General features: G+C 61.0%; 207 protein-coding genes, 4 tRNA genes and 2 pseudogenes (1 of these 213 only partly in view). 94 read left to right on the top strand and 119 right to left on the bottom strand.

Translation table 11 applies throughout. The features are described 5' to 3' along the window. From HPQ64_RS11285 to HPQ64_RS11275, 3 genes are all read right to left on the bottom strand, one after another. A partial coding sequence (locus HPQ64_RS11285; protein WP_246270422.1) for a GTP-binding protein occupies window positions 1-267 on the bottom strand: 267 nt, incomplete at its 3' end. A gap of 147 nt (window positions 268-414) precedes the next feature. Next, window positions 415-488 (bottom strand) — tRNA-Gly (locus HPQ64_RS11280). Window positions 489-504: 16 nt separating this feature from the next. Further along, window positions 505-589: transfer RNA gene (locus HPQ64_RS11275), tRNA-Tyr, on the bottom strand. A 343-nt stretch (window positions 590-932) separates the two neighbouring features. On the opposite strand from HPQ64_RS11275, the gene HPQ64_RS11270 reads away from it, so the two are divergent. After that, window positions 933-1748 carry a TrmH family RNA methyltransferase gene (locus HPQ64_RS11270; protein WP_246270421.1) on the top strand — a complete coding sequence of 272 codons (816 nt, stop codon included), beginning with the start codon at window positions 933-935 and terminating at the stop codon, window positions 1746-1748. Between the two features lie 102 nt (window positions 1749-1850). Here the strand turns inward: HPQ64_RS11270 and HPQ64_RS20795 are convergent, their stop codons facing one another. Both HPQ64_RS20795 and HPQ64_RS11260 read right to left on the bottom strand, forming a co-directional pair. After that, window positions 1851-2363, bottom strand: a complete 513-nt coding sequence (locus tag HPQ64_RS20795; RefSeq protein WP_425483817.1) for a glycosyltransferase family 29 protein — start codon at window positions 2361-2363, stop codon at window positions 1851-1853. A 34-nt stretch (window positions 2364-2397) separates the two neighbouring features. Continuing rightward, entirely contained in the window at window positions 2398-3066 is a 669-nt protein-coding gene (locus HPQ64_RS11260) for an FkbM family methyltransferase (protein ID WP_172888422.1), read from the bottom strand. Window positions 3067-3191: 125 nt separating this feature from the next. Here HPQ64_RS11260 and HPQ64_RS11255 point away from each other — a divergent pair. The 3 genes and pseudogenes from HPQ64_RS11255 (at window position 3192) to HPQ64_RS11245 (ending at window position 4909) form a co-directional block, all read left to right on the top strand. Continuing rightward, window positions 3192-4233, top strand: a pseudogene (locus HPQ64_RS11255) (IS3 family transposase). 92 nt (window positions 4234-4325) lie between these two features. Next, the gene (locus HPQ64_RS11250) at window positions 4326-4691 is read left to right on the top strand and encodes a TrmH family RNA methyltransferase (protein WP_210260157.1); all 366 of its coding nucleotides are present in this window, start codon (window positions 4326-4328) and stop codon (window positions 4689-4691) included. A gap of 142 nt (window positions 4692-4833) precedes the next feature. Beyond that, window positions 4834-4909, top strand: a tRNA-Thr gene (locus tag HPQ64_RS11245). A gap of 296 nt (window positions 4910-5205) precedes the next feature. Here HPQ64_RS11245 and ligD (HPQ64_RS11240) read toward each other — a convergent pair. From ligD (HPQ64_RS11240) to HPQ64_RS20625, 4 genes are read right to left on the bottom strand one after another with little or no spacing between them, the layout of a single operon-like run. Then, the gene (gene ligD, locus HPQ64_RS11240; RefSeq protein WP_210260156.1) at window positions 5206-6096 is read right to left on the bottom strand and encodes a non-homologous end-joining DNA ligase; all 891 of its coding nucleotides are present in this window, start codon (window positions 6094-6096) and stop codon (window positions 5206-5208) included. Then, window positions 6093-7094, bottom strand: a complete 1002-nt coding sequence (ligD, locus tag HPQ64_RS11235) for a non-homologous end-joining DNA ligase (protein WP_210260155.1) — start codon at window positions 7092-7094, stop codon at window positions 6093-6095. The genes ligD (HPQ64_RS11240) and ligD (HPQ64_RS11235) overlap by 4 nt, the downstream gene beginning before the upstream one ends. Further along, a complete protein-coding gene (locus HPQ64_RS11230; protein WP_210260154.1) occupies window positions 7091-7684 on the bottom strand; it encodes a DNA polymerase ligase N-terminal domain-containing protein in 594 nt (197 codons plus the stop codon). Before HPQ64_RS11230 ends, ligD (HPQ64_RS11235) begins: the two co-directional genes overlap by 4 nt. A 49-nt stretch (window positions 7685-7733) precedes the next feature. Next, on the bottom strand, window positions 7734-7868 hold the full coding sequence (locus tag HPQ64_RS20625) for a hypothetical protein (protein ID WP_281358265.1): 135 nt from the start codon (window positions 7866-7868) through the stop codon (window positions 7734-7736). Between the two features lie 314 nt (window positions 7869-8182). Between HPQ64_RS20625 and HPQ64_RS11225 the strand changes: the two genes are divergently transcribed. Continuing rightward, on the top strand, window positions 8183-9949 hold the full coding sequence (locus tag HPQ64_RS11225; protein ID WP_172888420.1) for an adenylate/guanylate cyclase domain-containing protein: 1767 nt from the start codon (window positions 8183-8185) through the stop codon (window positions 9947-9949). A gap of 202 nt (window positions 9950-10151) precedes the next feature. Here the strand turns inward: HPQ64_RS11225 and HPQ64_RS11220 are convergent, their stop codons facing one another. From HPQ64_RS11220 to HPQ64_RS11205, 4 genes are all read right to left on the bottom strand, one after another. Beyond that, window positions 10152-10970 carry an ABC transporter permease gene (locus HPQ64_RS11220; protein WP_172888419.1) on the bottom strand — a complete coding sequence of 273 codons (819 nt, stop codon included), beginning with the start codon at window positions 10968-10970 and terminating at the stop codon, window positions 10152-10154. After that, window positions 10963-11730, bottom strand: a complete 768-nt coding sequence (locus HPQ64_RS11215) for an ABC transporter ATP-binding protein (RefSeq protein WP_172888418.1) — start codon at window positions 11728-11730, stop codon at window positions 10963-10965. The genes HPQ64_RS11220 and HPQ64_RS11215 overlap by 8 nt, the downstream gene beginning before the upstream one ends. Before the next feature lie 77 nt (window positions 11731-11807). Further along, complete coding sequence (locus HPQ64_RS11210; protein ID WP_172888417.1) at window positions 11808-12494, bottom strand: fumarylacetoacetate hydrolase family protein; 687 nt, start codon at window positions 12492-12494, stop codon at window positions 11808-11810. 158 nt (window positions 12495-12652) lie between these two features. Further along, window positions 12653-14344, bottom strand: coding sequence for an adenylate/guanylate cyclase domain-containing protein (locus HPQ64_RS11205; protein WP_172888416.1), 1692 nt, complete (start codon window positions 14342-14344; stop codon window positions 12653-12655). Between the two features lie 358 nt (window positions 14345-14702). On the opposite strand from HPQ64_RS11205, the gene HPQ64_RS11200 reads away from it, so the two are divergent. Further along, window positions 14703-15689, top strand: a complete 987-nt coding sequence (locus HPQ64_RS11200; RefSeq protein WP_172888415.1) for a Gfo/Idh/MocA family protein — start codon at window positions 14703-14705, stop codon at window positions 15687-15689. Between the two features lie 94 nt (window positions 15690-15783). Here the strand turns inward: HPQ64_RS11200 and HPQ64_RS11195 are convergent, their stop codons facing one another. Further along, on the bottom strand, window positions 15784-16614 hold the full coding sequence (locus tag HPQ64_RS11195; protein ID WP_172888414.1) for an SDR family NAD(P)-dependent oxidoreductase: 831 nt from the start codon (window positions 16612-16614) through the stop codon (window positions 15784-15786). Between the two features lie 209 nt (window positions 16615-16823). Here HPQ64_RS11195 and HPQ64_RS11190 point away from each other — a divergent pair, with 209 nt between their 5' ends. Genes HPQ64_RS11190 through HPQ64_RS11175 form a run of 4 tightly spaced genes read left to right on the top strand, consistent with a single transcriptional unit; the run spans window position 16824 to window position 20753 of the window. Next, window positions 16824-17564: an ATP-binding cassette domain-containing protein gene (locus tag HPQ64_RS11190; protein ID WP_172888413.1), complete on the top strand. Its 741-nt coding sequence runs from the start codon at window positions 16824-16826 to the stop codon at window positions 17562-17564. Then, a complete protein-coding gene (locus tag HPQ64_RS11185; protein WP_172888412.1) occupies window positions 17561-18577 on the top strand; it encodes an ABC transporter permease in 1017 nt (338 codons plus the stop codon). The genes HPQ64_RS11190 and HPQ64_RS11185 overlap by 4 nt, the downstream gene beginning before the upstream one ends. Before the next feature lie 43 nt (window positions 18578-18620). Then, a complete protein-coding gene (locus HPQ64_RS11180) occupies window positions 18621-19613 on the top strand; it encodes a sugar-binding protein (RefSeq protein ID WP_172888411.1) in 993 nt (330 codons plus the stop codon). A gap of 60 nt (window positions 19614-19673) precedes the next feature. Further along, window positions 19674-20753, top strand: coding sequence for a Gfo/Idh/MocA family protein (locus HPQ64_RS11175; RefSeq protein WP_172888410.1), 1080 nt, complete (start codon window positions 19674-19676; stop codon window positions 20751-20753). 21 nt (window positions 20754-20774) lie between these two features. Here the strand turns inward: HPQ64_RS11175 and iolG are convergent, their stop codons facing one another. The 4 genes from iolG to HPQ64_RS11155 form a co-directional block, all read right to left on the bottom strand. Then, on the bottom strand, window positions 20775-21788 hold the full coding sequence (gene iolG, locus HPQ64_RS11170; protein ID WP_172888409.1) for an inositol 2-dehydrogenase: 1014 nt from the start codon (window positions 21786-21788) through the stop codon (window positions 20775-20777). Window positions 21789-21874: 86 nt separating this feature from the next. Continuing rightward, window positions 21875-22837 carry a hydroxyacid dehydrogenase gene (locus HPQ64_RS11165; protein WP_172888408.1) on the bottom strand — a complete coding sequence of 321 codons (963 nt, stop codon included), beginning with the start codon at window positions 22835-22837 and terminating at the stop codon, window positions 21875-21877. Next, entirely contained in the window at window positions 22837-23643 is an 807-nt protein-coding gene (locus HPQ64_RS11160) for an HpcH/HpaI aldolase family protein (protein ID WP_172888407.1), read from the bottom strand. Before HPQ64_RS11160 ends, HPQ64_RS11165 begins: the two co-directional genes overlap by 1 nt. Window positions 23644-23651: 8 nt before the next feature. Then, window positions 23652-25088, bottom strand: coding sequence for an NAD-dependent succinate-semialdehyde dehydrogenase (locus tag HPQ64_RS11155; RefSeq protein WP_172888406.1), 1437 nt, complete (start codon window positions 25086-25088; stop codon window positions 23652-23654). Between the two features lie 192 nt (window positions 25089-25280). On the opposite strand from HPQ64_RS11155, the gene iolD reads away from it, so the two are divergent. The 3 genes from iolD (at window position 25281) to HPQ64_RS11140 (ending at window position 29039) form a co-directional block, all read left to right on the top strand. Continuing rightward, window positions 25281-27140 (top strand): 3D-(3,5/4)-trihydroxycyclohexane-1,2-dione acylhydrolase (decyclizing), encoded by a 1860-nt coding sequence (iolD, locus tag HPQ64_RS11150; RefSeq protein WP_172888405.1) that lies wholly within the window; start codon window positions 25281-25283, stop codon window positions 27138-27140. 5 nt (window positions 27141-27145) lie between these two features. Next, window positions 27146-28051, top strand: coding sequence for a myo-inosose-2 dehydratase (gene iolE, locus HPQ64_RS11145; protein WP_172888404.1), 906 nt, complete (start codon window positions 27146-27148; stop codon window positions 28049-28051). Window positions 28052-28169: 118 nt separating this feature from the next. Next, on the top strand, window positions 28170-29039 hold the full coding sequence (locus tag HPQ64_RS11140; protein ID WP_172888403.1) for a MurR/RpiR family transcriptional regulator: 870 nt from the start codon (window positions 28170-28172) through the stop codon (window positions 29037-29039). A 151-nt stretch (window positions 29040-29190) separates the two neighbouring features. On the opposite strand, the gene HPQ64_RS11135 is transcribed toward HPQ64_RS11140, so the two are convergent. The 19 genes from HPQ64_RS11135 to HPQ64_RS11045 form a co-directional block, all read right to left on the bottom strand. Next, window positions 29191-30183 carry a class 1 fructose-bisphosphatase gene (locus HPQ64_RS11135; protein ID WP_172888402.1) on the bottom strand — a complete coding sequence of 331 codons (993 nt, stop codon included), beginning with the start codon at window positions 30181-30183 and terminating at the stop codon, window positions 29191-29193. 98 nt (window positions 30184-30281) lie between these two features. Then, a complete protein-coding gene (locus HPQ64_RS11130) occupies window positions 30282-31304 on the bottom strand; it encodes a LacI family DNA-binding transcriptional regulator (protein WP_172888401.1) in 1023 nt (340 codons plus the stop codon). Window positions 31305-31310: 6 nt separating this feature from the next. Next, window positions 31311-32471 carry a dihydrodipicolinate synthase family protein gene (locus tag HPQ64_RS11125; RefSeq protein ID WP_172888400.1) on the bottom strand — a complete coding sequence of 387 codons (1161 nt, stop codon included), beginning with the start codon at window positions 32469-32471 and terminating at the stop codon, window positions 31311-31313. An 8-nt stretch (window positions 32472-32479) separates the two neighbouring features. Beyond that, the gene (locus HPQ64_RS11120; protein WP_172888399.1) at window positions 32480-34066 is read right to left on the bottom strand and encodes a GMC family oxidoreductase; all 1587 of its coding nucleotides are present in this window, start codon (window positions 34064-34066) and stop codon (window positions 32480-32482) included. Window positions 34067-34075: 9 nt separating this feature from the next. Then, window positions 34076-34834, bottom strand: a complete 759-nt coding sequence (locus HPQ64_RS11115; RefSeq protein ID WP_172888398.1) for a 3-ketoacyl-ACP reductase — start codon at window positions 34832-34834, stop codon at window positions 34076-34078. Next, window positions 34831-36315 (bottom strand): GMC oxidoreductase, encoded by a 1485-nt coding sequence (locus HPQ64_RS11110; protein WP_172888397.1) that lies wholly within the window; start codon window positions 36313-36315, stop codon window positions 34831-34833. The genes HPQ64_RS11115 and HPQ64_RS11110 overlap by 4 nt, the downstream gene beginning before the upstream one ends. Beyond that, window positions 36312-37427: an ABC transporter ATP-binding protein gene (locus HPQ64_RS11105; RefSeq protein ID WP_172888396.1), complete on the bottom strand. Its 1116-nt coding sequence runs from the start codon at window positions 37425-37427 to the stop codon at window positions 36312-36314. The genes HPQ64_RS11110 and HPQ64_RS11105 overlap by 4 nt, the downstream gene beginning before the upstream one ends. Window positions 37428-37431: 4 nt before the next feature. Continuing rightward, window positions 37432-38337: a carbohydrate ABC transporter permease gene (locus tag HPQ64_RS11100; protein WP_172888395.1), complete on the bottom strand. Its 906-nt coding sequence runs from the start codon at window positions 38335-38337 to the stop codon at window positions 37432-37434. Beyond that, window positions 38337-39239: a carbohydrate ABC transporter permease gene (locus HPQ64_RS11095; RefSeq protein ID WP_172888394.1), complete on the bottom strand. Its 903-nt coding sequence runs from the start codon at window positions 39237-39239 to the stop codon at window positions 38337-38339. Before HPQ64_RS11095 ends, HPQ64_RS11100 begins: the two co-directional genes overlap by 1 nt. 65 nt (window positions 39240-39304) lie before the next feature. Beyond that, complete coding sequence (locus tag HPQ64_RS11090) at window positions 39305-40555, bottom strand: ABC transporter substrate-binding protein (protein WP_172888393.1); 1251 nt, start codon at window positions 40553-40555, stop codon at window positions 39305-39307. A 52-nt stretch (window positions 40556-40607) separates the two neighbouring features. After that, window positions 40608-42143 (bottom strand): aldehyde dehydrogenase family protein, encoded by a 1536-nt coding sequence (locus tag HPQ64_RS11085; protein ID WP_172888392.1) that lies wholly within the window; start codon window positions 42141-42143, stop codon window positions 40608-40610. A gap of 9 nt (window positions 42144-42152) precedes the next feature. After that, a complete protein-coding gene (locus tag HPQ64_RS11080; RefSeq protein ID WP_172888391.1) occupies window positions 42153-42920 on the bottom strand; it encodes an enoyl-CoA hydratase-related protein in 768 nt (255 codons plus the stop codon). Further along, on the bottom strand, window positions 42917-44491 hold the full coding sequence (locus HPQ64_RS11075; RefSeq protein ID WP_172888390.1) for an acyl CoA:acetate/3-ketoacid CoA transferase: 1575 nt from the start codon (window positions 44489-44491) through the stop codon (window positions 42917-42919). The genes HPQ64_RS11080 and HPQ64_RS11075 overlap by 4 nt, the downstream gene beginning before the upstream one ends. A gap of 2 nt (window positions 44492-44493) precedes the next feature. Beyond that, window positions 44494-45495, bottom strand: coding sequence for a Gfo/Idh/MocA family protein (locus HPQ64_RS11070; protein ID WP_172888389.1), 1002 nt, complete (start codon window positions 45493-45495; stop codon window positions 44494-44496). 197 nt (window positions 45496-45692) lie between these two features. Next, the gene (locus HPQ64_RS11065; RefSeq protein ID WP_172888388.1) at window positions 45693-46643 is read right to left on the bottom strand and encodes an ABC transporter permease; all 951 of its coding nucleotides are present in this window, start codon (window positions 46641-46643) and stop codon (window positions 45693-45695) included. Between the two features lie 7 nt (window positions 46644-46650). Next, the gene (locus tag HPQ64_RS11060; protein ID WP_172888387.1) at window positions 46651-47700 is read right to left on the bottom strand and encodes an ABC transporter permease; all 1050 of its coding nucleotides are present in this window, start codon (window positions 47698-47700) and stop codon (window positions 46651-46653) included. After that, the gene (locus tag HPQ64_RS11055; protein WP_172888386.1) at window positions 47697-49220 is read right to left on the bottom strand and encodes a sugar ABC transporter ATP-binding protein; all 1524 of its coding nucleotides are present in this window, start codon (window positions 49218-49220) and stop codon (window positions 47697-47699) included. Before HPQ64_RS11055 ends, HPQ64_RS11060 begins: the two co-directional genes overlap by 4 nt. 256 nt (window positions 49221-49476) lie before the next feature. Then, window positions 49477-50613 carry a sugar ABC transporter substrate-binding protein gene (locus HPQ64_RS11050; RefSeq protein WP_172888385.1) on the bottom strand — a complete coding sequence of 379 codons (1137 nt, stop codon included), beginning with the start codon at window positions 50611-50613 and terminating at the stop codon, window positions 49477-49479. 100 nt (window positions 50614-50713) lie between these two features. Further along, window positions 50714-51448 (bottom strand): FadR/GntR family transcriptional regulator, encoded by a 735-nt coding sequence (locus tag HPQ64_RS11045; protein WP_172888384.1) that lies wholly within the window; start codon window positions 51446-51448, stop codon window positions 50714-50716. A gap of 414 nt (window positions 51449-51862) precedes the next feature. Between HPQ64_RS11045 and HPQ64_RS11040 the strand changes: the two genes are divergently transcribed. Then, window positions 51863-52579 carry a Crp/Fnr family transcriptional regulator gene (locus HPQ64_RS11040; RefSeq protein WP_172888383.1) on the top strand — a complete coding sequence of 239 codons (717 nt, stop codon included), beginning with the start codon at window positions 51863-51865 and terminating at the stop codon, window positions 52577-52579. Between the two features lie 3 nt (window positions 52580-52582). Here the strand turns inward: HPQ64_RS11040 and HPQ64_RS11035 are convergent, their stop codons facing one another. From HPQ64_RS11035 to HPQ64_RS11000, 8 genes are all read right to left on the bottom strand, one after another. Beyond that, entirely contained in the window at window positions 52583-52867 is a 285-nt protein-coding gene (locus HPQ64_RS11035) for a cytochrome C oxidase subunit IV family protein (protein WP_210260153.1), read from the bottom strand. A gap of 8 nt (window positions 52868-52875) precedes the next feature. Next, window positions 52876-53463, bottom strand: a complete 588-nt coding sequence (locus HPQ64_RS11030) for a cytochrome c oxidase subunit 3 family protein (protein ID WP_172888382.1) — start codon at window positions 53461-53463, stop codon at window positions 52876-52878. Between the two features lie 8 nt (window positions 53464-53471). Further along, window positions 53472-55418, bottom strand: coding sequence for a nitric oxide reductase activation protein NorD (locus HPQ64_RS11025; RefSeq protein ID WP_172888381.1), 1947 nt, complete (start codon window positions 55416-55418; stop codon window positions 53472-53474). Window positions 55419-55446: 28 nt separating this feature from the next. Next, a complete protein-coding gene (locus HPQ64_RS11020; RefSeq protein WP_172888380.1) occupies window positions 55447-56259 on the bottom strand; it encodes a CbbQ/NirQ/NorQ/GpvN family protein in 813 nt (270 codons plus the stop codon). Window positions 56260-56338: 79 nt separating this feature from the next. After that, the gene (locus HPQ64_RS11015; RefSeq protein WP_172888379.1) at window positions 56339-57688 is read right to left on the bottom strand and encodes a cbb3-type cytochrome c oxidase subunit I; all 1350 of its coding nucleotides are present in this window, start codon (window positions 57686-57688) and stop codon (window positions 56339-56341) included. Between the two features lie 16 nt (window positions 57689-57704). Continuing rightward, on the bottom strand, window positions 57705-58157 hold the full coding sequence (locus HPQ64_RS11010) for a c-type cytochrome (protein WP_172888378.1): 453 nt from the start codon (window positions 58155-58157) through the stop codon (window positions 57705-57707). A 106-nt stretch (window positions 58158-58263) separates the two neighbouring features. Continuing rightward, window positions 58264-59487, bottom strand: coding sequence for an NnrS family protein (locus HPQ64_RS11005; RefSeq protein ID WP_172888377.1), 1224 nt, complete (start codon window positions 59485-59487; stop codon window positions 58264-58266). Further along, on the bottom strand, window positions 59484-61550 hold the full coding sequence (locus HPQ64_RS11000; RefSeq protein ID WP_172888376.1) for a NosR/NirI family protein: 2067 nt from the start codon (window positions 61548-61550) through the stop codon (window positions 59484-59486). The genes HPQ64_RS11005 and HPQ64_RS11000 overlap by 4 nt, the downstream gene beginning before the upstream one ends. 194 nt (window positions 61551-61744) lie before the next feature. On the opposite strand from HPQ64_RS11000, the gene HPQ64_RS10995 reads away from it, so the two are divergent. The 9 genes from HPQ64_RS10995 (at window position 61745) to HPQ64_RS10955 (ending at window position 71661) form a co-directional block, all read left to right on the top strand. Next, a complete protein-coding gene (locus tag HPQ64_RS10995) occupies window positions 61745-63520 on the top strand; it encodes a nitrite reductase (RefSeq protein WP_172888375.1) in 1776 nt (591 codons plus the stop codon). A gap of 208 nt (window positions 63521-63728) precedes the next feature. Then, the gene (gene cobA / locus HPQ64_RS10990; protein WP_172888374.1) at window positions 63729-64514 is read left to right on the top strand and encodes a uroporphyrinogen-III C-methyltransferase; all 786 of its coding nucleotides are present in this window, start codon (window positions 63729-63731) and stop codon (window positions 64512-64514) included. Beyond that, on the top strand, window positions 64507-64833 hold the full coding sequence (locus tag HPQ64_RS10985) for a c-type cytochrome (protein ID WP_210260152.1): 327 nt from the start codon (window positions 64507-64509) through the stop codon (window positions 64831-64833). Before cobA ends, HPQ64_RS10985 begins: the two co-directional genes overlap by 8 nt. Further along, window positions 64830-66011, top strand: a complete 1182-nt coding sequence (locus tag HPQ64_RS10980; RefSeq protein WP_172888373.1) for a cytochrome D1 domain-containing protein — start codon at window positions 64830-64832, stop codon at window positions 66009-66011. Before HPQ64_RS10985 ends, HPQ64_RS10980 begins: the two co-directional genes overlap by 4 nt. Before the next feature lie 54 nt (window positions 66012-66065). Then, window positions 66066-67091 carry a siroheme decarboxylase subunit beta gene (gene ahbB, locus HPQ64_RS10975; protein ID WP_172888372.1) on the top strand — a complete coding sequence of 342 codons (1026 nt, stop codon included), beginning with the start codon at window positions 66066-66068 and terminating at the stop codon, window positions 67089-67091. A 3-nt stretch (window positions 67092-67094) separates the two neighbouring features. Further along, a complete protein-coding gene (gene ahbB, locus HPQ64_RS20405) occupies window positions 67095-68183 on the top strand; it encodes a siroheme decarboxylase subunit beta (RefSeq protein ID WP_172888371.1) in 1089 nt (362 codons plus the stop codon). After that, the gene (gene nirJ / locus HPQ64_RS10965; RefSeq protein WP_172888370.1) at window positions 68171-69385 is read left to right on the top strand and encodes a heme d1 biosynthesis radical SAM protein NirJ; all 1215 of its coding nucleotides are present in this window, start codon (window positions 68171-68173) and stop codon (window positions 69383-69385) included. Before ahbB (HPQ64_RS20405) ends, nirJ begins: the two co-directional genes overlap by 13 nt. Next, a complete protein-coding gene (locus tag HPQ64_RS10960; protein WP_172888369.1) occupies window positions 69360-70925 on the top strand; it encodes a cytochrome D1 domain-containing protein in 1566 nt (521 codons plus the stop codon). The genes nirJ and HPQ64_RS10960 overlap by 26 nt, the downstream gene beginning before the upstream one ends. Next, a complete protein-coding gene (locus tag HPQ64_RS10955; protein WP_172888368.1) occupies window positions 70882-71661 on the top strand; it encodes a sirohydrochlorin chelatase in 780 nt (259 codons plus the stop codon). Before HPQ64_RS10960 ends, HPQ64_RS10955 begins: the two co-directional genes overlap by 44 nt. 20 nt (window positions 71662-71681) lie before the next feature. On the opposite strand, the gene HPQ64_RS10950 is transcribed toward HPQ64_RS10955, so the two are convergent. From HPQ64_RS10950 to HPQ64_RS10935, 4 genes are all read right to left on the bottom strand, one after another. Next, window positions 71682-72446: an HpcH/HpaI aldolase family protein gene (locus HPQ64_RS10950; RefSeq protein WP_172888367.1), complete on the bottom strand. Its 765-nt coding sequence runs from the start codon at window positions 72444-72446 to the stop codon at window positions 71682-71684. A gap of 120 nt (window positions 72447-72566) precedes the next feature. Beyond that, entirely contained in the window at window positions 72567-73592 is a 1026-nt protein-coding gene (locus HPQ64_RS10945; protein WP_172888366.1) for a Gfo/Idh/MocA family protein, read from the bottom strand. Then, complete coding sequence (gene aroQ / locus HPQ64_RS10940; protein ID WP_172888608.1) at window positions 73589-74026, bottom strand: type II 3-dehydroquinate dehydratase; 438 nt, start codon at window positions 74024-74026, stop codon at window positions 73589-73591. The genes HPQ64_RS10945 and aroQ overlap by 4 nt, the downstream gene beginning before the upstream one ends. Window positions 74027-74052: 26 nt before the next feature. Further along, window positions 74053-74757, bottom strand: a complete 705-nt coding sequence (locus HPQ64_RS10935) for a GntR family transcriptional regulator (RefSeq protein ID WP_172888365.1) — start codon at window positions 74755-74757, stop codon at window positions 74053-74055. A 119-nt stretch (window positions 74758-74876) separates the two neighbouring features. Here HPQ64_RS10935 and HPQ64_RS10930 point away from each other — a divergent pair, with 119 nt between their 5' ends. The 5 genes from HPQ64_RS10930 to HPQ64_RS10910 all read left to right on the top strand — a co-directional run bounded on the left by HPQ64_RS10930 (window position 74877) and on the right by HPQ64_RS10910 (window position 80584). Further along, on the top strand, window positions 74877-75542 hold the full coding sequence (locus HPQ64_RS10930) for a GntR family transcriptional regulator (protein ID WP_172888364.1): 666 nt from the start codon (window positions 74877-74879) through the stop codon (window positions 75540-75542). A gap of 153 nt (window positions 75543-75695) precedes the next feature. Beyond that, window positions 75696-76703 (top strand): TRAP transporter substrate-binding protein DctP, encoded by a 1008-nt coding sequence (gene dctP, locus HPQ64_RS10925; RefSeq protein WP_172888363.1) that lies wholly within the window; start codon window positions 75696-75698, stop codon window positions 76701-76703. Window positions 76704-76730: 27 nt separating this feature from the next. Beyond that, window positions 76731-77294 (top strand): TRAP transporter small permease, encoded by a 564-nt coding sequence (locus HPQ64_RS10920; RefSeq protein ID WP_172888362.1) that lies wholly within the window; start codon window positions 76731-76733, stop codon window positions 77292-77294. Further along, the gene (locus HPQ64_RS10915) at window positions 77291-78586 is read left to right on the top strand and encodes a TRAP transporter large permease (protein ID WP_172888361.1); all 1296 of its coding nucleotides are present in this window, start codon (window positions 77291-77293) and stop codon (window positions 78584-78586) included. Before HPQ64_RS10920 ends, HPQ64_RS10915 begins: the two co-directional genes overlap by 4 nt. A gap of 108 nt (window positions 78587-78694) precedes the next feature. Continuing rightward, window positions 78695-80584 carry a bifunctional sugar phosphate isomerase/epimerase/4-hydroxyphenylpyruvate dioxygenase family protein gene (locus tag HPQ64_RS10910; RefSeq protein ID WP_172888360.1) on the top strand — a complete coding sequence of 630 codons (1890 nt, stop codon included), beginning with the start codon at window positions 78695-78697 and terminating at the stop codon, window positions 80582-80584. A gap of 117 nt (window positions 80585-80701) precedes the next feature. Here the strand turns inward: HPQ64_RS10910 and HPQ64_RS10905 are convergent, their stop codons facing one another. From HPQ64_RS10905 to HPQ64_RS10870, 8 genes are all read right to left on the bottom strand, one after another. Next, a complete protein-coding gene (locus HPQ64_RS10905) occupies window positions 80702-81724 on the bottom strand; it encodes an FAD:protein FMN transferase (protein ID WP_172888359.1) in 1023 nt (340 codons plus the stop codon). Further along, window positions 81721-82296: a nitrous oxide reductase accessory protein NosL gene (locus HPQ64_RS10900; RefSeq protein ID WP_172888358.1), complete on the bottom strand. Its 576-nt coding sequence runs from the start codon at window positions 82294-82296 to the stop codon at window positions 81721-81723. Before HPQ64_RS10900 ends, HPQ64_RS10905 begins: the two co-directional genes overlap by 4 nt. Next, window positions 82293-83123, bottom strand: coding sequence for an ABC transporter permease (locus HPQ64_RS10895; RefSeq protein WP_172888357.1), 831 nt, complete (start codon window positions 83121-83123; stop codon window positions 82293-82295). The genes HPQ64_RS10900 and HPQ64_RS10895 overlap by 4 nt, the downstream gene beginning before the upstream one ends. 2 nt (window positions 83124-83125) lie before the next feature. Further along, window positions 83126-84034 carry an ABC transporter ATP-binding protein gene (locus tag HPQ64_RS10890; protein ID WP_172888356.1) on the bottom strand — a complete coding sequence of 303 codons (909 nt, stop codon included), beginning with the start codon at window positions 84032-84034 and terminating at the stop codon, window positions 83126-83128. Next, window positions 84031-85320, bottom strand: a complete 1290-nt coding sequence (locus HPQ64_RS10885; RefSeq protein WP_172888355.1) for a nitrous oxide reductase family maturation protein NosD — start codon at window positions 85318-85320, stop codon at window positions 84031-84033. The genes HPQ64_RS10890 and HPQ64_RS10885 overlap by 4 nt, the downstream gene beginning before the upstream one ends. A gap of 2 nt (window positions 85321-85322) precedes the next feature. Then, window positions 85323-87248 carry a TAT-dependent nitrous-oxide reductase gene (nosZ, locus tag HPQ64_RS10880; protein WP_172888354.1) on the bottom strand — a complete coding sequence of 642 codons (1926 nt, stop codon included), beginning with the start codon at window positions 87246-87248 and terminating at the stop codon, window positions 85323-85325. Between the two features lie 29 nt (window positions 87249-87277). Next, window positions 87278-89485, bottom strand: a complete 2208-nt coding sequence (locus tag HPQ64_RS10875; RefSeq protein WP_343035970.1) for a 4Fe-4S binding protein — start codon at window positions 89483-89485, stop codon at window positions 87278-87280. A 147-nt stretch (window positions 89486-89632) separates the two neighbouring features. Next, window positions 89633-89851, bottom strand: a complete 219-nt coding sequence (locus HPQ64_RS10870; protein ID WP_172888353.1) for a hypothetical protein — start codon at window positions 89849-89851, stop codon at window positions 89633-89635. A 396-nt stretch (window positions 89852-90247) separates the two neighbouring features. Between HPQ64_RS10870 and napE the strand changes: the two genes are divergently transcribed. The 9 genes from napE (at window position 90248) to HPQ64_RS10825 (ending at window position 101723) form a co-directional block, all read left to right on the top strand. Continuing rightward, entirely contained in the window at window positions 90248-90433 is a 186-nt protein-coding gene (gene napE / locus HPQ64_RS20400) for a periplasmic nitrate reductase, NapE protein (RefSeq protein WP_172888352.1), read from the top strand. 7 nt (window positions 90434-90440) lie between these two features. Then, window positions 90441-90941, top strand: coding sequence for a ferredoxin-type protein NapF (gene napF / locus HPQ64_RS10860; RefSeq protein ID WP_172888351.1), 501 nt, complete (start codon window positions 90441-90443; stop codon window positions 90939-90941). Next, window positions 90941-91231, top strand: coding sequence for a chaperone NapD (locus HPQ64_RS10855; protein WP_172888350.1), 291 nt, complete (start codon window positions 90941-90943; stop codon window positions 91229-91231). Before napF ends, HPQ64_RS10855 begins: the two co-directional genes overlap by 1 nt. Beyond that, window positions 91228-93723 (top strand): periplasmic nitrate reductase subunit alpha, encoded by a 2496-nt coding sequence (napA, locus tag HPQ64_RS10850; RefSeq protein ID WP_172888349.1) that lies wholly within the window; start codon window positions 91228-91230, stop codon window positions 93721-93723. The genes HPQ64_RS10855 and napA overlap by 4 nt, the downstream gene beginning before the upstream one ends. After that, window positions 93696-94175 (top strand): nitrate reductase cytochrome c-type subunit, encoded by a 480-nt coding sequence (locus HPQ64_RS10845; RefSeq protein ID WP_172888348.1) that lies wholly within the window; start codon window positions 93696-93698, stop codon window positions 94173-94175. Before napA ends, HPQ64_RS10845 begins: the two co-directional genes overlap by 28 nt. An 8-nt stretch (window positions 94176-94183) precedes the next feature. Beyond that, window positions 94184-94879, top strand: coding sequence for a cytochrome c3 family protein (locus tag HPQ64_RS10840; RefSeq protein WP_172888347.1), 696 nt, complete (start codon window positions 94184-94186; stop codon window positions 94877-94879). 203 nt (window positions 94880-95082) lie between these two features. Next, entirely contained in the window at window positions 95083-98412 is a 3330-nt protein-coding gene (locus HPQ64_RS10835) for a transglutaminase family protein (RefSeq protein WP_172888346.1), read from the top strand. 4 nt (window positions 98413-98416) lie between these two features. Continuing rightward, window positions 98417-100822: a circularly permuted type 2 ATP-grasp protein gene (locus tag HPQ64_RS10830; RefSeq protein WP_172888345.1), complete on the top strand. Its 2406-nt coding sequence runs from the start codon at window positions 98417-98419 to the stop codon at window positions 100820-100822. 25 nt (window positions 100823-100847) lie between these two features. Further along, entirely contained in the window at window positions 100848-101723 is an 876-nt protein-coding gene (locus HPQ64_RS10825) for a transglutaminase family protein (RefSeq protein ID WP_172888344.1), read from the top strand. 18 nt (window positions 101724-101741) lie between these two features. Here HPQ64_RS10825 and HPQ64_RS10820 read toward each other — a convergent pair whose 3' ends face one another. Then, complete coding sequence (locus HPQ64_RS10820; RefSeq protein ID WP_172888343.1) at window positions 101742-102299, bottom strand: thioredoxin family protein; 558 nt, start codon at window positions 102297-102299, stop codon at window positions 101742-101744. Between the two features lie 218 nt (window positions 102300-102517). On the opposite strand from HPQ64_RS10820, the gene HPQ64_RS10815 reads away from it, so the two are divergent. Together HPQ64_RS10815 and HPQ64_RS10810 are read left to right on the top strand one after the other, a co-directional pair. Then, the gene (locus HPQ64_RS10815; RefSeq protein WP_172888342.1) at window positions 102518-103123 is read left to right on the top strand and encodes a hypothetical protein; all 606 of its coding nucleotides are present in this window, start codon (window positions 102518-102520) and stop codon (window positions 103121-103123) included. 37 nt (window positions 103124-103160) lie between these two features. After that, entirely contained in the window at window positions 103161-104840 is a 1680-nt protein-coding gene (locus HPQ64_RS10810) for a methyl-accepting chemotaxis protein (RefSeq protein ID WP_172888341.1), read from the top strand. Window positions 104841-104913: 73 nt separating this feature from the next. Here HPQ64_RS10810 and HPQ64_RS10805 read toward each other — a convergent pair whose 3' ends face one another. From HPQ64_RS10805 to HPQ64_RS10760, 10 genes are all read right to left on the bottom strand, one after another. Further along, a complete protein-coding gene (locus HPQ64_RS10805; protein ID WP_172888340.1) occupies window positions 104914-105264 on the bottom strand; it encodes a RidA family protein in 351 nt (116 codons plus the stop codon). Window positions 105265-105282: 18 nt separating this feature from the next. Continuing rightward, window positions 105283-106383, bottom strand: coding sequence for an NAD(P)/FAD-dependent oxidoreductase (locus HPQ64_RS10800; RefSeq protein WP_172888339.1), 1101 nt, complete (start codon window positions 106381-106383; stop codon window positions 105283-105285). Further along, entirely contained in the window at window positions 106380-107402 is a 1023-nt protein-coding gene (locus tag HPQ64_RS10795; RefSeq protein ID WP_172888338.1) for a histone deacetylase family protein, read from the bottom strand. The genes HPQ64_RS10800 and HPQ64_RS10795 overlap by 4 nt, the downstream gene beginning before the upstream one ends. Further along, the gene (locus HPQ64_RS10790) at window positions 107399-107887 is read right to left on the bottom strand and encodes a GNAT family N-acetyltransferase (RefSeq protein ID WP_172888337.1); all 489 of its coding nucleotides are present in this window, start codon (window positions 107885-107887) and stop codon (window positions 107399-107401) included. The genes HPQ64_RS10795 and HPQ64_RS10790 overlap by 4 nt, the downstream gene beginning before the upstream one ends. Before the next feature lie 2 nt (window positions 107888-107889). Then, window positions 107890-108816, bottom strand: coding sequence for a 3,5-dioxohexanoate:acetyl-CoA acetone transferase (gene kce, locus HPQ64_RS10785; RefSeq protein ID WP_172888336.1), 927 nt, complete (start codon window positions 108814-108816; stop codon window positions 107890-107892). Between the two features lie 10 nt (window positions 108817-108826). Continuing rightward, window positions 108827-110185, bottom strand: a complete 1359-nt coding sequence (locus HPQ64_RS10780; RefSeq protein WP_172888335.1) for an aminotransferase family protein — start codon at window positions 110183-110185, stop codon at window positions 108827-108829. Next, window positions 110185-111267 (bottom strand): polyamine ABC transporter ATP-binding protein, encoded by a 1083-nt coding sequence (locus HPQ64_RS10775; RefSeq protein ID WP_172888334.1) that lies wholly within the window; start codon window positions 111265-111267, stop codon window positions 110185-110187. Before HPQ64_RS10775 ends, HPQ64_RS10780 begins: the two co-directional genes overlap by 1 nt. Before the next feature lie 82 nt (window positions 111268-111349). Continuing rightward, complete coding sequence (locus HPQ64_RS10770) at window positions 111350-112489, bottom strand: extracellular solute-binding protein (RefSeq protein WP_172888333.1); 1140 nt, start codon at window positions 112487-112489, stop codon at window positions 111350-111352. Between the two features lie 45 nt (window positions 112490-112534). Further along, window positions 112535-113320 (bottom strand): ABC transporter permease, encoded by a 786-nt coding sequence (locus HPQ64_RS10765; RefSeq protein ID WP_172888332.1) that lies wholly within the window; start codon window positions 113318-113320, stop codon window positions 112535-112537. After that, complete coding sequence (locus HPQ64_RS10760; protein ID WP_172888331.1) at window positions 113320-114186, bottom strand: ABC transporter permease; 867 nt, start codon at window positions 114184-114186, stop codon at window positions 113320-113322. The genes HPQ64_RS10765 and HPQ64_RS10760 overlap by 1 nt, the downstream gene beginning before the upstream one ends. Before the next feature lie 106 nt (window positions 114187-114292). On the opposite strand from HPQ64_RS10760, the gene HPQ64_RS10755 reads away from it, so the two are divergent. Beyond that, the gene (locus HPQ64_RS10755) at window positions 114293-115252 is read left to right on the top strand and encodes a LysR family transcriptional regulator (protein WP_172888330.1); all 960 of its coding nucleotides are present in this window, start codon (window positions 114293-114295) and stop codon (window positions 115250-115252) included. A gap of 91 nt (window positions 115253-115343) precedes the next feature. Here the strand turns inward: HPQ64_RS10755 and HPQ64_RS10750 are convergent, their stop codons facing one another. Together HPQ64_RS10750 and HPQ64_RS10745 are read right to left on the bottom strand one after the other, a co-directional pair. Further along, a complete protein-coding gene (locus HPQ64_RS10750; protein WP_172888329.1) occupies window positions 115344-116255 on the bottom strand; it encodes a DMT family transporter in 912 nt (303 codons plus the stop codon). A 199-nt stretch (window positions 116256-116454) separates the two neighbouring features. After that, entirely contained in the window at window positions 116455-118308 is a 1854-nt protein-coding gene (locus tag HPQ64_RS10745; RefSeq protein WP_172888328.1) for a PHA/PHB synthase family protein, read from the bottom strand. 326 nt (window positions 118309-118634) lie between these two features. Between HPQ64_RS10745 and HPQ64_RS10740 the strand changes: the two genes are divergently transcribed. The 4 genes from HPQ64_RS10740 (at window position 118635) to HPQ64_RS10725 (ending at window position 122217) form a co-directional block, all read left to right on the top strand. Further along, window positions 118635-119081: a c-type cytochrome gene (locus tag HPQ64_RS10740; RefSeq protein ID WP_172888327.1), complete on the top strand. Its 447-nt coding sequence runs from the start codon at window positions 118635-118637 to the stop codon at window positions 119079-119081. Window positions 119082-119090: 9 nt separating this feature from the next. Then, on the top strand, window positions 119091-120026 hold the full coding sequence (locus HPQ64_RS10735) for a c-type cytochrome (RefSeq protein ID WP_172888326.1): 936 nt from the start codon (window positions 119091-119093) through the stop codon (window positions 120024-120026). A gap of 136 nt (window positions 120027-120162) precedes the next feature. Next, complete coding sequence (locus HPQ64_RS10730) at window positions 120163-120429, top strand: helix-turn-helix domain-containing protein (protein ID WP_172888325.1); 267 nt, start codon at window positions 120163-120165, stop codon at window positions 120427-120429. A 63-nt stretch (window positions 120430-120492) separates the two neighbouring features. Further along, window positions 120493-122217, top strand: coding sequence for a SulP family inorganic anion transporter (locus HPQ64_RS10725; RefSeq protein ID WP_172888324.1), 1725 nt, complete (start codon window positions 120493-120495; stop codon window positions 122215-122217). 2 nt (window positions 122218-122219) lie between these two features. Here HPQ64_RS10725 and cutA read toward each other — a convergent pair whose 3' ends face one another. Next, complete coding sequence (cutA, locus tag HPQ64_RS10720) at window positions 122220-122546, bottom strand: divalent-cation tolerance protein CutA (protein WP_172888323.1); 327 nt, start codon at window positions 122544-122546, stop codon at window positions 122220-122222. A gap of 63 nt (window positions 122547-122609) precedes the next feature. On the opposite strand from cutA, the gene HPQ64_RS10715 reads away from it, so the two are divergent. The 3 genes from HPQ64_RS10715 to HPQ64_RS10705 all read left to right on the top strand — a co-directional run bounded on the left by HPQ64_RS10715 (window position 122610) and on the right by HPQ64_RS10705 (window position 124761). Further along, window positions 122610-123392 carry an NAD kinase gene (locus tag HPQ64_RS10715; RefSeq protein ID WP_172888322.1) on the top strand — a complete coding sequence of 261 codons (783 nt, stop codon included), beginning with the start codon at window positions 122610-122612 and terminating at the stop codon, window positions 123390-123392. A 152-nt stretch (window positions 123393-123544) separates the two neighbouring features. Next, on the top strand, window positions 123545-124096 hold the full coding sequence (locus HPQ64_RS10710) for a response regulator (RefSeq protein WP_172888321.1): 552 nt from the start codon (window positions 123545-123547) through the stop codon (window positions 124094-124096). Between the two features lie 149 nt (window positions 124097-124245). Further along, window positions 124246-124761, top strand: a complete 516-nt coding sequence (locus HPQ64_RS10705; RefSeq protein ID WP_172888320.1) for an Hpt domain-containing protein — start codon at window positions 124246-124248, stop codon at window positions 124759-124761. An 81-nt stretch (window positions 124762-124842) separates the two neighbouring features. Here HPQ64_RS10705 and HPQ64_RS10700 read toward each other — a convergent pair whose 3' ends face one another. Together HPQ64_RS10700 and HPQ64_RS10695 are read right to left on the bottom strand one after the other, a co-directional pair. Further along, entirely contained in the window at window positions 124843-126006 is a 1164-nt protein-coding gene (locus tag HPQ64_RS10700; RefSeq protein WP_172888319.1) for a DUF2336 domain-containing protein, read from the bottom strand. 153 nt (window positions 126007-126159) lie between these two features. Beyond that, window positions 126160-127320 (bottom strand): lytic transglycosylase domain-containing protein, encoded by a 1161-nt coding sequence (locus HPQ64_RS10695; protein ID WP_172888318.1) that lies wholly within the window; start codon window positions 127318-127320, stop codon window positions 126160-126162. Window positions 127321-127567: 247 nt separating this feature from the next. On the opposite strand from HPQ64_RS10695, the gene HPQ64_RS10690 reads away from it, so the two are divergent. After that, window positions 127568-128029: a MaoC family dehydratase gene (locus tag HPQ64_RS10690; protein ID WP_172888317.1), complete on the top strand. Its 462-nt coding sequence runs from the start codon at window positions 127568-127570 to the stop codon at window positions 128027-128029. A 3-nt stretch (window positions 128030-128032) separates the two neighbouring features. Beyond that, window positions 128033-128914, top strand: a complete 882-nt coding sequence (locus HPQ64_RS10685; RefSeq protein WP_172888316.1) for an HpcH/HpaI aldolase/citrate lyase family protein — start codon at window positions 128033-128035, stop codon at window positions 128912-128914. A gap of 5 nt (window positions 128915-128919) precedes the next feature. On the opposite strand, the gene HPQ64_RS10680 is transcribed toward HPQ64_RS10685, so the two are convergent. Together HPQ64_RS10680 and HPQ64_RS10675 are read right to left on the bottom strand one after the other, a co-directional pair. Continuing rightward, complete coding sequence (locus HPQ64_RS10680) at window positions 128920-129522, bottom strand: flavin reductase (protein ID WP_172888315.1); 603 nt, start codon at window positions 129520-129522, stop codon at window positions 128920-128922. Window positions 129523-129530: 8 nt separating this feature from the next. Continuing rightward, entirely contained in the window at window positions 129531-130115 is a 585-nt protein-coding gene (locus HPQ64_RS10675; RefSeq protein ID WP_172888314.1) for a nitroreductase family protein, read from the bottom strand. A 238-nt stretch (window positions 130116-130353) separates the two neighbouring features. Between HPQ64_RS10675 and HPQ64_RS10670 the strand changes: the two genes are divergently transcribed. Then, the gene (locus HPQ64_RS10670) at window positions 130354-131421 is read left to right on the top strand and encodes a hypothetical protein (protein ID WP_210260149.1); all 1068 of its coding nucleotides are present in this window, start codon (window positions 130354-130356) and stop codon (window positions 131419-131421) included. 21 nt (window positions 131422-131442) lie between these two features. On the opposite strand, the gene HPQ64_RS10665 is transcribed toward HPQ64_RS10670, so the two are convergent. The 4 genes from HPQ64_RS10665 to groES form a co-directional block, all read right to left on the bottom strand. Then, window positions 131443-132279: a lysophospholipid acyltransferase family protein gene (locus HPQ64_RS10665; RefSeq protein ID WP_172888313.1), complete on the bottom strand. Its 837-nt coding sequence runs from the start codon at window positions 132277-132279 to the stop codon at window positions 131443-131445. A 146-nt stretch (window positions 132280-132425) separates the two neighbouring features. Next, window positions 132426-134366 (bottom strand): threonine--tRNA ligase, encoded by a 1941-nt coding sequence (gene thrS, locus HPQ64_RS10660; protein ID WP_172888312.1) that lies wholly within the window; start codon window positions 134364-134366, stop codon window positions 132426-132428. 321 nt (window positions 134367-134687) lie between these two features. Continuing rightward, complete coding sequence (groL, locus tag HPQ64_RS10655) at window positions 134688-136322, bottom strand: chaperonin GroEL (protein ID WP_172888311.1); 1635 nt, start codon at window positions 136320-136322, stop codon at window positions 134688-134690. A gap of 54 nt (window positions 136323-136376) precedes the next feature. After that, a complete protein-coding gene (gene groES / locus HPQ64_RS10650) occupies window positions 136377-136691 on the bottom strand; it encodes a co-chaperone GroES (protein ID WP_172888310.1) in 315 nt (104 codons plus the stop codon). Between the two features lie 367 nt (window positions 136692-137058). Here groES and HPQ64_RS10645 point away from each other — a divergent pair, with 367 nt between their 5' ends. Next, entirely contained in the window at window positions 137059-137331 is a 273-nt protein-coding gene (locus tag HPQ64_RS10645; protein ID WP_172888605.1) for an usg protein, read from the top strand. A 21-nt stretch (window positions 137332-137352) separates the two neighbouring features. Here the strand turns inward: HPQ64_RS10645 and HPQ64_RS10640 are convergent, their stop codons facing one another. Together HPQ64_RS10640 and HPQ64_RS10635 are read right to left on the bottom strand one after the other, a co-directional pair. Next, window positions 137353-138255, bottom strand: coding sequence for a LysR substrate-binding domain-containing protein (locus tag HPQ64_RS10640; RefSeq protein ID WP_172888309.1), 903 nt, complete (start codon window positions 138253-138255; stop codon window positions 137353-137355). Window positions 138256-138354: 99 nt separating this feature from the next. Next, entirely contained in the window at window positions 138355-139257 is a 903-nt protein-coding gene (locus HPQ64_RS10635) for a LysR family transcriptional regulator (protein ID WP_172888308.1), read from the bottom strand. A 629-nt stretch (window positions 139258-139886) separates the two neighbouring features. Between HPQ64_RS10635 and HPQ64_RS10630 the strand changes: the two genes are divergently transcribed. Beyond that, window positions 139887-140453: a Spy/CpxP family protein refolding chaperone gene (locus HPQ64_RS10630; protein WP_172888307.1), complete on the top strand. Its 567-nt coding sequence runs from the start codon at window positions 139887-139889 to the stop codon at window positions 140451-140453. A 92-nt stretch (window positions 140454-140545) separates the two neighbouring features. Here the strand turns inward: HPQ64_RS10630 and HPQ64_RS10625 are convergent, their stop codons facing one another. Together HPQ64_RS10625 and HPQ64_RS10620 are read right to left on the bottom strand one after the other, a co-directional pair. Further along, window positions 140546-141211, bottom strand: coding sequence for a DsbA family oxidoreductase (locus tag HPQ64_RS10625; protein WP_172888306.1), 666 nt, complete (start codon window positions 141209-141211; stop codon window positions 140546-140548). Window positions 141212-141355: 144 nt separating this feature from the next. Beyond that, window positions 141356-142120, bottom strand: coding sequence for an SDR family oxidoreductase (locus HPQ64_RS10620; protein ID WP_172888305.1), 765 nt, complete (start codon window positions 142118-142120; stop codon window positions 141356-141358). Window positions 142121-142266: 146 nt separating this feature from the next. Between HPQ64_RS10620 and HPQ64_RS10615 the strand changes: the two genes are divergently transcribed. From HPQ64_RS10615 to HPQ64_RS10605, 3 genes are all read left to right on the top strand, one after another. Further along, window positions 142267-143322, top strand: coding sequence for a class I SAM-dependent methyltransferase (locus HPQ64_RS10615; protein ID WP_172888304.1), 1056 nt, complete (start codon window positions 142267-142269; stop codon window positions 143320-143322). Next, a complete protein-coding gene (locus tag HPQ64_RS10610) occupies window positions 143319-144020 on the top strand; it encodes a pseudouridine synthase (RefSeq protein ID WP_172888303.1) in 702 nt (233 codons plus the stop codon). Before HPQ64_RS10615 ends, HPQ64_RS10610 begins: the two co-directional genes overlap by 4 nt. A gap of 80 nt (window positions 144021-144100) precedes the next feature. Beyond that, on the top strand, window positions 144101-145297 hold the full coding sequence (locus HPQ64_RS10605) for a lytic murein transglycosylase (protein WP_172888302.1): 1197 nt from the start codon (window positions 144101-144103) through the stop codon (window positions 145295-145297). A gap of 71 nt (window positions 145298-145368) precedes the next feature. On the opposite strand, the gene HPQ64_RS10600 is transcribed toward HPQ64_RS10605, so the two are convergent. After that, window positions 145369-146130 carry a Stf0 family sulfotransferase gene (locus HPQ64_RS10600; protein ID WP_172888301.1) on the bottom strand — a complete coding sequence of 254 codons (762 nt, stop codon included), beginning with the start codon at window positions 146128-146130 and terminating at the stop codon, window positions 145369-145371. A 138-nt stretch (window positions 146131-146268) separates the two neighbouring features. Continuing rightward, window positions 146269-146604 carry a membrane protein insertion efficiency factor YidD gene (gene yidD / locus HPQ64_RS10595; protein WP_172888300.1) on the bottom strand — a complete coding sequence of 112 codons (336 nt, stop codon included), beginning with the start codon at window positions 146602-146604 and terminating at the stop codon, window positions 146269-146271. 319 nt (window positions 146605-146923) lie between these two features. Between yidD and HPQ64_RS10590 the strand changes: the two genes are divergently transcribed. Continuing rightward, the gene (locus HPQ64_RS10590; RefSeq protein WP_172888299.1) at window positions 146924-147337 is read left to right on the top strand and encodes a universal stress protein; all 414 of its coding nucleotides are present in this window, start codon (window positions 146924-146926) and stop codon (window positions 147335-147337) included. 53 nt (window positions 147338-147390) lie between these two features. Beyond that, the gene (locus tag HPQ64_RS10585) at window positions 147391-149007 is read left to right on the top strand and encodes a BCCT family transporter (protein WP_172888298.1); all 1617 of its coding nucleotides are present in this window, start codon (window positions 147391-147393) and stop codon (window positions 149005-149007) included. A 70-nt stretch (window positions 149008-149077) separates the two neighbouring features. On the opposite strand, the gene HPQ64_RS10580 is transcribed toward HPQ64_RS10585, so the two are convergent. Continuing rightward, window positions 149078-149533, bottom strand: a complete 456-nt coding sequence (locus tag HPQ64_RS10580; RefSeq protein WP_172888297.1) for an iron-sulfur cluster assembly scaffold protein — start codon at window positions 149531-149533, stop codon at window positions 149078-149080. A gap of 236 nt (window positions 149534-149769) precedes the next feature. Here HPQ64_RS10580 and folE point away from each other — a divergent pair, with 236 nt between their 5' ends. Next, window positions 149770-150405 carry a GTP cyclohydrolase I FolE gene (gene folE, locus HPQ64_RS10575; protein ID WP_172888296.1) on the top strand — a complete coding sequence of 212 codons (636 nt, stop codon included), beginning with the start codon at window positions 149770-149772 and terminating at the stop codon, window positions 150403-150405. A 26-nt stretch (window positions 150406-150431) separates the two neighbouring features. Beyond that, entirely contained in the window at window positions 150432-150887 is a 456-nt protein-coding gene (gene hisI, locus HPQ64_RS10570) for a phosphoribosyl-AMP cyclohydrolase (RefSeq protein ID WP_172888295.1), read from the top strand. 52 nt (window positions 150888-150939) lie between these two features. Here the strand turns inward: hisI and HPQ64_RS10565 are convergent, their stop codons facing one another. Beyond that, window positions 150940-151956, bottom strand: coding sequence for a polyprenyl synthetase family protein (locus HPQ64_RS10565; protein ID WP_172888294.1), 1017 nt, complete (start codon window positions 151954-151956; stop codon window positions 150940-150942). Window positions 151957-152227: 271 nt separating this feature from the next. Here HPQ64_RS10565 and HPQ64_RS10560 point away from each other — a divergent pair, with 271 nt between their 5' ends. The 4 genes from HPQ64_RS10560 to HPQ64_RS10545 all read left to right on the top strand — a co-directional run bounded on the left by HPQ64_RS10560 (window position 152228) and on the right by HPQ64_RS10545 (window position 155473). Continuing rightward, window positions 152228-152467 (top strand): putative signal transducing protein, encoded by a 240-nt coding sequence (locus tag HPQ64_RS10560; RefSeq protein ID WP_172888293.1) that lies wholly within the window; start codon window positions 152228-152230, stop codon window positions 152465-152467. Beyond that, entirely contained in the window at window positions 152464-153240 is a 777-nt protein-coding gene (locus HPQ64_RS10555) for a tRNA1(Val) (adenine(37)-N6)-methyltransferase (RefSeq protein ID WP_172888292.1), read from the top strand. Before HPQ64_RS10560 ends, HPQ64_RS10555 begins: the two co-directional genes overlap by 4 nt. Before the next feature lie 88 nt (window positions 153241-153328). Beyond that, entirely contained in the window at window positions 153329-154324 is a 996-nt protein-coding gene (locus tag HPQ64_RS10550; protein ID WP_172888291.1) for a Gfo/Idh/MocA family protein, read from the top strand. A gap of 33 nt (window positions 154325-154357) precedes the next feature. Then, entirely contained in the window at window positions 154358-155473 is a 1116-nt protein-coding gene (locus tag HPQ64_RS10545) for a DegT/DnrJ/EryC1/StrS family aminotransferase (protein ID WP_172888290.1), read from the top strand. Here HPQ64_RS10545 and HPQ64_RS10540 read toward each other — a convergent pair. Together HPQ64_RS10540 and HPQ64_RS10535 are read right to left on the bottom strand one after the other, a co-directional pair. Beyond that, the gene (locus HPQ64_RS10540; RefSeq protein WP_172888289.1) at window positions 155465-155860 is read right to left on the bottom strand and encodes a c-type cytochrome; all 396 of its coding nucleotides are present in this window, start codon (window positions 155858-155860) and stop codon (window positions 155465-155467) included. The genes HPQ64_RS10545 and HPQ64_RS10540 overlap by 9 nt on opposite strands. 134 nt (window positions 155861-155994) lie before the next feature. Beyond that, a complete protein-coding gene (locus HPQ64_RS10535) occupies window positions 155995-157554 on the bottom strand; it encodes a cryptochrome/photolyase family protein (RefSeq protein ID WP_172888288.1) in 1560 nt (519 codons plus the stop codon). Window positions 157555-157655: 101 nt separating this feature from the next. Here HPQ64_RS10535 and HPQ64_RS10530 point away from each other — a divergent pair, with 101 nt between their 5' ends. After that, a complete protein-coding gene (locus HPQ64_RS10530) occupies window positions 157656-158591 on the top strand; it encodes an AAA family ATPase (protein WP_172888287.1) in 936 nt (311 codons plus the stop codon). Window position 158592: 1 nt separating this feature from the next. Then, entirely contained in the window at window positions 158593-159831 is a 1239-nt protein-coding gene (locus tag HPQ64_RS10525) for a vWA domain-containing protein (RefSeq protein ID WP_172888286.1), read from the top strand. A gap of 40 nt (window positions 159832-159871) precedes the next feature. On the opposite strand, the gene HPQ64_RS10520 is transcribed toward HPQ64_RS10525, so the two are convergent. Together HPQ64_RS10520 and HPQ64_RS10515 are read right to left on the bottom strand one after the other, a co-directional pair. Further along, window positions 159872-160303: a CBS domain-containing protein gene (locus tag HPQ64_RS10520; RefSeq protein WP_172888285.1), complete on the bottom strand. Its 432-nt coding sequence runs from the start codon at window positions 160301-160303 to the stop codon at window positions 159872-159874. A 245-nt stretch (window positions 160304-160548) separates the two neighbouring features. Next, on the bottom strand, window positions 160549-161304 hold the full coding sequence (locus HPQ64_RS10515) for a rhomboid family intramembrane serine protease (RefSeq protein ID WP_172888284.1): 756 nt from the start codon (window positions 161302-161304) through the stop codon (window positions 160549-160551). A 467-nt stretch (window positions 161305-161771) separates the two neighbouring features. On the opposite strand from HPQ64_RS10515, the gene HPQ64_RS10510 reads away from it, so the two are divergent. From HPQ64_RS10510 to HPQ64_RS10500, 3 genes are all read left to right on the top strand, one after another. Beyond that, window positions 161772-162401, top strand: coding sequence for a PAS domain-containing protein (locus tag HPQ64_RS10510; protein WP_172888283.1), 630 nt, complete (start codon window positions 161772-161774; stop codon window positions 162399-162401). Between the two features lie 151 nt (window positions 162402-162552). Beyond that, window positions 162553-163173: a PilZ domain-containing protein gene (locus tag HPQ64_RS10505; RefSeq protein ID WP_172888282.1), complete on the top strand. Its 621-nt coding sequence runs from the start codon at window positions 162553-162555 to the stop codon at window positions 163171-163173. A gap of 575 nt (window positions 163174-163748) precedes the next feature. Continuing rightward, on the top strand, window positions 163749-164270 hold the full coding sequence (locus tag HPQ64_RS10500) for a transglutaminase-like cysteine peptidase (protein ID WP_172888604.1): 522 nt from the start codon (window positions 163749-163751) through the stop codon (window positions 164268-164270). A gap of 157 nt (window positions 164271-164427) precedes the next feature. Here the strand turns inward: HPQ64_RS10500 and HPQ64_RS10495 are convergent, their stop codons facing one another. Then, window positions 164428-164955, bottom strand: a complete 528-nt coding sequence (locus tag HPQ64_RS10495) for a gamma carbonic anhydrase family protein (protein WP_172888281.1) — start codon at window positions 164953-164955, stop codon at window positions 164428-164430. Window positions 164956-165026: 71 nt separating this feature from the next. After that, complete coding sequence (locus HPQ64_RS10490) at window positions 165027-165353, bottom strand: DUF6949 family protein (RefSeq protein WP_343035968.1); 327 nt, start codon at window positions 165351-165353, stop codon at window positions 165027-165029. A gap of 226 nt (window positions 165354-165579) precedes the next feature. Here HPQ64_RS10490 and HPQ64_RS10485 point away from each other — a divergent pair, with 226 nt between their 5' ends. After that, window positions 165580-166290, top strand: coding sequence for a hypothetical protein (locus HPQ64_RS10485; RefSeq protein WP_172888279.1), 711 nt, complete (start codon window positions 165580-165582; stop codon window positions 166288-166290). A gap of 53 nt (window positions 166291-166343) precedes the next feature. On the opposite strand, the gene HPQ64_RS10480 is transcribed toward HPQ64_RS10485, so the two are convergent. Continuing rightward, on the bottom strand, window positions 166344-166562 hold the full coding sequence (locus HPQ64_RS10480; RefSeq protein WP_172888278.1) for a DUF3126 family protein: 219 nt from the start codon (window positions 166560-166562) through the stop codon (window positions 166344-166346). Between the two features lie 131 nt (window positions 166563-166693). Further along, entirely contained in the window at window positions 166694-167521 is an 828-nt protein-coding gene (gene cysE / locus HPQ64_RS10475; RefSeq protein WP_246270408.1) for a serine O-acetyltransferase, read from the bottom strand. 180 nt (window positions 167522-167701) lie between these two features. Here cysE and HPQ64_RS10470 point away from each other — a divergent pair, with 180 nt between their 5' ends. Beyond that, window positions 167702-168544 carry an enoyl-CoA hydratase gene (locus tag HPQ64_RS10470; RefSeq protein WP_246270406.1) on the top strand — a complete coding sequence of 281 codons (843 nt, stop codon included), beginning with the start codon at window positions 167702-167704 and terminating at the stop codon, window positions 168542-168544. A gap of 369 nt (window positions 168545-168913) precedes the next feature. Here the strand turns inward: HPQ64_RS10470 and HPQ64_RS10465 are convergent, their stop codons facing one another. Together HPQ64_RS10465 and HPQ64_RS10460 are read right to left on the bottom strand one after the other, a co-directional pair. Next, the gene (locus HPQ64_RS10465) at window positions 168914-169783 is read right to left on the bottom strand and encodes an alpha/beta fold hydrolase (RefSeq protein ID WP_172888276.1); all 870 of its coding nucleotides are present in this window, start codon (window positions 169781-169783) and stop codon (window positions 168914-168916) included. Next, window positions 169783-170532 carry an alpha/beta fold hydrolase gene (locus tag HPQ64_RS10460; protein ID WP_172888275.1) on the bottom strand — a complete coding sequence of 250 codons (750 nt, stop codon included), beginning with the start codon at window positions 170530-170532 and terminating at the stop codon, window positions 169783-169785. The genes HPQ64_RS10465 and HPQ64_RS10460 overlap by 1 nt, the downstream gene beginning before the upstream one ends. A gap of 202 nt (window positions 170533-170734) precedes the next feature. Between HPQ64_RS10460 and HPQ64_RS10455 the strand changes: the two genes are divergently transcribed. The 5 genes from HPQ64_RS10455 (at window position 170735) to HPQ64_RS10435 (ending at window position 174814) form a co-directional block, all read left to right on the top strand. Continuing rightward, entirely contained in the window at window positions 170735-170980 is a 246-nt protein-coding gene (locus tag HPQ64_RS10455; protein ID WP_172888274.1) for a zinc-finger domain-containing protein, read from the top strand. 48 nt (window positions 170981-171028) lie between these two features. Continuing rightward, on the top strand, window positions 171029-172207 hold the full coding sequence (locus HPQ64_RS10450; protein ID WP_172888273.1) for an FAD-dependent monooxygenase: 1179 nt from the start codon (window positions 171029-171031) through the stop codon (window positions 172205-172207). Window positions 172208-172316: 109 nt separating this feature from the next. Further along, window positions 172317-173078, top strand: a complete 762-nt coding sequence (locus HPQ64_RS10445) for a competence/damage-inducible protein A (RefSeq protein ID WP_172888272.1) — start codon at window positions 172317-172319, stop codon at window positions 173076-173078. 32 nt (window positions 173079-173110) lie between these two features. Beyond that, complete coding sequence (gene gpt, locus HPQ64_RS10440; RefSeq protein WP_172888271.1) at window positions 173111-173620, top strand: xanthine phosphoribosyltransferase; 510 nt, start codon at window positions 173111-173113, stop codon at window positions 173618-173620. A gap of 534 nt (window positions 173621-174154) precedes the next feature. Beyond that, window positions 174155-174814, top strand: coding sequence for a L,D-transpeptidase (locus HPQ64_RS10435; RefSeq protein WP_246270404.1), 660 nt, complete (start codon window positions 174155-174157; stop codon window positions 174812-174814). 70 nt (window positions 174815-174884) lie between these two features. Here the strand turns inward: HPQ64_RS10435 and sfsA are convergent, their stop codons facing one another. The 6 genes from sfsA to HPQ64_RS10405 form a co-directional block, all read right to left on the bottom strand. Continuing rightward, a complete protein-coding gene (sfsA, locus tag HPQ64_RS10430) occupies window positions 174885-175592 on the bottom strand; it encodes a DNA/RNA nuclease SfsA (protein WP_172888269.1) in 708 nt (235 codons plus the stop codon). Window positions 175593-175617: 25 nt separating this feature from the next. Beyond that, window positions 175618-177063: a TrkH family potassium uptake protein gene (locus HPQ64_RS10425; RefSeq protein WP_343035965.1), complete on the bottom strand. Its 1446-nt coding sequence runs from the start codon at window positions 177061-177063 to the stop codon at window positions 175618-175620. Between the two features lie 153 nt (window positions 177064-177216). Beyond that, window positions 177217-178662: a TrkH family potassium uptake protein gene (locus HPQ64_RS10420; RefSeq protein ID WP_343035964.1), complete on the bottom strand. Its 1446-nt coding sequence runs from the start codon at window positions 178660-178662 to the stop codon at window positions 177217-177219. A gap of 306 nt (window positions 178663-178968) precedes the next feature. Beyond that, window positions 178969-180240, bottom strand: a complete 1272-nt coding sequence (locus HPQ64_RS10415) for a porin (RefSeq protein WP_172888268.1) — start codon at window positions 180238-180240, stop codon at window positions 178969-178971. 528 nt (window positions 180241-180768) lie between these two features. Further along, window positions 180769-181677, bottom strand: a complete 909-nt coding sequence (locus tag HPQ64_RS10410) for a 4-(cytidine 5'-diphospho)-2-C-methyl-D-erythritol kinase (RefSeq protein WP_246270402.1) — start codon at window positions 181675-181677, stop codon at window positions 180769-180771. 6 nt (window positions 181678-181683) lie between these two features. Next, window positions 181684-183498: a tetratricopeptide repeat protein gene (locus HPQ64_RS10405; RefSeq protein ID WP_172888267.1), complete on the bottom strand. Its 1815-nt coding sequence runs from the start codon at window positions 183496-183498 to the stop codon at window positions 181684-181686. Between the two features lie 370 nt (window positions 183499-183868). Here HPQ64_RS10405 and ppdK point away from each other — a divergent pair, with 370 nt between their 5' ends. Continuing rightward, window positions 183869-186553 (top strand): pyruvate, phosphate dikinase, encoded by a 2685-nt coding sequence (gene ppdK / locus HPQ64_RS10400; RefSeq protein WP_172888266.1) that lies wholly within the window; start codon window positions 183869-183871, stop codon window positions 186551-186553. Between the two features lie 5 nt (window positions 186554-186558). Beyond that, complete coding sequence (locus HPQ64_RS10395) at window positions 186559-187506, top strand: ArgK/MeaB family GTPase (protein ID WP_172888265.1); 948 nt, start codon at window positions 186559-186561, stop codon at window positions 187504-187506. A 102-nt stretch (window positions 187507-187608) separates the two neighbouring features. On the opposite strand, the gene HPQ64_RS10390 is transcribed toward HPQ64_RS10395, so the two are convergent. The 4 genes from HPQ64_RS10390 to map form a co-directional block, all read right to left on the bottom strand. Beyond that, complete coding sequence (locus HPQ64_RS10390) at window positions 187609-189870, bottom strand: putative bifunctional diguanylate cyclase/phosphodiesterase (RefSeq protein ID WP_172888264.1); 2262 nt, start codon at window positions 189868-189870, stop codon at window positions 187609-187611. 142 nt (window positions 189871-190012) lie between these two features. Continuing rightward, window positions 190013-192337, bottom strand: a complete 2325-nt coding sequence (locus HPQ64_RS10385) for a bifunctional diguanylate cyclase/phosphodiesterase (protein ID WP_172888263.1) — start codon at window positions 192335-192337, stop codon at window positions 190013-190015. Window positions 192338-192505: 168 nt separating this feature from the next. Continuing rightward, window positions 192506-193216, bottom strand: a complete 711-nt coding sequence (gene radC, locus HPQ64_RS10380; RefSeq protein ID WP_172888262.1) for a RadC family protein — start codon at window positions 193214-193216, stop codon at window positions 192506-192508. Between the two features lie 40 nt (window positions 193217-193256). Further along, window positions 193257-194078 carry a type I methionyl aminopeptidase gene (map, locus tag HPQ64_RS10375; protein WP_172888261.1) on the bottom strand — a complete coding sequence of 274 codons (822 nt, stop codon included), beginning with the start codon at window positions 194076-194078 and terminating at the stop codon, window positions 193257-193259. 251 nt (window positions 194079-194329) lie between these two features. On the opposite strand from map, the gene HPQ64_RS10370 reads away from it, so the two are divergent. Then, window positions 194330-194415, top strand: a tRNA-Leu gene (locus tag HPQ64_RS10370). Window positions 194416-195005: 590 nt separating this feature from the next. Beyond that, a complete protein-coding gene (locus tag HPQ64_RS10365) occupies window positions 195006-195314 on the top strand; it encodes a hypothetical protein (RefSeq protein WP_172888260.1) in 309 nt (102 codons plus the stop codon). Window positions 195315-195330: 16 nt separating this feature from the next. Here the strand turns inward: HPQ64_RS10365 and HPQ64_RS10360 are convergent, their stop codons facing one another. The 6 genes and pseudogenes from HPQ64_RS10360 to HPQ64_RS10335 all read right to left on the bottom strand — a co-directional run bounded on the left by HPQ64_RS10360 (window position 195331) and on the right by HPQ64_RS10335 (window position 199270). Beyond that, entirely contained in the window at window positions 195331-196050 is a 720-nt protein-coding gene (locus HPQ64_RS10360; RefSeq protein WP_172888259.1) for an LrgB family protein, read from the bottom strand. Further along, window positions 196047-196421, bottom strand: a complete 375-nt coding sequence (locus tag HPQ64_RS10355) for a CidA/LrgA family protein (protein ID WP_172888258.1) — start codon at window positions 196419-196421, stop codon at window positions 196047-196049. The genes HPQ64_RS10360 and HPQ64_RS10355 overlap by 4 nt, the downstream gene beginning before the upstream one ends. 162 nt (window positions 196422-196583) lie before the next feature. Next, entirely contained in the window at window positions 196584-196949 is a 366-nt protein-coding gene (locus HPQ64_RS20620; RefSeq protein ID WP_172888257.1) for a L,D-transpeptidase, read from the bottom strand. Window positions 196950-197002: 53 nt separating this feature from the next. Further along, window positions 197003-197346: pseudogene (locus HPQ64_RS10345) on the bottom strand (L,D-transpeptidase); the annotation flags it as partial. A 236-nt stretch (window positions 197347-197582) separates the two neighbouring features. Then, the gene (locus HPQ64_RS10340; protein WP_172888256.1) at window positions 197583-198686 is read right to left on the bottom strand and encodes a branched-chain amino acid ABC transporter substrate-binding protein; all 1104 of its coding nucleotides are present in this window, start codon (window positions 198684-198686) and stop codon (window positions 197583-197585) included. Window positions 198687-198895: 209 nt separating this feature from the next. Next, entirely contained in the window at window positions 198896-199270 is a 375-nt protein-coding gene (locus HPQ64_RS10335) for an SPW repeat domain-containing protein (protein WP_172888255.1), read from the bottom strand. A 280-nt stretch (window positions 199271-199550) separates the two neighbouring features. Here HPQ64_RS10335 and HPQ64_RS10330 point away from each other — a divergent pair, with 280 nt between their 5' ends. Further along, window positions 199551-200528, top strand: coding sequence for an AraC family transcriptional regulator (locus HPQ64_RS10330; protein WP_172888254.1), 978 nt, complete (start codon window positions 199551-199553; stop codon window positions 200526-200528). A gap of 29 nt (window positions 200529-200557) precedes the next feature. Here HPQ64_RS10330 and HPQ64_RS10325 read toward each other — a convergent pair whose 3' ends face one another. Both HPQ64_RS10325 and HPQ64_RS10320 read right to left on the bottom strand, forming a co-directional pair. Then, window positions 200558-200842, bottom strand: coding sequence for a hypothetical protein (locus tag HPQ64_RS10325; protein WP_172888253.1), 285 nt, complete (start codon window positions 200840-200842; stop codon window positions 200558-200560). Between the two features lie 330 nt (window positions 200843-201172). Next, the gene (locus HPQ64_RS10320) at window positions 201173-201754 is read right to left on the bottom strand and encodes a hypothetical protein (protein WP_172888252.1); all 582 of its coding nucleotides are present in this window, start codon (window positions 201752-201754) and stop codon (window positions 201173-201175) included. A gap of 199 nt (window positions 201755-201953) precedes the next feature. On the opposite strand from HPQ64_RS10320, the gene HPQ64_RS10315 reads away from it, so the two are divergent. Continuing rightward, window positions 201954-202457 carry an MreC domain-containing protein gene (locus HPQ64_RS10315; RefSeq protein WP_172888251.1) on the top strand — a complete coding sequence of 168 codons (504 nt, stop codon included), beginning with the start codon at window positions 201954-201956 and terminating at the stop codon, window positions 202455-202457. A 425-nt stretch (window positions 202458-202882) separates the two neighbouring features. On the opposite strand, the gene HPQ64_RS10310 is transcribed toward HPQ64_RS10315, so the two are convergent. Next, the gene (locus tag HPQ64_RS10310; protein WP_210260148.1) at window positions 202883-203461 is read right to left on the bottom strand and encodes an OsmC family protein; all 579 of its coding nucleotides are present in this window, start codon (window positions 203459-203461) and stop codon (window positions 202883-202885) included. 150 nt (window positions 203462-203611) lie between these two features. Between HPQ64_RS10310 and HPQ64_RS10305 the strand changes: the two genes are divergently transcribed. From HPQ64_RS10305 to HPQ64_RS10295, 3 genes are all read left to right on the top strand, one after another. Next, on the top strand, window positions 203612-204655 hold the full coding sequence (locus tag HPQ64_RS10305; protein ID WP_172888250.1) for a GlxA family transcriptional regulator: 1044 nt from the start codon (window positions 203612-203614) through the stop codon (window positions 204653-204655). Between the two features lie 209 nt (window positions 204656-204864). Next, entirely contained in the window at window positions 204865-205398 is a 534-nt protein-coding gene (locus HPQ64_RS10300; protein ID WP_246270400.1) for a flavin reductase family protein, read from the top strand. Between the two features lie 41 nt (window positions 205399-205439). Beyond that, window positions 205440-206453 (top strand): P1 family peptidase, encoded by a 1014-nt coding sequence (locus tag HPQ64_RS10295; RefSeq protein ID WP_172888249.1) that lies wholly within the window; start codon window positions 205440-205442, stop codon window positions 206451-206453. Between the two features lie 102 nt (window positions 206454-206555). Here the strand turns inward: HPQ64_RS10295 and HPQ64_RS10290 are convergent, their stop codons facing one another. After that, the gene (locus HPQ64_RS10290) at window positions 206556-210041 is read right to left on the bottom strand and encodes an indolepyruvate ferredoxin oxidoreductase family protein (protein ID WP_172888248.1); all 3486 of its coding nucleotides are present in this window, start codon (window positions 210039-210041) and stop codon (window positions 206556-206558) included. A 158-nt stretch (window positions 210042-210199) separates the two neighbouring features. On the opposite strand from HPQ64_RS10290, the gene HPQ64_RS10285 reads away from it, so the two are divergent. After that, a complete protein-coding gene (locus HPQ64_RS10285) occupies window positions 210200-210679 on the top strand; it encodes an Lrp/AsnC family transcriptional regulator (RefSeq protein WP_172888247.1) in 480 nt (159 codons plus the stop codon). A 16-nt stretch (window positions 210680-210695) separates the two neighbouring features. Here the strand turns inward: HPQ64_RS10285 and HPQ64_RS10280 are convergent, their stop codons facing one another. Further along, the gene (locus HPQ64_RS10280) at window positions 210696-211946 is read right to left on the bottom strand and encodes an NAD(P)/FAD-dependent oxidoreductase (RefSeq protein WP_172888246.1); all 1251 of its coding nucleotides are present in this window, start codon (window positions 211944-211946) and stop codon (window positions 210696-210698) included. A 92-nt stretch (window positions 211947-212038) separates the two neighbouring features. Between HPQ64_RS10280 and HPQ64_RS10275 the strand changes: the two genes are divergently transcribed. The 6 genes from HPQ64_RS10275 to HPQ64_RS10250 all read left to right on the top strand — a co-directional run bounded on the left by HPQ64_RS10275 (window position 212039) and on the right by HPQ64_RS10250 (window position 217139). After that, window positions 212039-213028 carry a sodium:proton symporter gene (locus HPQ64_RS10275; protein WP_172888245.1) on the top strand — a complete coding sequence of 330 codons (990 nt, stop codon included), beginning with the start codon at window positions 212039-212041 and terminating at the stop codon, window positions 213026-213028. Between the two features lie 140 nt (window positions 213029-213168). Next, window positions 213169-213846 (top strand): ribulose-phosphate 3-epimerase, encoded by a 678-nt coding sequence (gene rpe / locus HPQ64_RS10270; protein ID WP_172888244.1) that lies wholly within the window; start codon window positions 213169-213171, stop codon window positions 213844-213846. After that, window positions 213843-214349 (top strand): hypothetical protein, encoded by a 507-nt coding sequence (locus HPQ64_RS10265; protein WP_172888243.1) that lies wholly within the window; start codon window positions 213843-213845, stop codon window positions 214347-214349. Before rpe ends, HPQ64_RS10265 begins: the two co-directional genes overlap by 4 nt. Window positions 214350-214462: 113 nt before the next feature. Then, a complete protein-coding gene (purB, locus tag HPQ64_RS10260) occupies window positions 214463-215791 on the top strand; it encodes an adenylosuccinate lyase (RefSeq protein ID WP_172888242.1) in 1329 nt (442 codons plus the stop codon). Window positions 215792-215794: 3 nt separating this feature from the next. Then, on the top strand, window positions 215795-216541 hold the full coding sequence (locus tag HPQ64_RS10255; protein WP_172888241.1) for a metallophosphoesterase family protein: 747 nt from the start codon (window positions 215795-215797) through the stop codon (window positions 216539-216541). 49 nt (window positions 216542-216590) lie between these two features. Continuing rightward, on the top strand, window positions 216591-217139 hold the full coding sequence (locus HPQ64_RS10250; protein WP_172888240.1) for an RBBP9/YdeN family alpha/beta hydrolase: 549 nt from the start codon (window positions 216591-216593) through the stop codon (window positions 217137-217139). Here the strand turns inward: HPQ64_RS10250 and HPQ64_RS10245 are convergent. Then, on the bottom strand, window positions 217123-217776 hold the full coding sequence (locus tag HPQ64_RS10245; RefSeq protein WP_172888239.1) for a peptidoglycan-binding protein: 654 nt from the start codon (window positions 217774-217776) through the stop codon (window positions 217123-217125). The genes HPQ64_RS10250 and HPQ64_RS10245 overlap by 17 nt on opposite strands. A 250-nt stretch (window positions 217777-218026) precedes the next feature. Here HPQ64_RS10245 and HPQ64_RS10240 point away from each other — a divergent pair, with 250 nt between their 5' ends. The 3 genes in view from HPQ64_RS10240 to HPQ64_RS10230 are tightly spaced (at most 12 nt apart) and all read left to right on the top strand, a layout consistent with a single transcriptional unit that may run on beyond the window. After that, entirely contained in the window at window positions 218027-218488 is a 462-nt protein-coding gene (locus tag HPQ64_RS10240) for a hypothetical protein (protein WP_172888238.1), read from the top strand. A gap of 12 nt (window positions 218489-218500) precedes the next feature. Next, entirely contained in the window at window positions 218501-219088 is a 588-nt protein-coding gene (locus tag HPQ64_RS10235) for a hypothetical protein (RefSeq protein WP_172888237.1), read from the top strand. Further along, a protein-coding gene (locus tag HPQ64_RS10230) for an SCO family protein (RefSeq protein WP_172888236.1) crosses the window boundary here: on the top strand, window positions 219085-219673 show its 5' portion. 155 nt of this gene lie beyond the right edge of the window; the window shows 589 of its 744 coding nt (coding positions 1-589); its start codon is at window positions 219085-219087; the stop codon falls past the right edge of the window. The genes HPQ64_RS10235 and HPQ64_RS10230 overlap by 4 nt, the downstream gene beginning before the upstream one ends.

Genomic DNA, 219673 nt, shown 5'->3' with positions numbered 1-219673 from the left:
CGTGATCATGTTCTTCACGTAGTCGGCGTGACCCGGGCAGTCCACGTGCGCATAGTGACGCGCATCCGTCTCGTACTCGACGTGCGCCGTCGAGATCGTGATGCCACGAGCCCGCTCTTCCGGAGCCGCATCGATCTGGTCGTACGCCTTGAACTCGCCGAACTGCTTCGTAATCGCTGCCGTCAACGTCGTCTTGCCATGGTCAACGTGACCAATCGTGCCAATGTTCACGTGCGGCTTATTGCGCTCAAACTTCTCTTTCGCCATCGGCGTCGCTCTCTGTCCAATCCGCTGTTTCGTCGATCGGTCTCGGCACGCTTTTGGCTTTCGACCGTGGGTGGAACGATTATCCTAATGACATAGGATCATGCGCCGTGTGACGTACCCTGGTCACTTCCGGCTGCGCCCCGCGAGTGGAGCGGGTGAAGGGAATCGAACCCTCGTCGTCAGCTTGGAAGGCTGCTGCTCTACCATTGAGCTACACCCGCACATCCGGCCATAGGGTGGTGGAGGAGGTTGGATTCGAACCAACGTAGGCTGAGCCAGCGGATTTACAGTCCGCCCCCTTTAACCACTCGGGCACTCCTCCCGACCCTATCCTTCGGCCGAAGCTTCCAGGATGGCTTCACGGCAACACCCCGCAAACGCTGCGGGGCCGATCCCGTGGGCGGTGTTATGCAGATCGGGCCCGAGGGTGTCAACGCAGTTTTTGCCTGTTTTTAAATTCCCAGGTGAAAAGCTTGCAAAGAACATATGCATCCGGAGGTCACGCGGTGTTATCCGATTGATGAATCTCCGCATATTTATGCTGTTCGGCTGGCCTCTCCACAGCGATTGGCGACATGGGAAACCAACGGCGGATCGCCCGCCAAACCACCGCTTTCATCCGTATGCGGCCTTCGCATGTCATCGCAATGCCGGTTGCCGGCGGAATGAATCGGGTTTATGCGGAGCGGATGAAAAGCCACCCGCCCGGAAAACCCGCTGCAGGCCGGTCACAAAGGCAGCGAAAACATACCGGCAAGCCGGATATAACTGGCCCGGTGCGCCTCTACGGCCTTCACACCGTGGAGGCGGCTTTCGCCAATCCCGAGCGCAAGCGCCATCGGTTGTTCGCCACGGCGAACGCGTTGCGTCGCCTTCAGGAACGAGGCGTATCGAGCGATGTTCCCGTAAAAGAGGCAACGCCCAAGGCTCTTCAGACTATGGTTGGGAGGGATGCCGTGCATCAAGGCGTCGTACTGGAGGCAGACCCCCTGCCCGCATACGGCGTCGGCGAGTTGAAGGGCGCCCGGCTGGTTCTCGCGCTCGATCAGGTAACCGATCCGCATAACGTCGGCGCCATCCTGCGCTCCGCGGTCGCGCTTGGCGCCGACGCTGTGGTGACTACGGAAAGACACGCGCCCGAGGAAGGGCCTGTACTTGCGAAGGCCGCATCGGGTGCCCTCGATATGATTCGCCACGTACGCGTGAAGAACATGGCCCGCTTCCTGGAGGAAATGGGCGCGCAGGGCTTTCAGCGAATCGCGCTGGATAGCGAAGGCGAAGCTTCGCTTGAGGATATACCCTTCGCGGCGAATGTGGTCCTTGTACTGGGCTCCGAGGGGAAAGGCGTGCGTCAGGGCGTGCGTGCCGTATGCGACCGTCTCGCACGGCTCGACATGCCGGGCAAGATTCGCTCTCTCAACGTATCGAATGCGGCAGTCCTTGCGCTTTATATTGCTAGGACGATCATACGCGAACAATAGCTTTACTGCGATTTCATCCATCTTTATAGCAATAAATTTATTTCGAGCTTAATTCATTTAATATACCATGAATTATATATTCTAACAGCAAAAATATAAACTCTAAATTATTATGTCTTTTATTTTTCCATTACCTCGAATTAACGACTCCTCAACCGCAGGGGAATGCGGGCCAATGTGGTTTTTTCCGGAGAGCCGATTATTACTTTGCCAAAAATCAAATCCGAACAAAGTAATCTCTCCACAACCTATCAGCCGCGAAACCAAATCGACTGCCATAAGCCCTGTCGACGGCCGGCAACCAACCCTCGAGTATAATTCTTCCCACCAAGAAATTGGATAAAATATTAGTGTATTTCTCTCAAGGTCCGTTAATTTATCTCGGAATTTTGGGGTCATCCATATAATATTTGGCGCGGCGTCAAGTACTCTCGGACCTCGAAAGCCCGAAACCATTAAGATATCTGTCCGACTTCCTAAATACTTATAATGAAATTCATTTATTATGAAGCCATTATTTAAACGGACGACAACATCAAAAGAATCAATATTATTCTCCCGCTGAAATATAATTTCAGAATTCCCAACGATCGCAACACGGCGATTGTGAATCACCCTACCAATATGGCAAAGGCAACGGCGGTTTCTATCATTCACCAACGGGTTTAAAGAGCCAGTCAATCTGCCTATCTCCAATCTTCTCTACCAAAATATATTCGAACTTAGCTAACAGTTTCTCAGGTGCATCCGGCTCTCCGTAACGTGCATTCTGCTGATGTTTGTTTTCAATCATTATCCACGGTCGAAATGCTTTTATCGTCTTATAGGCCCCATTCAGAACCTTTGCCTCGTAACCTTCGACATCAAGTTTAATAAAAGAACATCCTACCAGTTCTAGGCTGTCTATAGTTATGCACTTAACATCCCCCTTCCCACCGACGAAGCTAGTAACCGTGCGGGCATCTTGCGGTGTGACAATCGAAACACACTCGTCTTGATCGGAGAGTCCATTCGGATATGTTCTAACAATGGGGCTAATACCCCATTCGTGTACATTCCGTTCGAGGCACTCATAAGCACATGCATTTGGTTCAAAGCTATGAACCTCAGAGAATAATTTTGCCATAAGCCTAGTCCAAGACCCGACGTTCGCGCCCCCATCTACTGCAATATCAAATTTCGGAACTAACTCCAAAGCCCGTTTAAGGTGACCAATTTGAACGCCTTCGTTATACTCGAAGCTTCTTTTACTTTTCTCCAGATTTGCCCCTGGCCTCGCATCACCGTCCGGTATCCAAAAATCGCCAATTTTCTGCATTTTACATCCCACTTATCGCAGAGGGGTTATTATCAGATTCGTACAACTTTAGCTACCAATTGACCCTAGACTTCAGGAGTCCTCCGGCTTGATGAAGAGTCCGTCGCAATCGGGAGACGGACGGAATGAAGCGTGCACGATTCAGGGAAGAAGAATTCATCGATATCTTGCGGGAGCAGGAAAGTGGCCAGAAGACGGCCGATGTTTGCAGGCGACAAGGCATCTCGGAGGCCACTTTCTACAAGCTCAAGGCCAAGTTTGGGGGCATGGATGTGTCTAATGCCCGCAAGCTGATCGCGCTTGAAGATGAGAACGCGAAGCTTAAGAAGCTTCTGGCCGAAGGCATGCTCGACAACGCTTTGCTGACGGGTGTTATTTCAAAAAACGGTGACGCCCGATGCAAGGCGAAGTGAGGTGGCTCACCTGTGCTGCGAGCATGGAGCGAGCCAACGTCGGGCGTGTGCGGTCTTGCAGGTTGACCGGTCGAGTGTTCGCTATCGAAGCCTTCGTCCGGATGATGCCGATCGGCATGAGGCCATGAAAAGGGTTGCCAGCGAACGCCGGCGCTTCGGCTACAGGCGCATTCACCTGATGCTGCCGCGTCAGGGCCTTGCCCTGAACCAGAAGAAGCGGCGGCGGCTTTAGGCGGAAGATACGCTTCAGGTTCGCAAACGTGGCGGCAGAAAGCGAGCACTTGGCAGAAGGCGGCCGATGCTTTTGCCCAGCAGGACAAATAGCAGATGGAGTCTGGATTTCGTGTCAGACGCCTTCACGGACGGATGCCGCTTCTTGGTTTTGGCCGTGATCGACGATTACAGTCGCCAATGTCTGGCGCTGGTGGCTGATACCTCTTTATCCGGCCTTCGGGTCATCCGTGAACTCGATGCGCTCGTTCGTCTACCAGCAAACCGTCCGCCGTGGTCTCCGACAACGGAGCCGAATTGACCAGCATGCCCGTTCTCAAATCGTGTTAGGGGACTAGTGTCGACTGTCACTACATCCCCCCAAATCGATGCAGAACGGGTTTGTCGAAACCTTCAGGGATGAGCGCCTGAATGAGACGCTGTTTTCGTCACTCACTGAGGCCGGAAGGCAAATAATCGCATGGAAGAAAACTACAACCGCAACAGGCCCCATTCATCCCTGGGCAATCTCACACCCTGCTAATTCGCCATGAAAACGACATTGCAAACACGGGCCGCATGAGGCCAAAAATCAACCGAAGGACTCCACGCTGAAGTGGGGGTAACTAGGGTCCCATGTTATCTGTACTTGCGAAGGCCGCATCGGGTGCCCTCGATATGATTCGCCGCGTACGCGTGAAGAACATGGCCCACTTCCTGGAGGAAATGGGCGCGCAGGGCTTTCAGCGAATCGCGCTGGATAGCGAAGGCGAAGCTTCGCTTGAGGATATACCCTTCGCGGCGAATGTGGTCCTTGTACTGGGCTCCGAGGGGAAAGGCGTGCGTCAGGGCGTGCGTGCCGTATGCGACCGTCTCGCACGGCTCGACGTGCCGGGCAAGATTCGCTCTCTCAACGTATCGAATGCGGCAGTCCTTGCGCTTTATATCTCGCGCGGAGGGATGAGACTTCCCAATTCCCCTTCGGTGGCGGACAATATGTGAATCCCGGCTTCAAACACGTCCAAACCTGTGGACATGGGGCACATTTTCCGGCATCTAGGGGCGGGTTTCGGGACATGGGCCCTTGCTGCTCAACGTCTTCCGCCTTTTTCCTTGCTTTGCCATTGCGCCAAAGCAGACCAGCGCCGGTATAGCTCAGCTGGTAGAGCACCTGATTTGTAATCAGGGGGTCGCGGGTTCGAATCCTGCTGCCGGCACCAATAAAATCAATCAGTTAGTCATATAATCGCACCCACAAGCAGCGCCAGGGTAACACCTCGGGTCACTAACCCTGAACGTTGTTACCGACAACGGAGCCCTGGAGCGCGTGTAGCTCACATAATCGTCCTGCGGCTATTGGGACGTCTCTAAAATCGTCCTTGCAAGCGCAAGGAAAATGCCGATCCGCCGAAATGCAACGGCAAGTACAGTTAGCACGGACACGAGCGGAGATATTCCGGAAGCGTATTCCTGCAGCACTACGCCGCGCCCGGGCTAGCACTGCGTCACAATACGGCTAATCGGCGAGGCTGCGGGCATCGACTGCGTGATCGTCAATGTCGCGCCACGGATCCTGTGTCTGTCCAAGCCGGCGGAAAATCGTCTTTAGGTCATACTTGCGTGGTGACATGTCGGAGGACAGCGCTTCGTCCCAATTCAAAGGCGTCGCCACAGGCGCGCCCGGCCGAGCGCGCACCGCGTAGGGCGCGACGAACGTCTGGCCATAGGCGGTGCGGAACGTATCGACCAGCACTCGGTCGCCGCGTTGCGCCTTGCGCTGCTTCGTCGTGGCCAGGCGGGGATTGGCTTGCGCCAAGTTTTCCGCAAAATGGCGCATGAAACGTCTCAATGGCTCAAAGCCCGCCGTGCGACGCAGCGCGATCACGATATGGAGACCGCGCGATCCCGTGGTCTGAACGAAACTTACGATCTTTCTGGAATCGAGCTCATCGCGGATAGCGCCGGCCACCTCCTGAACCTTGGAGAAGTCATCGTCCGAAGGATCGAGATCGAAGACCAGGCGGTCCGGCCGGTCGGGCCGGTCCACGCGAGCCACGCCGAGATGCGGGGTGACACAACCCTGATCCGCCAAGTAAACCAAAGTGGCGGCGGAATGCGCCAACACGTGACGCACCATCCCGTCTTCCTTTGCCACCTCCCGACGCTCGATCCAGTCGGGGAAATAGTCGGGCGCATGCTTTTGGAAAAAACCAGCCTCAGCGATCCCGTCGGGAAAGCGTTGCATCGTCAGCGGGCGCCCACGGTAGTGCGGCAGGGCGACATTCGCGATACGAGCGTAGTAATCCGCAAGATCGCCTTTCGTGATCCCGCTTTCGGGAAACAACACTTTTTCAGGCTTCGAAACCTCGATCCTGTGCCCTTCGAGCTCAAAGACTTTGCCGGTCAAGACGGCCTCTCCCTGACGACATCTTCGGCCGCCTTGTCCCGCCGAAGGCCAAGAAAACGGGGATGGCGCAGCTTCCCGTGCTCCGTCCATTCCGTGAACCCGATTTCCGCCACGAACTCGGGGCGAACCCATATGGCGCCAGCTACGTCAGGCGCCGGATCAAGGGGCGAGGTATCGCGCCGCCGCTTCTCAAGGCGTTTTCGGAAATCATCGAGAAACGCGTCGTCGAAACCGGTACCCACCTTACCGGCGTAGCGTAGGATCCCCTCCTCGTAATAGCCGAGCAGCAGGGCGCCGAAGCCCTTTCTCTCACCCTTTGGCGGCGTGAAGCCACAAATGACCAGTTCCTGCCCCTTGGCGCATTTGAATTTCAGCCAGTCACGCGAGCGCCCGTGACGGTAAGGGGCATCCGCACGTTTTGCGATTATCCCCTCCCAGCCTTTCTCGCAGGCCATCTGGAAGTAATCCTTACCCAACTCATTGCGATGCTGCGTGTAGCGAAGCGGATCGCAAAATCGAAAGACCTTCCTCAGCAGGTTCTTGCGCTGGCGCAGCGGCAGGCCTTCGATATTGCGCCCGCTGACGTGAAGAAGGTCGAACAGATAAAAAAACACGTGGATTCCGGAAGCGCGGGCATCGGCAGCATCCTTGATCTGCATCCGCCTCTGAAGACAGGCAAAGCTTGTCACCTTACCGTCGAAGGCTACGACCTCGCCGTCGGCGACGAAGTCTTGCACGGGCTGACATGCGAGGGCTTCGGCCAATTCAGGGTAGGTGTCGGACACATCCTTACGATTTCTCGTCAGGAGGCGAAGATGGTCGGCTTCCCGAAAGACGAGGACACGCTCTCCGTCGAACTTTCGCTCAAAGAGCCAGTCAGGGTCTGAAAATCTCTCCTCCGTCAGGACCGCAAGCATGGGCGCGCACCACTCGGGATGGGCCGCTGCTTGCGCGCCTAAGCGATCCATTTCCGCCACGGGCATGTCCCCCGCCATCATGAAGGCCCCTTCTCCTCGCCAGCGATCTCTTCAAGCGTCCGGCCACTAACAACCGACTCCGGCTCAGTAGACACCGGGTTGCGGCGCGCGTCCGCCTCGTCGTCATCCATCTTCACCAGAAGCCAGTGCCCCTCATCGTCATCGATGCGTTGGAGCGCATAGCCGCCCGAGAGCTTTTCGCCCTTCAGCCGGAACAGCGCATGACCGCTACCCAGCGCCTTATCCATCGGCTTCAGGTTATCGTCCTTCCACGTGATGTTCTGGTAGGTGCCTCGATCCCAAATCAGCACGGTGCCGGCGCCGTATTCCCCCTCTGGGATGGTGCCCTCGAATTCGGCGTATTCCAGGGGATGGTCTTCTGTCTCGATCGCCAACCGCTTTTCCGATGGGTCGGTCGAAGGTCCCTTGGGCACCGCCCAGCTCTTGAGGACGCCATCCACCTCAAGTCGAAAATCGTAGTGCAGCGTGCTCGCATCGTGCTTCTGGATTACGAATACCGGCTTCTCACCCGACGGTTCAGATGAACCTCGCGGCTCGCCGCTCCTGGAGAGATCGCGCTTTTGCCGGTACTCGCTAGTGGACATTGTCATCGCCTTTCGTCAGATGGCAGAAGTTTAACCAGCGGCCCGACCGCGGGCTTTATTCCGCCACGGACCCGAGCCTGCGAATGAACTGCCCGGCATCGATATTGCGATCGATGACGATGCCGCCAATCGGCGAAGGGTTGGTGCCACGTTCCAGCCCGATCTCCGCGAGGTTCAACGCCCCATCCATTTCACGCATATCGGCAAATAAATTTTGAAGTTCAGCCTTCTCTCGGTCAATTTCCCGCTGGCGCCGGTGAGGCAGGCCACAATCGCATGAACGTCGGGAAGGGTCACAGCCACGCCAGTTTTCATTCAGCTTCCCCTTACAGAAATCTCCCGCAAGTCGCCGAGGCGAATAAAAGCTTAAGCCATTATTGACCCAATACAAACGGCTCGTTCCGCAAGCGCATTTTCGATCGTTTTTTCCGAAAGCTGACTGATTGCCGGCAGCACGCTTCTGAATTCTTCTCTATGCTCTATCGACATCGGGAGAGCCGGCTCATGACGAAGGGGAGAAAGCTTGCTGCGATCCTTGCGGCGGATGTGGCCGGTTTCAGCCGGCTTGCGGGCACCGACGAGGAACTCACGCTCGCGCGGCTGCGCGCGCTGCGAAGCGATCTCATTGACCCGACGATCGCCGTGCATCATGGGCGAATTGTGAAACGAACGGGCGATGGCGCGCTGGTGGAGTTTCGCAGCGTCGTCGATGCCATTCGCTGCGCCATCGAGGTTCAGACCGCGATGGTAGAGCGCAACGCCGGCCTGCCGCCCGAACGCCGCATCGATTTCCGCATCGGCATTCACATAGGCGACGTGGTGGAGGAAAGTGACGGCGACCTGATGGGCGACGGCGTGAACATCGCCGCACGCCTTGAAGGCATGGCGACGCCGGGGGCGATATGCCTTTCGGAAGACGCTTACCGGCAGGTGCGTTCGCGGCTCGACCTTGCTATCACCGATCTGGGCGAGACGAAGCTGAAGAACATTTCCGAGCCGATGCGCATCTATGCGCTGCAGGTCGGTGCGGCCGGAGTTTCCCGGTTCGCCGCCGGCGGCGAAACATCACTTTCCGACAAACCCTCGATCGCCGTGCTGCCTTTCGACAATATGTCCGGCGATCCTGAGCAGGATTTCTTCGCAGACGGTATGGCCGAAGACCTCATTACCGAATTCTCGCGGATGCCGTGGTTTTTCGTGATCGCGCGCAACTCCAGCTTCACCTACAAGGGCCGCGCGGTGGACATGAAGCAGGCGGGTCGCGATCTTGGCGCTGCCTACGTTCTTGAAGGTAGCGTGCGCAAATCAGGCAACCGACTGCGCATCACCGCCCAGCTTATCGACAGCGCCACCGGTTCCCACGTCTGGGCCGACCGTTACGATCGTGAGATCGCGGATATCTTCGACATTCAGGACGAAATTACTCGGGCGATCACCGCGGCCGTGACACCGGAATTCGTATCGGCGGAGGTCCGCAAGACACGGCGCAAGGACCCCTCACAGCTCAGTGCGTGGGAATGCGCAATGCGCGGGCGCGCCCATGTCTGGAAGATGTCGCGCGAGGACGGGGTCGAGGCGCGCCGCCTCTTCCAGCAGGCAATGGAGCTTGCGCCCGGCAGCGGCCTGGGGGTTGCCGATCTCGCACTGGTTCATCTTTACGAGGCGTTTTACGGCTGGAGCGAGAATCGGGCGGAATCTTTCAAAGCAATGCTTGCCACCGCGCAATCGGCGGTCGAGATCGACGAGCACGATCCGATGGCCCTGACGATCCTGGCGGTTGCGCAACTTTTCTCCCGCGAATTCGATGCGGCCCTTGAGACTATAGAGCGCGCATTGGCGATCAGCCCGTATTTCGCCGCTGCTGTCGGCGTACGCGGCTCGGTGTTTGCCTGCGCGGACGAGCCGGACCTTGCGATCGCCGCGGTGAAACAGGCGGTACGCCTCAGCCCGCACGACGGTTTTCTGCCTTTCTGGTACATGACCCTGTGGTGGGCTTATCATGCCTTGCAAGATTACGAAGAGGCTGCGGCCCTCGCCCGCCGGGCATGCCGAGTTGCCCCCGGCAATCCGTCGCTTCGCCGTCAGTTCGCCGTCTCGCTCCATATGCTGGGAGACGACGAAGCTGCCCACAATGCCTTGGCAGAATATCTCAAGCTGATGCCCAAGGCGACTGTAGACGACGCTCGCCACATCCCCAGCAAGAACCGGGAACATCTGGAGCGTTTTCTCGCCGCCTTGCGCGCGCTCGGTCTCCCGAACGGGGAGGGTTGATATTAATTGGCGCCTCCCCCAACTCTTATCCCATACCAAGTCAAGTTACCGCGTGATTTAGAATAGATATTCGGACCTTTCGGTCTTCGAAAAATATCAATGTTGCGCCCCTTTAACAGATTTGTTTCTGCGCCTGCCGGAGAAACGACCGGATGGCTTCCCAAGGGCGCCCGCGCTCCCGGCAAGGTCCAGCACGACGAGTTCAAGTCCGCCACGCCAGCAATTTGCGCTCCACCATGCCGATCGCGGCGCTGACGAACACGCCAAGCAGCGACAGGATGACCACACCGGCGAACAGGCGTTCGAGATCGTAAAGGGAGCCGGCTTCCAGGATATAGGCGCCGATGCCGTATTCCGCGCCGAGCATTTCTGCCGCCACCAGCAGAATGATCGCGATCGCCAGGCTTATGCGGAGGCCGGAAAGGATCCCCGGCATCGCACCCGGCAAAACGATCTTGCGGACAATCGAGAGCCAGGAAAGCCCGAAGCTTTGTCCCATGCGGATCAGCGTCCGGTCCACATTGTCCACCGCCCCATATGTGGCAACCACGGTCGGCGTGAATGTGCCGAAGGCGATAAGGGCGTATTTCGACCCTTCGCCAATGCCGAACCAGATCACGAAAAGAGGCAGGAGCGCGATCTTCGGAATAGGGAAGAGCGCCGCGACAAGCGGAACAAGGCCGGATCGTACAAGGCTGAAAAGTCCGATCAGAATACCGACCATGATCCCTGCCACAACGCCTATCGCAGAGCCCACGGCCAAACGTGACAAGGATGGCCCCAGGTGATCGAACAGAAGACCGGTCTGGATCAAATCGCGAAACGCGGTCAGCACGTCCGATGGTCGTGGCAGCGTTAGCGCCGAGATCCAGCCCTCCCGCGTCCCCCATTCGGCAAGCGCGATCAGCACCGTGAAAACCACGAATGCGACCCAGCGCTGCGGCCTGGGCGCAAAGCCGCCTCCACGGAAGGTGACTGCACGGCCACCGGCCGCATCGGCATTCATCGTTGCATCAGGCATTCATAAGCTCCGCATCGGCGGCCTGCGCCTCGGCGCGCATGAGTTCCCAAAGATGTTTCTGCCGGATCTCCAGATCGGGATCGCCGAGAGTGCGCTCCTGGATCGGGCGGTCGAGATGAACCACTTCCCGGATTTGCCCCGGCCTGCGCGACAGAACCACGATGGAGTGGCCAAGCCTGACGGCCTCGCCCAAATTGTGGGTGACATAGACGGCGGTAAAGGGCTGGCGCTCATAAAGGCTGACGAGGTCGTCCATCAGAAGCTCCCGCGTCTGGCTGTCGAGCGCCGAGAGCGGCTCGTCCATCAGCAGAACCGCCGGATTTACGGCAAGCGCGCGGGCAATCGCCACGCGTTGCTTCATTCCCCCTGAAAGTTGCTTTGGCAGCGCCTTGGCAAAATCACTCAATTTCGTGCGGGCAAGCACGTCCGCGATGATCTCGTCAGCCTCATTGCCCCGGATGCCATGATCCTCAAGCACGAGCGAGACATTGCCATAAACGCTTCGCCATGGCAGCAGCGCGAAATCCTGGAAGATGTAGGTGAGCGGATTGAGGCACCCCTCGGGCGGTTCGCCAATCTGCAAGACCCTCCCTCGCGCCGGTTGCTCCAGGCCACCGATAATGCGCAGCAGCGTAGATTTCCCGCATCCGGAAGGGCCAACGATGCAGACAATGCGCCCTGCGGGAATTTCGAGGGTGATGTCGCGCATCACCTCGAAGCCGTCATAAGAGTGGCCGATGCCTTCGAGCCGGATTTCCATGGTGCTCCTCAAGTCGTCGATTCAGCCGCACCCGATCTGACGGCGATCAATGGGAAGCACAAGAGGAAAATCGAAATTCAGACCACCTTGACTGTCATGCTTCCGAGGCTTTCAATCGAAACTTCAATCACATCACCTTTCGTCACCGCTCTCACGCCGGACGGCGTGCCCGAAAGAATGATATCTCCCGCCGCCAGCTCGAAATACTCCGAAAGATACGAGATCATCTCCGGAACTTTCCAGATCATCTGATTGAGGTCGCCTTCCTGCCGTACCTGTCCGTTGATCCTGAGTTCGACGCGCCCGCTATCGGGATGCCCGACTTCGGATACAGGGTGAAGAGGCCCGACCGGCGCCGACTGCTCGAACGCCTTGCCGATCTCCCAGGGACGGCCGAGCTTCTTGGCTTCGCCCTGCAAGTCGCGGCGGGTCATATCGAGCGCCAGGCCATAGCCGAAGACATGGTTTAGCGCATCGTCCAATGCGATGTTCCGCCCCCCGCTTTTCAGCGCAACCGCCATCTCCACTTCATGATGGACATCGGAGGTCTTTGGCGGGTACGGAAACTCGCCGGACGGGTTAAGATTGTCCGGGTTCTTCTGAAAGAAAAACGGCGGCTCCCGGTCCGGATCGTGCCCCATTTCGATAGCGTGCGCGGCGTAATTCCGCCCTATGCAATAGACCCGGCGCACGGGGAAAAGCGCCTTGGTTCCCGCGACCGGAATCGCGACAGCAGGCGGTTGTTCGATAACGAATTGCGGCATGGAATCCTCCGACAGGGTTATTGCGCCGGTTTAATCGCACACCGGAGGCTCTCAGACCAATGCTGATTGGTTGAGCAATCAGCTTCGAGTACCCAATTTGCTGATGAATTCCGGCACTCCGGAGCGCGGAGATACAATCTCTTCGCTGCGCGCCTTCATCATGGCCGGGCTTTACCGGCCCCCCTTATGTGCTCGATTGCGCTTTCCAGAGAACGAACCGCTTCTTCCCGGTCAGATCGTGAAAGTACGGACTTTTGAACCCTAATGCTAATTCCGGGAGTTTCGAGACGAGCAATATCTTCGCATCCCACGCCTGACGGCTTGATTTGATACGCCCTCACGCTCTTGGAAAAGCCTTTGGGCTTAAATTCCGTCTTCCTCGCATCTCCAATCGCTTGCCTGACAAGATGGTAAGTCTCATTGTCGAGCAGGATTTCACCCGCCGGGGCATGCTGCTGAAGGCGCGCAGCCAGATTTACCGGGCTGCCGATCGCCGTATAGTCCAGCCGATCCTCGCTCCCGAAATTACCGACAGTGCAATATCCCGTCGCGATACCAATCCGCAGCTTGAATTCTTTATCGATTCCCCTGTCGTTCCATTTGGAAGCCAGCTCGCCGAGCTTTGATTGCATTTCCATAGCCATGGTCACGCAGGCAGTCGCGTCGCGCTCTACGCCCCTGGAAACCGGATCACCGAAGAACGCCACGACGGCATCACCTATGAACTTGTCGACCGTTGCGCCATGCTCCACGGCCACCTTCGACATTTCCGTCAAATACTGGTTCAGCAATTCGGTCAGCTGTTCGGACTCCAGCGCATCGACCAGTGCCGTGAAGCCGACGATATCGGAAAAGAACACGGTCAGCTTCTTTCGCTTCGGAGCAATCTCTACATTTTGCGGCGCGGAAAAAATGGAAGAATAGATCTGCGGCGAAAGATATTTCGACAAGCGGGATGATAGCGACTCAAGCATTTCTGTCTTCGAGAATGCTTCGACTTCGCGTTTCTTCAATTCAGTGACGTCCGTATAGACCGAAGCAATGCCGCCGGCACTCGTCTTGTGTTCGTTTATCTGGAGCCAGGTCCCGTCAGACAGCAATTGTTCGATCGGTTCCTGCGTACCTTTACGAATGCGCTTACGCATTTCGATATAGTTTTCGATCCCGCCCTTCTCGTCGATAAGCGGAAGCATGCCGGCTTCATATGCAGCTCTGATGATGTCCCAGAAAACCGCGCCGGGCTCGACCATGGCGGCCACTTCAGCGTTGGCTGCCCTCGCGAAATATTGCCGGTAGTTGGAATTGCACAGGACAACGCGATCGTCCGCGTCGAACAGGACGATACCTTCCGATATGGATTCTATGGCATCGAGCAGGTTCTGGCTCGCTTGTTCCGCTTTCCGTTGCGCGTCCTTCAGATGGGTTTCCGCCAGCTTGCGCGAAGTGATGTCGCGGATTGCGCCGATAAGCCGAACCGCTTCTCCATTGTCCTGGCGGATGCAACGGCCATTGTCAGCCACCCAAATGTAGTCGCCGATCGGGCGCCGCAACCGATATTCCGCGCGCATGCGATCCGAAATACCCCTGATGTGCTCGATGATGGCTGCCTTGTATCCGTCGAAATCCTGCGGATGGATGCGCCTGTTCCAATCTTCCGCCGTCAGCGCCCGCTCTCCAAAACCGACAATGGCATTGAGCCGACCGGACACATGAAGTTCTCCGCTGGAAATATTCCAGTCGTAAATCCCTTCCGAAATGGCCTCGCTTACGAGCGCATAACGGTCCGAAAGCGTTTGAGCGTTGTCTTCGTTCCGCTTATCGAAGCGGGAAACGCTGTCATCCACGGACATGGGCCCTCTCGCGCAATGTCGGCCTCGGCCAAAGCTTACCCGCGCGAAGCTGGCGCCGCAAACGGCAGCCGCTTTTCGCGGTGACAAGAAAGCTCACAGCCGCGTCCATTGACACAAAGGCTTATTCCTGCGCCACGTGATCAACTCCCTAATGATCATTGCGGGATAGTCCACGCTCCTGGGCGCGCAGCGCATAAAAAGCAGAAAAAATAGTTTATTGAGAAGTTTAAAAATTGACAATTTTCATTGATTATCAGCCAATTGGCCTTACTATCCATATCCGATCCGAAGTGCTGGCAGGCAGACAGGGCCGACGGGAGCCTGTCGGCCCCACGCCCAGATACGGGAAACCTCGCAGATGGCTATTCGGGTGGGAGTTATCGGTACAGGCGTCATGGGGGCGGATCATGCACGTTTGTTCGACAGGGGAATCCGGGGCGCAATTCTTGGCAGCGTCGCGGATCCGGACAAAGAACGGGCAAAAGCGGTTGCCGGCGATGTGAGCGTTTTCTCCGATCCGCTCATGCTGATCCGCTCTTCACAGGTGGACGCGGTCGTCATTGCAAGCCCCGATCACACGCATCGGGATATCGTGATGGCCTGTCTGGAGGCCAAGAAACCGGTTCTTTGCGAGAAACCTTTGGCTATTGATGCAGCTCAGTGTCTCGAAATCGTCAGGACAGAGGAAAAGCTCGGCCAGAAGTTGGTGCAGGTCGGCTTCATGCGCAGGTTCGATCCCTGTTATGCGGAGTTGAAGTCGACGCTTCAATCCGGCTCGATCGGCACCCCGAGGATTGTGCACAATCAACACAGAAACGCCCAGGCGCCGGAGTGGTTTACCGCGCATATGGCGGTGACAAATTCATTCGTTCACGAAATCGACGTCACCCGTTGGCTTCTGGGCGCCGAGTTCGTCCGTGGGTACGTAACAGAGGCGCCACGCACTGGAGATGCGCCGAAGGGAGACCCCCTCATGATCATGCTGGAAACGGATACCGGCGCCATCGTTTCCACGGAAGTATTCATGAATGCGGCCTATGGCTATCACGTGCATTGCGAGATCGCGGGAACGAGCGGTACCGCTTCCATGGCCCATCCGGCGCTGACCCGCACAAGGCTCGATCGGGCCGAGCGCGGCGAATTTCCGGAAAACTGGATACCGCGTTTTGCCGATGCTTACCGGATCCAGGACCAAGTCTGGATCAATTCCCTTTTGGACGGAACGCACGCAAATGAAGGCGCCACGGCGTGGGACGGTTTCGTGGCGACATCGATCGCGGAACAGCTCGTCAATGCGATCGAAACAGGCACGCCGGTCGATCTGGTCCTGCCCGAGCGCCCGTGACCTGGGATAGCGCGATTGACGTGTTTCCCAGCGACGCTGCGTTAATTGTTACGCTTGATCACGGTGCACTCCCTATCGAACGTCCGGTCATAGCTCACTGTTTGAGCCAATCGACAAAGGCCTCCCCATAGCCGGGATGCCACCGCGAGAGTGGAGGACGATTTTCCGCAATATCGCCGGCGGCCCAAAGGATCCGCTTTTCGTCCGTCGCGTGATCGACTTCATTGTCGGGGCAAAGGATGTAGAAGTCTTCACGCCCAAGCGCGTCGAACAGAAATGCCACAGTCTCTTCCGGCGTCCACGCGCCGTCGGGCTTTTCTATCCGGCCGCGGGCGGTCAGCGGGGTGAAGACGAAACCGGGGATAAAGAGGCGCGCCTCAACCTTGCAAGCCGGCGTGCTGCGCAGTTCGTGCTGCAACGCCTCTGTAAATACCTTCACGCCGGCCTTCGACACATTGTACGCAGGATCGCCCGGCGGCGTCGTGATCCCCTGCTTCGACCCGGTGTTGATAATGAGTCCGGGACGGTCGGCAGCGATCATTTCCGGCGCGAATATCTGCGCGCTTCGAATGACGCCCCACATGTTTACGTCAATTATCCGTTGCCAGGTATCCTCGATGTCAAAGATCGAACTGCCGGGCTGCACTCCGGCATTGTTCATCAGAACGCTTACCTGCCCCCATTCCGCTTGAACCCTCGCTTTCAACGCCTTTAGCTGTTCGACGTGTGAAATGTCCGTCGGCACGGTCAGCACACGTCCATCACCGCCCAGCGTATCCCGCGCGCTATCGAGAGCCTTGCCCGGAAGATCGGCAATGCAGACGCGGAGTCCCAGGTCGACGAACCTCCTCGCGGCCGCAAGTCCAATGCCGGACGCGCCGCCTGTAACGATCGCAATGTTTCCCTTACGAACCGCTTCATGCATGGTCTTTTCCCTCCCGCTTTTCGGAACATCCTCCAGATAGAGCACATAAGCGCAAACAATGCTTGCGGATACCCGCGTAGCGAAAAATTAATTGACAATTACGCCTTCATGCAATGATTATTGCATATTATTACCTTACGTAAATAAGAGCTGACGGCATAGAATAATGGCAAACCGGGTGCCCAGAACATTCGGGAGGAGGATGCCACGTGAGCCTGCTTGAGCTTAAAGGCGTTACGAAGAGTTTTGGTGCGATCCACGCCCTTCAGGGCATCGACATGACAATCAGCGAGGGCGAAGCTGTCGGGCTAATGGGCGACAATGGCGCCGGCAAGTCGACATTGATGCGCATTATCGCCGGGAATTTCCTGCCGACGGCGGGAAAGATCATGATCAACGGCTCTGAAGTGCATTTCAACAAGCCGGTTGACGCGCGCAACAACGGTATCGAGATCGTCTATCAGGATCTTGCGCTTTGCAACAACCTCACCGCAGCTGCAAACGTCTTTCTCGGCAGGGAAATCCGCAAGAAATTCGGCCCGATCAGCTATCTCGACCATAAGGCGATGTTTGAAAAGGCCGGTGAACTCTTTCGGGAACTCAAGTCCGAAACCCGGCCGCGCGATCTCGTGAAGCAGATGTCCGGCGGCCAGCGCCAAGCCGTGGCGATCGCCCGAACCCGCCTGTCCGATCCGAAACTTGTCCTCATGGACGAGCCGACGGCGGCGATATCGGTCCGCCAGGTCGCCGAGGTCCTGAACCTTATCCATCGCCTCAAGGATTCGGGCCACGCGGTCATTCTGGTTTCGCACCGTATGCCGGACGTCTTCGAGGTTTGCGACCGCGTAGCGGTCCTGCGCCGCGGCGCCAAGGTCGCCGACAAGCAAATCAACGCAACGAGCCCGGAGGAAGTCACGGGGCTGATTACGGGGGCGATTGAGAACGCATGACCGACACGACGCAGAAATCGCACGCCGAGATCGATGAAAGCATCACTTCTCGTCAGGAGATGTCGGGGCTGCAGGCAGCGTTGAAAACCCAGCCGTTCTGGGTGTTCGTAGCGATTATCGCGATCGGTGTCGTCATGAGCTTCGTCTCGGACGTCTTCCTTACAGAGCGCAATTTTTTCAACATTACCCGGAATTTCGCCTTTTTCGGCATCATGGCGCTTGGAATGTCCGCGGTGATCTGCACCGCCGGGATCGATCTTTCGGTCGGCTCGCTGATGGGCCTCGCCGGCATCGTTACCGGCCTCGTCATGCAGGCCGGTTACGGCATCGGGTTCGGTTTTATCGCCTGCATGGGGGCGGCCGCCATCGTCGGGCTCGTCAACGGCGTGCTGATCGCATATCTCAGAATGGCGCCATTCGTCGTGACGCTCGGGATGCTGGCGATGTCCCGCTCCATCGCGATGGTCATCTCCAACAACAAGATGATCTACGACTTCGGCCCCGATCAGGACCTCTTCGAATGGATCGGCGGCGAGAGCGTGTTCGGCGTCCCCAATCCCGTGTGGGTCCTCATGATCCTGACCGTGGTGTTCTGGTGGGTATGGCGCTACTCGACCTGGGGCCGCTGGGTCATCGCGATCGGCGGCAACGCGGATGCCGCAAAGCTTGCCGGCATACCGGTCGAGCGCGTGATCGTCTCCGTCTATGTGCTGTGCTCATGTTGCGCGGGTCTGGCCGCCTTCCTGCTGGTTGGCTGGTTCGGATCCGTGACCAATGCGCTCGGCCTGACGTACGAACTCAACGTCATCGCAGCGACCGTCATCGGGGGCGCAAACCTTATGGGAGGCGTGGTCTACGCCTTCGGCGCGCCGATCGGCGCCGCTCTCATGGAACTTATCCGTAACAGCCTACTGCTCGCCGGTATCGACGCCCTTTGGCAGCAGTTCTTCGTTGGTCTGTTCCTGATCCTGGCTGTGCTTCTGGAACAGATCCGCAATCGCGGCAGGTCTTGAGAAGAACCATCCGCGCCTTCAAACCAAATGGGAGGAGACCATCATGAAGAAACTGATGTGTGCAGCAATCATGGCGGCCGTAACGCTGCCGGCTGCCGGCGCCCTTGCCGCCGACTATAATTTCGCGCTCGTACCGAAGGCGATGAACAATCCATTCTTCGACCTGGCACGCGACGGTTGCTACAAGGCTCAGGAAGAACTCGAAGGCGTAACCTGCAACTATATCGGGCCGGGCGAGCATACGGAGCTTGAGCAAATCCAGATCGTTCAGGACCTGATCAGCCAGGGCGTGGACGGGATAGCCGTCTCGCCGTCGAACGCGCCCGCCATGGGCAAGGCCCTGAAGGCGGCTGTCGACGCAGGCATTCCGGTAATGACCTGGGATGCGGACCTGCTTGAGGAGGACAAGGGAATCCGCGCCACCTTCGTCGGAACGAAGAACTACGATATCGGCGTAAACCTGGCGAAAATTGCGATGGAGCGGCATCCGGACGGCGGCAAGGTCTGCTTGCAAACCGGCGGTGCGGCGGCCGCCAACCACAACGAACGCCTGAAGGGCATTCGCGACACGCTTGCCGGCAAAGACATGGGCACACCTCCGGGCGAACCGCTTAGCGGAGAAAACGGATGGACCGAGGTTGCCGGCTGCCCGCTCATTACAGATGATGATGGCAACAAGGCGATTCAGGGTATGACCGATATCCTGGCCAAGGAAGCCGATTTGACCGCGTTCATTTCAACTGGCGCCTTTACCCAGTGGTTCGACAACGCCTATCGTCAGGCCGCCGAACCTTATCAGGACAAGATGGCGTCCGGCGAAATGTCCATCATCGTGGCTGATACGCTTCCCATGCAGATGGCCCAATTGAAAGACGGCCTGTCAAACGGTCAGGTTGGCCAGCGCCCGTTTGAAATGGGGTATCGTGCGATGTTCGTGCTGAAGGATCTGGCGGAAGGCAAATCGGTCGACGATCCGATCTACACCGGCCTCGACGTCTGCACCCCTGACAACGTCGACAGCTGCCTTGCGCAGTAACGGCCCGTAACAAGGCTTGCGGCCCCCGGCTGTCGGGGGCCGTTTCTTTTGGAGTGATTGATGAAGAAGATACGCTACGCCGTTGTCGGCGCCGGATGGATTTCCCAGGAAGCTTTCTTGCCTTCGGTCGCGCAGACCGGCAATTCCGAGATGACGGCAATCGTCACCGGCAATGCCGCGAATGCCGCGAAGCTCGCGGATTTCTACGGCATCGAGCATGTATTTGCCTATGAACGCTATGAGGAGATGCTGGCCGCCGACATCGTCGACGCCGTCTATATCGCCCTCCCCAATTCATTGCATGCGGACTATGCGATCCGTGCGTCCAGGGCCGGCAAGCATGTCCTGGTCGAAAAGCCCCTTGCCATAACAGTCGAGGAATGCGAGGCGATGATCGCCGCCGCAGATGAAGCGGGCGTCTTCCTGATGACGGCCTACAGGCTCCACACGGACCCGGGAACAATCGAGGTGCTGGAGCAAATCCGCAACGGCAAGATCGGCGACCCGCGCATCTTCACTTCCATCTTTTCCTATCAGGCGACGGCAAGCAACCACCGGCTAAAGGCCGAACACTGGGGCGGGCCGCTTCAGGACATTGGCGTTTATTGCCTCAATGCAGCGCGGCATGTCTTCGCGGCCGAGCCGGTCGAGGCGATCGCCATGAAAGGTAGTGGCGACAATGATCCGCGTTTCGACGAAGTCGAGGAAGCCATCGCCGTCACGCTCCGCTTTCCCGGGGGACGTCTCGCTCAGTTCGTCGCAAGCTTCGGCGCCGATACGCTCGACACCTATCGCGTCGTCGGCACGAAGGGGGAAATCACGCTCGAACCGGGCTTCCGTTTCGAAACGGATACCAACCTGCGCCTGCGGCAGGACGAAGTTGTCGTATTGGAAAAGCCTTCGCCTTCGGTGGATCACTTCGGCGGTCAGACGGCGTATTTCTCCGATTGCATCCTCAACGGCGTCAGGCCGGAGCCTGATGGTGAGGAAGGCCTGGCCGACGTTCGCGCCATGCTTGCCATCGAGCGAGCGGCCGCCACCGGCAAGCCTCAGAAAATAGACACACCGCCGCGCCCCTCTCACCCGATGCCGGAGATGGTGCGGCATATCCCGAGAACCGATCGCCGGCTGGTGTTTTGAAGATTGCACGAGGCCACGTTGTCAGGATCGTGCGATCTCGGCGATCCTGACCGCCCGCCCCTCCGCAATCGACTTGAATGCAGCTTCCGCCAATATCAGGGCAAGCCGGCCATCTTCGAAACCGACTTCCAAAAGTGCCCCGTTTTCAACAACATCGACGAAATGGCCGATTTCGGCGTTAAACGCCTCCGCATATCGTTCGATGAAGAAGTTGAGAAGCGGCGCGGAGACGTTCGTCGCATCCTTCACGTGCTTCGTTACATGGTTCATGCGCCGGTTTTCGGAAACGACCATCCCCTTGCTGCCGAAAAGCTCGACACGCTGATCGTAACCGTAGGCCGCTTCCCGAGAATTCGTGATGACCGCCTGCCTGCCGCTTTTCGTGACAAGCACCGCGACCACCGTGTCGTAGTCGTTGCATTTTTCCATCAACGCCGGGTCGACAAGGCGCGATCCCGTGGCGGAGACGGTTTCGATTTCTTCACCGAGCATAAAGCGCGCGAGGTCGAAATCGTGGATCGTCATGTCGCGGAAAATTCCGCCTGACGCTTCGATATATGCATCAGGCGCCATTCCCGGATCGCGCGAGGTGATGACAACCTGGTGCAGGTTCCCGATCTCGCCGTCCAGAAACGCCTGTCGCGCGGCGCGGTGGCCGGGGTCGAACCGGCGCACGAACCCCAGCATGATGGGCAGAGAGGTATCGCCAATCCGGCTCTTGCAAAGTTCGACCCGCTTGAGATCGAGGTCGATCGGCTTTTCGCAAAGCACCGGCTTTTCAGCCCGAACCGCGGCTTCGATATAATCGGAATGCGTGCTGGTCGCCGTGGCGATCAGAACAGCGTCCACATCCGGACTGGCAAACACTTCGTCCGCCGACTTGAAGACCCTGACGCCATGTGCCGACCCGCAATTTTCCGCGGCCACCGAATTGATATCAAAGACGCCCGCCAGTTCGGCATGCGGATGCGCGTTCACGTTCGCCGCGTGCATAACTCCGATCCGCCCGCAACCAAGTACCGCAATCTTCAACATGACAGCCCTCCCGGCTTTATGGACATCCGCAAGATTGGGCCACCCGCGTTGCATCGCCGTTGCTACCGGCTCACGATGTGCCTGCGCTATCCCTTAGGGACCACCCCGTTCACAACAAGCTCCGGATCGAGGCGGCCCGCGAAAAAATCGATGACATTGCGGACTGAATGAACTGCCAGGCGTTCTCCGCCTTCGCGCGTCAATCCGCCGATGTGCGGCGACAGAACAACATTATCCATCTTCAGCAACGGGTTTTCAGGTGCTGGCGGTTCGTCCTCGAAAACATCGAGCCCGGCCGCCCGCAGCCTACCGTCCTGCAGCGCGGCAATCAGCGCGTCTTCCTCGACAATCCCTCCCCGCGCCGTGTTCACCAAAACGGCCCCCGGCTTTATGGCAGCCAGTTCCTTTTGCCCGATCAACGGGCGATCAGCTTTCGGTGCGTTAACCGAAACCACGTCCGCCCAGGCCAGTCCTTCTTCCAGCGTTTTTACGCAACTTACAGCCCCTTCAGGCCACCCTTTCGCGGCAAGGTAGGGATCATATGCGCGAACCCTCATTGCGAAAGCCGATGCCAATGCACCAACGCGCCGCCCAATGCGGCCATACCCCAAAACAAGCAGGTTCTTGGCCGCAAGTTCGCAGGCTTCGAGGTTGTTGCGCCAGGACCAATTATTATTGCGCACCGCTGCATCGGAGCGAATGGCAAGCTTCGTTGCCGCAAGCATCATCATCAGGGAATGCTCGGCCACCGATATCGAATTGACATCGCCCACCACGACCAGCGGGATGCCGCGCTGCGCCAGGGCCTCCCCGTCGACCGAGTCATATCCGACACCGTGACGCGCGACGACTTTCAGGCGTTCCGCCCTGGCGATGGTCGGCGCGGTCAGGGGCTGCGTGCGAATGATGAGGGCGTCGGCCTTGGGAAGGGGCGTCGCGTAGCTTTCTTCCGAAGTCCCATCGACAGTTTCGAAGGTGAAATCGGCCGCATCTTCCAGGATTTGGATGCCGGAGGCATGGATTTTCCCCACAACGAGAACATGCGGCATCAGTAGCTTCCCTTCTCGCGACTTTTCGCGGAAGTGCCTGTAAGCTCGCGAAACCTCGCCACGGAAACACTTGCAGCGGCCGCCAGAAGGCGCGCGTCGGCGGAAACCGTGGTCATGTTGTACCCCCAGCCGATTGCCTTTGCGGCATAGTCCGGCGTCCCGCAATGCAGTGCGGCATAGATGCCTTTGGCCTTGCAAACGTCCGCGATGCGCCGGATCGCGGCAACCATCTCCTCCTCCTCACGGTCGAAACCGGGTGCAAGCCGCCCCTCGGTTACGCCCAGGGCAAGGTCCGCCGGACCCACATAAATTCCGTCAAGGCCGGGTGTCGAGGCAATTTCCTCAAGGTTATTCATGCCCTGCGCGGTCTCGATCATGGCAAATGCCAGAACCGCCTCATTCACCTGAACGCCGTATCCTTTCATGGCGAAGTTCGCGCGCGTCGGGCCGAAACTTCGTTGGCCGTCAGGGGGATAGCGCATATAGCTGACGAATTCGGCCGCCTGCTCGGCGTTGTTTATCATCGGACAGATGATGCCCATGGCGCCGGCATCGAGCGCCTTCATGATTGCGGAAGGGTCAAGCCAGGGCACGCGCGCCATCAGCACTGCGCCGGATGCCCTCATCGCCTGAAGCATCGGCAGAGCCGCAGAGTAATCCAGCGCGCCATGCTGGATATCTATCGAAACCGAGTCATAGCCCTGTGCGGCCATGATTTCGGCGGTGAACGGGTTGCCGATGGAGCACCAGCCATTGATGGTCGGTTGCCCCTTTTCCCATTTTTGCTTTAGCGGGTTCGTGAGCATCACAGGCCTCAAAAAACGGTTTGAGAGAGTTTGACGTCGAGATAATCGCCAATACCTTCGGTGCCGCCTTCCCGGCCCATGCCTGAGAGCCTGGTTCCGCCGAAGGGCGCTTCGGCCGCAGCAAGCGCGAAGCTGTTGATCCCCACCATGCCGGACTTGAGCTCTTCCACCGTGCGCCGCGCCCGTTTCGCGGATGCGGTAAAGGCATAAGCCGCGAGCCCCATGTCGGTTGCATTCGCGCGTCCCAAAACTTCGTCATCCGAGGAGAACAGAGCGATTGCGGCTATCGGCCCGAAGTTTTCTTCCGCCATAACCTTCATGTCATCGGTCACATCGGTGAGCACGGTCGGTTCGAAGAAGTGCCCGGAGTTGAACTCGGCAGGTCGTTTGCCGCCGGCCGCGATTTTTGCGCCAGCACTCACCGCGCTTTCGACAACCGCCTCGATTTCCTCAACGCGCCTGCCATTTATAAGCGGTCCCATGCCGAACGTTTCATCCAGCCCGTCACCGAGCTTTATTTTTTCCGCCCTCTTCACAAAGCCTTCGATAAAGGCGTCATGCCGGCTTTCGTGGACATAGAAGCGATCCGGCGTGACGCAAACCTGGCCGCAATTGGCGAATTTGGTCGGAACGCAGACATCGAGCGCGGCTTCAAGATCCGCATCGTCGTAGATGATGCAAGGGGCGTTGCCACCAAGCTCCATCGATACCTTCTTCATGGTGTCTGCGGCATCGCGGATCATCTGCTGGCCCACACGCGTCGAACCGGTGAGCGAAACCTTGCGTACCGCCTTTGAAGCCATGATCGGCGCGTAGGTATTGTCCGTGGAACCGACGACGAGGTTGACAGTGCCGTCAGGCAGCTCGCCTGCACGCATGCAGTCGACCATCACCATCGCCGTGCCGGGGGTCTGCCTCGAAGGGCGAATGATAACCGCGCAACCCGCCGCAAGCGCCGGTGCGACCTTGCGTGCGATAAGGGCGGCGGGAAAATTCCATGCCGTGAAGGCCGCCACGATGCCGACCGGTTCGCGGTGGACCTCAAAACGCCCTCCAGGCACGCGGCTTTCGACGATGCGACCGTATATGCGGCGCGCCTCTTCGGCGTACCAGCGGAACTGGTCGACCGACAGACCCCATTCTCTCCCGGCCTGCACCAGAGGCTTGCCGGTCTCCGAAGAGATCACCCGCGCTGCCTCGTCGGCTCGGGCGATCATTTCATCGGCGATCCGGTGAAGGGCATCAGCCCGCGAAAATGCCGGCATCGCTCGCCATGTCGCAAAACCCTTTTCCGCCGCCGCGAGTGCGGCTTCGGTATCTTCCCTTGCCGCTTGCGGGGCGGCACCAAGAGGCTGTTCCGTCACCGGGCTGATCACGTTGGCGCACGCCCCACCCACGGCCTCGCGCCACTCTCCGTCGATGAAAAGTCCGAAATTTCGATACATGACACACCCGGCCGTTCCGCACCGAAAGGGCATGGGCCCCTTGGCGGGCTGCGTTTCATTTCCACCTTCGCTGCGTTAGATCGGCAATCAATATCGCCTGCCTGCAATTGACAATTTTCGTTGCTAACAATGCTGATTGTCAATAATCATTTCATGCGGTAAATATTTCATATTTACGCAGGGAGGAGCTTCATGCCGCAGGCGACCATCCGTCTGACCATGGCCCAGGCTTTGGTCAAATACCTGTGCAACCAGTTCACCGAGATCGATGGCGAACGCGTGCCGCTTTTTGCCGGCGTCTTCGGCATCTTCGGGCATGGTAACGTCACTTGCCTGTCCGAAGCCCTCGAAGCCGTGCAGGACCGCCTGCCCACATGGCGCGGCCAGAACGAACAATCCATGGCGCTGGCCGCGATCGGCTTCGCCAAGGCAAAGCGCCGCCGCCAGATTATGGTGGCCACCTCCTCCATCGGCCCCGGCGCGCTGAACATGGTGACCGCCGCCGGCACGGCCCATGCCAACCGGCTACCTGTTCTGATCCTGGCCGGAGATACTTTCGCCAACCGCGTTCCCGACCCGGTGCTGCAGCAAGTCGAACATTTCGGCAATCCGACCACGACGGTAAACGACGCTTTCAAGGCGGTGTCGCGCTATTGGGACAGGATCACCCTGCCGGAACAGATCATTTCTTCCTTACCGCAAGCCATTGCCACGATGCTCGATCCGGCCGACTGCGGCCCTGCCTTCATCGGCCTTTGCCAGGACACCCAGGAAGTGGCCTTCGATTATCCGGAAGTTTTCTTCGAACCGAAAGTCTGGACCATTCCGCGCCCGCGCCCCGACCGGCAGCGCGTGGCGCAAGCGGTTGAATTGTTGAAGAACGCAAGGAAGCCGCTGATCATCTCAGGCGGCGGTGTGCGTTACTCAGGCGCCGAGGAAACGCTTGCGAAATTCGCCGTCGAGCGGGGAATTCCCATTGTCGAAACGATCGCCGGCAAGGGAACGCTGACACATTATCATCCGGCTCACGCCGGGCCCATCGGCATCATCGGCTCGACCTCGGCGAACGCGCTAGCCGGCGATGCGGATGTCATCCTTGCCGTCGGCACGCGCTTGCAGGATTTCACGACAGGCTCTTGGACGGCCTTTGCCCCGAATGCGCGTTTCATCTCGATCAACGCGGCGCGCTTCGATGCCACCAAACATCGGGCGCTTTCGGTCGTGGGCGATGCGCTGGAGGCTGTCGTCGAAATCGAGGACGCGCTTGGTAACTGGAAATCCCCACCTGCCCGAATGGAACAGGCAAAGGCGCTCTTCAAGGAATGGGATCAACTGCTCGACCGGCACCAGGCGCCGACCAACGCTCCAGTTCCGACCTACGCGCAAGTGGTAGCAACCGTGAACAAGGCGGCGGGCGAGAATGACAACCTCATAGCCGCTGCCGGCGGCATTCCGGGCGAGGTCGCGAAGGGGTGGCGGGTCAAGAACCCGAACACCTTCGATCTGGAGTTCGGATTTTCCTGCATGGGCTACGAGATTTCAGCCGGCTGGGGAAATGCCATGGCGAACGAGGGCAAGGGCACGCCGATCGTCATGCTGGGCGACGGCACCTACATGATGATGAATTCCGATATTTATTCTTCTGTCCTCACGGGCAAGAAGATGATCGTTGTCGTCTGCGACAACGGTGGTTTTGCGGTCATCAACCGCTTGCAGGAGTTCAAGGGCACGCCCGGTTTCAACAACCTGCTCAAGGATTGCCGCATCGGGAACCCTGAAAATCCGTTGCACGTGGATTTCGCCAAACACGCCGAGGCGATGGGCGCTTATGGCCGCCACTGTGAAAGCCTCGGAGATCTGGAAGCCGCGCTTGAGTGGGCGAAAGGCAACGACCGGACCACCGTCCTGTCCATCGCGACGGATGCTTTCGCCTGGGTGCCTGGCGATGCGGACTGGGATGTAGGCGTGCCTGAAGTCTCCGAACGCGAAACCGTCATGGCCGCGCGGGCGCATCAGCAGGAAATCCGAAGCAGGCAACGCGTTGGAGTTTGACGATCATGCTCAAGGCAAGGCTGGGTATCGCACCCATCGCATGGTGGAACGACGATCTTGAGGAACTTTCAGACGACGTGAGCCTTGAGGAATGTCTGCGCCAGGCATCCGAAGCGGGATTTACCGGCATGGAAACCGGGCGCCGCTTCCCGATGAACATGTCGGAACTCGGGCCTATCCTGAAGAAATACGGGATGTCGGTATGCGGAGGCTGGTTCTCGGGCCTGCTTCTTGATGGAGATATCGAGGAAGAGAAGGATCGCATTCGCGAGCAGATGGACTTCTTCATCGCGGCGAATGCGCCCTGCATCGTCTACGGCGAGACGGCATGCTCAATCCAGGGCGATCGGACAAAGCCGCTTGCGGCGAAACCGAAGCTCTCTCAAGAGGAAATGAAAGCCTATGGCCGAAAGATGACCGCCTTCGCCGAGTGGTGCGCCGATGAAGGCATGCCGCTCGCCTATCATCACCATATGGCAGCAGCGATCGAGACCGAGCCGGAACTTGACTTGTTTCTGTCCCGGACCGGTGAAGCGGTCAAACTGCTTTACGATGCCGGGCATATGGCCATGGCCGGCGGCGATGTCATTCGCGTCATCAACCATCACCACCGGCGGATCAGCCACGTTCATACGAAGGATGTTCGGATGAGCGTGGTGAACGGGCTCGACCGTTCAAAGGACAGTTTTCTCGATGCCGTGGTCAAAGGTGTCTTTACGGTACCAGGCGATGGCGATCTCGATTTTGGGCGGATCGTCCATCGGCTGGCGTCTTTCGGCTATCAGGGCTGGTTTGTCGTAGAGGCCGAGCAGGACCCGAAAATCAGCCCGCCTTTTCAGATGGCTCAAATTGGTTACAAGGAACTGCTTCGCGTTGTAGACGCTGCGGAATACACGGTGATTTCCGGTTGAATACTGGCGGTTCCCGGCGCAAACCCTATATCGCTCAAGCGGTTTCCCGGTCCCCGGCAGCTTGCGCATGGCGCGAAATTCGGCGCATTATGCAATAAAAATTGCAAGGCAGAGATCTATGGAAACCGCCACCCCGCCGAAGGACTACGAAGAGCTTATCCGCATCATCCATGAGCGATACGACGGGATGAGCAAATCCTATCAGCGGATTGCCGAATACCTGACGCAAAACCCCAATGACGTCGCGGTCATGTCGGTAAATGCGATTGCGGACCTGCGCGGCATTCACGCGTCAAGCTTCGTTCGCTTCGCCCAGTCGCTCGGCTACAAGGGTTTCAAGGAGCTTCAAGGCGTGTTTCAGCGCCGCCTGTCCACTGCCGCACCGGGTTTCGAGGCGCGGATCAAGGCGCTTGAAACGGACCTTGTCAGGTCGGACCAGGCAGGCGCGGGCAGTTTCCTGAAGGATCTCGTCGTGCGCGATATCGCCTCTCTTCAGGACCTTCTCAGCAACGTCAGCGGAGAGGAAATCCAACGCGCGGCCGCAATGATGGAAAAGGCGAACACCATCTATCTCATCGGTCAGTTACGCTCAGCGCCCATCGTGATGCTGTTGCAGTACGCCCTGACGATGTTAGGTAAACCAAATGTCCTTTTAAGTGAAGGCGGCGGCCTTGCGACCCACAGGGCCAAGCTGGCGACCAATAAGGATTTATTGATTGCGGTATCGTTCCGTTTCTACGCGAACGAAGTCGTCAACATCATGGATGATACTGCCAGACGGAGTGTGCCGATCCTGGCTATTTCCGATTCCACGCTGTCTCCACTTTCCAAAAACGCGGATCTTCTGTTTTCCGTGCCGGAGTACGAATACACATTTTCGCGCTCTCTCGCCGCGCCGATGTGCCTTGCGCAGGCGCTGGCAATCGCCCTTGCCTCGCGCCTCCAGAAGGGAAAAGAGCCGCGAATTCCGACGGTTACCCAGCCTTGAAAGCGCCCGCGCCGCCCTGCGAGGGGCCGAATAATGCGGCGTCGTGCTTAATTCCAGAATTGCCGGATTCATTTCCGCAAGCGCCGAAAAGGGCGCATGAGAATTCCGCCAGCGCTTTGCACGCCTGCGGGACATCCCATGTCTGCCCTGGTCAGGTTCCCGAGGAGCCGGAGAGATAGAGCGCGACCTTTTCGACCTCCCTTGAGGATCCGAAGACGAGCGGCGAGCGCTGGTGAAGGCCCTTCGGCGTGATATCCAGAACGCGGGACGTGCCGTCCGTCGCCTTGCCGCCCGCCTGCTCCACCAGCATGGCAATCGGGTTCGCTTCATAAACGAGGCGCAGGCGCCCTGCCGAGTAACCTTCGCGGCAGTCACCCGGATAAAGGAACACACCGCCGCGAATGAGAATGCGGTAAGTGTCGGCCACCATCGAGGCGATCCAGCGCATGTTGAATTCCTTCTCGCGCGGACCGTCGACGCCTTTCAGGCAATCGTTGACGTAATGGCGGACAGCCTCGTCCCAATGCCGGTAGTTGGACATATTGACTGCGAATTCCTGCGCGGTCTCCTGGATCGACATTTGCGGATAGGCTTCGACGAAGGCTTCAAGCCGCGCAGAATAGACAAAGACGCTGGTGCCGCGACCGAGCGTGAGGGCGAAGGCGAGTTGCGGGCCGTAAACGAAAAAGCCCGCCGCAAGCTGCGCGCTGCCCGGCTGGGAAAACGTTGCGGCCTCATCGCCCTTCGAGGGAAGGATCGAAAAGATCGTGCCGATCGAAACATTGGTGTCGATGTTGGAGGAACCGTCCAGCGGGTCGATGGCGATCGCGATTTCCGAAGACCGGTCGAGCGCAACCGGGTGCGCCAATTCCTCGGAGGCGTAAAAGGACACCCGCGCGCGGCGCGCGGCATCCAGGAACAGTTCGTCGGCGAAGACGTCTAGCTCCTTCTGCTCGTCGCCATGCGCGTGGGCCGCCTCGCGAACGGCGGAAAACGCATCGCCCAGCGCACCGTCGTTGATCGCCAAGCGCATGCGAACGGCGGCTTCCGCGAAAAGGCGGATCGTTTGCGCCACATTCGCGTCCACCGCGCCGCTGCTTTCGGTGAATTCGTGGAGATATGCCTCAAGCGTTCTCCCGCTCATCGTCTTTCCTCTCCTAATCCCGCCGAGACGGCGACGGGACATGATAAATCATTTCGCAAGTCCGGCCCTTTCAACCGGCCTGGGCCGACCGGGCCTGCTCAACCGCTCCGCCGGGGCGCGCCGAGGCTCGAATGGCGGGCGACAAGCTCCACCGGATAGCGATGGACCGCCGGAGGGTGCACACCATCCTCGATCCAGCGGAGCATGGTTTCCGCCGATTTTTCGCCGAAGCGGGTTGTATCGCAGCGTATGGAGCTGAGCTGCGGGAAGACGAGCGAGCATTCCTCGATGTCGTCGAAACCGACGACGCGGAAGTCCCTGCCAAGTTCGACACCGATTTCGGCGAAGCCGAAGAGCATTCCCATTGCCACGAGATCGCTGAAGCAAACGGCGGCTTCGATATCGCGGTGGTCGCGATTGAGAGTGCGGGCCGTCTCACGTCCGAAGGCGCGTGACGGCCTACCCGGAAAATACCGCGCCCGCAAGCCTTCGGCTTCCATCACGTTACGGTAACCCGCCATGCGCTCGAGCGTGATCGGGCGATCCTCCAGGCCGCCGACGAAGGCGATATTCCGGCATCCGAGTTCCACCAGATGCCGCGTGGCGAGCTTTCCCCCGGTTGCATAGTCGTGAGAGGCGAAGGGAAAGATATCCGTGCGCTCATCGACCATGCGAAGCACCTGCATGGTCGGAATGCCTGCGCGCTCGATACGGTCGAAGCTCGATGTCTCGCCTCCGTAAACGGGAGAAATGAGGAACGCGGAGACGCCATGCTCGATCATGGAATCGATGGTCTGCGCCTGGATGTCCGGGTCTTCGTTGGTGTTCGCAATCGCCGTGGCGAAGCCCCGGCGCGAAAAGGCCATCTGGGCGCTTGCGGCAAACTCGGTGAAAAACGGATTGCGAAGGTCGTTGATGACAAGGCCGACGAGGCCTGTGCCGACGCCGCGAAGATTTGCCGCCGAGCGGTTGTAGACATAATTGAGGGCGGCCATCGACGCTTCGACCTGCCGACGGGTTGCCTCCCTGACCAGCGGGCTGTTCTGAAGCACCAGCGAGACGGTGGACTTCGAGACGCCCGCGTGGCGGGCAACATCCATGATCGTGGGCCGCTTCTTCATGGGTACTTACTCAATCCCGTGGAGGCGAAGCAGCAGGCCCATCCGCTCTGCCGCAAGATCGGGATCCGACAGAAGGCGCGCCTTGTCGGCGAGACGGAACACTTCAGCGTAATGGGTGATCTCCCGCGACGACTGGAACCCGCCCGGCATGATGAAATGACTTTGCGCGCCGTTAAGCCAAGCCAGAAACGCAATCCCCGCCTTGTAGAACTGCGTGGGGGCCTTGAAGATTTCGCGCGAGAGCGGGACCGTGGGTTCAAGAAGGCTGCGGTAGGTCTCAAGATCACCCTTCGCAAGCGCCTCCAGCGCCTGACTCGCGGCGGGCGCTATCGCGGCGAATATACCTAGCAACGCGTGCGAATGCCGTTTGCCGTCGCCTTCGATCAGGGCAGCGTAGTTGAAGTCGTCACCGGTATAAAGGCGCACGCCTTCGGGAAGGCGGGAACGGAAGACTTCCTCATGCGCCTGGTCGAGAAGCGAGATCTTGATGCCGTCGACCTTGCCCGGATTGGCGGCAATGATCGAAAGAACCGCATCCGAGGCCGCCGCAACATCCGCCGATCCCCAATACCCCTTCAACGCCGGATCGAACATGTCCCCCAGCCAATGGAGGATGACGGGTTCGCGCGCCTGTTCGATCAGCCTGCCGTAAACCTCGGCGTAAGTCTCACGGCTGGCGCCGATTGCCGGAAACGCGCGCGAGGCCATGATGATCACCTGACCGCCGGCAGCCTCGATCGCCTCCATCTGTTCGCTATAGGCGGCCAGAATGGCATCCGCCGTTTTCAGCTCCGCTGGCGGCATCTGATCGGTGCCCGCGCCGCAGGCAACGCGCGGCTTCAGCGGATGGGCCTTCGCCTCCCTCATCGTCCGTTCGATCAGTTCCTTCGCCGTCAACCAATCGACGCCCATGCCGCGCTGCGCGGTGTCCATCGCCTCCGCAAGGCCAAGCCCCTGATCCCAGAGCCAGTGGCGGAAGCGCAGCGTGTTCTTCCAGTCGACTGCAGGCCGCCCGACCCAGGGATCGCGCTCGGCGAGCGGGTCGGACACGACGTGAGCCGCGGCGAAAGCCGTGCGGGTGAGCGGAACGGACGGGGCGCGGGGGATGAGCGGATCCCCGGTCGGCTCATAACGTTCCAGCATTCCGGCATAGGTTGGCAGGCGCATATCTGACCTCACAAAGCGCGATCTTCCTTGATCATGTCCGCGGCCTTTTCCGCGATCATGATGGTCGGCGCATTCGTGTTTGAAGAAACGACGGTTGGCATGATGGACGCATCGACGACGCGAAGACCCTCAATGCCGTTGAACCGCAGGCGCGTGTCGAGAACGGCCTGAGGCTCAGAGCCCATGCGGCAGGTGCCGGCGCAGTGGTGCGAGGTCTTGGAGTGCTCGCAAATGAAAGCGAAATAATCCTCATCGCTCTTCACGCCCGGGCCCGGCAGGCGCTCCGCCTTGATGAAGGGCTTCAGCGGGTCCTGCGCCAGGATCGCCTGCGCAAGCTTCAGTCCCTCGATGGAATTTCGCCGGTCATTGGCGTCTTCAAGGTAATTCGGGTCGATCAGCGGAGCGTCGGCCGGATCGGAGCTTGCGAGCCTGACAGAGCCGCGCGAGCGCGGCCTCAAGTAACAGGCGTTGAGCGTCACGCCGCCGTCCGGCATGGCGGCGACACCGGATTCGATCCCCGTCCCGAGGCCCAGGTGAAACTGCACGTCCGGCGAGCGGGCTTGTCGGTCGGCGTACCAGAAGCCGCCGGTTTCAAAGAGGCTGGAAGCGACCGGCCCGCTCTTCGTCAGAAGGTACTGAAGCCCCGCGACCGCGGACCAGTGAAGCTTCGCGTAACGGTCATAGGTGTGCGGGCCCGAAACTTCGCAAATCGCGTAGAGATCGAGATGGTCCTGCAGGTTCGAGCCGACCTCCGGCTGGTCGAGGACGACCGGAATGCCGAGTCCCTTCAGATGATCGGCGGGACCGATGCCTGAAAGCTGCAGGAGCCTTGGCGAGCCTATGGCACCGGAAGAGAGGATCACCTCCTCAGCCGCCGCGAGCCGGCGCCCGTCGACCAGTTCCACGCCCCGCGCGCGGCCAGCCTCGACGATGATGCGCCCGACCTGCACGCCGGTCAGGACGGTGAGGTTCGCCCTCATCCGGTTCGGCGCGAGATAGGCCATTGCCGCCGACGAGCGCCGGGCATTGCGCTGTGTGAGCTGGTAATAGCCGACGCCGTCCTGCTTCTCGCCCGTCATGTCGTGATTGCGGGGAATGCCGAGTTTCTCCGCCGCTTGAAAGTAAGCTTCGCAGATCGGCAGCGGCGCGCGAGGTTGCGACACCCCGAGCGGGCCGCCCCTGGCGTGATAGCGGTCCTCGAAAGTGTCGTTATCCTCGGCCTTTTTGAAGTAGGGCAGAACGTCGTCATAGCCCCACCCCTCGCAGCCGCGCTGGCGCCACTCGTCGTAATCAAGCGCATTGCCGCGCGTATAGATCTGCGCGTTGATCGCCGAACCGCCGCCGATGACCCTGGCCTGGGTGTAGCGGAAGACCCGGCCCTTCATGTGCCGCTGTGGGACCGTGTGCCAGCCCCAGCTTCCGATGCCCTTGGTCATCTTCGCGAAGCCTGCGGGCACATGATAGAACGGGTGCCGGTCGCTGCCGCCCGCCTCCAGCAGCAGAACCTGTGTTTCGGGATTTTCGGAAAGCCGCGCCGCCAGGACGCAGCCTGCCGAGCCGCCGCCGATTATGATGAAGTCGAAACCGTCGTTCATTGCCAAGCCTCACAGACGCGGGATCGACAGGCCACCGTCGACCGGGATTGCCGCACCGCTTGCAAATGCCATGCGCCCTTCCGCTATCGGCACGACGATGGAACCGATGTCCCGTGGCTCGCCCCAGCGGCCCGCCGGCACGAGGCCAGCCTCTATCCGCGCGGTATATTTGTCCTTCACGCCCGCCGTCATGTCCGTCCCGATGATGCCGGGACGAAGCTCGAACACGCCGATACCGTGCGGGGCGAGGCGGGCAGCGAAAAGCTGCGCCATCATCGAGCTTGCAGCCTTCGACAGGCAGTATTCCGCCCGCTCGACCGAAACCATGCGAGCACTGACGGAGGTGATGAAGACCAGCGAGCGGTAGTGAGAACTGGAACGTTCCAACATACGCTTCGCGACGTTTTGCGCCAGAAAGAACGCCCCTTTCAGGTTGATATCCATCACGAAATCGAAGCTGTCGGCCTCAAGCTCCAGCATGTCGCCGCGCTGTTTCGCCGAGACGCCTGCGTTGGAAACGAGCGTGGTGACAGGCCCGAGGTCGGCCTCGATCCGGTCGAGCAATGCGGGGACACCTGAAATCTGCCGCAGGTCGTGACGATAGTAGCGGGCGGATGACCCCAGGCTTTTCAGGGCATCGGCAACGCTTGCGTCTTGCGGATCGACCTCGGAAGCGAGCGCGAGCGAAAACCCCGCTTCGGCGAGCGAGCGGGCAACGCCAAGGCCGATGCCGCGCTGTCCGCCCGTGATCAGCGCCACGCGATTCATGCCGCAAGCTCCTTCTTGACCGTTTCAGCGGCACGCAACGCGAGTGCTGCGACAGTCAACGCCGGGTTGACCGCCGCAGACGTTGGCAGCGCGCTCGCGTCTGTCACGAAAAGGTTCGGATGGTCCCAGGACCGGCAATCAGGATCGAGCACCGAGGCGGAAGGATCGCCGCCGATGCGCAAGGTGCCGCACTGGTGCGAAGGCACCCGCCCGTCGAAGAGCCTGGACAGGACGACGGGAAATCCGGCCGCCTTCAGCGTCGCTTTCGTCTTCTCCAACAGACGGCGGTGCGCCGTCATGTTCGACCTTCGCCAGATGAGCTGGATGTCGTTACCGTTCAGGACGACACGGCTTTCCGGATCGGGAAGATCTTCGGATATCAGGTAAAGGTCTATCGCGTGGCCGGAGATCCAGCGCGCGAGCGGACGCGGCAGGCTCGGCACCTGTATTTTCAGGATATCCGGGACGACACGCCCGAGAAGCTGAACGTTGCCAAGCGGCGGCCCGCCATTGCCATCCGACAGATACCAGTCGTTGAGGCCGAACGTCTTCTGATAGACCGCGTCATTGCGAAAGCGCGGATCGATGGCGATGACCGCGCTGGCATTATGGTTCATGAAGCAGCGCCCGACCTGATCCGAGCCGTTCGCAAGGCCCGAGCGGAGCAGAAGCGCCGCCGACTGCACCGCACCCGCGCAAAGCGCCACGACGCGCGGGCAAAGCCGCTCTTCCACGCCGTCCTTGCGATAAACGACCTCGGCGATGCGCTTGCCATCAGGACCGGCCTTCAGGCCGGTGACATGAGCCCCGGTCACAAGGTCCACATTCGGATGTTCAAGGGCGGGCGCAAGGCCGCAGGTTTCGGCATCCATCTTGCCGCAGCGCGTGTCGGGATATCCGTCCCAACCCGTGTTGCCGGCGGCAAGCCAGCGGTCGATATCGACACCGAGCGGCAGCGTGAAGGGATGCGCGCCGGCCTTTTCAAGCCGGGCGCGAACGGATGCGACCGCAGGCTCGTCCGGCACGGGGGGAAAGGGATAGTCCTTCCCGTGGGGTGGTTCCGTCTCGTCGGAGGCGGCATCGCCACGCACCTGATAAAGCTCTTCCGCCTTGTCGTACCAGGGCGCAAGCTCCTCGTAACCGAAAGGCCATGCGGGCGAGACGCCGTCGAAATGGCGCATCTCCTGGAAGTCCTCGGCACGGTAGCGGATCAGCACCGCGCCGTAGAGCTTGGAATTGCCGCCGACATTGTAATAATTCCCCGGCTCGAAAGGGCGGCCATTCTCGTCAAGCCAGGTTTCCCTGTCGCGGAAGGCGCTGTTCTTGTAAATGCGGTTCGGATCGCGGGCCGGGGCATCGTCGGGGATCTGGTGCCCGCGCTCGAGAATAACGATGCGCGCGCCCGTTGGCGCCAGGCTTGCGGCGAGCGTCGCCCCGCCCATGCCGGAGCCGATGATGACGATATCCGGCGTGCCGCTCATCCCGAAATCCGCATTTCCGTTTCAGGATCGAAGGCGACCGCCTTTTCCATGTTGACCGCGAAGGGGAAGCTGTCGCCGGGCCTGACTTCCACATCCGCGCGGAAGCGGGCCGTCACCTCCTTGCCGCCAAGCTGCGTGACGACGAAAGTGTCCGAACCCGCCGGCTCGGTAACTTCCACCACCGATTCCAGCTTGTGGATGGCCTGGCTGTTGCGGTCCGCGCCGTCTTCGTCCGTTATCGCTTCCGGGCGAATGCCGAGGATGATCTTCCGCCCCTCTTGCGAGGCCATGGCGTTTCCGGGCGCGAACGGCAGTATCGCGGATTTGCCGTCGACAAGCGAGATCCGCGCCGCCGCCTGCCCGTTCTCCAACTCGACCTTGGCCGGGAAAAGGTTCATCGACGGAGAGCCCATGAAGCCGGCGACGAACATGTTCGCCGGGTTGTCGTAAATCTCCTTCGGCGTGCCGAGCTGCTGGACGTAGCCGCCATACATGACGGCGATGCGCGTCGAAAGGGTGAGCGCCTCGATCTGGTCATGCGTGACGTAGACGATGGTGGTCTTGAGCTTTTGATGGAGCTTCTTGATTTCCGTGCGCATGTCGACGCGCAGCTTGGCGTCGAGATTGGACAAGGGTTCGTCGAACAGGAAGACATCCGGCTGGCGCACCAGCGCGCGGCCCATGGCGACACGCTGGCGCTGGCCGCCCGAAAGCTGGCCGGGCTTGCGGTTGAGCAACGGCGTGATCTGAAGCAACTCCGCGACGTCCTTGACCGCCTTGTCGCGCTCGGCCTTCGGCACGCCGTGCATTTCCAGCCCGAAAGCCATGTTCTGCGCGACGTTCATGTTCGGATAAAGCGCGTAGGACTGGAACACCATGGCGATGTTCCTGTCCGCCGGGCGCACCTCATTCATGCGCCGCCCCCGGATCGCGATTTCGCCGGACGTCACATCCTCAAGCCCGGCGATCATGTTGAGCAGCGTGGACTTTCCGCAGCCCGACGGGCCGACCAGGACCAGAAACTCGCCCTCCTCCACCGAGATATCGGTTTCATGCAGGACCCGGACCGGCCCGTAGGACTTGGTCGCGTTCTTGATGTCGAGAAATCCCATCGGTTCAACCCTTTACGCTGCCGGCCATCAGACCGCGCACGAAGAAGCGGCCGGCGACGATGTAAACGAAGAGCGTCGGCAAGGCCGCCATGATCGCGCCCGCGAAATGGACATTGTATTCCTTCACGCCCGTGGAGGACTGGACGAGGTTGTTGAGCGCAACCGTCATCGGCTGGCTGTCGAAATCCGAAAAGCTCGCCCCGAAGAGGAAGTCGTTCCAGATGTTCGTGAACTGCCAGATGATGCAGACCACCGCTATCGGCCCGGACGACGGCAGCATGATGCGGCGGAAGATCGTGAAGAAGCCCGCCCCGTCGATCATCGCCGCGCGCACGAGTTCCGTCGGGAACTGCTGGTAGTAGTTGCGGAAATAAAGCGTCGAGAAGCCGATGCCGTAGACAAGATGCACGAAGACCAGCCCCGGCACGGTGCCCGCGATCCCCATCAGCCCCAGCATGCGCGCCATCGGGATCAGCACCATCTGGAACGGAATGAAGCAACCGAAGAGGAGCAACCCGAAGACGATCGTATCTCCGCGAAACCGCCATTTGGTGAGCACATAGCCGTTCAGCGCGCCGAGGACCGTCGATATCGCCACCGCCGGCACGACCATCAGGATCGAATTGAGGAAATAGGGCCTCAGGCCCGTCGCCTCGACACCCACTTGCGCGGACGACCAGGCGCTGGCCCAGGGCGCGAAAGTCAGGGCATCAGGCAGCGCCATCATGCCGCCGGCCTGAATTTCACTCAAGGGCTTGAGCGAGTTCACGACCATCACGTAAAGCGGCAGCAGATAATAAAGGCAGAACAGGATCAGCAGCGTGTAGATCACGTAGCGGCTGCCCGCTCCGGTGCGGATCACCTGGGCCGAGCCGGCGCCGGCATTCGTTGTCGCGGCCGCGGTCGCCATCACTTCTTCTCCCTGAGTTCGGACCAGAGGTAGGGAACCATGATCGCGGCAATCGCCATCAGCATGATCGTGGCCGATGCGGCACCGATGCCCATCTGGTTGCGGGTGAAGGTGTAGGAATACATAAAGGTGGCGGGAAGTTCGGTCGCCGTACCGGGCCCGCCGCCCGTCAGCGCGATGATGAGATCATAGGACTTGATCGCCATATGGGCGAGCACGACGAAGGCCGACATGAAGGCAGGCCGAAGCTGGGGAATAACGATCCGCCGGTAAAGCGCCCAATTCGACGCCCCGTCGATCTGGGCGGCCTTCATCACCTCGTTGTCGATGCCGCGAAGGCCAGCCAGGAACATCGCCATCACAAAGCCGCTCGTTTGCCAGACGGCGGCAATGACGATCGTATAGATCGCCATGTCGCTGCTCTTGATCCAGTCGAACTCGAAACTGGTCCACCCCCAGGAACGCACGACCGCCTCAAGCCCGATACCGGGATCGAGAAACCATTTCCACGCCGTACCCGTGACGATGAAACTGAGCGCCATGGGATAGAGATAGATCGTGCGGATGAAGCCTTCGGCGCGGATCTTCTGGTCGAGCAGGATAGCAAGCGCCAGACCCAGCACACAGCAGATGAGGATGTAGAGCGAACCGAAGATCAGGACGTTCTTGACCGCGATATCCCACGCGCGAAGCGAGAAGAGGCGCGTGTAATTCTGCCAGCCGACGAGCCCGAAACTCGGCAGGATCCGGCTGTCGGTGAACGACAGGTAGAAGGTGAAGACGATGAAGCCGTAAACGAAGATCAAGACGAGCGCGAAGCTCGGGCTGAGCACCAGTTTCGGCAAAGCGTCCCGCAGCCAGTCGGCTCGACCGGCGCGACCGGAGGTCTCTGATACGGACATGAACCTAGCCCCGTCAGGGTGGCGGGAAGTCGGAAGAACCGGCTTCCCGCAGTTTTCCCTGTCTCTTACTGCGCGATCTCGACGGCGGTGACGAGTTCGGAGACGGCCGTCTCGCTGTCGTATTCACCGTTGAAGTGCGCGGTCACGACGTCGTATATGGCGTTCTTGACGGCGGCCGGGTTCGCATGGCCGTGGGCCATCGAGCCGATCAGGTTGCCGGATGCGTTCGCAGCCGCAAGATCGGCCATGCCCTTCTTGCCGCAGGCATCGAACTCCGCGTCGGAGACGTCGGTACGCGCCGGCACCGACCCCTTGACCGTGTTGAACGCGATCTGGAAGGACGGCGACATGATCGCCTTGGCGAGCGCCGCCTGATCTTCCGAGACCGTGTCGCCCTGCTTGAACATGGCGAACTGGTCGGAGTTGAAGGTCACCTGATCCTGGGTTCCGGGGAAGCGGAAGCACAGGAAATCCTCACCCGGCGTTTTGCCAGCATTCAGGAATTCGCCCTTCGCCCAGTCGCCCATGAACTGGAAGGCGGCCTCGCCGTTGATGACCATGGCGGTTGCAAGATTCCAGTCGCGGCCGGAGAAATTGTCGTCCACATAACCGCGAAGCACCGACATGCGGTCGAAGGCTTCCTTCATGGTGTCGGAGCCAAGCGCTTCCGGATCGAGATCGACAAAGGCCTTCCTGAAGAAATCCGGACCGCCGGTGGACATAACCACCGCGTCGAAGATCGTCGTGTCCTGCCAGGCCTGACCGCCATGGGCAAGCGCGACCTTGCCGGCAGCCTTCACCTTTTCCATCGCGGCGATCAGCTCGTCCCAGGTCGTGGGCTGCGCGATACCAAGTTCGTCGAGAAGGGGTTTGTTCGCCCACACCCAGTTGGTCGAGTGAACGTTCACGGGTGCTGCGACCCATTTGCCGTCGTATTTGGAGAACTTCTGCAGTGCTTTCGGGACGACCTCGTCCCAATTCTCTTCCGCTGCGATATCGTTGAGGTTTGCGAGCGCGCCTTCCTTCGCCCAGTCGGTAATATCGAAGCCCAGAAACTGCACCGCCGTCGGCGCATTGCCGGCGGTAACGCGCGCACGCAGCACCGTCATCGCCTGCGTGCCGCCGCCGCCCGCGACCGGCATGTCCTGCCAGCTCACACCCTGGCTTTCGAGATCCTCCTTAAGCACGTTGAGCGCCGCGGCTTCGCCGCCGGACGTCCACCAGTGCAGGACTTCCACCTCGCCCGCCTCGGCAACAGCCGCCGACGTCATCAGTGCGGCGAGCGCCGTCATCGTTATTCCGAATTTCCCACGCATAACTTTTTCCTCCCTTGTATGCGTTCTCAAAAGGTTCGAACCTTTTTACAAGTCAGCGCGAATTCAACCAGAGTTCACGCGATTGTCCTAGCCGCATCTGGAGCGTTTTCACTTCCAGAAACTCCTCCAGCCCGTATCGGCCAAGTTCCCGGCCCTGGCCGCTTTCCCTGAAGCCTCCGAAGGGAAGTTCGGCAAAGCCGTCCATCCAGGTATTGGTCCAGACGGTTCCCGCCTTCACCTTTCTCGCGAATTCAAGACAGGTGTGAACGTTCTCGCTCCACACGCCCGCCGACAAGCCGTAGGACGACGCGTTGGCAAGGCCAAGCGCTTCATCCGGCGTATCGAACGTCAGCACCGAAAGCACGGGGCCGAACACTTCCTCGCGCGCTATCGCCATATCGCCGGTAACATCCGAAACGACCGTGGGTTGATAGAACTGGCCAGACAAGCCCGGAACGGCAAGCTCTCCACCGCCAAGATGGATCGCCGCCCCACCGGACGCCGCCGATTTCACGTATCCATCGATCTTGCGACAATGTTCCGGAGAGATGATCGCCCCGACCCTGGTCTCGGGGTGGAGCGGATCGCCAAACGGCACTTTCTTCGAAAGCGCGACGACCCGCTCGACAACCTCCTGCGCGATATCCTTGTGGACGATGATACGCGAGCCGGAGTTGCAGCATTCACCGGCATTGAAATAGACGCCGAAGACGATGGCATCGATCGCGCTGTCGAGATCGGCGTCCGGGAAGACAACCTGCGGGTTCTTGCCGCCAAGTTCCAATGACACCTTTTTCAAGGTCGCGGCCGCCGAGGCGGCGATCGACTTTCCGACACCCGTCGATCCGGTGAAGGACACCATGTCGACATCCGCATGCGTCGTGAGCCCCGCGCCAACCGGCTCGCCGTAACCCAGGACGATGTTCACAACACCGTCGGGAAGGCCCGCCTCGAGAAGAAGCTCGCCCAAAATGACGGTCGTCGAGGGCGTAAGTTCGGACGGCTTGATGACGGCGGTGCAGCCTGCGGCAAGCGCGAAGGGCAGCTTCTGGGAAACGATCAGGAACGGAAAATTCCAAGGCGTTATGATCGACACCACGCCGACAGGCTCTTTCAGAACAAAGCCGAGAATATCCTGCCCGAGACTGTTGTGACTGTCGCCGTGAACGGTGCGGGCAAGGGCGGCGGCATAGCGCCAGAGATCGGCGGCCCCCTCGATTTCGGCACGCGCCTGGGAAATCGGCTTGCCGCTTTCAAGCGTCTCGACCAAGGCGATCCGCTCGCGCTCGCGGTCGATCAGATCGGCGACCCGGGTGAGGAGGCTCGCGCGTTTCTTGCCGGAGGAAAAAGGCCAGCGCCCATCGTCGAAGCGGCGGCGGGCAGCCGCAACCGCCGCTTCCACATCTTCCGATCCACCCTTGGCGCTGACGGAGACCAGCGTTCCATGGGCCGGAGAGCGGCGGACAAAGGTTGCCCCGTCAAGGCTATCGCGCCACTGACCGTCGATCAGATGACGGCCGGTGAAGGGCTTCTTCGGAAGAGCCGAACCGTCAACGGCGGAAATCACGGTAAGGTCATGGATCGTCATATCGACCGCCTATCTGCCGGTAAACGAGGGCTTACGCTTTTCACGGAAGGCGGCGACCCCTTCGCCCCTGTCTTCGCTTGCCGAAATCGCGGCACTGCCGAGCGCCTCGATCAAGGCGGCGCTGTCTTCTCCCGCGCCGGCATGGATCATGTTTTTCGCAACCTCCGCCGCCCGAGGCGAGAGCTTCGCCGCACCCAGGGCGATCTCGTGGGCTGCTTCACGCGCATTCTCGCTCACATCAGCAACGAAGCCGAGCGCCAATGCACGCTCGGCGGTAATGCGCCGTCCGAAAAGCGCCATCTCCTTGATGACGGGTTCGGGCAGGAGGCGCCGCAGCCGCTGCGTGCCGGACCAGCCGGGGACGATGCCGACATTCGCTTCCGGCAGCCCGAGCGTCGCGCCCGGGACCATCACGCGGATGTCGCAGGCAGCCGCCAGCTCCAATCCGCCGCCGAAGGCATGCCCTGAGATCGCGGCCACGGTCGGCTTCGAAAGCCGCGCCAGACGGTCGAACACGCGGTGGCCGTCCCGCACCCAGTGACGGGCGAACTCCGCAGGCGACAGCTTCGACCATGCCTCGATATCCGCGCCCGCGCAAAACGCGCGCTCGCCTTCCGCCGTCACGACGACCACCCGCAGGTCCGGGTCGCGCTCGATCGCCGTGCAGTGGCTTTCAAGCGCCTCGAGCATACCCGCCGTCAAGGCGTTGAGCTTGTCCGGATTGTCGAGCCTGATCTCCGCAATCGGGCCCGAACGGTTGAGATGCAGCGCGCTCACAGTTCAAGCTCCATAGGACCGTTGGACAAAAGGCTTTGCGGCATTTCGCGCGCGTTTTCGGCGATACGGACCCGGCCTTGAGAAGCCTCGGCGATATCGCGGACGGGATCGATCCCCGGCATGATCTCGGTGGCGACGAGGCCCGTGTCTTCAAGACGAATGACGCAGCGCTCCGTCACATAAAGAACTTCCTGGCCGGTTTCGCGTGCGCGCCTGCCGGAGAAGGTCACATGCTCGACCTCGTCGACCATCTTGGTGAACTTGCCGGGTTTGCCGACCCTCAGCGCATCTTCAGTCAATTCGATCTCGGCTCCGGCCTCGAAAAGGCCCGAGAAAACGATCTTCCTCGCATGCGCGGTGATATCGACAAAACCGCCGCAACCGGCGGTGAGATACGGTTTCTTGCCCAGTTTCGAGACGTTGACGTTTCCTTCCACGTCGATTTCGAGGAAGGACAGGAAAGAGAGGTCGAAGCCGCCGCCCTGAAAATAGATGAACTGCTGCGGGGATGGCACATAGGCATCGGCATTGGAAGCACAGCCGAAGGCGAAACCGGTGAGCGGCATGCCGCCGGTCGCGCCTTGTTCAATCGCCCAGGTCACCGCTTGCGGATGGCCGGCCTCCAGAAGGACGCGCGGCACCATCGCCGAAATTCCGAAGCCGAGGTTTGCCGTCTGGCCCTCTCTCAGCTCCATCGCCGCACGGCGCGCGACGACCTTTTCCACCCCGTGCTCGGCAAGCGAAAAGCTCGACCAAGGCCTGAGGATTTCACCGGAAATCGCCGGATCGTAATACGTTTCCGTCGTCTGGCGCTGGTCGGCATCAACCACCACGAGATCGACAAGGTGGCTCGGCACCCGGACGTCATGCGGGCGGAGCGAACCCGCCACCGTCACGCGCTTCACCTGGGCGATGACCAGACCGCCATGATTGCGAACGGCGATCGCCTGTTCGAGACCGCCGAGGTAAGCGCCCTCGTGCTCGTAAGTCAGGTTGCCGCGCTCATCCGCCGTGGTGGCGCGCAAGATGGCGACATTCGGCACGATATTCGGGAAATGCAGCCAGGTCTCGCCATTAAGGTCGACTCGCGCGACGATGGGCTCCACCTCTGCCGACTTGTTCATCGCGCAGCCCTGGCGCCCGGGATCGACGAAAGTGTCCAGCCCGACCTTCGTGAAGACGCCGGGGCGCCGTGCCGCGACATCGCGGTGCATGTCGAACAGGATACCGGAGGGCACGTTGTAAGCGGCAACGCGGTCTTCAACCAGCATTCGCCAGATTTCCGGCATCGGCAGCGAGGATGGCCCGCTTGGATAGGATCCGGCGACGATCTTCTTGAGGAGACCGTCCCTGGCGATGTGATCGACGCCCTTGATGCCATACATGTCGCCGGCGGCGATCGGGTGCAGCGTGGTGAGGCCGCGCGGGTGCCCCTCCCGCTCGTACCGCGCGCCTATGGCCTCCAGCACCTTGTCCGGGCAGCCGAGGCCGGAGGACGACGAGACGGTGACGACGCTTGCGTCCGGAATGCGTGCCGCCGCTTCGTCAGCCGTGACGATCTTCGATTTCATGCTCAAATCCCGCCGTAATCCACACGAACGGCCCTGCCCTGATCGGCGGCCTCGCGAACGGCAAGCGCGACGGCAAGCGACTTCACCCCGTCCACGCCGTCTGCCGCCGGACGACCGTTTCCGACAACCGCCTTCGCGAATTCTCCAAGCGCGCGGACATAAAGGTTGTGATCGTCAAACGACACGTCCTGACGGCCGTTCGGCCCCACGAGCCACACGCCTCCGACCGGGCGCTGCGTCATCACATCGCGCGCGAAGATCGACCCCTTCGTCCCGTGAAACTCGATCCCCGTGCCGGCGTGGGGATGGGTAAAGCTTTCATGCGTCTGCACCATGGCGCCCGAGGGCATCTTCCAGACGGACATCACGCTATCCTCCACCCCCTGGCCAAGGCCCGACACCGCGGATTGGGCCACGACCTCGACCGGATCCTCGCCCAGATGGAAGCGGACCGTATCGGCATCATGAACGGTGATATCGGGGATCACGCCGCCGCCTGCGGCTCGATCGTTGATGCGCCAGCCGCGAAGATGCTCGGGCAAATTGACGGCATGGAAAACGCGGGCGCTCAGGACCTCGCCGATGCGGCCGGAGGCGATCAGATCGCGGATGGCAAGGTGGGAGCCGGCGTTGCGGAGATGATGATTGGTGGCGAAGACGACACCCTTCGCCTCGGCGGCCCGCACCATTTCGACAGCATCCGAAAGCGTCATCGCCAGCGGTTTTTCGCAAAGGATATGCTTGCCGGCGTCAATAGCGGCCATCGCCTGCGGATGATGCTTCTCGTTGGTGGTCGAGATATAAACCGCGTCGATTTCCGGATCGGCGAGGATTTCATCGAGATCGGTCGAGCTTCGGGCGATTCCGTGTGTTTCAGCGTAGTCCCGCCCGCGCCCTTCATCGGAACTCAGGACCGAGGCGATCTCATGCCCGCTCTGGGCACGTATGGCATCGATCACATAACCCGATGCTATTCTGCTCGCCCCGATCAGCGCCCATTTCATGCCTACACTCCCATAGCCTTGAATTATTTTTGGATCGTTCCAAATTCTCCCAATTAGGTACTGGACCGTTCCAAAAGTGTCAACCGATTTTCCGTTTCAGGATTGCCTTGCCTCTGGCGCTATCCGGCGCCGATCTTTCGCGCGAAGAGGCTGCTCGCACCGCGCCTGACGCGTTACGGCGAGCCATGCCGGGCTCGTCACGAAGTCACGCGCTGGTTGCGCCCGTAGACCAGAAGCATGCCGATGATGACCGAGCCGTAGATGATCTGCCGGCCGGCTTCGGGCATTTGCATGATCGAGAGGACGGAATTTAGCAGCACGATCAGAACCACGCCGATGAGGGTTCCGATATACCGCCCCTTGCCGCCCAGGATATGCGTGCCGCCAAGCACGACGGCGGCGATGGCGGGAAGCAGGAACGCATTGCCCATGCCCTGATAGGCCTTGGCGGAATAACCTGTCAGAAGAACGCCGGCGATTGACGCGCAGACGCTTGAAATCACAAAGGCACCGACGATGACCCATTTCGTGCGGATGCCGGAAAGATATGCCGCCCCCTCGCGCGAGCCCGTGGCGTAAAGAGAACGGCCAAAGCCGGTTCTCGTCAGCATGAGCGCAATGAGAAGGGAAACACCTGCCCATACGAAAATGGCGACGGGAATGCCGAGAAGCTTGTCCTTCGCCAGGAATAGCATGATGGGCGTTGCCGTATCCTGCGGCGCGAAGCCGCCTGTTTGCGCGACCATCAAACCCCGCAATACCGTGTCGACCCCAAGCGTGAAGATCATGGAAGGAATGCGCAGGTAGGCGACGCCGAAGCCGTTCAATAGCCCGACCGCAATGCCGACGCCAAGCGCGGTCGGCAAGGCCAGATCGCCACCGACGGCGGTTGCCGTCATCGCGGCCGCGGTCAATGTCCAGGGGATCGACAGGTCTATCTGGCCAAGCAGGATGACCATCATCATGCCGGCGGCGCAAATGCCGAGGAAAGACCCGGTCTGCAATTGCTGGAGGAGGTAGTTCGGGGAAAGGAGCGGCGCGCTTCCAGCGGTGGAAAGTGTGTAGGCGGTTCCGGCAAGCAGGATCACCACGACGAAGAGAGAGGCGATGACGATGGGCCGGTTCTCGGGTGCAACGGACATGCGCATGGGAAACCTACCTGAACAGATCGAGCTGGTTCTTCACCCTCAACGTACGGAATGCGCCGAAGGAGACAGCGACCAGAAGAACGACCCCTTCGATCAGCGGCTGCAGCAGCGGGTCGATGTCGAGAATGCGGAAGTAGAAAGAGATGACACGCAGGATCATGGCCCCGACGAGGCTGCCGATGGCGCTGCCGACGCCGCCGAGCAGCGACGTGCCGCCGAGCACGACGGCGGCAATGGAGTTCAACGTGTAGGCGCCGGCCTGCTGGATGTCCGCATTGCCTGACGACGTCTGGATGGCGAGATAGAGGCCGCCGCAGGCCGCGAAAAAGCCGCCCAGCGTGAAGGCGGCGATCTTGGCGCGCTCGATCGGCAGGCCGGACATATAGGCAGCCCCTTCCGCCGAGCCGATGGCATAGACCGTACGGCCCGTGACCGAGCGGCGGAACGGCACCCAGGCCACGACCGCCACGAAGACGATGAGCATGATCGGCACCGGAATATCGGCAAATGGCCTGAGCCACCAGGCATTGCCCCCATCCGCAAGCCCGTATGTGTCCGCGAAGTCGTAGACCGAATTGGTGAGCGCCCAACCCAGATCGTCATCCACGTTGCCGCCCGGCTTCGGCCTTATCAGGAGCGCAAGGCCGATGGCGATCGCTCCCGTGGCGAGGGTGGCGATGATGGGCTGGATGCGGCCATAGACGACGATACAGCCGTTCATGAACCCGAATGCCGTGCCCGTCAGCAATGTCAGGAACATTCCAAACAAAATCTGCCAGGGAGATCCGTTCAGCAATTCGGAGGCGACGCAATTCGTCAACGTCATCACCGCACCGACCGAAAGATCGAGCCCGCCGAGCAGAACGGGCAGCGTCTGCGCCATGGCGACGAAGGCGATCGCCGCGGTCTCATTCGAATTCTGAATGGCGACGGCGGAAGAAAACCCGCGCGGATGCAATATGTTATAGGTCAGGAAAAGGACGATGAGCAGGAGCAACGCCGTGGCGAACCCGATGTTCTGGAACAGCCACCTTTTCCAGCCAGCCTTGTGCGTCATGCCGCTTCCACACCTATGTTGAGCGAGGCGGCGACCAGGCTTTCCTCGGTGATGGCATCTCCCTCCTGCTCGCTCACGACACGCCCGGAGTACAGGACCGAGACACGGTCGCAGCAGCCGATCAGTTCCGCGTAGTCGGAAGAATAAAACAGGAGCGCCTTGCCCTCGTTCGCCAGTTCACGCATCAGCCTGTAAATCTCCTGCTTGGTGCCGACGTCGATGCCGCGCGTCGGATCGTTGAGCAAGATGATGTCGGGATCCGTCATCAGCCATTTGGCGATTACGACTTTCTGCTGGTTGCCGCCCGAAAGCGTCATGACAGGATCGGCCACCGAACCGACCTTGATGCGCAATCTCTCGACTTCCTCATCGACCGCTTTTCGCGCGCGGGCGGGATCTATCAGAAATCCGCGCGAAATCTTCGAAAAGGAAGCCGCGAGAAGATTGTCGGCAATCGGCATGCCAAGCATCAACCCCTCCGTCTTGCGGTCTTCGGGCACAAGCGCGATCCGCGTATCGCCCGATTTCGCGGCGGCGGGAGAAGACGGAAGGCCCTTGCGGCCGCCAATATGAAACTCGCCATCGACATCGCGAAGAACGCCGAAAAGCGCGAGCAGCAACTCCTTCTGGCCCTGGCCGTCAAGCCCGCCGAGCCCCACGATTTCGCCCCGCCTCAACGAAAGATCGATCCCGTTCAGCCGATTGCCCCATTTGAGACCGCGAATATTCAGCAGTTCCTCGCCCCGCTCTTCAACCGGCTTGGGCGCGGGTTTCGGCGGGAAATGGGCTTCGACGTCGCGCCCGATCATGAGGCGAACGATCTCGCGTTCGCTCTTTTCGCCCTTGGCGAAGGTTTCGATGTGCTGACCATTGCGAAAGACGGAAAGCGTGTCGCAAAGCGCATCCACCTCATGCATGCGGTGCGAGATGAAAAGGCTGGCGACGCCTTTCGTCTTCAGGTCGGCCAGAAGGTCATAGACCGTCTGAACGTCGCGCGAGGTCAAGGCCGATGTCGCTTCGTCCAGGATCAGAACCTTGGGATTTCGCCCGATCGCCTTGGCGATCTCGACCATCTGGCGGCGGGAGAGGGAAAGCTCGCGCACGAGCGCGTTCGGATCGACATCTTCACAGCGCACCTGGGCCAGAAGCTCTTCGGCGCGCGCGACCTGGGCGCGCCTGTCGATCAGGCCGAAGCGCCGCGGCGGCCTGGAGATGGAGATATTGTCGGCAACCGAAAGATCGGGAACGAGCGACAATTCCTGAAACATGCAGACGATGCCGGCATCGTTCGCCGCATGGGGCGTGGGAAAGGTGACGGGCCTTCCTTCAAGTAGCATCTCGCCCGCATCGGGCTGCAGAACGCCCGACATGATCTTTATCAAGGTGGACTTGCCCGCGCCGTTTTCGCCGAGGATGGCGTGAATCGAGCCCGGGTGGCAGGCGAAATCGACACTCTCCAGCGCCCGTATGCCGGCGAAATATTTCGATATACCGCGGTATTCGACTATGGCCTCGGTCATATCCGTTTCCTCGCCGGGGACGCCGGCCAGTTCCGTATTTCAGGGGAAAAGCGGCCCCGGAGCGTGACCGGGGCCGCTAGTGTGGTGGATTTGAAATACGCCTCACCATTGCAGCCGCCGTCGGAGCGTATTTCAAATCCGGAAACCACACTAGAAACATATATTTGCTAGTCACCCTTTTGAATCTGAAGTTCGTTCAGAGCATGCCGGGCATTGAGACGAACTTCAGATTCGGGTGACTAGGCGGGTGAAGCGGTTATTTCACGTCTTCTTCCGACTGCGCCATGATGGCGGGGCCGGAGATGTTCACACCGCAGGGCGGGAACTCGTTGACGGTAAAGAAGTTGTCCGGCAGATCCGTCCAGTAGTTCACCCCGTTCTCCAGCGACGAGTAGTCGGCAACGGGAAGCGGAACCGAAATGAGCTGCGGCATGACATTGCCTTCCAGCGCCGAGATCGCCGCCTTGATGGCAATCGCCACCAGACCGGGCGACTGGCCGATGGAGATGCCCTTGAGCCCCTCGTCGGCATGTTTGGCCACCAGCTTGCGGTATCCGTTTTCGGATTCACCCGCAATCGGCACCATCGGGTGGCCCGCGTCGAGCAGCGCCTGGACGACGCCGGTCGTTCCGCCCTGGGCGGCGACGGCGTCAAACGTCCCGTGAACGGCAACGGCATCCGCCGTCACCTTCTGCGCCGTGCCGTCATCCCAGTTGCCGACGACCTGGACGACCTCCCAGTCCCCGCCGGAGGCATCGAGCACCTCGTTAATGCCGATCGAGCGGTCGCGGTCGACGGAGTTTCCAGGCAGGCCGCGAACCTCGAGTATCTTGCCGGACGTCTTTCCCTGCGCTTCAAGCTCCTTCAGCAGGAACTCCGCCCAGGTCCGGCCCATGGCAAGCTGATCCTCGTTCACCTGCATGACCTTGTCGGTATCGAGCACATTGTCGAAGGGGACAAGCACGACGTCGTTCTTGTCGGCAAGGCGGATCACACGATCGAAACCGTCCGGCGAGACAGCGATGGTGATGATGGCGTCATAGCCTTGATTGATGAAGTCCTCTATCGCGCCGAGCTGTGCGGGCGCATCCGTACCGGTGGAGACGACCTTGAATTCCGAAATCTTGTCCTTGACCGCCGGATCCTCCGCATAGGCCTTGGCGGTCTTGATCATCTGGATGCGCCAGGTGTTACCGACGAAACCGTTGACGACGGCGATCCGGTAGGGCGCCGGACGCGCCTGCCACTGGAAGTGTTTGGTATCGGCCGACCATGGTGCGAAACATTCGGGATTCGCACCCGGCCCCGAAACGACCTCTGGCCCGGCCACCGCCATATTGACCGACAACGCCAGGACCAATGCCGCAGACGACAATTTCCACGCTGCTTTCATCGCTTTTCCTCCCGTTTTGCGCCTTTCGCGGAATTTCTCGCCGGGTCGGCGCCGCCCGCTTCCGCGCCCTCTCTCAAGCACGGCAGAACTCGTTCATCCGTCAGGCAGATGCCTCCATCTCCTCGTTGAAATATTTGAAGCCCGTCATCAGATGGGTACGCAGGCGATACTGAAACGACAGCCGGTCCCGGTGCGACATGGCCTCTATGACGCCTTCATGTTCGGAGAAGGTTTCCGTCTTGAAGGTGCGGCGGGTCTTCCCCTTCTGCATGATGCGCAGAATGATGGGCTTCATGACGTTATAGACGTCGAGGATTGCGGAATTATCGAGGATCGAGATCAGCCTTACGTGAAAGGCGAAGTCGACCTCCGAAGCCTCCTCCAGATCGTGGATGCCGGCAAGCTTCGCGTTGATGGAATGAAGCTCGTCTATGTCCCGATCGCAAATCCGGTCGAAAAGCTGCTCCACCGAGCCAACTTCGAGCAGATCACGGAACGCCTGCACGTCGCTGAAGGTCTTGCGCGAAACCTCCATCGTGGCAAAGGAAAACAGCTCGATCGCCCGCGACATGCGATTGTCGGTAATCGTGGCGCCGACCTTCGGGCGAACCTCCACCAGCCCGTAAGCCTTCAGGATACGCATCGCCTCGCGAACCGTGTTGCGGCTTGCGTTGAACTGCGCGCAAAGTTCGCGCTCGGTCGGCAGGCTGTCGCCCACCTTGAGCCCGGCTTGCGCGATCAACTCGCGAATCTGGTGCACGACATGGTCAACCGCCGATCCGTCCGGCGAAGCTGTGTCCACCGATAACGCACCCTTGACCGTACTCACCGCCATCCGAAGGTCTCCGTCGCCTTGCTGCAACCCCTACCAAACTATTTGTTGGACCAAATACGTAAAACTGCCTCAAAGGGGCTGTCAATAGATCGCCGGAAAACTTCGGCATTTTTTTTGATCAAGGCGATAAAAGTCGATGAATTATAAGTACATCAGGGGACCCGGTAAGGTGACGCGTCTCGCCGCAAACTGATAGTACAACCTTCATATTTGTCATACCAGGAACCGCCATCCAATTCTCCAATGCCGCCCCCCCGAAACGCAAACCGGACGAAATAGAAAGCAAGGGCTTTCCCGTACTCCTTATGGCGCTTTCGTGCTGCTATAGTCCGGCGGCTGCCTTGCAGGCTCACAGTGGTCCTGCGAAAAGGGAAGCGGAATGCAACTGACAATTGAACACGATATCGGTGGGACATGGCAATCGGCTTGCGCGACGGAGACCTTGAAAGCATCCGCGAAACGGCGATCCTTGGAGGCCTGAGCGAGGACACGCTTCAGGCTCTTATTTCCGACGGCGTGGTCAAGACGCTCGACCGGGGCGAGACGCTGTTCATCCAGGGCGAGCCGGCAAGCGCCTTCTATATCGTGCTCGACGGATGGGTGAAGGTCTACCGCATAACGCCCGCCGGCGAGGAAGCGGTGGTCGGCGTCTTCACCAGGGGCCAGAGTTTTGCCGAAGCAGCCGCCTTCACGGGCGGCGTCTATCCGGCGGGCGGCGAAACGGTCACCGATTGCCGGGTGCTGATGATCCCGGCAAGGCACCTTTTCGCGCGCATTCGCGAAAGCCCCGAAATCGGCCTTGCCATGCTCGCTTCCACATCCCAGCACCTGCATGCTCTCGTCCATCAGATCCAGCAGCTCAAGGCGCATACGGGCGCCCAGCGCGTGGCGGAATTCCTGCTGTCACTGGCACCTGTGGAAGAAGGGGCCTGCACCATCGCCCTTCCCTATGACAAGGCGTTGATCGCAGGCCGCCTTGGCATGAAGCCGGAGAGCCTGTCACGCGCCTTCCAGCGAGTGCGCACCGTGGGTGTGAAGATCAACCAGAACATGGCGACCATCGCCGATGTGGAAGAACTGCGTGACTTCGTGGAGCAGGAACGTGCGGAGGTGCTGCGCTCGCGCGCTTGAGCATCAAGGCGCGGGGACAAGGGCGATCAGAGCGAAGATCATCGCGAGCAGCAGGAAGATCGCGACGGTGAACCCGGCGAGCCAGCCGGGCGCACGGGAAAGCTCCAGATAGTCCGCCAGGATCAGCCGAGCCTTGAAAAGCGTGACAAGCGCGATCGCGCCGAGCCCGGCAAGACGCAGCGTTTCGCCATCCGCAAGCCAGGCGCCGAATGCGCCCAGCGCCGAGAGCGCCATGAGCACCGCCCAGATGAGGAGAAGCGGCCGTTTGCGTATCGCGCCATGCGGCATGGGAACCCTCAACTCAGGTAAAAGACGGCGAAGACGAGCACCCAGATCAGATCGACCATGTGCCAGAAGGCGCAACCTGTCGTCACGTTCTCCTCGCTCGCGAAAACGGCGACCAGTGCGAGGATCATCAGCCCGAAGACGACATGGGCAGCATGGAAGCCGGTGACGAGATAGTAAAGGGTGAAGAAGGTGTTCGTCTCCAGCCCGTAACCATCGGCAAGGTGGCCCGCGTATTCGCCGACCTTCACGGCGAGGAACGCAAGGCCGAACAGGAAGGCGATACCGATGAGCCGGCGCGTTGCCCGAATAACACCCGCCCGCGCCTGCCGGACCGCGCCTGCCGCGAAAACCCCGCTCGTCAAAAGGATCGCGGTGTTGAGCGCGCCTGAAAATGGATCGAGATGGGCTTGCGACGCTGAAAACAGGCCAGGATCAAGCGCGCGGGCAACCGCATAGCCGGCAAGCGCTGCGCCGAAGACGGCCAACTCGCTGATGATGAGGATCCACATCATCGCATCGCCCGGCAGGGCTGAGAGCGGCCCCCAGCCGGACGATATTTCAGCGGCTTCGTTGCAGGCTCCCTCGCCATCTCCCATGGCGACGCTCACTCCGTGACCAGTTGCCGGTAGATCAGCGGCAGCGCTTCCGCAAGCCGTTCGGGCCGGGGAACGAGCGCATAGCCGTTCCGCCCGAAAAGATACGGCAGATAGGCTTGCGTGCCCGCCTCGATGGCGACCGCGAAGACCGCGTGGCCCTGCCGGCGTGCCTCGATCACCGCCTTGCGGGTATCTTCCACGCCGAAGCGGCCCTCGTAATGGTCAATGTCGTTCGGCTTACCATCGGTGATGACGAGCAGAAGCCTGCGGCTTGCAGCCCTCGCCGCCAGTTCCTCCGAGACGTGGCGGACCGCGGCACCCAGGCGCGTATAGAAGCCCGGTTTCAGCGCCGCTATCCTGCGTTCCACGGCAGGGCCCATCGCCTCGCCGAAAGCCTTGCAGCGATTGACGAAGACCTTGTCGCGCCGCAGCGAGGAGAAAGCGTAGATCGCGTGATCGTCCCCCGTCTGCTGGAGGCCATGGCCGAAGGCGGTCAAGGCTTCGCGCGCGACATCGATGACGGAACGTTCCTCGACGATCGCCTCCGTCGAGCGGGAAACGTCGATCAGGGTTGCGATGGCCAGATCCCGCTCCGCATTGACCACGCGTTTGAAGATGCGGTCGCTGCCCTCACCCGACGCGCGAATATCGACGAGCGAACGCACGACCTGATCCATGTCCAGTTCATCGCCATCGACCTGGCGCGGCAGGATCGAACGTTTCGGCCGGAGCGCCTCGAAACGGCGGCGGACAGCGGCGATGCGACGACGGCGAGCCGGGTCTTCGTCAGCGGATGCGGCACCCTCGCCCGGGTCGGCGTCGCTGACCAGGATGCGGCAGGCATCCTTGCGGTATTGGCCCGAGCGATAATCCCACTCAGGCACCAGGTGCTCGCCGGAAAGGGCGACACGGTCGACGTCCTTCGGCGCGAGATCGAGGTCGAAGGCAAGCTTCGTCGCCGGGCGCTGGTCGATATCGCCAAGACCCAGTTCCTGCTGGTCGTCGGCTGCCTTGCGCGCCGTTTCGGCATCGTCATCCTCGACCCGCCGGTTGATGTTCATGAACTGCGTCCATGACAGGATCGTCTCGAAGCGGTTGAGGATCAGGGAATCCCGCTTGTTGATTTCCGAGGAGTCCCGCCGTTTCGCCTTCTTGCGCATGCCGGCTTTCTGGGCGGAACTGGCCGATGCCGCATCATCGCGCTCTCCCGCAGCTTCGGGAGAAGCCGCCTTGCGCCGGTCGAGCCAAAGGGGCACGGGTTCCACCGGGCAGTAGCCATCGGGCGCAAATGGCAATGCGTCGAGCGGCGCCTCCCCCCTGATCGCGGCGCGGAAAAGCTCCGCGGTTTCCGACAACGGCGAGCGATCGCCAAGAAGGGCGCGCACGGCCGCCTCAAGATCGGCCTCCATCTGCGGGCGTTTGGGGCGCCGCCGAACGGCGAGCGTCGCCGCCGCCAGCCTCTCATGAACCGGCAAAAGCCCCGGACAGGCGTCCAGCGTCCCTCGAACGGTGACGCTCGCTGCGCGAAGGGCAGCGACGTCCCGACGAAGGGAATCGCGCATATCGCCCGCCGGCTCGACCGCAAATGCGGCGGATGCGGCAAGCCAGATGAAGAGCGCCTCATTATCCGATGTTTCCGGATAAAGGTCGATCGCGGCCGGCAGGGCAAGCGTCTCACCGTCATAAGCCGCGCGAGCGACGGTTTCCTCAGGTGTGCCGAGCTTCCGCAGCCACGAAAGACGATGGTGCGACATCTCTCCCGCGGCTTCGGCGATTTCAGCACCAGCCGCCCCGCCCAGCGCGCGAAACAGCACACCGATGCGCGATTTCATGGCCTCAAGCGCAACCGCGGCTTCGGGAAAGGACGGCCGGGCGTCGACCTTCGTTATGAACCGGTGCCAGAGGGTCCCGACGGATTCCTCCGGCTCCCAGGGCTTGATATCGGCGAATGCCATAACCCTCTCCTCGTCCGGATCCGGACCGTCAGCCAAGAAGTGCCACGGCAAGATCGTCGAGACCGCGTTTGATCTCGGCATCGTCCGTCAGCGGCTGCAGGAGGCACGCCTCGACCGCCTTCATGACGGGCATGCCGTCGCGGATGAGCGAGGCGGCGTAAACCAGAAGACGGGTCGAGACGCCTTCCTCCAGATCCTGGCCCTTGAGGTCGCGCAGCTTGCCCGCGAGCAACACAAGCGGCTTCACGCGTTCGATCGATAACCTGCTTTCGGCGGCGACGACCTGCGCCTCGCGTTCGGGAGACGGAAAGTCGAACTCAAGCGCGAGGAAGCGCTGGCGCGTCGACGGCTTCAGCGTCTTCATGATGTTCTGGTAGCCGGGATTATAGGACACGACGAGCATGAAATCATCCGGCGCTTCCAGCGTCTCGCCCGTGCGCTCAAGCGGCAGTATGCGGCGGTCGTCGGTGAGCGGATGGAGAACCACGGTCACGTCCTTGCGCGCTTCCACCACCTCGTCGAGATAAAGGATGCCACCCTGGCGCACCGCGCGGGTAAGCGGACCATCCACCCAGACTGTCTCGCCGCCCTTCAGCAGATAGCGGCCCGTCAGATCGGCGGCGGTAAGATCGTCATGGCAGGCGACGGTCGTGAGCGGCAGGCCGAGCCTGGCTGCCATATGGGCAACGAAACGCGTCTTGCCGCAACCTGTCGGCCCTTTGAGAAGAAGCGGCAACTTGTTGCGGTAGGCCGCTTCGAAAACGGCGCATTCATCGCCCGTAGGCAGATAGTAGGGAGCGTCAGCGGATGCGGCGGAGAGGGTGTGAACGGTATCGAGCATGAACCGTCCTCCTTGTAAAATTCTTTTGCGGATCGGGTTTGGAGAGCGGTCCCGACCGAAGCCGGGGCCGCTGTTTCGATTATTCGGCGGGGACCGTTTCGGTCTTCATGCCGGGCGTCACCACTTCCTTGCGCGGCACGAGGACCGCATAAAGGAAGATGAGCACACCGAGCACCACGGCCACGCCTGAGCCGAAGCGCATCCAGAAGAAGAGCGCAAGCTGGTCCTGCACGTCCATGAAGTATTCACCGTTGACCCGCTGCAGGTGCGTCTGGACGACACCGGCGAAGGTCAGCGTGAACGTCATGAACGCCATGCCGCCGGACATCAGCCAGAAGGCGGCCATGTTGAGGACCTGGTTGTAAGGCGTGCGGTTCTTCAAATGCGGCATCGCGTAGGTGATGATCGCGAGATTGAGGCAGACATAGGCGCCGTAGAAGGCAAGGTGCCCATGCGCGGCCGTCACCTGGGTGCCGTGGGTGTAGTAGTTGATCGGGGCGAGCGTGTGCATGAAACCCCAGACGCCGGCGCCGAAGAAGGCAAGCGTCGAGCAGCCCAGCGACCACAGGAGCGCGGCCTTGTTCGGGTGCTCGCGCCGTCCCTTCCAGACCATCACGAAGGTGAATACGACCATTGCGAAGAAAGGCGCGACTTCAAGGGCTGAGAAGATCGAGCCGATCCACTGCCAGTAACCAGGCGTGCCGATCCAGTAATAGTGGTGGCCGGTGCCGAGCAGGCCCGTGAACAGGGCAAGCGCGACGATGGAATAAAGCCATTTGTCCACCACCTCACGGTCGACGCCCGTCAGCTTCAACATCATGAAGGCAAGGATCGCCGCCATCACGAGTTCCCAAACGCCTTCAACCCAGATATGGACGACATACCACCAATACATCTTGTCGAGCGTCAGGTTGGAGGGGTTGTAGAGCGCGAAGAGGAAGAACAGCGCAATACCCCACAGCCCAAGCAGGAGCACGTTGGTGATCGCCGTCTTGCGGCCTTTCAGCACCGTCAGCGTGATGTTGTAGAGGAAGATCAGCGCTGCGACGACGATGCCGAGTTTGACCCAGAGCGGCTGCTCCAGAAACTCGCGCCCCTCATGCACGCGGAAGAGATAGCCCACAACCGCGCCCGACGCGCCGACCATCAGCAGCACGAGCTGGAGGATGGCAAGCTTCGGCGAATGAAGCTCCGTCTCCGCCTCTTCCGGGATCAGGTAGTAGGCGGCCCCGAAGAAGCCCAGCAGGAGCCACACGATCAACGCGTTCGTGTGGATCATGCGGGCGATGTTGAAGGGAAGAAGTTCGGACAGGAAGTTCGGCGCGACATAGATATAGCCGAGCACCAGCCCGAAGGTGACTTGCGCGGCAAACAGCGCCATCGCGCAGTAGAAGTAATAGGCCGCGACCTTTTGTGACTGATATTTCATGATTGTTCGCTCCGGATCAGCCCGCGTCGTTCGGCGGCCAGTTCTGGGTGTCGATTTCGCTGACCCACTTGAAGAAGTCGGCGAGCGCGTCGAGCTCGTCGTCGGTCAGGTTGAACTGCGGCATCTGGCGACGGCCTTCGATGCCCGTCGGTTGGCTTTGCATCCAAAGCTTGATGGCTTCGCGGGCGCCTTCGGGATCGTCGCGTCCGCCGTAGCGTACCCACACGTTGCCAAGCTCGGGCGCGAAGTAAGCCCCCTCGCCCAGCAGCGTATGGCAGTTGATGCAGGAGTTTTCTTCCCAGACGCGTTTGCCGTGGACGACGGATTCCGTCAGCCCCTCGGCATCGGTCGAAGTGTTGACGGCATAGATGTGGCTATGGACCGTCAACGCCCCGAAAACGACCAGGAAGAACAAGGACCCGCCATAAAAGATATTGCGGGCCTTTGAAGCGGTCAGTCCTTCGCTCATCGGCTTCCTCATGAGGTAAAATGTTCAGGCGAGACGAACATTAAGAAAGCCCGCGCAAGATTCCCTTGACCTTCGTCAAGCTTGGGAAATACCGAGAAAATCCACCTCAGCCGCCGGACTTTTCATTCGCCGAAAACGCCAGAACCGGCAGATAGACGGCAAGAAAAAGCGTGAAAGCCGCAAGCCAGAGCCCGCCTGAGACGAACATCACCGAGTAGTAATGATCGGGCAGAAGCGCCGGCCCGCAGGCACGTATGACCGCAGCAAGCGCTATCGAGGCATAAGCGACGGCGATCGGCGTGGAAACCACGAGCGGGCGGCCCGTATGACCGAGTGCTGCGCGCGTCATGATCGCAAGCGTCATGCCGCCTGCCGCGCCGACGCCAAGCAGGTGCAGAGCGCCGATTTCACTGGGATCGCCGAAAAGATGCGCAGTTGCGAGCGCCGCATAGCCCGCAACAAGCAGTGCGAAGGCAAGATGCATCGACCAGAGGATCGGCTCTCGCCAAGTCGCCTGAAAGCGCCAGCCGGCGAAGCGGATACCGTTCGAAACGGCTGCGATCGCCGCGAGCGAGCCGATGACCACCGACGGAGCGTCGAGACCCGCGGCAAGCGCCAGCAGGACCGCGCTGACGATGCCGACCCTGTCAAATACGGGCCGCAGCACCGGCATCTTGCCGGAATACCCTGCCCGGTTGAGCGCATTACGCGTGAAGCCTGGCACGACGCGCCCGCCGATGATTGCGATCATCGCAACGGTGGTCAGAAGACCAAGGCGGACGCCGGCCATGGCATCGCCTCCCGAAACGCCCAACCACTCAAGGTGCATGAGCAGGTTGCCCGCAAACAGGAGCGTCAAAAGCCCCAGGAAGATGAGATTGCGACTTTGAGTTTTCTTCAGGAGGTTGCCGCCTATCTTGAGGCCGAGCAGCGGCACGAAGGCGAGGTCGACGAGCGCCACGAATACCGGATCGAGAAAGCCGGAAAACCAGATAACGAGACGGCCGGCGATCCAGACGAAGCCCGTTCCGGCGACGAACATGGCGCGCGCGGGCGGAGAGCCCGTCCAGTTCGGCACGGCCGTCAGGAAAAAGCCGGCGATGACCGCGACCGTATAGCCGTAGACCATCTCATGCGCATGCCACAGCTGCGGCGCGACGGCCGTCCAGGGCTCGGCGAACGACCCGCCGGCGGCATGAACGCCGAGCCAGAAAAGCCAGGCGACCATGGCGAAAAGGGCAAAGGCGCCGGCCGCCAGAAAGTAGAGCCGGAAGCCTGCTGTAAAGACCGTCGGGATGGAGTGTCTTTCGGATAAACTCTGATGCGTCATGACGCTTTGTCCGGTTCAGGGGGTGATGCCGCGTTGCGGCGCCTTGCGCGCATTTTCAGCGGTACGCAGACGGTTTCGTCGTGGTAGTTCGCCTGGCAGCGCAGGCAGTAGATGCATTCGTTGGGGTTGATGCGGCCGATCGGATCGATCGCCTGGACGGTGCAGGTCGTGGCGCACAGCCGGCATTCGCGCCCGCATTGAGGGCGGCGCACCAGCCAGTCGAAGATCTTGAATTTCGACGGCAACGCCAGTGCCGCGCCAAGCGGGCACAGGTAGCGGCAGAACGCGCGCTCCACGAAAAGCCCTGCAAACAACAGGATCAACGCATAAGCCACGAAGGCGGGCGGGCGCAGGAAATGCAGCGTGATCGCGGTCTTAAAGGGCTCCACCTCGGCAAGGCGGAAAGCAAGGCCTATTTCCTGCAGCGATACCCCGATGATGAGAAACAGGAAGATGTATTTGATCGGCCAAAGCCGGATATGGATTTCCCAGGGTATCTCGATCTGGCGGAATTTGAAGTGCCGCGCGGCCTGATTCGTCAGCTCTTGAAGCGCGCCGAAAGGACAAAGCCAGCCGCAATAGACCCCGCGCCCCCAGAAGACGAGCGTGATCGCCACAAACGCCCAGAGCGTGAAGACGAGCGGATCGAGCAGGAATGTCTGCCAGCGGAAGTCGGCCAGAAGCGCGTGAATGAAGGAAACGACCTGGACGACGGAAAGCTGCGCGCCGGCAATCCAGCCAAGCCAGATGAGCGTCACGAGCAGGAACCCGGTACGAAAGGTGCGATAGGTCTCGGCATGACGCACGAGGGGACCGGAAACGTAAAGCACCGCGAAAAGCACCGTGAGCATGACGGTCAGGATCGCCAGGTCGGGTGCCCGCGCCTCCCACTCAAGCCGCCAGCCTTCAGGCTCTCCCGCCATTTCCTGATTAGCGGCCTCATCCGGCACTTTTTCAGGTGCAAGGTCGAGACCGAAGCGAGCGCTCGACCCGTCAGGCGCGGTAACCACAAGATCGAGCCGGGCCGCCTTTTCGGGATCGAAACCGGAGGCCGCAGGAAGAAAGGCGACCATCGCCTCGCGAAAATTCGGCGCATCCTTCACCACAAGTTCTTCGAGACGAATATGCCTGTCGGAGGAAATGCGGTTCGTCTTGTCGCCCTGGACAAGTTCCAGCCGGTCGAACACGCCGGATTTTTTCCAACCCGTGCCCTTGACCGAATAAAGGCCGCTTGCCGCGATGAAGAGCGCCGTCTCGCCCCTGCCCCGCTCCGCGTCGACCCGTGCGAAGGTCTCCGGCCCCAGGAGCCTCGCGGATATATCCTGATCCCGAAGAACGCCCGCATGAAGCTCGACGAACGTATCTTTGCCCGGATCTATCGTCGTGTAGCCGGGAAGTGCTGCCCGCGCGGCGGCAAAATCCACGGACATACGCGAGATCGCGCCACCTTCCACAAAGTCCGGGAAATCTTCCATTTCCCGGATTGCGGCGCCGGTACGGGCGGTCTCCGCGCGGGCGGCGCGTGCAATCGTACGCCCCGCGCGCAGGATCGCGTTGCGGATCGCCCCGCTTGAAACGGTGGCCCCCGAAACGGCATCCGGCAGGCTGCCACCGCGAACGAGCGCGGCGAGCCCCGCGTCGACATCGGTTCCCGCGAAACCGCCCACGTATCGTGCTAGATCGCGCGTATCGATGCCAAGCGTGAGGATCGGCTCGGAATGGGAAAGCAACTTCGCGCCGGAAATCCTGGCGGCAGCGTTCGATACGTCCACGACGACGGCGACATCGACCGGCTTTCCGGAATAGCCGAGCGATCCGACAAGCCGGAAACTCGACCCGACATATAGCGATGACGAGCCGCCGCCCGCTTCCCCTTCGATCCGGTAGACATCCGGCGCGGTTTCAAGTTGCGAAAGATCGAGGCCGGCCGGACCGGCGTTCAGGATCCCTGCCGCCGCTTCCCGCAACGTCTTTTCGCCCGCCGCAACAACCGGCATGGCCATTCCCGCCAGCAGGACCACGGCCCATAACGCAGCTTTTAGCCTGTGAACGATTGCAACCATCGGCCCTTGTCCGCGCTAAAAGGAGGCCCGGCTCCGGCGCGCTCAACGCAACCGCTCATGGCGCCGGGGCCTCATTCGTCATGCTTTCGTTTGTAATCCGCACGGCAGATGCATGTGCTTGACGATCGTCAAGGGATGACGGCCCGGGGTCTGCAAGGTTGCAATCGCCTGATCCGCATGTCCGGGAGACTGAGATGAAACTCGCATCATTCCTGCGGACGACCACGTTGCTATCCGCGATCGTGATCCCGCTTTCCGCTGCCATGGTCGCATCGCCTGTCGGCGTTGGCGGCGCGCTGGCGCAAGACGCAAAGAAACAGCATGAGACGACACCCAGCGGGCAATACCAGCCGCAGCAGGACGTTCTCGGCGAAACCCAATTGGAACAGCCAGGCCAAAAGCCCGGCGCGCCGACCCTGACGGGCGACGAGTTCCAGGCCGCCAACAAGATCTATTTCGAACGCTGCGCCGGCTGTCACGGCGTGTTGCGCAAGGGTGCCACCGGCAAGCCGCTGACAACCGATATCACGACCGAACTCGGATACGATTATCTGCAGTCGTTCATCAACTACGGCTCGCCCGCAGGCATGCCGAACTGGGGCACTTCCGGTGAACTGTCGGATGACGAGATCGACCTTATGGCGCGCTACCTGCTCAATGAACCGGCCCAGCCGCCGGAGTTCGGCCTTGCCGAAATGAAGGAGAGCTGGAAGGTTGTCATTCCCGAAGACCAGCGCCCGACGAGCCAGCAAAACGACCTCAACCTCGACAACCTCTTCTCCGTGACGCTGCGCGACACGGGCGAAGTGGCGCTGATCGACGGCGATACCAAGGAGATCGTGACGCGAATCCCGACCGGCTATGCGGTTCACATCTCGCGTATTTCCGCTTCCGGGCGCTATCTCTTCGTGATCGGGCGCGACGCCAAGATCAACATGATCGACCTTTGGATGGAAACGCCGGCCACGGTTGCGGAAATCAAGGTCGGCTCCGAGGCGCGCTCTGTCGAAACCTCCAAGTTCGAGGGCTTCGAGGACAAATACGCCATCGCCGGTTCCTACTGGCCGCCGCAATACGTGATCATGGACGGCGCGACGCTGGAGCCCCTGAAGGTGGTTTCGACGCGCGGCATGACCTACGACACGCAGGAATATCACCCTGAGCCGCGCGTGGCGTCCATCGTCGCCTCGCACTACAACCCGGAATTCATCGTCAACGTGAAGGAGACAGGGCACATCCTGCTCGTCGACTATTCGGACCTTGAAAACCTGAAGGTTACCGCGCTTGAGGCCGAACGCTTCCTGCATGACGGCGGGTTCGATTCCTCTAAGCGCTACTTCCTGGTCGCCGCCAACGCGCGCAACAAGGTCGCGGTGGTCGATACCAAGGAAGGCAAGCTCGTCGGCGTGATCGACACGCAGGGCACGACCCCGCATCCGGGCCGCGGCGCGAACATCATGCACCCGACCTACGGACCCGTGTGGGCGACGAGCCATCTCGGCGACGAGGTCATCTCCTTCATCGGCACCGATCCGGAAGGCCATCCCGAGCAGGCGTGGAAGGTGGTGCAGACGGTCGAGGGCCAGGGGGGCGGATCGCTCTTCATCAAGAGCCATCCGAATTCCGGGCACATCTACGTCGATACCCCGCTCAACCCTGAAGCGGAAATTTCCGCCTCCGTCGCCGTCTTCAATATCGCCGATCTCGCCAATGACGAACCGGAATACACCGTGCTTCCGATCGGCGAATGGTCCGGTATCACCGAAGGCCAACGCCGCATCGTCCAGGGCGAATACAACGTCGCCGGCGACGAGATCTGGTTCTCGGTGTGGAACGGCAAGGAAGAGGAAAGCGCGATCGTCATCGTCGATGACAAGACGCTTGAGCTGAAGGAGGTGATCAAGGATCCGAACCTGATCACGCCGACCGGCAAGTTCAACGTCTACAACACGCGTAACGACGTCTACTGACGCTGAGCACTGAAGGGCGACGCGGCGGATACCCTCCGCGCTGCAAAGGCTCGCTCCCGAAGGCCCGCCCGGTTCGCCGGGCGGGCTTTTTTTGCTCCCCATGCGGTCGATACGTCGCAGTTCCTGCTGTCTTGACAATGGTCAAGGAGAAGAAAGCCGCCGCGAACGATGGTGATCCCAGCCAAGATTCAAGCGGGAGAAACGCGTCATGCCGGGCTGCGGCAAGGTCTATCTCATCGGTGCGGGTCCGGGTGATCCCGATCTCATGACCGCACGCGCTATCCGCTATCTTTCCAAGGCGGATGCCATCGTCTACGACCGGCTCGTCTCAGCCGATATCCTTGCGCTTGCGCCGGCTTCCGCGCTGATGGTGTGCGTCGGCAAGGAGCCGCGCCGCCATCCGGTGCCGCAGGAGCGCATCAACGACATTCTCGTCGAACTCGCCGGAGAACACGCAACGGTCGTGCGCCTGAAGGGTGGCGACCCCTACATCTTCGGGCGCGGCGGCGAGGAAGCGATCCGCCTTGTCGAAGCCGGTATCGACTTCGAGGTCGTACCCGGCATCACGGCGGCGCAAGGCCTTTCCGCCGCAACGCGCATTCCTCTGACCCATCGGGGTCTAGCCCACGGCGTGCGTTACGTCACCGGGCACTGCAAGGAAGGCGAACCGCTCGATCTCGACTGGATGAGCCTTGCCGATCCCGACACCACGCTCGTCGTCTACATGGGGCTTGCGAATCTGAGCGAAATCACCTCGCGCCTGATGGCCCATGGCCTGCCTGCTTCAACGCCGGTTCTGGCGGTGGAGAAAGCCACCCGCGCGGACGAGCGCCGGCTGATCGCCAGTCTCGACGATATCGAAGAGCGCGCCCGGCAGGCCGGCTTCAGGAGCCCGGTGACCTTCATGATCGGCCGGGTGGTCGGGCTTGCGGCCTGCTTCGGGCTGGAAATCCCTGCTATCAAACCGCAAGACCTGGAGGCCGCTCGTGCCTAGCCGTCTCGCCATATCCGCCATGATTGCCACCCTTCTCGTGGCCGCAGCCCATGCGGGCGATCTCGGCACGGACGACATTGCCCGCCTGTCGGAGTTCGTGCGCCAGGACTGCGGCTCCTGCCACGGGCTGACGCTGAAGGGCGGGCTCGGGTCGCCCCTCCTGCCCAAAGACATCGCCCACTACGACAAGGAAACACTGACGGAAGTGATCCTCTACGGCGTTCCGACGACGGCAATGCCCGGCTGGGACGGTGTCATCGACCGGGACGAGGCCGAATGGATCGCCGATGCGCTCAAGGACGGGAGGATCGCAGAATGAACCGCCGCTCCTTCATGCTTTCCGCGGTGCTCGGAGCAAGCGCGCTGCCACTCGCGGCAACGCCGGCTTTCGCGACCGGCGCACCGCGGCTTCGCGGAACCGGAGACCTCGGCATCGTCATCGAGCGTGCCACAGGCTCCGTGCTGATCATCGATACGACAAAGCATGAGCGCATAGCCCGCGTCGAAGGCTTCGGCGATATCAGCCACGCCTCGGCCGTATTCTCGCGCGACGAGCGTTTCGCCTATGTCTTCGGCCGCGATGGCGGGCTGACGAAACTCGACATCCTGACGGCGGAAGTCGTCGCGCGCACCGTACAATCGGGAAACGCGATCGGCGGGGCGATCTCCGACGACGGGAAACTCGTCGCCGTGTCCAATTACGAGCCGGGCGGCGTCAAGGTGTTCGATGCCGAAACGCTGGAACTCTTCGCCGACATCAAAACCGGCTCGAAGACCATCGGGCTGGTGGACGTGCCGGGCCGACGTTTCGTCTTCTCCACGTGGGAGGCGGGCGAAGCCTGGATCGCCGATTTCTCGAAAGGCCCAGCGCCTGCCATCACCAAGATCGAGGAGATCGGCGCCAATCCCTATGACGCCCTGGTGACGGGGGACGGGCGGCACTATATCGCCGGCCTCTTCGGCGAAGACGGGCTTGCTCATATCGACCTTTGGGAACACCCACTGAGAGCGCGAAAGATCCTCGCCGGATACGGGCGGGGCGAGAAGCCGCTTCCCGTCTACAAGATGCCGCATCTGGAAGGCTGGGCGAAAGCTTCCGGCGCGTTCTACCTGCCGGCGATCGGCCGCCACGAAGTGTTGATCGTCGACGACCGCAGCTTCGAAGAGGTCGGCCGAGTACCGCTGCTGGGTCAGCCGGTGTTCGCCATGAGCCGGCCCGACGGGCGGCAGGTCTTCGTCAATTTCGCCCCGCCCGACAACCGCTTCGTGCAGGTAATCGATACGCCGAGCCGCAAGGTCGCAGCCACACTCGAACCCGGCCCCGGCGTGCTTCACATGGAGTTCGCGCCCCGCGGCCACGAGGTTTGGATGAGCGTGCGCGACGAAAACGAGCTTCAGGTGTGGGACACCGCAAAGCTCGAAAAGATCGCGAGCCTTCCGGCGGAAAAGCCGAGCGGCATCTTCTTCACCGCCCGCGCGCACAAGACGGGGCTTTGAGCCATGCTCGAACAAGCGAATGTATCCATGCAATCGCGCGGCCCGAGGCGCCGCATGCCGACGGGCCTCGATCAGGAAACGCAGCAGGAATCGAGGGCGATCGACCTGGCGCTGCTTGACCGTTGGCAGCATGACTTTCCGCTCGTGCCGCATCCCTTCCAGGTGATCGCGGGCGAGCTGGATCTTCGCGAACGCGAGGTTCTGGAGCGTTTCCGGACTTTGCAGGCAAACAATGCCATTTCCCGCATCGGCGCGGTTCTGGCGCCCAATACCGTGGGCGCTTCGACGCTTGCGGCCGTCTGTGTCGAGAAAGCCGACATCGCCGAGGCCGTGCGGCTGATCAATATGGAGCCCGGCGTCAACCACAATTACGAGCGCGACCACAAGGTCAATCTCTGGTTCGTCGTGACCGCAGCGGATGAGGCCGCGCTCGACGTAAGCCTTGAGCGCATTTCATCGCGCCTCGGGAAGGACGTGCTTGATCTCAGGCTTGAGCGCCCCTTCCACCTCGACCTCGGGTTCTCCATCGAGGGCAGGCCGGAGGACAGCCTCGTCAAGCGCCGGTTGCGGCCCGCCGACGCCAGCGCCATAGAACCGGAGGATCGCGAAGTCCTCGCAGCGCTCCAGGATGGGCTGCCCTTCGTCTTCCGCCCCTTTTACGAAATCGGCCGGCGGGCGGGGCGCAGCGAGGCGGATGTGCTCGCCCGCCTTGCAAGGCTCTCGCAGGCCGGCGTTATCCGCCGCTTCGGCGTCGTCGTCAAACATCGCACGCTCGGCTTCGGGGCTAATGCCATGGTCGTCTTCGACATCGCCGACGACGATGTGGACGCCGTGGGCGAACGCCTTTCGCATGTACCGGGCGTCACGCTCTGCTATCGGCGGCGGCGTGCAACCGGGTGGCCGTTCAACCTCTATTGCATGGTGCATGCGCGTTCGCGCGCGCAAGCCGAGCCCGTGATCGAGCGTGTGAAAAGGCTAACCGGCCTGACCCGCCGCGACATGGCAGTGCTTTTTTCGACCAAATGCTTCCGCCAGCGCGGTCCGCTGCTTTGCGCGGACCGAACCGGCAACGGGAGTTGACCGATGGCCCACCCCAACAAAGCCGGTCCGGCGATCCGCATTAAACCGGGAAAAGGAAGGGACATCTCCCTTTCCCGCGACGATTGGCGCGTTCTCGACAGGCTGCAGGATGGCATCCCGGCGGAAAGCCGACCGTTCGCCGCAGTCGCGGAAGAACTGGGCCTTTCCGAAAAAGGCCTGCTGACGCGGCTGAGACACTGGAGCGAGGCGGGCCTTTTGACCAGATTCGGCCCCTTGTTTGACGCCGAGCGCCTGGGCGGGGCCGTGTGTCTGTGTGCGATGAGCGTGCCGGAACCACGCTTCGACGCGGTTGCGGATGTCGTCAATGCGCACCGGGAAGTCGCGCATAACTATGCCCGCGACCACGCGCTCAACATGTGGTTCGTCGTTGCGAGCGACGACCCATTACGCATCGAAGCGGCGGTACAGGCGATCGAGGCCGAATGCGGGCTCGACGTGCTGCGATTTCCGAAACTCAACGAATTCTATATCGGGCTGAAAGTGACGCCGCCGGAAGAGACCGGGCTTGTTTCACGGCCTCTGCCGCCCGCGACACGCTGCGAAGACGTTCCCTTCACCGAAGAAGACCGAAAACTCGTGGAAGCGATGCAGGCTGGCATCGCGCTCGTTCCCCGGCCCTTCGTCCGGGTCGCCGAAGACCTCGATACAAGCGAGGGCGCAGTGATCGAGCGCACACGGGGAATGATCGCGCGCGGTGCCATTCGCCGGATCGCGGCGGTGCCGAACCACTATGCGCTCGGCTGGAGCGAAAACGCGATGACCGTCTGGGACATCGCGGACGATGCGCTGGAGGACGTCGGGCGAAAGATCGGCACCCTTCCTTTCGTCTCCCACTGCTACGAGCGCCCGCGCCATCTGCCCGATTGGCCGTACAACCTTTTCGCCATGGTTCATGGCCGCTCGAAAGCCGAAATCGAAACGAAGATCTCGGCATTGAGAGAAGCTTGCGGGCCGCATCTTCGCTCCGCCAACCAGCTGGTCTCCACCAGGATCCTCAAGAAGACCGGGCTGAGACTTCAACCATCCAATACCGTTGCGCCATCCCAAGGAGGCAAGGCATGTTCCGCCTGACACATTACATGAAGGAACTGGTGAACCCGAGCCCTCTCGGCCCTCATCGCGCGCCTCCCGGTCCCGTGGTGATTTGGAACCTGATCCGCCGCTGCAACCTCAAGTGCAAGCATTGCTATTCGATATCCGGCGATGTGGATTTTCCAGGCGAGCTTTCAACGCGCCAGGTCTTCGACGTGATGGACGATCTCAAGGCCGCGCACGTTCCCGTTCTTATCCTTTCGGGCGGCGAACCGCTGATGCGGCCCGACATCTTCACGGTTTCCGAACGCGCGAAGGCACTCGGCTTTTACGTTGGCCTATCGACCAACGGCACGCTTATAGATGAGCCGATGGCCGAGCGGATCGCAGCGGCCGGCTACGATTATGTCGGCATCAGCCTCGACGGCATCGGTGCCGTGCATGACGCGTTTCGCGGGCAGATCGGCGCCTATGATCTTTCGCTCAAGGCGGTGCGCCACCTGAAGGCGCGCGGGGTGAAGGTGGGCCTGCGCTTCACCATGACGGCGGACAATGCCCGCAACCTCGACGACATACTGGCGCTTGCGGACGAAGAAGGCGTCGACAAGGTCTATCTGTCCCACCTCGTCTATGCCGGACGCGGCAACAAGAACAGAGGTTCGGACGCAGCCCATGCAATCACACGGTGTGCAATGGACCGGCTGTTCAAGGCGGCCTTCGATGATGTGAAAGCGGGACGCACCCGCGAAATCGTGACCGGCAACAACGATGCCGACGGCGTCTATCTGCTGCAATGGGCCCGCGCCGTGATACCTGAAAACGCCGGCCACCTGGAAGAGGTGCTGACACGATGGGGCGGCAATGCTTCTGGCGTCAACATCGCCAACATCGATAATCTGGGCGAGGTGCATCCGGACAGCTTCTGGTGGCATTATTCGCTGGGTAACGTGAAAAAGCGGCCGTTCGGCGACATCTGGGCGGATACCTCCGATCCGGTGATGGCGAAGTTGAAAATGCGCCCTCGCCCGCTGTCCGGACGGTGCGGCGAATGCGCTTTCCTGAAGATCTGCGGCGGTAACACGCGCGTGCGCGCGCTCCAGCTTACCGGAGATCCCTTCGCCGAAGATCCGTCCTGCTATCTCAGCGACAGCGAAATCGGCCTCAAGCAGCCAACCAGTTCCCGCGTTGAGCTTACCCCTTTCAGAGGAGCGCGCCATGAAGCGGTTCATCGCTATTCTTGAGGCGGCGGCGCTTTCGTTTTTCTGCACAACAGCGCTTGCCGGCGAACCGTCTTCCACCGAGCAGCTTTACCGCGATAATTGCGCGGAGTGCCATGGCCCGGCCCGGCTCGGCGCCATCGGGCCGTCGTTGATCCCCGAAAGCCTGGGGCGGCAGAAAAAGGAAGCGCTTCAGGGCGTGATCGCCAATGGCCGCGCGCAGACGCAGATGCCGGCCTTTGCGGAAGCCTTGAGCGAGGACGAGATCGCAGCCCTTGCGGAATTCGTCATGAAGCCGCTCGGCGAAATGCCGGTCTGGGGCAAGGCCGAGATTGAAGCGTCGCGCACGCTCAATGCGGACTACAAACCCGTGTCGGAACCCGTCTTCGACGCGGACCGTTACAATCTCTTCGTCGTCGTGGAGACGGGCGACCATCACGCCACGGTCCTGAACGGCGATACCTTCGAGCCGATCACCCGGTTCCAAACGCATTACGCGCTGCATGGTGGGCCGAAGTTCACGCCCGACGGGCGCTATGTCTTCTTCATGTCGCGCGACGGCTGGGTGACGAAATACGACCTTTACGGGCTTGAGAAGGTCGGCGAGGTGCGCGCCGCGATCAACGCGCGCAACATCGCGATCTCGAAGGACGGCAGGCATCTGGCAGTCGCCAACTACCTGCCGCATTCGCTGGTGGTGCTTTCCACCGATGACCTGTCGGTTGAGAAAATCTTCGAGGCGGAAGACCGCAAGGGCAACAGTTCCCGCGTTTCCGCCGTCTACCAGGCACCCGAACGCGACAGTTTCATCGTCGCGCTGAAGGATGTCGCCGAAATCTGGGAAATCGCCACCGATCCGAACGCGAAACCCGTCTACACCGGTTTCGTGCATTCCCACGAAAAGGGAATGGTGGAGGCGCTTGCCGTCGAAAAAGGACTGTTCGCGCGCCGCCGGATCGAGGTTTCCGAACCGCTCGACGACTTCTTCTTCGACCCCGGCTACCGCAACCTCATCGGCTCCGCGCGCGACGGGGGAACGGGCGTCGTAGTCAATCTCATTGTCGGGCGCGAGATCGCGCGCCTGCCGCTTCCCGGTTTTCCGCATCTGGGCTCCGGCATCACATGGACGCGGCAGGGACGGCCCGTCATGGCGACGCCGCACCTCAAGGAAGCGAAGATTTCGGTGATCGCAATGGACGACTGGTCCGTATTGAAGACGATAGAAACGGACGGACCGGGTTTCTTCATGCGCTCGCACGAGAATTCGCGCTATGCGTGGACGGATGTCTTCTTCGGGCCCAACAAGGACGTGATGCACGTAATCGACAAGGAAACGCTCGAGATCGTCAGGACGCTGCGCCCCGAACCCGGCAAGACGGCAGCCCACGTGGAATTCGACCGGGAGGGCAAGCACGCACTTGTCTCGCTATGGGAGGATGATGGCGCCGTGATCGTCTACGACGCAGAAACGCTTGAAGAGGTCAAGCGGCTGCCGATGAGAAAGCCTTCAGGAAAATACAATGTCTGGAACAAGATCACCTTCTCCGAAGGCACCAGCCATTAAGACCGTCAATGGCCCGGTCCTCCTCGCCGTGGCCCACGGCGCGGGAGCGCGGGAAGACGCGAACGACGGATTTCTCGCGTTCTGCCGTGAACTTGGCGAGAGGCTGCCGGATTTCGAAGTGAGGCCTGCGGTGCTGAACGGCGAACCTTCGCTCGAGACGGTCATGGCAAGGGTCGGCGAGGATCGGGGGATTGTCGTCTATCCGCATTTCCTGTCGGACGGCTATTACGTTTCCAAGGCGCTGCCGCGGCGGCTTGAGAACCTGGGCCGTAGCGACGCCCGCATTCTTACCCCGCTTGGGCTGATGGCGGGTCTTTCCGGTCTTGTCGCTCGCAATATGCGCCGCGAACTTTCATCCGCCCAACTGCCGCCCATCGTCGTGGTCGCGCATGGCTCGGCTATGGGGAAGCGGCCAAGAAAGGCGGCGGAAACTTTCGCCAGTTCCCTCGGACGCGAAATGGGGCAAGAGGGAATTCCCTGCCTTTTCCTGGAGGAAGCGCCGCTTTTCGAAGAGGCGCTTCCCATAATCGGGGCGAATTTCGCGGTCGTGCGCTATTTCGCGGCCAACGGCGGGCACTCGGAAGAAGACGTGGCAAACGCGCTGAAGCTTCAGGGCCATGCGGGCTACCTTTCGCCCCCCGTCGGTCTGATGCCGGGCGTTGCCGAACTCGTCACCAGAGAAATCGCGGAAGTTCTCGGTGTCCGGCACGGCGAGCGACAGAGGCTGACCGCCTGAACCGGGCGAAGGACCTCCGGCTACGAAAACCTCTCCCGAAGCGCGGTGACGCCGTCGACGACGACGGCAAGGTCCACGCCGATTGCCGTGAATGCCGTGCCAAGCTCCATGGAGCGGCGGGCGAAATCCTCATTCAATGTGAGTACTCCCGAAGGAACGCCGATATCGGCAAGCCGCTTGTACGCTCCTTCGATCTGCTTGACGACATCGGGGTGGTTCGGCTCGCCCGGAAACCCAAGGCTTGCGCTCAAATCCGCCGGGCCGATAAAAACGCCGTCCACACCTTCGACCGAGGCGATCTCCTCAAGCCGGTCGAGCGCGGCCTTCGTTTCCACCTGGACGATAAGGCAAAGCTCTTCGGATGCCCGCTTGATGTAGTCCGTCGCCTTGCCGAAGCGGCTTGCCCGCGTGACACCCGCCACACCCCTGATGCCGGCGGGGGGATAGCGCATCGCGCTGACCGCCGCCTTAGCCTCCTCCGCCGATTGCACGTAAGGGATCAGCAGCGTCTGGGCGCCCATATCGAGGACGCGTTTGATCAGCACGGGATCGTTGATCGCGGGCCGCACCACCGCCGAAACACCCGGATAGCCCGCAATGGCCTGAAGTGCCGGCAGGATATCCACCACTTCGACGGGCGAATGCTCGGTATCGACCATCACCCAGTCGTATCCGCAGGCGGCCAGGATCTCCGGCACGGTGTTGCCGCCGATCGAGTTCCAGAAGCCGAGCTGGTGTTTCCCCGATCTCAGCGCGGCCTTGAAGTGGTTCTTCGGAAGATCCATTGAATTTCCCCTACGATATGGACGCGCATTTGTATGATAAAATCAGCTTATTCGCCAGCCGGTGCCCTGAACAAAATCTGCGTCGGTTCAGTGCCCTGCCCCCGGCACGTTCCGTTGCGATCATACCTCGGGAACTTCCGTTTTGCCGCTTTGCGCGGCGTCGCGAAGCGCGACAAGCGCAGCGAGCGATTTCATGCCTTCGCGCCCCGAGCAGACCGGCGCTTCCTCACCCCTGATAACAGCGGTGAAATTCTCAAGCTGCGCGACAAGCGGATCGTCGCCGCCACGCAAAAGCGTCGTGCGGGCGATTGGCTGCCACCAGTCGCGCTTGCCGCCGTCGCTCCATTCCTCGCCCCTCGGCAGCGAAAGCGAGCCATGCGTTCCGCCGATGAAGAGCGCGTTCTGATCCGTCGGCGGATAGGCCGGATTGTCATGCGCCGTAAGTTCGAACGACCATGGCGACACGACCGCATCCGATATCTGCAACGTGCAGATCACACCGCTTTCGAAGGTCAGGAGCGCGGCGCAGGCATCCTCGATCTCGTGATTGCGGATACGGTTCGTCTGCACAGCCCTGACACTTTCGACCTCGCCGAGCAAATAGCGCAGGAGGTCGAGATCGTGAATGGCGTTCATCAGAATTGGCCCCGCCCCTTTCGAGCGCCGCCAGGGTGTTTCGAAATAATCGTCCGGCTTGGAAATCCAGAACATCGCATGAGCGGCGACAAGCGTGCCGAGCGCGCCCGCGTCGATACGCTCCTTCGCGGCCCGCACGACCGGCAGATGGCGGCGGTGCTGTCCTGTCAACACCGGGACATTCGCCGCCTCGCCCGCCTCGACAATCCGAACCGCGTCGGCAAGTTCCGTGGTGATCGGCTTTTCAATGAGCACCGGCACTTGCGCGGAAATGCAAGCCATCGCCCCTTCAGGGTGAAGGACGTTCGGCGTCGCGACCACGACGCCCGCAGGCTTGGCCTCAAGCCCCTTATCCAGGCTCTCGTAATGGGGAACGCCGAATTCCGCGGCGATTGCCGCCGTGGCAGGATCCGGATCGATGACGGAATGGACCGGAAGCCCCGCAATCCGCAGCGCCGCGAGGTGGCGCTTGCCGATCATCCCCGCACCGGCAACGGCGATTCCGTTCATTTGACGAGGCTCCCCAACCGGCGCATGGCAAGCGAATAGCCTTCAATTCCGCAGCCCGCGATCACGCCGTCGGCGCGAAGGCTGACATAGGAATGATGCCGGAAGGATTCGCGTTTATGGATGTTGGAGACGTGAACCTCGATCACCGGGCCTTCGAAGGCTTTGAGAGCATCGAGGATAGCCACCGAAGTATGCGAATAGGCGCCGGGGTTTATGATGATTCCGGCAGCCTCCTCTCTTGCCTCATGAATCCAGTCGACAAGCTCGCCTTCATGGTTCGATTGCCTCAATTCGCAGTCGAGGCCGAATTCCCCGCCCACCTTCCGGCAAGCGTCCTCCACATCGGCAAGCGTCTCGTAGCCGTAGATTTCCGGCTGGCGCTTGCCGAGCAGGTTCAGGTTGGGACCATTCAAAATAAGTACATTCCTGTCCATCGCGGTATTTTCCTTGTCTGACCGTTTCATGGAGTGGTTTGCCGTTTTTCGGTTTCTACGAGACGCGCGGCGAGGGGCGCCCCGGCCTGCTCGATGTCTTGGCGCAACAGCTCGACCGCAAGCCCCTTCTTCCGCCCCACAGCCGCTTGCGCTATCGCGCCGTGATCGTCCGCGCCGCGCCACCGCTCGCCCGGATCGGGAAACAGGATATTCATGTAGCGGCGGTTCTGGTCGTAAAAGCTGGTGCATAGCCTGATGAGCGTGGCGCGCGCGCAGCCTGACGCCAAAGCCTCGTGAAACGCGGCATGCGCCGCCGCGCGTTTGTCATGCGCCCGTGCCCCTGCCGGCTCCTGATTCATACGCTGAAGGGTATGAAGCGCGGAAAGAACGCGGCTTTCCCAATCGATGTCACCGCGCTCGATGGACAGGCCAAGCGCCAGACACTCGAGATCCGCGCGCATTTCGATAATTTCCGTCAGGTTTTGCTCCGATACGGGGGCGACCCTGAAGCCGCGCTGATCTTCGATCTCGACCAGCCCTTCCGCGACGAGCCGGGAAATCGCCTCGCGCAACGGCGACAGAGAAACCTCCAGCCTTTCCCTCAGTTGATCGAGATTGAGCTTGGCGCCCGGTCGCAAGCCGCCTTGCAGGATCTCACCACGCAGCTCGGCAGCAACGCGCGATGCGCGGGTAAGCTTGCCTGGCTCGCTCGACGGGGTGGCTGGCGCCATAAGTCTCGCCTGTTTTGTCTGTCGAATTGCACGATAATCGATTTTTATAATCATTTTGGTTTTTGGCAACGTCTAAAAGGTTGTATGCTGTCGCATCTGAAGGTCGGAGCGCGTCGCCAATGACGATCTCACAGCAAGACGCCCTTAAAGGCAGCGGCCTCTACGACACGATGCGCCGCGACATCGTATTCGGCAGGCTTCCCGCCGGCGGCAAGCTTCTGCTCAACGATCTGAGGAACCGCTACGGCGTTTCCATCTCGACGATCCGCGAATGCCTGAGCCGGCTTGTCGCCGAAGGTTTCGTGAAGAGTGAGGGACATCGCGGCTTCCACGTTTCCCCCGTTACGCCCGAAGGGCTTCAGGACGTGGCCGAACTGCGCATCCTTCTGGAGGGACACGCCCTGAAACGCTCGCTGGAAGCCGGCGATACGCAGTGGGAAGCGAGAATCGTCGCGGCACATCACAAGTTGCACCGCATGGAGCAGAAAATGGCCGCCGGCGATTACGCGGTTCGTGAAACCTGGAAGCAAGGCGACTGGGAATTCCACCAATCGCTCATAAGCGCGTGCGGATCCTCCGAGCTCATGTTCCTGCATGGAACCGTCTTCGACAAATATCTGCGCTACCAGATGCGGGTTTTGACGTTTCGCGGCGAGACCGCGGCGGCGGAACACAGGCAGCTTCTCAAGGCCGCGCTTGAGCGCGACGCCGATACGGCAGAGCGCATCCTGCGCCGGCACATCGAAGGCGGGGTCAATCACGCGTTGGAAAACTGGCAGGACTGAGAGTATCTTAGCATACTCAAAATAATCGATTATTTTTATGATCATAGTATGTATTGCGAAAATACCGTTTAACATGCACTATCCTCACGTACGCTACGTAAGCCATACCGCCGGGGAGAATGGCGGGCAAAGCTCGTTGAGGGAGGAAACACCATGCCAATGAAAATCGCGCGTCGAACCTTGCTCGCCGCGGCGGCCGCCGTGGTCGCCTTGTCCGCCGGCATGCCGGCGCAGGCTCAGGACAAGATCACGCTTCGCATGTCGACGCCGGCATCCGAAACCGACCAGCGCTCGGTCGCTCTTGCCGAGGTCTTCGCGCCTGCCGTTGCGGACTTCGCCGTCTACGAGCCGCACTACAATGCCTCTCTCGTGGCACAAGGCAGCGAGCTGGAGGCCATCGCTTCGGGCGACCTTGAAATGTCGATCGCCTCCGCTCAGGAGCTTGCGACCTTCTTTCCGGAGTTTTCGATTTTCGCGACCGGCTACGTCCATCAGGATGCAGCCCATCAGGTCGCCGTCTTCAACGATCCGCTGATGGATCCGTTCAAACAGAAGGTGGAGGACGAGCTTGGCGTGAAGCTGCTTTCGGTCATGTATCTGGGCCGCCGTCACGTCAACCTGCGCCAGACCAAGGAAGAGCTGACCGTCATGACGCCGGAGGATCTTGCCGGCGTGAACCTCAGGATGCCGGGCACGGACGCGTGGCAGTTCCTCGGCAAGGCGCTCGGCGCCAACCCGACGCCGATGGCCTTCACCGAAGTCTATACCGCGCTGCAGACGGCTTCAGTCGACGGACAGGACAATCCCTTGCCGACGGTGGTTGACGCGAAGTTCTACGAGGTGACGAACCAGATCGTCCTGACCTCGCATCTGGTCGACCTCAACTACATCGCATTTTCCAAGGAGGTTTGGGACAGCCTGACGCCCGAACAGCAGAAAACAGTGCAGGAAGCTGCCGATGCGGCGGCCGAAAGCGGACGCCAGGCCCAACTCAAGAAGGAAGATGAACTCGTCGCCTTCCTGAAGGAACAGGGGCTTGAGATCTACGAGCCGGATCTCGAGGCTTTCCGCACCCATGTGCAGAACGAATATGTCGGCTCCAAGTTCGCCGAGGCCTGGCCTGAAGGCGTGCTCGACAAGATCAACGCGCTCGGCAACTGATCTTCACTCGGCCCGCGGGGAGACGGCATGAGAACATTAGCCAAATGGTTCTCCCGCGGGACGGAGAGCGTGGCGGCCGCGATAATGGCCGCCATGTTCGCGACATTCATTCTCCAGATCACGATCAGATATACCGCCCGCGCCGAGTGGATCGCCGAGGCCGTCCCGATCCTTGATCCGTCGCGCTACGGCTGGACGCTCGAGTTCTGCCTTGCCCTTTGGGTTTGGCTGATCTTCTGGGGAAATTCCTTCATCGTGCGCGAGCAGGACCACGTCACTTTCGACGTTCTTTACAACTACGTCCGTCCGACAACGCGAAAATGGTTCGCGATCATCGGCGGGCTGGCGATCTCGATCGGGTTTCTCGCATCGCTGGAGCCGACCTGGGAGAAGTTCCATATCCTCAGGCTGAAGCAAACCGCGACGCTTTCCGGCTTTTTGGGCGACTGGATCAGGATGCGCCATATCTACGCTATTTACGCCGCGTTCCTGATCATTGTCGCCCTTCGCTACGCATGGCGCGTGTGGGTCGTGTTCCACCACAAAGAGGAGAAGCCGATCCACCACGGCGAAGGGCGGATCGACGAATGAGCCTCGAATTCTTTCTCTGCCTCGCGACGCTGTTCTTCTTCGCCGGGATCGGAACGCCGATCGCCTATGCGATACTGCTTTCCGCGCTCGTCTACCTCGCGGCAGCCGGCCAGGGTATCGGCGTCGCCGGCAAGGTGCTGATGGACGGGCTCTACAACAGCTTCATCCTGCTCGCCGTGCCGCTTTTCATCGTCGCCGCCAACATCATGAACGCCGGCACCATCAGCGACAGGCTCTTGCGGTTCTGCGTGGCGCTCGTCGGCAGGTTCCGGGGTGGCCTGGGGCATGTGAACGTCGTCGCTTCGCTGATCTTTTCCGGCATGTCGGGTTCGGCCGTCGCGGATGCTGCCGGCATCGGCAAGATCATCATCGAAATGATGACCAAGAGCGGCCATTACACGCGCGGTTACGCGGCCGCGATCACGGCGGCGTCGGCCACCATCGGCCCGATCATCCCGCCGTCGATCCCGATGGTTCTTTATGCTTTGGTTTCAAACAGTTCCATCGGTTACCTGTTCCTCGCCGGCATTTTGCCGGGCCTTTTGATGGGTGTCGTGCTGATGGGGATGAACACCTGGATTTCGCACAGGCGCGGCTTCGCGCTGGAGGACCCGGTGCCCTTGCGGGAACTTCCCGGATATACAGTCACCGCGTTCCCTGCCCTCTTGATGCCGGCGATCCTGCTTTACGGGATCTACGGCGGCGTAACGACGCCGACGGAAGCAGCTGCAGTAGCGGCGTTCTATGCCCTTGTTCTTGCGTCGCTTTTCTATCGGGCGCTGTCGCTGAAGACCCTCTACAGGATACTTGTGGAAAGTGCGCGATCCTCTGCCGCCGTCGGCATCGTGATCGGCGGCGCGCTGATCCTGAATTACGTGGTCGCCTCGGAAAACATACCCAATGTGCTCGCCAAAACGCTAGTCGGCCTCGACGTTCACCCGCTGATTTTCCTGCTGGCGGTCAACCTACTGCTTCTGCTGCTCGGCTGCGTGCTTGACGCAACAACGATCATCCTCGTCATCATTCCGCTGTTCCTGCCCACCTGCAACGAACTCGGCATCGACCTTGTGCATTTCGGCGTCGTCGCCGTGGTCAATTGCATGATCGGGCTGATCACCCCGCCCTATGGAATCTTACTTTTCGTCATCAATGCCGTAACGCGCATTCCGCTTTCGGAAATCATCGGCGAGATCTGGCCATTCCTTGGCGTGCTGATCCTGGCCCTTCTGGCGCTGATCCTGCTGCCGGATATCGTGCTCTTCCTGCCCCGTCTGTTCGGCTACCCCGGATGAGCCTCATCACGGTCTTCTATCCCCCCGCATTGCGCGGATGTTAAGCTGTCAAGCATGTCAGGCGCTCGCGGAGACGCCTTAATTTCCGCAATTCACATCGGAAACCGCATGAAAACGTCGATCGCCACAGTCTCGATTTCCGGAAATCTGACCGAGAAGCTCGAAGCGATTTCGGCGGCAGGCTTCGACGGAATCGAGATATTCGAGCAGGACTTCATCGCCCACGACGGCCCGCCGCGCGAGGTCGGCCGCCAGATCCGCGACATGGGCCTAGAAATAACCCTGTTTCAGCCGTTTCGCAACTTCGAGGGTCTGCCCGAACCGCTGCGCGCAAAGGCCTTCGACCGGGCCGAGCGCAAGTTCGACCTGATGCAGGAGTTAGGGACCGATCTGGTTCTGGTCTGTTCCAGCGTGCATCCGCAGGCGATCGGCGGGATCGACCGGGCGGCTGCCGACTTCGCGGAACTTGGCGAACGCGCGGAAAAACGCGGATTGCGGGTGGGTTACGAGGCACTTGCCTGGGGACGCCATGTCAACGATCACCGCGACGCATGGGAGATCGTGCGGCGTGCCGACCACCCGAATATCGGCCTGATCCTCGACAGTTTCCATACGCTTGCACGCAAGATCGACCCCGACACGATCCGCAGGATTCCGGGCGACCGCATCTTTTTCGTGCAATTGGCGGATGCGCCGGCCATCGAGATGGATCTTCTCTACTGGTCCCGCCATTTCCGCAATATGCCGGGCGAAGGCGACCTGCCGGTGACCGACTTCATGCGCGCGGTCATGGCGGCCGGATACGAAGGGCCGATCAGCCTCGAGATTTTCAACGATCAGTTCCGGGGCGGGAGGCCCGCGACGATCGCGAAAGACGGCTACCGCTCGCTGATCTGCCTGATGGACGACGTTCGCCGCGCCGAGCCCGATATTGCGTTGGACCTCGACCCGATCCCGGCGCGCAGCCGGATCAATGGGACGGCTTTCGTCGAATTCGCGTCCAGGGGCAAGGAGGCAGAGAGCCTGGAGGGGCTTCTCGGCACGCTCGGATTTCAGGTGGCGGGCAAGCATATCTCAAAGGATCTTACGCTGTGGCGTCAGGGCGATATCCGGATCGTCGTCAACCGCGAAGCCACCGGCCACGCGGCAAGCGCCTATAATGCGCGGGGCACGACGGTCTGCGATATCGGACTTTCCGTCGCCTCAGCGGATGAGACGGTCAAGCGCGCCGTAGCACTTGGCACCGAGCCGTTTTCGCAAGCCACGGGACCCGGAGAACTGGACATTCCGGCCATTCGCGGCCTCGGCGGCAGTGTTTTGCACTTCATCGACGAGGCGAGCGGCCTGGCGAAAGTCTGGGATGTGGAGTTCAGGAATTCGCAAAATACTGCTGCGTCGGATGCTGGACTGAAGAGCATAGACCATATCGCGCAGACGATGACCTATGACGAGATGCTGAGCTGGTCTCTCTTCTATACGTCCTTGTTTCAAATGACGAAATCGCCGATGGTTGACGTCATCGACCCCGACGGGCTGGTGCGCAGCCAGGCAATTGAGACCGGCGACGGCGCATTCCGTATCACATTGAACGGAGCGGAGACGCACCGGACGCTGGCCGGAGGATTTCTTGCCGAAACATTCGGCGCATCGGTGCAGCATATAGCCTTCGCTACCAAAGATATTTTCAAGTCCGCCGAGCGGTTGTTCCAACTGGAATTCAAGCCTCTACCGATCCCGTCGAACTATTACGACGATCTGTCGGCACGCTTCGATATAAAAACGGCGGAACTTGAAAGAATGAAAGCCGCAAACATCCTTTACGACCGGGACAATGGCGGCGAATTCTTCCAGCTTTATTCCGCGCCTTTCGCGGGCGGAGTGTTTTTCGAAATTCTGGAAAGGCGGGGTAAGTATTCAGGCTTCGGCGCGGCGAACGCACCGTTCCGGATCGCAGCGCAAAAACGCCTGCTGCGGCCGAAGGGCATGCCCAGAATCTAGCGTTCAAGAGAATTCCAGGCGCGGCCAAAAAGGTGAAACAGGCGGCAAATCGGGGCGAAAAGAATTCCTTTTCTTCCAACCCGCCCCGAAAACCCGATACAGATGCGGAAAATCCGATCAGCCCGTTTTGCCGAGCCAGCGAAGCTCCCCCGTCTCCAACAAGGCGCGGGCGGAGACACCATCGAATTTCCCTAGCGACGACTTGAGACCGTCAAAACCCGTCACCAGCGCTGCCGTGGATAACCCGTCCGCCAAAGTGGCGGTCGGCGCGATAACGCTGACGCCGGCAAGGTCCGTTGCCACGGGACGACCGGTGCGCGGATCGAGGATGTGGGCGAAGGACTTATCCCCGCCGATGAGCATGCCGTTGCGCGCGGAACTGGCGACCGCGCGATCACGCAGGGTCACCCTTTCGCCCTCACCCGAATGGTCGGGATCGAGCGTCACCGCCCAACCGTCCGAACCGGCGCGATCGCGGCCAAGGGCGTTGATCTCGCCGACATCGACCAGAACATCCGAAATACCGTTCGATTTCAGGAGCGCTGCGACACGGTCGGTAACGTACCCTTGCGCGATGCCGTTGAGCGTAAGCGCCATGCCGTCGCAGGTGAAACGGATGCGATCGGCATCGAAATCGACCGCATACCAACCGGTACGGCCAAGCGTTTCGGCGATCTTCCTCGGGTCAGGACCTTCGATCGCCGCCGGATTTTCAACGAAATGCCGGGCGTAGAGCGACCACAGCGGCTGGACCGTGGGATCGAAAGCCCCGCCGGTCGACGAATGGACGAGATCGACCGTGCCGAGAAGGGAGACGAGATCGAGCGGAGGTGCCGCAAGACTTCCTTCGCGGTTCAAACGCACGAGCGCGCTGTCTTCGCGATAAAGGCTGAAGATCGCCTCCAGCCGGCGGATTTCGGCCTCCGCCGCCTTGAGAATGCGGTTTGCCTCGCGCTTGTCAGGATGGACGAGGCGGATTTCGGCTTCAGCACCAAGTGCAATGCCTCGCCAGCGGTGAACCGGAATATCGGCTGAGGCAAAGGCGGCCTGCGACGTCAGGCCGAGCGCCGCCGCAGCACCGGCCACCATCAGGAAACGGCGGCGGCTCAACTTCGGATCGGGCGATAGTTTCCGGGTCATTGCGTTGCCTCGCTTACGTCATACGGACCTTCGCCAGACATGCCGGGCATGGCCGTTTCATCCATGGGCGCCAGCACATAGTCGGTCGGAATATCGTCGAGCTTCACGACGGCGCCGCCGAATTCGGCCGCGAATTCAAAGGCCTCTTCTTCCACGCGGAAGGGAATGGTCTCTTTCGCGCCCATGCCGCCGCGCTTCGTGGAGCCGATGACGAAGAAGGCCTCGCGCGCCTCCACCCAATTGTCGATGCCGGGATTGGCCCAGCTTTCGGCACGCCCCATGTCGTTGACGTAAACCGCCGTCCAGTCCTTCGGTTCTTCCGGCATGCGGGTGAAGGCAACGGCATCGCGCACCTGGGTGAACCAGACGGGGTTCGGATTGCCGGCCAGATGAATTTGCGCCTTGGGGCCGTCATGATCGAGCACCGTCATCTGGCAGTAATGACCTGCGGCCTCCACCGTGAGGGTGACCGGATCAGGACGTTCGGCAACCTCTACCTCGTTGCAGGCGGTAAGGAGGACGGCCGAAAAGCCGAGGGCGAGGCCGCGCAGGACTGGCGAAAGCCGGGTCATGGTTCGATCCTTTTCAGAATGGCGGCAGCGGCGGCAAAGGCAGCGAGCGTGACGCCGGCTATTGCGGCAAGAGCGGCGGACGGCGGATAGGGAAGCGCGTCCGAAACGCCGGCCATGCCGCCAACCAGATCCGATGCGCCAAGAGCCGCCAGATTGAAGAGCCGAAAGGCATCCGCCGGGTTGGCGAGAAGCGCCAGCGGAAAGACGGAACGGGAGAAGGTGCCTCCGTTATCGGCAACGAGCGCGCCGAGAAGGGCAAGATCGTAAAGCACCACGGCGACGAGCCAGATGCCGATAGCAAGGGCCGCGGCGGTGCCGGGCGCACGCGTGGCGCTGCTGGCGATATAGCCTATCGCCAGGAACGAAAGACCCAGCATGGCGGATGTCGCGATGAGACGCGCGAAATCGGTGAGGCCTGCGAGAGACCCGCCGCCGAAGGCGACGAGCACGCCAGCCGTCAGACCGTAACCGAGCAGGAGCGCGATGAGGATGACCGCGAAATGGCCGATCGCCTTACCGAGCAGAAATTCGACCCGCGATATGGGCGATGAAAAGATGAGGAGCGCCGTGCCCCGGTCTATCTCTCCCGAAATGGCGTCGAAGGCGAGCAGAAGCGCAAGCAGCGGCACGAGATAGACCGAGAGGCTTGCCAAAGATGCGACGGTGATCGTCATGCGATCAACACCGAGCGTGCCGGCAGGCGCGGAACCTAGCAGCGCGAGCGCCAGCGAGAAGGCCGCCAGGATGAGCGTTGCCAGAAGCAGCCAGCGGTTGCGCAGGCCGATGCGAATTTCAAGCGATGCGACGGCAAGGACACGAGTGAACATGGTCAGCTTTCCTTTTTCGCATCGACGCCGGTGAAATGGCGGTAGACATCGTCAAGGCTCGGCAGGGTGACCTCGACATCCTCGACCAGCGAGCCGAGGGCCGAAATCGCGGCGAGATGCGAAAGTTTTTCATCCGCATCGCAGAAAAGCTCCACCGAGCGGCAATTGACGCGTCTGCCGCCGAGACGTTGGGCAATCTCGTCGGCGGCAACCTCCGCTCCCTGCACGCGCAGGCGAATGGGAAGCCGCGCGGCCCGGCGCAATGAGGCAAGCGTGTCGTCGGCGACGAGCTTGCCATGCGCCATGATGAGGACGCGGTCCGTCTTTGCCTCCACTTCCGAAAGCGCGTGGGAAGAAAGAAGAACGGCGGCACCGCGCGCGGCGACCTCTTCCACCAGCGCATAGAAATCTTGCCGCGAGACCGGGTCGAGACCGCTTGTCGGCTCGTCCAGCAGAACCAGCGACGGCTCGCCGATCAGCGCTTGCGCGAGGCCGAGGCGCTGGCGCATGCCCTTGGAGTAGGTCCCGACACGGCGGCGGCCCGCCTCGCTGAGGCCTACCTTTTCAAGCAGGCCGGGCACGGCCTTCGGGTCTTCTCCCTTGAGCCTGGAGAAGAAGGTCAGGATTTCAACGCCGGTCAGCGCCTTCTGGAAGGCGACGGCCTCAGGCAGATAGGCGACCGAACGGCGCGCGGCATTGCTGCCGGGCTCATTCCCCAGAACGGAAATCGAGCCTTCCTCGGGCGTGAGGAAACCGAGGATCGACTTGATGAGCGTCGTCTTGCCCGCGCCGTTATGGCCGATGAGGGCGGCGCGCTCTCCCGGTTCGATGTGGAAGGAGACGCCATCGACGGCGGTTTGCCTGCCGAAGCGCTTGGTGAGGTTTTTTATGGAAAGGACGCTGTCAGTCATCCTTTTTCTCCGAGAAACTGGGCCGCTGCCTCCGGCAGATCGAGAGCCGGGGCATGCATCAGGGGTGCGGTGTCGACGACGCCGCCCGGCAGGAGTGCGGGAAACCGCGATTGGGTGAAGCTCAGGAGCTGAACGGCGGGACTGCCCGTCAGAAGCTTGGCGGCAGGCTGGGTCCACAGGATCTGGTCCATCATGTCGTTCGGCCGGTAGGCGGCTTCGGCGACGCCGTCGCCATTCGTGTCGAAGGCCGAATGATCCGACCAGTAGTTGCCACGCCCGCCCGTCGACCAGTCGAGATGGCGGGTGCCGACGTATTTCACCTGGGTCCTGTTGGCGATGAAGGCGTTGCCGGCGAAGTCGTTACGCTCCGATCCGGCTGTGAAATGCACGCCGATCTCGCAGGCCTCGAACCGGTTGCCGGTGATGGAATTCTTGCTGGCGTTGTAGATGAAGAGGCATTTTTCGCCGCCGCCGCGCACGTAATTGCCCGCAACCTCCGCCTGATTGGCGAAATTCAGCATAAGCCCGTGGTCGGCATCGTTTATGGAGACATTGTTCGCGACCCTGAGGCGCTTTGAAAACATCAGCGCGTAGCCGATATCGTTGCCGATGGAGACGTTATCTTCGATCACGCCGCTGTTGCCATGCATGTAGTGGACGGCGAAGCGCAGCTTTTCGAAGGTGTTGCGCCGGAAAACGTCCTGGTGGCTGTTGTTTACGAAAATGCCGTCGCGGCCGTAGCGGATGGTGTTTCCTTCGGCGAGCAGGCCCGGAGAATTCCAGACGTAAATGCCGTTGCCGCGCTCGTTCATGCGAAGATCCCGCCGGCCCTCGATCAGGTTGTCGAGAACCTTCGCATCCTTCGCCCCGTGAACGTCGACGCCGACGAGATTGTCGAGAATGCGGTTCCCCGAAACGACGGCGTTCCTCGCCGGTTTCAGGAGCTTGACCCCGGCATCGAGCGTTTCCGCCGACAGGCCGGAGCCGGTGATCGTCAGGCCCTTCACCGTGACGTCGGGAGCTTCGATGGTGACGACGCTGCCAGTGCCCGATCCGCTTAAAGTCGCAGCATCGCCACCATCAAGCACGAGAGGCACGGTTATGACGACCGGCCCCTCGTGCTGTCCGGGTTCAAGCCGGAGACGATCCCCGGCCTGAGCGTTTTCGATTGCCCGAAGAAGCGCCCCCGGCTCCGCCGCGACCCTGACTTCCGCCGCCTGCAGGGCAGACGGCATCGCCAACGCAGCGAGGACGAAAAGGTGCGATATGAGCCGGAAACGTTTCATGATCAGGCAGCCCTTGGCTCGACGAACATGCGTCCGCGCATTTCCATGTGGAGGGCGTGGCAGAACCACTGGCAATAATACCAATGCACGCCCGGACGCTCGGCAATGAAAGTGACCGAGGCCGTCGCCTGCGGGGCGACCTCCATGGCGATGCCGAAGTTCGACAGGCAGAAGCCGTGGGTCAGGTCGTCGATATCGTCGATGTTGGTGACGTAGACCGTGACCTCGTCGCCCTGCTTCACCGTGAAGCTTTCAAGCGCGAAGGTCGGCGCGACCGAATACATGTAGACGCGCACCTTGTTGCCGTCGCGGATGACGGTGGCGTCGTTCATGAGATCGACACCGTCTGCCTTCGCCTGCTGGACCGCATCGGCGAACATCGGGTCGTCGCGCTGCCAGACGGTGACAGGATTCACCTTCGAGCGATGCACGATGATGCTGTCGTGCGGCTCGGCGAAGGTCGGGCCGTCGTGGACGACCTTCATTTCGCCGCCGGAAATGTCGATGAGCTGCTCGTTCTCCGGTTTCAGCGGACCGACGTTCAAGAACCGGTCCTTGGAGAACTTGTTCATCGAGATCAGCCACTTGCCGTCGGCTTCCGCCGTCTCGCCCATGGAGGTGGAATTGTGGCCGGGCTGGTAGTGAACATCGACCTTGGAGATGATCGGGTCGACATCCTCACCCGCGTAGGCGCGCACGGCCTTTTCGAGGTTCCACTTCACGACCTGGCTGTCGAGGAAGAGCGTGGTGAACGCATTTCCCTGCCCGTCGAAGGCGGTGTGGAGAGGCCCGAGGCCAAGTTGCGGCTCGGCGACGATGGCCGAACGCGGGTCGGCATCCGTCTCGAACAGCGCGTCGAGCTTTTCGACGTCGATCACCGAGCAGGTCGGCGACAGCTTGCCGTTGACGACGACGTGCTTCCTGTCCGGTGCCGTGTTGACGCCGTGCGGGCTGTTCGGGATCGGGATGTAACGGGTGTACTTCTTGTTGGAACCCTTTCGTCCGTCGAGAACCTTGACGCCGTTAAGCTCCTGGAAGTCGCCCTCGGCGATGCCCTTTTCGATCTCCGCGATGTTGAAGACCACGACATGGTCGAGCTCGTTCGCCGTCATCTCGGCGAGGTTCATGCCCATCTCCGAGTTGTAGCTGGTGGAGAAGGCGTATTTGCCCTGATAGTCGCAGTCCGTGTTGTCGAGGTTGCCGCTGACCATCACCTGCCAGGCGACCTCCATCGCATCGCCGTCGATGGCGGTGAAGATGTTCACATACTGCGAGGGATCGTCGAGGATCTTGCCGTCGTTGACGAGCGGAGCTTCATGCTCGCCATTGGCGAAGACATAGCCCGTGCGCGGGTATTTTTGCGGGCGCATGCCGTGGATGTCATGCGCGTTCGGGATCTCGATGATCTTGTCGCATTTCATGACGTCGCAGCGAACGCGGGCAACGCGGGTGTTCGCCTTGTCGTTCATGAAGAGGTAGCGCCCGTCATAGGTGCCATCGGTGAACGACATATGCGGGTGGTGAAGGTCGCCGTTGTCGTAGGTCTCCTTGCCTTGCGCGGCAAGATAGGTCTTCGTTTCCGGCAGGAGGCCCTCGGTCAGGATCTTGCGCGATTCATTCGTCTGGCCCCAGCCCGTCGCCGAGCAGCGGTTGAAGACGGGAACGCGCATCAACTCGCGCATGGAAGGCACGCCGAGGATGCGCAATTCGCCCGTCTGGCCGGACGACCAGAAGCCGTAATATTCGTCAAGCTCGCCCGGTGCGAGCTCGAACCGCGCTTCCGCCTGGGCAAGGGCGTTTTGCGGCGCGAAGGTCGATATCGCGCCCGCCCCCGTCGCGGCACCGACGCCCGCCACGAGCGCCGTCTTGGCGGTGCCGCCAAGCAGATCGCGGCGCGAGACGCCATCCAGTTTCGTTTTCTCCGTCATGGCACTTTCCTTTCCTGTGACGTCGGAGGTTATTCGGCCGGTTCCCGCACCTTGTTCGGCGCAGGCGCATCCGGTTTCGCGATGCCGATCTGCTTTTCGAAGCGCTTGCGCTTGGCGAGCTTCTTGATGCAGACGGGGCATTTCTGGTCATGCTGGTAGAGCACCTGGCAGTGCAGGCAGTTCAGGCACTCGTTGGGATTGATGTTGCCTTCCGGGTGGATGGCCTGGACCATGCACTCCTTGGCGCAGCGCTGGCACGGGTCGCCGCATTCCTTGTAGCGCTTCAGCCAGTCGAACATCCTGAGCCTTGCGGGAATCGCGAGTGCCGCACCCAGCGGGCAAAGGTAGCGGCAGTAAAACCTCTCAATGAAAAGACCGGCCAGGAGCAGCACCACGACGAAGGCGACGAACGGCCAGGCGCGCTGGAACTTCAGGATGATCGCCGTCTTGAAGGGCTCCACCTCGGCGTAGTGTTCGGCGACATCGAGCGAGTAGAGCGACAGGCCGAAAAGCGCGAGGAAGATCATGTATTTGATCGGCCAAAGGCGCTCGTGCAGGCCCCAGGGCACCTCGAACTGGGGCACCCGGCAGACCTTGGCGATGCGGTTCGTCAGTTCCTGAAGCGCGCCGAAGGGGCAAAGCCAGCCGCAGTAAGCCCCCCGCCCCCAGAAGATGAGGGAAGCGGCAACCGCGAACCACAGGAGGAAGACGAGCGGATCCATCAGGAACGCGTCCCAGGAGAATTCCGTCGTCACCGCCGAGAAGAAGGCGAGCACGTTGACGACGGACAACTGGGCGTTTTCCATCCACCCCAGCCAGACGAGCGTGAAGGTGAGGAAGGCGATGCGGAACCAGAAGGTGAAACGCTCGTTCTTCGTCACCTGCTTCTGGAAAAAGAAGACGAGGGTGAGCACACCGAGCGCGACGGCGAGAACGGCGATATCAGCCTTTCGGTCGCGCCAGATGCGCTGCCAGAGCGCGCGCGTGCCGTCATCGGCGGCAAGGGACGCGCCGGCGGGAGCAGCGGCTTCGGCGGACGCGGCCTCGGCAACAGGAGTTTCGGGCTTCAGGAAACGCTCCGGCAACTTGTAGCCGAGATCGAAGGTCAGGAACGTCTTGTCGACCGGGCCGACCGCGCGGTGGGCCAGAAGCTGAAGGCGGAACTCCTCGGCCGGATCGAAGCCGGAACTGGCGGGAATGATGAAAAGATCCAGCTCGGTGAAGGCGGGCGCGCCGGCTGCCTCGACCTTGAGCACGCGCGTGTGCTGGCGGTCGCGGAAGCGCACGGAGATATCGTCCTGGATGAGCTGGATACGATCGAAGATGCCGCCGCGCACATAGCCCGACCCCTTGAAGGAATAACGCCCCCTGCCCGCCACGAAGATGGCGTGCTCGCCCTCCTTCAGCCGCTTCATCAGATTGGCGTATTCCGCCTCGCCAAGCAGCGACTTGCCGATGGAGGGAACGTCGGCGAGAGCGAGGTAAAGGTCGATATAGGTGTCGGTCTCCGGCCCCTTCTCCGGACGCTTGATCGCGCGGGCATCGCCCTGATCGGCGAAGGCTGCATTGATCTGGCCGACATCAAGCGACAGCCGGCGCACCGAGCCGTCGCCCGTCATGGTCTGCCAGTCGAGCTTTTCTTCCAGCGACGTGTCTATGACCATCTTCGGGCCGGTGGCGCCGGCTTCCGGCTCAAGACCGCCGAGACCGAGAGCGCGCGCGACCTTGAGAGCAGAGCGAACGATGGAATCGTCGATCACGATGATGGTGACGGTCGCGCCAGAGATGATATCGAGGTCATGCGCCTCGCCGCCGGCCGCCGCTTCCTTCCTCAGGTCGAGACCGGCATAGCCCTCCGTTACCGCCCTGATCCTGGCCTCGGGAATGCCGATGAGGACGATCGGCTCGGAATGCTTGACGAGGCGCACGCCGGTCAGGACCGCATCCTTGTCGATGCCCACAAGCGTGTGGATCGGCTTGCCCGAATAGCCCGTCGTCGAGACGAAATCGGAAGTCAGGAAGACGTAACCAACCGTCTCGCCGCCCTTGAGCGCGGGCACCACCGGAAGGTCGCCCTTGATCTCGCCGTAGGCATCCGCGCCCGGCACAATCTCGCCAGCCGGGGCCTTGTCGAGGAATTTGCCCACAAGCGCATCGGCGTGCGCGACCTGATATGGCGCGAGCGCGAGCAGCAGAAGGGCAATGCCGAGGACTAATCTGAACGGGATGCGGGGCACCGGGCCTGTCCTTTTGGGTAGATAAAATTCAAGCTCGGTGCATCAATTCCCCGTTTCGCGCTCCGGCACCTTGACAATTGTCAAATGGCAAACATTCGAAATTATGCATATAAATAAGAGGCTTGAGAAAAGGCAGGACGGCGATTGTCAGAGAAAGGCGAACCGCCTGCGTTTGGCGCTGCGCAATTCCTCCGCGCAAATGCTCGCGCGGGAAGCATCATCAAGTGTCGGGTCCTCGACCGCCTCACGGCAACGGGCGATGCGTGGGTCGCTCATGCGCTCGGAAATCTCTTCCGGGGAAAGGTCGGACAGCAAGGGACATAGATGCGGATCGAACTCGCCGTTTTCCAGCATCGCCTTGCACATTTTCCGCCCCTCTCGAATATCATTGCAGCACGGCCATCGCCGCGCACTGGTGTGAGGACTATTTCAAGAGGCAGCCAAGCTCGCCGTGATCCAGATCAAAACGCAAAGCTGACTATGGCGTTGTATCGCCCGTATTATTTTCAATATTTCAATATATCATAACTTTGAATGTTTTATAACTTACACATGTTCAGTTACGTTAATTACCGAAATCTCTTGGCCAAAATCCGGAAGAATTAAAAATCCGATAATGTAAAAAATACCAGCGGGGTACACAGTAACACCTACCCGTGCCATTATCGGTTGAACGCCCCTATTTTCGATGAAAGTATCTGGGCGAATTTCAAAATCGATTACTGCTTCCCGATAGGGCGGCCAACTCAAGGAGGAGAATTCGTGACCTCCAGCACGACCGAAGAAGGCGCTGTCCAGGCACCGGCGAACCGCCGCCGCGAACTGATCGCCTTCATCATCCTTGCCGTCCTCATCTGGCCCTTCGTCGCGGTCGCGGTCGTCGGCGGCTACGGCTTCCTGGTGTGGATGTTCCAGATCATCTTCGGCCCTCCGGGCCCGCCGGCTTGATTCGGGTATGACCTTGGCCGCAACCGACCTTTCCCGCAGAAACTTCCTGACCGGCCGCGCAAGGACCGCACCGCCGCCCCTGCGCCCGCCCTGGACACGCGAAGAAGCGATAGCGAGCGCCTGCACGGGGTGCGGAGCCTGCATCGACGCCTGTCCGGAAGCGATTCTTTCACCCGGCTCGAATGGGCGGCCAATGCTTTCCTTTGCGGAAAACGAATGCACCTTCTGTCGTGCCTGCGCAGACGCGTGCCCGGAACCCGTTTTCCTCGAAGCGAACGAGCGCGCGTTCGCCCATGTCGCGGCAATCGAAGAGAGCTGCTTCGCCAAAACCGGCGTGCACTGCCAAAGCTGCGGCGATGCCTGTCCCGAAACCGCGATCCGCTTCCGCCCGCGGCTGGGCGGAGCGCCGGTCCCGGAGATCGAGGCGGGGCGCTGCACGGGATGCGGCGCATGCGCCGCGATCTGCCCGGCGCATGCGATTATCATGAACACGCCGGAGACCGCGTAATGGGCGAACCAGCGCAAGAGCATCACATTTCCAGCGCCGTCGTCAGCGTCATCCCCGAGCACGCCGACGACGTGGTCCGCAAGCTTGAAGCGATGGCGGACACGGAGGTGCACCACCGCACCCCAGCCAAAATCATCATCGTGCTGGAAGGACCGAGCGAAAACGCGATCGGCGGCCGCCTCGCGCAGATCGCGCTTCTCGATCACGTCCTTTCGGCAAATCTCGTCTACGAAATCATCGATACCGGGGCGGCGGATACGACCGCCACGGCCGAGGGAGGACAGCCATGAGCGTCTCGCGGCGCGACGTACTGAAAACGCAGGCCGCGGCAATCGCCGCGGCGGCGGCAGGGATCACCTTGCCGGCGAACGCGCAGCCGATACCCGGCGGCGTCGACACGCTGAAGATCAAATGGTCGAAAGCGCCCTGCCGCTTCTGCGGCACAGGTTGCGGCGTGATGGTGGGCGTGAAGGAAGGCAAGGTCGTCGCGACCCATGGCGATGTGAAGCACGAGGTCAACCGCGGCCTCAACTGCATCAAGGGCTATTTCCTTTCCAAGATCATGTATGGCGAGGACCGGCTGACGCAGCCGCTCCTGCGCAAGAAGGGCGGCAAATTCGCCAAGGACGGCGAATTCGAGCCCGTTTCCTGGGACGAGGCCTTCGACGTGATGGCCGAAAAATGCAAGGCGGCGATCGCCGACAAGGGCCCCAACGGGGCCGGCATGTTCGGCTCCGGCCAGTGGACGATCTGGGAAGGCTATGCGGCCTCCAAGTTCATGCGCGCAGGGCTGAGATCAAACAACCTCGACCCGAACGCCCGCCACTGCATGGCATCCGCCGCCGTTGCTTTCCTGCGCACCTTCGGCATCGACGAGCCGATGGGCTGCTATGACGATTTCGAAGCCGCGGACGCCTTCGTGCTCTGGGGCTCCAACATGGCGGAGATGCACCCGATCCTGTGGACGCGGCTGACCGACCGGCGGCTGAGCAATCCGCACGTCAAGGTCGCCGTGCTTTCGACGTTCACGCACCGAAGCTCCGATCTGGCCGATATTCCGCTCGTCTTCAAGCCGGGCACGGATCTGGCGATCCTGAACTACATCGCCAACCACATCATCCAGACGGGCCGTGTGAACGAGGATTTCGTCTCCAAGCACACGACCTTCAAGAAGGGCGTGACCGACATCGGCTACGGCCTGAGGCCGGAAGACCCGCGCGAGAAGGCGGCGAAAAACGCCGACAAGCCCGGCGTGATGGAAGACAGCGACTATGAGGCCTTCAAGGCGCATGTCGCGGAATACACGCTGGAAAAGGCGGCGGAGATTTCCGGCGTCGAACCCTCCCAACTCGAAGCGCTGGCCGAGATCTACGCCGACCCCGACACCAAGGTGATGTCGCTCTGGACCATGGGCGCCAACCAACACGTGCGCGGCGTGTGGGCGAACCAGCTCATCTACAACATCCACCTCCTGACGGGGAAAATCTCCGAGCCCGGCAATTCGCCGTTTTCGCTTACCGGCCAACCTTCGGCCTGCGGTACGGCGCGCGAGGTGGGCACCTTCGCCCACCGGCTGCCCGCCGACATGGTGGTCACCAACCCCGAGCACCGCAAGCACGCCGAGGAGCTTTGGAAGCTGCCGCATGGTTTGCTTTCCGAAAAGGTCGGCTATCACGCTGTCCTTCAGGACCGGATGCTCAAGGACGGGCAGATCAACTTCTACTGGGTGCAGGTCAACAACAACCTGCAGGCGGCGCCCAATTCATCGGGCGAAACTTACCCCGGCTACCGCAACCCGGACAATTTCATCGTCGTTTCCGACGCCTATCCGACCGTGACGGCCATGGCCGCCGACCTGATCCTGCCCACCGCCATGTGGGTGGAAAAGGAAGGCGCCTACGGCAACGCGGAACGGCGCACCCACTTCTGGCACCAGCTTGTGAACGCACCCGGCGAGGCGCGCTCCGACGTGTGGCAGATCATGGAGTTTTCCAAGCGCTTCACGACCGACGAGATGTGGCCGAGGGAAATCCTCGACGAGAACCCGGCCTACAAGGGCAAGACGCTCTACGAGGTTTTGTTCGAAAACGGCGAGGTGAACAAATATTCCCTCGAAGAGACCAGCCCGGACTATGACAATGTCGAATCCAGACACTTCGGCTATTACGTCCAGAAGGGCCTTTTCGAGGAATACGCCGCATTCGGGCGCGGCCACGCCCATGACCTTGCCTCCTTCGACACCTACCACGAGGTGCGCGGTCTGCGCTGGCCCGTGGTCGACGGCAAGGAAACGCGCTGGCGCTTCCGCGAAGGCTACGACCCCTACGTGAGCGAGGGATCGGGCGTGGAATTCTACGGCAAGCCGGACGGGCGCGCCGTGATCATCGCCCTGCCCTACGAGCCGCCCGCGGAGCCGCCGGATGAGGAATACGACCTGTGGCTCGTCACGGGCCGCGTGCTGGAGCACTGGCACTCGGGCTCCATGACCATGCGGGTGCCGGAGCTTTACAAGGCGTTTCCGGGCGCGCGCTGCTTCATGCACGCCGACGACGCGCGCGAGCGCGGCCTCAACCAGGGTTCGGAAATCGTCATCCAGTCACGGCGCGGCGCGATCCGCACCCGCGTCGAGACACGCGGGCGCAACCGGATGCCGCGCGGCGTGGTCTTCGTGCCGTGGTTCGACGCCAGCCAGCTGATCAACAAGGTCACACTGGATGCCACCGACCCCATTTCCAAGCAGACGGATTTCAAAAAATGCGCAGTCAAGATCGAGCCGGCATGACCGCCATCGCCCGTGCCGGCATCGGCGGCTTGACCGCCGGGACCGTCGTGCTTTTCGCAGCCCTTGCCTTTTCGCAGGAAGCCCCGCGCCTGACCGGCCCGGACCCCGCCATGGAAAACGTGCCGGCCCCGCCGCTGGCGCGGCCGATAACCGACGACAGACGCAAGGCGCGCAACTACCCCGAACAGCCGCCGGTTATCCCACATTCCATCGAAGGGTATCAGCTGACGCTGAATACCAACCGGTGCCTGGAATGCCACCGCAGGGAGTTCGTGGAAGCCTCCGGCGCGCCGATGATCAGCGTTACGCACTTCATGGACCGCGACTTTCAGGTGCTCGCCGATGTCGCGCCGCGCCGCTACTTCTGCCTCCAGTGCCATGTGCCGCAGACGGACGCCCGGCCGCTCGTCGAAAACGAGTTCACCGACATGTCCGCAACGACGGCTGAGTGAGGCGGGGCATGAAGCGTTTGTGGTCCCTCATCCGCGAATACTGGGAAGTGATCCGCCGGCCCTCGGCCTATTTCAGCTTAGGGTTTCTGACACTCGGCGGCTTCATTTTTGGCGTGATTTTCTGGGGCGGCTTCAACACCGCCCTAGAAGTGACAAACACCGAGAAATTCTGCATTTCATGCCACGAAATGCGGGAAAACGTATACCAGGAACTGACGCGCACGGTGCATTTCACAAACCGCTCCGGCGTGCGCGCGACCTGCCCGGACTGCCACGTTCCGCATGAATGGACGCACAAGATCGCCCGGAAGATGCAGGCGTCCAAGGAGGTGTGGGGCAAGATCTTCGGCACGATCAACACGCGCCAGAAGTTCCTCGACCACCGGCTGGAGCTTGCCAAGCACGAATGGGCGCGGCTGAAGGCGAACGATTCCCTGGAATGCCGCAACTGCCACTCCACCATCGCCATGGATTTCACCCGCCAAAGCCGGCGGGCGGCGGAAATCCACGAACGTTACCTCGTCAGCGGCGAGCGCACCTGCATCGACTGCCACAAGGGCATCGCCCATGAACTGCCGGACATGACGGGCATCGAGCCCGGCTGGCAAGCGCCGACGGACCTTCGCGCGGCTCCCAAGGACCAGCAGACGTCCGCCGACCCGCTGATGCGCCACACGCTGTCCAGGTTCTTGGCCAACCGGTGACGCCAAGTACCGGCTTAAGGCCGTATTCGCAGCGCCGCCGAACGTCCTGGTGGAGCGGATACGGCCTGAGGGAATGTCCTTTTCGAATTTAAAACGCTCACACTTCAAAGGGATCAAAGCTAAAGGCATTTTCAAAAAGACATGGTGCGGTGTGATGTTTTGTGAAAACCTTGCGCTTCACAAAACGACGCAGCGGGCAGGCCATGTCGATACGCGCCAGCATCCACCATCTGACACACTACCGCTACGACCGGCCGGTGACGCTCGGGCCGCAGATCATTCGCCTGAGGCCAGCCCCCCACAGCCGCACGCAGGTGCTTTCCCATTCGCTGAAGGTCTCGCCTTCAGGCCACTTCGTGAACCACCAGCAGGACCCTTATGGCAACTGGCTGGCGCGGTTCGTTTTTCCCGATCCCGTGCGCGAATTCAAGATCGAGGTCGATCTGGTCGCGGATATGTCCGTCTACAATCCGTTCGATTTCTTCGTGGAGGAAACGGCGGAGGAATGGCCGTTCGACTATCCGTCCGATCTTCGCGACGACCTTGAAATCTACAGGCGCTGCGAGCCCGTCGGCCCGAGGCTGCAGGCCTTTCTCGACGCAACACCGAGGGAGAGGACGCGCACCGTCGACTTCATCGTCGCGCTGAACGCGCGCGTCGCCAATGAAGTGGGCTATGTGATCCGCATGGAGCCCGGCGTGCAGACGCCGGAGGAAACCCTGGAGCGGGCCACCGGCTCGTGCCGCGATTCAAGCTGGATGCTTGTGCAGGCGCTGCGCAACCTCGGTTTTGCCGCGCGTTTCGTTTCCGGCTACCTCATCCAGCTCAAGCCTGATCTGGAAGCGCTGGACGGCCCTTCGGGCACCGACCACGACTTTACCGACCTGCATGCCTGGGTGGAGATTTATATTCCCGGAGCCGGCTGGATCGGCCTTGATCCGACCTCGGGACTGCTGGCGGGCGAAAGCCACATACCGCTTGCCGCGACGCCGCACTACCGAAATGCGGCCCCCATCGCCGGCATGGCGAGCGCCGCGGAGGTGGACTTTTCCTTCGACATGAAGGTTGCAAGGGTGGCCGAGCACCCGCGTATCACCATGCCGTTTTCCGATGAATCCTGGGAAGCGCTGAACCGGCTTGGTGAAGACGTCGACCAGGTGCTGGAACGCGACGATGTGCGGCTTACCATGGGCGGGGAGCCGACGTTCGTCTCGATCGACGATTTCGAGGCGGAGGAATGGAACACCGATGCCGTGGGGCCGACGAAACGTGCGTTGGCCGACAAGCTGATCCGCCGCCTCAGAAAACGTTTCGCGCCCGGCGGCTTCCTGCATTACGGGCAAGGCAAGTGGTACCCCGGCGAAACGCTTCCGCGCTGGACGTTCTCGCTCTACTGGCGGCGCGACGGAAGGCCGATCTGGAACAACCCCGACCTGATCGCCGAGGAGGGCGACGACACGAAGGCGACGCCGAAACAGGCGGAAGCGCTGCTTCAGGGAATGGCCGAGGAGCTTTCCGTCACGCCGGACTATATTGTCCCGGCTTACGAGGACCCTGCCGAATGGATGCTGAAGGAAGCCAAACTTCCCGAAAACGTGACGCCCGAGAATTCGGAACTCGAAGACGCCGAAGCAAGATACAGGATCGCAAGGGTGTTCGACCGGGGGCTCACGACGCCTTCCGGCTATGTGCTGCCGATCCAGCGCTGGCAATCCAAGGCAGCGGGAAAACGCTGGCGCTCCGAAAAGTGGAAGCTCAGGCGCGATGCGCTGTTTCTCGTGCCGGGCGACAGCCCCGTCGGATACCGGCTGCCGCTTGAGGCACTGCCGCATGTGCCACCCTCGCAGTACCCCTACACCAATATCGCCGACCCTTCCGAACCGCGTGGGCCGCTGCCGGAATTCCCTGTCGGAAAGCCTGCGGAGCGCGAGCAGGCGGTGGCGCATTTCACCGCCGCCGAGGCGACGCAGGACCGGCGCGAACAGGAAATCTCCAGCGCCGATGACGACGACGCGGTGCGCACCGCCCTTGCCGTGGAGCCGCGCGACGGGCGGCTTTGCGTGTTCATGCCCCCCGTAGAGCGGATCGAGGATTACCTGGAACTGGTCGCGGCCGCCGAAGCGGCGGCGGAAAAACAGGGGCTTCGCGTCCATATCGAAGGATACGCCCCCCCGCCCGACCCGCGCATGAACGTCATCCGCGTCGCGCCCGACCCAGGCGTGATCGAGGTGAACATCCACCCCGCCGCAAGCTGGAAGGACTGCGTGGCGACGACCGAGGCGATCTACGAGGAAGCGCGGCAAAGCCGGCTCGGCGCCGACAAGTTCATGATCGACGGCAAGCACACGGGAACGGGCGGCGGCAACCATGTCGTCGTTGGCGGGGAAACGCCGCTCGACAGCCCGTTCCTGCGCCGCCCGGACCTTTTGCGCAGCCTGATCCTGCACTGGCAGAGGCACCCGAGCCTTTCCTACCTGTTTTCCGGGCTCTTCATCGGCCCGACCAGCCAGTCACCGCGCGTCGACGAAGCGCGCCACGACGGGCTTTACGAGCTTGAGGTCGCGCTTTCGCAAATCAACCGCCCGCAGGACGGGCCTGCCCCCTTCCCCTGGCTCGTCGACCGGCTGCTCAGGAACCTGCTCGTCGACGTCACCGGCAACACGCACCGCGCCGAAATCTGCATCGACAAGCTCTATTCGCCCGACGGACCGACCGGGCGTCTGGGGCTGGTGGAGTTTCGCGGCTTCGAAATGCCGCCCGATCCGCGCATGAGCCTTGCCCAGCAGCTTCTCATCCGGGCGCTGATCGCAAGGCTCTGGCAAAATCCGCTCGGCGGGAGGTTCACGCGCTGGGGAACGGCGCTTCATGACCGCTTCATGCTGCCGCACTATATCTGGAACGACTTTCTGGAGGTGCTGCGCGACCTGGAAGACCACGGTTTTCCCATGCGGCCGGAATGGTTCGTCGCGCAATCGGAGTTCCGTTTCCCGTTCTACGGCGAGATCGAGGTGGAAGGGGTCGAGCTTGAACTGCGCCAGGCGCTGGAGCCCTGGCACGTGCTGGGAGAAACGGGCGCGATCGGCGGGACCGTGCGTTATACGGACAGCTCTACCGAGCGGCTGCAGGTGAAGATGACGACGACCGACCCCGACCGCTATATCGTGACCTGCAACCGGCGCAAAGTGCCCATGCAGAAGACGGAGACGAACGGAACGGCAGTCGGCGGCGTGCGCTACAAGGCGTGGCAACCGGCGCAGGCGCTGCACCCCGTCCACCCGGTCGATGCGCCGCTGACGCTTGACATCTACGACCGGTGGAGCGGACGGGCGATCGGCGGCTGCGTCTACCATGTCGCCCACCCAGGCGGGCGAAGCTATGACACGTTTCCGGTGAACGGAAACGAAGCGGAAGCGCGCAGGCTGGCGCGGTTCCAGCCGCACGGGCATACTCCGGGATCTTACGAACCGGCGGAGGAATATCCTCATCCGGAGTTTCCGCTGACGCTGGACCTCAGGAGGCCGGCAGGAATCTGAGGGCATGACGCTGGACCAGGCAACAGGGGAAAGGACTAGCGCGTCGAGCCTGCTTGGCGCCTATCATTCGCTTGCGGGCGTGCCCGACGAGCTTCTGGATGCAAAAGGTGCGGTGCGGCCCGTCTGGCAGCCTTTTCTCGGCCACCTTTCGAGGATGGCGTCGGACGATATTTCCCGGCGCTTCGCGCGCGGCGACCAGTACCTGAGGGATGCCGGCGTCTTCTTCCGCCATTACGGGGAGAAGGGGACGAGCGAGCGGGAATGGCCGCTCAGCCATATCCCCGTCGTCATCGACGCGAAGGAATGGCGGCAGATCGCGGCGGGGCTGATCCAGCGCGCGGAGCTTCTGGAGGACGTCGTCGCCGACCTTTATGGGCCGAACCGGCTGGTGGCAGAAGGCTACCTGCCCGCCTGCATGATCGGCAAAAGCCCCGAATGGCTGCGCCCTCTGGTGGGTGTGACGCCACGCTCGGGCAAGTTCCTGCATTTCCTGGCATTCGAGATCGGCCGGGGGCCGGACGGCACATGGTGGGTGCTGGGCGACAGGACGCAGGCGCCGTCGGGCGCCGGCTTCGCCCTTGAAAACCGGGTTGCGACAAGCCGCGTCTTCAACGAATTCTTCGCCCGCGCCAACGTTCAAAGGCTTGCCGGCTTCTTCCGCCGTTTTCGCGACCAACTGATGGCCTTGCGGGGGGAAACCGAAAGCCGGGTCGCGATCCTCACGCCCGGCCTGATGAACGATACCTATTTCGAGCATGCCTATATCGCGCGCTACCTCGGTTTCATGCTGCTTGAGGGCGAGGACCTGACGGTGGAAAACGGCAAGCTGATGGTGCGCACCGTTGCCGGCCTCAAGCCCGCGAGCGTGCTGTGGCGCCGGCTTGACGCGGTCTGGAGCGACCCGCTGGAGCTGAACGAGACCTCGCGCATCGGCACGCCGGGCCTTGTGGAGGCGGTGCGGCGCGGCTCCGTGACCATGATCAACGCGCTTGGCGCGGGCATCCTGGAAACGCGCGCGCTTCTGGCGTTCCTGCCGCTCATTTGCAAGGGCCTGAGGGGCGAACCGCTGATCCTGCCCAATATCGCCACCTGGTGGTGCGGGGAAGAAAGAGTGCGCCAATATGTGGCGCAAAACGCGGGACGCATGCTGATCAGCCGGGCGCTTTCCACCGACCTGCCGTTCGCGGCGTCGGGAGAAGATGTGAGGGCGGGCGATTTCATATGTCCCGAGGGAGGCACGCTCGGCGATTGGCTGAATTCGCGCGGTGAAGAGCTTGTCGGCCAGGAAGCGGTTACCCTTTCGACCACACCTGCCTATATCGACGGAGCGCTGGTGCCGCGCCCGATGAGCCTGCGGGTGTTTCTGGCGCGCACCGCCGACGGGTGGGAGGTTATGTCCGGCGGTTTCGCGCGCATCGGCAAATCGCAAGACGCAAGCGCGCTTGCCATGCAGGCGGGCGGAACGGCGGCCGACGTCTGGGTGATCGGCGGAGAGCCGACGAGCGCGGAAACCCTGCTCCAACAGCCCGGTACGCCTTACCTCAGGAGCCAGCCGGGCATTCTGCCTTCGCGGGCGGCCGACAACCTGTTCTGGCTCGGGCGTTACGTGGAACGCGCGGAAGGGGCAATCCGGCAACTGCGCGCATATCACGCCAGGCTATCGGAGACCGACGATCCGGCGTCCCCGCTCGTCTCGGCGATCGGGAGGTTCCTCCAATCGTCGAATGTGGATCCGGCCGAGGCGATTCCGGGGGGCCTGCGCACCATTCTGAATTCCGCTGTATTCAGCGCAAGCAAGGTACGCGACCGCTTTTCCGTGGACGGATGGCTGGCGCTGAACGACCTTGCCCAAACCGCGGAACGCATGCAGGAAACCATAATCCCCGGGGACGATGCCGCGCAGGCCATGGGGGTGCTGTTGCGCAAGATCACCGGTTTTTCCGGCCTTGTGCACGAAAACATGTACCGGTTTACCGGCTGGCGGTTCCTCGGCATCGGACGGTCGCTTGAACGCGCCAACGCAACAGCCCGGCTGCTTGCCGTTTTCACCGACCCTTCCGCCCCCGAAGGCGCGCTGGAACTGGCGCTGGAGGTCGGCGACAGCGCCATGTCCATGAACCGGCGCTACGCGGTGGCGATAAGCTCAGCCGCCGTCCTGGATCTTCTTGCGCTCGACACAAAGAACCCCCGCTCGATCCTCTATCAGCTCAACGAGATGCAGGAGCATCTTTCGGTCCTGCCGGGCGCACATGTGCATGGCCAATTGTCAAAGCTTTCACGCCAAATGCTGCAGGTTCAAACGTCACTTGCCATATCGACCCCGGAAACCCTGACACCCGGCGCACTTCAGGCGCTGAGCGACGAAATCGCTTCATTATCCGTCGGTTTGAATGAGGCCTATACGCGCTAAAAACCGCAATGCTCCAGAGGCTCAAGTGCTCTACGACATCACTCTTTCGATCACCTATGAGTACGAAAGCCCGGCGAATGCGGGACGACACGCGCTGCGCCTGATGCCGGCTGCGATCCACGGTGAACAGCGGCTGATTATAGGTAGTCTCGACCTCGACCCGCTGCCGGAAGAGCGCTTCGACCGGGTCGATTTCTTCGCAAACGCAGTTACCGACGTCGCCTACCGCACGCCGCACCGGAATATCGCGTTCAACCTGCATGCAAGGATCGAGCGCACGGCAGCCCCGGTCAGCCTGGATATCTCGCCTCCACTGAGCCAGATGGCGCATGAACTTGCCGGCATCCGCTCGCTTGCGCCCTATGAGCCTGCGCATTTTCTCGATGGTTCGCCGCGCATCACGCTTGATCGCGCTTTCACGAATTACGCACTCGACGTCATCGACAAGAACACGAGCGTACAGGCCGCCGTGGAGGCGATCGGCCAGGCTTTGCACAGGGATATCGCCTTCGACGCGGAGGCGACGACCGTGGATACGACCGCGCTCGACGCATTCACGAACCGCCATGGCGTGTGCCAGGATTTCACGCACATCATGATCTCCTGCCTGAGGGGCATCGGCATTCCGGCAGGCTATGTGAGCGGGTTCCTGAGGACGTACCCGCCGGAGGGGGCGGAGCGCCTGGAAGGGGCGGACGCCATGCACGCCTGGGTGCGGGCATGGTGCGGGGTGGAAATCGGCTGGGTGGAATACGACCCGACGAATGCGCTCAGGGTCGGCCAGGACCACATCGTCGTGGCGCGCGGGCGCGACTACGGCGACGTCGCACCCGTCAAAGGCGTGCTACGATCCTACGGCGGGCAGACCACCAATCAGTCCGTCGATGTCGCGCCGCTTTGAATCTGCGCCGCGAAACGGCTACGCCGCATCCTTCCACTTTATCGAGCAGCCCATCGACGGGATCTGTTCGCGCGGGCCGGAGCCCGTTTCGGCGACCATGACCATCGCATCATACAGATCCCGCCTCGCGTCTTCCGGCGCAATGTCCTTGCGAGACGCATCGAGGCGGCCGCGATACTGAAGCTCCATGAACCTGTTGAAACCGAAGAAGTCGGGCGTGCACACGGCATCGTACTTACGGGCCAGCGACTGATCCTCGTCGTGCAGATAGGGGAAGGTGAAACCGTGCTTCCTGGCAAAGAGCTTCATGTTTTCAAAGGAATCCGCCGGATGCGTCGTCGCATTGTTGGAACAGACCGCGACGAAGCCGATGCCATGTTCCTTGAGGTCGTTCGCGTCCCGCACGATCCGGTCGATCACCGCTTTTACATAAGGGCAGTGATTGCAGATGAAGGCGATAACGAGACCGTTCGGGCCGGCGCATTCGAAAACCGAATATTCCTTCCCGTCGGTCGCGGGAAGGCGTGCATCCACCGCCTTCCATCCGAAATCGCAAATGGGTGTCATAGCAGCCATCGTCCTGCTCCTCGATCCGAAAATCATGATTCAAACCAGACATATAGCGCAGGAGCGCCATGCGGGCGACACGTGGCTCAAAGTCGTTGAAGGCGGTCGCGGCTGCAACTTTTGCGGTTAAAAAAGCGCTAATACTAAAGTTAAAAGTTTTTCACGAGTTCTTAAGCGTCCACGGCTCACCTTGTTGTTACTGAAAAACCGAAACCTGGGGCTTGTGCATGCGCATCTTCCTTTCCGCGCTCGCCGGAGCGTGTCTGACAACTTCGGCCGTTTGCGCCGAACCGGCGGCACCCGACGCAAAGGCGCTCATCGACGATCAGGTGATGAAGGATATCCGCTCCTGGATCGACACGGAAATCGTGCGCCTTTCCATCACCACGCAGAACGAGCGCTACGGCAATATTCCGCAGACGAAGGTCGAGGAACTCGACAAGATGTGGCGCGCGGAACGGGAAGCCGACGACAAGCCGCTGATTTCGGCGACGCTTTCAAACCCGCTATCGGTTTATCTTTCACGCATGCAGGGCCGTTCCGTCGGCCTCTTCGTCGAAATCTTCGTAATGGACGACAAGGGGCTGAACGTCGGCCAGTCGTCCATCACCTCCGATTTCTGGCAGGGCGACGAAGCCAAATTCCAGAAAACCTTTCCGCAAGGAGCGGGCGCCGTCTTCATCGACGAGCCTGAGTGGGACGATGACTTCAAGATCTGGCGCGCCCAAATCAACATGACGGTCGAGGGCGAGGACGGAAAAACGCCGATAGGCGCCGCGACCATCGAGGTCAATCTCACCGAACTTCAGCGCCGCCAATCGGTAGGAAGCTGAGTTCAAGGCCCAATTTTCGCAGTCCGGATACCGCCAGATGTTCAAGTCACTTTCCGTCACGATGAAGAGCGCCATCGCCTTCGCCATGGTCGCGCTCATCGGCGTGCTCGCCAGCTACATGGTCTATACCAACGCCGTCAGCGCCTCGCGCGCCGTCGACAAGACAAGCGCGATGCAAGAGCTTGTCCTCAAGGTGAGCGACGTCGAGAACAGGCTGCTTGCGCAGGCAACGGCGCTCAAAAACTTTCTCCTGACCGGCGACCGCGGCATCGCCCGGGACTTCGAGAACGCCACCGCCGGCATCGAGACGGGTTTCGCCGATATCGAGGCGGCGCTGGCCAAGGTCGGTCTAGGCCAGAACGCGACAGCCGCGCATGGCGCCTGGTCATCCTGGCATTCCGACCAGGCGGGCCGGCAGATCCTCTTGATGCGAGATCCCAAGACCGTCGATCTCGCCAAGATGATTGAGGCGACCGGCGTCGGCGCGGCGATGGTCGACGACGCCATCGACGAGTTGAAGGCGGCGCGTGCCGAAATAACCCAGATGCAGCATTCCCTTGCCACGGCACAACGCGCGAGCCTCGGTTTCGTGGAGACGACGGCGCTTGTGAGCGCGCTTTTGATGGTCGTCTTTTCCGGGCTCATGGGACTTATGAATTATATCATCGTCTCGCGTCCGCTGGCGAACCTTGCCGGCGTGACGAAATCGCTCGCCGAAGGGCGAACCGATGTCGAACCGAAGGCTGACGGACGCAAGGACGAGATCGGCGACATGTGTTCAGCCCTCGGCGTTTTCCGCGAAAACCTGATCCGCAACCGCGAGCTGGAGGAAAGCACCAGAGCTCAAGAATTGCGCGCTGCCGAAGACCGCAAGGCGGAGCTGGAAAAACTCGCCGCCGAATTCGAGGCGAGCGTCATGGCAATCTCCAACGAGATCGTCACCGCCACCGGCAGCCTGAACGACATGTCGGCAGAACTTGCCCAGATCGCGGCGCAAACGACCGATCAGGCCGTTACCGTGGCGGGTGCCGCCGAACAGGCTTCGGGCAACGTGCAGACGGTGGCGGGGGCGACCGAAGAGCTTTCGGCCTCGATCCGCGAGATAAACGCCCAGGTGCACGCCTCGTCCGAAGCCGCCGGGCAGGCCACGCAGGAAGTGGAACGCTCAAGCCAGGCCGTCCAGAGCCTTCAGGTCGTCGTCGGGCGGATTGGCGACGTCACCAGGCTCATCAACGATATCGCCGAACAGACAAACCTGCTTGCCCTCAACGCCACGATCGAGGCCGCGCGCGCGGGAGAGGCGGGAAAGGGCTTCGCCGTCGTCGCGGCGGAAGTGAAGCAGCTTGCCGAACAAACCTCCAAGGCGACCGAGGAGATCGACCGCCAGATCCAGGAAATGAAAACGGCAACCTCGCTTTCCACCGAAACGTCCGACGCCGTGGGCGAAATGGTGAGGAGCATCGCCGATCGCACGAGCGCGATGGCGGCTGCCGCCGAAGAGCAGAACGCGGCGACCGACGAGATCGCCCGTAACGTCAGCCAGGCCGCGTCAGGCAATGTCGAGGTGACCCAGGCGATCACGCTGGTGAGCGAGACCGCAAGCAGGACGGGCGACCTTTCGAACGCGATGCGTTCATCCGTTTCGGGGCTGCATCAACGCTCCGACGAGTTACTCGTCTCCATGCGGGAATTCCTGCAGCGCATTCGCGCGGCGTGACCCGAAAAGGACCGCGAAAAAGAAAAGCCCGGCGCACCCCGCGCCGGGCTTCTTGCGTTTCATGGACGAGCGATCACTTCGTCGCGGCGACGACGATGATCTCGACCTTGTAGTCCGGCGTGGCGAGTTTGGATTCGCCGCAAGCGCGGGCCGGTGGATTGGCCGGATCGACCCAGGCGTCCCAGACGGCGTTCATTTCGGCGAAATCATCCATCGACGAAAGCCAGATCGTCGCCTGCAGGATGCGCGACTTGTCGGAGCCGGCTTCGGCCAGCAGTTCCTCAATACCGGCGAGGATCGCCTTCGTCTGCGCCTCGACACTTTCGCCGGGCGCGCCGACCTGCCCGGCAAGCCAGACGAGACCGCCGTGGACGACGGCCTGGCTCATGCGCGGACCGGGTTTGATACGTTTGATATCGGACATGATTTTTCCTTCTATCATTCAAAAAAGGCGTTTCGGATCGAGCGCCGCAACGGTTTGAGGATCAAGCGAAGGCGCGCGTCCGAGGCAAAGATCGGCGGTCAGTTGCGATAGGGCCGGAGCCGTCTGTACGCCGTAACCGCCCTGCCCGGCAAGCCAGAAGAAACCTTCAGCATCGGGAGCGAAGCCTGCAACGGGTGTGCGGTCCGCAACGAAACTGCGCAAACCCGCCCAGCTTCGCTCAACCCGCGTTACCGGCATGGTGACCGCCTGCTCGAACCGGTAAAGCCCCTCTGCCAGCACCATATCGTCGGCCCAAGCGTCATGCGGGTCGACCGGGTCTTCATCCGCCGGAGAGACCATGAGTTTGCCGGCTTCGGGCTTGGCGTACCAGCTCTCCGAAGCGCTGGCGACAAGCGGCCAGGCGCTGACGTCATGGCCTTCAGGTGCGGGCAGGATCGCCGCAGAGCGGCGCATGGGAACAAGGCCGACCGTCGCAACGCCTGCAAGCCGCGCAACCTCATCCGCCCAGGCGCCGGCGGCGTTGACGACGACCGGAGCTTCGAATTCCCCCTTCGGCGTCGCCAAGTGCCAGAGGCCGCCAACACGCGATATGGCCGTAACCGGGGCGTCCGTGACGATGCGCCCGGCGCTGTGCCGCAAAAGGCGGGCGAACCCCTGAAGCAGCCGGTCGACATCGATATCCTGCGCCGCGCGTTCGATGGCGGCGGCCGCGATCAGATCTTCCCGCAGGATCGGGAAAAGGGCGACGGCCTCCTTCGCGCTCAACTCTTCTAGTCCCGAAGCGCCTTCGAGATAGGCGTTCAGGTCCGGCAGCTCCGCTTCCGTGGCGATGAGCATTTCACCGCGCGGAGACAACAGGCTTTGACCGGAAATGCCTTCCGGTTCCTTCAGAACCGGCTCGGAAGCGGCGTTAAGAGCCCGCAGCGTGCGATTGCCGTAGTTGCGGATGTAGATCGCGGCGGACCGGCCGGTGGAATGACGGCCTATCGCATCCTCCGTCTCCAGAACGGCGACCGAGGCATGCGGAGCAAGACGCGCTGCAGCACCTATGCCCGCAATACCGCCGCCGATAACCAGGAAATCCGCCCGTTCGGTCATTTGCCTTCGAAACCCTTCAGGAAGCTCGTGAGATTCTGGCCGAGTTCCTTCGACAGATAGCCGCCTTCCTGCACCAGAAGCGTCGACAATCCGGCTTCCGCTATCGCCTCGGCGATCTTCGCGAAGCCCGGCGTGGTGACGGCAAGGCCCTTGAGCGGGTCCTTTTCATAGGCATCGAGGCCCAGCGCAACGACAAGAACATCCGCCCCGAAGGCACGGATGCGGGCGAGGGCCGTATCCAGCGTTTTCAGATAGTCCTGATCGCCCGTACCGCGCGCAAGAGGCAGATTGAGATTGTAGCCGCGCCCGCGCCCTTCGCCGCGCTCATGCGCATGACCCCAGAAGAAGGGATAGAAACGTACTGGATCCGCATGAATGGAGACGGTGAGCACATCGTCGCGTTCATAGAAGATTCCTTGAGTGCCGTTACCGTGGTGCACATCGACATCGAGGATCGCCGCGCGCTTGCCCACGCGATTGAAATGCTCGGCGGCGATTGCCGAATTGTTCAAAAAGCAGAAACCGCCCGCGAGATCGCCAAAGGCATGATGGCCCGGCGGGCGGCTGAGCGCATAGACCGCGCGCTCGCCATCAAGCACCAGATCCACGCCCGTCAGAGCCGTCTGCGCCGACCAATAGGCCGCTTCCCACGTTCCCTCCGCAATGGGGCAAGCCGTGTCGGCCTGATGGAAGCCCGCCTGCCCGACGGCCGAGCGTGGGTAGCTGGCGGAGCGGCGATCCGGGTGGATGTTGGGGATCACCTCGTCGGACGCGCCTTCGATGCGCTTCCAGCGGGTGTGGATCGTCTCGAGAAAGACGAGATACTCCGGGGAATGGATCGCCGCGATCGGCCCCGCGCCGTGATCCTCGGGCGACACGAACTCGCAGCCCGCCTCGCCCGCGCCACGGGTGAGCACCTTGATGCGCTCCGGCTGCTCGGGGTTCGGTTCAACCGTCCCGTTGGCCATGAAGTGCTTGGGATCATGTTTCCACTGGCGTTCGTCGAATACCGCTTTCATGACGTTTCCTTCAGGGCGTCCAATGCCTCGCCCGCAAGCGAAAGGTAGGTTTCCTGCGGGTCCGATTCGAATCCGAGACGGTCGTAAAAGGCGCGCGCCGAGGCGTTGTCGTCATAGACCGCAAGCTTCAGGAAGCGAACCGCCCAATCCTTTGGGGCCTGCGCGATAACCTGCCCCAAAAGCCGTTTGCCGAGCCCCATGCCGCGGGCGGAATGCGACACCCAAAGGTCCGACACATAAAATCCGGCACCCGCACGCACCGTCGAGAAGACCGGAGAATAGACGGCAACGCCCAGAACCTCGCCAGTTTCACGATCCTCCGCCAGGAGCGCCTGAAACGCCTTCTCCGGCCCGAAGCCATGGCACAGAAGATCGGCCTCACTCGCGCCGTGATCGTCGCCGATATCGGCGGAGAGCCTGGCAAGGGCAAGATTCAGGGCAGCAACATCCTCACGCCCGGCCTTTCGGACGACGATACCTGCCATAGTCAAAACGCCGTCTTGTCCGGGCCCTTGAGGCCGAGCATCTCGCGAACCTCGCCAGGTGTTGCCACCTCGCGCCCGAGCCGCTCCACGATTTCCCTTATCCTCGTCACCTGTTCCGCGTTGGAACGGGCGAGCTTGCCCTTTTCTATGAAGAGACTGTCCTCAAGCCCGACGCGAACATGACCGCCCATGGCCGCCGACATGGAGGCAAGCGGCATTTGCTGCCTCCCGGCGGCTAGCACGGAGAACATGTAGTCGCCACCGAAAAGCTTGTCTGCCATACGTTTCATATGCGTGAGGTTTTCGGGATCGGCACCCATGCCGCCGAGGACGCCGAAGACGAACTGGATGAAGAATGGTGGCTTGACCATGCCACGATCCGCGAAATGGCGGAGCATGTAGAGGTGGCTCAGATCATAACACTCGAACTCGAAACGCGCGCCGTGCTTCTGACCGAGGTCGGTCAGAACGGTGGCGATGTCGCGCGGTGTGTTCTTGAAGACGAGATCGTCGGAATTTTCCAGGAACGGCTTTTCCCAGTCGTGGCGCCACTCGCGCTCACGCACCGCCATGGGATAGAGCGCGAAATTCATCGAGCCCATGTTGAGCGAACACATTTCCGGCTCGGCGGCGCGTGCGGCCGCCAGCCTGTCGTCAAGCGCCATGATGGCGCTTCCCCCCGTCGTGATGTTCACGACGGCATCCGTCCGGCGCTTGATCTCGGGAAGGAAGGCCATGAAATGCGCGGGCGAGGATGAGGGATAGCCGGTCTCCGGATCGCGGGCGTGCAGATGCAGAATGGCGGCGCCGGCTTCCGCCGCGCCCAGCGCCTGACCCGCGATTTCAGCCGCCGTAACGGGAAGATGCGGCGACATGGACGGCGTATGGATGGAGCCCGTGACGGCGCAGGTGATGATGATCTTGCTCATGAATTATCCGTCACGCGCAGGCTGCAAGAGCGGGGCCGGCCTCTGCCATGAAGGTATCGAGAGACCGGGTGAGGCCGTCCATGATTTCTTCCACGTGATCTTCCGTGGCGATCATCGGCGGACAGACCATGAAATGATCGCCCTCGTATCCGCCGCGCGTGCGGCGCGAATAGATGATCAGGCCATTGTCGTAGGCGATCTCCACCAGCCTGTCGAAAGCGCCGAGTTCCCTCGGCAAGGGCTGCATCGTCTCGCGATTGGCAACCAGCTCGAATGCCAGCATGAGACCCTTGCCGCGAACGTCGCCCACAATCGGGTAACGCTGCATGAGGGCCGAAAGCCGGGATTTCAGGATATCGCCGACGCGAGCGGCATTTTCCATCATGCCCTTCGTCTCGATTTCCTCGATCACGGCAAGACCGGCTGCGCAGGCGAGCGGATTTCCCGCATAGGTGAAACCATGCAGAAATCCGCCCGCGTCCAGCACCGGATTCACGATTTTCTCATGCGCGACCATGGCCCCCAGCGGCGCGTAACCGGCGGCGAACCCCTTGGAAATCGCGATGATATCCGGCGCGACGCCCCAATGATCGGCACCGAAGAAGCGGCCCGTGCGCCCACCGCCCGTCATCACCTCGTCATGGATGAGAAGCACGCCATAGCGGTCGCAGATCTCGCGGATGCGGCGCATGTAGCCCGCCGGCGGAACAAGCGCGCCGGTGGAGGCGCCGCCGACCGGCTCGTTGATGAAGGCAAGCACCGTTTCCGGCCCTTCCTGCTGGATTCTTTCCTCCAGCATGTCGGCGTAGTGATGGCCCGTCGCCTCGTTTTCAGGGTCAAGCCCGTCGAGATAGGCACGCGGCGCCGGGATCTTCGGCATGGGCCGCATCATGGCGTCGAAGGGGGCTGTCAGCGGCGCATAGCCCGTCAACGCCAGCGCGCCCAGCGTGCATCCGTGATAACTCGGCTGACGCGAGATCACTTTCCAGCGCTGCGCCTCGCCCACCGCCACGGCATGCTGGCGGGCGAGCTTTATCGCGCTTTCAACCGCCTCCGACCCGCCGGAGACGAAGAACACCTTGTCGAGCCCTTCCGGGGTGAGCGAGGCCGTCTTTTCGGCCAGGCGCTCGGCGGGTTCCGTCTCGAAATGAAGGCGGTAGCCAAAGGTGGATTTTTCCATCTGTCTGCGCATAGCCTCAAGAACATGCGGGTTGGAATGGCCGATGTTGCAGACCATCGCGCCGGATGAGCCGTCGAGATAGCGCTTGCCGTCCACATCCCACATGTAGACGCCCCTTGCCTGATCGAGCATCGGGCGGCGGCGGCGCGTCTGGTAGAAGAGATAGGATTTCTTGGCGGAGGAAGGCATCAACGGGCCTCCGGCAGCGCCGCGCAATCGCGCGGGCGTATGCGCACGGACACCGTGTCGCCCTCGTTGAAGGGGTGATCGTCGATCATGTTTATCGCCTGAAGCTGAAGGTCGCCGACGCGCACGAAATAACGCGCCGCCTGCCCCTGGTAGTCCACCGTTTCCACGACGCCGTCAACGGCGATCTGGCCGTCAGGGTCCGTTTCCGGTTTCGCCAGATGCAGTTTCTCCGCCCGGATGACGAGTTTCACCGGTCCGCTGCCGTTCAGTTTCGGCGCACGTGACTTCGGCACCGCTATAAGCCCGAAGCCGGCAGTCTCGATGGCAACCTCATCTCCCGACGCGCCGTTGCTCGTGCCCTCCAGAATGTTTGAAGAACCCAGGAACTGCGCGACGAACTCCGTCTCGGGCGTGTTATAGACCTCTTCCGGCGCGCCCGCCTGCTCCACCCGGCCTTGCGACATGACGACGATGCGATCCGACATCGCCAGCGCTTCGGACTGATCATGCGTCACGAAGACCGTGGTGATACCGATGCGGTGCTGGATGCGCTTAAGCTCTACCCGCATATCCTCGCGAAGGTTGGCATCGAGCGCGGAAAGCGGCTCGTCGAGAAGAAGCACGTCCGGCTCTATGACAATCGCGCGGGCAAGCGCGATGCGCTGCTGCTGGCCGCCCGAAAGCTGCTTTGGATAGCGATCGCCCACATCAGGAAGCTGGACAAGCTCCAGCGCTTGCGCGACGCGCTTTTTCGCCTCCTCCTTCGGCACATCGCGGTATTTCAGGCCGAAGGCGATGTTCTCCGCCACCGTCTTGTGCGGAAAGAGCGCGTAATTCTGGAAGACGATACCGAGATTGCGCTTGTGGATCGGCACATCATTGACGCGCCGGCCCTTGATCGAAATCTCACCCTCGCTCGGGTCGAGAAGTCCTGCGATCATGCGCAAGGTGGTGGTCTTGCCGCAGCCGGAGGGGCCGAGCAGCGTCACGAAGCTGCCTTCGGGAATTTCCATGGACATGCGGTGCACGGCCGTGAAATCGCCGAAGCGCTTGACGATGTCCTTCAGGGTAACGGCGCTCACGCGTTTTCTCCGCGATCAGATGCGAGAATCATGAGGTGCCGCCCGCACGAAGGGGCGCGGACGGCAGTGGCGATGGGGACGTTCAGTAGCCCTTCTGGATACGGCCGAAGGTCTTCGACCACTCCTGCTCGTGGCTGTTCCAGTAATCCGGATTGGCGAAGGTGAGCCCGGCCAGCTTGCCCGTCGGGTCGAAGGCGGGAAGTGTCGGGATCTTGGCTCCAAGATCGACCTTGGTCGGGTCGAGCGCGGGCGGATAGTTCTGACCTTCGGCAACGGCGATGGAGGTTTCCGGCGCGAGCATGAAATTCAGCAGTTCCTCGCAAGCCTCCATGGGCGAGCCCTTGATGACGAAGAGGCACTCCTGCCAGCCGAAGCCGTTCGGCGGGTCCATGTAGCCGATGTCGTGGCCCTGCTCCTGCAACGCGTAGATACGGCCCGACCAGCCTTCGGTGACGTAGATTTCCTCTTCCGCCAGCAGGCTCATGAGTTCCGCGCCCGACCCCCAGTATTTCAGCGCAAGGTCCCTGTGCGTGCGGATCGCCTCCCACACGGCGTCCATATCGGTCGCGTTGTTAGGATCCTGATCCGTCTGCAGCGAGGCGTACCAGATACGCGTGCGCCAGTCGCTCCAGCCGCCGATCTTGCCCTTCAGCTTCTCGTCGATGAGGATGCGCGCACCCTTTTCCTTCATCTCCTCGTCGGAGATGTGCTTGCGATTATAGGCGAGGCCCGTCGTGCCGTAGTCGTAAGGCACACAGGAAAGCTTGCCGTCCGTCACACCCCTGAAGACGTCGACCAGCTTCGGAATGACGTACTGAAGGTTCGGGATGTTGTCTTCGTTGAGCGTGGAGCTGAGCCCGAGGTTGTGGTAGCGCGCGTAATCGAAGACGCCCGACAGATGGGCGATATTGTATTCGCCCGGCTGGCTGGCCTTCACGCGCGCTAGATATTCATCCGCGCCGCCGAAAGTGCCATCGACGACGTTGATACCCGTTTCCTTGGTGTAGGGCTCGAATGCATATTCGCGGAACGCCTCCGACACCACGCCGCCCCAGCCGTCGAAACGGACCTCCTCCACCGCCGCATGGGCGTAGCGGGCAAACGGCGTGTGCAGGCCATAGGCAAGGCCGGCTGCACCGATCAGGCCGAGAAACTTCCGGCGGTCGAGATCACCGTTCATATAGCGTTCGCGCAGACGCTCGTAGCGCTTGGTATTGTCCATCGTATTCCCCTCTTTCCGGTTCTTGCGGTTTGTTATCGGCGCGGCCTATCCACCGCGCGCCGCTGCCATACGCCGGGCGATCGCCAGCCCCAGAAGGGGCAGCCCGACGGTGAGAACGATCATCACGGTGCCGAGCGCGTTGATCTCCGGCGAGATCGAGTTGCGCAGCATGGCGAAAATCTGGGTGGGCACCGTTTCCACCCCGCCCGGCTTCCAGAAAAGCGTGCCGGTGATGTCGTCAAAGCTGATGGTGAAGGCGAAGAGCATGCCCGCGAATACGGCGGGCGCCAGAAGCGGCAGCGTGATCTGGAAGAACGTCTGTACCGGGCTTGCGCCAAGGCTCATCGCCGCCTCCTCCACATCGCGGCGAATGCCAACGAGACGCGCCTGCACAACGAGGATGACGAAGGGCAGCGTGAAGATGACGTGACCCAGCAGGAGCAGGAGGAAGCTCTTGTTGATCGACAGGAAGTTGAGAAAAAGCAGGAGCGCGACCGCCAGCACCACTTCCGGCACCAGGATCGGCGCGATCAGGAGCGTGGAAATGACGTTGCGGCCCGGCACGTTGTATCGGACAAGAGCAAGACTTGCGAGAACGCCAAGCGTCGTGGAGATGATCGCCGTCAGTGCACCGAGGACGAGCGAGGTGCGAAAGGCGCGCAGGATCGCATCGTTTTGCGCAAGTTCCACGAACCAGCGCAGGGAAACGCCAGTCATGGGGAAGCTGCCGAACTGGCTGGCGTTGAAGCTCAGCAGCACCACCACCGCCACCGGCAGGAACATGAAAATATAGACGAGGAACGTCCAGGCGCGCACGAGGTTCCAGCCCATCAGCCTAGCCCCTTCATGAGCTGCGCCATGCCGAGATAGTGGTTGTAGATGAGCACCAGCGCGCCGAGCACGGCAAGAAGCATGAGCGAAAGCGCGGAACCGAGCGGCCAGTCGAGCTGGGTGATAATCGCCTCGAACACGAGGTTGGCGAACATGGCGTCCGTCGGCCCGCCAAGAACGAGCGGCGTGATGTAGGTGCCCGCCCCCAGCACGAAGCAGAGCAGCCCGCCCGCGGCAAGACCCGGCAGCGAGAGCGGCAATGTTATCTCAAGAAAGCTTTTCCAGCGGGTCGCGCCAAGCGAACAGGCGGCGTCTTCCAGCGTCTCGTCAATGCCTTCGAGACTCACGTAGACGTTGAGCACCATGAAGGGCAGCAGGAAGTGAACAAGCCCGAGGATGACCGTCGTTTCGTTGTAAAGCATCTGGACCGGTTCGGAGATGATACCGAGCGACAAAAGCGCCGTATTGAAGGCCCCCGAAACGCCGAGGATGTTGATCCATGACATCGTGCGGATGATGTAGCTGATCCAGAAGGGCAGCATCAGCAGAAGAAGAAGGATGACCTTGTTGCCCTTCGAGCGGGCAATGAAATAGGCCGCCGGATAACCCATCAACGCGCAGACGACCGTCGTGATGCCGGCGATTTTCAGCGTGTTGAGAAGAATGTCGCGATAAAACGGGTCGGTGAGCGCTTCGTTCCAATTGTCGAGATAAAAACCCGCCTGATCCGCCCCCGTCGCCGTTCTGAGCCAGAACGAATAAACGACGATGAAGGCGAGCGGGACGAACAAAAGTAGAAGCACCGCTGTGAGCGCCGGAGACAGCAAGACCCATGGCTGCCTTGCCTCACGCGCTTCGACCGACATGAACCTCACCCTCCCGCACGACCAGCGACACCTTACGTTCGCAGGATTGAGAGCATTCACAAAATAGATAATTGAAATTCCAATTATAGACTGAAACTATAATGGCATGCTGAAACCCGATACTCCCGAGCGGATCGCGCGCGATCTGGACTGGAATCTGCTGCGGACCTTCGTGGTGCTGGCGGAATCCCAAAGCATTACCGAGGCCGCGGAGAAGCTGCGGCTGAAACAGCCGACGGTCTCAAGCGCGCTGAAACGACTGGAGGACCGGCTCGGAAAGCGGCTGATCGAACGCTCTCCGGGGCGCTACCGCCTGACGGAAGCAGGCCGTCTTCTCCACCGCGAGGCGATCGATATTCATGGCGCGATCCTGAGGCTCGGCACCCTGATCCGCGAAGTGACCGACGAGGTGCAGGGCCATGTACGCATTGCCATGGCAAGCCACGTGATCTGCCCGCTGTTTGATGATGCGCTGACGAAATTCCACTTCGACCATCCCCGCGCAACGCTTTCCATCGACGTTGCAGCCAGCAAGGAGGCGCTTGCCGCCGTCACCGCCCAGCGCGCCTCGATGGGCGTATGCCTTGTTCGCGACAAGAGCCCGAAACTGGAATATCGGCGGCTTTACCGCGAGTATTTCGGTCTGTTCTGCGGGCCGACACACCCGCTATTCGGCCGAAAGGGACTAACCAAGGAGGACCTGATCGGACAATCCTCCGTCAGCTTCGTGACCGACCAGATGACAGATGCGCTGAGATCCGTCGCGTTGATGCGTGCCGAGGTGGAACTGGAGGACCGTATCGTCGGCACGTCGGCGCACCTGGAAGAAGTGCGGCGCATGATCATCGCAGGGCTCGGCGTCGGCCCGCTGCCGATCCACGTCGTCAGGCGCGATATGGAAGACGGACTTTTGTGGCAGCTCCCGCCCTACGAGAAGATGCCGGCCATCGACGTGCATGTGGTCTGGAATCCGCGCGCGCAGAAGAACCGCGCCGAAGCGGCGCTGCTGGATGAACTGCTGAGGCGCATTGAGGAAACGCCGATGGAGCAGCGGACATATTTGTGAAGTGCCAATGCCTGGGGAAATTCCGCTTCCGGCGGGTGCGGCATATCAAGGGAAATCGTCAAGCAGAGCCAAGCGGGCTTTCACCACGGTTTCACTTCGGGTCCAAACCGGACCGCCCCGCAGCGGCGCTGCGTGTCGGCCAGACCTCGAGGAGGCCGGCGCAAAGAACCAATGCTCCGCCGGCAATCTCGAGCGGATCTAGATGTTCGGCGGCAAGTGCGGCAGCAGACACCACGCCGACCACGACTTCCGTCATCAAGAGAATGCCGACACGGGCAGGCTCGAGCCGGACCGTCGCCCACATCAGGCCGCCGACCGACAGCCCCCACCAAATTCCGCCGGTTGCAAAGGCCAATCCGAGAGATGCCAGAAGGCCTTCGCCGGGTAACGCACCCGGCAAAGGTTTTAGCAAGGGAGCGAGCAGCAAGGCCAAAACCGTTGCGCCAAGCGCGAAAACAAATGCGGCGGCAACGGGCTCAAGGTCGGATTTCGCGCGCATGCCTGTCGTCGCGACAGACCACAAGATGCCAGAGATCAATGCCATCCATTCTCCAGTCCCCCGCGGCACCGGCAGTTCCCCGTCCGCGCCGAGCATAACGGCAAGGCCGGCAAGGCCCACCAGAATGGCCAACACCCGCATGCGGGGCGTATGCCAGCCCATCACGTATCGCCCGATCAGCGTGCTCCAGACCGGCGTGAGAAAGTAGAGAAGTATGATGATCGCGACGCGGCCATAGACGAAACCTATCGAGTAGAGCGCAAAGGCCGCGCCGCCCAAAGCGATTGATGCTAGGGCGACACGGTTTGTCCGCGCGAATTGGCGGCGCCGCAGAAACGCCAGTGGAGACAGCATCAATGTCGCAGCTGCAGTTATGACAACCGTCCCCCAGGCGCCGGGCAGCCCGGCTTCGGCCAGCGAACGTACCGGCAACCAGTAAAGGCCCCAGAGAGCGCCAGTAAAAACGACAATCGCCGTTGCCAGATGTGTGATCCGCCTGTTCATGATGCGACCGCTTGGGGCGTATTCCGTTCAGGTTGGATCAAGCTGAACGGAATACGCTCATGGCGTTGACCCTGGGCCGATTTCTTATCGGTCGGGTATTGCAACCCGACCGGAAGGCGCTTTATCCGACGAGCGAGAAACCGGCAATGGAATCCGGGCCATGCGAACGCTTCATGCCGTTGAAGGGTATGCCGCTTTATCAGGTCCGCATCACGTAGGAACCGGGGGCATCCTGCAACACAGGATACCCTTTTTGCGGCGCGGCGGTGGGCGGAGGCGTGGCCGGCGCGCCCGAGCGCGAAGACAGCCACGCGACCCACTCCGGCCACCATGAGCCTTGTTTCAATTCGGCGGCCTTCATCCAGGCATCGGGATCGAGATAGGGATCTTGCGCGCTCGTCGTCCGGACCCGGTAGTGACGGTGTCTGTGCCCCGGCTCGGATACGATGCCGGCATTGTGCCCGCCGTTGGTCAGGACGAAGGTGACGTCCGTGTCGCCCAACAGATGAACCTTGTAGGCCGAACGCCAGGGCGCGACGTGATCGGTTTCCGTTCCCACGGAGAAGACCGGCGTGCGGATATCGGAAAACGCAACAGGGGCTCCTTCCACCTCATATTTGCCGGAGGCGAACCGGTTTTCCAGAAAGAGTGCGCGCAGATATTCCGAATGCATCCGGTAGGGCATGCGGGTCGTGTCCGCGTTCCACGCCATGAGATCGTTCACGGGCGCGCGCTCGCCCATCAGATATTCATGCACCATGCGCGACCAGAACAGATCATTAGAACGCAGAAGCGTGAAGGCGCCCGCCATCTGCCGGGCATCAAGGAACCCCTGCTCCCACATCATGTCTTCAAGGAAGGCGACCTCGCTTTCGTTGATGAAAAGCATGAGTTCGCCGGCTTCCGAAAAGTCGACCTGAGTCGCGAGCAGCGACAGGCTCGCCAGCCGGTCGTCACCGTCCCGCGCCATGGCGGATGCGGCGACGGATAAAAGCGTGCCGCCGAGGCAGTAGCCCGTGGCATGGATTTTCGCGGCACCCGTTATCGCCTGTATGGCATCGAGCGCAGCCATCGGACCGAGTTCACGATAGTCCTCCATGCCCATGTCCCGGTCGTTCGGCCCGGGATTGGCCCAAGAAATCATGAAAACGGTGAAGCCCTGTTCCGTCAGGTATCTTACCAGCGAATTCTGCCGGCTGAGATCGAGGATGTAATACTTCATGATCCAGGCGGGCACGATCAGGATCGGTTCCGGCCGCACCTCGTCGGTTGCCGGCTCATACTGGATGAGCTCGACCAGCCGGTTTCGATAGACAACCCTGCCGGGCGTGGTCGCGAGATTTTCGCCAACCTCGAAGCCTTCCGTTCCCGCTGGCGGCTTCGACGAATATTGCCGCTCCAGATCCTCCAGCCAGTGGCGGTATCCGTTGACGAAATTCAGCCCCATCGTTTCGCGCGTACGCTCCAGCACATCGGGATTGAGGAAGGGCGAATTGGACGGCGAGAAGACATCGAGAAGCTGACGGGCTGCGAACTCCACCGCCCGCTCGTGCTGGGGCGTTACGCCGCGAATGCCGGTCGTCGCATTGTGCCACCATTGCTGCCAGAGCAAGAAGCCCTGGTACATCAGGTTGAAAGGAGGCTGCTGCCAGGCATCGCCGCGGAAGCGGCGATCCTGCGGCAATGGCTCGATGCAGCAGTCGCATTCTCCTCCGGAAGCCGCCGCGCGCGTTACGAAATTCGAAAACCGCACCGCCTTGTTTGACGCCTTTTCGGCAAGGCGGATCTGCTTTCCGGGCGATGCGGCAAGGTGAATCGCCCAGTCCGCCCACGCGCCAAGCAGGGCCGAAGGCGCAAGGCCGAAAGTGCCACGAGCAATCGTCGCCCGCGTCGCGCGGTCCAAAACCTCGCTGAATGCCGTCAGGCTGTAGGAATCGGGAGGATCATCCGCCAAGGGATTGCAAGAGGAAACGCCCGTTAACGCGGGCAATTTCTGCTGTTTCGTCGGAACCTTCGGCTGAGTCGGCTTCCGTGCGGCTTTCGCTGTCGACATGCGATTGCACCAATGGGGGTTTCTTTTAGTGAGGATATAACCGCAAAAGTATGTCGGAATTGACGCAACGCAACAAATAGCCCGTTTTTTTCCGTTTGGCCGATTAAGAAAGGCGCGCAACCACCGGGCGAACATGAGCTTTATTTCGATCCGGCTGAATTTCACGCAACGGAATGAAAGCTTTCGAAGATACAGAGCCTCACGCGCTCGTGATTCTACAATGCTTGCTGACCCGGCATTGCCTTGGGAGAGTTCAGGGTCTGGACCCTAAACCGGATCGCTGATCCGAACAGACAACAATGTCAATACGATTGCCGGAGGGCAGAATGCTGAAGAGACTTGCTATCGTCGGGATTACCGGTCTCGCCATGTTCGCGGGCGCCGCTTTTGCGAGCGATGATCCGATATCGACACGGCAAAACATCATGAAGTCGAACGGCGCGGAAGCCGGCGCACTTTTCAAGATGGTGAAGGGCGAGATCGAATACGACGCTCTGACGGCAGAAATTGCTCTGCGTGGAATCTTCGCCGGCGCGGTCGCCTTCCCCACGCTTTTCCCGGAAGGCAGCGAAACGGGCGGCGAAACCAGAGCATCTCCGGAAATCTGGAAAGACAAGGCAGGGTTCGACGCGATTGCGCTAAAGCTTGAGAATGCCGCGCTGGCGGCAATTCCGGCGGCAAAAGGCGGCCTCGACCAGTTGAAGGCAAACCTGGGTTCCGTCGCCGAGAACTGCCAAGCTTGCCACAAAAAATACCGACTGGAAAAGAACTGACAGGCAACAATGTGGAAACGCTCACTTTCGCGGGTTCTCGGGCTTGTCCTGCTGGCGGCGGTGGCCGGGCTCTGGCTCACCCGCCCGCAGCACATTGAAATTTCCGCCGTCCCGGAAAGAGAACCGGATCTTGCCAACGGTGAGCGCATGTTCTGGGCAGGCGGCTGTGCCTCCTGCCACGCCGCGAAAGAGGCGAAAGGCGACGACAAGCTTGTGCTGCAAGGCGGCCTCGAGCTCAAGTCCCCCTTCGGCCTCTTCCGCGTCCCCAACATCTCCACCTCTAACGCGCGCGGCATCGGCGGGTGGAGCACGGCGGATTTCATCACCGCCATGGTCAAGGGCACCTCGCCCGACGGGCGGCACTACTATCCGGCCTTTCCCTACGCCTCCTACCAGAGAATGCGCTATGAGGATCTGATCGACCTGAAGGCCTTTCTCGATACGCTTCCAGCGTCCGACAACGAGGTGGCGGAGCACGATCTCCTGTTTCCCTATTCCATTCGCCCGGGCGTGGGCGTTTGGAAACTGCTTTATCTCGACGGCAAGCGTTTCACGGAAAACCCGAACTGGGACGGAAAGACAAACAAGGGCGCCTATCTTGCGACCGGCCCGGGCCATTGCGCCGAATGCCATACCCCGCGCGATATCTTCGGCGGCCTGAACGCCGAACGCTGGATGGCAGGCGCGCCCAACCCCGAGGGTGGAAAGGGCCGGGTGCCCAACATCACGCCGCATCCGGACGGCATCGGCAACTGGTCGGCCACGGACATTGCCTTCCTTCTGGAAAGCGGTTTTACGCCCGAATACGATTCCATCGGCGGCAGCATGGCATCCATTCAGGATAACTGGGCCAGATTGCCGGCCGAATATCGCGAGGCGGTGGCGGCTTACCTGAAGGCTATCCCGCCTAGGGAAACCATGAAGGCGGAAAACGGCGGAGGCTGACAGCCCGCACATTCGCGCCGCAACGTCCACGCCGACTGCCTGCACCCGGATTTCCATTTACCATCCGCGATTCTTCGTATTTAAGACCAGATAGTTGATGTGTAGAACATCACTATCGATAGTCTAGGTTTAAACCATGATCACCTCCGCCCAGATGCGCGCCGCCCGTGCGCTGCTTGGCATCGACCAGAAAACGCTTGCCGAAATGGCGGGGGTCTCGCTCCCCACCATCCAGCGGATGGAGGCGAGTTCGGGCAATGTGCGCGGCGTTGTCGATACGCTCATCAAGGTGGTCGAAGCGCTCGACCGGGCGGGCATCGACCTGATTTCCGACAATCAGCCGAGCCATGGGGGCGGGCGCGGCGTGCGGCTGAAAGAGGCGGCGGGGAATGCGCGCTCCTGAACGGAGTGCCAGATCCGCCGATGCAATCGTCATATCAGAAGCAGGTTTGCAACGAGACAGGCCATGGATGCAGGCAGCGCGACACGCCGCGGCGATGACAACCCCGGCTTTCTTGAACTCTTCACACCGAAGCTGGTGACCGTGCTTCGCGAAGGATACGGTCTCAAGGACCTTCACGCCGACGCCGTCGCCGGGCTCACCGTGGCGATCGTCGCGCTGCCCCTTTCAATGGCCATCGCGATCGCATCCGGCGTATCGCCGGACAAGGGGCTGATCACGGCGATCGTCGGCGGTTTCTTCGTCTCCGCTCTTGGCGGCAGCCGGTTCCAGATCGGCGGCCCGGCGGGCGCCTTCATCGTGCTGGTGGCAGCAACCGTGGCGCGCCACGGCCCGGACGGACTGATCCTCGCCACCATGATGGCCGGCGCGTTCCTGCTCACCATCGGCTTTCTCAGGCTCGGCACCTATATCAAGTTCATTCCCTTCCCCGTGACCGTGGGATTTACGGCCGGCATCGGCATCATCATTTTCGCAAGCCAGATCAAGGAGCTGCTGGGCCTCACGCTCAATGGCAACGAACCGGGCCCGATCCTTGAGAAACTTCCGGTTCTCTGGGCGGCGCTTCCAAGCTTTTCACCCTCGGCATTCGCGATCGCGACCGCGGCGGTGGCGACGATTCTGATCCTGAAGCGGTTGCGCCCGAACTGGCCGGGAATGCTGATCGCCGTCGTGGGCCTGTCCGCGGTCACCGCGCTGTTCGCGCTTCCCGTCGAGACGATCGGCAGCCGGTTCGGCGGCATACCGGCCGGACTGCCGGCACCCCATTTACCGGAAATAACGCTGTCGCGGATGCAAGCGCTCCTTCCGGATGCGATAGCCTTCGCGCTGCTGGGCGCGATCGAATCCCTGTTGTCCGCGGTGGTGGCCGACGGCATGACGGGACGCAGGCACAGGTCCAATTGCGAACTCTTCGCGCAAGGCACCGCCAACATCGCATCGGCTCTCTTCGGCGGCATCTGCGTTACGGGCACGATCGCGCGCACGGCAACGAACGTGCGCGCGGGCGGGCGAAGCCCAATCTCTGGCATGCTTCATGCCGCATTCCTGCTGGCGTTCATTCTGGTCGCCGCGCCGCTTGCCGCCTATATCCCGCTGGCAGCACTTGCCGGCGTGCTGGCGATCGTTGCCTGGAACATGATCGAGAAACACGCGATCGCGGCTCTCGTTCGCGGCGCGCGAGGCGATGCGATCGTCCTTGCAGTGACCTTGCTGCTCACGGTTTTCGCCGACCTGACGGAGGCGATCGTCGTCGGCGTCCTGCTCGGTTCGGTGCTCTTCATAGATCGTCTGGCGCGCACGATCGCCATCGACCATCACATGGCGTTCTCCCTCGACGATGTCAGCGATACTGCCGACGGCGGAAGAACGACCTATGATGCAAGCCTTGCCACGGATCCCGATATCGTCGTCTACCGGATATCAGGAGCCTTCTTCTTCGGCGCGGCGTCCAAGGTCGGCACTGTTCTCGACAGGATCGCCGACCGGCACAAGGCACTGGTACTGGACTTCCACGACGTACCTTTTCTCGATTCGACTGCCGCGGATACCGTGGCGGGCGCCGCCCGGAAAGCTGCCGCGAAGGGGGTTAGGCTGGTGATTTGCGGCGCAGCACCACACGTGCGCCATGAGTTGCACCGCCATGGCGTCGCGCCACCACAGGTCCGCTTTTTCCAGACGCTCGACAAGGCGCTTTCCCATATCCGGCGCACGACAACGAAAAGCGGCTGAGGTTAACCGCCCGACGTTTCGGCGCGGATCCAGCCGAGATAACTTTCCGCCCCGCCACGGGCGGCGATATCGACCATCGCAGGCTCATCGTAAGGATGCAGCTCAGCAATGCGCCCCCTCACCTTCGCGGCATTTTCAGCCGTCGTCTTGGCTATGAAAACGACCTCCCCGGCTTCCTCCATCTGGCCTTGCCAGCGATAGACCGAACGCATGCCAGGCCAGAAATTGACGCAGGCTGCCAGTCGCTCGCCAACAAGAACGCCGGCCACCTCGCGCGCGGCCTCTTCGTCAGGAAACGTGGCATAGATCAATACGATGTCGCTCGTCATGGCTATCTCCGAGGATTCCCATTTTCAACACAGCGTGATACTCCCTCATCAGGGAGAAACCGCATGAACTCCAGTTTGGAACGTATCGAGACATTGGCGTTCATCGCCAGTCCGACCGACGATGCGCAAGTCGCACGTGAGGCGCTGGAAGGCCGATATGGATCGCACGACCTCAAGAAGGCCGATTGTATCGTGGCGCTCGGCGGCGACGGCCTCATGCTGCAAACGCTGCACCGCTTCATGAATTCCGGCAAGCCGATATACGGCATGAACCGGGGTTCCGTCGGCTTTCTCATGAACGACTACGACGAAAGCGGCCTGCTGGAGCGGATACGCAAAGCTGTGACGACCGAGCTTCACCCCCTCGTGATGGAAGCGACCGACATGAGCGGACATGAGCATGCAGCACTTGCGATCAACGAGGTTTCGCTCCTGCGCCAGACGTACCAGGCGGCCAAACTGAAAATTTCGGTCGATGGACGCGTGCGCATGGAAGAGCTCGTCTGCGACGGCGTTCTGGTAGCGACACCTGCCGGCAGCACAGCCTATAACCTGTCCGCTCATGGCCCCATCCTCCCTATCGAGGCGCAACTCCTAGCGCTGACGCCGATCAGCGCATTCCGGCCAAGGCGCTGGCGCGGCGCGCTCCTGCCAAACCGCGCGCGCGTGGATATCGAAGTTCTGGAAGCCGAAAAGCGACCGGTTAGCGCAGCCGCAGATCACACGGAAATCCGCCAAGTGACCCGGGTCAAGGTTTACGAGGACCCGAAGAACTCGAGCCTGATCGCCTTCGACGACGGACACGGCTGGGACGAACGGATATTGAGTGAAATGTTCCGTTACTGAATAGCAGAATACTATGTTATTAGACCGGTGATAAAACGTAAATACTATACTCAATTCTTCTCATTTCCTTAAGGAAGATGTCGTATTCTCTTAAAAAGAGATGAGTAGGTAGTGCGAATAATATTACCAATCACCGAAAGAACACGCTCGCGATGAACTATCTTCGGGTTGACCTTTCGAAGATCACTGCAATGGTGGTGGACGACAATGTCCACATGCGCAGGATCCTGCACACCGCTTTGGATGGGCTTGGCCTGCGCAATATCGTGGAGGCTGTGGACGGCATCGAAGCCTGGGAATTGTTTCAGAAAATCGGGCCGGACATCGTTCTGCTCGACTGGCGCATGCCGTTTCTAAACGGCGCCGAGTTGACTCGCATGATTAGAAAGAGTCCCCGCCCGGAGTGTTTTGTGCCGATCATCGCCGTCACCGCCTATTCCGAAAAGCGGCATATCATTGCCGCGCGCGACGCTGGTGTGAATGAAGTGCTGTGCAAGCCGATCTCGACGAAGGGTCTTTATCTCAGGATCGCGAACTGCGTGCTCAACCAGCGCGAATTCATCCGCACCAAAACCTTTTTCGGCCCGGACCGGCGCCGTTTCAAGGCCACGAACTACACGGGAGAGGAAAGACGCGGCAGCCCGATGCTGGATCGTTACGAACTGGATCAGCCCGGCCCGATCCTGCGCACCGGCACAAGGTGACCCTGCCCTCCGGAAGCAGGCCAAATGCACTTCCGCGGGAATTTGCGAGAAGGGACAAGCCGAAAAAGTGGACAGCCTATATAATCAATCAACTTTTATGCGATTCTATGGTCTTATCCGGATACCAGCGGTTCCTTGGGACATACGAAATGGCGGGCGACAACGCGAACGAAACACCGGACTATGAGGTGGTGAAGCCACCGCGCGACCTGCGCGCGAAGGTCCGGGTACTCGACGAACGGGAAGCGGCCCGCTTCGATCCGGTCAAGGCGGCGGAAGAAGCTCTCGAGAGCCTGTCTGCCGAGTTCGACCGCTGGATGGGCGACGAAGTGCAGACGCTTTTCGACGCCTGGGCGAAGGCGGCGGCCAGAACCACCATCACCGCCGATGCAGGCGACGAACTCTTCCGCGCCAGCCACGACATCAAGGGGCAGGCGAGCACGCTGGGCTTTCCCCTCGTCGGCGCCATTGCCGGAAACCTATGTTATCTGCTGGAGAGCGTGAAGCCGGTCCAGGATGTACCCAAGACATTGCTTCAACAGCATGTCGATGCCATCCGCGCCATGGTCGCCGAACGGGCGACGGATGAAAACCGCACGGCAAAAGCGCTTGTGGAACGGCTTGCGGACGTAACGGACGATTTTATCGCCCAACGGAGTAGCTGAACCGATTGATGCAAGGCCGCCCCGATTCAACGCGCGGGCGGGCATCCGCAGGAAACCCGTTTCAACGACAGGGGCTGAACGTCAGGCCGCCAACGTGCGATCGACGAAAGCGCGGGCAGCCTCGCGCGCGGTTTCCGTCGCGACCCGCCGCAGCATCGCCAACAGGTCGTCAAGCTCGTTACGGTCGAAATCCTCGTAGCGGGTGAGTATCCGCTCCACCATGCGCCGCGTCGTCAGCGGATCGCCGGGCACGAAATCATCACGCAGCTCGCGCCAGACCTCGATAGCGATCAAAAACGCCCGATGGGTGCGCGGCGGAAGGCCGGATTTCGACAAAAGTGCCCTGAGCGCCCCCATTCGTCCTGCCCCAACAATGTCGAACACACGCGAAAGAGGTACATCCGTCAGCCGCGCCAATGCCGCCTCAAACAAACGGATGTTGCCGGCGCAAACCGCGCGCAACAGCAAGGCCGCCGTCAGTTGCTCGGATACCCGCAGATGCTCGACGAGCGCCTCCGCCTCCTGAGCCGTTGCATCGCAAGCCATGGCGACCGTCGCCCTCTCACGCGCTTCCACCACCGCCTGCTCGATGCGATCCTGCGAAAGGCCGCTTTGCACCAGCGGATGCGTGGAAAGCATGTCCCCCAATCTCTTCACGAGCATCTGGCGGATATTGATCGGGGTATCGCCGCGCGCCATCAGAGCATTGCGCAAGGCCGCCACATCGCCGTGACGCTCCACCATGCGGGCCATGCTGAATTGCGCGATCCTCGCATCCTCGTTTTCGACGAGTGCGATACATGCGTCCAGCGCGCCCACTTCTGCGATAGCCGCGGCCACGGCGGCCGAAAGGCCGGCACGCCGCGCTATCGCGACCTGGAGACGGTCTTCCACCGAAGCCGCGTAGTCGACCAGTTCGATGTCGAGAACGACGGGCGACTGCCCAAGCACGATCTCCGCGATTTCCGCCAGATCGTTGGCGAGGGCGAGAACGATGTGACGCGGCGCCTCTTCAGCCCCTGCAAGCGCCCAGGCAAGCGAACGGCGAACATCGGGCGAATGATCGTCAAGCAGGATCGTCATCGCCGCTTCCGCGGCTTGCCTGTCGTCCTCGCTCATATCCGAATAGAGCCACGCCCGTGCAAGCGCGCTTGCCGCCTCCGCGCGCCGGGGGTCTGGAGCTGTACGTACCCAACGAAGGAATTCCTGAACGATCATGACGTTCCACAGTCCCGATGCGAGCACTTTTCTTCTGGGTAGTCACGGGGCATCACAGATACTGACGTAACGGAATTCTAATGTCGCACGACAGACCTTGCCCGTGATTGACTTTAACCATAACGCAACAGAACTTAACGATTGGTTTACCATAACCGAGCAAGGCGAAGTTTATCCTGATCAGATAGGCGGCAGGATTTCTTCAGGTTCCCGATAAGGCTCATAGCGCAAGAAGGCGGTTAAATTCAGGGGTTTCTTCGTCGGCTGCTGAGCGAGCGTGGAGGCGTGAGCATTCGTCGGACCAAGAACGTTTTCCACGAAGACGGCAGCGCCCTGGTGATAAGGACCCGCTCCAGATTCAAGCCCCGCCAACGGGCGTGAGCGAGGCACGCCAACCGGCCGCAGAGTGGAAAATGACCTCTCATCCGCTGAAGAGACAGCGGGCGCCGACCCGAAAAATGCTGTTTCCTGAGCCGCCTCCTGAACGTGATAAGCATCGAGAAAGCTCGCGCCCAAACCGTCGGCCACCGCCTGCGCCCTGTTCTGGAAAAGCGCATGAAATGGCGAAGAGGCTTCCGCAGTGGCCGACCAGGCTGAAAGGACCCGGCTTGCGGGATTACCGTCACCCGGAGCCGCTCCAAACCCCAGTGCGAAATCCGTGAATTGCTCTTCCCTGGCCGCCGGCGCGGAAACATGCCCTTCCCGTGCGGCTGCAAGCCGCGTCGCATCCGGGGCATGCTGGCGCACGAGAACGCCGTAAACTTCATCGATCGTGCGGGCGCTACCGTCCTTGTTGTAGAAGATCGCCCTGTTGGCGCGCGCCTGTTCGGAGAAAATTCGGTCGGCCCTGGTGTCGGGGGCGCTTTCCGCCAGGGTGATCAGACGCTCCGCCCCATGAGCGCCCAGAAAATGAGCAATATAAAGCTCTCCGTCCGAAGGCGCCCGGCCGATCGTAGCCGTCAGATATTCGGCGTTCTTGCGGGTAAATTCGCCGGCGAGGCGCGAGGCGACCTCCACATTATCGCGAAGAGCGAGGATTTCCCGCCGCAGGTCCGGGTCTTCCACATAGGGTTTGCCGGAGGCCGTCAGCTCGATCTTGTCGGCATACTGGCCGAGCCCATGCCGGGCTCCGGCATCCTTCACCGTTTCAAGCCATGTGCTTTCGATGAACTGGAACAAGCCGGACGCACTTGAAGTTTCCGCTTTCGCATCGATATCGAAGCCGGATTCGCGGCGGGCGGTACGCACGAGATAATCGAACGACGTTCCCGTCGTCGTGCTCGCAGCTTGAAAGGCGTGTTCGATGCGCGCGGCAATGCTGGCCGTTTCGCCAATCTTCATGCCAACCTCCTTCAGCCTTTTACCCTTGATCGATCGGCGGATTCGTAAGCAATTGGAAGCTCCGCGGACAGTGGGACTCATCAGGCTGCCAAGCAGGGTCGGCCATTTACGGTTAATGGGCAGTTAATAGTTCTCAAGAGCAGTTGCGTTTTGCCAGAAGCAAACGTTAATGCGGCGAACGATATCGATGAAGTGAAGTCGGATCAGCGGTTTCTCGGCTTCTTGATGACCGTAGGGGAGGCAAAAAATGCCGGGTTTGTATTTCGATGAATTCGAAGTCGGGCATGTTTTTCATCACACGCTGACACGCACCGTCACGGAAATGGACAATATGCTCTTCTCCAACCTCACGCTGAATCCGCAGCCGCTTCACATCGACCGTCATTTCTGCGAGACGCAGACGGAATGGGGCCAACCGCTGATGAACAGCCTTTTCACGCTGGGCCTCATGATTGGGATCTCGGTCAACGATACGACGGTTGGCACCACGATCGCCAATCTCGGCATGAGCGATGTAAAATTCCCCAAGCCGCTCTTCCAGGGCGACAGCGTACACTGCACGACGGAAGTGATCTCGAAGCGGGAGTCGAAATCGCGACCCGATGCCGGCATCGTCGAGTTCGAGCACAAGACGTTCAACCAGCATGACGAACTGGTTGCCATATGCCGGCGTCAGGCCTTCATGAAGAAGAAACCCGTTGGAGGCTGAGACATGCGTTCGCTGCTGTTCGTGCCGGGCGACAGCCCGAAGAAACTGGACAAGGCGCTCTCATCGGGCGCCGACGTGCTTTTGATCGACCTTGAGGATTCCGTTTCAGCGAACAATAAACCGCAAGCTCGCAAGACGACGGCGGAATTCCTGAAATCGAACATCGCCGAAAGCCGCCGCCCGCGCCTGTTCGTGCGCGTCAACGCCTTCGACACAGGGTTGACGGACCACGATCTGGAGCAGGTGATGCATGCGGCACCGGACGGCATCATGCTGCCGAAATCGATATCGGGCGCCGATGTCGCCCATCTCGACGGCAAGATCGGCGTGCAGGAAGCGATCAACGGAATTACCGACGGCAAGACCGAGATCCTCGTGGTTGCCACGGAGACCGCGGCCTCCGTCTTCAACCTCGGCAGCTATGGCGGCTCGAGCCCCCGGCTGCAGGGCATGACATGGGGCGGCGAAGACCTTTCGGCCGATATCGGCGCGCTTGCCAACCGCGACGAAAGCGGCGCCTATACGGATGTCTACAGGTTGGCACGTGCGCTCTGCCTGCTTGGTGCGGCTGCAGCCGGCGTCCAGCCGATTGATTCCGTTTTCACGAACTTCCGCGACGAAGAAGGGCTGAAACAGGAGGCAAGTGCGGCCCTTCGCGATGGCTTCACGGCGAAAATGGCGATCCACCCCGCACAAGTTCCCGTCATCAACGAGGTTTTCACGCCTGGCGACGGCGAGATCGAGAAAGCTCAACGCATCGTCAAGACTTTCGCCGATGCGGGCAATGCAGGCGTCATCGGCCTTGACGGGGAAATGCTGGACATGCCGCACCTGAAACGCGCGGAAAAGCTTCTGGCAAGGGCGCGGGCCGCCGGAAAAGCTTAAGTCTGTCAGACCTTCGGGCGCCGCATCTGGAAAACTTCCTCAACGGCGGCGTAGTCCATATAGCCGAGACGCGAGATCGTCTTGACTTTTGTCACGTCGAAACGGCCGTCGACGATCGCATCGTCGGCGATATGGATACCGACGACCTGACCAAGCACGATCCAGGAATCGACCTCCCGCCCGTCGAGCGCGCGCGGGCGGACCGTCTGGAGATAGCGGCATTCCAGCACGGCCTTCGCCTCGGCCACATGGGGCGACTTGACCAGCCGCGAGGGCGCCGCAGTCAGCCCCGCCTTTTCGAACTCCGAAACGCCATGCTCGAAAGCTCCGGAGGACATGTTCATCGCCTCCTTCAGGTCGAGCGTGGCAAGGCTGCAGGTGAAATCTCCACATGCTTCGATGTTGGCGGCGGTATCCTTGAAGCCGCTGGAGGAGAAAAGCACCATCGGCGGGTTATCGGCAACGGCATTGAAATAGCTGTAGGGAGCGAGATTGGGCCGGCCTTCGGCATCGAGCGAGCCGATCCAGCCGATCGGGCGGGGCGCCACGATCGCCTTGAAGGGATTGTGCGGCAGGCCGTGATCGTTCTTGTCGGTTTCGTAGAACACGTTCTTCGTTACTCCCCGGTCCACATACTTACGATTTCGGAAAGATCCGGCCGCGGGCGTTCGGCGGGCTGCGCGGTGGGACGGCCTATATAGATGAAACCCGCGAAACGTTCGCCCGTATCGAGCCCGAAGAGGCTTGCGACATCAGGGTCGAAGGCAAGCCACTCCGTCAGCCATTGCGCCGCGAAACCGGCCGCATGCGACGCCGTCAGAAGATTCATGCAGACCGCACCCGCGGAAAGCTCCTGCTCCCAGAGGGGGATTTTCGGATGCATCGCCGCCCTGCTGATCACCGCGACGACAAGCGGCGCGCGCGAAAAGCGCTCAAGCTCCTGCCTGCGCATATCACCGTCAAGCGGGCCGTTTTTCTTCTCTGCGATTGCGGCAAGCCGCTCCCCCGCGCGAACGCTGGCATCGCCGCGGAACACGAGGAACCGCCAAGGTGCGAGTTTGCCGTGATCTGGCACGCGCGATGCAGCCGTCAAAAGCGCATTCAGCGTCTCATCGTCGGGTGGTGGGCCTTCCAGAGAAACCGCCGGGTGAGAGCGCCTTGTCAAAAGCAGGCGCAGCGCATCGCTTGTCTCTTGCGTCATTTTGGTCCTTCATGTGGCGGGCAATGCCCCCCTTAAACTTTGCGGAAGAGGTAAACGACTGGTCGCCCTTGTCAATCGCACGGGCGCGCACAACCCGTTCAAACAGTGTTCACCGCCTTCCCGATAAGTGCCAAATGTGGGAGGGGGACTTGAAATCGCCCAAGTTTTGCGGCCACAAAGCAGACAGACTAAAGCAAGCAGAACCAGCGACCAGCGCGACGACCGGGAGACGGGGCGGATGACGGCCAACGCCGGCAAAAAACTGAATGGCCTATTTGCATCGATCGTACTCGGGTTCGCCCTTCTTGTGTCCCCCTTTGCCGCAGCCGAGGGCGATGTGCTGCTGCCCCTGCCAAAGCCGGATGTCGACAGCATCGATGAGAGCGCCGACAAGGCCCTGCTGGAATCGATCCTGGACGGCCCGCCGCGCCCCGCACTGACGACGACCGTTACCCCTTATGCTCCCTCCACACTTCCCGATGCCGGCCCCTTCAGCGAATTTGGCGATGAAGGGGCGCTTTATCTCGTCGCGAAGCTGACGGAAGACGGCAAGCCGCTTTCACGCGGAGTGGCGTGGCGCGTATATTCCGAGCCCGGGGAGGGCGATGGCAAGCTGGAGATGGTGGCTTCCGCTGCTGGAGGAGACGCGGAATTCCGGCTCGATCCGGGCTCCTACCTCGTTCACACGGCATACGGCCACGCCGGGACGACAAGCCGCATCACGGTGACGAAGGGCGTCGATTCCCGCACCATCATCCTGAGCGCGGGCGGGTTGCGTCTCGACGCGGAACTTGCCGACCATCTGCCGATCGATTCCGGCACTGTGTCCTTCGACATCTACGAAACGGAGTTCGACGCGCGGGGCGAACGCAAGATCGTGGCAAGCAATGTGCGACCGGGCGAGATCGTGCGCCTGAATGCGGACACTTATCATGTCGTCAGCCGCTACGGCTCGGTCAACGCGGTGGTGCGCGCCGACATGCGTGTGGAACCCGGCAAGCTGACGGAGGCGACCGTCTATCACAACGCCGCGATGATCACGCTGAAGCTCGTCAAGGAGGAAGGCGGCGAAGCTCTCGCCAACACCTCATGGTCGGTGCTGACACCCGGCGGTGACGCGGTTGTGGAGGCCACCGGCGCGTTCCCTTCCTTCGTGCTTGCATCCGGCGAGTATCATGTCGTGGCGCGCAACAACAACACCAATTATTCCCGTATCTTCAACGTGGAAACCGGGCTCGACCGTGAGGTCGAGGTTATCGCTTCCAAGGGCATCGGCGAATTGTCGGACAGCAGCCTCGGGCGGTAACAGGCCGGCCATGCATTACACTCATCTGCGGTGACCGGCCACACTGCCGCGCTCCAGGTCCATCACCCGTTTTTGCAGATAGTCGATCACCGCCTTCTGATCGCCCAGCATCGACACATCCTCATAACGGATAGGCTCGCCGACACGCAGCGAGATGACGGAGCCGACGATACGCCGGAATTCCCGTACCAGAAGGGAAAGCCGCAACGTCAGCGAAAAGCGCGAGACGAAATGGAAAAGCGGAGAGTTCTGACCCTCGAAATAGATGGGAAGCACCGTCGCCCTGGCCGAGCGTATCATCTTGGCCGTGAAGGTTTTCCAAGGCAGTTCTTCCGCCCGGCCGAATGGCCGTCTGGCCGTCGCCACACCGCCGCCGGGGAAGACGATGATCGTCACGCCCTCCTTCAAGAGACGCAGCGCCTCCTGACGCGTTTTCATGTTGTTGCGAAGCGCTTCCTCCGTCTCCTCGAAATCGACGGGCAAGGAAAAGGGCCTGACTTCCGGAACCTTCAAAAGCTCGTTGTTGATCAGGATGCGATAGGGCCGGTCGAGCTGCTCGGCGAGCGAAAGGATCGCCAGGCCATCGCCGATCCCGAACGGGTGGTTGGCGATCATCACCAAAGGTCCGTCGGGCAGGTTCTTCGGCGGCCACTCGCAGTCAGCGGTTGCAACCTGAAGATTGATCAGCTTCAGAAGATCGCCCCAAATGGAGACGCTTTCGGTCGCGATATGATCGCGCCATTCACGATAGAGCGCCAGAAGGCGCCTGCGGCCCGAAAGGCCTTCGACCGCTCGTATAAGGCAGCGCTTGGCCCAAGGCTGTGCCGGGTTGGCATAACTTAATTCGGTGTAGTCCAAGGGCGTCTCGCTTGCGAAGGGAATGCGGCAATCAGCAGGCGATATAGCCTCATCCGCATAACAGGCTTACGACAGACAACCGAAGAATGCCCGCCGCGATTGCTTCACGGCGGGCACAATTTCTTGATCTGGCCAGCAGGCAGATTTCAAGCCTGCTTCAGATCCGGTGGCGTCGCCTCTTCCACCAGCGCATCGATGGCTTCGCTCAGGCCGTAGGACTTCTGGTCCTTGGAGCCAAGACGGCGCATGTTGACCGTGCGCTCCTCCGCCTCGCGGCGCCCGCAAACGAGAATCACCGGCACCTTGGCAAGCGAATGTTCGCGGACCTTGTAGTTGATCTTTTCGTTGCGGAGATCGATCTCGGCCTTCAATCCGGCTTTTTTCAGGTGCGCCACGACATCGCGGGCGTAATCGTCCGCCTCCGAGGTGATGGTAGCGACCACCACCTGCAACGGCGCAAACCAGAGCGGGAAATGCCCGGCATAGTTTTCGATCAGGATGCCGAGGAACCGCTCCATCGAGCCGCAGATCGCCCGGTGCACCATGACCGGCGTTTTCTTCTCGCCGTCCTTGTCGACGTAGAAGGCGCCGAAACGCTCCGGCAGGTTGAAGTCCACCTGCGTCGTGCCGCATTGCCACTCACGGCCGATGGCATCCCGCAGGGTGTATTCGAACTTCGGGCCGTAGAACGCGCCCTCGCCTTCCAGAACACCGGTCTTGATTCGCCCGCCAGACTGCTCCTCGATCATCTTCAAGACGTCCACCATGACGGCTTCCGCGTGATCCCAGGATTCATCCGAGCCGACACGCTTTTCAGGCCTCGTGGAAAGCTTGACCACGATTTCGTCGAAGCCGAAATCGGCATATGTCGACAGGATCAGGTCGTTGATCTTCAGGCACTCTTCCGCCAGTTGCTCCTCGGTGCAGAAGACATGCGCATCGTCCTGCGTAAAGGCGCGAACGCGCATCAGCCCATGCAGAGCGCCCGAAGGTTCATAACGCGAGACGGCGCCGAACTCCGCCAGACGAAGCGGCAGGTCACGATAGCTCTTCAGCCCGTGCTTGAAGATCTGCACATGTCCCGGACAGTTCATCGGCTTGATGGCGAAGACACGTTCGTCCTCGGTCTCGGTGACGAACATGTTCTCCCGGTACCAGTCCCAATGGCCTGAAGTTTCCCAAAGCGCCTTATCAAGGATCTGCGGTGCGTTCACTTCCTCATAGTCGGCTTCAAGGCGACGGCGCATGTAGCTGACGAGATTCTGGAACAGCGTCCAGCCCTTGGCGTGCCAGAAGACGACACCCGGCCCCTCTTCCTGGAAATGGTAAAGATCCATCTCGCGCCCGAGTTTGCGGTGGTCGCGTTTTTCCGCCTCCTCCAGCATGTGCAGGTAGGCCTTGAGGTCGTTGTCGTTTGCCCATGCAGTGCCGTAGATGCGCGTCAGCATCTCGTTATTGGCATCGCCGCGCCAATAGGCGCCGGCAACCTTCATCAGCTTGAAGGCTTGCCCGACCTGGCCGGTGGAGGCCATGTGCGGGCCACGGCAAAGGTCAAGCCAGTCTCCCTGGCGGTAGATCTTGACGTCCTCGCCTTCGGGAATGGCGTCGACGAGCTCTACCTTGTAGGCCTCGCCCTTCTCGCGGAAATGATGCTTGGCCTGATCGCGTGACCACACCTCCTTGGTGAAGGGGGCGTTGCGCTGGATGATCTCGCGCATCTTCTTCTCGATGGCCGGCAGGTCCTCGGTCGTGAAGGGCTGATTGCGCTTGAAGTCGTAATAGAAGCCGTTTTCGATCACCGGGCCGATGGTCACCTGCGTGCCGGGCCAAAGCTCCTGCACGGCCTCGGCCATCACATGGGCGGCATCGTGGCGTATAAGCTCCAGCGCGCGCGGGTCGTCGCGGGTGACGATCTCGATGCGGGCATCGCGGTCGATTACGTCGGAAAGATCGCGCAACTCGCCATCAAGCGCTACCGCAACCGCCTTCTTGGCGAGCGACTTGGAAATACCTTCGGCGACATCCCGGCCTGTGATGCCGGGTTCGAATTCGCGCGATGAATTGTCGGGGAAAGTCAGTTGGATCATCTGGTCCTCTCCGGCTCACTCCTGCAGACGAGGCAGGTAAGCGGTGTGGTCACTCGTTATTTCGATGCGGCGAAGGCTTAAATGAAAGTGCTTTCAAGGTCCACCCGCGAAATGCCACAGGCGGTTCCCGCAATAAAGAAAGGGCGGCCCGAAGACCGCCCTCCCGTATTTCGTGACGTTTAGGAAAATCTGAAGTCCATGCCGCCACCCGACGTCGGCATTTGCCGACTTCGGCTCATTCCTGATGATCGTCGGCTTTATGGACTTCCTTTTCCGCGAATAATCTTGTCCGAAAAGTCTGCGGCTTTCCGGGATTATTCGTCAGAAGTCCATGCCGCCCATGCCGCCCGGCATGGCCGGAGCCGCTCCTTCCTTCTTCGGCTTCTCGGCGATCATGGCTTCGGTCGTGATGAGAAGGCCGGCGATGGACGCGGCATCCTGGATCGCGGTGCGCACGACCTTGGTCGGGTCGACGATGCCAGCCTCGTACATGTCGGTGTACTCACCGGTCTGAGCGTTCCAGCCGGCGGCGTAGTCGGCCTTCTCCAGAAGCTTGCCGACGATGACGGAGCCGTCCGCACCGGCATTCAGGGCAATCTGGCGAGCCGGAGCTTGAATCGCGCGGCGAACGATGTCGATGCCGGTCTTCTGGTCGGCATTCGCCGTCTCCACGCCCTCAAGCGCCTTGAGCGCACGAAGCAGCGCGACACCGCCGCCCGGAAGAATGCCTTCCTCGACGGCCGCACGGGTCGCGTGCATGGCGTCATCCACGCGGTCCTTCTTCTCCTTCACCTCGACCTCGGTCGCACCGCCGACGCGGATCACCGCGACGCCGCCGGCGAGCTTGGCAAGACGCTCCTGCAGCTTCTCGCGGTCGTAGTCGGAGGTGGTTTCCTCGATCTGCGCCTTGATCTGGGAGACGCGGGCGTTAATGTCTTCCTTAGCGCCAGCGCCGTCGACGATCGTGGTATTTTCCTTCTCGATCACGACCTTCTTCGCCGTGCCGAGCATGTCGAGCGTCACGTTCTCAAGCTTGATGCCGAGGTCTTCGGATACGGCCGTGCCGCCGGTCAGGATCGCGATATCCTGCAGCATGGCCTTGCGGCGGTCGCCGAAGCCCGGCGCCTTGACGGCGGCGATCTTCAGGCCGCCGCGCAGCTTGTTGACCACGAGGGTGGCAAGAGCCTCGCCTTCCACGTCCTCGGCGATGATGAGGAGCGGGCGGCTGCTCTGCACGACGGCTTCCAGAAGCGGCAGGATCGCCTGCAGATTCGAAAGCTTCTTCTCGTGGATCAGGATGTAGGGATCCTCAAGCTCGGCGCGCATCTTCTCCGAATTCGTGACGAAATAGGGAGAGAGATAGCCACGGTCGAACTGCATGCCTTCGACGACGTCAAGCTCGGTCTCGAGCGACTTGGCTTCCTCGACGGTGATCACACCCTCGTTGCCGACCTTTTCCATCGCCTTGGCAATCATGGCGCCGATTTCCTCGTCGCCATTGGCGGAGATCGTGCCGACCTGGGCGATTTCGCTGTTCGCGGTCACTTCCTTGGCGTTCTTGCGAAGGTCTTCGACGATCGCATTGACGGCGAGGTCGATGCCGCGCTTCAGGTCCATCGGGTTGATGCCGGCGGCAACCGCCTTGGTGCCTTCCTTGACAATCGACTGGGCGAGAACAGTCGCTGTGGTGGTGCCGTCACCGGCGAAATCGTTCTGCTTGGAGGCGACTTCGCGCACCATCTGCGCGCCCATGTTCTCGAACTTGTCCTCAAGCTCGATTTCCTTGGCGACCGTCACGCCGTCCTTGGTGATGCGCGGCGCGCCGAAAGATTTATCCAGAACCACATTGCGGCCCTTCGGGCCGAGCGTCACCTTCACCGCATCGGCGAGGATGTCGACGCCGCGCAGCATGCGGGTGCGGGCATCGGTAGAGAATTTCACTTCCTTGGCAGACATGTTTCGTCACTCCTAAAGACGTAACGATGTTGAATCCAGTTACAGGTGAGGCGATTAAGCGGCGGCCTTGCTGGCGGCAGCGCCCTCGACCACACCCATGATGTCGCTTTCCTTCATGATCAGAAGGTCTTCGCCATCGATCTTGACTTCGGTGCCGGACCACTTGCCGAACAGCACACGGTCGCCGGCCTTGACGTCGAGCGCGACAAGCTCGCCAGCCTCATTGCGAGCGCCGGGACCAACCGCGACGACTTCGCCTTCCTGCGGCTTTTCCTTGGCGGTGTCCGGAATGATGATGCCGCCCGCGGTCTTTTCTTCCGCATCGATACGGCGGACCACGACTCGGTCATGCAAAGGACGGAACTTCATGAAGCTTCCTCCAACAAAATCAGTTAGTTGACTGATATGCCCGCCTCCTCGCGGACGACGGGCGAGTTTTATTTGGGAAGGGCGACAAGCCTGTTCAATACCCTTCGGGCAGCTATTTAGCACTCTTTTTCGAGAGTGCTAACAAAAAAACGCAAAGCCTTCCGGAGTTGGCCCACCGAAGACTGACATTGCCCTTTCAGCAGGCGAGGCCCCGCCCATGTTTCACAAGCTGAGAAATCTGGCAGCACTCACCAATATTTGCTGCTATCTATATGATTTCAAAAAGCTTTTATATTACACACGCTTGTCTGTCCAATTGTTTCACGGCAAAATTGGTGAGTCGTTTAACGATCATGGAGGACGATGGATGCAGGTTTCATCGGAATTCAAACGCCAGCTTGACGGCTACGGGATCACCACGGCCCAGATCCTTTATCGGATGCCGGATCACCGGGCGCTGTTCCAGGAATTCATCTGGCAGCAATACGATATTTTTCCGGATTTTCCGGAGCTTTCGAAGTTCCTTGCATTCTGGCAGCGAAAGATCGAAGGACCACTGCATTCGGTGACAGTTGCGCACTCGCGCCTGATAAAACCGCAGGAACTCAAGACCATCGACGGAGAATACCGGCTTCAGTAAGAAGCCGGAAGGCGCCCGTCATCAGGCTGCCGAAGGGGTGTAGCTTATCTGCGCCTGGCGCTTCAGCCAGGCGACAAACTTCTTGAGCGGCTCGCGAATCGGGCCGGGTCGGCGCACGAGGAAATAGCCAACCGGCTCATCCTGGGCACTATCCTCGAACAGGCACACGAGGCGACCTGCACGAAGATCATCTTCCACGAACATCCGCTTCGTGTTGACGATGCCTTGCCCGTCGCGCGCCGCCTGCAGAAGCAGATAAGCAGGCAGATGCGTGATGTTCGCCTTGTTCGTGACATCGACTCCGCGTGCGGCAAGCCAGACGCCGAATTCATCGGCCACCAGGTCCTGCAGCCAGGGATAGTCCAGAAGATCGGCAGGCCGGCTTATCTCCCGCCCCTCGACCAGGCCTGGTGCTGCAACCATCACGTATTTCGACTTGAACAGAAGCTCGCTCTCAAGGCCCGGCCACACCCCTTTGCCGAATCGGATCGTGAGATCGAATCCATCGCGCTTCAAATCGGCAACCTTGGGCGAGGCGTGAAGCTTCAACTCGATTTCCGGGTTTTCATCGCGGAATTCCCCAAGCCGCGAGACGAGCCAGCCCGATGCGAAAGCCGGTGTCACCGAAACGTGCAATGCGCGGTTGCGATCCCCGTTCAGAACGTTCATCACGCTAGCGCGGATATTTTCCAGGCTTTCCGATAATGAGGCGGCAAGCTCCTCACCCTCCGTCGTCAGAGCAATGCCGCGCCCATTCCGATAGAGCAGCGGTATGCCGAGACGCTCCTCCAGCCGGCGCACCTGCTGGGCGACCGCCGCATGGGTGACGTTCAATTCCCGCCCTGCCGCGCTGAACGACCCGTGCCGGGCCGCCGCTTCGAAAGCGCGCAACACAGAAAGCGAGGGCAACCCTTCCCAGCCCATGAGACTCCTCGGCAAGTTCGTGGATGGCAGCTTTTTCGCAAGTCACAGCCGAAATGGCAAATCACGGCCTGCCGAGTTAGCGGATCGCGATGGCAGCATTCAAATGCCAGGTACGATATCACCCGCTTTCGCCTGCCGCTTGAGCCAGGCGTAAAAGAGCTTGAGCGGCTCGCGCATCGGCCCTGGACGGCGCACCAGGAAATATCCGACCGCGTCCTCCCCCTTCCCTTCCTCGAATAAGAGGACGAGGCGGCCTTCCCGGATGTCATCGTCAACGAATAGGCGGGAGGTGTAGGCCACCCCCTGCCCTTCGCGGACCGCGGACAGGATCATATGGCCCGGCAGATGGGCAATATCCCGTTTGGATCCCGCCTCAACGCCCTTTGCGCGCATCCAGGCAGCGAATTCTTCAGTGCCTAGTTCTTGCAGCCAGGGAAGCGCCGCAAGGTCAGCCGGTTGTTCGATCTTCTTCCCCGCGATCACGGATGGAGCCGCAACAAGCACGTAATTGCTTTTCAGGAACATCTCGGCGTCCATGCCGGGCCATTTGCCGGAACCGAAACGGATCGCGAGGTCGAAGCCGTCACGCTTCAGATCGACAACCTGCGGCGAGGGATTGAGCATCAGCTCGATATCCGGATTCTCCGCTCGAAAAGCACCGATCCGTGGCATCAGCCAGCTCACAGCGAAGCTCGGCGTCAAAGAGACATGCAAGGGCCGGTCGCGATCCGTATCGAGGATTTCCTCAACGCCCGAGCGGATGGTTTGCAACCCCTCCGAAAGCGCTGCAGAAAGCTTCTCACCCTGCTCGGTGAGCGCGATACCACGGCCTTCACGATAAATCAGCGAAACGCCGAGGTGCTCCTCCAACCTTCGCACCTGCTGGGCGACCGCGACGTGCGTGACGTTCAGTTCCCTCCCCGCAGCACTGAAGGATTTCTGGCGGGCGGCGGCCTCGAAAGCCCGCAGGATCGAAAGCGACGGAAGACCTTCCCAACCCATCTGAAACACCAGCTTACATATCGGAACAATTGCTTCCTCGCATTTTGCGCACAAATTGGCAAGGTATAGCCAATCGCACATGAAAGCGGAGTTTGACCGATGTTAAACGTTCTGGCTGGCACACTGATGGTTTCAAGCCGTATGGACAGCTTCGTCCATGAACGCAAAATCCCAAATGCGCCCACCGCGACCCCGCGCAACCGTTTCGGCCTGCGCGCTGCCGCAAGCAGGCATACGAGCTAGGGTTCCGGCCCTGGGGATGAACTGTCGGGGGACGGTTTATCCAGTTGCTGCAAGAACCTCACAGCCTCTTTGTAGCAATCTCCCCGGACTTGGCACCGTTCCCGAATTGCCGGGCAACGGTGCTTTTTTATTCTGATTGGCGCTTCTGCTGCCACCTGCGTCAAATAATCGGCAAGGGCATTCGTTCCTTGCGCTCCAGAAACGAAGGGCGTCCCATTCAAGATGGAAGCGGGAACGCCCTGAATGCCGCGCTATAGAAACGCCGCCGACCGTGCGAACGATATGGAGAACGGGCTTCGCAGTTGACATTCGTCAATGCGACCCGCGTGCTTAAACGATTAAATTCCGCGGAGTTCAACTCTTGATACTCCAAGGAGCTTTGCGAGATGAAACGCCCGCTAATCGCAGTATCTCTTGCCCTTGCGGTGGCGGTCGCCGCACCGCTGGGCGCACAAGCGCAAAACCGAGACGGCGGCTGGGGACCGGGACAGGGCTACGGACGCCACATGATGGGCGGCTGGGGCATGGGCGGCCCGATGATGGGCTATGGCGCCGATGCCTATCTCGACCGGATCGACGGACGCCTCGCCTTTCTGAAGGCGGAACTGAAAATCACTGAAGAACAATCAAAGGCCTGGGATGAGCTTTCAACGGCCGTTCGCGATACTGCGGAGACGCATAACGCCATGATGCGAAGCATGATGGAGGATATTCGCGACGGGAAAATCGACGAGATGACGCTTCCCGATTTTCTGACGCTGCGGCTAACGCACATGGAAGCGCGCCTTGAACAGATCAAGGCAATCAAGGGTGCCGTCGACAATCTCTATTCGGTGCTGCATGAAGATCAGAAGCAAATAGCCGACGAAATCGTTCTACCGGCAGTCGGCATGGGCGGAATGATGGGACGCGGCTGGGGAATGGGGCGCGGCCCCGGATGGCGCTGGCAATAGTCTTCCAACGAACTTCCCGCCCGAGCGACGATTGCTTCGGGCGGATAGCTTTATTGTTCGACTTCAGTGGGGGACAGACGGATGCCAAATGGCTATGCGGCTTCCTCTTTGGAAACCTGCGTCAGCACCTCGGCAAGCGCATCCGCTCCTTGCGCGCCGGAAACAAGATACTTCCGGTTCAGGATGAACGCCGGCACGCCCTGAATGCCACGTTCGATCCAGAAACGCTCTTCCTGCCGCACCGCATCGGCATAGCGGTTTTCGTCCAGAACCTTGCGCGCTTCCTGCTCGTCGAGCCCGACACGCCCCGCAGCGGCAGCGAGGACATCCGGATCGCTTACATCCTCGCGGTTGGTGAAGAAGGCGGAAAAAAGTTCAAGCTTGAGTTCGTTCTGCTTACCTTGTTCTCCCGCCCAGTGCAGCAGCTGATGCGCCTGGAACGTATTGTACATGCGCATGTCGTCGGTATAGCGGAAGGCAAAGCCAAGATCGGCTCCGATATTCGTCAACCTCTCGCGCGCGGCCACGCTCTGCTCCGGCGTGGTGCCGTATTTCTCGGCGATATGCTCTCGCAGGTTTTGCCCTTCGCGCGGCATCTGCGGGTTAAGCTCGAAAGGGTGCCAATGCAGCTCCACATCGACACCGGATTTGCCGATCGCCTTTTCCAACTGCTTGTAGCCCACAATGCACCAGGGGCAGACGACATCGGATACCAGGTCGATCCTTATCGTGGTTGAACCGGTCTCGTTTTCGCTCATGAAATGCTTCCTTCAAATCCAGGGTCCTGGCAGCCTCTACGGGTCGTCTGAGCCACAATCTCACCACCAATCTATCAGTAGATAGTTAGATTCACCAGTGCGGAAACGCGTGAAAAAAGCGCCGCCACCACCGGGCTTCAAGGCTCAATCGATCAATCCGACGCGCCGACGAATATCTTCATCACGCAATGAAACATCGACACCCGCGAACTCTTGTGCATCGCCAGTGCAAAGCCACGCGATCGCCCGGCCGACCCACGACGGATCGATATGAACGGAAGGGTCAAGCTGGCTGACGGGATTGATGCCCGACGCCTTGATCGCCTTTTGCATGTAAGTTGCGACAGTGCCGGGGCTAAGGCCCACGACGCGAACGCCAGTGCCTTTCATTTCAAGGTCGGCAGCACGGGTCAGCATATAGGCCGCCGCCTTTGCCGAGCAGTAATGGCTCCAACCTTCCAACGCGTTATGTGCGGCGCCCGAACTGATGTTGACAACGACACCGGAACCTTGCGCCTTCATATGCGGGAGCGCCGCGCGCAGCCCATTATAAACGCCCTTGTAGTTAATATCCGCCGCCCTGCTCCATTCTTCCGGATCGGACTCGATCAAAGGCCCGATCGGGTCGATTACGCCCGCGTTGTTGACCAGAAAATCGATGGTTCCGAACGCGTCGCGGCATTGGTTCACAGCCGCCTCGACATCCGTGTAGCTGGAGACATCGCAGGTCACGGCCTCCGCGTTGCCACCGTTCGCCTTAATTTCCGCCACAAGATCCTCGATCTCGGAGCCCGTACGCGCGGCGAGGACGACCGACGATCCCGCTTCGGCGAAGACGCGGGCGGCGGCGGCACCTATTCCGCGGCTGGCACCGGTTATCAGAACGGCTTTTCCGGCCAGATCCTGCATGAACGAACTCCATTTCGGGCATATCTTGGCGAACAGGGGATTGCGCAGAATAAAGAACCGCAGGCACAAAAAGGCAACCGCCCGTCGCGAATTCCGTACAGACCATCAAGACATGCGGACCGCAGTAGGCTATATCCGCGCAAATCATGACCGATCCCCTTCTCAAAACGCTGTTCCTGCCGTTTTCGACCGGCAGGCTCGACTGGCCGGGAGATGCCCCCGCGCTGTTCCTGCGTGCCCGCGCGGACGCAGGCCTGGATGCTGTCGGCCAGAAAAGGCTGGTCTGCGTGCAAAGCTTCCGCCCACATGCGGACGCGGTCGCAAAAGCGGGCTTCAGGGTTGAACCGGCACTGCCGGAAGATGACACGCGATATCCGCTGGTTCTGGTGCTGCCGCCGCGCCAACGCGAGGAAGCGCGCGCGCTCCTGGCCGAAGCCCTGTCGCACACAATGGAAGGCGGCGTGGTGGTCGCCGCCCAGCCGAACACGGAAGGTGCGAAGACGGGCGAGAGCGACCTGAAAGCGCTCGCCGGCAACGTCGAGAGCCTTTCCAAGAACAAGTGCAGGGTCTTCTGGACAACCGCGGAAGAAGCGCGACAAGATACGAAACTGCTTCAAGAATGGCGGTCTCTCGACACGCCACGCCCGGTCGTCAATGGACGGTTCATGTCCCGCCCCGGCGTCTTCGCGTGGGACAGGATCGACCCCGGCACGGCGCTTCTTGCCAAACATCTGCCGCAAACGCTGTCGGGTCACGCCGCAGACCTCGGCGCCGGCATCGGCGTCCTGTCCGTCCTGCTGCTCGCGCGGTGTCCGCATATCACCTCACTCGATCTCTATGAAGCGGAAGCGCGCGCACTCGATCTGGCGCGTGAAAACCTGCTCCATACACAAGAGGACGGTGGCCCGAAGCTTGGATTCCACTGGCATGACGTGACCAGAGGGCTGCATTCGGGGCCTTACGACGTCATCGTCATGAACCCTCCATTTCACGAAAGCAGGGCCTCGCGTGCCGATATCGGCCAGGCCTTCATCCGCGAGGCCGCCAAGGTACTGAAACCGGGCGGCCGCCTTTATCTGGTTGCCAACCGTCAGCTTCCCTACGAAGCGACGATCAAGGAACATTTCACGAAGAGCGAAGTTCTTGCCGACGAAGCCGGCTATAAGGTTATCGCCGCGACCAGGAGCGGGCGAAAAAGATGAAGCTCGTCAGGCATATCGCCAATCTCGGATACGGCAGCCGCAAGGACGTGCAACGCCTGATCCGGCAAAAACGCGTTACCGACAGCGCCGGACGCCCCCTTTCCGATCACGAGTTGATCGCGCACGACGAAATACGCATTGACGGAGAGCCGCTCGACCCGCCCCAGGGCAGCGTTATCCTGCTCAACAAGCCCGTTGGATACACCTGCTCCGCAGCCGATCAGGGTCACATTGTCTACGACCTTCTGCCGGACCGCTTCCGCCATCGCAAACCGACGATGTCGACCGTCGGCAGGCTCGATCGAGACACATCCGGCCTGCTGCTCCTGACCGACGACGGCACGCTGCTCCACAAGATCATCTCCCCGAAGTCGCATGTTCCAAAGGTCTATGAGGTCACGCTCGCGCGCCCGCTTGAAGGAAACGAAGGCGACGTCTTCGCCTCCGGCAGCCTGATGCTCAAATCGGAAAAAACGCCGCTCTTGCCAGCCGAACTGGAAGTAACGGGCGAAAAGAGTGCAAGGCTGACGCTTCGTGAAGGGCGCTATCACCAGATCAGGCGCATGTTCGCCGCCGTCGGCAACCACGTTGAGGCACTTCATCGTTCAAAGGTCGGCAACCTGACACTGGATGGGCTTGAGGAAGGCCATTGGCGACTTTGCGACGAAAGCGATATCGAGAAATTATTGCCGTCCTGATTTTCCGTTGCCAGCCCTGACAGGCCGGAAGAGGACCGCTAGACTGCTGCCGTGTCGTCAACGGGAAAGCAGAACCCTCCATGCCCGCCTTCCAGCGCATTTCATGCCTTGTTGCCACGGTTGTCCTGATATTGATGCTTGGTGCGACAGGGCCACAAGCCGCCGGTTTTCAGTCCTGCATCGAAAGCCTGAAAGCGCAGGCGATCAATGCCGGCGTCGCCCCGCGTATCGCGCAGGCCGCGCTCAGCAATGTCGCCTACGACGAGAAGGTGATCCGCTTTTCCAGAAGCCAGCCGGAATACAAGACGCCGATCTGGGATTACATGGCTTTTCTTGTCGATGAAAAGCGCATTTCCGACGGCAGGAAGATGCTGCGCAAACACGGCCGCACCCTGAAGGCGGTGGAACGCGCCTATGGCGTCGACCGGCACGTCGTTCTGGCCGTTTGGGGCGTTGAAAGCGATTACGGCCAGGAAACCGGGGATTTTTTCGTTCCGCATTCGCTTGCCAATCTTGCGTGCGCCGGAAGGCGTGCGAAATATTTCCGCTCCGAGCTTTTCGAAGCTCTGAAAATCGCCTCGCGCGGGGACGTTGCCCTGAAAGACCTTAACGGCTCATGGGCGGGCGCCTTCGGCCAGACCCAATTCATGCCCTCGACCTACCGCCGGCTCGCCGTCGATTTCGACGGTGACAAACACGCCGATCTTGTCCGCTCGGAAGCGGACGCGCTCGCCTCCACCGCCAACTACCTGCGCAGTGCAGGCTGGCGAAAGGGGGAAGCCTGGGGCTTCGAAGTCAGGGTCCCGAAGGGATACCAAGGTCCGTCGGGCCGCAAGCGCACGGCATCCCTCTCCTCTTGGGGCAAACGCGGCGTTACGGCACTGAACGGCAAGCGCGTCGGCGGAGGTACGAAAGCCGCTCTTCTGCTCCCTGCGGGGCGCAACGGTCCGGCTTTCCTCGTCTTCCGGAATTTCAACGCGATCTATTCCTACAACGTCGCGGTATCTTATGCGCTTGCGATTTCCCATCTTTCGGACAGGCTGAAGGGCGGCGGCGAGTTCCAAACTCCATGGCCGACCAACGATCCTGGCCTTTCGCGCGCCCAGCGCCTGCAACTGCAAAAGCTGTTACTGCGCGCCGGCTACGATATTGGCGAGCCCGACGGCAAGGTCGGCCCCGCGACAAGGGCGGGCATCAAGCAGGCGGAGGCGCGCTTCGGCATGCCTCAGACCGGACGGCCGGGCACGAAGATCTATCGCGCGCTCGGCGGGCGCTGAGCCGCTTATAAAAACAGGATCCATCGGCTACGGCCAACATACGTAAAAAGCGGTCATCCAGTTGGAGGCGATCAAGCTATCTCGTTTTCCATCCGGAAACGCGCCGCCCAGTCTTCATTTACCTCGTCAGCCAGCTTTGCGACACCGGGTATCACGCCATTTGCGGCTTTACGATCCAATCCCAGATGATCGAGGATCTCACGCAAGACCTCGATTGGGTCGGACGAAAATTTTTCGTAAGTGATGCGAAGTGGTTCTATTCCTTGCGCGTCGAACCAAGCCTTCCAATCAAGATCGAAGGTCGTGAACCTGTCGAAACATTTTTTGATATCCTCAGCGCAGTAACTGGGCGCGTTCGACGATGGAAGGCGTTCCAACTCCGTACCGTCAGGTGCTACGTGCCAAAGCCCCGTTTGTTCCGCTCTCACGTAAGATACCGCCTGTCGAATTTTGTCCAGTCTGGTCAAATGGATGAACAACGTTCTTCCGAAGGCGTACTCGAAACGCTCCGAATCCCCCCCTGCTTCCGGGTGTAGCACTGCAAGCTTACGGGTGAAAAAATCGAAACTATGTCTTTGCAACCGCAGCCCGAACATGCCTGTGTCGAGACTGCCTTTTGCGATTGCCGCTTTAAATATCGCTGCAAGTGTATCGCGCTCCGAAGCCGAGGTTTCTGGCTTCAGGTTGAAACATACAAGCCAATCGGAGATTGAGCCGCTATGAAAGTAAGAATCCGGGTTTCCGGAGATGCCGGTAGCCGCCAATAAATTGCACAACAGTGTGCTGCCGCTGCGGGGCGATGTACAGATCACATATGAGTCAAATCCTGGCATAGCCGTTTCCCAAATCATAAAAAGCGCCCAACGGAATTTTATCGGTTATTCAGCGCTTTGCCGCAATTGACAGTCCATATCGCCGTTGTCTGCAAACGCGACTTCCGGCCAGTTGCTTCGTATGGCCCTTTGGTTTTTTCAATCAAGGCGTGTACCCGAATTGATATTCGCGCCGCGCCAGTCGCCATAGCGCCACGGCAAGTACCAGCGAGCGTTTTCTGGAAGATCTTCGGGCACGGGATCGAATCCGCTAGGCCCGCCCGGGCGGCAGCGCATGATGCGTGCAAGGCCGACCCAGCCGCCTTTCCACAAGCCAAAACGGGCGATAGCACCTTCCGTATATTCCGAACAAGTGGGCGCATAACGGCAGCTTCTGCCCAAAAACAGCGAGAACGTATGTCGATAGAATTGGATAGCCCCCCTTGCCAACAGGGATGGCAATCTGCGACAAACATATAGCAACTTGTGTGTCATTCGCTGCTCGTTCCCACGTGGTATGCGTCCTCTCCGTTGTTGCGCCGCAGTATAATCAACTGCATTTCGTGATGTCGGTTCCGTGCAAATCGATGTCTGATTCAAATGAATCATTCAATTCTCACGCTTCAATACTCAAAGTGCACGGCGTCTACATCGTTCGACTTGGTCAGGTCGCATGAATTCGAGTTCAGGCACCTCTGTTTTCGGCTGCGTCGGGACCCGGGAAATAGGGATTTACCGTGTTGCGGGCGAAATCGGCTGTCGATGCATCAGGTCCTGAAACCGAGCCGTGAACTCAACCGTTCGGAGGCAAAACATGTACAAGAAAATCATGGTCCCCGTGGATCTTGCACACGCGGACCGTCTGGACAAGGCGCTGACGACCGCCGCCGACCTTTCCAGACATTACAAGATTCCAGTGTGTTACGTCGGAATAACTGCGACCACGCCAGGCCCGGTCGCTCACACTCCGGAAGAGTTCAAATCGAAGCTCGATGCCTTCGCCAAGGATGAAGGCGCCAAGCGCGGGATCGATGCCTCCTCGCTTGCCAAGGTGAGCCATGACCCGAGCGTCGATCTCGATGAAACACTTGTTTCCGCATTGAACGAAATCGGAGCCGATCTCGTTGTCATGGCTTCGCATGTTCCAGGTGTACCGGAGCATATCTTCGCATCGAACGCAGGCTATCTCGCATCGCACGCACCCGTATCGGTCCTTGTCGTGCGTTAAGCGCCTTCACACCGCACCGTTTCGTCAAAGATCCAACCAACGAGTACAAGACGATGTCCGATCAAGCCGACATGCTAAGCCCCGACGGGGAAGCCAATATCATCGAAACCGAATACGAGGTGGGCCAAGACAACATACAGACGAACATCGGGCCATTCGGCCTCGATATTCACAACCCGGTTTTCATGATTTCCGGGCTTACAATCGTTGCCTTCGTACTCTTTACCCTCGCCTTCCAGGACGCCGCCGGACCGTTCTTCAATGATCTGCGCGGCACGATCACATCCATCTTCGACTGGTTCTTCCTGTCAGCGGCGAACATCTTCGTCATCCTCTGCCTCGTGCTGATCGTCACTCCGCTCGGCAAGGTCCGTCTCGGGGGCACTGAAGCGGTTCCGGAATATTCCTATACCGGCTGGTTCGCGATGCTTTTCGCCGCCGGCATGGGCATCGGTCTCATGTTCTACGGCGTGTCCGAGCCGATCTCTCATTTCTCGTCCTCGCTCGCGGAAGGGGCTGGATCGCCGGAAAGCTGGGCACCGCTTGCCGGTGCCGCCGGCAATGAGGCGGAAGCCCAGCGCCTTGGCATGGCCGCCACGATCTTCCACTGGGGCCTGCACCCTTGGGCGATCTATGCCGTCGTCGCGCTGGCGCTCGCGCTTTTCTCCTACAACAAGGGCCTGCCGCTGACGATCCGCTCCATCTTCTATCCGATTTTCGGTGAAAGGGTGTGGGGCTGGACCGGCCATATCATCGATACGCTGGCGGTTTTCGCGACGCTTTTCGGCCTTGCCACCTCGCTCGGCTATGGTGCGGAACAGGCCAACGCCGGCCTCGAGTTCCTGTTCGGCTGGACGGTTACGGACACGTCGAAGGTGTTCTTGATCATCGCAATCACGGCGATTGCGTTGATTTCGGTCGTCGCCGGCCTCGATGCGGGCGTCAAGCGCCTGTCGGAAATCAACATGGTGCTCGCCGCCATGCTTTTGCTGTTCGTCACGCTCGTCGGCCCGACGACCGAGATCATCCGCGGCTTCTTCGCCAACCTCGGCGCCTATGCCGAGTATCTGCCGTCGCTGTCGAATCCGTTCGGGAGGGCGGACGACAACTTTCGCCAGGGCTGGACGTCGTTTTACTGGGCGTGGTGGATTTCCTGGTCGCCGTTCGTGGGCATGTTCATCGCCCGCGTCTCGCGCGGCCGTACGGTGCGCGAATTCATCACTTGCGTGCTCATCATCCCGTCGCTCGTTTCCGTCTTCTGGATGACGGCTTTCGGCGGGACAGCGATCAGCCAGATCGTCAACGACGGTTATACCGCCGTTTCCGACGCGTCTCTCGAGCTGAAGCTCTTCGTCATGCTCGACCAGCTGCCGCTGGCGCAGATCACGTCGTTCATCGGCATCATTCTGGTGATCGTGTTCTTCGTGACATCATCCGACTCAGGCTCCCTGGTGATCGACACGATCACCGCGGGCGGCAAGGTGGATGCACCGGTGCCTCAGCGTGTGTTCTGGGCCTGTTTTGAAGGTCTTGTGGCGATCGCCCTCCTTCTGGGTGGCGGCCTTGGCGCATTGCAGGCGGCAGCTGTCTCCACCGGCCTGCCGTTCACGCTGATCCTTTTGCTCGCGTGCTACGCGATCATCAAGGGACTTCGCAGCGAACCGCGCTGAAACACGTTCCACGATAGAAGAAGGGCCGCGCAGCGCGCGGCCCTTTTGCTACCTTTGTTCCCGCGGAAGTTCAGACAGATGCCGTCTGCTCCAATCCCGTTTTTTTCTCGATCTGGTCGATGGCATCCACCACCGCGTCAAATGTAAGCAACGTTGAAGCATGCCGTGCCTTGTAGTCGCGCACGGGCTCCAGAAATTTACAGTCCTCGAACCGCCCTTCCGGAGGCGGTCCATTTTCCTTCAGCATCCTGCGCATCGTCTCGCGCACCTTGCGGAGTTCATCGAAGCTCGCTCCCACGATATGGTGCGCCATTATGGAAGACGAAGCCTGCCCCAGCGCGCAGGCTTTCACGTCATGGGCAAAGTCGGTCACGATGCCGTCTTCAGCCTTGATGTCGACGGAAACCGTCGATCCGCAAAGCTTCGAATGCGCCTTAGCGGAAGCGTCCGGCTTTTCCAGATGCCCCAACCGGGGTATATTGCCGGCAAAATCAAGGATCTTCGCGTTGTAGATATCGTCGAGCATGCTCGCCTCTTCGTGAAGCCGGGTGACTTCACAGTGTTTCGATCTCTCTTATATAGATCGGATCGTGATATCGAAACTCAAGCCACCGGATGTTAGGGTCTGGACCCTAATAGATCGTCCGTATCACGCAAATGCCTTATGCGTCGTATTTGAAGTGATTCAAGCCGCGCAGCGGAATGGTCCAACCCACGTGCTGGAGCGTAGGATTGAGGAATGGTTCGAACGAGGAGGTCCTTATGGACGCCATTTTGAAGCCGATCGGAAAGGCGACCGACAGTGATGCGTCCGGTCGCCCGGTCGAGCGTCCCAGCCGTGAAGAGGCCGAATCGGCCGTGCGCACCCTCCTGGCCTGGATGGGCGACGACCCCGACCGCGAAGGACTCCTCGATACACCGAAACGTGTGGTCAAAGCCTATAGCGAAATTTTTGGCGGCTATTTCGAGGATCCGGCGGATCACCTGAAGCGCACATTCGAGGAAGTCGGCGGCTACGAGGACATTATTCTGGTCCGCGATATTCCGTTCAATTCCCATTGTGAGCACCACGTCCTGCCCTTCGTCGGCGTCGCACACATCGCTTACTACCCTTCAAATGGCGTCGTAGGCCTGTCCAAGATCGCGCGAGTGGTCGATATTTTCGCACGCCGCCTTCAGACGCAGGAAAACTTGACTGCCCAGATCGTCTCCGCCATTGACGAGCAATTGAGCCCGCGCGGCACCGCCGTCATGATCGAAGCCGAGCACCAGTGCATGAGCATGCGAGGCATTCGCAAGCAGGGCGTTTCAACGGTCACGACCCAGTTCACCGGCGTCTTTCAGGACGATCCGGCCGAGCAGGTCCGTTTCATGACGCTGGTGCGCGGGGGACGCTGAACCGCCACGGCGAAGAAGGATCACGGATGGACGACACGATCTTCGCCGAACGCGGCACAAAGGCCGAAATAGAAACCGGCGACCGGCTTCAGCCAAAATTCGATGAAGACGGCCTGATCGTCTGCGTCGTAACCGACGCGGACGACGGGGCCATTCTCATGGTCGGCTACATGAACGGCGAGGCGCTCAGGCGTACCATCGAAACCGGTGAGGCGTGGTACTGGAGCCGTTCCAGGCAGAGCTTCTGGAAGAAGGGCGAAACTTCCGGCCAGATTCAAAAAGTGGTGGAAATCCGTACCGATTGCGACCAAGACGCGATCGAGCTTCGGGTGCGCGTCGAAGGAAATGGAGCGACCTGCCACGTGGGCTATCGATCCTGCTTCTTCCGAAAGGTGGAAAAGCGGCCCGACGGCTCCATCGGGCTCGTATATGCGGGCGGCGAGCGCGTCTACGACCCGAAGGACGTTTACGGCGAGCCCTGAGGCACCCCAGATGCGATCTATAAGGGCGGCCGGCCGAAACCGCCCTTTTCTCTCAGTAAACCCGGGAAATGCAGAATTCGACCGCTTCCGCGAGCGCGTCACGAATTTCGCCTTCCGGCAGCGGCTGGAGGGCGGAAAGCGCGCTGGCGCCAAAGCCCCGCGCACGCTCGATCGTATCGGTGAGCGCATCGGTACGCTTTATCAGTTCGATCGCGTGGTCCAGGTCCCCGTCCTCGAGTTCATGCGTTTCGAGGCAGCGTTTCCAGAACGCGCGATCTCCGTCCGATCCGCGCTGTACAGATAGAATCACAGGGAGCGTGATCTTTCCTTCCCGGAAATCGTCGCCGACCTGCTTTCCGAGCGCATCTGCCGAACCGCCATAGTCAAGCGCATCGTCGACAAGCTGGAAGGCTAGGCCCAGATCCATGCCGTAGCGGCGGGCCGCCTGTTGCATGCCGTCCGGCGCTTCGGATATCACCGGACCGACTTCGGCGGCAGCCGCGAAAAGTGCCGCCGTTTTTGCCTCCACAACCTTCATGTAGCGACTTTCGTCGGTCGCTATGTTGTGCGCGGCCCCGAGTTGCATAACTTCTCCCTCGGCGATCACCGCGGAAGCCTCGGATAGGATCCTGAGGGCCTCCAAAGAGCCGACGTCGACCATCATCTTGAAGGCTTGCCCCAAAAGATAGTCGCCGACCAGCACACTTGCCTGGTTGCCCCAGAGCTTGCGCGCGGCCAGCTTGCCCCGGCGCATGTCGCTTTCGTCGACCACATCGTCATGCAGAAGCGTTGCGGTGTGCATGAATTCCACGCTCGCCGCCAGCGTGACGTGCCCGTCGCCGCGGTAGCCGAACATGTCGGCCAGCGCGAGGGTCAGCATGGGCCGCAGCCGCTTTCCGCCCGAAGAGATCAGGTGGTGCGCCACCTCGGGGATCATCTCCACGTTCGATCCTGCCTTAGATAGGATCAGCTGGTTTACGGCCTGCATGCCACGATCGACGAGGTCGACCAGAGGCTGGATGCTCGGATCCTTGCTTTTTTCGCCCGAGATTGAAGCAACAACGCCCACGTGAATGGCCCTTTTGGATCAATCCGCCCCAGCGGATCGGGTCCGGCCGGCAGCGCATTGCTCTAACGAGTGTGTACGACTGGAGCCTCGGCGAGGATTTGTGCTGCTCGGGCCTCAGTGTCGATTTTCGCCGGACAATAGGAGCCAGAACGCCTCGCGGCAAGACGGGAGCGACTTCACAGACAGTCAAACCGGCGCAATTGTTGGATCGAACAGTGCCGCATCATCGTTTATCGTATACCGAAAGGGGATTCTCGGACGAGACGAGGGAATGGAAGAACTCATCAGAACCAATGATATGGTGCTTATTTCCTTCATCGAGGCGCTTCTGGACGAAGCGCGGATCGAGCATATGGTGCTTGATACGAACATGAGCATTTTGGAAGGATCGCTGGGCGTATTGCCGCGCCGCGTGCTCGTCGAGGGCGAGCGGCTGAACCAGGCCAAACGCGTCCTGCGCGACGCCGGCCTCAGCGCGGAGATCGAGCCTTCCTCGCAACGCAAATCATGAACGACACCACCCGCGACGCATTTCTCGGCGGACAGGTGATGGTCGAGCAGCCGGCCAGAGGCCGCCACCGTGCGGGCCTCGATGCCGTATATCTCGCAGCCGCCGTGCCGGAGGGTACGACAGGCCATGTCGTCGACCTTGGATCGGGTGTCGGCACGGCCGGTTTCTGCGTGGCCGCCAGACTTGCGGGCGTCCGCGTTACCCTGGTCGACAGCGACACCCATGTCCTCGCGCTGGCGGAAAATGCGCTGAATTTCTCGGAAAATGCGCATTTCGCTGATCGAATCTCGATCCTGGAAGCAGATATCGAGGCGCGCGGCACGCAAAGGCACGCCAAAGGCCTGACACCCGGCTTCGCCGACCATGTGATCATGAACCCGCCCTATTATCCGGGCGGCCGGTTTCGCGCTTCGCCAGCCGATGCGCGCGCATCCGCCCATGTGCTTGGGGAGCAAGGGCTGGAGCCATGGGCGAAAACGGCGACCGATATCCTGCGCGAAGGCGGAAGCCTGACGGTGATTTTCCGCGCCGATGGGCTGGGCGAACTTCTGAACGTGCTGGAAGGCCGTTTCGGCGCGATTGACGTAATTCCCTTGCATCCACGCACCGAGGCGGCCGCCACGCGGGTTATCCTTCGCGCCGTGCGCGCATCCCGCGCGCCTTTACGTCTGCTTGCTGGCTTCGTCCTTCATAAGGGCGAGGGTTCGGATTTCACCGATGAATCGCGCGCTGTCATGCGTGACGGTATGGGGCTGACGTTTCCAGCGAGGTGACCCTTCTCGCAAACCGCGATTCGACCGCGCGAGCCGAATTCTCAATCGCCCCATCACGATGTTATGATGATGCGAAAACGGAAAGCGGATGAGCGACTTGCGTGATCAAACGGGGCTGAGCGCCGGTTCAGTCAGACTGGCGATCGTGGGCGTCGGCCGCTTCGGCAGGATCCACGCCATGAAGCTTGCGCAGATGCCGGAGGTCGATCTGATCGGCATCGCCGACATCGATCGCGACCGCGGCGGAGAGCTCGCACATGGGTTGTCGGTTCCCTTCACGCATGATTACCGCGATCTGATCGGCCACTCGCAAGCCGCCGTGATCACGGCAACGACTTCCGCACATCATGATATTGCAGCGGCATTCCTGGAGACCGGCTCGGACGTCTTCATTGAAAAGCCAATGGCAACGACCGCGGTCGAGGCTGAAGACCTGGTGCAAAAAGCGCGGAAAACGGGAGCCATCCTTCAGGTTGGCCATATCGAGAGGTTTGGCACGCTTTTCAAACGGATCCGTCAATATGCGGACCGGCCGCTCTATATAGAAACGGTGCGCATCGCGCCTTTCGGCCTGCGGGGAACGGACGTGAGCGTTGTCCTTGACGTCATGATCCACGATCTCGATCTCGTCATCGGGCTTGTAGCGGCACCGCTGGAAGAAGTTTCGGCGATCGGCGCACCGATCTTTTCCGAGAACGACGATATCGCCAGTGCGCGTCTCACCTTCGCAAACGGTTGCGTAGCGAATTTAACGGCCAGCAGGATCAGCATGAAGCGCGAGCGGCGCATGCGTATTTTCCAGCAAGATCATTTTCTGTCGGCCGACTTCGACGCCAACTCAATACGCGTGATCCGCAAATCCGCAGGCGCGGGTTCGCCGGGGATCGATACGGAGGACTTCCAGGCTCCCAGGTCCGACCCTCTTCAACTCGAGCTCGATAATTTCATTCATTGCGTCAGAACTCGTGAAAGACCTTTGGTCAGTGGCGAAGAGGGCCGGGATGCGCTCATTGCCGCCATAATGGTCACCGACACGCTCAAAGCACATCATGACAGGCTTCGCAGAAGTGGCCTTGTGGTCTGATTCCAGAGAGACAAAGGATTAGAACGGCCCCTAATGATCCCGATGTTCGACGTCCACGCGGTCGTTAAAAACCTCGGCGAAAGGCTCGACCGGCAATTGAGGGCAGCCATCGAGGACGGACGTTTCATATTGGGCCCGGCCGTCGATGATCTGGAAGACCGGATCGCGCGATATGCCGGCGCGACGAACGCCACGGGCGTCGCCAGCGGGACGGACGCCTTGAGGATCGCGATGCTGTCGCGCCGTATCGGACCGGGAGACGCGGTATTCGTTCCCGCCTTCACCTTCGTCGCCACCGCCGAAGCTGTCGTATCGGTCGGCGCCACGCCGATTTTCGTCGATATCCGGGCAGATGATTTCACGATGGATACGCAAGATCTCGCTCAAAAGCTCCATTCGGTGAAGGCGGAAGGAAGCCTGAGGCCTTCGGCGGTCATTGCGGTCGATCTCTTTGGCCTGCCCGCGCGATACGACGAGCTTGCGCCAATTGCCGAAGATTCGGGGCTCGTTCTGATTGGCGATGCGGCTCAGGCTTTCGGTGCATCTTTGGGCCCGCGCAAGGTCGGAACCCTGGCACCGATCACCGCCCTCAGCTTCTATCCGACAAAACCCCTCGGATGTTTCGGCGACGGCGGCGCGCTCCTTTCCACTGTCGAAGGCGATGACGTGCTTTTCCGGGAATTGCGCCAGCACGGCTTCGACCGTGATCGCCGGACGATCGAGAGGCCAGGGCTGAACAGCCGGCTCGACAGCCTGCAGGCGGCGGTTCTTCTTGCAAGGCTGGAACAGTTCGACGAAGAGCTGAAGCGGCGCAGGGAAATCGCGGGCTGGTATCGCCAGTTGCTTGCCAGCACCGTGATCTGTCCGCAGGAAGTGCCTGACAGGCAGAGCGCGTGGGCCGTATATGCGATTCGCAGCTCGAAGCGCGACGCGATCCGCAGCCGTCTTTCCGAAGCAGGCATCGCAAGCGCCATTTTTTACCCCCGCCCGATCTGCGATTACCAGGCCTATTCGCCCTTCCGGAAATTTGCCGGAGAGCTTGAGGTTTCACGGCAGGTGTGCGGCGATATTCTCGCCCTGCCGATGCATGCCTTCCTGAAAAAAGAGGAAGTGGATCGCGTCGCGGATACGGTCGGAAAATCAGTTTAGCGTCTGGATCGTTTTCAGATAGCCGATAAAGGCGTCGATCTCGTCAGGCTGGAGAATGAATTCCGGCATGTCCGGATGCCCGGTAATGATGCCCTCGGCGAGGGCTTCTTCGAGTGTTTCCACCGGGTAGCGTTTCGAAAGGTCACGGAACGCCGGGGCTCCCGTCAGCGGGCTTTCGCCGCCCTCTCCCACAGCATGGCATCTTCCGCAGCTGTCCTCCGCCAGTTGCCGACCGAGCTGGAGATCGCTTTTCCCCGGAACCGTGACAATATTGGCGACAAGCTCGCCCGGCGTTTCTCCATTGGATTTCTGCTTGGCTTCGGCGTTGGCAGGCAGGGCGCCGAGCCAAAACTGCAACACCACCAGGCTTCCGGCAATCCAGCGCATATTCCCCTCCAGACCGGCCCCGTGCGAGCAGGAACAAGTGGCGCAAGCGTAATTCAAACCCGCGCATGGCGCATCCGTGATCGCACTACCGGCCTGCTTGAGAAGGCACAAATCATGCGCCACAGCGACTTGCTTTATTCAAGAGCATCGAGAAATTCGCGCGCCCGCTTGCGCAACATGTCCACCCGCGCCTCATCCATCCTGTCGAATGTCCGGTAGACCATGCCAAGGCGCGGATTGCCTTCCAGCTTATCCCGATTTCTGGCCATGAAGTCCCAGTAGAGCGCGTTGAACGGACACAGGCTTTCCGGATCCTTCGATTTCGCCGAATATCGGCAATCCGCGCAATAGTCGGACATGCGATCGATATAATTGCCCGACGCCGCATAGGGTTTGGACGCCATCAGCCCCCCGTCCGCGAAAAGCGCCATGCCGTGCGTGTTCGGCAGTTCCACCCATTCGTAGGCGTCGGCATAGACGGCGAGATACCATTCTTCCACCTGCGCCGGGTCGATCCCTGCCAATAGCGCGAAGTTGCCCGTCACCATGAGGCGCTGGATATGGTGGGCGTAGGCATTCTCCCACGTTTCGCAAATCGCGGCGGCCATGCAGGCCATATCCGTTTCGCCCGACCAGTAAAACCACGGCAGATCGCGCTTCGCCCCGAAGAAATTGCCCTTCCGATAATCCGGCATCTTCAGCCAGTAAATCCCGCGCACGTATTCGCGCCAACCAAGGATCTGTCGAATGAAGCCCTCCACGGCATTTATCGGAGCGCGCCCCCCGCGCCAGGCATCCTCGGCCTTGCGACAGATTTCTTCAGGGCAAAGCAGGCCTGCGTTAAGGGGAGCCGACAAAAGCGAGTGAAAAAGGAACGGTGCGCCCTCCTTCATAGCGTCCTGGTAATCGCCGAAGGACGGCAAGCAGGTTTCGATAAAATGGTCGAGCGCGGTCAACGCCTCATCGCGCGTGACCGGAAAATTCATACCCTGAGCCTCGCCCATATGGCCGTCGAACCGTGAATCGACTAGCCGGATCACTTCCCTCGTTGTCTCGTCCGACTCAAAAACCGGTGGGTCGGGAAGTTTTACGTTTTCTGGCAGGCTCTTGCGGTTTTCCTTGTCGAAATTCCAGGCGCCGCCCGCCGGCTTGTCGCCATCCATCAAAAGCCCGGTCTTGCGGCGCATGTCCCGGTAGAACCACTCCATGCGCAGCTCCTTTCGCCCTTTGGCGAATTGCCTGAAGTCCTTAGGAGTTGCAAAAAACCGGCTGTCGACACGGATTTCGACTGGGATGCCCAAATCGGCCTCCCATTTCTTCATGTCCTCAAACACACGCCACTCTCCCGGATGCGTAACGATAACGCGATCCGGGCCGTGGCGCGCCACGGCCCGCTTCAGTTCGCCGGCGAAGCTGCCGGTGTTTTCAGGGTCATCCAGCCGTATGTAGTCGACATTGACCCCGTCTTCTTTCAGGCCTTCGGCGAAATGGCGCATGGCGGAGAGAATGAAGGCGATCTTCTTTTTGTGGTGGCGTACATAGGTCGCCTCTTCCATCACCTCGCACATGAGGACGACGTCGCCTGATTCAAGATCGTCGAGTGAGGATATGCAGCGCGAAAGCTGATCACCGGGAACGAAGCGCAAAGCAGTCAAGGTGTTTGTCCTGAAGACGCGGGATATAAATATTTGCATTCGTTACGAAGCTGTGATGCCTTCGGTTCAACGATTTACTTTTGCCGGGCACGCTTCGGCCGCGCGACGAGCGCGCGAACTTGCGAAATCAGGATATAGCCATGAACGATAATCGCCTGCCCGCCTCGATCGACGAGACGCTCGCCTTGCTCGACAGCGAAGGCTACGTTGCCGACCGGTCGCTTGCGACGGTGCTGCATCTGGCACTGGCAATGAAGCGCCCGCTCTTTCTCGAGGGCGAGGCTGGTGTCGGGAAGACGGAGATAGCGAAAGTTCTGGCCGGTGCCCTCGGCCGCGATCTGATCCGCCTTCAGTGTTATGAGGGGCTTGACGTTTCCACCGCGGTTTACGAATGGAACTACGCCGCACAGATGATTGAAATCCGCGTCTCCGAGGCTGCGGGCGATACCGATCACGAAGAATTGTCGAAGAACGTCTTTTCCGAGCGCTTTCTGATCAAGCGCCCGGTTCTTCAGGCGCTTGAGCCGTCTCTGTCCGGTGCGCCGGTGTTCCTGATCGACGAGCTTGACCGCGCCGACGAGGCGTTCGAGGCGTTCCTTCTCGAGGTTCTTGCCGACAATCAGGTCACAATCCCGGAACTTGGCACGATCCGCGCTGACGAACCGCCGATCGTCATCATCACGACGAACCGTACCCGGGAGATCCACGACGCGCTCAAGCGCCGCTGTCTCTATCACTGGGTCGACTATCCGGACGCGGAGCGCGAGTTGCAGATCGTGCGCCGCAAGGTTCCCGGCGCGCCGGAACGGCTCTCGCGCGAGGTTGTCGCCTTCGTTCAGAAGCTGCGCGCGGACGAAGACCTTTTCAAGCAGCCCGGCGTTGCCGAGACACTGGACTGGGCAACCGCCCTGACCGAGCTGGAGGAAATCGCGCTCGATCCGGAAACGGCGTCCGACACGCTCGGCGTACTCCTGAAATATCAGGACGATATCGAACGCGTGCGCGGCTCGAAAACCCGCCAGATGGTGGAGGATATCCGCAAGGAATTACAGCCTGAACAGAGGCCGGTCGTCTGAGATGCGTGACAACGGCAGCGAAGGCGCTCAGGCCCGCGGCGATGGGCGGATCGTCGACAATATCGTTCATTTTGCCCGTACGTTGAGGAAAGCCGGTCTTCCCGTCGGCCCGGCAAGCGTGGTCGATGCGGTGCGCGCGGTTGAAACCTCGGGCATCACCAGCCGCGAGGATCTTTACTGGACGCTGCATGCCGTCTTCGTGCGCAAGCGCGAACATCGCGTCCTCTTCGACGAGGCATTCCGCATCTACTGGAAAAGCCGCGGGCTTGTCGAAAAGATGCTGGCGTTGCTGTCGCCCGTCGCCCCGCCTCAGGCAGGGCCCAACAAGCCGAAGGCGGGTCAGACGCGCGTCGCCCAGGCGTTTCAAAAAATGCAGGAGCGGGAGGATTCTCGCGAGAAGGAGGAGGTCGAGGTCGACGCCCGCTTCACCGTGTCCGGGAGGGAGGTCCTGCAAAAGAAGGACTTCGCCCAGATGACGGTGGAGGAGATCTTCCAAGCGAAGCGCGCGCTTGCAAGCATGGTGCTTTCAATGGAAAAAGTGCGCCAGCGCCGCCTTATCGCCGCCCCGCGTGGACGGATCGATCCGCGCCGTTCGCTGCGCGCTTCCTTGCGCGCGGGCGGCGACATGATCGCGCTCAAGCACCGCAAACCGGAAGAGCGGCGCCCTCCCCTGGTCGCGCTTTGCGATATTTCCGGGTCGATGAGCCAATATTCCAGGCTTCTTCTGCATTTCCTGCATGCGCTTTCGGAAGAGCGGCGCAACGTTCACACGTTTCTTTTTGGCACACGGCTGACCAATGTGACCCGTCAGCTGAAAATGAAAGACCCGGACGAAGCGCTGGAGGCCTGTTCAGAAGGCGTGGAGGACTGGTCCGGCGGCACGCGCATTGCCACCGCACTGCATGATTTCAACAAGAACTGGTCCCGGCGCGTGCTTTCGGGCGGTCCGATCGTGCTTTTGATCACCGACGGGCTGGAACGCGATACGGATGAAGACCTTGAGCGCGAAATGGACAGGCTTCACCGTTCCTGCCGGCGGCTGATCTGGCTGAACCCGCTTTTGCGCTTCGAAGGGTTCGAGGCGAAGGCGCGCGGCGTGCGCGCCATGCTGCCTCATGTCGATGAATTCCGTTCCGCACACTCGCTGGAAGCCGTTCAGGACCTGGTGGACGCGCTTTCCGGCGAACCGGCCCTGAAGCCAGAGATCGATCCGCGCCATTGGCTGCGCGCGGCAAGCTGACCTGCATCGCGTTGGCCACTGCTTTCCTTGAAGCAGCGTCTCAACTCATCGCAATGTAATGGCGCATTTCGTCGGCTTCGCGCTCGATCTGCGCTATACGGTATTTCACCACGTCGCCGATGGAGATGAGCCCGGACAGCCGTCCGTTCGTCACGACCGGCAGATGGCGGAAACGTCCGGACGTCATCACGCCCATGACTTCGTTCAGCGTGTCTTCCTCCCTCGCGGTGACCACTTCGCTTGTCATGTAGTTTTTCACCGGCTGGTCGAGGGCGCCGTCGCCATCCTTGGCGATCGCGCGCACGATATCGCGCTCGGAAATAATGCCTTTGAGAATATCGCCTTTTTCCGCGACGAGAATTGCACCGATACCGTGCTTGCCGAGCAGCGTACAGATTTCGCGAAGCGTCTTGTCGGCGCTTTCGGTGTAAACGTCACGACCCTTCTCGTTCAGTATCGCGGCAACCGTCATGGCAAGCTCCTCCGTCAGAGACCGGCCCGGCACCTCAAGGGACAACCCGCATCGGCTGTTCGCACTCGAAATAATGCGGACTGCCCGGCATCGAAGGGCGGGAGCATCGCCTCAAGGCCCGCTTGAACGCGGGATGCCCCAGCCTTCCGGAAGAGAACCCCGGACACGCTTCATCGCACTCATTGTGACAAATTTCCGTGATTGCGCAACCAAATAGACCCAACGGCATAAAGGTCCGCGACGGGTTATGCACCGCGGCGGGGAATGGGGTCGAACAGCGGAAACAGTGCAAGACCTGCCAGAAATCCGCCGATATGCGCTTCCCACGCGATCGATGCGCCAGCGCCTGCGATGGGCGCCGACCAGAAACCGAAAAGGATATTTATCGCGAACCAGACACCGAGGAACGCGAGCACCTGCCGGTTTGCGAGCGAGTGGACAAGACCCGTGGCGGGAACGCGGTAGGCTGCTTCATCGGTTCGCCTGATCACGCCGAGCGGGCCTCCCATTTCGAAGACGAAGCGCGATGCCCCAGCCATCTGGCCCGAAATCGCTGCTGATGCGCCGACCATCGGCACCGCCTCGCCGAAATGGGTGGTCAGATGCGCAATCGCGCCGCCGATCGCGCAAAGGGCCGAAAAGACAAGAAAGCGGCCGGCGTGGAAGCGGCGCGCAAGCGCACTGCCGAATACCACCATCCAAAGCAGGTTGATGAACAGATGCATACCCCCGCCATGCAGGAATGCATAGCTGAGGAACGTCCAGATATCGGCTAATTCTCCACCCGGCAAAACCTGTCCGCCCAGCGCGTCTTGCGCGTAGCGGATCGGCAGAAACGCGAAAAGCAGGAGAAAATACGTCTCGCCATCATAGCCGAGCGCATAGACGCGGAACACATGAACGATGATCAGAACGAGTGAAAGCACCGCCACGACCGACGGGATATTGAGCGCGGGCTCATCGCGCGGTGGAAGCGGCGGCTGGGGTTCTTGCTCGGACATACATCGGCGATCTGGCATTGAAGGACTATCGACCACATACGTGGGATTTGCGCCACATTCAATCCGGGCACGGCACATAGCGCCCGGACCAGGACCGCAAGCGGGCCAATTCCCGCGCGAAAAGCCGCCGGCAAAAAAATCCGCCCGGCGCGCCGATGTGGCGTCATCCGGGCGGTTCGATTTCCGCGCCCACCTGTCCTTTCGGACATATGCGGAAAACTGGGCAAGGCCCTTTGAAGTGCTGTCCGTGGATAGATCAGTGACCTTACCCTTACCAAATCGTTCCCCTATTTCAATCGAAACCAATTATTAATATTAACAAAGGGTTAACGGAAAAAGGCAAATGCTGGCATGCTGCATGCTTCATTGTCTGCGAGCCGGGCTTGCAACCGTTCGGGTGTCCCGCATTCGGACAGGTGAACGGTCTCGATAACGAAAAGAACGTTTGGATTGGGACAGGGATTGAGATGAAGCATTCGACGACGCGAAGCCTTTATGAATATTGGGACAATCTTCGCGGGCATCGTCCGGCGCCGGACCGCAGCGAGGTCGAGCCCGGCCAGATCCGCAGCCTTCTGGGCGACACCTTCATTCTGGAGGTAATCGATCCCGTGACCTACCGCTTCCGCCTTGCGGGCACGCGGCTTTGCTCGCTGCACTGCCGTGAGTTGAAAAGCAGAAACATTCTCAGGGGCTGGCGCGGAGAAGACAATCAGGCGCTCGCAACCCTGCTTGCGGCGGTAAGCGACGATGCTGGCGCTGCCGTTCTTGGTGTCTCCGGTCATACCGAACGTGAGCAGACGATAGATATGGAAATGCTTCTTCTGCCCCTGCATGTGCCGGGCGAAGGCTGCAGCCGGGTGCTGGGGTCTTGCGTGGCGCTTCAGCAGCCTTACTGGGCGGGGCTGCATCCGATCCTGTCCCAGTCGATCAAGAGCGTGCGCCTGCTCTGGCCGAACGAAAAGCCCGCTTTTCTTTCCTCCGGTCTCACGTCTTCCGTTCCTGCGGCAGGAGAGCACCAGTATGCAGCCGCGGGGGTCGTCCCGGGAGGAAGACAGGTCGGGCATCTCACGGTTCTGGACGGCGGCAAGATCTGACGGGGCGAAATGCACCGTCCCCAGCGGGTTGCGAATTCGTGAAATCGTAGGCCGCCGATACTTACCGCTTGTTAACCGAACGGAACTAACCTTGTGGACGTTTCCTGAATGGCGGGATAAGACCGCCGGCCTTCAGCAAGGTTAGTGACGGATGGAGAGCGCAAAAGCAGTCGATATCGCCCGCTCGATCGCGGCGAGGAATTCGGACAAGCGCCGTCACAGCCGCGTCAGGGTGAATCTGCTCGGCCGTTACATGCTGGAAGACCGACGCGAATACCCGTGCCATGTCACGAACATGTCCCCGGGCGGGGCGGCACTGATTACCCCGGTCAAAGGACGTGTCGGCGAAAAAGTGATCGCATATGTCGATCATATCGGCCGTATCGAAGGCGAGATCGTACGCGAGATCGAAGGCGGATTCGCCATGTCGATCACCGCCACGCCGCGCAAGCGGGACAAGCTTGCCAATGTTCTCACCTGGCTTGCCAACCGTGACATGCTCAATTTGCCGGAAGACCGCCGGCACGAACGTTTCGTGCCCAAAAAGCCCTTCACGAAGATCGTTCTGCCGGACGGGCGCGAATACAAAAGCCGCATTATCGACGTTTCCCTGTCCGGCGCAGCGCTCAAGACGGACGTCCGGCCGGAAATCGGCCTGTCCATCGCGCTCGGCAAAATGCGCGCCCGCGTCGTCCGCCACACGGAGGACGGGATTGCGGTGGAATTCGCCGCGATCCAGAACCGCGACCTTCTCGAGCACCATATTTCCTGACGTTTCAACCTTTCGCCGAAGATCGAGGCACCTGGGTCGCCCATCTTCTCGCAAACGTACGCCCGGTTTGCGCCGGGCGTTTTCTATTTAAGCGCCCGACCGCCGGTTTCACACAGTCTCTTGTGCCGGTTCCGCGCATGCATCTGCCACCAGGGTCACGGACCCTAATTCCGGCAGGACTCATTTCTCAAGGGTGACATTGCTTTGCCCTCGGAAGCCGAGTGATTTCCACATAGCGTAGCCTCTCGTAGACCACGGATTGGCTACCTTTACCGGAACACATTCCTACTGCCGGCCTCTCTTTATGCCGCTGCGGAAAGATTTTTCAGATAGATATAATTTGAATTAAATTTAGTTTTAACAATAATAAAATTAGATATTGTTTTTATTTTACTTTTTTTAAAAAGATATTTTCGCACTTATCTCAATATAAAATCGTATATGACATGGTGAAGCCAGCCTATGGGGAGGGCTTTACTTTGTCGAACACATCAAACAAACTCAAAACAAGCGCCATGGCGATCTGCTTTCTGATCGCCGGTACTTATATGGCCAAAGCTGAAACTGGCCGGTTCATGGATATTCGCGGCGCGGCATCAATGCCGGTCGGCCATCAGGCATTCTGCGCCGAACATCCGGAAGAATGCCGCGCGAGCGGGCAAACGCCCGTGCTCGTCAAGCTGAACAAGATGCTTTGGGAGGAATTGCTGGCCGTCAACGCCACCGTAAACCGCCGGATCAGGCCCGTTACGGATGCCGAGCTTTACGGTGTCGAGGAATATTGGACCTATCCGAAAAACAGCGCTGGCGATTGCGAGGAATACGTTCTTGAAAAACAGCGCGAGTTGATCTCACGCGGCTGGCCGCGCAGCGCACTGTTGATCACAGTCGTAAAAGACCGGCACAACGCTGGCCACGCCGTGCTCACCGTGCGTACGGACAAGGGTGATATCATTCTCGACAATCAGCTCGAGGTGGTTCTGCCCTGGTATTCCACGCCATATCGCTTTGTGAAGCGGCAGTCGGAGAAAAACCCGGCCAGTTGGACAAGCATTTCCGACACGCGCGTAAGCACGGTTGCGAGTATCGGCAACTGAGAGAACCCGCGGGAGCGGTAAAAGACGAGGCTTGCCCGGTCGCGTCCCCTCCCCACCCTTATCACGGCCGGGCTTGAGAGCCGGTCCTTCGGGACCGGCTCTTCCAATTCGGTATAATCGAATTTCGTTGTCGCCGGGGGCCTGAGCGAAACGCGGATCAGATTTCGATGAGATCCGCCTGAAAACGGCGCCAGTTTCCGACATATCCCGCAGCGGAGGCTTTCAGCCCGTCGATCGCTTTTTCATCGAGCGTCCGAACGACTTTCCCCGGCATGCCCACCACCAGGGAACAATCCGGTATCACCTTTCCTTCGGGGATGAGGGAATTCGCGCCGATCAGGCAGTTCCGGCCGATTTTTGCACCGTTGAGGATCGTCGCTCCCATGCCGACCAGCGAGTTGTCGCCAATGGTGCAGCCATGCAGGATGACATTGTGGCCGATCGTGCAGTCATCGCCGACCGTCAGCGGAAATCCCATGTCGGTGTGCACCACGCAGCCGTCCTGCACGTTCGTACGTTTGCCGATGGTGATGCGTTCGTTATCGCCGCGAAGGACCGCGCCGAACCAGACGCTCGCCTCTTCCTTCAAAAGGACGTCGCCGATCAGAACCGCCGAGGGCGCAATCCAGCACTCCCCGCTTTCCGGGAATTCGGGCCGAATGCCCTCAAGGCTGTAAATCGGCATTATTCATCTCCCTCAGGCGGTTGCATCTTCGACGGCCACCACGCTCCGTCCGTTCTCCACGCGCGGTTCAGTCAAAACTGGCTTGCAAAACCAAACGCGAACTGCAGGACGACGAGGCCCGAACAGATGCTCCACATGCCTGCGATCGTCGATGAGGCGACGAGCCATCCGATGGGACGGTGCTCGATGCGCCGTCCGCGAATTGCGTTGCGCATGATGATGAACGGCCCGGCGAATATGCACATCAACAATGACGAAAAACCCTTGAGCCACGTCTCGAGCTGCAGCGCAAATTTCGGCGGTTCCCCGGTAACAAGCTGGTAAAAACTTCCCAGGATGCCGGCCGCCACAAAGCCTGAAGAGCCGATATACGCCGCGATAAATAGCTCGGACAACACGGGTTAACTCCTTGTTTACCATTCCATAGAAAGCTGAAGAATGTGTTTCAAGGGGTCAAGTGCAATCGGCGTGCCGCTTTCGCTGTCCCGTTAATAAGCAGTTAATCATGAATATCGGCCAGGATCCGAGCACATATCGTTCCCAATTTGACACAAAATACGCCGCAACCGCCCCGAAAGGCCCTGCGGTGCCATCTATTTGTTGCGCATTCGCGGAAAGCCTCTGATGGCCTCGGTCACGCTCCCCCGCTCTGCCGGCAGCCTTTCGGGAAGGTTCACGGGCGTCGTCATCGCGCTGGCGATGGTTGGCACGGTGGCCATTCTGTTGAAAATCGGCGCCTGGCTCGATTATTCCGGCGTGACATCCACATGGACGCAGAACCAGCGGGCGATCACGATCAACCTCGCCGGCCAAAGGCTCGAAATTCCGGCCAATATGATTCGTGAGCGGGCGCAACGCCAAACAGCGATAAAGCTGGAATCCATCGAACTGGCCGTCGTCTGGCCGGAGATGACGGGGTATGAAGCGCGCCTGGCCTCCGCCTTTACCGATACCGGTGTCACATCGCCCAGAGTGCTGATTTCGCTTCAGGCCGATCGCAGAACCGCCGGCACCTATCAGCGCCTTGAGACGGTCTACCGCTTGCTTGCGAGCGGACCGGCGACAGAAGGCGAAGACGGGCTTTCCCGATTGCCGCTTTCGCAAGCCGAAAGCGATGCGAGCGACTTCATAGCCTATTCGCCGCCCGAGGAAGCCTTCGCGGCTCGCTGCTTCGTCCCCGCCGACACGCGGCTATCGGCCGAATGCCGGCGGGAATTCAGGGTCGGGCCGGACCTGATGGCAAGCTACAGGTTCAGGCCCGTGCATTTGAAGGATTGGCGCGTCCTTGACAGAAGCATCGCCGCGCTGGTCGCTTCTTTTCGCAAGCAGCAATAAAAAAGCCCGGTCAGACCGGGCTTTTTTTCGAGACTGCCGCCGCCGTTAGCTTGTCAGCTTACCTCGTCAAGGTCGATTTCCAGGATCGCCATCTGGAAATTCCAGCTCAGATCCTCATCCTCATCGTCGCGGAAGATCACGCCGATGAACTCCTCGCCGATGTAGACTTCGGCGGAATCGTCCTTTTTCGGACGAGCGCGGACCTGAAGCTTGGGCGTTTCGAATTTCTGTTTCAGATAAGCTTCGATCTTGCGGATTTCATCGGGCTTCACGGTGCGCCTCCATCGTCGGTTTCAAGGTTGGAAAGGATGGCGCGACCCTACACGTTCGTGGCGCGCTGCCAACCGGGTCGACCACCTTTTCCAAGCCTCGTGTTCAAAAACCGGGCATTACGGAGCAGGCGTCAGCTCTCACCGGACCCCAGAAGCTGATCCATCGAGACCGAAGGTTCCGCGCATCCCGCTTCGCCGACGACCTTGGCCGGCACGCCGGCAACGGTCGAGTTGGGCGGAACGTCCTTCAGCACGACCGACCCGGAGGCGACTTTCGAGCAATGGCCCACCTCGATGTTGCCAAGCACCTTCGCACCCGCACCGATCAGCACGCCATGGCGGATCTTTGGGTGGCGGTCGCCAGACACCTTGCCGGTGCCGCCGAGCGTCACATTTTGCAGGATCGAGACGTTGTCCTCAATGACCGCCGTTCCGCCAATCACGACGCCGGTGGCATGATCGATGAACATGCCGCGCCCCATCGGCACGCGCGGATGCACATCCACCTGGAAGACTTCCGAGGATCTGCTTTGCAGGTAAAGCGCGAAGTCCTCGCGCCCCTTGCGCCACAGCCAGTTGGCCAAACGGTGCGTCTGGATCGCGTGGAAGCCCTTGAAATAAAGCACCGGCTCCAGAAAGCGCGTGCAGGCCGGGTCGCGGTCGTAAACGGCGGCCATGTCGGCGCGGAATGCCGCGCCGAGCTGCGGTTCGTCGGCCAACGCCTCCAGATACGTCTGGCGGATCAGGCTGGCTGAAACGACAACATGCCCGAGGCGTTCCGCGATCCGATGGATGACGGCTTCCTCAAGCTGGTCGTGGTTCAGCACGGTTTCGTAAACGAAGGACGACAGTGCCGGCTCGGAAGCCACCATCGCGTTCGCTTCCTCGCGTAGCCGTTCCCAGACCGGGTCGTGGCGCGAAAGGTTTACCGCACCGGCAGGATTCGAAGTTTGCGGCATGGGCGACACTCCTTCTAAAGCCATGCGCATTTGCGACTAACATAGGCCAATCATCCCCCAAACCAAGCGAAAAGGGTTTCTTTTCTCTTATCCCTCGGTTCGGGCCCGAAATCATGCCGCCTCGATCATCTGACGAATTGACGATCGCCGCCCACCGCGGCCCAATGCCCGGGCAATTCGATGCCCAACCTGGAACCGACCATGCCCCCTTCCCGCACGTCTTCCACACCGGAGCAGAAACCGGGCCGTATCGCAGCCGCCGTAGAGGGGCAGGTCGGGTGGATCACGATCAACAACCCCTCGCGCCGGAATGCCGTGACGCTTGCCATGTGGGAGGCGATCCCGAAGGCCGTGAGCCGCCTTGCGGGTGAAGACGCCGTGCGCGTCATCGCAATAAAGGGGGGCGGAGAGGAAACCTTCGTCGCCGGAGCGGACATTTCGGAATTCGAGACCGTTCGAAGGGATGCCGCATCCGCAAGAGCCTACGAGGAGGTGAATGCCGCCGCCTTTGCAGCCTTGCGCGACTGTCCGAAGCCGACGGTCGCCATGATCCGGGGGTTCTGTCTTGGCGGCGGACTTGGCCTTGCCGCAGCCTGCGATATCCGCCTCGCGGAAGCCGGCAGCCTGTTTGCCATCCCGGCGGGCAAGCTCGGCGTCGGATATCCGCCGCAGGCCGTGCGCGACATTGTGAAGCTCGTCGGCCCGGCCCGCGCGAAGCTCCTGTTCTACACGGCGGCTCGCATCGACAGCGAAGAAGCATTGCGCATTGGCCTGATCGACCGTGAGGTCGCGGCGGGAACGTTTGATCTCGAAATCGCGCGCTTCCTCGAAACGGTCGCCGGCCACGCGCCATTGACGCTGAAGGCGGCCAAGGCGGCGATCGATGCCGTCAGCGGCGATCCGCTAGATGCCGATTGGGATAGCGTTCAGGCCGCGGCGGACGCCTGTTTCGACAGCACCGATTTCGCCGAGGGGCGCAGCGCGTTCATGCATAAGCGTACGCCGCGCTTTTCGGGCAGGTGATACCGTGGCGCCCCGATCCCGATGACCCATGCCATAGTGCCTCTTGTTTCGCAAAACGGCGTGCCTTGCTGGCAGGCGCGGGCTATCCGGTTAATATTTCAAGCATTTTTCACTTGATGGATATCAACGTCCAGTAACGGGACATTTACGCGAAAAACACGCCAAAGCGGCATTGAAAGCACGTTTCGAAATTAGGGGCCCCCGGCAAGAGTCGAGCGGCGGTTCTTGAATCAATCTCTCAAGTTCGCAGGCCGAAATTGAATCGGATTCTGAACTTCGGAAGGTCGCTGCAAATAATTCAAATGACTCTGCGTTTTCAGTTGATTGAATCAATTTATCAACGAAACGCAAGCTGATGAAATGCCCCGCTCAGGCCGCCTGGAGGCGCGTCAGAAAGCCGATCACCGCATCGGCGAAAGCATCGTTCTTGTCCCCGGCCACCATATGCCCAGCCCCTTGCACATCCTTGAATTCGGCATGCGGGACGAGCGAAAGGAACTCGTCGACGTGATCGTCGGTGACAAGCTCGGAGCGCTTGCCTCGAACAAGAAGCGAGGGAACGCGCAGCGCCTCCGCCGCGGCCACAAGGTCTTTCTCCAGCCTGGCCGGATCCGCATCGTCGGCATGCCGGCTTTCAATGAATTTCGGGTCCCAGTGCCATCGGTAACGCCCGTCTTCGTGCAGGCGCAGGTTCTTCTTCAATCCGTCGAGTGTGGAGGGGCGCGCGCGGTGCGGCAGGTAGCTTGCGATCGCATCCGCGGCCTCTTCCACGGTCGCGAAGCCCTCATGCATGCGTTCGGCCATGAAGTCGATGATTTTCGAAACGCCGTTCGGGTCGACCCTTGGCGTGATGTCCACCAGAACCAGCGCCGAAAGGGTGCCGGGCCTGAGTTTGCCTTCGGCGAGCATACCGGCAATGCCGCCAAGCGATGCCCCGATAACAATGGGACGCTCGCCGGTCTCCTCGAAGATCCGGTCCGACATGACGATGACGTCACGCGCGAAATCGGCAAAGGCGTATTTGCCCTCTGGCTCCCATTCGCTGTCGCCATGGCCGCGCTGGTCCGCCGACCATGCCTGCAAGCCGCTTTCGGCCAGATGCCTGCCCGTCGCATCCCAGGCGTGCCGTGTCTGCCCGCCGCCGTGAAGCATCAGGACCGGGCGCCCTGACGAGCCGTATTTGTCCGCGACAAGGCGGTTACCATCGGCGCCAATGAACTCCACGCAGCCTGCCTCCATCAGCTTTCCTCCAGGAACCGGCGTACACCGGCTTTATAGACCTTGTCGCCAACGGCGAGCATGTGGTCGCGCCCCGTGATTTCAAGCACTTGCGCATTCGGCATGAGCGCCGCAAGATCCTGTGGCGAGCCTGCGATATCGTCCTTCGTTCCGACGGCCACCAGCACCGGCTGCGTGATGCGCGAAACCTCCTCCTCGCTTATTTTCTGTCGAGAGGATCGCATGCAGGCGGCAAGCGCCTTACGGTCCGATTTTGTCTGGTCCGCGAAGGCGCGGAACGCCCGGCCGGTCTTGTCGGTCACATCCGAAAGGCTCTTCGCCTCCAGCGCTTCGGCGATCGGCTCCGGGCTGCCGACACCGGAAATCATGCCGTAGCCAAGCCCGCCGAAGATCACGCGTTTCACCCGTTCGGGATGATTGAGCGTCAGGAACGCGGAAATCCTCGCTCCCATCGAATAGCCCATCACATCGGCGGTCTCGATACCGAGATGGTCGAGCAGGCGAAAGGCATCCTCGGCCATGGTCGGCGCGCCATAGTCCGCCGGGTCATGCGTACCCTCGCTTTCGCCATGACCGCGATTGTCGATCGCGATCACCCGCCGCCCGTCCTTCACCAGCATGTCCACCCAACCGGTATAGACCCAGTTGACGTTGCGGTTCGAGGCGAAGCCATGGATCAGCAGGATAGGTTCGCCCTCGCCTTCGTCGAGATAGGCGATCCTGAGGCCGTCGGAGGAAAAGCTCGGCATGACGATCCTTACGTTGACGTAAACGGCAAACTGGAGGTTTCGTAAGATAATAGCTGATGGCGAATTAGGAAAGCCCGGAAAGAAATGGATCGGGGGCGGGACGAGATCGCGAAAAAACGATCCTCGCCCTCTACCCAAGGCGGCGCGGCATCGGTATTGTCCGCCCGAAAGATCAAGACACGCAACACGGGCAGTGACATCCATGGCGGACAAGGTCGTCCCTCATTTCCAGAACGATCGCGGCATAGAAGTGATCGAAATCGGCGCGAAGGAATTCCAGTGCATCGGGGCAAGGCCGCCCTACGATCACCCGCATGTCTTTCTCGACATGGGCAAGGATGAAGAGATCGTCTGCCCCTATTGCTCCACGCTCTACCGTTTCAACGGGAAGCTTGCGGAGTATCAAGCGGAGCCGGAAGACTGCCTCTGGTCGCCGGAGGCTGCCTGAGGCCGCGCCTGAGCCTTCGGCAGAGCGACTCCACGCGGAGCCCGGCACATGAGCGATACTCCAATCCTTATCGCCGGAGGCGGCATAGGCGGCCTCGTTGCCGGCCTCGCCATCGCCTCTTCGGAGCGGCCGGTCACGATTGTCGAGCGCGCGGGAAAGCTTGAGGCCGTCGGCGCGGGGCTTCAGCTTTCGCCGAACGCGGTTCATGTCCTGCGCGGTCTCGGCCTTGAAAAAGAGATACGGGCCGTCGCCTTCCGTCCCGAAGCCATAAGGATCATGTCCGCGCGTTCGGGCAAGGATGTCGCGCGCGTACCCCTGGGCGATGTCATCGAGCAGCGCCACGGCGCGCCTTACCTCCTGATTCACCGCGGCGACCTTCAGAATATCCTGCTTAGCGCCGTCGAGGCACATTCCGGCATTAACTTGCGCCTCGGCGCGTCCGTTCGCGATGCGAAGCAGGACGAGGCCGGCGTCATGGTCAACCTGGAAACGCTGGAAGGCAGCGATCATCTCCGCGCCGGGGCCCTGATCGGAGCCGACGGCGTCTGGTCGACCGTACGCCGCCGCGTGATGAAAATGCGCCAGGCGGCGTTTACGGGGCGCACGGCCTATCGCGCCGTGGTGCAGATCGACGATGTCCCCGCCGGATGGCGCAATTGCACGGGCCTTTGGCTGGGTGCGAAAGCCCATGTGGTGCACTATCCCATCAGGGGCGGGGCGATGTTCAACATCGTCGCCATCGTCCAGGAACAATGGGATGAGGAAGGCTGGTCCACGCCGGCCGACAAGAACAAGCTCCTGCCGCGGTTCGCCGACTGGCCGAAAGAGCTCGTGCAACTGCTCGATCTTCCGGAGAGCTGGCTTAAATGGGCGCTTTGCGCCATGGAACCCGGCGATATCCGGGTTGAAGGGCGGGTGGCGCTTCTTGGCGATGCGGGACACGCCATGCTTCCCTTCGTCGCGCAAGGGGCGGCGATGGCGATCGAGGACGCGGCCGTCCTCGCCTCCTGCCTGCAGGCGGCGGATGACGTTGCCTCGGGCTTTTCGGAGTACGAGGAAGCACGGCGCGAACGCGTGGACAAGGTGATGCGCACGGCAAGCGACAACGATCGCATCTATCACCTCGGCTATCCGGCTTCGCTTGCGCGCGATGCGGTGCTTGGCCGCATCACGGTGGAAAAGATGCTTTCCCGCTACGACTGGCTTTTTGGCTGGAAAGCGGAATGAGCGGGCGTCACATGTGACGCATCCGTCTCTTGAGCCCGGGCGCTGCTTCCGGTAAAGGGATTTGCTCTTGTTTCCGGCAATGACGCCACGATCGGGGAAAGCGAAGGGCATGAGCAAGGATCAGGCAGCCGGACAGGATCGGGACCCCGTCACGGCCGGTTTTCTCGTCATCGGCGACGAGATCCTTTCCGGTCGCACCAAGGACAAGAACATCGGCTATCTGGCCGAATACCTGACCGAGCTTGGCATCGACCTTGCCGAGGCGCGCGTGGTGCCTGACGTCGAGGAGCGTATCGTCGAGGCCGTCAACGAACTGCGCGCCCGTTACACTTATGTGTTCACGTCCGGCGGCATCGGGCCGACTCATGACGACATCACCGCCGATGCTATTGCCAAAGCCTTCGGCGTCGCGATCGATTTCGACCCGCGTGCCGTGGCGATCCTGAAAAACTTTTACCCTGAAGGTCAGTTGACGGAAGCGCGCATGAAAATGGCGCGCATCCCGCAAGGCGCAGATCTGATCGAAAACGCCGTCTCGAAAGCGCCGGGCTTTCGCATCGGCAATGTTCACGTGATGGCGGGCATCCCCTCCATCATGCAGGCCATGCTCGACGCCATCGCGCCAACGCTCAGGACGGGACGCAGGATGCTGTCGCGCACTGTCGACGCCGACCTTCCGGAAAGCCGCATCGCCGGAGCGCTGAAGGAAATCCAGGACACCCATCCCGGCGTCATGATCGGCTCCTACCCCCGCTCGGTCGATGGCCGCTTCAGCACCCAGGTCGTGGTTCGCTCGCGCGACGAGGACCTTCTCGCCCGCGCAGCAAACGCGGTTGCCGAAGCCGTCGCCGCCGCCCTCAAGTCAACATAACCGCCAGTTCCCTGCACCGCCGGAAGAAACCAATGGAAAACCCGCAACAGCAAAAAGCCTTCCCCGTATCCTGGGACCAGTTCCACCGCGATTGCCGGGCGCTCGCCTGGCGCCTGTCGGGACAGGGCAAGTGGGAGGCGATCGTCTGCATCACGCGCGGCGGCCTTGTACCGGCGGCCATCGTGGCGCGCGAGCTTGGCATTCGCCTTATAGAAACCGTCTGCATCGCCTCCTACCACGAGTATGACGAGCAAGGCTCCCTCAGGGTCATCAAGCCGATCGACCCGAAGGTCGTCAAGCTGGATGGCGGCAAGGGCAAGGCGGTGCTCGTCATCGACGATCTGACCGACACCGGCAAGACAGCGAAGGTCGTGCGCGACATGCTGCCCGAAGCCCACTTCGCCACCGTCTACGCGAAGCCCACGGGCCGGCCAATGGTCGACACTTTCGTCACCGAGGTTTCGCAGGATACCTGGATCTATTTCCCCTGGGACATGGGCTGGCAGTTCCAGCCTCCGATCTCCCACGACACCGCCGGCTGACATGCGTAAGGCGTCAGCCTCACGATAACTTGAGCATGAGTCATTACCGCGGCTCCTCACGTTGAGGTAAACGACGGTAATGATGTTGCGCCTCATCCGGATTCCTGTGCTCAGATTGGTGCTGCTCGCGCTCGTCGCCGCGCATCCCTTCATGATTGGCGCGGCGCAGGGGCCAATATCGGGCTCAGAAGTGATGACAGAATTTATGGCGGCAACATCTTCGGTCGTCTCCTCGCTTTCGGGTCACAGATTCTGTCAGGGCAAGTCATGCCTTGATGTCGTAACCTTGGCCCGGGAACTCGCCACAGCGCGCCCTCACCTTCGGAATGTCTTTTACGGCCACGGCGTTTCCTTCCGCGAAGAGGCCGTACGATTCGCGGATACCCCGCCTCCCCGGCATCTTCTTGCCTGACGCTTGCTGCCCGGAAGGAGGAAGCTGGTCGCCGGCGGAAGATCAACCCTGCATTTCCCGCTTTGCCGCTTCCCTGCCGCAATTGGCGAATTGATTGCGCCCCTATGCAACGCAGAGACATCATGACGAACACGAATTCCATCAGCCGGCGCCACTTCCTGGCCGGCGCTTCGAGCCTCATGCTGGCGGGCTGTGCCGGCACCCAGCAACGTGCGCCGCATTCTCCCGCCGAAGATCCCTATTACCTGACCATGTACGGCCCAATCCCGGACGAGGAGTTTCCGGTTCCCGCCGTTGACCTGAAGAAGGTCGATCCGGCTTATTACCGCCGCGTGGTCGATTATCCGACGCCGGAGCGCGCCGGCACGCTCGTAGTCGATACGCCGAACCGCTACCTCTATCTCGTGATGGAAAACGGCAAGGCGCTGCGCTACGGCTGCGGCATCGGCCGCGACGGTTTTTCCTGGGGCGGGCGCGCGCGGATTGCCTACAAGAAGGCCTGGCCGACATGGACGCCGCCTTCGGAAATGATCGCGCGCCAGCCGGAACTGGAGAAGTTCAGAAACGGAATGCCTCCCGGCCTGCAGAACCCGCTTGGCGCGCGCGCGCTTTACATCTTCGAAGGCGGCCGCGACACGCTCTATCGCGTGCACGGCACCATGGAGGAATGGTCGATCGGCAAGGCGGTGTCCTCCGGCTGCGTCCGCCTTCTCAATCAGGATGTGATCGACCTTGCCTCGCGCGTGCCCAACGATACGCCGATCGTCGTGCTTCAGGCCTGAATTCCGCTGGCGGGCCGAAAAACCTCAGTCCCTGAAACATAATCGTTTCAAAGGCTGAGGCTTCATGCATCTACCCCTCGTCGATCCGCACATGGCGGTCGGCGATGATTTCCTCCGGCGAAATGCTGCAGCCGATGGCATGGATTTCCACGCCGCGTTCGCGGGCCGTGTCGAACGCCTCGCCATAGGCCGGGTCGATGTCGCGGGCGAGCCTCAAGACATCGCAGTCCGGCCGCTGGACCAGATAGACCATTGCGGCGCGGTGACCTTCGGCGACCATATCGCCCATCTCGACCAGATGCTTCGCCCCGCGCGCGGTCACCGAATCGGGAAATTCCGCAAGCCCGCCTTCACGCATCAGGTGGACGTTCTTGACCTCCACATAGGTCCTGGCGCCATCATCGCCGGTCAGCAGAATGTCGATGCGCGAGTTCCTGCCGTATTTCACCTCGCGTTTCAACTCCGCGAACCGGCTGAGCGCTTCTATGCGCCCGGCCTTCAGCGCCTCTTCGACAAGGCCGTTGGGATGGGCGGTATTGATGCCAACGAGCGCGCCATCCGCCTCCACCAGTTCCCAGGAGAATTTGAGCTTGCGCGCAGGATTGTCCGAGCGTGACAGCCACACGCGCGCCCCCGGTGCGTTCAGCCCCAGCATGGAGCCGGGGTTGGCGCAATGCGCGGTAATTTCCTCCCCCGATTCGTCAAGCACCACATCGGCCAGAAACCTTTTGTAGCGTTTGACAAGACGGCCGGAGACGAGTGGAGCGGGAAATCGCACGAAGATACCCTCCAGGGAAAAAAGTTCAGCGCGACCAGAAATCCGGATCGAGCAGAATGATGACGGTGAAAAGTTCAAGGCGCCCGATCAGCATGGCGAACGAAAGGATCCATTTCGCCCCGTCCGGGAGTGGCGCGAAGTTGCCGGTGGGGCCGATGATGGGGCCGAGGCCGGGGCCGACGTTACCCACAGCCGTTGCCGCCGCAGAAAGCGCGGTGACGAGATCGAGGTCGAAGGTCGACAGGATCAGCGTGAAGATGCCGACCGCACCCATATAGACCACGAGGAACGCGAGCACCGAAAAAGACAGCTCCGACGTCAGCCGGCTTGCGCCGTATTCCTCCGAAATGACGCGGTTCGGCCGCACCATCCGCCGCAGATGCGCGCGCACCGTGCCGAAGAAGACGAGGAAGCGGAACACCTTGATCCCGCCCGTCGTCGATCCGGTGCAGCCGCCGACGAACTTCAGCAAAAGCGCCAGCACGACGATGGGCGCCCCCCAGGTCGTATAGTCGCCATACGCGTAGCCCGTGCCCGTGACGACGGAGATCATGTTGAAGGTCGACATCAAAAGCGCATCGTCGAACGGCACACGATGCTTGACGCCAAGGTAAATCGTCACGCAAAGCGAAACGATGATGACGAAGCCCATGAATGCGCGCACCTGCGGGTCGCGCCAAAGCATCAGCGGCTGGCCCCTGAGCGCCTGAATCAGAAGCACGAAAGGCAGCGCGCCCACGATCATGAAAAGCACGGCGAACCACGCCGTTGCCGGGTTCTTGAAATAGCCGAAGGACACGTCGTGGGTGGAATAGCCACCGGTGGCGATCGTCGTGAAAGCGTGGTTGATGGCGTCGAAAGGAGACATGCCCGTCCCCCAATAGGCGAAGATACAGCATGTTGTCAGAAACAGATACGACAGGCCGATCAACCGGATAAGCTCGACCGAGCGCGAGACGATCTTTTCGCTTCGGTCGGAGCTTTCCGTCTGGAAAAGCTGCATGCCGCCGATCCTCAGGAACGGCAGAAGCACGATCGCCATGACGACGATGCCCACGCCGCCCATCCATTGCATGAGCGAGCGCCAGACCAGAAGGCCGGGGGGAAGCGAATCGAGCCCGCTCAGCACCGTCGATCCGGTCGTCGTGAAACCCGACACCGCCTCGAAGACAGCATCGGCGTACCCCACGCCAAGCCACAGGAACGGAAGCGCGCCGAAGGCCGGCAGCGTCATCCAGGCAAGCGTCGTAAGCACGAAGGTCTGGCGCGTGTTGAGCCCTTCCGAAAGCGCCCCGCCGAGCGCCACGGAAAGGAGAAGGCCGATGAGACCGGTGATCAGTGCCGAGAAGATGAAGGCCTGCCAGTCGGCGTTTCGCGCGGCAAGGTCCACCACGGCCGGAATCAGCATCGCCGTTGCAAGACCCACGTAGAGAAAACCGAGGATGTTGAGAACAGGGCGAAGCGAGAGCACGTGGCGGTCGTCTCAGGTCCGGATTGAAAACGCTGTCAAGGGGCGGCACCTTAGGCCGGTGCCGGATGGAGGGGCAAGGCGCAAACGACGCAATGCAACTGCAATGCGCGAATAATTGCGCAAGCGTTGCGCTAAAGACGCTCGAACCAAGCCTTACCGCGACCAGAACTCGGGATCGAGCAGCACGATCACCGTGAACAGCTCAAGACGGCCAAGCAGCATGGCAAGAGACAGCACCCATTTGGCATCGTCCGGCAGGGAGGAGAAATTTCCCGCCGGACCGATGATTTCGCCGAGGCCGGGACCGACATTGCCGATGGCCGTCGCAGCCCCCGTGATCGCCGTCAGGAGATCGAGGCCGAAGAAGGTCAGCAGCAAGGTGATGATACCGACGGAGCCGAGATAGGCGACAAGGAAGGCAAGGACCGAAAAGGCAATGTCCGGCGTCACCCTCGTTCCCATGTAGCGTGTGGAAACGACGCGGTGCGCGCGCACCATCATGCGCATGTGGTTGCGCAGCGTACCGAAGAAGATGATGAAGCGGAACATCTTGATCCCGCCCGATGTCGATCCCGTACAGCCGCCCGAAAACGTGAGCACAAGCGCGATGCCGACGATCGGCGCGCCCCAGGCCGAATAATCGCCTAAGGCGAAGCCGGTGGTGGTGACGATAGAAGTGAAATTGAACGCCGTACGCAAAAGCGCTTCATGCAGGCCGATCTTCAGGTGAAGGCCGAGATAGACCGCCGCCACGAAGGAGATGACCGCCAGCATCGCGACGAGTGCCCGCACCTGTGCGTCCTGCCAGATCAGCAGCGGCCTCCCGCGTATCGCCTGTATCAGGATGCTGAAGGGAAAGGCGCCGGCAAGCATGAAGACGACACATACCCACGCCGTCAGGGGATTGGTGAAATAGCCGAAGGACGCGTCATGAGTGGAATAGCCACCGGTTGAAAGCGTCGTCATGGCGTGGTTCACGGCATCGAAGGCATCCATGCCGGTGATCCAGTAAAGCACCGCGCAAAGCGCCGTCAGGCCCACATAGACCAGCGCGATAAGGCGCACGAGATCGGCAGAGCGCGCAACCACCTTCTCGCCCTGGTCGGAACTTTCGGTCTTGAAGAGCTGCATGCCGCCGACTTGCAGATAAGGCAGTAACACCAGCGCCATGACGATGATGCCGACCCCGCCCATCCACTGCAGGACCGAACGCCAAAGCAAAAGGCCGGGCGGCAAACCATCGAGGCCCGTCAGGATCGTCGAACCCGTCGTGGTAAACCCCGAAACGGCTTCAAACACAGCGTCGGTGTAGGAGATCCCGAGCCAGAGAAACGGCAGCGCACCGAACGCCGGCAGCACCAGCCAGGCGAACCCCGTCAGCAGAAACGCCTGGCGGATCGTCAACCCTTCCTTCAGATAGCCTGAACAGGCGACGGCGAGCAGCAGGCCGCAAAGAGATGTTGCAAGTGCTGAAATGACAAAGGCCTGCCAGTCCGGGTTGCGCGCTGCCACGTCAACGGCTGCCGGCAGCAGCATCCCGGCGCCAAGGCCGAAAATCAAAAGCCCGAGGATATTGAAGACGGGACGAAGGTTGGGCACGAACCGGACGCGATTGCTGTTCCAGATGAACGCCGGCCGAACCCGGCGGAAACCGGTTTACACCCGGCGATGTTAGATCGCCAATGGTTTTTGCAGCGCCGCATTCCAGGATACGCCCGGGTCGAACGAAAAACCGAAAATCCAGGCCCGAAAGATCCCCCTGATAAGGGGAGGCCCGCTGGGTTGGAAGCCAGCGGGCCTGATTGACTGAAAAGAGGCTCCGGCGCTCAGGCCGTAATTTCCCTTTTCAGGTTTTCGGACCCGGCGGAGGAATGCCGGGTCGCGAAGTCTTTTTCGTCAAGCGGATCAGAACGTGCGCTGCACGCGGATCGCGGCGGTCAGCTGGTCGCTGTCCTCGATGGCGTTCCCACCCCAGTCACGGTAGGTGTAGTTCAGCTCGGCGCCGATGAGGAAGCCGCTGGCCGGGCTCCACACCAGGTTGCCCTGGACCGAGGTCGTCTCGAGATCGAGATTGTTGCCTTCGGAAACATCAATGTCGGTGTAGTTGACGTTGAAGTTCGTGCTCCAATGCGACGTCCAGTTGTGGGTGAAACCACCGCCGATGGAGAAGGCTTCGGTCAGCTCGATGTCGCCGCTGGCGTCGATCACGCCGTCGGTCAGGTTCGGCACGCCGGAGACGATGTAGCCGGAAGCACCTTCACCGTAACCAACCTGGAAAGCGATCTGGTCGCCCGGAGCGATAAACGGCGTGTTGATCAGCACACCACCGGCAATGCCCCAACCAAGCTCGGACTCGGTGCCGAAAGCGGCGCTGGAAGCTTCATCGTTCCACACCTGGTGCAGGACACCCATGAGCTGAGCAGAACCCCAACCCTGGTCGACGCGCAGGTTGGCGACGAAGTCCGGCAGGCGATGTCCGCCGTAGCTGTCGCCGATACGACCGGCGCCTGTCGTCGTGTACTGCAGAGCAGTGTTCGTCGCAACAGCGATGTTTCCGCGGTTCTGCAGGCCATCTTCAACCGAAATCGTCGCCGAGAAGCCGTTCCCGAAGGACTGCGTGTAAGCGAAGAGGTTGGTGGTGAAGATGTCGGTGCCGCCCCAGGACTGCGGGATGGCGAAGGTGTAACCCGTGAAGAACTCGAACATGGAGATCGCGCGGCCGGCGGTCAGGCCACCGAACTGAACGAAGCCGTACTCGAGGGTCGGCGTGGTGCCGGACGTGCCGGTTTCGACCTGGTTGTGCAGCGAAACGTAGGTGCGCAGCAGGCCATATTCGGTCTGGGTGCGGGCGTCAACGCGGATGTAACCGCGAGCGCGGAGCTGCGTGCTGTTCTGGTCGTTCGTCTGGAAGCCCGTGCCATTCAGCACGGTCTGGTCACCCAGCCGGTTGCGCGGAGCGTCGTCAGCGAAGTTGCGGAAGCGGAACTCCGTGCGCAGACGGCCGCCGACCTTGAGGCAGGTCTCGGTGCCCGGCATATAGAAGAAGCCCGAGCCATAGGCGTCGCAGACGCGGACGTAATCGACCGGCTCCGGAGCGGCCGGAAGATCGGCTGCCTGGGCGCCCGAAGCGGCAGCGGCAGCGGCCGCGGCGCCGAGAAGGATGCTCTTGATGTTCATGTCCTGACCTTTTCGATCATATTCAGTTGCTGTTGCACGCTTTTGGCGGCAAGCGCTGCCTAACGCGATGCGAAAGAGCCCGCTCCCCGCGAAGCTCATGGCGTTTTGTAGTCAGCTTATGCGTGCCGTTGCAATCACCTTGAGCCGCTGGACGTTGTGTATGAGGGGGGCTGTTGCTCCATTGCAACAAGGCATCGTGCTGCTACACGCACATCACGTCGCAATCACGGATATTTTATTTTTGGCGCGATTTTATATAATCATTTGAAAACGTTACGGTCGACCTTCTCTCTTCCGACTCACCCATCGAGGCGCGCGCCAGTTTTACGTAGCGGGATAATTGGTGCTGAGAAATCTCACGCGTTTGTGTATAAGCACGCGGTTTCATGCACGGCGCCCACGTTGATGAGGCATGTTCGCGAAATGCGGGAAGGTTGAAGGATCTGGAATCGCCGATCGAGGCTTGCCATGGCCTGTGCCCGCGCCAGAATCGAAGAAGCGATATATGAGGAGCTTGACGACGAAACGTCAGGTAATACGACCGGCGGTCGCCCACCAGTGCGGACGGGAGACCGCGATTCTGGCCGACAGCGCTTCGGCTTTCGCAACGTCCCAGGTCAGGGCGAAGCAGGTTGCGCCGGAACCGGACATGCGCGCGAAAGCCACCTCCCCTTGCGCATCCAGCATGGAAAGCACTTCGGCGATCCCGGGTGCAACGTCCATTGCCGCTTCCGCAAGGTCGTTGCGCGTTCCGTGAAGCCAGCCGATGAGATCGTCGAATTCCTGGAAGCCTGCGGCGGGAACATCCGGCAGGGGTTGATTGTCCCGTCGCCTGAGCGCCTGAAAAACCTCCGGCGTCGGCACTTCCACGCCCGGATTGACCAGTACGATGCCGCACGCGGGCATTGTCCTCACTGGATCGATGATTTCGCCTATGCCCGAAACTCTTGCCGGCACGGACAAAAGGCACATCGGCACATCCGCGCCGAGCTTCAGCGCCAACTGCAATAACGCGCTATCGGAAATGTCCAGCGCCCACACGCGCCTCAGAAGGCGCAAGGCCGCCGCCGCATCCGCCGACCCGCCACCGATTCCCGATGCGACCGGCAATATCTTTTCGAGCGTCAACGAGATTTCGCCAGAATCGCGCCCCGCGGCTTCGGCCAGCAGGCGCGCCGCTTTCATGACGAGGTTGTCGCCTCTCCCGCTGCAGGGCAGCGCATGCTCGTAAGGCCCGGCGACCGTCAGCCCGCTCCCGTCACGCGAAATCGACACCACATCGCCGATATCGGGGAACACGACGAGGCTGTCGAGGAGGTGGTAGCCGTCGCCGCGCTGCCCGGCCACATGAAGCGCTAGATTGACCTTTGCCCTTGCAATTTCCGCCGCCGGCATGCCTCCGGCATCCAATGCGCCAGTGCCTCCTGCCGCCTGCATGTGCGTTTAGCCGCCGTTCTTCTTCTCCGGCTCGGTGACCGCGCCGTTTTCCGTGTTCGCTTCGCTCAGGCCGTTTTCGATCTTGTCGAGGATCTTCGCCAGGTCCTCTTCCTCCGGCTTCAGGTCGCGCGCGTGGTTCCACTGGAAGCGTGCCTCGAGCCTGCGTCCAACCTGCCAGTAGGCGTCGCCCAGATGGTCGTTGATGATCGGGTCCTCGGGGCGGAGTTGAACGGCCTTTTCCAGTTCCACCACGGCCTCCTCGTAGCGGCCGAGCCGGAAATAGGCCCAGCCCAGGCTGTCCACGATATAGCCGTCCTGCGGGCGAAGCTCCACGGCCTTGCGGATCATGCCGAGCGCCTCGTCGAGCTTCAGGCCGCGGTCGACCAGCGAATAGCCGAGGTAGTTGAGAACGAGCGGTTGATCGGTCGAAAGCGCAAGCGCCTTGCGGAAATCGGCCTCGGCCGCATCCCATTCCTTTACGCGCTCATAGCAGATGCCCCGGTAGTAGTAGAGCGTCCAGTTCCGCTCCGCCGGATCGGCGTCGATCGTGGCGATGCCTTGCGAATAGGCTTCCCCCGCTTCCTCGAAAAGCTGATGGGCGCGTAAAACGTTTCCGAGCGCGGTAACGGCTTCCAGGTCGCCCGGATCGCTTTCGACGAGCTTTTGCAGGTGCGCGCGCGCTTCATCCAGATTGTCGAGGGAATTGAAATTGAGCCCGACCTGGATTTCCGCATCCCGCTTCAGAGGCGATTTGTCATCCACCCGTTGCAGGAGTTCGATGGAGCGGGCCTGATCGTCGATCCGCTGGAAGAGGTTGGCGAGCGCGATCAGCGCGATATCGGCCTTGGGGTCGAGATGGATGGCAAGCTGCAGGTAGGCCGCCGAAAGTTCTTCGCCGCCGTCGCGGCCAAGCGCGGCGCCCAGCCCGTAGAGGACTTCGGCGGCGCCCCGGTCGTGCGCATCGACCATTGGCGCAATCTCGCCGCCCTCTTCGATCCCGGCCCTGAGCTCGCGCATGACAGGGTGCCCGGGAATAATCTTGCGATAGCCGTCGATCACCTTGAGCGCGCCGGCCGTGTCGCCTGCCCTGGCCCTCGCCCGCGCCAGCGCCTCGACCACGCGGAGCGCGCCGGGGTCAGCCGCATAGGCGGAGTTGAAATTGTCGAGCGCGGCGTCGCTGCGCCCGGCGAGTTCCTGAATCAGCCCGGCATGGTGGGTGGTGAAGACGTTGAACCAGTCCGGTCCGTCAAGGGCGGCGATTGATTCAAGCGCAAGATCGGTCTTGCCCTGTGCCGCAAGCGCCCATGCTCGCACGAGGCGGCCCGTAAGCTCCGCCAGGGGCCCGCGCGTGCCCCGGTCCAGCAACTTCACGGCCCGGTCGAAATCCTGCATGTGGATGGCGTCCGCCGCGAGCGCGATACGGGCTAGGAAATGGTCGGGCTGGTCGGCGGTCAGCCGTTCGGCGAGGTCGAGCGCGCGGTCGATGTCTCCATTGGCCACATGTAGCACGAACGTCCGGTCGAGCAGAAAGGCGTTGCCGGGGTCGGAATCGAGCGCTTCTTGAAAAAACGCCGCGGCATTCGCGATATCGCGGCTTTGCCCGGCCAGGCGGCCTGAAAGATAGCTGCCGCTGAGCGTGATCGGAAGCCCTTCCGCCGTGCCGATTTCATCCGCATCGTTCACTTCCGCTTTCAGCGGTGATGGCGCGCAAACGATGAGCGCGCCCGCAAGTGCGGCGGCGCCTGCGCCGAGCAGGAACCCTTTCAGGCGTTTGCAGCCGGGGGCGCTCGGGCTGGTCGTCGAGAAGGAGGCACGCGTCATCGGCACATTCGTCCATTCGTTGTCTTCGGCGCCCGTGAGGATGGTCAGGCCATCGGGAAACCGGATTGGAGCGGCGTTGAGGCCGACTCGTAGATAAACCTGAGTTTCAATGACCGCCCAGCATGGCGTCAATGTGGCCTTGTGGCCCGCGTCGATCAAAATCGGTAATATGATCCGCCTGACTCGCGCAAGTTCTTCATTCCTTTGAATTTTCGCCGGTTCTTTGGGCAAGCGGGTTTCAAAAAGTTTTGCAAAACGACTTTGTTTCCCGCACTGCATCATTTAAGGGATGACGCATGGTAGCGGCGATTGCTTGAATTATGAATGCTGGCATTGCCGGAAAATGCTTGGCCATACGGGGGCGGACCAGATGACGAAGTGGGTCTACAGCTTCGGGGACGGCAGCGCGGAAGGAACGCGCGACATGCGCGACCTGCTCGGCGGCAAGGGCGCGAACCTTGCGGAAATGAGCAGCCTCGGCCTTCCCGTCCCGCCCGGTTTCACGATCACGACCGAAGCCTGCACCTGGTATTACTCCCATAACGACAGTTACCCGGAGGGCCTGGATAACCAGGTAGAGGCGGCTCTTCGCGCCGTAGGCAATCTGACCGGCCGCCGCTTCGGCGACAGGGACAACCCCCTTCTGGTGTCCGTACGTTCCGGTGCCCGCGTTTCCATGCCGGGCATGATGGACACGGTCCTCAACCTCGGCCTCAACGACGAGACGGTGCCGGCTCTCGCCAAGGCTTCCGGCGACGAGCGCTTCGCTTACGATAGCTACCGCCGCTTCATCCAGATGTATGCCGACGTTGTCATGGGGCTCGACCATCACGCGTTCGAGGAGGTGCTTGAGGAGTTCAAGGACGGCAACGGCCATTCTCTTGACACCGAACTCACCGCCAGGGACTGGCAGGCGGTGATCGAGCGATACAAGAAGCTTGTGGCCGAAGAACTCGACCGGCCTTTCCCGCAAGATCCGTACGAGCAGCTCTGGGGGGCGGTCGGCGCGGTCTTCGGCTCATGGAACAGCGCGCGCGCCATCACCTACCGCCGGCTGCACGATATTCCCGGCGACTGGGGAACGGCCGTCAACGTTCAGGCGATGGTGTTCGGCAACATGGGCGAAACCTCGGCCACCGGCGTTGCCTTCACACGCAACCCGTCGACGGGCGAAAACGCGCTTTACGGCGAATTCCTCGTCAATGCGCAGGGCGAGGACGTGGTTGCCGGTATCCGCACCCCGCAGGACTTGACGGAAGCCGCACGCGCGGCGAGCGGAAGCGAGGCTCCCTCGCTCGAAGCCATCATGCCGGAGGCTTTTGCCGAATTCATCGCTATCTGCGGCAAGCTCGAAGCCCATTACCGCGAAATGCAGGACGTGGAGTTCACGGTCGAGCGCGGCAAGCTGTGGATGCTCCAGACCCGAACGGGCAAGCGCACTGCCAAGGCCGCGCTCAAGATCGCCGTCGACATGGCGGGCGAAGGCCTGATCACGCCGGAGGAAGCGGTCATGCGCGTCGATCCGGCAGCACTCGACCAGCTTCTCCATCCGACGATCGACCCGAAGGCCAAGCGCGACATTATCGCCTCCGGCCTGCCCGCCTCGCCGGGTGCGGCGTCCGGCGCTCTGGTGTTTTCCTCCGACGAGGCGGAAGAGGCGAAGGCCGCCGGCCGCAAGGTCATTCTCGCGCGCGTGGAAACAAGCCCGGAAGATATTCACGGCATGCACGCCGCCGAAGGCATCCTGACGACGCGCGGCGGCATGACGAGCCACGCCGCCGTCGTCGCGCGCGGCATGGGCAAGCCATGCGTATCGGGCGCAGGGCAGCTGCGGATCGATTATCGCAAGGGCACGATGATGTCGGCCGGGCGCACCTTCAACAAGGGCGATGTCGTCACCATAGACGGTTCGACCGGCCAGGTGCTTCTGGGTGAGGTGGCGATGCTCCAGCCCGAACTCTCGGGCGATTTCGCGGCTCTCATGGAGTGGGCGGATAAAGTACGCCGCATGAAGGTGCGCACCAACGCCGAAACGCCGGCCGATGCGCGCGCCGCGCGCGGCTTCGGGGCGGAAGGCATCGGCCTTTGCCGCACCGAGCACATGTTCTTCGAAGGTGAGCGCATCGTGTCGATGCGCGAGATGATCCTGGCGGAAACGGAAGCCGGACGCCGCACCGCCCTTGCCAAGCTTCTGCCGATGCAGCGGGCGGATTTCGTCCAGCTTTTCGAGATCATGCAGGGCCTTCCCGTCACGATCCGCCTGCTCGACCCGCCGCTGCACGAGTTCGTGCCCCATACGGACGAGGAGATCGCCGAGGTCGCCGCCGCGATGCAGGTCGATCCGGAGCGGCTTCGCGAGCGCGCGCTTCAACTTGACGAGTTCAACCCGATGCTCGGCCATCGCGGCTGCCGCCTGCTCGTCACCTATCCGGAAATCGCGGAGATGCAGGCCCGCGCCATCTTCGAAGCCGCGGTCCAGGCCGGCAGGGCGACGGGCTCGCCGGTGACGCCGGAAATCATGGTCCCGCTCGTCGGCATGAAGGCGGAGCTAGATCTCGTTCGCGGGCGTATCGACGCCATGGCCGAGGAAGTCGCGAAGGAAACCGGTACGAGGATCGAGTATCAGGTCGGCACGATGATCGAGCTTCCGCGCGCCGCCCTGCGTGCCGCCGAAATCGCCGGCAGCGCGGAGTTCTTCTCCTTTGGCACCAACGACCTCACTCAAACCACCTACGGCTTGTCGCGCGATGACGCGGCCTCCTTCCTCGGCGCCTATCAGCAAAAAGGCCTGATCGAGCAGGATCCCTTCGTAACGCTCGACCGGGAAGGTGTTGGCGAACTCGTGCAGATAGCGGCGGAGCGCGGGCGCCGGGCGCGCCCCGGCATCAAGCTCGGCATCTGCGGTGAGCATGGCGGCGACCCGGCCTCCATCGCGTTTTGCGAGGAAGTCGGCCTCGACTATGTCTCCTGCTCGCCCTTCCGCGTACCGATCGCCCGCCTCGCCGCGGCCCAATCCGCATTAAAGGCCGCGGCGAAGGCAAAATCCGGCGATTGAGCGGCATGAAGCGAAGGCCGCAATCGCTTGCGGAATTGCGCGCCGGCGGCAAGGCGGGTCTCGCTCGCGCGCTTTCGGCCATCGAGACGGAAAATGGCACGGCGGAACTCGCGGCCTTCCTCGATGAGGCGGCTGTCGACCCGCTAGGCACCGTCATCGGCCTCACCGGCCCGCCCGGCGTGGGCAAATCCACGCTGACGAACGCCCTCATCGCAATTTTTCGCGGGCGCGGCGAAACGGTCGGCATAATCGCGGTCGACCCCTCCTCACAGGTTTCCGGCGGCGCGCTTCTGGGTGACCGTACAAGACTTCGCACCGATCCCGAGGATACCGGCGTCTTCGTGCGCTCCATGGCCGCGCGAGACCGTCTTGGCGGGTTGTCGGACCATGCAGTTGCCGGCATCGCGCTCATGCGTGCCGTGATGGACAGGGTGATCGTGGAATCGGTCGGCATCGGCCAGTCGGAGGCCGATGTCGCCTTCGCCGTCGACACGGTAATCCTTTGCATCCAGCCCGGTTCCGGCGACAGCCTGCAATTCATGAAGGCCGGCATCATGGAACTTCCGGATGTCGTCGCCGTCACCAAGGCGGACATGGGGGCGCCCGCACGCCGCGCCCGCGCCGACGTGGAAGGCGCGCTTTCGCTCGCGCGGCTTTCGGACGACCGGCCTTCCCCGGAGGTCGTCATGGTTTCGGCGAACGACGGGACGGGGCTCGATGAGCTCGTCGCGGCATGTGATGCGCATTCGGCGGCGTCCCGGTCGGGTGGAGAGCTTGACCGCCGCCGCGCCGCGCAACACCTGAAATGGGTGGAAGATGCCGTGAGAGATAGTTTCGGGCGTCGCGCTGTCGAAATTTGCGATATTCCCTCGGAACTCGTGCGGAGCGAAGGCCCGTTCACGGCGATCCTGCGGCTGGAACGGGCGCTGGACGAGCGCCTGAAAGGCGAGTGAAAACCTTATGAAGAGCGGCAAGGTGGCGGGGTTTCCCGGCCCGCTCGTCGCCTGTCTTCCCGTCTCCCGTCGGCACGGCGCGGTCCGATGCGTGGAAAGAGATCACGCGTGCTTGCGCGTTTCCACGTGAATGTACTCCTGACGCCCGAGACGGATTTCCACCTCATCGACCTCGTCGGCCGGCACGGGGCGGGAGAGAAAATACCCTTGCAGGCGGTCGCATTTCGTCAGTCGCAGGAACGCGGCCTGATGCTCGGTCTCGATGCCTTCGGCGACCACCGACATGCCCAGCGCCTCGCCCAGGTTGATGATGGTGCCGAGGATCGCGGATGCATGCGGCGAGGTTTCGAGCCCTGCGATGAACGCGCGGTCGATCTTCAGCGTGTCGAACGGGAACTGGCGCAGGTAGCTCAGGCTCGAATAGCCGGAGCCGAAATCGTCAAGCGCAACGCGGATTCCCTTTTGCTGTACCCTCTGCAGGGTCTGCAGGACCAGCGGATCCTCGTTGGAAAAGACGTTTTCCGTCACCTCGATTTCCAGACGGTGGGGGTTGAAACCCGTCGCCGAAAGGATCGACGTCAGCCGCTCGATGAATTGCGGGTGACGAAACTGGATCGGGGAGATGTTGACCGCCAGCTTCAGGTGCGGCCAGCGCACGGCATCCCGGCAGGCGCGCCTCAGAACCCACAAGCCTAGGTCGTTGATCAGGCCCGTTTCCTCCGCCAGCGGAATGAAGCTTGCCGGGCTGATCTGGCCGCGCGACGGGTGGTTCCAACGCACCAGCGCTTCGACGGCCAGGATCTTGCGGCCGTTGATCGTCGTCTGCGGCTGATAGACGAGCGAAAGCTGGTCGTGGTCGATCGCACGGCGCAACTCGCGGGCCAGGTTTTCGCGCGCCCGTACCTGCTCTTCCATGGCGATAGTGAAAAAGGTGTGCCGGCCGCGCCCGTTCGCCTTGGCGGAATAAAGGGCGATGTCGGCCTTGCGTAGAAGTTCGCCCATCGATGCGCCGTCGTCGGGGGCGACGGCCGCGCCGATGCTCAGGCTCACGTAAAGATGCGTGTTGCTGGTGTACATCGGCGAGGCGAATCGGTCCTGGATACGCTTGAGAAGGTCGTCAAGCTCGTCGCGATCCTGGCAGTCGGGAACGAGCAGCGCGAATTCGTCGCCACTAATACGCGCGAGCAGCGCGCCTGAGGGCACGATCACACGAAGCCGGCGCGCCGCCTCGCAGATCACCTCATCGCCGGCGGCATGGCCAAGCGTGTCGTTGATGTCCTTGAAGTGGTCAAGGTCGATGTAAACCACGCCCAGCAGGCGGTCCGCGCCGCCTCCCTCCGACAGCAGTTCCTCGAAGCGCTTTGTCAGCAGGTCGCGGTTGGCGAGCCCGGTTAGCCCGTCGTGCAGGGCGGCGAACTTGGCGCGCGATTCGCTCTCCGCAAGCCGTTTCGTGCTCTGGCGCGTGTAGATCAGGACGGCGGTCGTCAGGATGGCGATAGCGAAGGAAAGGAACGTTAGGACGGGGGTGACGCTTTCCAGGATGTCGGCGCCCGGGAGTTGCGGCTGCCAGGCGATATGGCCGATCGCAATTCCCGTCGGCGCATCGATTTCGAGCGCGGTCTCGTTGGAATGCGGCAGGCCGCCGATGTGCATGTTGAGACCTTCGATCCCGGTCATGATCGAAAAGTCTTCCAGCCGCAGGCCGGACAGCACCTTGACGCTCACCAGGACAGCCGGCGCATGGCGCTCGCCGGCGACACCATGCAGCTTGGGCGATATGGCCGTCACGCTGACGAGCGCCGGCTTGCCTTCGATGGCCGCATAGCCGGTTTCGTAGATCGATTGGGCACGTCCGTCGCGCGTCGGCATGAAGATGTCGCGGCCGAATTCGTCGCGCGCGAACTGGATGATGAAGCGGGCGCGCGTGCGCGCGACGAGGGGCAGGATCTGGGCCAGGAACTCCTCGTCGCCGAAGCCGACCGTCATCGTGCCGCCGCGCGAATAGTAGATCGGGCTGCGGTTCTCGCCGATGATCAGCGTATGGTCGTGGCCGTAGCTGTCGAAGAGGCGCTGGCCGATGTTCACATGCAGCCATGTCGGGTCGAAGGAGCGCCCGCGCGTGCTGAAATAAGCTGCGTCCCAGACCGCGGCACTTTCCTGCTCCTTGGCGAGAAGGTCCGCCTGGAGTTGCAATCCGCTGAGTATAAGATTGCTTTCGTTCTCGAGTGCGGAACGATCGGCGGTGCGCGATGTCCAGAATATCAGGACGACGGCGAGGACAACCGTAAGCAGAACCACGCCAACCACCGGAAAGAGGATCGCGTTTGCCAGTCTGCTGCTGTTTTGACGCCTGTCCAGATTCATAAGGTCAATGGCCCCCTCAGCCAAACCATCGCCGCATCGGCTTAAGAATTTGCCGACAAGGATAGTTAAGCACCCGTTTATATTGAAAAATTCCGGAGTGAGTCGGAAGGGTTGAGCGGCCGATGCTGCGAAATGGCCGCATTTACCCCTTCACGGAAAGGCGTGGAAGCTCGTCTCCCGCCTGCAGTAGCGCTCCGAGTTCGCCTGCCAGCATCGGCTTGCCGAAGTAGTATCCTTGCAGGAATTCGCAGCCGATATCCTTGAGGAAATCGTGCTGCTCGGTCGCTTCGATGCCTTCCGCCGTCACCGCCATTCCAAGCGCATCCGCAAGGTTCACGAGCGCTTCCACGATCGCTGCCGATTCTGCCTCGTGCTCCAGGTTCATGACGAACGACCGGTCGATCTTGAACTTGTCGAACTCAAACTGCCTGAGATAACTCAGGCTCGAATAGCCGGTTCCGAAATCGTCAAGCGCGATGCGCACGCCGAGATCGTGCAGTTCATCGAGTTTCGACTTCACGGCGTCGGTATGATCCATCACCGCCGCTTCCGTGATCTCCAGTTCCAGCCTGTCCGCGGGAAAGTCTAGTTCCTCAAGCAGGCGGCCCACGCAGGGCACGAATTCCGGATGGCGGATCTGGCTCGGCGAAACGTTGACGGCAATCGTCAGTTCCGGCCAGGAGAGCGCGTCCTCAAGCGCCCTTCGCAAGACCCACGCGCCGATGGACCACATCAGATCCGTTCCTTCGGCGATCGGCAGGAAAGCAGCGGGCGGTATCTCTCCGCGTTTCGGGTGTTGCCAGCGGATGAGGGCCTCCGCCCCCACGATCAGCGATCCGTCGCCGGTAACGATCGGCTGGTAGCGGAGGAAGAACTCGTTGCGTTCCAGCGCCCGGCGCATCTCCTTTTCGATCTGCCGGCGCTCCTTCAGCGTCTCGTCCATCTGCGGCTCGAAGAGCACGCACCTGCCCCGCCCGCGATCCTTCGCCTGGTAGAGCGCGATATCCGCCCGGCGCAGGAGCTGGGTGAGGTCCGTTCCATGATCGGGGAAGAAAGTGACACCCATGCTCACCGTCGTCGGCAGCGCCATGTTGTCGACGGTAAGATCCTTGGTGATCCGCTTGTTGAGGCTGGTACAGGCGTTCAAAAGCGCCGCCCGGCTGTCCATACCGGTCAAAAGGATCAGGAATTCGTCGCCGCTGATACGCGCCACCACGTCGGTTCCCGGCACTTGGCCGCGCAGGCGCTGTGCCACTTCGCGGATCAGCCCGTCGCCGACCGGATGGCCCAGCGTATCGTTGACGTCCTTGAAGTGGTCGATATCGAGGTATATCAGCGCGGCAGGCTTGCCCGCTTCAGCGGCGTCCTCCAGTTTCTTTCGCGCAAGCTCGTCGAAGAAGACCCGGTTCGGAAGCCCGCTCAGCGCATCGTGAAGCGCGGACTGGCGGGCCCGCGCCTCGCTGTAGGTCAGATCGTCCGTGGTGCGCATCGCCCGTTTCAGGATCAGGCCCGTCACCGCGAGCACGATCAGCACGGCCAGCACGAAGGCGGGTGCGAGATCGACGAGCAGCCCCAGCGCCCCGCCCGCCGGCGCCCAGGTCAGATAGCCGATCACGGCTCCGTTCGGGCCGGCAAGTTCCAGCTGTTCCGGCCTTTCCGGCTTCATCGGGCTGAAGGTCACGTCGCGAAGCTGCGCATAGCCGGCGATCTCGGCAAGAAGCGCATTGTCCGCATGGCGGATGGAGACGATCACGCTCGGGTCGTCGTTGCGCACCTCCACCTGGTCGAGCGCCGGAACGATGGCGAAGACGGCGGCGATCGACGGCGCGCCGTCCAGGGATATCAGCCTGCTTTGCGCCACATCTGCGGGCCGGCCGTCATAAGCGAAGCCGTAATTCTGCCGGGAGACGAGGTTGGCCCTGTAGGCCGCCTGGATTTCAGCGACCGCGTCATCGAGCTGGCCGGCGAGTTTGGTCGTATAGATCGATGGCAGCCACACGAAGCCGTCGACATAGGCGAATAGCGGGCGGCGGCGGCGGTTCAGCACCACGACGATGTCATGCTTGTAGATTTCACCGATCGGGCGGGCAAGGCGCGCATGCGCCCATTCGGAGGAATAGGATGTGTCTATATTGCGATATGTGGCGCTTGAGACGGCAAAGCGCTCCAGTTCCTTGACGATCTGGGATTGCTGCTGCGCCATGGCGCGCGCCACCAACGCCGTCTCGCGCTTCAGATTCTCGTGTTCGGAATGGACCACCGCCCAAATGACGATGCCGATGGCGCCGGCAAGCGCGACGATCACCACGGAAAACAGGAACGCGAAATACCAGAAGGCCTGGCGGCGGCGGAAGCGCACGCTCGCCTGGAGAACGGTCGTCAGTTCGTCGTCCCTGCCGGCCCGGGTTTCGGCCGGGCTGAATGTCGCCGATCCCATCTCGTGCTTGAATTCCACACCGCGTCCCATTTATTGCCCTTGCCGCAGAACCTACACCGCATTTCCTCACGTGGCCTTAACGGCAGGGCAAATCTTCGTTATTTTCAACATGTCTTGCGGAACCGGCGTTTTGCCGCTACGCGAATTCGCCAAATACGAGAACAGTAATGCCGCACAATTATCTGGCGAACTTTTAATTTACAATAATTTCAACGAGCGAAAGCTTGCGTGGCCCGAGCGGCCAACCACCACATGGTCGTGCAGGACTATTCCCATCGCCGTTGCGATCTCGCCGATCTGCCGTGTCATGCGGATGTCAGCCTCCGAAGGAGCGGGGTCGCCGGACGGATGATTGTGGACCAGCACCAGCGCGCTGGCGGAAAGCTCCAGCGCCCGCTTGACCACTTCGCGCGGGTAGACGGGCGTATGGTCGACCGTGCCGCGCTGCTGCACTTCATCGGCGATCAGCGCGTTCTTCTTGTCCAGGAAGAGCACGCGAAACTCCTCGCGGTCGGAAAAGGCCATTGCCGTGCGGATATAGTCGAGCACCGCGTTCCACGAGGAAAGGGTCTCGCGCGTGCTGATTTCGCTTTTCAGAAAGCGCTGTGCCAGCGCATGGGCAAGCTTCAGCTCGTCGACGACGCGCTCTCCCACGCCCTTCACTTCCAGAAGTCGCCTGCGCGGCGCGGCGATCACTTCGGCGAAAGAGCCGAAGCGGGCGATCAGCGCCTTGGCGATGGGTTTCGTGTCCGCCCGCTTGATGGCCGAAAACAGAAGCAGTTCCAGCAGTTCGTAGTCCTGCAGCGTTTCATGGCCGTTATCGCGAAAGCGCTGGCGCAGCCTTTCGCGGTGGCCCAGATAGTGAGGTTCGGATGATGCGTCCGGCGAGCCGGTTTCTCGCTTTCCCAATCTCGCGCCCTTTGTCCCCTGCCTGGAGGGATTTTTCCGCTTAAAAGCCCGGTTTGTCCATACCTGTGGGCGAATAGGTGAAGACTTCGCAACCGTCGGGCGTGATGCCGACGGTATGCTCGAACTGTGCGGAGAGCGAGCGGTCGCGGGTCACCGCCGTCCAGCCGTCGGAAAGCACCTTCACGTGCGGACGGCCCAGGTTCACCATCGGCTCGATGGTGAAGATCATCCCCGGCTTCAGCTCCACGCCGTCGCCCGGCCTGCCGTAGTGCAGGATGTTCGGCGTGTCGTGAAACAGCCTGCCGACGCCGTGGCCGCAGAAATCCCGCACCACCGAGCAGCGTTCGGCTTCGACGAACTCCTGGATCGCGGCACCGATATCCCCTGTCGTGTTACCGGGCCTTGCCGCCGCGATCCCGCGCATCAGCGATTCGTGCGTGACGTCGATCAGCCGCTCGGCCGCCCGCTTGATGCGGCCCACGGGGTACATGCGGCTTGAATCGCCGTGCCAGCCGTCGACGATAAGGGTCACGTCGATATTGATGATATCGCCTTCGCGCATCGGCTTGTCGTTTGGAATGCCGTGGCACACGACGTGGTTGAGCGACGTGCAGCTGGATTTCGTATAGCCGCGGTAGTTCAGCGTCGCCGGAAGCGCGCCATGGCTCATGGCGAAATCATAGACGTAATCGTCGATTTCCTGTGTCGTCGCACCCGGCTTCACAAGGCTCGCCAGTTCGTCGAGGCAGGTTGCCGTCAGCTGTCCGGCCTTGTGCATCGCCTTGAAGTCCTCAAGGTCGTAAAGGCGGATCTGGCCGGTGTTTTTCAGCGGCAGTGTCGCCGCATCCGCATAGGTTACCATCACGTCTTCATGTCCAGCTGTGCGTCTTCATGTCCGCTTTCTCGGTCGGCAGGCTTGCGCGCGCACCCGGCCCCAGCCGATACCGCCGCAAAACCGATCCAAGACATATAGACAAATATTGCCCGAAGTTCAGCGCCGGATCGCAAATTTCTGCCTGCGCACGCCCGCGGAACCACTGAACGCCCGCGCACGGGCTCTTGACGCGAGGCCTTTCGCATCTGAAAAAAGCGCGGGCCGGTCAGGCGCCGCACGCGGACGTGGTGGAATTGGTATACACAGCAGACTTAAAATCTGCCGCCGATAAGGCATACGGGTTCAAGTCCCGTCGTCCGCACCAGCCTCCCCAACCTCTCCGCCGATCGATCGGCGCACTTCGTGCCTTAAGCCGGGCCCTCTCCTTCGTCATCGCCGGGCCCAGACCCGGCGACCCATCAGACCTTGGCAAAGCACGCAGATGCCGCATGGGTGCGCGGGTCAAGCCCGCTGCTGTCCGGTTGAGAATTCTGTACTGATTCTTCGTACTGCACTCGCCCACTCTACGCCGTCACCCCGGTACCCGGGTCTTTGCCCGGGCATGGACCCGGGACGACACCGGGAATGAGGCATGGACAATGCCACTTCCCAATATCGAGCACTGGGAAATCGGAAAACGAAAAATTCTGGCTCCGCAGAACCATGTCCGGCTCCGGGAACAGCCCCAATTCGATCAGTTACCCGCTCCAATTGCCGATTGCGGGCGATTCTAACCGAATAGCTGTGGAATTTACGAAGCCGTGACGTAGCGGCTGCAATACCTTGGCCTGCATCCTGTAATTGCCAAACGACCGAATCTCTGCGTTAATAGTTAATGTAAAGTAAAAATGCCTTCGGCCGAATTCGTCCGCAGGCCCATGAAGGTAATAGTTCTGCGTACAGGGAGTGCAGACGATGAATAAACCAATTCTAATGCTTGCCCCCGCCTTCGCGGTGGCCGCGTTCGCCGTTTCCCCGGCCATTGCCGACAGCTCCACCTTCCGCATCGAGACGGAACCGCATCGTGGCGCCGTGGTCACTATAGAGGCCGGCGTCAGGGTGTTTCGCGGCATGCCGCCGGTGGAGCGGGTGGTCGTGAACCCGGGCGGGCAGACGCCGCTTGCGCTTGAGCTCAAGCAGACGACGGTGAACGAAAACCGCAGTTCCTACAATTATCACGACCATCGGCACCGCTATATCCGCCGCTACACCTGGGACGACTGAGGCAAGCGCCCACGCCTTAGAACAATAGCCGCCACAGGAGCGGCAGCAGGAGCGACGTCGCCAGCGCGTTGAGGCCCATGGCCAGGCCTGCGAATGCGCCGGCCAGTTCGTTGACCTGCAGCGCGCGTGCGGTGCCGATCCCGTGCGAGGCGGTGCCGAGCGCGAATCCCCTTGCCGCCCAGTCCTTCACGCGGACCAGGTTCAGCACCAGCGGGCCGACCGCTGCCCCCAATATGCCGGTCAGGATCACCAGCACCGCCGTCAGCGAGGGCAATCCGCCAAGCTGTTCCGATATGCCCATGGCAACCGGCGCGGTCACGGATTTAGGCGCGATGGAGACCAGCGTCGCTTCGGATGCACCCAGAAGCCATGCCGTGCCGACGGCGGTGAGGATTGCGGTCAGCGTTCCGGCAATCAGGCTGGCGGCGATGGCAAGCGCGGAAGTCTTCACGCGTTCGATCTGGCGGTAGAGCGGCAGAGCCAGCGCCACTGTCGCCGGTCCCAGCAGGAAATGCACGAACTGCGCGCCTTCGAAATAGGTCTGGTAGGGCGTGCCCGTGCCCGCCAGCATGGCGACAAGCAGGATCACGGCGATCAGCACCGGGTTCGCCAGCGGGTGCATGCCCGCCTTGCGGGACGCCCAGAGCCCCGCCTGATAGGCGATCAGCGTCAGCGTGAGAGACAGAAGCGGGCGCGCGGCGAGGTAGACCCAGATGTCGGCAAGCTGTTCCGTCATCGCGCTTCGCCCCCATCGCTCTCTTCTCCGCCGGGCTCACTGCGCTGCAGCGCGTTCATGACAAGCGCGGTCACGGCAACGGTCGCCGCGGTGCTGACGACAAGCGCCACCGTGATCGGCAGGGCTTCGCGGCCGATCAGGGCGACATGCAGCATCACGCCGACGCCGGCGGGAACGAAAAGAAGCGCGAGATTGGAAAGCAGCGCACCGCCGACGTCCGCCAGCGGCTCCGGAATGTCGCCGCGCACGATCAGCCCGCCAAGCAGCAGCACCATTCCGACAACGGGGCCCGGCACCGGCAGCCCGCTCACCGCGACCAGAAGTTCGCCTGCAAGCTGGCAGGAGAAGATAAGCGTCAGCGCACCCAGCATGCGCCTCCTCCTTTAGTCCGCCTCTCGGAAACCTGAATCTTTTCCTTAACGTAAAGATGCCTGAGCAAGTGACTCCAACGCAAAGAAAAACGGCCGCCCATGAGAGCGGCCGTCAAAGTCGAATACACGTGGAGCATATACTGTTCTTGCTTTTGCCTCCGGTCAATTGACGGCGATCACCGGCGTGCGCACCTTCACTCTCCCGAAAAGATCGGAGATATCCTCATTGGGCATCCTGATGCAGCCGTAGGACACCGCCCGGCTGATGGATCGCGGGCGGTTGGTGCCGTGGATGGCGTACTGCCCGCCGGCTAGGTGATGGACCCATAAATAAGGTTGAAATGGTATGCGCGGATTTGTTCGGATACGAGGCGCAAGCCTGCAGGAAACCGTCCGGTTTTCAAAGGGTTGCAACGACGTTGCCGAGCAAATCCGCCATATCCTAAAAGGCCGCGTAAACGGCTTCGACCTGCCACGTCGAATCGCTTGGCCGGGTGGCAGACCCGCCCGGCGCGCTTCTCCTTGCATTTCGTTGCCGTTTTAAGCGCCATTCCAGCCTTATTTATGGGCCCATCACCCAGCGTCATCGCCGCCACCCCATCGGGTTGTTCGGCGCCCCTCCTCCGATCACGTCCGGCAGATGCGGTGGGTCACGCTTCACCTCGGCAGGCGGTGTCCAGGCCGGCTTCACGTATTTGGCGGTGATATAGGTCCTGCCCGTCCACACCTTGCCGCGCTTGCCCACGGCGACGCGATAGGCAAGCGCCTTTCCGCCCCTTTGCACGAGATAGAGCCTGCGTTCGGAATTCTTCACGAGGATCGTGCCTGGCTTCACGTTGCCCGCGTGAAACGGCACCTCCACGGGCGCAGCCAGCGCCTTGCCGCCCCAAAGGGTGATAAAGATAGCGGCATAGACCGCCACCATGACCCAGATCAGCTTTTGAATACTCACGAACATGCCCCTGCCACCGGACCTTGATTAACAGGGAGTTTACGCAATCGAAGAACCTTTGAAAATCAAAGGCCTGCGGCGATCTTTCATTAGGGTTATCGTGCGGGATTTGAAAGAAAATCGAAAAAAAACGAATCAATCCGCATTTCGCACAATGAATCATGCGGAAAATACAATCGTAAAATCTGCCAATACTCTGAAATCACGCGCTATTCCGGCACGGCCCGCCCGTCCGTCCAGCGGTAGACGGCGTAACCGTCGCGGGTGGCATCGCCCTTGCCGTCGAAGGTGAACGGACCGACGACGGTATCGAATTCCATCTCGTTCATCGCCTCGACGATGGCCTCAAACTCCGTCGAACCGGCTTTTTTCGCCGCCTGGGCGATCGTCTCCAGCGCGGCGTAGGTGTGAAGCGTATAGCCTTCCGCCGATTTGCCCGCCTGTTGCAGTTGCGCGACGACGGGAACGGCGGCCGCATTGCGGATCGGGTCGGCGGGCAGCACGATCAGCGTGCCTTCCGCCGCATCGCCCGCGATCAGGCCGAATTCCGCCGCCATCAGCGCATCGCCCCCCATGACCACGGCGTCCTCCAGCCCGCGCTCGCTCATCTGGCGGCGGATAACGGCGGCCTCGGCGTGGTATCCGCCGATGAAGACGACCTCGACCCCCTCCTGGTTCAGCCGAGAGACGAGAACGCTGTAGTCGTTGCGGCCCGGCTCGTAGCTTTCGTAAAGCTCTTCCGTCTTGCCGGCGGCCTTCATCGCCGCGCGCGTGGCGTCCGCCAGCCCCCTGCCATAGACCGAGCCGTCGTGGATGATGGCGATGCGCTTGTCGGCGAATTCGCGCGCCAGGAAATCGCCGGCGGCTTTGCCCTGCCCGTCGTCGCGCCGGGCGATGCGGAAGATGCCGGGTCCGGGCCGTTCGTCGGTGTAGGCGTTATTGGTGGTCGCCGGCGAGATCTGGATGATCTGCCGGTCCGCATAGACCTTCGAGCCGGCGATCGAGGCATTGAAGCAGACATGCCCAACGACGAAGCCCGCCCCCATGCCGACGAACTGGTTGGCAACCGCGAGCGCTTGCTCATCCGTGCATTTGTCGTCCTCGATGCGCAGGACGATTGTTTCGCCGTTGATGCCGCCGGATGCGTTGATATCGGCGGCTGCCTCTTCTGCGCCAATGCGCATCTGCTCGCCGAAGGCCGCGAATTGTCCGCTCATCGGCCCTGCGACGCCGATGATGATTTCCGCCCGGGCAGGCCCTGCAAGGATCAGCACAAGCAATCCCGCCAATCGCGCCAGGCTACGCACACTCATGATCAAGGTCTCCGGTCGGCTTGTGACTTACAGGCATTATCCGCGCATTTGGCCTGTTAGACCATCCGCGCGCGCCCGTCGACCGGTCAATCGGGATTAGGCGGCACAAAAAAGCCGGCCCCGGAGGTCTTTCCGGAACCGGCTTGCCAAAATGGCTTCTCGTTCACGCGATGACAGGCGGTGTCATCGCGCCTGTTGGCGTCTGCCTCTTAGCGGGCCATCGCCATGGCGTCCTCGGCCGGCTTGTGCAGGCCGACGACGATGCACACCGCGATGCCGTTCGCCCAGTAGTACCAGGCGTCGAGGCCGGTGAAGCCGAGCACGAAGGGCGCGGCGAGGAAGGTCACGCCGACCAGGCCGTCGACCAACAGATGGAACGAATAGGGCAGAACCCGGATCAGGCCAGTTTCATGGTCCGTCAGCACGGTGAGAATGAAGGCCGCGACGCCGGTGATCACGGCAAGCCACATGGCGAGCGGGTTGGAAGTGCCAAGGCCGAGGATGAACGGCATGGCGACCAGGCTGACGGCGACCGGGTAGTCGAGCCAGGAGTGAATCTTCTGGGTAACGAAACGAAGAGCCATTGAACGGTTTCCTTCTTGTGGAGCGCGGGTTGTGCAGCGCAAGCTTTTTTCGGCATACCGGGATCGGGAGGGGCTGGCCGAATGGGCGCATCTTTGCGTTCGCGCGTTCGTTTGGTCCATGCGCGAAAAACCGGCTTTCTTGATCGATCGTCCGGGCCTGTTCTCTGTTTTGTGAACAGGGCGTTACTGCCGGGCGTATAGTGTCACGCCGCGCGATGCCTCAAACTGCAGGCTGAAGCCGTTCCGGTATCCGCCGTTCCGGTATCCGAAGGAGGTCGCGATGGCCGATGATGCGCTGAGCCAGATCCTGAAGGCGCTCCGCCTGCGTGGCTCGGTCTATTTCCACACGAACTTGAGCGCGCCCTGGGGCATCAAGGTGCCTTCGCATGGCAATGTCGCGCGCTTTCACATGGCTATTCGCGGCAGCTGCTGGCTGCGCGTCGACGGTGTGGAAAATCCCATCCGCCTGTCTCCGGGCGATATCACCGTCATTCCCCACGGCGCGGCGCACATCCTGAGCGACCGTCGTGATGGCGAGGCGACCGCGCTTGACGAGGTTCTTTACCAGACGGGCTACACCGGATCGGGCGAGCTTGCCTTCGGCGGGGATGCGGACGGGGACGAGGAAGCCTGCAAGCTTCTTTGCGGCCATTTCGAATTCGACGACAGCGTGCGCCATCCCCTGCTCGGTTCGCTGCCGAGCTACATGCATCTTGCCGACACGCGCACCATCAATGGTTACTGGCTGGAAGCGGTCATGCGCTTCGTCTCTTCCGAAATCGTGGAGGAAAAGCCGGGGGCGGACGCGATCGTCGACCGGCTGACGGAGATCGTCTTCATCCAGGTGCTGCGCTCGTATGTCGACAACGCGGGCGATTCCGCCGGCTGCCTCGCCGGCATTCTGGATCCCAAGCTCGGCCGCTGCCTGTCGCGGATCCACCGCGATCCCTCGCACCACTGGACGGTGGAGACGATGGCCCAGGAGGCCGGCATGTCGCGCACCGTCTTTGCCGAGCGTTTTACCGGGCTGATGGGCATGACGCCCCTCAACTACGTCACCTACTGGCGCATGCACCTGGCGCGGCGCGACATTGTCGACACGCAAAACCCGCTGATCGAGATCGCCGAGCAGGTGGGTTACTCTTCCGAAGCTTCGTTCAACCGCGCCTTCAAGCGCCAGTTCAACGTCACACCCGGCGAAATGCGCCGCTCCGCCCACCGCCCCTTGCAGCAGGTGACATCAAGCGCTGCGGGTTGAGCGGCGGTCGGGCTTGCGGATCACACGGACTATTCCTTGGATTTTTGGTCAGGTGTTAGCGATTGCTGCAACTTCAGGCTTCTCCGCACCGAGGCGCTGATTTCGGCCAACATCCCCAACACAGCCGCATAAAGGATCGCAAGGAGTCCTTTGTCTATTAGTTCGCCTGGAGTGGACGCAGGTGTATAGCGCCTCAAAAGCGCGTCCCAGGACTCAGGCGGTTGCGACCCGATATAAAACCCCAGAAGTAAATTGAGCGCGGCGTATACCAATGCCAAAACGGCTATAATCCGCGATAAAATCGTGAAGAACATCCCCGCCTCCCTTCAATCAAATCCCCCGAAAGACTGTCCCTGTTTTGCGTAACTGATTCACATCCTTGCCACACCGGCAACTTTACGAATTACGGATACTCTTGGCATTTCCTTGTCTTTGCGCGGGAGAGTTTTGGTTGGCGAAACGCAAAGCACGGAACGGCCGTCCTTCACTCATGGTGCTCTCACCGGCCGCTGCTGTGGAAGCGAGGATTGGCGCGTCCGCGCTAAACGACGCCACCGACCGGCGTAAGGCGCGCCGGAAGCGTCCACCCGCCGGGGCCTTTGGCTGCCGTGTTTACCTAACGAATGCGATGTGGAGCGAAGGTATCAATCATCAATGAATTCGATAAGTTCCATGCCGTGGCCACCTTGGGTCGTCGTATCGATCACCTCGATCTTCGCGGCCTCAAGCATTAACCGCCAGATCTCGTTCATGTCGTCATAACACTCGACAACATTATCCAAAGTGACCATCTCCTCCCAACCGCCAGCAAGGCGTTGCCTAGCGCAAAGCTCGTCGTATGTGCCAATGACGATCTCTTCTTCCTCAATGTGCTCTGGTTTGCCGTGTGCAAGGGTATCACGGAGTTTCTTCAGCTTTCCAATCGACGAGAATGGCCGACATTCATAGTCTGCCTGTATACCGAGCTCCTCGAAGACGAGTTTCACCTTCTGCCAATATGAAGCGCGCTCCCGCCAACGATCACCAAGCACCCGATCGCCTACGAAATTAACGCAGGCCTCTAATGCGAACGCAGTCATCGTGAGCGCCGCAGTCATCTCAAGAAAGATGCCTTCGCGGTCGTTGTTGCCCATTCGCTCGACGATACGCTTCTTGAAATGAAATGCCGTGTTCTTAAGATCGTTGTGAATATAGATGGCCCGCGAGCTCGTCAGCTTCACACGCATGCGCTTATTCTGCATTATATGCATCCCTGATTGAGTTGCTCCGTTCAAAACCCAAGTCTCAAGCGCTCCAAGATCTCTGTGAAACGGCTTTTGCTCAGACGTGAGACTGCTAAGGGCACTTAAGTCATATTGCTATTATTCTTGAATGATTCGGCCGGTTATCCTTAAAGTCGACCGGCGACATTTCGAAGGATTGCCCATGTTCGATTATGACTCCATTGCCGGATTTGCTACGTCTATCAAAGCTGTGGCGGAACTCGCTAAACTTGCTGCGGACGCTCGGGATGAGGCAAAAATCAAGGAGGCCATTCGCGAACTTCAAAGCGCAATTGTGGACGCTCAGAGCAAAGCTATAGATGCCCAAAGCACAATGTTCCAATTGCAGTCTGAGAACGAAAAGCTAAAGAAACTCCTTGCAAATCTCGAAAGTCGAGAAGAAGAGTTGGACCGCTACGAACTGCACAACTTCGGCGATGGAACGCTCGCATATCGTCTCAAGGACGAATTTCGCGAGGAGGCACCAGAGCATTTTCTTTGCCCTGGATGTTACGACAAGCGGATCAAATCTACACTGCGATTTGACTTCATGACAAATCGCAAACAGCGAAAATACACATGTACCAATTGCAAAACCAAATACTGCCTTGGAACGCCGACAGCGCAGCAACGTGTCGTTCGTCGAAGTGAATTTCTCACCAGGTAATGATATAGCCCGCAATAGATTGCGGCTCCTCGATACCGCAAGGCGCGACGCATCTTCTTACGCTGAACGCTCTCCGTTGCACACTCACCTGCGAGAACCGTTCGCAAGCGTTCTTGATATTTACGCTCGACCGGCCTCACGCCCGCCGCTATCGGCGCATATTCCGCCCCCTATCGCAGAAAAGTCACGCTGAATTGGCCGAATTGCGCTTCACGCCATGGATCGTAGGATGAAACGCAATATTTTTGGGCCTCATCAGGGCGCGCTTGCGATCTAAACGGCTCGTTAATCCAATATGCGCGGTTCCGCGATGTCGTTTAACCGAACCGCATTACCAAACACCAAAAAAAGCCGGCTCCGGATGGAGCACCCATCCGGGAACCGGCGTTTGTCGCAGGCGAAGCCGCCTTGCGATGTTATTGCATTCAGGCGCGGCTCAGCTTCACCGGAACCGGGCGGCACACGGTGTTGCAGACCGGCGAATGGGCTTCGGCGTAGCGCATAAGGTCTTCCAGCTCCTCTTCCGAGCATGCGGCGTCCACATGCATCCTGATGCGGATTTCCTCGTAGCCCGGCGACACGCTGTCGTCGAGGCCGAGCAGACCGCGCAGGTCCATGTCGCCCTCAAGCTCGGTTGAAAGCGAGTGGATTTCGATCCCGCGCGCCATGGCGTGCAGCACGAAGGTCGTCGTCACGCAGCCTGCCAACGCATGCAGCAGATACTCCACCGGGTTGGCGCCCTCGTTGTTACCGAGCAGCACCGGGGGCTCGCCGTTGGTGAATTCGAAGGCGGTTTCGCGCGAGTCGTCTTCACGGCCCGCGCCGTAGAAATCGCGGATCGTGGAGCGGTTCTCGCCGCCGCCCACCCAGGTGTTCTTCGCCCGGAACTGGAAGCGGGCAAGGCTTTCGTCCGCCTTGATCGCCCCAATCGTCTGCGAAGCCGCCATGACGTCGAGGCCGTTCAGCGTCGTCTTCATTTCACCGGCCATCGGTTGCACAGTCATATCGATACTCCTTTTCACTCATACATTTACATCACGCCGCGGAGCGCATTGCCTTGCCGCGACGCCTATATGGATAAGTCTCGACAAGACGTAACGGCAGTTCGATAATCGTCGGAAACGATCCATTCGTGCCACGAAAGCGGATGCGCCATGGCGCAAAAGCAGGACGGTGACATTGAAACGCTGATCCTCGCCCTGCCGGAAACGGCGGGATCGGCGCTTTACGGCATGATTGACGTTCTGGCGGCGGCGGGCCGCCTGTGGCAGGAAATGGTCGGGACGGAGATGAGCGGAAAAAGCTTTCGCACGCGCATCGTCTCACTTCGCAAGAACACGTTTCGCTGCGGCAACGGCATTCCCGTCCATCCGGACGTCATCGTCCGCGACGATCCGCCCTGCGACATCCTCATCCTGCCGGAACTCTGGCTGGCGATGGATGAGGACCTGTCGGGCCGCTATCCGCAGCTTGTCGACTGGATCCGCGCGAAATACCGCGCCGGCGCGCATCTTTATTCCGCCTGCTCGGGTTCGGTCCTGCTCGCCGCCACGGGGCTTCTCGACGGCCGCGAGGCGACCTCCCACTGGGCCTATGCCGATCTTTTCAGGACGCAGTATCCGAAGGTGCGCTTTCAAGCCGAGCCGAACCTGGTTTTCGCCGATCCGGCGGGGCGGATCGTTACCGCCGGCGGAGCGTCCTCCTGGCACGATCTCGCGCTTCACATCATCGCCCGCCACCTCGACCCGGAAGAAGCGCTGAGGATCGCCAAGGTCTATCTGCTCAAGTGGCACGGCGAAGGGCAGCTTCCCTATGCAAGCCTCGTTCGCTACCGCCCGCACGCGGATTCGGTCGTGCGCAAGGTTCAGGACTGGCTGGCCGAAAACTTCACGGAGCCTTCGGCGGTCACGCAGGCCGTCCTGCACTCGGGGATTCCCGAACGTTCGCTCAAGCGCCGTTTCGGATCGGCGACCGGATCGACCCTGATCGCTTACGTGCAAAACCTTCGCATCGAAGAGGCCAAGCGCGTTCTTGAGCGCGAAGACTGCCCCTGCGAGGATGTCGCAGCGCGCGTGGGTTATGAAAACCCCGCCTTTTTTCGCCGCCTTTTCAAGCGCTCGACAGGCCTCACGCCCGCTCAATACCGGCGCATGTTCCGCCCCCTCTCGCAAGGCCGGCATGCGGAATTGGCCGAATAGCGCATCGCACCATGGATCGCGGGCTGAAGCGCAATATATTGTGCCTCACCGGGGCGCTCGGGATCTGTGCTGTTCGTTAATGCTTGTGCCGCCGTTCGGCGGTTTCGCTTAACCGGAACGTAAGCGTCCTTACGTAAAGATGCATTCCGGCGTGTTTTCGTTTAAGCCGGTCAAAGCGGCAACGGGGCACGAAGACCGAGGGAGAGAGCATGACGGTTATGCGGACACTGCGGCAGGACGGCACCGCCGAAGCGACGGGCAAGCCGCTCGACGCCGCCGCGTTTCGCGAGGCGATGAGCCGGATTGGCGCCGCCGTGCATGTCGTCACGACCGACGGTCCGGGCGGGCGCATCGCGGCAACCGTTTCCGCCGTTTGCCCCGTCACCGATACTCCGCCGACGGTGCTCCTTTGCGTTCACCGCGAAGCCCGGCTCAACGCCGGCATCCGCAAGAACCGGGTTTTATGCCTCAACACCCTGCCCGCCAGCGCGCAAGCGGTGTCGGACGCTTTCGCGGGCCGCAAGGGTTATTCCATGGAAGAGCGTTTCGCCACCGCCTCCTGGCTGACGCTTGCCACCGGCGCTCCGGTCATGGAAGGGGCGCGTGTCGCGCTCGACTGCGAGGTGACGGAGATCCTGGAATCCGGCACACATTCGGTCATTTTCGGCCACGTCGTGGCGACCAGCCTCGGCAGTGCCGAAGGCGCGCTGATTTATCTCGACCGCGATTACCACAAGCTTTGACGCGCCGCCCATTGTAGGCAGGCAGGCTGGCGGAAACGAAGATGACCGATCTCCGCAATCTCATAACGGATGTTCCCGGCCTTCGCGTCGGCAATGCCGGTGACGATGAGCTGAAATCCGGCGTCACGGTCGTCCTGCCGGATGAGGCGGCAGCAGCCTCCGTGGCGATCCACGGCGGCGCTCCGGGTACGCGCGACGTCGCCCTTCTGGAGCCCGAACAGACCGTGCCGGCGGTGGATGCGCTGGTGCTTTCTGGCGGTTCCGCCTTCGGCCTCGACGCAGGCTCGGGCGTTCAGGCGGCATTGGCGGAAATGGGGCGCGGTTTCGCCGTCGGCCCGGTGCGCGTGCCCATCGTCCCGACCGCCATCCTGTTCGACCTGCTGAACGGCGGCGACAAGGACTGGGGGCCGGAGAACCCTTACAAATCCCTGGGCCGGCAGGCGGTCGAAGCCGCTTTATCCGGCGACGGGCAGGACTTCGAAATCGGCACGGCAGGTGCCGGCATCGGCTGCACCACAGCCAATCTCAAGGGCGGGCTTGGCTCCGCTTCGGCCCGCACGAAATCGGGCGCCACCATCGGCGCGCTCGTCGCCGTTAACGCGCTCGGATCAGCGACGGTGGGCGACGAACCGCACTTCTGGGCTGCCCCATTCGAAAAGCTTTCCGAATTCGGCGGCCTCGGGCTTCCCTCGCCCGTTCCCGCTGATGCGTCAGAAATCCGCACCAAGCTCGACGCGATTTCTCCTGGCGCCAACACCACCATCGCGGTGATCGCGACCGATCTTTCACTCTCCAAGGGCGAGTTGAAGCGCCTTGCCGTCATGGCGCATGACGGCTTCGCCCGCGCGCTCTGGCCTTCCCACACGGCACTTGACGGGGATCTGATCTTTGCCATGTCGACCGCAAAGCGGGGACAAGTCGACCCGCTGGCCGAACAGGTCGAAATCGGTGCCCTTGCGGCAGCGACGATGGCGCGGGCGATCGCGCGGGGAGTTTACGCAGCGATAAATCGAGATGGCGACGTCAAGCCGACATGGAGCGCGCGCTTCGGGTAAGACGACGCCGAAGGAATTCTCTTTCGCCCGGAAAGGCATCGAAATAACCTTTTCGGGCATTTGCGGAATTCTCCTCGGCGCCTCCCCTCTTGCTCCGTGCCCCTATTCTGCGGCGTCCATAAAGACGCCCTTCTCGTGCTCCTTGTCGAGCCGGGCGAAGAGATCGGCGCGCTTTGCCGCCGCCTTCTCCATGTTCGCTTCCTTGATTGGGCCGAACCCGCGCACGAGATCCGGTATCCGGGCGATTTCCACCAGAAGCCCGTAATTCGCGGTGCCGATCAGGCCCTCGATCCGCTTCACATCGCCCGTGTAGCTTTCGATAAGCGCGCGTTCGGCCTTGCGTTCCGCCGTTTTTGAGAAGACGTCGAAAGCCGTGCCGCGCAGGCCCTTCAGCTTCGCAAGCATGCGGAAGGCGGTAAATATCCACGGTCCGAAAGCGCGTTTTGCCGGACGGCCCGTCTTCGGATCGAGTGTCCGCGAGACAAGCGGCGGCGCCAGCATGACCTTCAGTTTCTTCGGGTCGGCAAACTGCGCGCGCACCTTCTTCTCGAATTCCGGATCGGCGTAAAGCCGCGCCACCTCATACTCATCCTTATAGGCCATCACCTTGAAAAGGTTGTCGGCAACAGTGCGCGTCAGGCGCATCGTACCCGGGCCAAACTCCTGATCCGACTTGTAAATTCCCTCTACCAGCTCCGCGAAACGCTCTGCATAGGCCGTATCCTGATAGGCCGTCAGTTCGTCTTTCAGGAAGGCGATCCGCTCATCAAGCTCCATCTGCCTCGGGCCTTCGTTGCCGGGCAGCGCCTTGACGATTTTCTCAGGAGAATCGGCCAGAATCCGGCCCGCGCGGAAGGCACGCAGGTTGTTCTTCACCGCCGCTCCATTCAGCATGATCGCGGTTTCCACCGCTTCCAGCGTCAGCGGCAGGCGGCCGGCCTGCCACGCCATGCCGACCAGCAGCATGTTGGCGTAAATGGCGTCCCCCAAAAGCTTTTCGGCGATGCTCGCCGCATCGACGGCAAGATAAAGCGGGCAGGCTTCCTCAAGCGTCTTCTGCATGCGCATCTCGTCGAAGGAGAGCGTCTGCTTCATCACGAATTCCGCTGTCGGCGCGACCCGCGTATTGGCAAAAGCGCCGGTTTTCTTGCGGTCGACCAGGGCAAGCTGCTCGGCGTTGGTGGCAACCACCATGTCGGTCGCAAACAAGACGTCGAGGCTTGCGGTCGGCACGCGCGGGCCTTCGATCGCCTTGTCGGCAGCCGCAAAACGCACGTGCGAGGTTACCGGCCCGCCCTTCTGGGCAAGGCCTGTCATGTCGAGCGTGGAGGCCTGCTTGCCGTCCACATGGGCTGCCATGGCCAAAACGGCCGCCGTCGTCGTCACACCCATGCCGCCAATGCCGGCAATCAGCAGGTTCTGCGTCTGATCAAGCCCGGGAATCTCCACCTCCGGCAGGTCGGCCAGAAGCGCATCGATATCGACGCCCGAGCCCTCGGATTTGCGCAAATCGGCGCCTTCCACCCACACGAAGGAAGGGCAGAACCCCTTCACGCAGGAGAAATCCTTGTTGCAGCTCGACTGGTTGATGCGCCGCTTTTCGCCGAATTCGGTCTTCACCGGCTCAACGGCAATGCAGTTCGACTGGACCGAACAGTCGCCACATGCCTCGCAGACACGGTCGTTGATGAAAAGGCGCAGGTCCGGATCCGGAAATTCCTTGCGCTTGCGGCGGCGGCGCTTTTCGGCCGCACACGTCTGGTCGTAGACAATCACCGAAACGCCCGGATATTCCTGCAAGTCCTTCTGGATACGCATCAATTCATCACGATGGGCAACATCCGTACCGGGCGCCAGATCATGACGGCCGATGTATTTTTCAGGCTCGTCGGAAACAACGAAGAGACGCTCCACGCCTTCTGCTTCAAGCTGGCGGGTGAGCTGCGGCACGGTCAGCGTGCCGTCGATCTTCTGCCCGCCCGTCATCGCGACGGCGTCGTTATAGAGGATCTTGTAGGTGATCGAGACCTTGGACGACAGCGCCTGACGGATCGCCAGAATGGCGGAATGGAAATAGGTGCCGTCGCCAACGTTCACAAACACATGCTTGTCGTTTGAAAAGTCCGACTGGCCGACCCAGAGCACGCCCTCGCCGCCCATGGCAATCTGGCCATCGGTCGTGCGGCCCGGAATCTCGGTCATCGCATGGCAGCCGATGCCCGGCATCGCGCGCGCGCCTTCCGGCACGACAGTCGAGCTCGAATGCGGGCAGCCCGAGCAAAAGTAAGGAACGCGGGCAGCGCGCTCGGCATGGCCCTGCGCCCACATGGACTGTTTCAGCATCCGGTCGGTAACGGAGCGCATGTCGGACGTCACGAAGTCGGAAGGAAGGAAGCGCAGCAGGGCTTGCGCGATTTCCTGTACCGTGAGTTCCAGCACGTCGGAGAGGAACGGCGTGCCCGCAGGCGTCTTCTTGCCCCAGATTTCAGGCCTCGCACGCTCTTCCCAGCCGTAGGCGATGTCCTTTATCTGGCCTTCCATGAAGGCACGCTTGTGCTCCACGACCAAAAGCCGCTCGATACCGCGCGCGAACTTCGAAAGCCCGACGGGTTCCAGCGGCCAGGGCATGGCGACCTTGTAGATCGCAAGGCCGATCTCGCGTGCCTTGCGTTCGTCGATGCCAAGCAGATCCAGTGCCTGGCGAAGGTCGCGATAGGCCTTGCCGGTCGCGACGATGCCGATTCGCGGCTTGATCGCGCCGAAGGCGACATGGTCGAGCTTGTTGGCGAGCACATAGGCCTGTGCCGCGGGAATGCGCACGTCGCGCAAGAGACGCTCGGTCTCCATGCGGTTGCCAAGCAGGAGAACGCGGTTCAGGTCCTCGTCCTTGCGCGGGTCGCGGTCCACGGGACGCACGAAGGCAAGCCGCCCCGGATCGACGGAAATCGTCGCGGAAGCATCCATCGTATCCGCAAGGCAGATCAACCCGCTCCAAAGGCCGGCGAAACGGGACATTTCCAGCCCATGCAACCCGTAGTCCAGTACTTCCTGGATGTCGGAGGGGTTGAAAACCGGCATTTCCACATGCTCGAAGAAATATTCGCTCTGCGCCGGCAGGATGGACGATTTCGCGAGGTGATCGTCACCGGCAAGCGCCAGCACACCGCCATGCGCCGCCGTACCGCTGGCGTTCGCCTGACGCAGAACATCACCCGCCCGGTCCACCCCCGGGGCCTTGCCGTACCAGATGCCGAAAACGCCGTCGAAATCGGAACCCTTGCCGTGCTGCTTCACCTTCTGGCTGCCCCACACGGCGGTCGCGCCAAGCTCTTCGTTCACACCGGGCTTGAAGACGATATCGGCTGGTTTCAGGTGTTTTTTGGCGCGCTCAAGCTCGCTGTCGTAGCCCGCGAGCGGCGATCCGCGGTAACCGGAGATGAAGCCGCCGGTCTTCAGACTGGCTTGCCGGTCGAGCCGGACGCGATCGAGCGGCAGGCGCACAAGCGCCTGAATCCCGGACAGATAAACCCGCCCGGCAACTGCCAGATATTTGTCGTCCAGAGTGATCGGCTTCGTAATGGCGTTCATCGACGGCCTCCTCTTCCGCCGCAACGGGGAACGCGGAATGCGCGTTTTGCGAGCGAGAAAACATCTGACCTTAATCTCGTTCTTTTTGAGGGGGATTTCTGTGCTATCCTGCTACCCTTCACCCCAAAATGCGGAATGATTATTCAGCCGATAGGCCTATGAGCGAAAAAATCCTCCTCGATCCGTCGGACATACGCGTCTTGCGGATTCTCCAGCGTGACGCTTCGTTATCCATCGCCGAGATCGCGCGTGAAGCCGGCATGAGCCAGACGCCCTGCTGGCGGCGCATCAAGAAGCTCAAGGAAACCGGCGTCATCCGGCACATCGTGGCGGTCGTCGACCGGGAGGCCGTCGGCCTCGGCTTCGTCGCCTATTCCTTCGTCAAACTCACGGTTCCAAGCCGCGAGAACATGGAAACATTCGACAAGCTGATCCAGCGTTGGCCGGAAGTGGTCATCTGCGAAAGGATCACCGGCGCCGTCGACTACCTGCTGAAGGTGGTCGCTGACGATATCAAACATTACGACGACTTCCTGCGCCTCAAGCTTCTCGACAACACGCTCGTCTCCGACGTTCAGTCGCGTATCGTCGTCCACACGGTCAAGGATACCGCAGCTTTGCCCTTGCGGGAAAATTAGGGCCGGGATCCCGCGTTTAAAGGCCGAATCTCAATGGTGACAGCGGGGATGGATCGGTGAACGGCTCTTCGTCGTTCATCAGTTGCGCAAGCAAAACGGCGGTTGCCGGCGCCGTGGTAAAACCATGGCCGGCATGCCCGAAATTCAGCCACAAGCCCTTGTGCCCGGGCGCAAGCCCGACCACGGGAAGGCTGTCGGGAAGAAGCGGACGCGCGGCAAAGCAAAGCTCTTCCTCTATTTCGGGACCCAGTGGAAAGACCTTACGGGCTGCCTTCACGTTCCGCCTCAGTTGCGCCGTCTCGGCCTTCGCTTCAACGCCGGTGAATTCATGGCCCGTCGTCAGGCGCAAGCCCCGCTCCATCGGGCTCAGCATATAGCCCTGTTCGACGTCGTGGATGGGGCGCCTGAGGTTGACGCCATCCACCGGCCGGAAATGGCGATAGTACCCTCGCGAAGCCATCAGCGGAAACTGGATGCCGAGCGGCTCCAGCACCTGCGAAGACCATGCGCCGAGCGAAACCACAATATTGTCGGCACACACCTTGCCGGTGAGCGTGTTGACCGCCCAGCGCCCGGAACTTCGCGCGAGCGACCTAGCATCGCCGGTTTCAACCACACCGCCGACGTCGCGCAAATGCCGCGCATAGGCCTTCGTCAGGCCGCCTGGGCTCGAAACCGAGAGGCTTTCGGGAAAAAACAGCGCACGGCTGAAATCGCCTGCGTAAAGATCGGGTTCCAGTTCGCACAAGCGGCTTTCATCCAGATCCTCATACGTGGTGCCGAAAATCCTCGCGAAATGAAGCTCCATGTCGAGCTCTTCAAGCCCGGCATCGCTGCGATAGAGCTTGATCCACCCGGATGGACGGAAGAAACGTTCCGCACTTGCGCGTTTCGCCAGTGCCTTGTGCTCGAAAATCGCGGTGCGCTGCAAGGACGCGATGGCGGTTGCATAACGCATGCCGTTATCGCGTTCCGAGACTTCGCACAAACGCCCTGCCCAGGAAAGCAGTCTTGAAAGGATGCGCGGGTCGTAGCGGAAACGGGACGATGCGTTGAAGACAGCGCCCATGAGCCTGAGCGGATCATCCGGAATGGAAAAGGGCAGAAGGTCCTCACGCGTAAGAACACCGGCATTGCCGCGCGAGGCTTCATCCCCGGGCCGCCCGCGTTCCACGACCAGTACATCACGCCCGCTCATGCGCAGATAGATCGCGGCGGTGATGCCGACGATACCTCCGCCCAGAACAATGACGTCGACTTCACGCAACTTTTCAAAGCCTTGCAACTTGCCGTTCGTTTCCCGGATACTGCGCCACCCGGCCGGACGGCGAAACCCGCAACTGGAGAGAATCAGCAACGATGTTCAAACCCTTAGTACAGGGTCTTCGCTGGCTCGGCCATCGCGGCACGCCCGCCGTTGCGGCAAGCGCATTCCTGGGAATGGCGCTGCCGCCCCTGTCTTCGCTGGTGCGCCCTTATGTCGAGGAAGCGATTTTCTGTCTTCTGGTATTGGCGTTTTTGCGCGTTGCACCGATAGACGTTCTGGCACGGCTGCGCCGCCCGAAGCTCGTCCTTCTCGCGGTGGTGTGGATGATGCTGGCCATACCGCTTGCGCTCGGCTTCACGGTCAAGGGGCTCGGCATTTTGGAGACCACGCCTGCAATCGGCGTGGCGCTGTTCCTGGTGACCGCGGCACCGCCGATCATGTCGGCACCGGCCTTCGTGTCCCTGCTTGGCCTCAACGGGGGCTTGAGCCTTGCCCTGTTGATCGTCGCGATGCTTGCGACGCCCGTCACCGCCCCCTTCATCGGCGAGGTCATTCTTGGCGACGCGCTGCCAATCGATTCGCTTTCGCTTGCCGTCCGGCTCGTCGGCTTGCTCATCGCCACCGCGGGTCTTGCCTGGGTCATCCGCCACATCGCCGGGCCGGACCGTATCGTCTCCTGGAAATCGGAAATCGACGGGCTCAGCGTTGTTCTGCTGTTCTTCTTCGCCGTCGCGGTCATGGACGGCGTGGCGGAAAGCTTCCTCTCGCGCCCGCTGTTGACGATCGGCGTGGTCGTGATCGCATTCGCCATCGCGCTCTCGCAAATGGGCGTGACGCTGCTGATATTCCGCGCAACGGCCAGCGAAGACGCCTTCGTGCTGGCCCATGCGGTCGGCAACCGCAACATGGGCCTGATCGTGGCCGCATTGGGTGGCGCGGTTCCGGATCTTGCCTGGCTATTCTTCGGCCTCGGACAACTGCCGATCTACCTGCTGCCACTGTTCCTGCGACCCGTGGCACGGAGGATCGCCCGCCAGTCCGCGGCCGCCCTTTCCGCCAACGCGCATTCCTCCGGGCAATAGGCTTGGGAGGAGACGCGGCAGGTCTGGTTCACGCCACGTAGCTTGTGAGCCAAGGCCGTGATTGCTTGCGCTTGCTGTTTGCGCATGCCTGTGGTAGCGCGCGTCCATCCTTGCTTCAGCCGCCACCCGGAGTGTGCCCGATGCCCCGCGATCTCGTCATTGCCCCGTCGATTCTAGCCGCCGATTTCGCGAAACTCGGCCAGGAGGTCAGCGATGTGGCCAAGGCGGGCGCCGACTGGATCCATCTCGACGTCATGGACGGCCATTTCGTGCCGAACATCAGCTTCGGCCCCGATGTCATCAAGGCGATGCGCCCGCATACGGACAAGGTCTTCGACGTCCACCTGATGATCGCGCCGTGCGACCCTTACATCGAGGCTTTCGCCAAGGCCGGCGCCGATATCATCACCGTCCATGCCGAAGCGGGCCCGCATCTGCACCGCTCCCTGCAGGCGATCCGCGCGCTCGGCAAGAAGGCTGGCGTTTCGCTCAATCCCGGCACGAACGAGCGCGACATCGAATATATCATGGACATGGTCGACCTCATTCTCGTGATGAGCGTCAATCCCGGTTTCGGCGGCCAGAAATTCATCCATTCCCAGATTGAAAAGATTAGCCGTATCAAGGCGATGATCGGCGACCGGCCGATCGACCTGGAGGTCGACGGCGGCGTGACGCCTGAAACCGCCCCGCTTGTCGCGCAAGCAGGCGCAAATGCGCTGGTCGCAGGCTCCGCCGTCTTCAAGGGCGATGGGCTCGCCGGATACCGCGAGAATATCGAGGCGATCCGCTCCGCCGCGCAAGCCGTGTATTCTTGACGAAACCGCCGATCCACCCGAGCCTGAGCGAAGACAAGGGGGATGGCGTGCAGGCGATCGGTTTCGCGATATTCTGGGCACTGGCGATCGGAGGGGCCTTTTTCGCCCTAACGATCGGGCGCGGCCATGCCGTGAGCGAACGCTCCCTGGCGGCGGTGGCGCTTTTTTCAGCGGGCGGCTTTCTTGCCGCGCTCATGGCCCTTGGCATCGCAGGCCTCATCGCAAAATACCGCCCTCAACCCAGCGCGCGGTTCGCGGCGATGTTCATCGCGCTGACACTCGCCACCGCCGGCATCACGGCGTTACTGTTCTACCTCCAGTTCCGCATCTACTACAGTCAGTGGCACGAACCGCATATTTCCCGTGGTCTGCTGACGGAGATCATCTTCACCCTGGCATCTTCCGGCTACATTTTCGGGGTCAAGGGCGTACGCCTGCTAACCCCGGTGGCGCTGCCACTCATTTTCGCGGTCTCCTTCCTTTACGCCCGTCGAAAAGGGTGATCCGCGCGCGAAAGTCCAATCCGCCGCGTTGAGAACCGGTGTCGGCTCTGATAGACCCTGCGCGAACCTGCCCGCCCCATCAAGGGACAGATCGACAAAACAGGACGACGCCGATGATCCCGCGCTATTCGCGACCCGAGATGGTTTCCATCTGGTCGCCGGAGACGAAATTCCGCATCTGGTTCGAAATTGAGGCGCATGCCTGCGACGCGCTTGCCGAACTCGGCGTCATCCCGAAAGAAGCGGCGAAAACCATCTGGGAGAAGGGCGGCAAGGCCACATTCGACATCGCGCGCATCGACGAGATCGAGCGCGAGACGAAGCACGACGTGATCGCCTTTCTCACGCATTTGGCCGAAATCGTGGGGCCGGACGCCCGTTTCGTTCACCAGGGCATGACGTCGTCCGACGTCCTCGACACCTGCTTTAACGTCCAGCTCATGCGTGCCACGGACCTTCTCCTGAAGGACATGGACACGCTGCTTGCGGCTCTGAAGCACCGCGCCTTCGAGCACAAGAACACCGTCTGCATCGGGCGTTCGCACGGCATTCACGCGGAACCCGTAACCTTCGGCCTGAAAATGGCGCAGGCCTATGCGGAATTCGACCGCTGCCGGGCGCGCCTTGCCGCCGTGCGCGAAGAGATCGCAACTTGCGCCATTTCGGGCGCCGTCGGCACTTTCGCCAATATCGATCCGCGCATCGAGGAACATGTGGCGGCCGCTATGGGCCTGAAGCCCGAGCCCGTTTCCACGCAGGTGATCCCGCGCGACAGGCACGCGATGTATTTCGCCACCCTTGGCGTGATCGCCTCGTCGATCGAGCGGCTGGCAACGGAAATCCGCCATCTTCAGCGAACGGAAGTGCTTGAGGCGGAGGAGTTTTTCTCCAAGGGTCAAAAAGGCTCATCCGCCATGCCGCACAAGCGCAACCCGGTACTGACGGAAAACCTGACCGGCCTTGCGCGCATGGTCCGCTCCTACGCATTTCCCGCGATGGAGAACGTCGCGCTGTGGCACGAGCGGGACATCTCGCACTCTTCCGTGGAACGGATGATCGGCCCGGACGCGACCGTCACGCTCGACTTCGCGCTGGCGCGGCTGACGGGAGTCGTCGAAAACCTCGTCGTTTACCCGGAACGCATGATCGGCAATATGGACCGTCTCGGCGGACTGGTGCATTCGCAGCGCATCCTGCTTGCCCTGACGCAGGCCGGCGTTTCGCGCGAGGATGCCTACCGCCTCGTCCAGCGCAACGCGATGAAGGTCTGGGAAAGCTATCAGACGTCCGGCAACGCGGAGGTCGATTTCCTGGATTCGCTGCTGTCGGACAAGGAAGTGCGCGCCGCCCTTTCGGAAGAGGAAATCCGCTCACGCTTCAACCTCGACTATCACACCAGGCAGGTCGACACGATTTTCAGCCGGGTATTCGGAAGCAACTGATACATGCGTATCGCCATTGTTTCGGACATTCATGGCAACCTGCTCGCGCTCGAGGCCGTCCTTGAAGACCTGAGGGCGCAGGTGCCCGACGTGATCGTGAACCTTGGCGATTGCGTTTCCGGGGCTCTTTGGCCGGAAGAAACGGCGCAGCTGCTGATAGAAAAGAACTGGCTGACGATCCGCGGCAATCACGATCGCGAGCTTTTCGACCTGCCGGAGGAAGAACTGGGCGAATCGGACGCTTTCACGCTCCCTTTGTTGAGCAACGCTAGCCGGGAGTGGCTGCAGGCACTGCCGGCGACGGCGAGACTTTCCGACGAAGTCTTTCTCTGCCATGCCACTCCCACGAACGATGATCTTTATCTGACCGAAAAGGTCGTCGGGCCGAAGGGACATTTGCCGTCGGAAGCCGAAATCCGCGAAAAGCTGGAAGGCGAAAGCGCACCGCTGATTTTTTGCGGACACACGCACATCCCGCGCCTGATCAGGCTATCCACGCAGCAGACGATCCTCAATCCGGGCAGCGTCGGACTGCCGTCCTACGACGAAGATCACCCAAACCACCATATTATTGGGGCGGGCAGCCCGCATGCCCGTTATGCGATCGCAACGAAAACGGGCGGCAAGTGGGATTTTACCGAACGCATGATCGAATATGATTGGGACCGCGCCGCGCGGCAGGCGGCGAAAAACGACCGCGACGACTGGGCAGCCTCATTGAAAAACGGCTTCTTCGGACCGCTGTCCTGAGACTTTTCCGAAACTGGGCAAAGTAAATGAATATCCGACGGAAAACGCAATGAAAGCAGCAGATGCAGACGTCCTGATCGTGCCGGGCTGGCAGAACTCCGGCCCCGATCACTGGCAATCGCGCTGGATGGAGAAGATGTCCACCTCTCGCCGGGTCGAGCAGGACGACTGGGACGAGCCGGTGCTGGCCGACTGGGTGGACCGGCTCGTTGAAGAGGTGGAAGCGTCAACACGGCCTGTGGTGCTGGTTGCGCATTCGCTGGGCGTCGCAGTTGTTGTGCATGCGGCACCGCGAATTGCCCGCAAGGTGCATGGCGCATTCCTCGTCTGCTGCCCGGATGTGGAAGATCCCGCGCGAATACCGATCAAGCTGCGGCACTTCGGGCCGCTGCCGCTTGACCCCCTGCCCTTTCACGCATGGCAAGTGGCAAGCCGCACAGACCCTTACTGCAGCTTCGAGCGGGCCGAGCTTTTTTCCCGCCACTGGGGTACGAAACTGCTCGACGCCGGCGATGCCAAGCATCTGAACACGGAAAGCGGCCAGGGGCCATGGCCGGAAGGCGTGCTCGCCTTCGCCCACCTCATGAAAGAACTTTAGGGCTGATTTTTCGTTCGGCCTGCGCCTGATCGAGACGTGCGGCGAGCCTGTTCAGCGTGTCCTTCAGGGCTTGCATCGCAGCTTGCGTCGGCAACGGCGGAAGGCCGATGTCATGCTCTTCGAGGAACTCGGCAAGCGCAGCCCGCGATTTCCGCCCGAATATCCCGTCAACGGGGCCTGGATCGTATCCCAAGGTTCCCAGCACGGATTGCAGGCGACGGATAGCCACCGGATCGCGAAGCAATTGCAGGCCCGACTCCTCACCGCTCGACATCGTCACCCGTAGCCGAAACGGTTCTGGATCGGCGCTTTTGAGCATCTGCGTTATGCGGATCTCGTAGGTCCTGGCCTCCATCAGGAAGCGGTAATCGATGCGCGCATCGATGACGCCCACAATCGTGAACATCGTATTGCCGACGCCAAGAAGCCTGAGATGGAGCGCGTCGCCCTGGATGCCTTCAAGCAGATAACACATCGCTGTGTCCGGCAAGGCGTCACCGGCGATCACGACCTGTTTTTCCCCTTGCGGAAACAGAATGGTTTCGCACGCCCCCCGAGCCACAAGCGGAGAGACGCTCGCCACCACGAACGCGCCGAGGACCACGATCCGGATGATTGCCCAATCGATCCGAGGCAAAGCCGCCTCCTTGCTCCCTGACAGGGTGCTGGATGAAGAAACCGGCGCCGATTTTACCATCTGCGAATATCCGGCGACAGGAAATCGCTCGAAACGGCAGGCATCCCGCCACACCTCTCACGACAAATTTACGTAGCGGATATCAGTCTCTCCGCGGATTTCCCACGAAAATTTGAGTGGTTCGTGCACTCATATTCCCCCACCCTCAAAGCAGTCCGTTTAGAACGAAGAGCATTCAGGGGAGAATGCAATGCTGAAAAAACTGGTCATTGGCGCCGCTTTGGCTTTTGCGGCCGCCGTACCCGCCACCGCCTCGCAGGGCACTCAGGGCGAGCACGTCCAGGTTACCGGAGAAATCATCGATACCTGGTGCTATTTCTCGGGCGTAATGGGCGGTCCCGATGCCGTGCGCGGCACGGCCCACCACACATGCGCCTTGTGGTGCGCGGCAGGCGGCATTCCCGTCGGCATCCTGGCCGACGACGGCACTGTCTACATGGTCCTGAAATGGAAAGACACGACGGAAGTCGCCGACGGCACCAGCCTGCTTTCCGTCCAGACCCACCGCGTCACCGCCGACGGCACGCTCTACAAGCGTGACGGCATCAACTACATCATGGTCGACGACGTTGTGAACGACGAAGGCATCGTGCTTTCCAACCACGAAGACTTCGGCTTCGTGCCGCCCTTCGCCCAACCGAAGAACAAGTGAGGGGCATACGTGATGAAAAAACTGATCATGAGCGCAGCCGCTATTCTGGTCGCTTCCCCGGCGTTTGCCGGCGATGTCGACTATTCGGCGAACAGCCAGGCGAAATCCTGGAACCTCTTCGGCGAGGAGAAGGCCCGCTTCACCGGTAAAGTCACGGATGCCGTTTGCGCACTGACGGGCGACTGCCCGGACAACTGCGGTGGCGGCGACAGGCAGATGGTTGTCATCCGCGAAGACGATGATCGCATGTTCCTCGCCAACAAGAACGGCCAGCCGATCTTCTCAGGCGCGACTTACGACCTCGCCAATTACTGCAATCAGATGGTCGAAGTCGACGGCCTTCTCGTCGGCGACAGCGACATCACGCCCGGTCTTGAATCCAAGCTCCTTCAGATCCAGTTGATCCGCCCGATCGAGGACAAGGAATTCGCCAAGACCAACAAATTCACCAAGGTGTGGTCCGCGAAGTACCCCGAAGCTAAGGGCAAGGGGCCGTGGTTCCGCCGCGATCCGGCCATCAAGGCCCAGATCGAAGAGACCGGTTACTTCGGGCTCGGCCATGAGGTCGACCAGAAGTACCTGGAGGAAAATGCAGAATGATCCGCTGGATTGCGGCCGCGCTTTTCGGGGTCTCGGCCGCATTTCTCCATGATCAGCTCAACCGTGACACCGATCCCGGATCGGTGGTAACGGCCGGTGCGGTGGCAGAAAAGACATCTTCCGCCTCCTCCGCGCCCGCCGGCAAGGCCGAAGATCAAAGCGTATCCGGCAAGAGCCCGACGCCGCGCGTCGCCGGCCTTGAACCGGCGGAACCGAACGGCGGCGACCTGCCGCCGGGCGGACCGGCGCTGCCTTTCCCGATCGACGTCGAGGCGCGCTTCGACCTTGTCGACCAAAACGGCAATCGCGTGACCGAGGCCGATTTCGCCGGCAAACCGATGGCGCTCTTCTTCGGATATGCAAGCTGCGAGGCCGTCTGCTCCGCCGTCATGCCGGATGTCGCCCGTACGATGGAATTGCTGGAAGATCAGAACCAGAAGTTCAACACGGTGATGATCACCATCGATCCCGCGCGCGACACGCCGGAGGCGATGCGCAAGAACCTGCCACGCTGGAACTCCGGCATCATTGGCCTTACAGGCACCGAAAAGGCGCTTGGCGAGGTTCGCGACCTGTTCCAGGTCG

The organism is Hongsoonwoonella zoysiae, assembly GCF_013266695.1.
GTDB lineage: Bacteria > Pseudomonadota > Alphaproteobacteria > Rhizobiales > Stappiaceae > Hongsoonwoonella > Hongsoonwoonella zoysiae.
This window is presented reverse-complemented; position numbering and strand designations above follow the sequence as displayed.

Bases quoted from the DNA above. Each gene is read 5' to 3' on its own strand.
- HPQ64_RS11270 (WP_246270421.1), top strand. From the start codon at position 933: ATGAATCGGGTTTATGCGGAGCGGATGAAAAGCCACCCGCCCGGAAAA.
- HPQ64_RS11260 (WP_172888422.1), bottom strand. From the start codon at position 3,066: ATGCAGAAAATTGGCGATTTTTGGATACCGGACGGTGATGCGAGGCCA.
- HPQ64_RS11250 (WP_210260157.1), top strand. From the start codon at position 4,326: ATGTTATCTGTACTTGCGAAGGCCGCATCGGGTGCCCTCGATATGATT.
- ligD (WP_210260155.1), bottom strand. From the start codon at position 7,094: ATGATGGCGGGGGACATGCCCGTGGCGGAAATGGATCGCTTAGGCGCG.
- HPQ64_RS11230 (WP_210260154.1), bottom strand. From the start codon at position 7,684: ATGACAATGTCCACTAGCGAGTACCGGCAAAAGCGCGATCTCTCCAGG.
- HPQ64_RS20625 (WP_281358265.1), bottom strand. From the start codon at position 7,868: ATGGATGGGGCGTTGAACCTCGCGGAGATCGGGCTGGAACGTGGCACC.
- HPQ64_RS11225 (WP_172888420.1), top strand. From the start codon at position 8,183: ATGACGAAGGGGAGAAAGCTTGCTGCGATCCTTGCGGCGGATGTGGCC.
- HPQ64_RS11220 (WP_172888419.1), bottom strand. From the start codon at position 10,970: ATGCCTGATGCAACGATGAATGCCGATGCGGCCGGTGGCCGTGCAGTC.
- HPQ64_RS11215 (WP_172888418.1), bottom strand. From the start codon at position 11,730: ATGGAAATCCGGCTCGAAGGCATCGGCCACTCTTATGACGGCTTCGAG.
- HPQ64_RS11210 (WP_172888417.1), bottom strand. From the start codon at position 12,494: ATGCCGCAATTCGTTATCGAACAACCGCCTGCTGTCGCGATTCCGGTC.
- HPQ64_RS11205 (WP_172888416.1), bottom strand. From the start codon at position 14,344: ATGTCCGTGGATGACAGCGTTTCCCGCTTCGATAAGCGGAACGAAGAC.
- HPQ64_RS11200 (WP_172888415.1), top strand. From the start codon at position 14,703: ATGGCTATTCGGGTGGGAGTTATCGGTACAGGCGTCATGGGGGCGGAT.
- HPQ64_RS11195 (WP_172888414.1), bottom strand. From the start codon at position 16,614: ATGCATGAAGCGGTTCGTAAGGGAAACATTGCGATCGTTACAGGCGGC.
- HPQ64_RS11185 (WP_172888412.1), top strand. From the start codon at position 17,561: ATGACCGACACGACGCAGAAATCGCACGCCGAGATCGATGAAAGCATC.
- HPQ64_RS11180 (WP_172888411.1), top strand. From the start codon at position 18,621: ATGAAGAAACTGATGTGTGCAGCAATCATGGCGGCCGTAACGCTGCCG.
- HPQ64_RS11175 (WP_172888410.1), top strand. From the start codon at position 19,674: ATGAAGAAGATACGCTACGCCGTTGTCGGCGCCGGATGGATTTCCCAG.
- iolG (WP_172888409.1), bottom strand. From the start codon at position 21,788: ATGTTGAAGATTGCGGTACTTGGTTGCGGGCGGATCGGAGTTATGCAC.
- HPQ64_RS11165 (WP_172888408.1), bottom strand. From the start codon at position 22,837: ATGCCGCATGTTCTCGTTGTGGGGAAAATCCATGCCTCCGGCATCCAA.
- HPQ64_RS11160 (WP_172888407.1), bottom strand. From the start codon at position 23,643: ATGCTCACGAACCCGCTAAAGCAAAAATGGGAAAAGGGGCAACCGACC.
- HPQ64_RS11155 (WP_172888406.1), bottom strand. From the start codon at position 25,088: ATGTATCGAAATTTCGGACTTTTCATCGACGGAGAGTGGCGCGAGGCC.
- iolD (WP_172888405.1), top strand. From the start codon at position 25,281: ATGCCGCAGGCGACCATCCGTCTGACCATGGCCCAGGCTTTGGTCAAA.
- iolE (WP_172888404.1), top strand. From the start codon at position 27,146: ATGCTCAAGGCAAGGCTGGGTATCGCACCCATCGCATGGTGGAACGAC.
- HPQ64_RS11140 (WP_172888403.1), top strand. From the start codon at position 28,170: ATGGAAACCGCCACCCCGCCGAAGGACTACGAAGAGCTTATCCGCATC.
- HPQ64_RS11135 (WP_172888402.1), bottom strand. From the start codon at position 30,183: ATGAGCGGGAGAACGCTTGAGGCATATCTCCACGAATTCACCGAAAGC.
- HPQ64_RS11130 (WP_172888401.1), bottom strand. From the start codon at position 31,304: ATGAAGAAGCGGCCCACGATCATGGATGTTGCCCGCCACGCGGGCGTC.
- HPQ64_RS11125 (WP_172888400.1), bottom strand. From the start codon at position 32,471: ATGCGCCTGCCAACCTATGCCGGAATGCTGGAACGTTATGAGCCGACC.
- HPQ64_RS11120 (WP_172888399.1), bottom strand. From the start codon at position 34,066: ATGAACGACGGTTTCGACTTCATCATAATCGGCGGCGGCTCGGCAGGC.
- HPQ64_RS11115 (WP_172888398.1), bottom strand. From the start codon at position 34,834: ATGAATCGCGTGGCGCTGATCACGGGCGGACAGCGCGGCATCGGCCTT.
- HPQ64_RS11110 (WP_172888397.1), bottom strand. From the start codon at position 36,315: ATGAGCGGCACGCCGGATATCGTCATCATCGGCTCCGGCATGGGCGGG.
- HPQ64_RS11105 (WP_172888396.1), bottom strand. From the start codon at position 37,427: ATGGGATTTCTCGACATCAAGAACGCGACCAAGTCCTACGGGCCGGTC.
- HPQ64_RS11100 (WP_172888395.1), bottom strand. From the start codon at position 38,337: ATGGCGACCGCGGCCGCGACAACGAATGCCGGCGCCGGCTCGGCCCAG.
- HPQ64_RS11095 (WP_172888394.1), bottom strand. From the start codon at position 39,239: ATGTCCGTATCAGAGACCTCCGGTCGCGCCGGTCGAGCCGACTGGCTG.
- HPQ64_RS11090 (WP_172888393.1), bottom strand. From the start codon at position 40,555: ATGCGTGGGAAATTCGGAATAACGATGACGGCGCTCGCCGCACTGATG.
- HPQ64_RS11085 (WP_172888392.1), bottom strand. From the start codon at position 42,143: ATGACGATCCATGACCTTACCGTGATTTCCGCCGTTGACGGTTCGGCT.
- HPQ64_RS11075 (WP_172888390.1), bottom strand. From the start codon at position 44,491: ATGAAATCGAAGATCGTCACGGCTGACGAAGCGGCGGCACGCATTCCG.
- HPQ64_RS11070 (WP_172888389.1), bottom strand. From the start codon at position 45,495: ATGAAATGGGCGCTGATCGGGGCGAGCAGAATAGCATCGGGTTATGTG.
- HPQ64_RS11065 (WP_172888388.1), bottom strand. From the start codon at position 46,643: ATGCGCATGTCCGTTGCACCCGAGAACCGGCCCATCGTCATCGCCTCT.
- HPQ64_RS11060 (WP_172888387.1), bottom strand. From the start codon at position 47,700: ATGACGCACAAGGCTGGCTGGAAAAGGTGGCTGTTCCAGAACATCGGG.
- HPQ64_RS11055 (WP_172888386.1), bottom strand. From the start codon at position 49,220: ATGACCGAGGCCATAGTCGAATACCGCGGTATATCGAAATATTTCGCC.
- HPQ64_RS11050 (WP_172888385.1), bottom strand. From the start codon at position 50,613: ATGAAAGCAGCGTGGAAATTGTCGTCTGCGGCATTGGTCCTGGCGTTG.
- HPQ64_RS11045 (WP_172888384.1), bottom strand. From the start codon at position 51,448: ATGGCGGTGAGTACGGTCAAGGGTGCGTTATCGGTGGACACAGCTTCG.
- HPQ64_RS11040 (WP_172888383.1), top strand. From the start codon at position 51,863: ATGGCAATCGGCTTGCGCGACGGAGACCTTGAAAGCATCCGCGAAACG.
- HPQ64_RS11035 (WP_210260153.1), bottom strand. From the start codon at position 52,867: ATGCCGCATGGCGCGATACGCAAACGGCCGCTTCTCCTCATCTGGGCG.
- HPQ64_RS11030 (WP_172888382.1), bottom strand. From the start codon at position 53,463: ATGGGAGATGGCGAGGGAGCCTGCAACGAAGCCGCTGAAATATCGTCC.
- HPQ64_RS11025 (WP_172888381.1), bottom strand. From the start codon at position 55,418: ATGGCATTCGCCGATATCAAGCCCTGGGAGCCGGAGGAATCCGTCGGG.
- HPQ64_RS11020 (WP_172888380.1), bottom strand. From the start codon at position 56,259: ATGCTCGATACCGTTCACACCCTCTCCGCCGCATCCGCTGACGCTCCC.
- HPQ64_RS11015 (WP_172888379.1), bottom strand. From the start codon at position 57,688: ATGAAATATCAGTCACAAAAGGTCGCGGCCTATTACTTCTACTGCGCG.
- HPQ64_RS11010 (WP_172888378.1), bottom strand. From the start codon at position 58,157: ATGAGCGAAGGACTGACCGCTTCAAAGGCCCGCAATATCTTTTATGGC.
- HPQ64_RS11005 (WP_172888377.1), bottom strand. From the start codon at position 59,487: ATGACGCATCAGAGTTTATCCGAAAGACACTCCATCCCGACGGTCTTT.
- HPQ64_RS11000 (WP_172888376.1), bottom strand. From the start codon at position 61,550: ATGGTTGCAATCGTTCACAGGCTAAAAGCTGCGTTATGGGCCGTGGTC.
- HPQ64_RS10995 (WP_172888375.1), top strand. From the start codon at position 61,745: ATGAAACTCGCATCATTCCTGCGGACGACCACGTTGCTATCCGCGATC.
- cobA (WP_172888374.1), top strand. From the start codon at position 63,729: ATGCCGGGCTGCGGCAAGGTCTATCTCATCGGTGCGGGTCCGGGTGAT.
- HPQ64_RS10980 (WP_172888373.1), top strand. From the start codon at position 64,830: ATGAACCGCCGCTCCTTCATGCTTTCCGCGGTGCTCGGAGCAAGCGCG.
- ahbB (WP_172888372.1), top strand. From the start codon at position 66,066: ATGCCGACGGGCCTCGATCAGGAAACGCAGCAGGAATCGAGGGCGATC.
- ahbB (WP_172888371.1), top strand. From the start codon at position 67,095: ATGGCCCACCCCAACAAAGCCGGTCCGGCGATCCGCATTAAACCGGGA.
- nirJ (WP_172888370.1), top strand. From the start codon at position 68,171: ATGTTCCGCCTGACACATTACATGAAGGAACTGGTGAACCCGAGCCCT.
- HPQ64_RS10960 (WP_172888369.1), top strand. From the start codon at position 69,360: ATGAAGCGGTTCATCGCTATTCTTGAGGCGGCGGCGCTTTCGTTTTTC.
- HPQ64_RS10955 (WP_172888368.1), top strand. From the start codon at position 70,882: ATGTCTGGAACAAGATCACCTTCTCCGAAGGCACCAGCCATTAAGACC.
- HPQ64_RS10950 (WP_172888367.1), bottom strand. From the start codon at position 72,446: ATGGATCTTCCGAAGAACCACTTCAAGGCCGCGCTGAGATCGGGGAAA.
- HPQ64_RS10945 (WP_172888366.1), bottom strand. From the start codon at position 73,592: ATGAACGGAATCGCCGTTGCCGGTGCGGGGATGATCGGCAAGCGCCAC.
- aroQ (WP_172888608.1), bottom strand. From the start codon at position 74,026: ATGGACAGGAATGTACTTATTTTGAATGGTCCCAACCTGAACCTGCTC.
- HPQ64_RS10935 (WP_172888365.1), bottom strand. From the start codon at position 74,757: ATGGCGCCAGCCACCCCGTCGAGCGAGCCAGGCAAGCTTACCCGCGCA.
- HPQ64_RS10930 (WP_172888364.1), top strand. From the start codon at position 74,877: ATGACGATCTCACAGCAAGACGCCCTTAAAGGCAGCGGCCTCTACGAC.
- dctP (WP_172888363.1), top strand. From the start codon at position 75,696: ATGCCAATGAAAATCGCGCGTCGAACCTTGCTCGCCGCGGCGGCCGCC.
- HPQ64_RS10920 (WP_172888362.1), top strand. From the start codon at position 76,731: ATGAGAACATTAGCCAAATGGTTCTCCCGCGGGACGGAGAGCGTGGCG.
- HPQ64_RS10915 (WP_172888361.1), top strand. From the start codon at position 77,291: ATGAGCCTCGAATTCTTTCTCTGCCTCGCGACGCTGTTCTTCTTCGCC.
- HPQ64_RS10910 (WP_172888360.1), top strand. From the start codon at position 78,695: ATGAAAACGTCGATCGCCACAGTCTCGATTTCCGGAAATCTGACCGAG.
- HPQ64_RS10905 (WP_172888359.1), bottom strand. From the start codon at position 81,724: ATGACCCGGAAACTATCGCCCGATCCGAAGTTGAGCCGCCGCCGTTTC.
- HPQ64_RS10900 (WP_172888358.1), bottom strand. From the start codon at position 82,296: ATGACCCGGCTTTCGCCAGTCCTGCGCGGCCTCGCCCTCGGCTTTTCG.
- HPQ64_RS10895 (WP_172888357.1), bottom strand. From the start codon at position 83,123: ATGTTCACTCGTGTCCTTGCCGTCGCATCGCTTGAAATTCGCATCGGC.
- HPQ64_RS10890 (WP_172888356.1), bottom strand. From the start codon at position 84,034: ATGACTGACAGCGTCCTTTCCATAAAAAACCTCACCAAGCGCTTCGGC.
- HPQ64_RS10885 (WP_172888355.1), bottom strand. From the start codon at position 85,320: ATGAAACGTTTCCGGCTCATATCGCACCTTTTCGTCCTCGCTGCGTTG.
- nosZ (WP_172888354.1), bottom strand. From the start codon at position 87,248: ATGACGGAGAAAACGAAACTGGATGGCGTCTCGCGCCGCGATCTGCTT.
- HPQ64_RS10870 (WP_172888353.1), bottom strand. From the start codon at position 89,851: ATGTGCAAGGCGATGCTGGAAAACGGCGAGTTCGATCCGCATCTATGT.
- napF (WP_172888351.1), top strand. From the start codon at position 90,441: ATGACCTTGGCCGCAACCGACCTTTCCCGCAGAAACTTCCTGACCGGC.
- HPQ64_RS10855 (WP_172888350.1), top strand. From the start codon at position 90,941: ATGGGCGAACCAGCGCAAGAGCATCACATTTCCAGCGCCGTCGTCAGC.
- napA (WP_172888349.1), top strand. From the start codon at position 91,228: ATGAGCGTCTCGCGGCGCGACGTACTGAAAACGCAGGCCGCGGCAATC.
- HPQ64_RS10845 (WP_172888348.1), top strand. From the start codon at position 93,696: ATGCGCAGTCAAGATCGAGCCGGCATGACCGCCATCGCCCGTGCCGGC.
- HPQ64_RS10840 (WP_172888347.1), top strand. From the start codon at position 94,184: ATGAAGCGTTTGTGGTCCCTCATCCGCGAATACTGGGAAGTGATCCGC.
- HPQ64_RS10835 (WP_172888346.1), top strand. From the start codon at position 95,083: ATGTCGATACGCGCCAGCATCCACCATCTGACACACTACCGCTACGAC.
- HPQ64_RS10830 (WP_172888345.1), top strand. From the start codon at position 98,417: ATGACGCTGGACCAGGCAACAGGGGAAAGGACTAGCGCGTCGAGCCTG.
- HPQ64_RS10820 (WP_172888343.1), bottom strand. From the start codon at position 102,299: ATGGCTGCTATGACACCCATTTGCGATTTCGGATGGAAGGCGGTGGAT.
- HPQ64_RS10815 (WP_172888342.1), top strand. From the start codon at position 102,518: ATGCGCATCTTCCTTTCCGCGCTCGCCGGAGCGTGTCTGACAACTTCG.
- HPQ64_RS10810 (WP_172888341.1), top strand. From the start codon at position 103,161: ATGTTCAAGTCACTTTCCGTCACGATGAAGAGCGCCATCGCCTTCGCC.
- HPQ64_RS10805 (WP_172888340.1), bottom strand. From the start codon at position 105,264: ATGTCCGATATCAAACGTATCAAACCCGGTCCGCGCATGAGCCAGGCC.
- HPQ64_RS10800 (WP_172888339.1), bottom strand. From the start codon at position 106,383: ATGACCGAACGGGCGGATTTCCTGGTTATCGGCGGCGGTATTGCGGGC.
- HPQ64_RS10795 (WP_172888338.1), bottom strand. From the start codon at position 107,402: ATGAAAGCGGTATTCGACGAACGCCAGTGGAAACATGATCCCAAGCAC.
- HPQ64_RS10790 (WP_172888337.1), bottom strand. From the start codon at position 107,887: ATGGCAGGTATCGTCGTCCGAAAGGCCGGGCGTGAGGATGTTGCTGCC.
- kce (WP_172888336.1), bottom strand. From the start codon at position 108,816: ATGAGCAAGATCATCATCACCTGCGCCGTCACGGGCTCCATCCATACG.
- HPQ64_RS10780 (WP_172888335.1), bottom strand. From the start codon at position 110,185: ATGCCTTCCTCCGCCAAGAAATCCTATCTCTTCTACCAGACGCGCCGC.
- HPQ64_RS10770 (WP_172888333.1), bottom strand. From the start codon at position 112,489: ATGGACAATACCAAGCGCTACGAGCGTCTGCGCGAACGCTATATGAAC.
- HPQ64_RS10765 (WP_172888332.1), bottom strand. From the start codon at position 113,320: ATGGGCTGGAACCTCGTGCGCGCCTGGACGTTCCTCGTCTATATTTTC.
- HPQ64_RS10760 (WP_172888331.1), bottom strand. From the start codon at position 114,186: ATGTCGGTCGAAGCGCGTGAGGCAAGGCAGCCATGGGTCTTGCTGTCT.
- HPQ64_RS10755 (WP_172888330.1), top strand. From the start codon at position 114,293: ATGCTGAAACCCGATACTCCCGAGCGGATCGCGCGCGATCTGGACTGG.
- HPQ64_RS10750 (WP_172888329.1), bottom strand. From the start codon at position 116,255: ATGAACAGGCGGATCACACATCTGGCAACGGCGATTGTCGTTTTTACT.
- HPQ64_RS10745 (WP_172888328.1), bottom strand. From the start codon at position 118,308: ATGTCGACAGCGAAAGCCGCACGGAAGCCGACTCAGCCGAAGGTTCCG.
- HPQ64_RS10740 (WP_172888327.1), top strand. From the start codon at position 118,635: ATGCTGAAGAGACTTGCTATCGTCGGGATTACCGGTCTCGCCATGTTC.
- HPQ64_RS10735 (WP_172888326.1), top strand. From the start codon at position 119,091: ATGTGGAAACGCTCACTTTCGCGGGTTCTCGGGCTTGTCCTGCTGGCG.
- HPQ64_RS10730 (WP_172888325.1), top strand. From the start codon at position 120,163: ATGATCACCTCCGCCCAGATGCGCGCCGCCCGTGCGCTGCTTGGCATC.
- HPQ64_RS10725 (WP_172888324.1), top strand. From the start codon at position 120,493: ATGGATGCAGGCAGCGCGACACGCCGCGGCGATGACAACCCCGGCTTT.
- cutA (WP_172888323.1), bottom strand. From the start codon at position 122,546: ATGACGAGCGACATCGTATTGATCTATGCCACGTTTCCTGACGAAGAG.
- HPQ64_RS10715 (WP_172888322.1), top strand. From the start codon at position 122,610: ATGAACTCCAGTTTGGAACGTATCGAGACATTGGCGTTCATCGCCAGT.
- HPQ64_RS10710 (WP_172888321.1), top strand. From the start codon at position 123,545: ATGAACTATCTTCGGGTTGACCTTTCGAAGATCACTGCAATGGTGGTG.
- HPQ64_RS10705 (WP_172888320.1), top strand. From the start codon at position 124,246: ATGGCGGGCGACAACGCGAACGAAACACCGGACTATGAGGTGGTGAAG.
- HPQ64_RS10695 (WP_172888318.1), bottom strand. From the start codon at position 127,320: ATGAAGATTGGCGAAACGGCCAGCATTGCCGCGCGCATCGAACACGCC.
- HPQ64_RS10690 (WP_172888317.1), top strand. From the start codon at position 127,568: ATGCCGGGTTTGTATTTCGATGAATTCGAAGTCGGGCATGTTTTTCAT.
- HPQ64_RS10685 (WP_172888316.1), top strand. From the start codon at position 128,033: ATGCGTTCGCTGCTGTTCGTGCCGGGCGACAGCCCGAAGAAACTGGAC.
- HPQ64_RS10675 (WP_172888314.1), bottom strand. From the start codon at position 130,115: ATGACGCAAGAGACAAGCGATGCGCTGCGCCTGCTTTTGACAAGGCGC.
- HPQ64_RS10670 (WP_210260149.1), top strand. From the start codon at position 130,354: ATGACGGCCAACGCCGGCAAAAAACTGAATGGCCTATTTGCATCGATC.
- thrS (WP_172888312.1), bottom strand. From the start codon at position 134,366: ATGATCCAACTGACTTTCCCCGACAATTCATCGCGCGAATTCGAACCC.
- groL (WP_172888311.1), bottom strand. From the start codon at position 136,322: ATGTCTGCCAAGGAAGTGAAATTCTCTACCGATGCCCGCACCCGCATG.
- groES (WP_172888310.1), bottom strand. From the start codon at position 136,691: ATGAAGTTCCGTCCTTTGCATGACCGAGTCGTGGTCCGCCGTATCGAT.
- HPQ64_RS10645 (WP_172888605.1), top strand. From the start codon at position 137,059: ATGCAGGTTTCATCGGAATTCAAACGCCAGCTTGACGGCTACGGGATC.
- HPQ64_RS10640 (WP_172888309.1), bottom strand. From the start codon at position 138,255: ATGGGCTGGGAAGGGTTGCCCTCGCTTTCTGTGTTGCGCGCTTTCGAA.
- HPQ64_RS10635 (WP_172888308.1), bottom strand. From the start codon at position 139,257: ATGGGTTGGGAAGGTCTTCCGTCGCTTTCGATCCTGCGGGCTTTCGAG.
- HPQ64_RS10630 (WP_172888307.1), top strand. From the start codon at position 139,887: ATGAAACGCCCGCTAATCGCAGTATCTCTTGCCCTTGCGGTGGCGGTC.
- HPQ64_RS10625 (WP_172888306.1), bottom strand. From the start codon at position 141,211: ATGAGCGAAAACGAGACCGGTTCAACCACGATAAGGATCGACCTGGTA.
- HPQ64_RS10620 (WP_172888305.1), bottom strand. From the start codon at position 142,120: ATGCAGGATCTGGCCGGAAAAGCCGTTCTGATAACCGGTGCCAGCCGC.
- HPQ64_RS10615 (WP_172888304.1), top strand. From the start codon at position 142,267: ATGACCGATCCCCTTCTCAAAACGCTGTTCCTGCCGTTTTCGACCGGC.
- HPQ64_RS10610 (WP_172888303.1), top strand. From the start codon at position 143,319: ATGAAGCTCGTCAGGCATATCGCCAATCTCGGATACGGCAGCCGCAAG.
- HPQ64_RS10605 (WP_172888302.1), top strand. From the start codon at position 144,101: ATGCCCGCCTTCCAGCGCATTTCATGCCTTGTTGCCACGGTTGTCCTG.
- HPQ64_RS10600 (WP_172888301.1), bottom strand. From the start codon at position 146,130: ATGCCAGGATTTGACTCATATGTGATCTGTACATCGCCCCGCAGCGGC.
- yidD (WP_172888300.1), bottom strand. From the start codon at position 146,604: ATGACACACAAGTTGCTATATGTTTGTCGCAGATTGCCATCCCTGTTG.
- HPQ64_RS10590 (WP_172888299.1), top strand. From the start codon at position 146,924: ATGTACAAGAAAATCATGGTCCCCGTGGATCTTGCACACGCGGACCGT.
- HPQ64_RS10585 (WP_172888298.1), top strand. From the start codon at position 147,391: ATGTCCGATCAAGCCGACATGCTAAGCCCCGACGGGGAAGCCAATATC.
- HPQ64_RS10580 (WP_172888297.1), bottom strand. From the start codon at position 149,533: ATGCTCGACGATATCTACAACGCGAAGATCCTTGATTTTGCCGGCAAT.
- folE (WP_172888296.1), top strand. From the start codon at position 149,770: ATGGACGCCATTTTGAAGCCGATCGGAAAGGCGACCGACAGTGATGCG.
- hisI (WP_172888295.1), top strand. From the start codon at position 150,432: ATGGACGACACGATCTTCGCCGAACGCGGCACAAAGGCCGAAATAGAA.
- HPQ64_RS10560 (WP_172888293.1), top strand. From the start codon at position 152,228: ATGGAAGAACTCATCAGAACCAATGATATGGTGCTTATTTCCTTCATC.
- HPQ64_RS10555 (WP_172888292.1), top strand. From the start codon at position 152,464: ATGAACGACACCACCCGCGACGCATTTCTCGGCGGACAGGTGATGGTC.
- HPQ64_RS10550 (WP_172888291.1), top strand. From the start codon at position 153,329: ATGAGCGACTTGCGTGATCAAACGGGGCTGAGCGCCGGTTCAGTCAGA.
- HPQ64_RS10545 (WP_172888290.1), top strand. From the start codon at position 154,358: ATGATCCCGATGTTCGACGTCCACGCGGTCGTTAAAAACCTCGGCGAA.
- HPQ64_RS10540 (WP_172888289.1), bottom strand. From the start codon at position 155,860: ATGCGCTGGATTGCCGGAAGCCTGGTGGTGTTGCAGTTTTGGCTCGGC.
- HPQ64_RS10535 (WP_172888288.1), bottom strand. From the start codon at position 157,554: ATGCAAATATTTATATCCCGCGTCTTCAGGACAAACACCTTGACTGCT.
- HPQ64_RS10530 (WP_172888287.1), top strand. From the start codon at position 157,656: ATGAACGATAATCGCCTGCCCGCCTCGATCGACGAGACGCTCGCCTTG.
- HPQ64_RS10525 (WP_172888286.1), top strand. From the start codon at position 158,593: ATGCGTGACAACGGCAGCGAAGGCGCTCAGGCCCGCGGCGATGGGCGG.
- HPQ64_RS10520 (WP_172888285.1), bottom strand. From the start codon at position 160,303: ATGACGGTTGCCGCGATACTGAACGAGAAGGGTCGTGACGTTTACACC.
- HPQ64_RS10515 (WP_172888284.1), bottom strand. From the start codon at position 161,304: ATGTCCGAGCAAGAACCCCAGCCGCCGCTTCCACCGCGCGATGAGCCC.
- HPQ64_RS10510 (WP_172888283.1), top strand. From the start codon at position 161,772: ATGAAGCATTCGACGACGCGAAGCCTTTATGAATATTGGGACAATCTT.
- HPQ64_RS10505 (WP_172888282.1), top strand. From the start codon at position 162,553: ATGGAGAGCGCAAAAGCAGTCGATATCGCCCGCTCGATCGCGGCGAGG.
- HPQ64_RS10500 (WP_172888604.1), top strand. From the start codon at position 163,749: ATGGATATTCGCGGCGCGGCATCAATGCCGGTCGGCCATCAGGCATTC.
- HPQ64_RS10495 (WP_172888281.1), bottom strand. From the start codon at position 164,955: ATGCCGATTTACAGCCTTGAGGGCATTCGGCCCGAATTCCCGGAAAGC.
- HPQ64_RS10485 (WP_172888279.1), top strand. From the start codon at position 165,580: ATGGCCTCGGTCACGCTCCCCCGCTCTGCCGGCAGCCTTTCGGGAAGG.
- cysE (WP_246270408.1), bottom strand. From the start codon at position 167,521: ATGCCGCAAACTTCGAATCCTGCCGGTGCGGTAAACCTTTCGCGCCAC.
- HPQ64_RS10470 (WP_246270406.1), top strand. From the start codon at position 167,702: ATGCCCAACCTGGAACCGACCATGCCCCCTTCCCGCACGTCTTCCACA.
- HPQ64_RS10465 (WP_172888276.1), bottom strand. From the start codon at position 169,783: ATGGAGGCAGGCTGCGTGGAGTTCATTGGCGCCGATGGTAACCGCCTT.
- HPQ64_RS10460 (WP_172888275.1), bottom strand. From the start codon at position 170,532: ATGCCGAGCTTTTCCTCCGACGGCCTCAGGATCGCCTATCTCGACGAA.
- HPQ64_RS10455 (WP_172888274.1), top strand. From the start codon at position 170,735: ATGGCGGACAAGGTCGTCCCTCATTTCCAGAACGATCGCGGCATAGAA.
- HPQ64_RS10450 (WP_172888273.1), top strand. From the start codon at position 171,029: ATGAGCGATACTCCAATCCTTATCGCCGGAGGCGGCATAGGCGGCCTC.
- HPQ64_RS10445 (WP_172888272.1), top strand. From the start codon at position 172,317: ATGAGCAAGGATCAGGCAGCCGGACAGGATCGGGACCCCGTCACGGCC.
- gpt (WP_172888271.1), top strand. From the start codon at position 173,111: ATGGAAAACCCGCAACAGCAAAAAGCCTTCCCCGTATCCTGGGACCAG.
- HPQ64_RS10435 (WP_246270404.1), top strand. From the start codon at position 174,155: ATGACGAACACGAATTCCATCAGCCGGCGCCACTTCCTGGCCGGCGCT.
- HPQ64_RS10415 (WP_172888268.1), bottom strand. From the start codon at position 180,240: ATGAACATCAAGAGCATCCTTCTCGGCGCCGCGGCCGCTGCCGCTGCC.
- HPQ64_RS10410 (WP_246270402.1), bottom strand. From the start codon at position 181,677: ATGCAGGCGGCAGGAGGCACTGGCGCATTGGATGCCGGAGGCATGCCG.
- HPQ64_RS10405 (WP_172888267.1), bottom strand. From the start codon at position 183,498: ATGACGCGTGCCTCCTTCTCGACGACCAGCCCGAGCGCCCCCGGCTGC.
- ppdK (WP_172888266.1), top strand. From the start codon at position 183,869: ATGACGAAGTGGGTCTACAGCTTCGGGGACGGCAGCGCGGAAGGAACG.
- HPQ64_RS10395 (WP_172888265.1), top strand. From the start codon at position 186,559: ATGAAGCGAAGGCCGCAATCGCTTGCGGAATTGCGCGCCGGCGGCAAG.
- HPQ64_RS10390 (WP_172888264.1), bottom strand. From the start codon at position 189,870: ATGAATCTGGACAGGCGTCAAAACAGCAGCAGACTGGCAAACGCGATC.
- HPQ64_RS10385 (WP_172888263.1), bottom strand. From the start codon at position 192,337: ATGGGACGCGGTGTGGAATTCAAGCACGAGATGGGATCGGCGACATTC.
- map (WP_172888261.1), bottom strand. From the start codon at position 194,078: ATGGTAACCTATGCGGATGCGGCGACACTGCCGCTGAAAAACACCGGC.
- HPQ64_RS10365 (WP_172888260.1), top strand. From the start codon at position 195,006: ATGAATAAACCAATTCTAATGCTTGCCCCCGCCTTCGCGGTGGCCGCG.
- HPQ64_RS10360 (WP_172888259.1), bottom strand. From the start codon at position 196,050: ATGACGGAACAGCTTGCCGACATCTGGGTCTACCTCGCCGCGCGCCCG.
- HPQ64_RS10355 (WP_172888258.1), bottom strand. From the start codon at position 196,421: ATGCTGGGTGCGCTGACGCTTATCTTCTCCTGCCAGCTTGCAGGCGAA.
- HPQ64_RS20620 (WP_172888257.1), bottom strand. From the start codon at position 196,949: ATGCAAGGAGAAGCGCGCCGGGCGGGTCTGCCACCCGGCCAAGCGATT.
- HPQ64_RS10340 (WP_172888256.1), bottom strand. From the start codon at position 198,686: ATGAGTGTGCGTAGCCTGGCGCGATTGGCGGGATTGCTTGTGCTGATC.
- HPQ64_RS10335 (WP_172888255.1), bottom strand. From the start codon at position 199,270: ATGGCTCTTCGTTTCGTTACCCAGAAGATTCACTCCTGGCTCGACTAC.
- HPQ64_RS10330 (WP_172888254.1), top strand. From the start codon at position 199,551: ATGGCCGATGATGCGCTGAGCCAGATCCTGAAGGCGCTCCGCCTGCGT.
- HPQ64_RS10325 (WP_172888253.1), bottom strand. From the start codon at position 200,842: ATGTTCTTCACGATTTTATCGCGGATTATAGCCGTTTTGGCATTGGTA.
- HPQ64_RS10320 (WP_172888252.1), bottom strand. From the start codon at position 201,754: ATGCGTGTGAAGCTGACGAGCTCGCGGGCCATCTATATTCACAACGAT.
- HPQ64_RS10315 (WP_172888251.1), top strand. From the start codon at position 201,954: ATGTTCGATTATGACTCCATTGCCGGATTTGCTACGTCTATCAAAGCT.
- HPQ64_RS10310 (WP_210260148.1), bottom strand. From the start codon at position 203,461: ATGACTGTGCAACCGATGGCCGGTGAAATGAAGACGACGCTGAACGGC.
- HPQ64_RS10305 (WP_172888250.1), top strand. From the start codon at position 203,612: ATGGCGCAAAAGCAGGACGGTGACATTGAAACGCTGATCCTCGCCCTG.
- HPQ64_RS10300 (WP_246270400.1), top strand. From the start codon at position 204,865: ATGACGGTTATGCGGACACTGCGGCAGGACGGCACCGCCGAAGCGACG.
- HPQ64_RS10295 (WP_172888249.1), top strand. From the start codon at position 205,440: ATGACCGATCTCCGCAATCTCATAACGGATGTTCCCGGCCTTCGCGTC.
- HPQ64_RS10290 (WP_172888248.1), bottom strand. From the start codon at position 210,041: ATGAACGCCATTACGAAGCCGATCACTCTGGACGACAAATATCTGGCA.
- HPQ64_RS10285 (WP_172888247.1), top strand. From the start codon at position 210,200: ATGAGCGAAAAAATCCTCCTCGATCCGTCGGACATACGCGTCTTGCGG.
- HPQ64_RS10275 (WP_172888245.1), top strand. From the start codon at position 212,039: ATGTTCAAACCCTTAGTACAGGGTCTTCGCTGGCTCGGCCATCGCGGC.
- rpe (WP_172888244.1), top strand. From the start codon at position 213,169: ATGCCCCGCGATCTCGTCATTGCCCCGTCGATTCTAGCCGCCGATTTC.
- purB (WP_172888242.1), top strand. From the start codon at position 214,463: ATGATCCCGCGCTATTCGCGACCCGAGATGGTTTCCATCTGGTCGCCG.
- HPQ64_RS10255 (WP_172888241.1), top strand. From the start codon at position 215,795: ATGCGTATCGCCATTGTTTCGGACATTCATGGCAACCTGCTCGCGCTC.
- HPQ64_RS10250 (WP_172888240.1), top strand. From the start codon at position 216,591: ATGAAAGCAGCAGATGCAGACGTCCTGATCGTGCCGGGCTGGCAGAAC.
- HPQ64_RS10240 (WP_172888238.1), top strand. From the start codon at position 218,027: ATGCTGAAAAAACTGGTCATTGGCGCCGCTTTGGCTTTTGCGGCCGCC.
- HPQ64_RS10235 (WP_172888237.1), top strand. From the start codon at position 218,501: ATGAAAAAACTGATCATGAGCGCAGCCGCTATTCTGGTCGCTTCCCCG.